The organism is Rhodanobacter thiooxydans (assembly GCF_030291135.1).
Lineage (GTDB): Bacteria > Pseudomonadota > Gammaproteobacteria > Xanthomonadales > Rhodanobacteraceae > Rhodanobacter > Rhodanobacter thiooxydans_A.
Map to the genome: position 1 here is coordinate 114824 of NZ_CP127409.1, position 230686 is coordinate 345509.

Annotated in this window: 183 protein-coding genes, 2 tRNA genes and 2 riboswitches (2 of these 187 cut by a window edge); of the genes, 89 read left to right on the top strand and 96 right to left on the bottom strand. The window is 68.2% G+C overall.

The annotated features are described in order from the left end of the window. Together QQA13_RS00495 and QQA13_RS00500 are read left to right on the top strand one after the other, a co-directional pair. Positions 1-186, top strand: partial view of a TIGR03067 domain-containing protein gene (locus QQA13_RS00495; RefSeq protein ID WP_108472271.1) — the 3' end only. The gene continues 198 nt to the left of window position 1, outside the view; 186 of the gene's 384 nt are visible here — the last part of the coding sequence; the start codon falls outside the window, past its left edge; its stop codon occupies positions 184-186. Between the two features lie 163 nt (positions 187-349). Then, the gene (locus tag QQA13_RS00500; protein ID WP_108472270.1) at positions 350-817 is read left to right on the top strand and encodes a hypothetical protein; all 468 of its coding nucleotides are present in this window, start codon (positions 350-352) and stop codon (positions 815-817) included. Between the two features lie 9 nt (positions 818-826). Here QQA13_RS00500 and QQA13_RS00505 read toward each other — a convergent pair whose 3' ends face one another. From QQA13_RS00505 to QQA13_RS00545, 9 genes are all read right to left on the bottom strand, one after another. Next, the gene (locus QQA13_RS00505; RefSeq protein ID WP_108472216.1) at positions 827-1372 is read right to left on the bottom strand and encodes a DUF488 family protein; all 546 of its coding nucleotides are present in this window, start codon (positions 1370-1372) and stop codon (positions 827-829) included. 1 nt (position 1373) lies between these two features. Further along, positions 1374-1586: a DUF2945 domain-containing protein gene (locus tag QQA13_RS00510; RefSeq protein WP_108472215.1), complete on the bottom strand. Its 213-nt coding sequence runs from the start codon at positions 1584-1586 to the stop codon at positions 1374-1376. A 361-nt stretch (positions 1587-1947) separates the two neighbouring features. Further along, complete coding sequence (locus QQA13_RS00515; RefSeq protein WP_159082202.1) at positions 1948-2895, bottom strand: hypothetical protein; 948 nt, start codon at positions 2893-2895, stop codon at positions 1948-1950. Between the two features lie 381 nt (positions 2896-3276). Beyond that, positions 3277-3981 carry a LytR/AlgR family response regulator transcription factor gene (locus tag QQA13_RS00520; RefSeq protein ID WP_108472213.1) on the bottom strand — a complete coding sequence of 235 codons (705 nt, stop codon included), beginning with the start codon at positions 3979-3981 and terminating at the stop codon, positions 3277-3279. Beyond that, on the bottom strand, positions 3981-5033 hold the full coding sequence (locus QQA13_RS00525; RefSeq protein ID WP_108472212.1) for a sensor histidine kinase: 1053 nt from the start codon (positions 5031-5033) through the stop codon (positions 3981-3983). Before QQA13_RS00525 ends, QQA13_RS00520 begins: the two co-directional genes overlap by 1 nt. Before the next feature lie 29 nt (positions 5034-5062). Continuing rightward, a complete protein-coding gene (locus QQA13_RS00530) occupies positions 5063-5725 on the bottom strand; it encodes an alpha/beta hydrolase (protein ID WP_108472211.1) in 663 nt (220 codons plus the stop codon). Between the two features lie 16 nt (positions 5726-5741). Further along, the gene (locus QQA13_RS00535; protein WP_108472210.1) at positions 5742-6509 is read right to left on the bottom strand and encodes a TonB family protein; all 768 of its coding nucleotides are present in this window, start codon (positions 6507-6509) and stop codon (positions 5742-5744) included. Between the two features lie 84 nt (positions 6510-6593). Further along, on the bottom strand, positions 6594-7394 hold the full coding sequence (locus QQA13_RS00540; RefSeq protein WP_234411356.1) for an energy transducer TonB: 801 nt from the start codon (positions 7392-7394) through the stop codon (positions 6594-6596). A 43-nt stretch (positions 7395-7437) separates the two neighbouring features. Continuing rightward, positions 7438-9600, bottom strand: coding sequence for a prolyl oligopeptidase family serine peptidase (locus tag QQA13_RS00545; RefSeq protein WP_108472208.1), 2163 nt, complete (start codon positions 9598-9600; stop codon positions 7438-7440). 147 nt (positions 9601-9747) lie between these two features. On the opposite strand from QQA13_RS00545, the gene QQA13_RS00550 reads away from it, so the two are divergent. Both QQA13_RS00550 and QQA13_RS00555 read left to right on the top strand, forming a co-directional pair. Then, positions 9748-12189: a S9 family peptidase gene (locus QQA13_RS00550; RefSeq protein ID WP_108472269.1), complete on the top strand. Its 2442-nt coding sequence runs from the start codon at positions 9748-9750 to the stop codon at positions 12187-12189. Positions 12190-12315: 126 nt separating this feature from the next. Next, the gene (locus QQA13_RS00555) at positions 12316-12909 is read left to right on the top strand and encodes an HAD family hydrolase (RefSeq protein WP_108472207.1); all 594 of its coding nucleotides are present in this window, start codon (positions 12316-12318) and stop codon (positions 12907-12909) included. Between the two features lie 66 nt (positions 12910-12975). Here the strand turns inward: QQA13_RS00555 and QQA13_RS00560 are convergent, their stop codons facing one another. Further along, positions 12976-13611, bottom strand: coding sequence for a hypothetical protein (locus QQA13_RS00560; RefSeq protein ID WP_108472268.1), 636 nt, complete (start codon positions 13609-13611; stop codon positions 12976-12978). A gap of 175 nt (positions 13612-13786) precedes the next feature. Between QQA13_RS00560 and folE the strand changes: the two genes are divergently transcribed. Together folE and QQA13_RS00570 are read left to right on the top strand one after the other, a co-directional pair. Then, positions 13787-14410 carry a GTP cyclohydrolase I FolE gene (gene folE, locus QQA13_RS00565; protein WP_108472206.1) on the top strand — a complete coding sequence of 208 codons (624 nt, stop codon included), beginning with the start codon at positions 13787-13789 and terminating at the stop codon, positions 14408-14410. 207 nt (positions 14411-14617) lie between these two features. Beyond that, the gene (locus QQA13_RS00570) at positions 14618-15319 is read left to right on the top strand and encodes an RNA polymerase sigma factor (RefSeq protein WP_108472205.1); all 702 of its coding nucleotides are present in this window, start codon (positions 14618-14620) and stop codon (positions 15317-15319) included. 9 nt (positions 15320-15328) lie between these two features. Here the strand turns inward: QQA13_RS00570 and QQA13_RS00575 are convergent, their stop codons facing one another. The 6 genes from QQA13_RS00575 to zwf all read right to left on the bottom strand — a co-directional run bounded on the left by QQA13_RS00575 (position 15329) and on the right by zwf (position 21897). Next, positions 15329-15961, bottom strand: a complete 633-nt coding sequence (locus tag QQA13_RS00575; protein WP_108472204.1) for a DUF998 domain-containing protein — start codon at positions 15959-15961, stop codon at positions 15329-15331. A 44-nt stretch (positions 15962-16005) separates the two neighbouring features. Further along, complete coding sequence (locus tag QQA13_RS00580; RefSeq protein WP_108472203.1) at positions 16006-16827, bottom strand: TlpA family protein disulfide reductase; 822 nt, start codon at positions 16825-16827, stop codon at positions 16006-16008. Between the two features lie 64 nt (positions 16828-16891). Continuing rightward, positions 16892-17515 carry a bifunctional 4-hydroxy-2-oxoglutarate aldolase/2-dehydro-3-deoxy-phosphogluconate aldolase gene (gene eda / locus QQA13_RS00585; protein ID WP_234411361.1) on the bottom strand — a complete coding sequence of 208 codons (624 nt, stop codon included), beginning with the start codon at positions 17513-17515 and terminating at the stop codon, positions 16892-16894. Positions 17516-17716: 201 nt separating this feature from the next. Next, positions 17717-19537: a phosphogluconate dehydratase gene (gene edd, locus QQA13_RS00590; protein WP_108472201.1), complete on the bottom strand. Its 1821-nt coding sequence runs from the start codon at positions 19535-19537 to the stop codon at positions 17717-17719. A 73-nt stretch (positions 19538-19610) separates the two neighbouring features. Then, the gene (pgl, locus tag QQA13_RS00595; RefSeq protein ID WP_108472200.1) at positions 19611-20324 is read right to left on the bottom strand and encodes a 6-phosphogluconolactonase; all 714 of its coding nucleotides are present in this window, start codon (positions 20322-20324) and stop codon (positions 19611-19613) included. Between the two features lie 109 nt (positions 20325-20433). Next, positions 20434-21897 (bottom strand): glucose-6-phosphate dehydrogenase, encoded by a 1464-nt coding sequence (gene zwf, locus QQA13_RS00600; RefSeq protein ID WP_108472267.1) that lies wholly within the window; start codon positions 21895-21897, stop codon positions 20434-20436. 184 nt (positions 21898-22081) lie between these two features. Here zwf and QQA13_RS00605 point away from each other — a divergent pair, with 184 nt between their 5' ends. The 3 genes from QQA13_RS00605 (at position 22082) to nagA (ending at position 25146) form a co-directional block, all read left to right on the top strand. After that, entirely contained in the window at positions 22082-22834 is a 753-nt protein-coding gene (locus QQA13_RS00605; RefSeq protein ID WP_108472199.1) for a GntR family transcriptional regulator, read from the top strand. Between the two features lie 9 nt (positions 22835-22843). After that, positions 22844-23875, top strand: coding sequence for an SIS domain-containing protein (locus QQA13_RS00610; protein WP_108472198.1), 1032 nt, complete (start codon positions 22844-22846; stop codon positions 23873-23875). Positions 23876-24012: 137 nt separating this feature from the next. Beyond that, on the top strand, positions 24013-25146 hold the full coding sequence (gene nagA, locus QQA13_RS00615) for an N-acetylglucosamine-6-phosphate deacetylase (protein ID WP_108472197.1): 1134 nt from the start codon (positions 24013-24015) through the stop codon (positions 25144-25146). A 90-nt stretch (positions 25147-25236) separates the two neighbouring features. Here the strand turns inward: nagA and QQA13_RS00620 are convergent, their stop codons facing one another. Both QQA13_RS00620 and QQA13_RS00625 read right to left on the bottom strand, forming a co-directional pair. Next, positions 25237-26856, bottom strand: a complete 1620-nt coding sequence (locus tag QQA13_RS00620) for a tetratricopeptide repeat-containing sulfotransferase family protein (protein WP_108472196.1) — start codon at positions 26854-26856, stop codon at positions 25237-25239. Between the two features lie 171 nt (positions 26857-27027). Beyond that, a complete protein-coding gene (locus tag QQA13_RS00625) occupies positions 27028-30099 on the bottom strand; it encodes a TonB-dependent receptor (protein ID WP_108472195.1) in 3072 nt (1023 codons plus the stop codon). Positions 30100-30512: 413 nt separating this feature from the next. Continuing rightward, positions 30513-30743: riboswitch (cobalamin riboswitch) on the top strand. 131 nt (positions 30744-30874) lie between these two features. Here QQA13_RS00625 and btuB point away from each other — a divergent pair. The 3 genes from btuB to QQA13_RS00640 all read left to right on the top strand — a co-directional run bounded on the left by btuB (position 30875) and on the right by QQA13_RS00640 (position 39801). Continuing rightward, positions 30875-32725, top strand: coding sequence for a TonB-dependent vitamin B12 receptor (btuB, locus tag QQA13_RS00630; RefSeq protein ID WP_108472194.1), 1851 nt, complete (start codon positions 30875-30877; stop codon positions 32723-32725). Between the two features lie 173 nt (positions 32726-32898). Next, positions 32899-36075 carry an efflux RND transporter permease subunit gene (locus QQA13_RS00635; RefSeq protein ID WP_108472193.1) on the top strand — a complete coding sequence of 1059 codons (3177 nt, stop codon included), beginning with the start codon at positions 32899-32901 and terminating at the stop codon, positions 36073-36075. Between the two features lie 159 nt (positions 36076-36234). After that, positions 36235-39801, top strand: a complete 3567-nt coding sequence (locus tag QQA13_RS00640; RefSeq protein ID WP_108472192.1) for an efflux RND transporter permease subunit — start codon at positions 36235-36237, stop codon at positions 39799-39801. A gap of 70 nt (positions 39802-39871) precedes the next feature. Here QQA13_RS00640 and QQA13_RS00645 read toward each other — a convergent pair whose 3' ends face one another. Both QQA13_RS00645 and QQA13_RS00650 read right to left on the bottom strand, forming a co-directional pair. Continuing rightward, positions 39872-41191, bottom strand: a complete 1320-nt coding sequence (locus QQA13_RS00645; protein WP_286042340.1) for an MFS transporter — start codon at positions 41189-41191, stop codon at positions 39872-39874. Positions 41192-41248: 57 nt separating this feature from the next. Continuing rightward, positions 41249-42205: a hypothetical protein gene (locus tag QQA13_RS00650; RefSeq protein WP_108472190.1), complete on the bottom strand. Its 957-nt coding sequence runs from the start codon at positions 42203-42205 to the stop codon at positions 41249-41251. Between the two features lie 145 nt (positions 42206-42350). On the opposite strand from QQA13_RS00650, the gene QQA13_RS00655 reads away from it, so the two are divergent. From QQA13_RS00655 to QQA13_RS00665, 3 genes are all read left to right on the top strand, one after another. After that, a complete protein-coding gene (locus QQA13_RS00655) occupies positions 42351-43733 on the top strand; it encodes a M16 family metallopeptidase (RefSeq protein WP_108472189.1) in 1383 nt (460 codons plus the stop codon). 122 nt (positions 43734-43855) lie between these two features. Beyond that, entirely contained in the window at positions 43856-45202 is a 1347-nt protein-coding gene (locus QQA13_RS00660; RefSeq protein WP_234411354.1) for a M16 family metallopeptidase, read from the top strand. A gap of 166 nt (positions 45203-45368) precedes the next feature. After that, positions 45369-45890, top strand: coding sequence for an acyloxyacyl hydrolase (locus tag QQA13_RS00665; protein WP_108472187.1), 522 nt, complete (start codon positions 45369-45371; stop codon positions 45888-45890). Between the two features lie 60 nt (positions 45891-45950). On the opposite strand, the gene QQA13_RS00670 is transcribed toward QQA13_RS00665, so the two are convergent. The 5 genes from QQA13_RS00670 to QQA13_RS00690 all read right to left on the bottom strand — a co-directional run bounded on the left by QQA13_RS00670 (position 45951) and on the right by QQA13_RS00690 (position 51089). Then, the gene (locus tag QQA13_RS00670) at positions 45951-47477 is read right to left on the bottom strand and encodes a DHA2 family efflux MFS transporter permease subunit (protein WP_108472186.1); all 1527 of its coding nucleotides are present in this window, start codon (positions 47475-47477) and stop codon (positions 45951-45953) included. Between the two features lie 140 nt (positions 47478-47617). Next, a complete protein-coding gene (locus QQA13_RS00675; protein ID WP_108472185.1) occupies positions 47618-48817 on the bottom strand; it encodes an HlyD family efflux transporter periplasmic adaptor subunit in 1200 nt (399 codons plus the stop codon). A gap of 9 nt (positions 48818-48826) precedes the next feature. Beyond that, positions 48827-50278 carry an efflux transporter outer membrane subunit gene (locus tag QQA13_RS00680; protein WP_108472184.1) on the bottom strand — a complete coding sequence of 484 codons (1452 nt, stop codon included), beginning with the start codon at positions 50276-50278 and terminating at the stop codon, positions 48827-48829. Between the two features lie 22 nt (positions 50279-50300). Then, the gene (locus tag QQA13_RS00685; RefSeq protein ID WP_108472183.1) at positions 50301-50759 is read right to left on the bottom strand and encodes a MarR family winged helix-turn-helix transcriptional regulator; all 459 of its coding nucleotides are present in this window, start codon (positions 50757-50759) and stop codon (positions 50301-50303) included. Between the two features lie 75 nt (positions 50760-50834). Beyond that, positions 50835-51089 (bottom strand): hypothetical protein, encoded by a 255-nt coding sequence (locus QQA13_RS00690; protein WP_108472182.1) that lies wholly within the window; start codon positions 51087-51089, stop codon positions 50835-50837. Positions 51090-51319: 230 nt separating this feature from the next. Here QQA13_RS00690 and QQA13_RS00695 point away from each other — a divergent pair, with 230 nt between their 5' ends. The 3 genes from QQA13_RS00695 to QQA13_RS00705 all read left to right on the top strand — a co-directional run bounded on the left by QQA13_RS00695 (position 51320) and on the right by QQA13_RS00705 (position 54086). Next, on the top strand, positions 51320-52189 hold the full coding sequence (locus QQA13_RS00695) for a helix-turn-helix transcriptional regulator (RefSeq protein ID WP_234411353.1): 870 nt from the start codon (positions 51320-51322) through the stop codon (positions 52187-52189). Between the two features lie 120 nt (positions 52190-52309). Beyond that, positions 52310-53176, top strand: a complete 867-nt coding sequence (locus tag QQA13_RS00700) for an MBL fold metallo-hydrolase (protein ID WP_108472265.1) — start codon at positions 52310-52312, stop codon at positions 53174-53176. A 52-nt stretch (positions 53177-53228) separates the two neighbouring features. After that, complete coding sequence (locus tag QQA13_RS00705; protein ID WP_108472181.1) at positions 53229-54086, top strand: EamA family transporter; 858 nt, start codon at positions 53229-53231, stop codon at positions 54084-54086. A 46-nt stretch (positions 54087-54132) separates the two neighbouring features. Here the strand turns inward: QQA13_RS00705 and QQA13_RS00710 are convergent, their stop codons facing one another. Continuing rightward, positions 54133-54939, bottom strand: coding sequence for a hypothetical protein (locus QQA13_RS00710; RefSeq protein WP_159082201.1), 807 nt, complete (start codon positions 54937-54939; stop codon positions 54133-54135). Between the two features lie 365 nt (positions 54940-55304). Between QQA13_RS00710 and QQA13_RS00715 the strand changes: the two genes are divergently transcribed. Further along, positions 55305-56906 carry a S10 family peptidase gene (locus QQA13_RS00715; RefSeq protein ID WP_108472180.1) on the top strand — a complete coding sequence of 534 codons (1602 nt, stop codon included), beginning with the start codon at positions 55305-55307 and terminating at the stop codon, positions 56904-56906. Here the strand turns inward: QQA13_RS00715 and QQA13_RS00720 are convergent. Together QQA13_RS00720 and QQA13_RS00725 are read right to left on the bottom strand one after the other, a co-directional pair. Next, the gene (locus QQA13_RS00720; RefSeq protein WP_108472179.1) at positions 56899-57978 is read right to left on the bottom strand and encodes a LacI family DNA-binding transcriptional regulator; all 1080 of its coding nucleotides are present in this window, start codon (positions 57976-57978) and stop codon (positions 56899-56901) included. The two genes, QQA13_RS00715 and QQA13_RS00720, sit on opposite strands and share 8 nt — an antisense overlap. Before the next feature lie 100 nt (positions 57979-58078). After that, complete coding sequence (locus QQA13_RS00725) at positions 58079-59365, bottom strand: sugar MFS transporter (RefSeq protein ID WP_108472178.1); 1287 nt, start codon at positions 59363-59365, stop codon at positions 58079-58081. 426 nt (positions 59366-59791) lie between these two features. On the opposite strand from QQA13_RS00725, the gene glk reads away from it, so the two are divergent. From glk to QQA13_RS00745, 4 genes are all read left to right on the top strand, one after another. Beyond that, the gene (gene glk, locus QQA13_RS00730; protein WP_108472177.1) at positions 59792-60898 is read left to right on the top strand and encodes a glucokinase; all 1107 of its coding nucleotides are present in this window, start codon (positions 59792-59794) and stop codon (positions 60896-60898) included. Between the two features lie 106 nt (positions 60899-61004). Then, positions 61005-63719 carry a TonB-dependent receptor gene (locus QQA13_RS00735; RefSeq protein WP_108472176.1) on the top strand — a complete coding sequence of 905 codons (2715 nt, stop codon included), beginning with the start codon at positions 61005-61007 and terminating at the stop codon, positions 63717-63719. Between the two features lie 121 nt (positions 63720-63840). Continuing rightward, positions 63841-66144, top strand: a complete 2304-nt coding sequence (locus tag QQA13_RS00740; RefSeq protein WP_108472175.1) for a beta-N-acetylhexosaminidase — start codon at positions 63841-63843, stop codon at positions 66142-66144. Beyond that, positions 66141-67211 carry an acyltransferase family protein gene (locus QQA13_RS00745; protein ID WP_108472174.1) on the top strand — a complete coding sequence of 357 codons (1071 nt, stop codon included), beginning with the start codon at positions 66141-66143 and terminating at the stop codon, positions 67209-67211. Before QQA13_RS00740 ends, QQA13_RS00745 begins: the two co-directional genes overlap by 4 nt. Here the strand turns inward: QQA13_RS00745 and QQA13_RS00750 are convergent. Both QQA13_RS00750 and QQA13_RS00755 read right to left on the bottom strand, forming a co-directional pair. Beyond that, entirely contained in the window at positions 67208-67366 is a 159-nt protein-coding gene (locus tag QQA13_RS00750; RefSeq protein ID WP_199909848.1) for a hypothetical protein, read from the bottom strand. The two genes, QQA13_RS00745 and QQA13_RS00750, sit on opposite strands and share 4 nt — an antisense overlap. Further along, the gene (locus QQA13_RS00755) at positions 67366-71916 is read right to left on the bottom strand and encodes a DEAD/DEAH box helicase (RefSeq protein WP_199909847.1); all 4551 of its coding nucleotides are present in this window, start codon (positions 71914-71916) and stop codon (positions 67366-67368) included. The genes QQA13_RS00750 and QQA13_RS00755 overlap by 1 nt, the downstream gene beginning before the upstream one ends. Positions 71917-72059: 143 nt before the next feature. Between QQA13_RS00755 and QQA13_RS00760 the strand changes: the two genes are divergently transcribed. The 8 genes from QQA13_RS00760 (at position 72060) to QQA13_RS00795 (ending at position 86553) form a co-directional block, all read left to right on the top strand. Beyond that, complete coding sequence (locus tag QQA13_RS00760; protein WP_108472172.1) at positions 72060-74291, top strand: beta-glucosidase family protein; 2232 nt, start codon at positions 72060-72062, stop codon at positions 74289-74291. A gap of 112 nt (positions 74292-74403) precedes the next feature. Beyond that, a complete protein-coding gene (locus QQA13_RS00765; protein WP_108472171.1) occupies positions 74404-76650 on the top strand; it encodes a TonB-dependent receptor in 2247 nt (748 codons plus the stop codon). A gap of 195 nt (positions 76651-76845) precedes the next feature. Further along, the gene (locus QQA13_RS00770; RefSeq protein WP_234411352.1) at positions 76846-78831 is read left to right on the top strand and encodes a S1 family peptidase; all 1986 of its coding nucleotides are present in this window, start codon (positions 76846-76848) and stop codon (positions 78829-78831) included. A gap of 62 nt (positions 78832-78893) precedes the next feature. Further along, positions 78894-79772 carry an alpha/beta hydrolase gene (locus QQA13_RS00775; protein ID WP_108472169.1) on the top strand — a complete coding sequence of 293 codons (879 nt, stop codon included), beginning with the start codon at positions 78894-78896 and terminating at the stop codon, positions 79770-79772. Positions 79773-79992: 220 nt separating this feature from the next. Beyond that, entirely contained in the window at positions 79993-81357 is a 1365-nt protein-coding gene (locus QQA13_RS00780; RefSeq protein WP_428992336.1) for a TolC family protein, read from the top strand. Beyond that, positions 81354-82409, top strand: coding sequence for an efflux RND transporter periplasmic adaptor subunit (locus tag QQA13_RS00785; RefSeq protein ID WP_108472167.1), 1056 nt, complete (start codon positions 81354-81356; stop codon positions 82407-82409). The genes QQA13_RS00780 and QQA13_RS00785 overlap by 4 nt, the downstream gene beginning before the upstream one ends. Beyond that, the gene (locus QQA13_RS00790; RefSeq protein ID WP_108472166.1) at positions 82406-85459 is read left to right on the top strand and encodes an efflux RND transporter permease subunit; all 3054 of its coding nucleotides are present in this window, start codon (positions 82406-82408) and stop codon (positions 85457-85459) included. Before QQA13_RS00785 ends, QQA13_RS00790 begins: the two co-directional genes overlap by 4 nt. Before the next feature lie 62 nt (positions 85460-85521). Then, positions 85522-86553 (top strand): YncE family protein, encoded by a 1032-nt coding sequence (locus QQA13_RS00795; RefSeq protein WP_108472165.1) that lies wholly within the window; start codon positions 85522-85524, stop codon positions 86551-86553. 10 nt (positions 86554-86563) lie between these two features. On the opposite strand, the gene QQA13_RS00800 is transcribed toward QQA13_RS00795, so the two are convergent. Together QQA13_RS00800 and QQA13_RS00805 are read right to left on the bottom strand one after the other, a co-directional pair. Next, on the bottom strand, positions 86564-87976 hold the full coding sequence (locus QQA13_RS00800) for a sensor histidine kinase (protein WP_108472164.1): 1413 nt from the start codon (positions 87974-87976) through the stop codon (positions 86564-86566). After that, positions 87973-88638, bottom strand: coding sequence for a response regulator (locus QQA13_RS00805; protein WP_108472163.1), 666 nt, complete (start codon positions 88636-88638; stop codon positions 87973-87975). The genes QQA13_RS00800 and QQA13_RS00805 overlap by 4 nt, the downstream gene beginning before the upstream one ends. A gap of 313 nt (positions 88639-88951) precedes the next feature. On the opposite strand from QQA13_RS00805, the gene QQA13_RS00810 reads away from it, so the two are divergent. The 6 genes from QQA13_RS00810 to mnhG are packed head-to-tail and all read left to right on the top strand — an operon-like array spanning position 88952 to position 94904. Further along, positions 88952-91861, top strand: coding sequence for a monovalent cation/H+ antiporter subunit A (locus QQA13_RS00810; protein WP_108472162.1), 2910 nt, complete (start codon positions 88952-88954; stop codon positions 91859-91861). Continuing rightward, entirely contained in the window at positions 91861-92196 is a 336-nt protein-coding gene (locus QQA13_RS00815) for a Na+/H+ antiporter subunit C (RefSeq protein WP_108472161.1), read from the top strand. The genes QQA13_RS00810 and QQA13_RS00815 overlap by 1 nt, the downstream gene beginning before the upstream one ends. After that, the gene (locus QQA13_RS00820) at positions 92193-93791 is read left to right on the top strand and encodes a monovalent cation/H+ antiporter subunit D (RefSeq protein ID WP_108472160.1); all 1599 of its coding nucleotides are present in this window, start codon (positions 92193-92195) and stop codon (positions 93789-93791) included. The genes QQA13_RS00815 and QQA13_RS00820 overlap by 4 nt, the downstream gene beginning before the upstream one ends. Continuing rightward, entirely contained in the window at positions 93788-94276 is a 489-nt protein-coding gene (locus QQA13_RS00825; protein ID WP_108472159.1) for a Na+/H+ antiporter subunit E, read from the top strand. Before QQA13_RS00820 ends, QQA13_RS00825 begins: the two co-directional genes overlap by 4 nt. After that, a complete protein-coding gene (locus tag QQA13_RS00830) occupies positions 94273-94554 on the top strand; it encodes a K+/H+ antiporter subunit F (RefSeq protein ID WP_108472158.1) in 282 nt (93 codons plus the stop codon). Before QQA13_RS00825 ends, QQA13_RS00830 begins: the two co-directional genes overlap by 4 nt. Further along, positions 94551-94904 (top strand): monovalent cation/H(+) antiporter subunit G, encoded by a 354-nt coding sequence (mnhG, locus tag QQA13_RS00835; RefSeq protein ID WP_108472157.1) that lies wholly within the window; start codon positions 94551-94553, stop codon positions 94902-94904. Before QQA13_RS00830 ends, mnhG begins: the two co-directional genes overlap by 4 nt. Positions 94905-95044: 140 nt before the next feature. Here the strand turns inward: mnhG and QQA13_RS00840 are convergent, their stop codons facing one another. From QQA13_RS00840 to dtd, 5 genes are all read right to left on the bottom strand, one after another. Then, positions 95045-95242, bottom strand: a complete 198-nt coding sequence (locus QQA13_RS00840) for a ribosome modulation factor (RefSeq protein WP_108472156.1) — start codon at positions 95240-95242, stop codon at positions 95045-95047. Positions 95243-95566: 324 nt separating this feature from the next. Further along, positions 95567-95642, bottom strand: a tRNA-Ile gene (locus tag QQA13_RS00845). A gap of 16 nt (positions 95643-95658) precedes the next feature. After that, entirely contained in the window at positions 95659-95853 is a 195-nt protein-coding gene (locus QQA13_RS00850) for a hypothetical protein (RefSeq protein ID WP_159082200.1), read from the bottom strand. 178 nt (positions 95854-96031) lie between these two features. Further along, the gene (rpoD, locus tag QQA13_RS00855) at positions 96032-97906 is read right to left on the bottom strand and encodes an RNA polymerase sigma factor RpoD (protein ID WP_108472154.1); all 1875 of its coding nucleotides are present in this window, start codon (positions 97904-97906) and stop codon (positions 96032-96034) included. A gap of 168 nt (positions 97907-98074) precedes the next feature. After that, a complete protein-coding gene (dtd, locus tag QQA13_RS00860) occupies positions 98075-98515 on the bottom strand; it encodes a D-aminoacyl-tRNA deacylase (protein ID WP_108472153.1) in 441 nt (146 codons plus the stop codon). Between the two features lie 109 nt (positions 98516-98624). On the opposite strand from dtd, the gene QQA13_RS00865 reads away from it, so the two are divergent. Further along, the gene (locus QQA13_RS00865) at positions 98625-99518 is read left to right on the top strand and encodes a lipid A biosynthesis acyltransferase (protein ID WP_108472152.1); all 894 of its coding nucleotides are present in this window, start codon (positions 98625-98627) and stop codon (positions 99516-99518) included. Positions 99519-99530: 12 nt separating this feature from the next. On the opposite strand, the gene QQA13_RS00870 is transcribed toward QQA13_RS00865, so the two are convergent. The 4 genes from QQA13_RS00870 to QQA13_RS00885 all read right to left on the bottom strand — a co-directional run bounded on the left by QQA13_RS00870 (position 99531) and on the right by QQA13_RS00885 (position 103515). After that, positions 99531-99857 (bottom strand): tetratricopeptide repeat protein, encoded by a 327-nt coding sequence (locus tag QQA13_RS00870; RefSeq protein WP_108472151.1) that lies wholly within the window; start codon positions 99855-99857, stop codon positions 99531-99533. Next, positions 99854-101596, bottom strand: a complete 1743-nt coding sequence (locus QQA13_RS00875) for an ArnT family glycosyltransferase (RefSeq protein ID WP_108472150.1) — start codon at positions 101594-101596, stop codon at positions 99854-99856. The genes QQA13_RS00870 and QQA13_RS00875 overlap by 4 nt, the downstream gene beginning before the upstream one ends. 72 nt (positions 101597-101668) lie before the next feature. Then, positions 101669-102700 (bottom strand): CDP-glycerol glycerophosphotransferase family protein, encoded by a 1032-nt coding sequence (locus QQA13_RS00880; RefSeq protein WP_108472149.1) that lies wholly within the window; start codon positions 102698-102700, stop codon positions 101669-101671. Then, positions 102700-103515, bottom strand: a complete 816-nt coding sequence (locus QQA13_RS00885) for a glycosyltransferase family 2 protein (RefSeq protein WP_108472148.1) — start codon at positions 103513-103515, stop codon at positions 102700-102702. The genes QQA13_RS00880 and QQA13_RS00885 overlap by 1 nt, the downstream gene beginning before the upstream one ends. 171 nt (positions 103516-103686) lie before the next feature. On the opposite strand from QQA13_RS00885, the gene QQA13_RS00890 reads away from it, so the two are divergent. Genes QQA13_RS00890 through QQA13_RS00900 form a run of 3 tightly spaced genes read left to right on the top strand, consistent with a single transcriptional unit; the run spans position 103687 to position 106426 of the window. Beyond that, the gene (locus QQA13_RS00890; RefSeq protein ID WP_108472147.1) at positions 103687-104637 is read left to right on the top strand and encodes a UDP-glucuronic acid decarboxylase family protein; all 951 of its coding nucleotides are present in this window, start codon (positions 103687-103689) and stop codon (positions 104635-104637) included. After that, positions 104634-105572, top strand: coding sequence for a glycosyltransferase family 2 protein (locus tag QQA13_RS00895; RefSeq protein ID WP_108472146.1), 939 nt, complete (start codon positions 104634-104636; stop codon positions 105570-105572). The genes QQA13_RS00890 and QQA13_RS00895 overlap by 4 nt, the downstream gene beginning before the upstream one ends. Before the next feature lie 14 nt (positions 105573-105586). Next, positions 105587-106426: a glycosyltransferase family 2 protein gene (locus QQA13_RS00900; RefSeq protein ID WP_108472264.1), complete on the top strand. Its 840-nt coding sequence runs from the start codon at positions 105587-105589 to the stop codon at positions 106424-106426. Here QQA13_RS00900 and QQA13_RS00905 read toward each other — a convergent pair. The 6 genes from QQA13_RS00905 to def all read right to left on the bottom strand — a co-directional run bounded on the left by QQA13_RS00905 (position 106414) and on the right by def (position 113398). Continuing rightward, positions 106414-107415 (bottom strand): glycosyltransferase, encoded by a 1002-nt coding sequence (locus QQA13_RS00905; protein ID WP_108472145.1) that lies wholly within the window; start codon positions 107413-107415, stop codon positions 106414-106416. The two genes, QQA13_RS00900 and QQA13_RS00905, sit on opposite strands and share 13 nt — an antisense overlap. Positions 107416-107427: 12 nt before the next feature. Further along, positions 107428-108684 carry an O-antigen ligase family protein gene (locus QQA13_RS00910; protein ID WP_234411349.1) on the bottom strand — a complete coding sequence of 419 codons (1257 nt, stop codon included), beginning with the start codon at positions 108682-108684 and terminating at the stop codon, positions 107428-107430. Between the two features lie 157 nt (positions 108685-108841). Continuing rightward, positions 108842-110557, bottom strand: coding sequence for an ArnT family glycosyltransferase (locus tag QQA13_RS00915; RefSeq protein ID WP_108472143.1), 1716 nt, complete (start codon positions 110555-110557; stop codon positions 108842-108844). Positions 110558-110625: 68 nt separating this feature from the next. Continuing rightward, positions 110626-111939, bottom strand: a complete 1314-nt coding sequence (gene rsmB, locus QQA13_RS00920; protein ID WP_108472142.1) for a 16S rRNA (cytosine(967)-C(5))-methyltransferase RsmB — start codon at positions 111937-111939, stop codon at positions 110626-110628. Further along, positions 111939-112862 (bottom strand): methionyl-tRNA formyltransferase, encoded by a 924-nt coding sequence (gene fmt / locus QQA13_RS00925; protein ID WP_199909850.1) that lies wholly within the window; start codon positions 112860-112862, stop codon positions 111939-111941. The genes rsmB and fmt overlap by 1 nt, the downstream gene beginning before the upstream one ends. Before the next feature lie 26 nt (positions 112863-112888). Further along, positions 112889-113398: a peptide deformylase gene (gene def, locus QQA13_RS00930; RefSeq protein ID WP_108472141.1), complete on the bottom strand. Its 510-nt coding sequence runs from the start codon at positions 113396-113398 to the stop codon at positions 112889-112891. Positions 113399-113586: 188 nt separating this feature from the next. Here def and QQA13_RS00935 point away from each other — a divergent pair, with 188 nt between their 5' ends. The 5 genes from QQA13_RS00935 to QQA13_RS00955 all read left to right on the top strand — a co-directional run bounded on the left by QQA13_RS00935 (position 113587) and on the right by QQA13_RS00955 (position 120668). After that, on the top strand, positions 113587-114708 hold the full coding sequence (locus QQA13_RS00935; protein ID WP_108472140.1) for a LysM peptidoglycan-binding domain-containing protein: 1122 nt from the start codon (positions 113587-113589) through the stop codon (positions 114706-114708). Positions 114709-114801: 93 nt separating this feature from the next. Further along, entirely contained in the window at positions 114802-115977 is a 1176-nt protein-coding gene (gene dprA / locus QQA13_RS00940; RefSeq protein ID WP_108472139.1) for a DNA-processing protein DprA, read from the top strand. Positions 115978-116098: 121 nt separating this feature from the next. Beyond that, on the top strand, positions 116099-118597 hold the full coding sequence (locus QQA13_RS00945; RefSeq protein ID WP_108472138.1) for a DNA topoisomerase I: 2499 nt from the start codon (positions 116099-116101) through the stop codon (positions 118595-118597). Continuing rightward, entirely contained in the window at positions 118598-119170 is a 573-nt protein-coding gene (locus QQA13_RS00950) for an L-threonylcarbamoyladenylate synthase (RefSeq protein ID WP_108472137.1), read from the top strand. It begins immediately after the preceding gene. Between the two features lie 133 nt (positions 119171-119303). After that, positions 119304-120668, top strand: coding sequence for an AMP-binding protein (locus QQA13_RS00955; RefSeq protein WP_108472136.1), 1365 nt, complete (start codon positions 119304-119306; stop codon positions 120666-120668). Between the two features lie 62 nt (positions 120669-120730). Here QQA13_RS00955 and QQA13_RS00960 read toward each other — a convergent pair whose 3' ends face one another. Continuing rightward, a complete protein-coding gene (locus QQA13_RS00960; RefSeq protein ID WP_108472135.1) occupies positions 120731-122716 on the bottom strand; it encodes a multicopper oxidase domain-containing protein in 1986 nt (661 codons plus the stop codon). A gap of 205 nt (positions 122717-122921) precedes the next feature. On the opposite strand from QQA13_RS00960, the gene purD reads away from it, so the two are divergent. Beyond that, positions 122922-124220 (top strand): phosphoribosylamine--glycine ligase, encoded by a 1299-nt coding sequence (purD, locus tag QQA13_RS00965; protein WP_108472134.1) that lies wholly within the window; start codon positions 122922-122924, stop codon positions 124218-124220. A 172-nt stretch (positions 124221-124392) separates the two neighbouring features. Further along, positions 124393-125274 (top strand): YbaY family lipoprotein, encoded by an 882-nt coding sequence (locus QQA13_RS00970; RefSeq protein WP_108472133.1) that lies wholly within the window; start codon positions 124393-124395, stop codon positions 125272-125274. Between the two features lie 109 nt (positions 125275-125383). Here the strand turns inward: QQA13_RS00970 and QQA13_RS00975 are convergent, their stop codons facing one another. Both QQA13_RS00975 and QQA13_RS00980 read right to left on the bottom strand, forming a co-directional pair. Beyond that, positions 125384-127231, bottom strand: coding sequence for an autotransporter outer membrane beta-barrel domain-containing protein (locus tag QQA13_RS00975; protein WP_108472132.1), 1848 nt, complete (start codon positions 127229-127231; stop codon positions 125384-125386). Between the two features lie 114 nt (positions 127232-127345). Further along, positions 127346-129673 (bottom strand): Tex family protein, encoded by a 2328-nt coding sequence (locus tag QQA13_RS00980; RefSeq protein WP_108472131.1) that lies wholly within the window; start codon positions 129671-129673, stop codon positions 127346-127348. A 354-nt stretch (positions 129674-130027) separates the two neighbouring features. On the opposite strand from QQA13_RS00980, the gene QQA13_RS00985 reads away from it, so the two are divergent. Together QQA13_RS00985 and QQA13_RS00990 are read left to right on the top strand one after the other, a co-directional pair. Then, positions 130028-130537: a hypothetical protein gene (locus tag QQA13_RS00985; protein WP_108472130.1), complete on the top strand. Its 510-nt coding sequence runs from the start codon at positions 130028-130030 to the stop codon at positions 130535-130537. A gap of 157 nt (positions 130538-130694) precedes the next feature. Then, positions 130695-131003, top strand: a complete 309-nt coding sequence (locus QQA13_RS00990) for a hypothetical protein (protein ID WP_108472129.1) — start codon at positions 130695-130697, stop codon at positions 131001-131003. A gap of 219 nt (positions 131004-131222) precedes the next feature. Here the strand turns inward: QQA13_RS00990 and QQA13_RS00995 are convergent, their stop codons facing one another. Beyond that, positions 131223-132176: a winged helix-turn-helix domain-containing protein gene (locus QQA13_RS00995; protein WP_108472128.1), complete on the bottom strand. Its 954-nt coding sequence runs from the start codon at positions 132174-132176 to the stop codon at positions 131223-131225. 177 nt (positions 132177-132353) lie between these two features. Beyond that, positions 132354-133103, bottom strand: a complete 750-nt coding sequence (locus tag QQA13_RS01000; protein WP_108472127.1) for an RDD family protein — start codon at positions 133101-133103, stop codon at positions 132354-132356. A gap of 323 nt (positions 133104-133426) precedes the next feature. Between QQA13_RS01000 and QQA13_RS01005 the strand changes: the two genes are divergently transcribed. Next, complete coding sequence (locus QQA13_RS01005) at positions 133427-133939, top strand: hypothetical protein (protein ID WP_108472126.1); 513 nt, start codon at positions 133427-133429, stop codon at positions 133937-133939. Positions 133940-134143: 204 nt separating this feature from the next. Here the strand turns inward: QQA13_RS01005 and mnmG are convergent, their stop codons facing one another. Next, positions 134144-136018 (bottom strand): tRNA uridine-5-carboxymethylaminomethyl(34) synthesis enzyme MnmG, encoded by a 1875-nt coding sequence (gene mnmG, locus QQA13_RS01010; RefSeq protein ID WP_108472125.1) that lies wholly within the window; start codon positions 136016-136018, stop codon positions 134144-134146. Positions 136019-136616: 598 nt separating this feature from the next. Here mnmG and QQA13_RS01015 point away from each other — a divergent pair. Next, positions 136617-136802, top strand: coding sequence for a hypothetical protein (locus QQA13_RS01015; RefSeq protein ID WP_108472124.1), 186 nt, complete (start codon positions 136617-136619; stop codon positions 136800-136802). A gap of 86 nt (positions 136803-136888) precedes the next feature. On the opposite strand, the gene pepN is transcribed toward QQA13_RS01015, so the two are convergent. Beyond that, positions 136889-139540, bottom strand: a complete 2652-nt coding sequence (gene pepN / locus QQA13_RS01020; RefSeq protein WP_108472123.1) for an aminopeptidase N — start codon at positions 139538-139540, stop codon at positions 136889-136891. 68 nt (positions 139541-139608) lie between these two features. Between pepN and QQA13_RS01025 the strand changes: the two genes are divergently transcribed. Next, on the top strand, positions 139609-140610 hold the full coding sequence (locus tag QQA13_RS01025) for an aldose 1-epimerase (protein WP_108472122.1): 1002 nt from the start codon (positions 139609-139611) through the stop codon (positions 140608-140610). Beyond that, positions 140610-141557: a pyridoxal-phosphate dependent enzyme gene (locus QQA13_RS01030; RefSeq protein ID WP_108472121.1), complete on the top strand. Its 948-nt coding sequence runs from the start codon at positions 140610-140612 to the stop codon at positions 141555-141557. Before QQA13_RS01025 ends, QQA13_RS01030 begins: the two co-directional genes overlap by 1 nt. A 13-nt stretch (positions 141558-141570) precedes the next feature. Here the strand turns inward: QQA13_RS01030 and QQA13_RS01035 are convergent, their stop codons facing one another. Together QQA13_RS01035 and QQA13_RS01040 are read right to left on the bottom strand one after the other, a co-directional pair. Then, positions 141571-142689 carry a sterol desaturase family protein gene (locus QQA13_RS01035; RefSeq protein ID WP_108472120.1) on the bottom strand — a complete coding sequence of 373 codons (1119 nt, stop codon included), beginning with the start codon at positions 142687-142689 and terminating at the stop codon, positions 141571-141573. A gap of 68 nt (positions 142690-142757) precedes the next feature. Then, positions 142758-143639 carry a DMT family transporter gene (locus tag QQA13_RS01040; RefSeq protein WP_108472119.1) on the bottom strand — a complete coding sequence of 294 codons (882 nt, stop codon included), beginning with the start codon at positions 143637-143639 and terminating at the stop codon, positions 142758-142760. A 79-nt stretch (positions 143640-143718) separates the two neighbouring features. Between QQA13_RS01040 and QQA13_RS01045 the strand changes: the two genes are divergently transcribed. From QQA13_RS01045 to QQA13_RS01080, 8 genes are all read left to right on the top strand, one after another. Continuing rightward, a complete protein-coding gene (locus QQA13_RS01045) occupies positions 143719-144300 on the top strand; it encodes a DNA-3-methyladenine glycosylase I (protein WP_108472118.1) in 582 nt (193 codons plus the stop codon). A 307-nt stretch (positions 144301-144607) separates the two neighbouring features. Then, entirely contained in the window at positions 144608-145384 is a 777-nt protein-coding gene (locus QQA13_RS01050) for a hypothetical protein (RefSeq protein ID WP_108472117.1), read from the top strand. A gap of 89 nt (positions 145385-145473) precedes the next feature. Beyond that, a complete protein-coding gene (locus tag QQA13_RS01055; protein WP_108472116.1) occupies positions 145474-146313 on the top strand; it encodes a hypothetical protein in 840 nt (279 codons plus the stop codon). A gap of 264 nt (positions 146314-146577) precedes the next feature. Continuing rightward, entirely contained in the window at positions 146578-147414 is an 837-nt protein-coding gene (rhtA, locus tag QQA13_RS01060; protein WP_234411360.1) for a threonine/homoserine exporter RhtA, read from the top strand. A 111-nt stretch (positions 147415-147525) separates the two neighbouring features. Then, positions 147526-148032 (top strand): nuclear transport factor 2 family protein, encoded by a 507-nt coding sequence (locus QQA13_RS01065; RefSeq protein ID WP_108472115.1) that lies wholly within the window; start codon positions 147526-147528, stop codon positions 148030-148032. A gap of 45 nt (positions 148033-148077) precedes the next feature. Further along, positions 148078-149145, top strand: a complete 1068-nt coding sequence (locus tag QQA13_RS01070; protein WP_199909845.1) for a sensor histidine kinase — start codon at positions 148078-148080, stop codon at positions 149143-149145. Next, a complete protein-coding gene (locus QQA13_RS01075) occupies positions 149142-149885 on the top strand; it encodes a LytR/AlgR family response regulator transcription factor (protein WP_108472114.1) in 744 nt (247 codons plus the stop codon). The genes QQA13_RS01070 and QQA13_RS01075 overlap by 4 nt, the downstream gene beginning before the upstream one ends. Positions 149886-150008: 123 nt before the next feature. Next, positions 150009-151136, top strand: coding sequence for an acyltransferase family protein (locus QQA13_RS01080; RefSeq protein WP_108472113.1), 1128 nt, complete (start codon positions 150009-150011; stop codon positions 151134-151136). A gap of 1 nt (position 151137) precedes the next feature. Here the strand turns inward: QQA13_RS01080 and bioC are convergent, their stop codons facing one another. From bioC to bioB, 5 genes are all read right to left on the bottom strand, one after another. Then, positions 151138-152016, bottom strand: coding sequence for a malonyl-ACP O-methyltransferase BioC (gene bioC / locus QQA13_RS01085; RefSeq protein ID WP_108472112.1), 879 nt, complete (start codon positions 152014-152016; stop codon positions 151138-151140). Continuing rightward, a complete protein-coding gene (gene bioH, locus QQA13_RS01090; protein ID WP_108472111.1) occupies positions 152013-152798 on the bottom strand; it encodes a pimeloyl-ACP methyl ester esterase BioH in 786 nt (261 codons plus the stop codon). The genes bioC and bioH overlap by 4 nt, the downstream gene beginning before the upstream one ends. After that, complete coding sequence (locus QQA13_RS01095; protein ID WP_108472110.1) at positions 152795-153538, bottom strand: sulfurtransferase; 744 nt, start codon at positions 153536-153538, stop codon at positions 152795-152797. The genes bioH and QQA13_RS01095 overlap by 4 nt, the downstream gene beginning before the upstream one ends. A 28-nt stretch (positions 153539-153566) precedes the next feature. After that, positions 153567-154772, bottom strand: a complete 1206-nt coding sequence (gene bioF / locus QQA13_RS01100; RefSeq protein WP_108472109.1) for an 8-amino-7-oxononanoate synthase — start codon at positions 154770-154772, stop codon at positions 153567-153569. A gap of 148 nt (positions 154773-154920) precedes the next feature. Next, positions 154921-155964, bottom strand: coding sequence for a biotin synthase BioB (bioB, locus tag QQA13_RS01105; protein WP_108472108.1), 1044 nt, complete (start codon positions 155962-155964; stop codon positions 154921-154923). A 151-nt stretch (positions 155965-156115) separates the two neighbouring features. Here bioB and QQA13_RS01110 point away from each other — a divergent pair, with 151 nt between their 5' ends. From QQA13_RS01110 to QQA13_RS01130, 5 genes are all read left to right on the top strand, one after another. Next, positions 156116-156322 (top strand): hypothetical protein, encoded by a 207-nt coding sequence (locus QQA13_RS01110; protein WP_108472107.1) that lies wholly within the window; start codon positions 156116-156118, stop codon positions 156320-156322. Between the two features lie 11 nt (positions 156323-156333). Continuing rightward, the gene (locus tag QQA13_RS01115) at positions 156334-157035 is read left to right on the top strand and encodes a ComF family protein (RefSeq protein ID WP_428992334.1); all 702 of its coding nucleotides are present in this window, start codon (positions 156334-156336) and stop codon (positions 157033-157035) included. Positions 157036-157256: 221 nt separating this feature from the next. Continuing rightward, on the top strand, positions 157257-157592 hold the full coding sequence (locus QQA13_RS01120; RefSeq protein WP_108472105.1) for a PadR family transcriptional regulator: 336 nt from the start codon (positions 157257-157259) through the stop codon (positions 157590-157592). Next, on the top strand, positions 157580-158095 hold the full coding sequence (locus QQA13_RS01125; RefSeq protein WP_108472104.1) for a PspC domain-containing protein: 516 nt from the start codon (positions 157580-157582) through the stop codon (positions 158093-158095). Before QQA13_RS01120 ends, QQA13_RS01125 begins: the two co-directional genes overlap by 13 nt. Before the next feature lie 128 nt (positions 158096-158223). Further along, entirely contained in the window at positions 158224-159543 is a 1320-nt protein-coding gene (locus tag QQA13_RS01130) for a hypothetical protein (protein ID WP_234411348.1), read from the top strand. A 25-nt stretch (positions 159544-159568) separates the two neighbouring features. On the opposite strand, the gene ubiA is transcribed toward QQA13_RS01130, so the two are convergent. Continuing rightward, a complete protein-coding gene (gene ubiA / locus QQA13_RS01135; RefSeq protein ID WP_108472103.1) occupies positions 159569-160498 on the bottom strand; it encodes a 4-hydroxybenzoate octaprenyltransferase in 930 nt (309 codons plus the stop codon). Between the two features lie 262 nt (positions 160499-160760). On the opposite strand from ubiA, the gene QQA13_RS01140 reads away from it, so the two are divergent. Further along, positions 160761-161924 (top strand): GGDEF domain-containing protein, encoded by a 1164-nt coding sequence (locus QQA13_RS01140; protein ID WP_108472102.1) that lies wholly within the window; start codon positions 160761-160763, stop codon positions 161922-161924. A 4-nt stretch (positions 161925-161928) separates the two neighbouring features. Here the strand turns inward: QQA13_RS01140 and ilvA are convergent, their stop codons facing one another. The 10 genes from ilvA to QQA13_RS01190 all read right to left on the bottom strand — a co-directional run bounded on the left by ilvA (position 161929) and on the right by QQA13_RS01190 (position 174382). Next, positions 161929-163494 carry a threonine ammonia-lyase, biosynthetic gene (ilvA, locus tag QQA13_RS01145; protein ID WP_108472101.1) on the bottom strand — a complete coding sequence of 522 codons (1566 nt, stop codon included), beginning with the start codon at positions 163492-163494 and terminating at the stop codon, positions 161929-161931. Beyond that, entirely contained in the window at positions 163491-163739 is a 249-nt protein-coding gene (gene ilvN / locus QQA13_RS01150) for an acetolactate synthase small subunit (RefSeq protein ID WP_108472100.1), read from the bottom strand. Before ilvN ends, ilvA begins: the two co-directional genes overlap by 4 nt. Before the next feature lie 124 nt (positions 163740-163863). Further along, complete coding sequence (ilvB, locus tag QQA13_RS01155) at positions 163864-165657, bottom strand: biosynthetic-type acetolactate synthase large subunit (protein ID WP_428992341.1); 1794 nt, start codon at positions 165655-165657, stop codon at positions 163864-163866. Between the two features lie 204 nt (positions 165658-165861). After that, positions 165862-166872, bottom strand: a complete 1011-nt coding sequence (ilvC, locus tag QQA13_RS01160) for a ketol-acid reductoisomerase (RefSeq protein WP_108472098.1) — start codon at positions 166870-166872, stop codon at positions 165862-165864. Then, positions 166869-168575, bottom strand: a complete 1707-nt coding sequence (ilvD, locus tag QQA13_RS01165; RefSeq protein WP_108472097.1) for a dihydroxy-acid dehydratase — start codon at positions 168573-168575, stop codon at positions 166869-166871. The genes ilvC and ilvD overlap by 4 nt, the downstream gene beginning before the upstream one ends. Before the next feature lie 177 nt (positions 168576-168752). After that, positions 168753-169850: a 3-isopropylmalate dehydrogenase gene (gene leuB / locus QQA13_RS01170; protein ID WP_108472096.1), complete on the bottom strand. Its 1098-nt coding sequence runs from the start codon at positions 169848-169850 to the stop codon at positions 168753-168755. After that, positions 169847-170428, bottom strand: a complete 582-nt coding sequence (gene leuD / locus QQA13_RS01175; protein WP_108472095.1) for a 3-isopropylmalate dehydratase small subunit — start codon at positions 170426-170428, stop codon at positions 169847-169849. Before leuD ends, leuB begins: the two co-directional genes overlap by 4 nt. Next, positions 170425-171837 (bottom strand): 3-isopropylmalate dehydratase large subunit, encoded by a 1413-nt coding sequence (gene leuC, locus QQA13_RS01180; protein WP_199909844.1) that lies wholly within the window; start codon positions 171835-171837, stop codon positions 170425-170427. Before leuC ends, leuD begins: the two co-directional genes overlap by 4 nt. Next, entirely contained in the window at positions 171837-172778 is a 942-nt protein-coding gene (locus QQA13_RS01185) for a branched-chain amino acid transaminase (protein ID WP_108472093.1), read from the bottom strand. The genes leuC and QQA13_RS01185 overlap by 1 nt, the downstream gene beginning before the upstream one ends. After that, positions 172775-174382 (bottom strand): 2-isopropylmalate synthase, encoded by a 1608-nt coding sequence (locus QQA13_RS01190; protein WP_108472092.1) that lies wholly within the window; start codon positions 174380-174382, stop codon positions 172775-172777. Before QQA13_RS01190 ends, QQA13_RS01185 begins: the two co-directional genes overlap by 4 nt. 102 nt (positions 174383-174484) lie before the next feature. On the opposite strand from QQA13_RS01190, the gene QQA13_RS01195 reads away from it, so the two are divergent. Then, complete coding sequence (locus QQA13_RS01195) at positions 174485-174700, top strand: hypothetical protein (protein WP_159082199.1); 216 nt, start codon at positions 174485-174487, stop codon at positions 174698-174700. Between the two features lie 121 nt (positions 174701-174821). Here the strand turns inward: QQA13_RS01195 and QQA13_RS01200 are convergent, their stop codons facing one another. The 6 genes from QQA13_RS01200 to QQA13_RS01225 form a co-directional block, all read right to left on the bottom strand. Then, the gene (locus QQA13_RS01200; RefSeq protein ID WP_108472091.1) at positions 174822-175268 is read right to left on the bottom strand and encodes a hypothetical protein; all 447 of its coding nucleotides are present in this window, start codon (positions 175266-175268) and stop codon (positions 174822-174824) included. 190 nt (positions 175269-175458) lie between these two features. Beyond that, positions 175459-175917, bottom strand: coding sequence for a hypothetical protein (locus QQA13_RS01205; protein WP_159082198.1), 459 nt, complete (start codon positions 175915-175917; stop codon positions 175459-175461). Positions 175918-176323: 406 nt separating this feature from the next. Next, positions 176324-176815, bottom strand: a complete 492-nt coding sequence (locus QQA13_RS01210) for a hypothetical protein (protein WP_159082197.1) — start codon at positions 176813-176815, stop codon at positions 176324-176326. Positions 176816-177032: 217 nt separating this feature from the next. After that, on the bottom strand, positions 177033-178373 hold the full coding sequence (gene thrC, locus QQA13_RS01215) for a threonine synthase (RefSeq protein ID WP_108472088.1): 1341 nt from the start codon (positions 178371-178373) through the stop codon (positions 177033-177035). Then, positions 178370-179362: a homoserine kinase gene (locus QQA13_RS01220; RefSeq protein ID WP_108472087.1), complete on the bottom strand. Its 993-nt coding sequence runs from the start codon at positions 179360-179362 to the stop codon at positions 178370-178372. Before QQA13_RS01220 ends, thrC begins: the two co-directional genes overlap by 4 nt. Continuing rightward, positions 179359-180510, bottom strand: a complete 1152-nt coding sequence (locus QQA13_RS01225) for a homoserine dehydrogenase (protein WP_108472086.1) — start codon at positions 180508-180510, stop codon at positions 179359-179361. The genes QQA13_RS01220 and QQA13_RS01225 overlap by 4 nt, the downstream gene beginning before the upstream one ends. 402 nt (positions 180511-180912) lie before the next feature. Between QQA13_RS01225 and QQA13_RS01230 the strand changes: the two genes are divergently transcribed. From QQA13_RS01230 to QQA13_RS01260, 7 genes are all read left to right on the top strand, one after another. After that, the gene (locus tag QQA13_RS01230; RefSeq protein WP_108472085.1) at positions 180913-181668 is read left to right on the top strand and encodes a c-type cytochrome; all 756 of its coding nucleotides are present in this window, start codon (positions 180913-180915) and stop codon (positions 181666-181668) included. Further along, positions 181665-182951 (top strand): cytochrome c, encoded by a 1287-nt coding sequence (locus QQA13_RS01235; protein WP_108472084.1) that lies wholly within the window; start codon positions 181665-181667, stop codon positions 182949-182951. The genes QQA13_RS01230 and QQA13_RS01235 overlap by 4 nt, the downstream gene beginning before the upstream one ends. A gap of 385 nt (positions 182952-183336) precedes the next feature. Beyond that, positions 183337-184578 (top strand): sugar phosphate isomerase/epimerase family protein, encoded by a 1242-nt coding sequence (locus QQA13_RS01240; RefSeq protein WP_108472083.1) that lies wholly within the window; start codon positions 183337-183339, stop codon positions 184576-184578. Next, a complete protein-coding gene (locus tag QQA13_RS01245) occupies positions 184575-185090 on the top strand; it encodes an S-ribosylhomocysteine lyase (protein ID WP_234411347.1) in 516 nt (171 codons plus the stop codon). Before QQA13_RS01240 ends, QQA13_RS01245 begins: the two co-directional genes overlap by 4 nt. After that, a complete protein-coding gene (locus tag QQA13_RS01250; protein ID WP_234411346.1) occupies positions 185072-186238 on the top strand; it encodes a sedoheptulose 7-phosphate cyclase in 1167 nt (388 codons plus the stop codon). The genes QQA13_RS01245 and QQA13_RS01250 overlap by 19 nt, the downstream gene beginning before the upstream one ends. After that, on the top strand, positions 186216-186926 hold the full coding sequence (ubiG, locus tag QQA13_RS01255; protein WP_108472080.1) for a bifunctional 2-polyprenyl-6-hydroxyphenol methylase/3-demethylubiquinol 3-O-methyltransferase UbiG: 711 nt from the start codon (positions 186216-186218) through the stop codon (positions 186924-186926). The genes QQA13_RS01250 and ubiG overlap by 23 nt, the downstream gene beginning before the upstream one ends. 5 nt (positions 186927-186931) lie before the next feature. After that, complete coding sequence (locus QQA13_RS01260) at positions 186932-187825, top strand: UbiA prenyltransferase family protein (RefSeq protein ID WP_108472079.1); 894 nt, start codon at positions 186932-186934, stop codon at positions 187823-187825. A gap of 648 nt (positions 187826-188473) precedes the next feature. On the opposite strand, the gene QQA13_RS01265 is transcribed toward QQA13_RS01260, so the two are convergent. After that, positions 188474-189325 carry a toll/interleukin-1 receptor domain-containing protein gene (locus QQA13_RS01265; protein WP_108472258.1) on the bottom strand — a complete coding sequence of 284 codons (852 nt, stop codon included), beginning with the start codon at positions 189323-189325 and terminating at the stop codon, positions 188474-188476. Between the two features lie 676 nt (positions 189326-190001). Further along, a complete protein-coding gene (locus QQA13_RS01270; protein ID WP_108472078.1) occupies positions 190002-191999 on the bottom strand; it encodes a bifunctional 2',3'-cyclic-nucleotide 2'-phosphodiesterase/3'-nucleotidase in 1998 nt (665 codons plus the stop codon). A 217-nt stretch (positions 192000-192216) separates the two neighbouring features. Here QQA13_RS01270 and QQA13_RS01275 point away from each other — a divergent pair, with 217 nt between their 5' ends. The 5 genes from QQA13_RS01275 (at position 192217) to QQA13_RS01295 (ending at position 198069) form a co-directional block, all read left to right on the top strand. After that, a complete protein-coding gene (locus QQA13_RS01275) occupies positions 192217-193929 on the top strand; it encodes a sulfatase-like hydrolase/transferase (RefSeq protein WP_234411343.1) in 1713 nt (570 codons plus the stop codon). A gap of 102 nt (positions 193930-194031) precedes the next feature. After that, a complete protein-coding gene (locus QQA13_RS01280; protein ID WP_234411342.1) occupies positions 194032-194259 on the top strand; it encodes a hypothetical protein in 228 nt (75 codons plus the stop codon). 106 nt (positions 194260-194365) lie between these two features. Continuing rightward, positions 194366-195103 (top strand): lysoplasmalogenase, encoded by a 738-nt coding sequence (locus QQA13_RS01285; RefSeq protein ID WP_108472076.1) that lies wholly within the window; start codon positions 194366-194368, stop codon positions 195101-195103. Continuing rightward, positions 195103-196389: a sterol desaturase family protein gene (locus tag QQA13_RS01290; protein ID WP_108472075.1), complete on the top strand. Its 1287-nt coding sequence runs from the start codon at positions 195103-195105 to the stop codon at positions 196387-196389. Before QQA13_RS01285 ends, QQA13_RS01290 begins: the two co-directional genes overlap by 1 nt. A gap of 168 nt (positions 196390-196557) precedes the next feature. Next, positions 196558-198069, top strand: a complete 1512-nt coding sequence (locus tag QQA13_RS01295) for an amino acid permease (protein WP_108472074.1) — start codon at positions 196558-196560, stop codon at positions 198067-198069. Between the two features lie 12 nt (positions 198070-198081). Here the strand turns inward: QQA13_RS01295 and QQA13_RS01300 are convergent, their stop codons facing one another. After that, on the bottom strand, positions 198082-199167 hold the full coding sequence (locus QQA13_RS01300) for a GGDEF domain-containing protein (protein WP_108472073.1): 1086 nt from the start codon (positions 199165-199167) through the stop codon (positions 198082-198084). Positions 199168-199453: 286 nt separating this feature from the next. Here QQA13_RS01300 and QQA13_RS01305 point away from each other — a divergent pair, with 286 nt between their 5' ends. The 3 genes from QQA13_RS01305 (at position 199454) to QQA13_RS01315 (ending at position 202731) form a co-directional block, all read left to right on the top strand. Then, entirely contained in the window at positions 199454-201352 is a 1899-nt protein-coding gene (locus tag QQA13_RS01305; RefSeq protein ID WP_108472072.1) for a M61 family metallopeptidase, read from the top strand. A 163-nt stretch (positions 201353-201515) separates the two neighbouring features. Continuing rightward, positions 201516-201592, top strand: a tRNA-Arg gene (locus QQA13_RS01310). 83 nt (positions 201593-201675) lie between these two features. Next, positions 201676-202731, top strand: coding sequence for a glycerophosphodiester phosphodiesterase (locus tag QQA13_RS01315; RefSeq protein WP_234411341.1), 1056 nt, complete (start codon positions 201676-201678; stop codon positions 202729-202731). A 76-nt stretch (positions 202732-202807) separates the two neighbouring features. Here the strand turns inward: QQA13_RS01315 and QQA13_RS01320 are convergent, their stop codons facing one another. The 5 genes from QQA13_RS01320 to QQA13_RS01340 all read right to left on the bottom strand — a co-directional run bounded on the left by QQA13_RS01320 (position 202808) and on the right by QQA13_RS01340 (position 206936). After that, complete coding sequence (locus tag QQA13_RS01320) at positions 202808-203392, bottom strand: hypothetical protein (protein ID WP_108472070.1); 585 nt, start codon at positions 203390-203392, stop codon at positions 202808-202810. Positions 203393-203542: 150 nt separating this feature from the next. Further along, positions 203543-204367: an NADPH-dependent 7-cyano-7-deazaguanine reductase QueF gene (queF, locus tag QQA13_RS01325; RefSeq protein WP_108472069.1), complete on the bottom strand. Its 825-nt coding sequence runs from the start codon at positions 204365-204367 to the stop codon at positions 203543-203545. A gap of 139 nt (positions 204368-204506) precedes the next feature. Further along, complete coding sequence (locus QQA13_RS01330; RefSeq protein WP_108472068.1) at positions 204507-205499, bottom strand: aldo/keto reductase; 993 nt, start codon at positions 205497-205499, stop codon at positions 204507-204509. A gap of 231 nt (positions 205500-205730) precedes the next feature. Then, positions 205731-206483 carry a glutathione S-transferase family protein gene (locus tag QQA13_RS01335; RefSeq protein WP_108472067.1) on the bottom strand — a complete coding sequence of 251 codons (753 nt, stop codon included), beginning with the start codon at positions 206481-206483 and terminating at the stop codon, positions 205731-205733. Positions 206484-206537: 54 nt separating this feature from the next. Next, positions 206538-206936, bottom strand: a complete 399-nt coding sequence (locus QQA13_RS01340; RefSeq protein WP_108472066.1) for an acyl-CoA thioesterase — start codon at positions 206934-206936, stop codon at positions 206538-206540. Positions 206937-207129: 193 nt separating this feature from the next. Here QQA13_RS01340 and QQA13_RS01345 point away from each other — a divergent pair, with 193 nt between their 5' ends. Beyond that, positions 207130-209466 carry a S9 family peptidase gene (locus tag QQA13_RS01345; protein WP_108472065.1) on the top strand — a complete coding sequence of 779 codons (2337 nt, stop codon included), beginning with the start codon at positions 207130-207132 and terminating at the stop codon, positions 209464-209466. Positions 209467-209620: 154 nt separating this feature from the next. Here QQA13_RS01345 and QQA13_RS01350 read toward each other — a convergent pair whose 3' ends face one another. The 6 genes from QQA13_RS01350 to glnK all read right to left on the bottom strand — a co-directional run bounded on the left by QQA13_RS01350 (position 209621) and on the right by glnK (position 219870). Then, positions 209621-211528, bottom strand: coding sequence for a M56 family metallopeptidase (locus QQA13_RS01350; RefSeq protein ID WP_108472064.1), 1908 nt, complete (start codon positions 211526-211528; stop codon positions 209621-209623). A gap of 1 nt (position 211529) precedes the next feature. Continuing rightward, a complete protein-coding gene (locus QQA13_RS01355; protein ID WP_108472063.1) occupies positions 211530-211916 on the bottom strand; it encodes a BlaI/MecI/CopY family transcriptional regulator in 387 nt (128 codons plus the stop codon). Positions 211917-212079: 163 nt separating this feature from the next. After that, the gene (locus tag QQA13_RS01360; RefSeq protein WP_108472062.1) at positions 212080-215325 is read right to left on the bottom strand and encodes a TonB-dependent receptor; all 3246 of its coding nucleotides are present in this window, start codon (positions 215323-215325) and stop codon (positions 212080-212082) included. A gap of 232 nt (positions 215326-215557) precedes the next feature. Next, the gene (locus QQA13_RS01365; RefSeq protein ID WP_108472061.1) at positions 215558-216583 is read right to left on the bottom strand and encodes a ribonucleotide-diphosphate reductase subunit beta; all 1026 of its coding nucleotides are present in this window, start codon (positions 216581-216583) and stop codon (positions 215558-215560) included. Between the two features lie 59 nt (positions 216584-216642). Continuing rightward, a complete protein-coding gene (locus QQA13_RS01370; protein WP_108472060.1) occupies positions 216643-219072 on the bottom strand; it encodes a ribonucleoside-diphosphate reductase subunit alpha in 2430 nt (809 codons plus the stop codon). Positions 219073-219226: 154 nt separating this feature from the next. Continuing rightward, a riboswitch (cobalamin riboswitch) is annotated at positions 219227-219442 on the bottom strand. Between the two features lie 89 nt (positions 219443-219531). Next, complete coding sequence (gene glnK, locus QQA13_RS01375; protein WP_108472059.1) at positions 219532-219870, bottom strand: P-II family nitrogen regulator; 339 nt, start codon at positions 219868-219870, stop codon at positions 219532-219534. Between the two features lie 180 nt (positions 219871-220050). On the opposite strand from glnK, the gene QQA13_RS01380 reads away from it, so the two are divergent. The 3 genes from QQA13_RS01380 to QQA13_RS01390 all read left to right on the top strand — a co-directional run bounded on the left by QQA13_RS01380 (position 220051) and on the right by QQA13_RS01390 (position 223889). Continuing rightward, the gene (locus tag QQA13_RS01380) at positions 220051-220311 is read left to right on the top strand and encodes an accessory factor UbiK family protein (protein WP_056389254.1); all 261 of its coding nucleotides are present in this window, start codon (positions 220051-220053) and stop codon (positions 220309-220311) included. 148 nt (positions 220312-220459) lie between these two features. Continuing rightward, entirely contained in the window at positions 220460-221953 is a 1494-nt protein-coding gene (locus QQA13_RS01385) for a YifB family Mg chelatase-like AAA ATPase (RefSeq protein ID WP_108472058.1), read from the top strand. Between the two features lie 148 nt (positions 221954-222101). Next, on the top strand, positions 222102-223889 hold the full coding sequence (locus QQA13_RS01390) for a cation:proton antiporter (protein ID WP_108472057.1): 1788 nt from the start codon (positions 222102-222104) through the stop codon (positions 223887-223889). A gap of 36 nt (positions 223890-223925) precedes the next feature. Here the strand turns inward: QQA13_RS01390 and aceA are convergent, their stop codons facing one another. Beyond that, positions 223926-225221: an isocitrate lyase gene (aceA, locus tag QQA13_RS01395; RefSeq protein WP_108472056.1), complete on the bottom strand. Its 1296-nt coding sequence runs from the start codon at positions 225219-225221 to the stop codon at positions 223926-223928. Positions 225222-225282: 61 nt separating this feature from the next. Further along, on the bottom strand, positions 225283-226896 hold the full coding sequence (aceB, locus tag QQA13_RS01400; protein ID WP_108472055.1) for a malate synthase A: 1614 nt from the start codon (positions 226894-226896) through the stop codon (positions 225283-225285). Between the two features lie 123 nt (positions 226897-227019). On the opposite strand from aceB, the gene QQA13_RS01405 reads away from it, so the two are divergent. After that, on the top strand, positions 227020-228054 hold the full coding sequence (locus QQA13_RS01405; protein WP_108472054.1) for a LysR family transcriptional regulator: 1035 nt from the start codon (positions 227020-227022) through the stop codon (positions 228052-228054). Between the two features lie 21 nt (positions 228055-228075). Here QQA13_RS01405 and QQA13_RS01410 read toward each other — a convergent pair whose 3' ends face one another. After that, entirely contained in the window at positions 228076-230037 is a 1962-nt protein-coding gene (locus QQA13_RS01410) for an acyltransferase family protein (RefSeq protein WP_108472053.1), read from the bottom strand. A 19-nt stretch (positions 230038-230056) separates the two neighbouring features. Beyond that, on the bottom strand, positions 230057-230686 hold the end of the coding sequence (locus QQA13_RS01415; protein ID WP_108472052.1) for a tetratricopeptide repeat protein. The gene runs 777 nt beyond the window's last position; only the last 630 of its 1407 coding nucleotides appear in the window; the start codon falls outside the window, past its right edge; the stop codon is at positions 230057-230059.

A 230686-nucleotide genomic window follows, 5' to 3' on the forward strand; every position in this document is an offset into this window, starting at 1 on the left:
ACCCGGCCGAAGTCGATCACCTGGATCGATGTCATTGGCGCGGACCAGGGCACGCCCTTGCCCGGCAGCTATACGCTGGATGGCGAGCACTTCGAGTTCATCGCCGGCGATGCGGGCGCCCCGCGCCCCGTGGTGTTTCGCACGATGCCGGGACAGACCATGCGGACCTTCGTCCGTCATCGTTGACGCCATGCCAACCGGGCCGGTCCGGGCCGGTCCGGACGATGTGTGACGCGCGCCGGCAAGGCGTCCGGAAACTCCCTGCTAGACTCGCCCGGCCGATTCGCGGCGCGGCGCCGCGAAGCTGGATCACCCGGGGTTTTCGACGGTCTTGCAGGAGGTGGACACGATGGCCGTGCCATTGTCATGGAAGGTGGGAGGCGTCGTGGCCGGTCTGGTCGCCGTGGCGCTTGCCGGGCATGGACTGTACCTGTACCTGGCCGCGCGTCACGCTGACGAGCTCACCCGCGATCTCGCGCAGCATGCCGAGTTGCAGGCGCAACAGGCCAGGGCCCAGGCCGAGCTGCGCAGCGCCCGCCTGACGGCGACGCTCGAACGCCGGCGCGAGGAGCTGGCCACGACCTATCGGCAGGTCGGCGAGGAAGCCGCGCAGTATCAGGCAGCGCAGGCCAGGCGCGCGGAACGGCAGCGGCAGGAAGCGCTGCGGGTGCAGGCCAGCTACCGCTTGGGCCCCGATCAGCAGTGCGCCGGTGGCCTGGTCATCGACCGCAGCGGTTCGAATTTCAGCCAGGCGCTCGGCAAGAGCGGCCAGCCCATCCATTGCAGCGGCGACACCGCGACCGAGCCGTTGCGCTGATCCGCCTGCCTACAGCAGCGCGTCCTGCGCCGGTGCATAACTCAGGTGCCCATCCACGACGCGCGCCGGGGACGTGTACGGATGCACGGTCGCGTGCGCGGCGTCGATGATGTGGACCACCTCGATCCCGCGCAGCTTCAGCACGTCGGCGATGATCGAGCGGTGGCAACGCCACCACACCGCCTCGGCGCACATCATCGCCGTGCGCTTGTCCGCGGCCAGCTTGAGCAGTTCGGCAAGCCCGTCGGCGAACTCGGCCGTGGCGATGTAATCCGCATAACCCTGGAACGAGGCGTTGCGCCACGCCGTGTTCGGCGAACCCGGCTGCACCTTGCGCCGGCCGCCGAGCCTGGGTATCCACCGGTAGGCGATGCCGCGCGCAGGCAGCGTGGCGGCCAGCGCGTCGCTGGCGAAATACGGGTAGCGGCGCGAACCGGGAAAGCGGCGCACGTCGGCGATCGCCTCGATGCGGTATTCGCCCAGCAGCCCAAGAAATTCCTGCAGCGTGCGGGTGGAGTGGCCGATCGTCCAGATCGTGGCGGGGTCGTCGGGCATCTCAGTCGATCTTGTGCAGCGCCGCGCCCTTGTGCATGGCGACGTGGTCGGTCTTGTCGCTCTGGATCTCGTACTGCGGATCGGCCTCGCTGCAATGGCGCAGGTGGCCCTTGTACTCGGTGTCGCGCGTATGCACCTTGGTGATCCGGCCGGTCACGTAACCCGCTTCCGAATTCCAGCGCACGTGGTCGCCGACTTTGAAGGGGTGGTTCATGGTGGCTCCTCGTTCGTTTCCACCGACCATTGACGCATATGTCGCGTCCACGCCGGGTGCAGGGAAGTTCCGTGCGGCTGCGGAACTTCCGGGCCCGGCTAGCTGGTGCGCACACCCTGTCGAAGATGCCCAGATAGGGGAGCCTGACACCGATCTTTTTGCGGATCGGCCTCGCGGCAGTGGCACGGGTGAGCCTTCGTACTCGATATCACGCTTATGCGCACCAGTGATCTGTCCACTCACGCGCCACACTTCGGAATTCCAGCGTATGCGATCTCTGATCTCGAAAAAAGGACGGAGGTAACCATCCAAAATTAATTACCTCCGTCCCCTTTGATCACCCTTTGATCAGTGCCTTTGATCAGAAGTCTCGTCTCGTGTCGTCCGCGTACAAGATGCTATCAACGCGGAACTTGGCTCTCATATTCTTTAGATCGGTTGCCAGTACCCATTGATGCGAGTCAACAAACTTGTTGTAATCAAATCCAGAGCCGTTCTCTGTATATGTTTCGCCCGGCTTCATTGGCTTGTCAATCGTCCAATTAAGCGCGAATTTTTGTTCGCCAAACAAATCAGTTAAGATAAGAGTGCCCTTTATGGCACGAGTTGGTTTGTCTAAACCTATAGGATCAAACTGGATATTGAACCAGATATAATCCTGATAGTCCTGCGTTGCGAACCTCTTGCTCAAGAGAACTGGCTTGATAATTTCAAATTGAATCTTGTCGTTATCCGATGTTGCTGCTTCCGGATTTGTTGTAGGCGCGGCTTGACCGCTGGCTTCGGCCCGTGCATCGTCACGAGGTGTAACTGTGAGCGGGGCCAAGCCATACTTGGCGATCAGATACTGCTGCCTAAGTAGAGCAAGCGTATTCTGTTCGGTAGCCGTTTCCATTTGTGCCATTGCGCCAATGAGTCCACCACCCGCGCTGTCGGCCTTAACCTGCGCTGCAGCCGCCTTTGTTTCCTGTGCTGCAATCTCGCTTGCAAGTAAGTTGGCGCGTTCAGTATCTGGCTTGCTGGTGTTGACCTTGACGGTCATCGGCGCTCCGGACTCGATGGCCGAAATTCGTTGCTGTAATAGTGCTTTGTTGATTTGAAGTAATTGGACGCGTAGCGTAGTCAAAGCTTTAACCGCGCCACCGCTATATTGTGCATCTGTTGCGACCGCACTTGAGAGTGCAGTATCCGTTTCGCTTAGCTCATGAGTAAGCGATTTTACTTGGGCCTGTTGTTCGGGACTCAGAGACTTCGAACACGAGCCGAGTACAAGTATCAGCGATAGGCCAACCAAACATTTGTAGAACACGATTAATCCCCCTGATAATGAAATACGATCTTGCGGCTCCGGCGCACCTAACGTAGATAAATCAGTGGGTTTCTGCTTGCGCGGCCACTGATTCGCTGGATATGAAGACAGATTGAATAAGTCATAAGCTTCCCCTACAAGCGTTGTGAATTGGCACGCGCTTGCTTGGCCTCGGGGTGGAGCGCATGAACTGGATACTCGGCTTTTGATCGTTAGTCGTCAAGCGGAGTGGGGCTTGTATAAATTCAATCTGCTGCATTGGTGCACGGGGTTGCTTCGCTGCGCGGCGAACTGATCGAGATGTCCGTTCTCGGTACCCATAAGTCGCGGTAATAGAAATTGTCGCTCTGGCTTGCCTGCAGGGTTTGACGATGGCTGCACTCATCCCAGCCGCAGCAACTTCCTTACCGCCGGCAAATTACGCCGGCTGATTTCGGGATTGAGCTCGCTGCCGTCGAGGCGGGCCAGCACGCGGCCGTCGGCGAGGGTTTTCAGGCCGAGCAGGCGCGGTGGGGGGACGAGGCAGTTGCGGTGCAGGCGGACCAGCTGGTCGGGGTAGGTTTCTTCCAGCTGGCGCAACGAATCCTCGATCAGCAGTTCGCCGCGGCGGTGTTGCACCACCACGTATTTCTCGTCGGCGAGCAGGCAGATCACTTCGTCCAGTGCGATACGCACCTGTTCGCCGCGCAGCCGGCCGCTCAGGTACGCGGCCGGTTCGCGCGGGGTGTCGGCGAGACGGCGTTGCGCGCGCTGCAGCGCGTCGCGCAGGCGTTCCAGCCGCACCGGCTTGAGCAGGTAGTCGACCGCGCCCAGCTCGAACGCCTTCAGCGCGTGCGCTTCGTAGGCGGTGCAGAAGATCACCTGCGGCCGAGTGCGGCCGGCCAGGCGCTGCGCCAACGCCACGCCGTCGGTGCCGGGCATGTTGATGTCCAGCAGCAGCGCGTCCGGCTGTAGTTCGTCGAGTGCAGCCAGCGCAGCCTCGCCGTCGCCGACGTTGCCGACGACTTCCATGCCGGCGCATTCGCCCAGCAGCGCGGCCAGGCGAGCGCGCGCCAGCGGTTCGTCGTCGACCACCAGCACGCGCATCAGGCCGACCCTCGCGGCAGTTGCAGCTGCACCACGAAGTGTTCGCCCTGCGCGCCGGCCTGCACTTTCGCCAGCGGCCCGTAGCGGTAGGCGACGCGCCGGCGCACGCTGTCCAGGCCATGGCCGTTGCCGGCGGCAGGTGGGTTGGCCGGCAGCGGGTTGATGATCTCGATGCGCACGCCGTTGCCGTCGCGCCAGCCGCGCAGGCTCATCTCGCCGCCTTCGCGCAGCGGCTGGATGCCGTGGCGCACCGCGTTCTCCACCAGCGGCTGCAGCAGCAGGCGCGGCAGCGGGAAATCCCGCGGCAGCTCGTCCAGTTCGCGACGCACGCGCAGGCGCGCGCCCAGGCGCAGCTGCTCGATCGCCAGGTAGCGTTCGACCAGCGCCAACTCCTCGCCTAGCGTGCCGTCGGCACTGTCGTGCTGGCCCAGCGCGGCGCGGAACAGTTCGGAGAGGTCTTCCACCGTGCGCTCGGCGGCGTCGGGGTCGACCCGGATCAGCGCGGCCACGGTGTTCATGCTGTTGAACAGGAAGTGCGGGCGGATGCGCGCCTGCAGCGCCTCGACCTGGGCGCGGGCGACCGCGGCCAGCCGCGCCTGCCACTGCGCCAGCACGTAGAAGTAACGCAGCATCGCGGCGCCGAGCAGGGCGGCGATCAGCACGTTGTCGCGCGCGAACACGGGCAGGCTGCCGCGCACCAGGTACATCTGCAGTACGCCATCGAACCAGTGTGCCGCGATGCTGCCGGCCAGCACCAGCAGCAGGATCAGCAGCCAGGCGCCGACATACGGCAGGTGCCCGGGCAGGCGCTGCAGCCAGGGGCGCAGTGCGCACAAGGTCACCGCCACCACCATGCCCAGCAGGGTCGTGAACAGCATGCCGACGCTGTAGGCGGACCAGTCACGCGGCTCGTCGTGCGCCAGCCACATCACGGTCACCGTCAGCGCGCCCACCACGAGCAGCGCGAACAGCGCCGGCAGCTGGCAGAAATCCGGTAGTGGGCTTTGCTCGGTACGGCCGCGCAGGCCGCGCTTGGGCGTGGGTTCGCGCATGCGGCAAGTATGCCGCAGCACAGGTGCAGTTACGCCAGGCGCAGGCCCAGCCAGTGACGCAGGTCGTCGATCTCTTCGGCGCAGACGGCGTGGGCCATCGGGTAGGTATGCCATTCCACCGCATGGCCCAGCGCCTGCAGCGTGTCGCGCGAGTCGGTGCCACGCTGCAGCACCACCACCGGATCGGCTGTGCCGTGGCCCCAGAAGATCGGCGTGGCCACGTTCGCCGCGCTGCGCTCGGCAGCGAGCGTGGCCGAGATCGGCAGGTAGGTCGACAGCGCGATGATGCCGGCCAGCTTTTGCGCATGGCGCAGGCCGGCGGCCAGGGCGATCGCACCGCCCTGCGAGAAGCCGGCGAGGATGATCCGCTCGCTCGGCACGCCGCGCTCGTGCTCGCGCGCGATCAGCGTCTCCACCGCGGCGATCGAGGTGCGGATGCCGGCCTCGTCCTGCCGTGCGCGCGCATCGAAGCCGATGATGTCGTACCACGCGCGCATCGACATGCCGTTGTTGATCGTCACCGGCCGCACCGGCGCATGCGGAAACACGAAGCGCAGCGCCGGCCACGCCGGATCGACCAGCTCCGGCACGATCGGCGCGAAGTCGTTGCCGTCCGCACCGAGGCCGTGCAGCCAGAGGATGCTGTGGCGGGGCGAGGAGCCGGTTTCGCGTTCGACGGTGGGCAGGGGCATGCGGTGCTCGGTGGGGTCAGGGGGCGCTGATGATAGTGGCGACGGCATGTGGCTGCAGCGGACTGTCCAGTGCAACCTCCTGCTCCGATGGCAGCGGGATGTCGGGCTGGGCGGTCTTCGCGCCCGCTGTCGCGGCGTCCATGTGCGCGGCTTCGCGCAGGATCCGGATTTGTTGCGCGGTGTACGTCTGGCCATTGATGGTAAAGGTGAACGGCATGCGCAGTCGCGTTGCCACGGGGTGGCCATCGACCTGCTCCGGGATGGCATGCCACTGTTTGGCGGCCGTCAGTACGGCAACCTTGAACGACGGCAGCACAGGCCAGTCCGCAAACTTGTTGCTCACTTTCATGTCGGTCAAATGGCCGTCGGGTTGCACGGTGGCTTCGAGGATGAGGAGCGCCGCCTGACGTCTGCGCAACGCGTCTTCAGGGTATCGCGGCGGTGTCCGGTTGACGATGCGGGGGCCGTTGCCCATGAAGCTGATGCGCAGATCGTATTGGCCGCTCGCGTTTGGCGATGCCTGCAGTTTGGTGTAGACGAAGGTGTGCGCCGGTACCGATCGGCCGCCGAGTGTCGCCGGCACGAACTGCCACTGTTTCACCGCGGAAGACAGCACGGCGGCGATCGATGCAGGCACGTCAGGGGCGACCTGGGTGGCAGTAATGTGCCCAGTTGCATCCACGTCGACGCCAACGGCAAAAATCTGTTCGCGCTCATCGGCAGCGTGCGCCGGCAAGACGCAGACCAGCGCGAGCAAGGCGGCGCTGAGCATGGCAGTTTTCATCGGATCCCCTCCCAAGGCATCGCCAGCGCCCCCGCGCTGCGCGAGCGAACAGCATGCCGCACACGCGGCGCGGGGAACAGGATATCAGGGCGCTCGGATGATCGTGGCCGCGGTGTCCGGTTTCAGCGGACTGTCCAGCGCCAGTGTCTGGTCCGGAGGCAGCGGGATGCCGGGCTGGGCGTCGTCGGTGGTTTCCTGGCGCGCGGCGTTGTTCAGGATGCGGGTCTGCTTTGCGGTGAAGATCGGTTCGCTCAAGGTGAAGGACACCGAAAGATGCATACGGGTTGCCACGGGTTGGCCGTCGACTTGTTCCGGTATCGCGTGCCATTGCCTGGCGGCTGCCAATACAGATTTGATGAATGAGGAGCGCAATGGCCAGTCGTCGAAGCGGCTGTGCGCCGACAAGTCGCCGAGACTGCCATCCGGTCGCACGATGGCATCCAGTACGACAAAGGCGCATTCGCGTGCGTGAACGGCGTCCATGGGGTAGCGCGGCTGGATGTTCTGTTGCAGCATCCTGGGGCCGTTGCCCTCGAAGCTGATGCGCAGGCTGTAGCCGCCGTGGGTATCGGGGATGGCCTTGAGCTTGGTGTAGACGAAGGTATGCGCTGGTACCGGCTGGTCATTGTGCCGGGCCGGCACGAAGTGCCACTGCTTCACTGCGGCCGACAACACGCTCCCGATCGATGCAGGCACGTCTGCATCGAGTTGGGTGGCGGTGATGCGACCGGTGGCGTCCACGTCGGCACCAATCCTGTAGATCTGTTCGCGCGTTTCGGCAGCGTGCGCCGGCAAGACGCAGGCCAGCGCCAGCAGGGCGGCGCTGAGCAGGGCAGTTTTCATCGGATCCTCTCCCCGGTCGTCGCCGGCGCCCCCGCGCCGCACGTGTGGCCAGCATGCTGCACATGCGGCGTGGGGAACAGTGCCGTCACGGCGCCGTGCGCAACCCCAGCTCGTGCGCGAAGAACGTCAGCCCGATCGCGGTATCACCGACGCGCTGGCTGAACGGGGCGCCGATGCCGTGGCCGGCGTTCATGCGGGTCAGCAGTAGGATCGGCTGGGTCGACGAGGTGGCATTCTGCAGCGCAGCGGCGAACTTGCGCGATTGCCACGGCGCCACGCGCGGGTCGTTCTCGCCGGTGGTGAGCAGCACCGCCGGGTAGGCGGTGTTCGCCTGCACGTGCTGCAGCGGCGAGTAGGCCAGGGTGGCCTTGAACTGGGCCGGGTCGGCGATGCTGCCGTATTCGGGGATGTTGTACGGGCCGTTGGCGAAATCGGTCTCGTGCCGCAGCATGTCGTAGATGCCCACGCGCGCCACCACCGCGCGGTAGTCGCCGAGGTGCTGCACGATCTGCGAGCCCATCAGCAGGCCGCCGTTGCTGCCGCCGAGGATGCCGAGGTGGGCGCGGTCGGTCCAGCGCGCGTGGATCAGCGCCAGCGCCGCGGCGTGGAAGTCGTCGAACACATTCTGCTTGTCGAGCTTCTGGCCCTGCGCGTGCCAGGCCTGGCCGTTCTCGTTGCCGCCGCGGATGTTGGCGTAGGCGAGCACGCCGCCGCGTTCCAGCCAGGCCAGGTTCGGACCGATGAAGCCGGGTTTCACCGGCAGGTCAAAACCGCCGTAGCTGTACAGGATGGTGGGCCGCTTGCCGTTCGCCGTGGTGCCGGGCAGCGACAGCACGGTTACCGGGATCCTGGTGCCGTCCTTCGAGCGGCCGTCGATGCGCTGCGCGACCACCTTCGAATAGTCGGCGGCAGGCTTGACCTCGAATACGGTCTTCAGCGTGCCGCTGGTGCCGTCGTATTCGGCCCAGCGCGCGGGCGTGGTCCAGCCGCTGTAGCTGATCAGCGCCTTCGGCTGGCCGGATTCGGAGGCGATGTCACCGATGCCGATGCCGTGTTCCGGCAGCGGCAGGCGGCGCACGAATTTCGCGCCGGCGCCGTACTGCTCGACCCACCAGTCCGGACCCCAGCTGCGCACCACCAGGAAGCCGTCGCCGAGCGGGGCGATCTGCTGGATCGCACCCTCGCGCTCGGCCAGCACCGGCACCGCCTTGTCGTCTTCGCCGATGGCCACGACCTTGCCGCGCGGCGCATCGCGGAACGCGGCGGCGTATAGACGTCCATTCACCCAGGCGGCGGTGCGCACGTTGGCGCCGCGGTCGAGCACGCGAGTGAAGCGATCGCCATGCTGCAGGAACACCTCGGCCGGGCCGCCGTCACCGTCGTAGGCGAGCACCGCAGCCTGTGCCGTGGCCGGCGAGTTCACCAGCACGTATTCGGCGGTTTTCGCGTAGCCCTGGCCGAACACCACGCGATCTACTGCGGCGGCCTCGCCGAGCGCGTGGTGCACCAGCGTGGCGTGGAACTGTTCCACTTCCTGGCCGGCTGCCGGCGGCGCGAAGCGCACGTAGCTGAAGCCACGCTCGTCGGCGTCCCAGGCCAGGCCCTGCGGCGTGGTGCCGCCGCCAGCCCAGGGCAGGGTGTCGGGCAGGGTCTTGCCGCTGGCCACGTCGAGCACGCGGATGGTGGTCAGTTCGCTGCCGCCCTCGGCGGTGCCGTAGGCGAGGTAGCGCCCGTGCGGCGACGGCCAGTAGGCGGTGATCGCGGTGCCGCCGTGGTCGGCGTTCGGGTCCACCAGCACCTTCGCCGCACCATCCGGCCACGCCTGCGCGATCAGCACCGGCTGGGGTTGCGGCGGGGTCTGCTGCAGGTAGAACAGCGTGCCGCCGGCCAGCATCGGGCCGGAGCGTGTGGTCGAGGTGATCGCCAGCTGCTGCACCCGCGCGGTGAGCGCCTTGCCCTGCGGCATCGCGGCCATGGCCGCCTCGGTGTACGCATTCTGCGCGGTTATCCATTGCCGCACCGCCGGGTCGGCGGGGTTCTCCAGCCAGCGGTACGGATCGGCGACGCTGACGCCGTGGAACTCGCTGGACGCGGCCTGCCGCGGCGTGGGCGGGGGCAACGGCTGCGATTCGCCGATCAGCGCCAGCTCGCGCGGCGGCTTCGTCGACGGATTCACGGGCGGCAGCTGGGCTGCGATGGTGGCGCCGGCGGCGAGCAGCAGGGTGGCGGCGAGAGGCGCGAGGCGCATGGCGAAGGTTCCATGGGAGGACGTGGCAGCGAGCAGAGTAGCAACGCGTCGCCGCCGCTGCAGCCGCCGGCCGCTGACTTTCGGCAGGGGTGGCGGCGGATCGCCGGCGCGCTCGGCTATGCTGGCTTTTTTGCCCGGGAAGAATCCATGCGTCGATTGCTGCTGGCTACCCTTGTCGCCTTCACCGCCGCGCCGCTGGCAGCGCTCGCCACGCCGGCATCGACGCCGCTCAACCTGGACACCGTGATGGCCAACCCCGACTGGATCGGCCAGGCGGTGGAGTCGCCGTACTGGAGCGTGGACGGTCGCAGCCTGTACTACTTGCTCAAGCGCGACGGCAGCCCGCTGCGCGACCTGTATCGGGTCGACCCGGCGACGGGGCACGGCACGAAGCTCGACCCGGCCGCGCTGGCGCAGGCCGACGGCCCGGCGGTGTTCGACCGCGCGCACCGGCACGCCGCCTTCATCCTGCACGGCGACGTGTTCGTGATGGATCTGCAAAGCGGCCGGCGCAGCCAGCTCACCCGCACGCCGCAGGACGAATCCGCGCCGCGCTTTTCCGCCGATGGTCGCGCGCTGCAGTTCCGCGACGGCAATGACTGGTACAGCCACGACCTGGCCAGCGGCGTCACCTCGCCCGCGGCGGTGCTGAAATTCACCGACGACCCGCAGGCGAAGCAGCCCGACGCGCTGGGCGAGCGGCAGCTGGCATTGTTCAAGACATTGCGTCAGCTCAAGGCCGACAAGCAGGCGAAGCGCGACGAGGACCAGGCGCTGGCCGCCGCCGACCCGGGCCGCGCGCCGCTGCCGTTCTTTCTCGGCGACAAGATCACCCTGGTCGACAGCGAACTATCGCCGGATGGCCGCTGGCTGCTGCTGGTCACCGCGCCGAAAGGCTACGCCGCCGGCAAGGCGCCGACGCTCGCCCATTACGTCACCGACTCCGGCTACCTCGAACCGCAGGAAGCACGCGTGTACGTGGGTCGCAACGATCCGGCGCCGCAGTCGCTGCTGCTGCTCGACCTGGCCGGCCACCAGTCGTACCCGCTGACCACCGACACGCTGCCCGGGATCAAGGACGATCCGCTGAAGGACCTGCGCGCCCGCGCTGTCGCCGCGCTGCAGAAGGCCGGCAAGGCCGACCAGGCCAAGGCGCTGAAGGCGCCGGAACGGCGCGCCGTGCGCATCATCGGCAGCGCCGAGGACGGCGGTGGCGGCGGCATCGTGTGGAGCGACGACGGTCGCCAGCTCGCCATCCAGCTGCGCGCGATCGACAACAAGGACCGCTGGCTCACCAGCGTGGATTTCACCAAGCACGCGCTGGTGCCGCAGCAGCGGTTGACCGACCCGGCGTGGATCAACTGGAACTTCAACGATTTCGGCTGGCTGAAAGACGGCCGCACGCTGTGGTACCTGAGCGAACAGACCGGCTGGTCGCAGCTCTACGTCAAGCCGCTCGACGGCAAGGCGAAGGCGCTCACCGCGGGCAAGTTCGAGGTGAGCCACCCGCAGCTCAGCGCGGACGGCCAGTGGTTCTACCTGCGCACGAACCAGGTGGCACCGTACAGCTACGACGTCTACCGCCTGCCGGTCACCGGCGGCGAGCTGGCGCGCGTGACGAACTACCAGGGCATGGACGACTTCGCGCTGTCGCCCGACGGCACGCAGCTCGCCGTGCTGCATTCCGCGCCGTACGTATTGTCGCAATTGGCCGTCCAGCCGTCCGCCGGCGGCACGCCGCGCGAATTGACCAGCACGATGAAGCCCGCGTTCACCGCGCACGACTGGATCGCGCCGAAGATCGTCGAGGTGAAGTCCTCGCACGGCGCGGGCAGCATCTACGCGAAGTACTACGGCCCGGCCAGCGAGGATGCATCGCCGAAGCCGGCGGTGATCTTCGTGCATGGTGCCGGCTACCTGCAGAACGTCACGCTGTCGTGGTCGAACTACTTCCGCGAGCAGATGTTCCACAACCTGCTGGTGCAGCAGGGCTACGTGGTGCTGGACATGGACTACCGCGCCTCCGAAGGCTACGGCCGCGCCTGGCGCACCGCGATCTACCGCCAGATGGGCCACCCGGAACTGGAGGACCTGCTCGACGGCAAGGCCTGGCTGGTGCAGAACCACCACGTCGATCCGCGCCGCGTGGGCATCTACGGCGGCAGCTACGGCGGCTTCATGACCGAGATGGCGCTGCTGCGTGCGCCCGGCGAATTCGCCGCCGGCGCCGCACTGCGCCCGGTCAGCGACTGGACGCTGTACAACCACGAATACACCTCGGACATCCTCAACGACCCGCAACTCGATCCGGAAGCGTTCAAGACCAGTTCGCCGATCGAGTACGCCGACAAGCTGCAGGACCCGCTGCTGATCCAGCACGGCCTGATCGACGACAACGTGCTGGCCGAGGATTCGATCCGCCTGTACCAGCGCTTCATCGAACTGCACAAGAAGAACTTCTGGATGTCGCTGTATCCGCTGGAGCGCCACGGCTTCGTGCACGCCGATTCCTGGTACGACGAATACCGGCGCATCGATGAGCTGTTCGAGACGTACGTGAAGCCGGTGAAGGACGAGTCGGCGCACTGATCGGGCGTCATTGCCCGTCGTGCTGATGTCGTGAGGCATGCGGGCCGGTGCACGCGGCCCGCAAAAAAGCGTCATGGCTGGTGTGGGCAGGAAGGAACTACCGATGACGAAAGGACGCATCGACGCATGAATCTTGCGCTGTTCGATTTCGACGGCACCATCACCACCCGCGAGATGTTTGCCGACTTCATGCATTTCGCGGTGACGCCGCGGCGGCTGGCCGCCGGCAAGTGGCTGCTGGCGCCGGTGGTGATCGGCTACAAGCTCGGCCTGGTTTCCAGCAACGCGATTCGCTCGCACGTGGTGCGCTTCGGTTTTCGCGACGAGCCCATGGCGCGACTGGATGACGCGGGGGAGCGGTTTGCGCGCGAGGTGCTGCCCGGCGTGTTGCGCGAACAGGCGATGGAACGCATCGCCTGGCACAAGGCGCAGGGTGACGTGGTGGTAGTCGTCTCCGGCGGGCTTGACGCCTATCTGCAGCACTGGTGCCGCCGGCACGGGCTGGCGCTGATCTGCTCGGAGCTGGAAGTGGTCGATGGCCGCTGCAGCGGTCGCTATCGTGGAAGCCAGTGCGTGGGCGCCGAGAAGCCACGGCGGGTGCTGCAACAGTACGACCCCGGCGACTTCGACTGCGTATACGCCTACGGCGACACCAGCGAGGATCTTGACCTGCTGGACATCGCCGACCGACGGTACTTCAACTGGCAGGAAGTGGCCTGAGCCATCGGGCACCCCGCGTCAGGTACAGCGCAGGGTGCCCGGGACAGTGTTGTCGGACGAACTGGCTCAGTGCAGCGAAGCCAGCTTCACGCCCTTCGCCTTCAGCGCCTGCGCCACGTCGTACATCGCCTGGTTGAGGATCTTGTGGGTGTTTTCGTCGGCGCCATGGCCGAACTTCGCGTCGATGTCCTGCATCACCTGCACGTGGATGCCATGCGACAGGGCCTTGTCGAACAGATAGCCCGACCACCAGGTGCCGTCGGCGGTGGTGCCGGCGGTCACCAGCGTGCTGGCCAGCTTGGCGCCCTTCAGGTCGGCCGGCGCTGCTGGCAGTTTCACGCCCGCTTCGGTGGCGCGCTTCAGGCCGTCATTGACGGCGAAGGTCATGCCGGCGATGAAGTTGTCGGTGGCGGTCTTGCCGTACTGCTTGGTGAGCTTGGCCACTTCGGCGTTGACGGTGTCTTGGCCCAGCATCGAAACCAGCGCCGTGGCGAAGTCGAAGTGGCTGGCGCCACCACCGGCCTCGACCAGGGCGGCGGTGACGTTCAGCGCGGGCGCACCGCTGTAGGTGACGCCGCCGAACCAGTTCATCTGCGAGGCGTACATGCTGTGCGCGGGGGTGGCCGGGGCTTGCTGCGCCTGCACGGCGGTGATGCCGCCGAAGGCGAGCGCAAGGGCGAGGGCGAAGACAGTCTTGTTCATGGTGATCACTCCTTCAGATGGGTAGCGCCAGCGAGCGGATGCGCGTTGTAGACGTACCGGTGCGCATGGGATGCGATCAGCCCGCGAGAGGTTCCGGGTAAATCGGCGGCGCCGGCGGGAACCTCGGACACCGCCAGCTCATCCGATGCTTGACCACCACCAGAGAAGCTCTCCGATGCTCGATCTCGACCAGGCTTTTGCCCAGCCCGCCGTGCTGCCCGCCGCGGCCGAAACCCCGCAGCCGACCCGCGCCGAGGCCGAGGCGGCGGTGCGCACGCTGATCCGCTGGGCCGGCGATGACCCCGCGCGCGAAGGCCTGCTGGCCACCCCGGCGCGCGTGGTGCGTGCGTACGAGGAATGGTTCGCCGGCTACCGGCAGGACCCGGCCAGCCTGCTCAGCCGTACCTTCGGCGAAGTCGGCGGCTACGACGAGCTGGTCATCCTGCGCGACATTCCGCTGCAGTCGACTTGCGAACACCACCTGGCGGCGATCCGCGGCGTGGTGCACATCGCCTACCTGCCGAACCAGCGCGTGGTCGGCATCTCCAAGCTGGCGCGGCTGGTCGAGGCGTTCGGCCGGCGCCTGCAGATCCAGGAGCGGCTCACCGTGGAGATCGCCGACACGCTGGCCAAGGTGCTGCAGCCGCGTGGCGTGGCGGTGATCGTCGAGGCAAGCCACGAGTGCCTGTCCTCGCGCGGCGTGCGCCTGCACGGGGTGTCGATGCAGACCCGGCGCCTGCTCGGCGAATTCGCGCATGAACCGCGGCGGCAGGAGATCCTGGCGACACTAGCCGGCTGAGAGGTTGTGGCCATTCAACCTCTCAGGCCGGCCAGGGATGGCCGGTCGCGGATCGGGCACGCAAGTGCCTGATTCGCGTGAGCGAGTCCGGGCGTGTACCGGACTCGCGATAGAAGAAAACCACAGGAAGTGGTTTTCTTCACGGGCGCTGACCCGGGAACCTCAAGTCGCCCCAATGCATCGGATCAGGTGTAAAAGGAGAAAACCATGTCAGCCCATGCCCATGTTTCACCCGTCGATGTCGCCGCGCTGGACGATCACGCGCTGGTGGCGCTGGTCCGCGACGGTCATCGCGAGGCGTTCCGCCACATCATGCAGCGCTGCAACCAGCGGCTGTTCCGCGTGGCGCGTGCCGTGCTCGGCGAGGATTCGGAAGCGGAAGACGTGCTGCAGGAATCGTATATGCGTGCCTATCACAAGCTGGATTCGTTTCGAGGCGACTCGACCCTGTTGACCTGGCTGACCAGCATCGTGCTGAACGAGGCGCGCGGGCGCCTGCGCAAACGGCACGCCATGGTCGGCCTGGAGCAGGTCGACGCGGCGGTGGACGATAGCCACCAGGTCATCCAGTTCCCCTCGAAGTTCGGCAGCGAGGATCCGGCCGTCGCGGCCGCCCGCAGCCAGATCCGCCACCTGCTCGAACACGCCATCGATGAACTGCCGCCGGCATTCCGCACCGTCTACATGATGCGCGAGGTGGAGGAGTGCTCGGTCGAGGAAACCGCCCACCTGCTGGCGATCAAGCCGGAGACGGTGAAAACGCGCCTGTATCGCGCGCGCCGGTTGTTGCGCACGTCGCTGCACGGCAGCCTGGCCGAAACGATGAGCGGGGCGTTCCCGTTCATGGGCCAGCGTTGCGCCCGCGTCACCGACGCGGTGATGGCGCGGCTGGATGCCGAAACGGTGTAAGGCGTTTTTTCAGGCGGCGCGGTGGCGCCGCAGCCAGTTCGCCGCCAGCAGCAGCCACGCCAGGATCAGCGCGATCACCAGTCGCTGCTCCAGTCCGCGCGGCATGCCGTGCCACAGCGCGTCTGTCCAGATTCCCGCAAAGCCGGCCAGCGCCAGCGCGAACGCCGGCGCGAAGCGCGGACGCCAGTGCGGATCGGTACGCAGCCACCACGACTGCAGCAGCATCGCCACGCTGACGCACAGGAACGCCGTCTGCGCCGCGATGCCGTGCACGAAGCCTTCCAGCGTGGGCGCGTGGCCGGGCAGGTTGCTGTGTGCCAGCGCGGTCACGCACAGGCCGGCACCGGCGCAGACGAACAGCAGCCATGGCGCCGCGCTGCGGTACCCATGCCGCAACGCGACGTAGTAACCCGCGCCCAGCGAGGCCAGTGCGAGCGCCAGCACGACGTATGCCGCCTGCAGCCAGTGGCCGTAGGCGTCCAGCAGGTAGAAGCTGAGCGGCGCGTGCATCCAGTCCAGGTCGTTGCGCAGTACCTGCACGGCCACGGCGACGATGCCGAAGAGCAGCAGGCCGACCAGCGCAAGGTGGCCGAGCGTGCGGCTGGTCGCGGCGTTCGGTCGGGTGGATTCTGGGTTGTGCATGGACCATGTCAGCAGATGGCGGTGGAGTCGCTCGCGGGGTGCGGTCAGCGCGGCGCCGGCGCGGTGGGTGGCTGGATCCGCTGCAGCCGTTCGGCCAGCGTGGCGCGCGACAGCTCGCCGATGTGCATGTCGCGCAGGCGACCGTCGGCATCGAGGAACAAGGTGGTCGGGTAGCCGCGGGCGTTGTAGTGGTTCGACAGCTGCAGGTTGCCGTCGATCAGCACGTGCTGCAGCGCCAGCCGCTGCACCTGCATGAAGTGCTTCACCGCCGCCGCCGATTCGCCCTGGTCGGCGAACACGAAGCGGATCTGCGGCGTCGCTTGCTGCGCCTCGGCCAGCACCGGCATCTCGCGTCGGCACGGCCCGCACCAGGTGGCCCACAGGTTGATCACGGTGGGCTGGCCGCGCAGCGTTTGCAGCGGCACCTCGCGCCCGTCCAGGTCGCTCAGCACGAGGGCCGGCAAGCCGGGATGGGTGGTTGTGGTCAGCTTGTACGCGACCAGTCCCGCGAAGGCCCAGGCCATGACGCCGACCGCCACGCCGGCAGCCAGTGGTCGTCGCAGCGGTGGCCGGCGCCAGCCGATCGCCGCCGCTGCCGCCAGCAGCCCGAGCACGCCGACGATCGGGTCGAAGCCGTGGTCGCGGATGTTCAGGATGCTCAGTGGCTGCTGCATGTACTGCGGCCACCAGCCGGCCACGTAGGCGGCGCGCGCGGCGAGCAGGCCGATGCCGAGTGCCAGGTACAGCGCGTTGCCGGCGTCGGCATGACCGCGCCGATGCAGGAAGCCCGCGCTGGCGAGCGCGGCGATGACGCCGAACAGCAAGGCCAGCAGGCCGGACGAGAGCGCGAGCGGTCCGATGTTCAAGTAGTCAGTCCTGGCCTGGCCCGCCGCGGGATCGGCGGGCATATGCAGCAGGGCACCTTACCCGTTATCGCGCGGGCGGTGGGTTTCCGCGCAAGCCGGCCGCCTCGCGCGCCAGCCGTTCGATGCCAGCCCAGTCGCCGCTGGCGAGCTTGTCGGCGGGCGTGAGCCAGGAGCCGCCCACGCATAGCACATTCGGCAGGGCGAGGAAATCAGGCGCGCTGCTCAGGCTGATGCCGCCGGTGGGGCAGAAGCGGATCTGCGGCAGCGGACTGGCCCAGGCGCCGAGCAGTTTGGTGCCGCCGGCCGGTACCGCCGGGAAGAACTTCAGGTGGCGGTAGCCGCGTTCGAGCAGCGCCATCGCCTCGCTGGCGGTGGCCACGCCCGGCAACAGCGGCAGTGCGCTGTCGTCGGCGGCGTCGAGCAGGCGCGGCGAGGTGCCGGGCGACACGGCAAAGCGCGCACCGGCCTGCTGCGCGGCTTCGAGGTCGCGTGCAGTCAGCGCGGTGCCGCAGCCGACCATCGCGCCTTCCACTTCGGCGGCGATCGCGCGGATCGCGTCCAGCGCTGCCGGCGTGCGCAGGGTGACCTCGATCGTCGGGATGCCGCCGGCGACCAGCGCACGCGCCATCGGCACGGCGTTGCGGGCGTCCTCGATGATCACCACCGGGATCACCGGCGCCAGCCGCATCAGGGTTTCGACTTGCTGCTGCTTTGCTTTGATGGAGGTGGTCACGTAAGACTCCGGTTTTTGGACTCCTCCCCCTGCGTGCAGGGGGAGGTTGGGAGGGGGTTGCTCAGGATGGCGGGGAAGATCAAGAGCGACCCCACCCCGGCCCTCCCCTGCTGCGCCCCAAAGGGACTTCCTTCGGTCGCAGGGGAGGGAGCAAGGCTATGACAGCACGCCGGCGCCGAGGTCGGCGTTGGCGGCGGCCTGGCGGAACAGGCCGAACAGTTCGCGGCCCATGCCGCTGTGCTCGCCGGACAGGTCGGCGACGTGCGGCAGGCGGGCGTCCAGTTCGTGCGCTTCCATCAGGACGTCCAGACGTCCGTTTGCCGCGTCCAGCCGGATGATGTCGCCGTCGCGGATCTTGGCGATGTTGCCGCCGGCCACCGCCTCGGGGGTCACGTGGATCGCCGCCGGTACGCGGCCGGAGGCGCCGGACATGCGCCCGTCGGTGAGCAGGGCGATGCGGTGGCCGCGGTCCTGCAGCAGCGCCAGCGTGGGGGTGAGCTTGTGCAGCTCGGGCATGCCGTTCGCGCGCGGGCCCTGGAAGCGCACCACCGCCACGAAGTCGCGGTTGAGTTCGCCGCGCTTGAACGCGCCGGCCACCTCGTCCTGGTCGTTGAACACGATCGCCGGCGCCTCGACCAGCAGGCGGTCCTCCGGCACCGAGGAGACCTTGATCACCGCGCGGCCGAGGTTGCCGTCGAGCATGCGCAGGCCGCCGTCGGCGCGGAACGGTTCGTCCATGCCGCGCAGCACGCCGCGGTTGCCGCTCTGCTTCGCCACCGGCACCCAGGAAACCGCGCCGGCCTCGTCCAGCTGCGGCACGCGCGTGTAGCCTTCCAGGCCGGTGCCGAAGATGGTCTGCACGTCGCCATGCAGCAGGCCGGCGCCGAGCAGCTGGTCGATCAGGAACGCCATGCCGCCCGCCTCGTGGAACTGGTTCACGTCGGCGTAGCCATTCGGGTACACGCGGGCCAGCAGCGGAATCGCCTTGGACAGCGCATCGAAATCGTCCCAACGCAGCTGGATGCCGGCGGCGTGCGCGATCGCTACCAGGTGCAGCAGGTGGTTGGTGGAGCCGCCCGTGGCGTGCAGGCCGATCACGCCGTTGATGATCGCGCGCTCGTCGATGATGTGGCCGAGCGGCAGGTAATGCTCGCCCAGCGCGCTGAGGTTGGCGACGCGGCGCACCACCTCGGCGGTAAGCGCGTCGCGCAGCGGCGTGTCCGGCGCGGTGAAGCTGGCGCCGGGCAGGTGCAGGCCCATGATCTCCATCAGCATCTGGTTGGAGTTCGCGGTGCCATAGAAGGTACAGGTGCCGGGCGCGTGGTAGGACGCCGCTTCCGCCTCCAGCAGCTCGGCCTTGCTCGCCTTGCCGTCGGCGAAGGCCTGGCGCACCTTCGACTTCTGTTCGTTCGGGATGCCGCTGGGCATCGGCCCCGACGGCACGAACGCGCCGGCTAGGTGGCCGAAGCTGAGCGCTGCGATCAGCAGGCCCGGCACGATCTTGTCGCAGATGCCGAGGTAGAGCGCGCCGTCGAACATGTCGTGCGACAGCGCCACCGCGGTGGCCAGCGCGATCACGTCGCGCGAGAACAGCGACAGCTGCATGCCCGCGCGGCCCTGGGTGATGCCGTCGCACATCGCCGGCACGCCGCCGGCGACCTGCGCTGTGACGCCGGCGTCGCGGGCGATCTGGCGGATCAGCGCGGGATAGCGCTCGTACGGCTGGTGCGCCGAGAGCATGTCGTTGTAGGCGGTGACGATGGCCAGGTTGGCGCGCCGGCCGCTGCGCAGCGCCGCCTTGTCCTCCGTGCCGCAGGCGGCGAAGCCGTGCGCCAGGTTGCCGCAGGACAGGTGCTCGCGCTGCGGCCCGCTGCGGTCGACCGCGTCGATGCGCCTGAGGTAGGCCGCGCGCGTCTCGCGGCTGCGCTCGCGCAGGCGTTCAGTGACTTCGGCGACGACGGGGTGCAGCGTGCTCATGATTTCTTGCCTTGTCTGTAGGAGCGCACTCGGTGCGCAAGGAACTTGCTGCGGTGGTGCGCGATGCCGTGGGTCACGGGCACCAGTACACCGCCACCGGCACGCGTTGCTGGGTCAGTACGGCGCGCACCGGGTAGTGCTGCGCCTCGCCGAGGCCGAGGCGCGCGTCGGCGAGCAGGTCGCGCTTCTTCTCGCCGGCCACCAGCAGGTACAGCGCGCGCGTTTGCAGCAGCGTCGGCAGGCTCAGCGTGATGCGCGGTTCGCCGGCGCCGGGCGCATGCATCGGCAACACGCGCGCCGTGCCGTCCAGGTCCAGTGCCTCGGCCAGGTGATCGCCGCCGGGGAAGAACGAGGCGGTATGGCCGTCGTCGCCCATGCCCAGCACCACCGCGTCGAACGGCAGCGGCAGCGCGTCGATGCGCGCGTTGACAGCAGCCAGCCCGGTTTCGGGGCTGGCGTCGCCGGTGTACAGCGGAATGAACTGCGCGGCAGCGGCGGCGTGCTGCAGCAGCAGCGATTTCACCAGCCGCGCATTCGAACGCTCGTCGGTTTCCGCCACCCAGCGTTCGTCGACCAGGGTCACCTGCACCCCGGCCCAATCGAGTTTCTCCTGCGACAGGCGGGCGAAGAAATCCTTCGGCGTACTGCCGCCGGAGACCGCAAGTAAAGCGTGGCCGCGTTCAGCCAAGCCGCGGCGCAGGCGTTCGGCGACGCGTTCGGCCAGTGCCGTGGCCTGCGCGCGGCAGTCGGTGAAGCTGTGCGTGGTGACGTTCAGATGGTTGGTCATGGCAGGTGGCGCGACGGACACTCAGGCGTGGCCGTGCGCATCGTGGGGAAGGGAGCAGCAGTCTGCCGCACGCAACGACGTGGCCGGGTGAAGCGTCGGTAAACGCGGCCTATTCACTGTCTTCGTTCCAAGTGCGGCCGTCGCGCTCGATCAGCGCCACCGCGGCGCTCGGCCCCCAGCTGCCGGCGGTGTACGGCCGCGGCGGCTCGCCGCTGTCGGCCCAGGCGGCCAGGATCGGGCCGGCCCAATGCCACGCCGCCTCCACTTCGTCGCGGCGCATGAACAGGGTCGGGTTGCCGCGCACCACGTCGAGCAGCAGGCGCTCGTACGCATCGGGTTGCTGCACGCCGAACGCCTCGGCGAAACTCATGTCCAGCGGCACGTGGCGCAGGCGCAGGCCGCCGGGGCCGGGGTGCTTGATGGTCAGCCACAGCTTGACGCCCTCGTCCGGCTGCAGCCGCAGCACCAGCCGGTTCTGCGACAGCGTGCCGGCGTCGGGGTTGAAGATCGAATGCGGCACCGGCTTGAAGGTGACCACGATTTCCGACACCCGGCTCGCCAGCCGCTTGCCGGTGCGCAGGTAGAACGGCACGCCGGCCCAGCGCCAGTTGGCGATCTCCGCCTTCAGGGCGACGAAGGTCTCGGTGTTCGACTTGCTGTTGCCCAGTTCCTCCGGGTAGCCGGGCACGCTGGCGCCTTCGGCCACGCCGGCGCGGTACTGGCCGCGCACGCTGAGCTGGGCGGCGTTGCTGTCGTCGATGGGCTTGAGCGAATGCAGCACCTTCAGCTTCTCGTCGCGCACCGCGTCGGGCGCCAGCGACGAGGGCGGCTCCATCGCCACCATGCACAGCAGCTGCAGCATGTGGTTCTGCACCATGTCGCGCAGCGCGCCGGCGCGGTCGTAGTAGGCGCCGCGATGGCCGACGCCGAGGGTTTCGGCCACGGTGATCTGCACGTGGTCGATGTGCCCGGCGTTCCACAGCGGCTCGAACAGCGCGTTGCCGAAGCGCAGCACCAGCAGGTTCTGCACGGTCTCCTTGCCGAGGTAGTGGTCGATGCGGAAGGTCTGCGATTCGCTGAACACCTTGCCGACCGCGTCGTTGATCTGGTTGGCGCTGGCCAGGTCGCGGCCGATCGGCTTTTCCAGCACCACGCGCGAGGCGCCCTGGTTGAGCTGGTACTGGCCCAGCCGGGTGCAGATGTCGACAAAAAGTTCTGGCGAGGTGGACAGGTAGAACACGCGGATATGGTCGGGCTGCTTGCCGATGAAGGCGGCGAAGTCGTCCCAGCCCTCGTCCTTGCGCGCGTCCAGCGGGCGGTAGAACACCTGCTGCAGGAACACGTCGAGTTGCGCTGCGGCGCATACCCCGACCAGCGCCTCGCGCAGATGCGCGCGGTAGCCGGCATCGTCCAGCGCTTCGCGGGCGATGCCGACGATACGGCTGCTGGCCGGGATCTGGCCGTCGAGGAAGCGGTGGAACAGCGCCGGCAGCAACTTGCGCACGGCGAGGTCGCCGGTGCCGCCGAAGATCACCAGGTCGAACGGTTCGACCGATTGGGAGGAAGCAGTCACGCGGATCACCTCGACTGGATGCCGGATGGCGGGCAGAGGGCCGGATGGCGCGTCTTGCCCGGGTTTTCGTCGATGGTACCAGTGAAATACCAGCTCGACCACGGGTCTGCATACGAATTCATATATGAGGGCGGGCATGACGCAGGCTTGCGGGTATTGGTTCGCTATTGGTATCGTTCCACGCATGGAAGCCGCCCTTGCCCACGAATACCGCCGGATCTGCCACGACCCGGCCACGCACCAGCCGCTGGCCTACCTGCGGCTGCGCCAGGCGATCCGCAACATCATCGGGCACCGTGACATCGAGCCGGGCCAGGCGCTGCCCAGCGAGCGCGACCTGTCGCAGACGCTGAAGCTGTCGCGGGTGACCGTGCGCAAGGCGATCGCCGGCCTGGTCGAGGAAGGCCTGCTGACCCAGCGCCACGGCGCCGGCACCTTCATCGCCGAGCGCATCGTCAAGCCGATGTCGCGGCTGACCAGCTTCACCGAGGACCTGCGCGAGCGCGGGCTGTCGCCGCGCTCGGAATACTTCGAGCGTGGCATTGGCGAGGTGACGCCGGAGGAGTCGATGGCGCTGAACCTGTCGCCCGGCTCGCTGGTGGTGCGCCTGCACCGTGTGCGCTACGGCCAGGACGAACCGCTGGCGATCGAGCGCAGCGTGGTGCCGGCCAGCGTGCTGCCCGACCCGCTGCTGGTGCACGACTCGCTGTACGAGGCGCTGGAAAAACTCAACGCCCGCCCGCGCCGCGCGCTGCAGCGGCTGCGCGCGGTATCGCTGAACGCGCAGCAGGCGCGGCTGCTGCACGTCAGCGTGGGCAGCGCGGGCTTGAACATCGAGCGGCGCAGCTTCCTCGACGACGGTCGCGTGGTCGAGTTCACCAGTTCCTGGTATCGCGGCGACATCTACGACTTCGTCGCCGAACTGCAGACCGACTGAAGGATCGATATGGACCCCCGCGACACCCTGATGTACCAGGAGGCGCACGAGTCGGCCGCGGTGGTCGCGCGCCAGTTCGCCGCGAACGAGGCGGTGGTGGTCGCGCTGGCGCGCGAGCTGCGCGCGCAGCCGCCGCGCTTCATCGTCACCTGCGCGCGCGGCAGCTCCGATCACGCCGCGGCGTACGCGAAGTACGTGTTCGAGACGCAGCTCGGCATCGTCACCGCGTCGGCTTCGCCGTCGGTGACCTCGGTGTACGCGGCCGAGCAGCAGTGGCAGGGCGCGCTGTTCATCGCGATCTCACAGTCGGGCAAGAGCCCCGACCTGCTGCGCAATGCGGAGGCGGCGAAAGTCGCCGGCGCACGCGTGGTGGCGCTGGTGAACGTGGAGGATTCGCCGCTGGCGGCGCTGGCCGACACGGTGATCCCGCTGCACGCCGGGCCGGAGCACAGTGTGGCGGCGACCAAGAGCTATATCGCCGCGCTGGCCGCGGTGCTGCATCTGTGTGCTCGCTGGCGCGGCGATGCCGTCCTCGACACGGCGCTGCAGTCGCTGCCCGACGCGCTGCGCGCCGGCTGGGACGCGGACTGGTCGGCGCTGGTCGATGGACTGGCCGGTGCGCACAACCTGTTCGTGGTCGGTCGCGGCTACGGCCTCGGCATCGCGCTGGAGGCGGCGCTGAAGTTCAAGGAAACCTGCGGCCTGCACGCCGAGGCGTTCAGCGCGGCCGAGGTGAAGCACGGGCCGATGGCGCTGGTCGGCCCCGACTTCCCGGTGCTGTGCTTCGCCCAGGATGACGACACGCTGGACAGCACGCTGGCGGTGGCGCGCGAATTCCGCAGCCGCGGCGCGCAGGTTTTCGTGGCCGCGCCCGGGCTGCAGGGTGCCGGCAGCTTGCCGGTGGCCGGCGGCCTGCCGGCGCTGTGCACGCCGCTGCTGGCCATCCAGAGCTTCTACCGCGCCGCCAGCGCCCTGGCGCTGCGTCGCGGCTTCAACCCCGACGTGCCGCCGCATCTCAACAAGGTCACCGAGACCGTCTGACCCGTTTTTCTCCTCCTCCTGCCTGCAGGGGGAGGTTGGAAGGGGGTGCTTTTGCGGCAAGAGCGACCCCACCCCGGCCCTCCCCTGCAAGCAGGAGAGGGAGCAACCCCGCTCTCCCTGTGCATTCGAGAGGTCACATGACCACCGCCCTCACCCACGCTCGCGTCCTCACCGCCCACGGCTGGCGCGACGATCTCGCCGTGCTGCTGGAGGGCGAGCGTATCGTCGACCTGCTGCCGCCCCCCGATCCGCGCGTGCGCGAGGCGCAGCAGCACGACCTCGGCGGCGCGATGCTCGTGCCCGGCTTCATCGACGTGCAGGTCAACGGCGGTGGCGGGGTGCTGTTCAACGAGGCGCCCACGGTGGAAACGCTGCGCCGGATCGGTGCCGCGCACCGCCGCTTCGGCACCACCGGCTTCCTGCCGACGTTGATCAGCGACCGCGTCGAAGTGATGCGCGCGGCGCTGGCCGCAGTGGAGCAGGCGCTGGCCGAAGGCGTGCCCGGCGTGCTCGGCATCCACCTGGAAGGCCCCTACCTGGCGCCGGCGCGCAAGGGCGTGCACGACGCAAGGTATTTCCACGCACCGGGCCGCGACGAACTGGCGCTGCTGTGCGCGCCGCATCGTGGCGTGCGGCTGGTCACGCTGGCGCCGGACCAGGTGCCGCTGGCCGACATCGGTGCGATGGTCGCCGCGGGATTGGTCGTCTGCGCCGGGCACACCGCGGCCGACTACGCCACCACCCGCGCCGCGCTGGACGCCGGCGTGCGCGGCTTCACCCACCTGTTCAACGCGATGACGCCGTTCGGCAGTCGCGAGCCGGGCGTGGTCGGCGCCGCGCTGGAGGATGCCGGCAGCTGGTGCGGCATCATCGTCGACGGCCACCACGTGCACCCGGCCAGCCTGCGCGTGGCGATCGCCGCCAAGCCGCGCGGCAAGCTGCTGCTGGTCACCGACGCGATGCCGCCGGTGGGCGCGGATGATCCGACCTATGTGCTCAACGGCGAGACCATCACCGCGAAGGACGGCATCTGCCAGACCGCGCAAGGCGTGCTGGCCGGCTCCGCGCTGGACATGGCCGGCGCGGTGCGCAATGCGGTGCAGCTGCTCGGCCTGCCGCTGGACGAAGCGGTGTGCATGGCCAGCACTTGGCCGGCCGAGTTCCTCGGCCTGGGGGAAAGCCATGGCCGCATCGCGCCTGGTTATCGCGCGGATCTGGTGGTGTTGGACGATGAGTACCGCGTGCAGCGAAGCTGGATTGGCGGGCGCTGAGGCGCGTGTGGCGAACCGGGTCCGCGCAAGCGCCGGATCGCCACATCGATAATCCGGCATGTCGGCGGCGGCACGCCGGGTACGGGGCGGTCAGTCCGCGTTGACTGCGGGCGCGCCGATGGCCTGGCGCAGTGGCTCCAGCTGTTTTGCATAGTGGCGCCATTGCTCCAGGCCGCGGGTATGGATGGATTCGCGCACCTGGGCACTGCTCGGGGTGGCCACCGGCGAGGCGTTGCGTTCGGGGTGCAGGCAATTTTCCTGCAGCGAGAGCCCGCAGTATTCGAGTACTCCGCGCATCGTGGACTCCGGGTCGCGCACCAGCGAGGCATAGGAAACGTCGAGCATGGCGCCTGGCAGGTGGTCATGCCAATGCCGGACCAGGCGCGCGTATTGCCCGTAGTAATGAGCCAGCGCCTGCAGGTCGTAGCTGTAGGACGAAACATTGCCGAACATGGCCTTCAAGTTCGAGAAGCAGGTGTCGACCGGATCGCGCACCATGTGCAGGATCGGCGCGTGCGGCAACGCCCGGCGGATGAACGCGACCATCTGGATGTTGGCCGGTAGTTTGTCGATGTAGCAGGCGCGACCCTGTGCGCGCCATTGCGTCTGCCTGAGATAGCGCGCACCCAGTTCGGCATAGTCGATGTCAGCGCTGTGCTGGATGATCTGCAGCAAGCCCTGTGCTCTGGCCGGGGTCACGTCCGCGGCCCAGTGCAGCTGGCGCCAGAAGTCGATGATCTCGCCGGCGGACACAACCTGCGAGTGGCCCGACAGCATGCGGTCGAGCAGGGTGGTGCCGGAGCGCGGCATGCCGACGATGAAAATGGGCACGGGGCCGTCGAACACGGGGCCGGATCCCGCCCGGCCGACCTGGTTGTCTGGCGCCGGCAGGCGCATCAGTGCATCGGTAACGGCGGCTTCGCCAGCCGCGTCGTACGGATTGAGCTCGTGCATGAGGGCATTGCACCGGGCCAGGGCAGGCCAGGCTTCCTCGTGGCGCTTGAGGTCGTCCAGTACCTTGAATTGCGCGTACTCGAACTCCGCGCGCACGAACATGGCGCCCGGATCCTTGCTGTCCCGGGTAAGCTGGCGCAGCTGCTCCTGCACGAAATCCAGCCGGTTGGCTTCCGGTTTTTGCTTGCGCAGGTTGACCAGCACCATCGCCGCATCGCCGAAGTGCGGCCAGCGCTTCAGGCAGTTCTCCAGCACCGTGCAGGCGCGATCGATATCGCCACTGAACTGGAGCAGCATCGCATACAGGTGCTGCTCGCCCGGTGAATCGATGCCGGCGGCCATGGCGCTTTCCATCAGCGCCCTGGCCGAGGCGATCTCGCCGAGCATGAAGCGCAGGTGTGCCTGGCTGACCAGCCATTTCGGCGGGAGCCCGGGCGCCTGGGCGAGCAGGTCCAGGCAGCTGCGTGCGGCGAGGGTCTCACCGACCGCAACGAGGCGTTGCGTCACCTTGATGATGAAATCCGCGTCCCGCGGAAGCCGTTGCGCGACACGAAGCATCCATGCGGTCGACTCGCGAAGCCGGCCCCGCTGGAACAGCACGTCGGCCAGTTCAAGGCGCGCCGTGGCATCGTCCGGCACCTGCACTACAAGCGACTCCAGGGCCGCCTGTGCGGCCTCCCATTGCTGCTTGTCGACGCATTGCCGGGCCTGCTGGCGCAGGCGGTTCTCCGCGGTGGAAAGGTTCGGTGAATTCATCGGGACATAGTAACTTCACGCAAGCCGCGTCGTGAGCCTGCCGATCCCGTGGCGCCGGTGCGCAGTCATGCCGCCATCGCTTGCACAGGCTGACTCCACCGAGGGCATAAAAAAAGCCACCGACCCGAAGGTCGGTGGCCTGGTTTGGCCAGTTTCAGCCGGTATCAGCTATCAGTAGTCGTACTGCACCGACAGGCGAACCGTACGCGGCGGCTGCCAGAAGATGCCGTCGCCGTAGCTGTTGTTGACGAACACGGTATTGACGCCGTCGAAACCGCTTTCGCCAGCCGCGTCGGTCTGCACCGGCCTCTGCTGGTCCAGCGCGTTGATCACATCCAGGTTGAAGCCCAGCTTGTGATCGGCAAACGCCGGTGCGTAGTGCACGCCGAGGTTGACCTGCTCGGTCCACGGGGTGTGGCCAGCCTTGCCCGGCGGGATGCGAACGCCATGGCACCAGTGGTAGTTGCCGCTGCCGCCGCCGTTGTAGCCGGTCGGGTCGCCGGTACCGGTTGGGCCGTAGTAGCCCAGGCACTCCTTGGGCGTGCCGGACTGCGCCAGCAGGGTGCCGGAGACCAGCCATTCCGGCGTGATCTGGTAGGCACCGCGGAAGCGGATCGCGTGCTTGCGGACGTTGGACAGTTCGCCGTCCTGGCCATCCATCAGCTGCCAGCTATCCCAGTCTTCGGTCTTGGACACGTCGCCCTGGCCGAAGTCGGAACGCACCTGGCCCTCGGTGTTGCCGAAGCCGCGGCTCCAGGTGTAATCGAGGCGAGCCATCCACTTGCCGTCGAACGGATGCTCCAGGTACAGGTTCAGCGAACCGATCTTGCGACGGACGCCATTGATGTAGCCCCAGTCCTTCTGGGTCATCGGCACGAGCACGCTGCTGGTGCCGTCATCCGACTTCACCAGCATGGTGTTGGTCTGGCCGGGATTGATCAGGCGGCAGTAGGAGGCGCCGTACAGCGAGTTGCCGTAGAGACCCGGATCCAGCCCCATGCTGGTCATCTTGGTCGCGATCTGGCTCGGCGAGCACTCGTCGTCGATCGCGGTCTTCAGGTCGCGCCACATCGCCTTGGCACCGTAGGTCCACTCGTCATTGAGCTTCTTGTCGAAGCCAACGATGAACTCGTCCACGTACTCCGGCTTCAGGTTGCGCGCGGTGACCTGCTGCGGATCCTTGGGCAGGCCGTATTCGCCGTCGGGCGAGCTGGGCGGGGCAAGCGCCACGGTGCCGGTCGGCACGCCGTTGGCGTCGATGCCGGTATAGGTGAAGTACTGGGTGAGGTAGGTCGAGCGGTTGGCCGCACGCTCGGCCGCGTTGTCCGGCAGCGCGAGGTAGTAGCGGCCCACGTTGCCGTAGACCTTGAACGAGGAGTCGCCGTTCACGTCCCAGCTGGCGCCGATGCGTGGCTCCCACTGGTTCTTCTCGTCGACGAACGCCTTGCCGAGGTCGTTGTAGTTGGTGAAGTGGTCGTTGCGGACGCCGATGTTCAGCAGCACGTTGGAGCTGACCTGCCAGTCGTCCTGCAGGTAGTAGGCCTTCTGGGTCATCGTCATGCTGGTGGCCCAGCCGATGGTGCGCTTCTGCACGCGGCCGTTGGGGTACGCGGGGGAGGCAGCTGCGTAGCGCCAGTAGTAGTTCAGCGCCGGGTTGAACGGATTCTGGTTGTCCGGGCCCTGGTGTTTGGCGCCGTAGCTCATGTTGTCGATACCGACGGCGAGGTCGTGATCGCCCAGCTTGTAGTCGAAGTCGACGCGCAGGCCGTGGGTGCTGTTGCTCGCCTGCGGCGAGGTCCAGGTGGTATTGCCTTGGGCGTTGACGATACCGTTCGGCCCCGTGCCCGGCGGCAGGAAGGCCGGATTCTCGTTGTAGGGGCGCGAGATGAACGGCAGCGGGCTCTGGTTGCCGTAGACGACCGGGTCCTGGAAGTGGGCCTTGCCGTACAGGATGCTCAGGGTGGCCGCATCGGTGATGTAGCTGGTGAAGTGGCCCAGGTAGAACTGGGCGTTGTCCTTGCTGATGTCGTTCTTGTTGAGGTAGGCACCCGACTTCAAGGTGCTGTTGTCGAACATGTAGGTCGAGCCGGCACCGGTGGACTGGTTGTTCTTCAGCGCCGTCAGCTCAAGGATGTTGCTGTCGGTGATGTTCCAGTCCAGCTTGCCGTAGAACTTGGTGTGCTTGTCCCGGTTGTACTGGACTTTCTGGTTGGCGGCGGATTCCACGTTGTTGCTCTGCGTCGTGGCCTTCTCGGCCGCCAGGAACATGAACAGCTTGTCCTGGATCAGCGGGCCGCCGACGTAGGCGGAGTAGACCGTCTCCCACTCCTTGTTGTCATTGCGGTACTGGTTCAGCGTACCCGGCTTGGCTGGATCTTCCAGCTGGTAATGGGTGAGGCCGTCGGGGCTGTTGGGGTTGGCGACGTCTGCCGGGATGGCGGGGTTGCCATAACGGTTGTTGACCGGCGTGCCCTCGAGGAAACGTGGCTGCCAGACCGCCTGCGCACCGAAGTGCCATTCGTTGGTGCCGCGCTTGCCGATCTGGTTGATCACGCCGCCGTCGGAGCGACCGTATTTGGCGCTGTAGCCGCCAGTCAGGGTTTCCTGCTGGTCGATCGCACCATACGGCAGCGCAAAGCCACCCAGGTTCTTGTACGGCTCGCCGGTGTTGTAGCCGTTCACGTAGTAGGCGTTCTCGGACACGCTGGAGCCGCCGAAGGCGACTGCGTTGCCGAAGAAGCTGCTGCCCTTGACCGTGCCCGGAGCGAGCAGGGCGATCGATTCCGCGTTGCGACCGATCGGCAGCTTCTGCAGGTCGGCGGCGGTGATGACCGTGCTCGAGCTGACGCTGGATACGTCGATGGCCGGCAGCGCATTGGCCGAGACGGTTACCGCGCTGAGCGAGGTCGTTTCGGCGCTGAACGTGACGGAAGTGCCGGCGCCGGGCGCCAGTGACACCTTGCGCGTCTCAACGACCGCGCCACTCTTCTTCAGCGACACCGTATAGGTACCGACCGGCACGTTGTTGATCTGGAAACGCCCGGAGCTGTCGACAGTGACCTCGCGGGTCAGGCCAGACGCGTTGGTGGCGGTGACGGTCTCGCCTGCGGCCGCCGGGGCCTGGCCGAAGATGGAGCCCGTGGTGGACTGCGCCATGGCGACGCCGCCCAGGCTCATGCTCAGTGCCACGGCAAGAGCGGTGTGGCGCCACCTCGGATTATGGATTTTGTTGTGACTGCTCATTGGTAATGAATCTCCCCAGAGTGAAAGGCCCGAAGGCCGAGTGACGTAAATCAATTAATTCATGGAACAAAGCAAGCTGGGTGCGTGTCGGCGGCAGCCGCCGATTGTTCCATCAGTCAGGCTACGCAACTCCATGCCGACGCCCGGTATCCATGCCTTCCGGCAACCTGCTCCCGGAACATAAGGCGACATAAATACTGGCGTCAACAAAATATTTATGAGTTATTACCAAACATCAAGAAATTACGATTTACAGCTTTTCAAACAGCAATAACTTGCGATTATTGTTCCCTTAATACCTGCGTGTCAGTGCCAGCCCGCAGGACTCGGTCAGGAGTCGAAACAATCGGGTTGAGGCCTCGGGAACGCGCGTTTAACGCAACGGCCACGATTGCGCGGGTTTCCCGTCGGCATTAGAGTTGCGCGGTTCAGGTGTCCTGACGGCGCGTTGCCGAAGGGATGAAACGGGAAGCCGGTGCGTGGTGTGCAAACACACTGCAAGGCCGGCGCTGCCCCCGCAACGGTAAGCGAGATCACGAGCGGCGAACGCCACTGTGCCTGGCACGGGAAGGCGCCGCTCAAGGCCTGCGGATCACCGCGCGCCACTCGCCAGCCCGGAGACCGGCCCGAACGATTCCTGGTGGCTCGCGGTGGGCGAGGCCGAACCACGTGTCGGTCGTTGCTGCCTGCCCGTCGTTCCGTCTTCCTCCCGTGCCTGTCGCCAGCTCATTGGACACATGAGCCGTGCGCGGGTGCACGGCGTAGAGGAACGGACATGAAGAAGACCCTGCTGGCAGCGGCGCTGCTCAGTTGCACGGTGGCGGCACAGGCTGCCGACCAGAACGAGGCGTCTGCGCTGGCCCCGGTGATCGTCACCGCCACGCGCACCGCGATCACCGCCGACGAGGCGCTGTCGTCGGTGACGGTGATCACCCGCGCCGACATCGAGCGGTTGCAGCCGCTGTCGGTGCCGGACCTGCTGACCGGCCTGCCGGGCGTGAGCTTCGCCAACAGTGGCGGCTACGGCCAGCAAACCTCGCTGTTTCTGCGTGGCACCAACTCCACCCACACCCTGCTGCTGGTCGACGGCGTGCGGGTAGCCTCGGTCAGCGCCGGGCTGGCGGCGTTCGAGCAGATTCCGGTGGAGCAGATCGAGCGCATCGAGATCGTGCGCGGCCCGCGCTCGAGCCTGTACGGCGCCGACGCGATCGGCGGCGTGATCCAGATCTTCACCCGCCGGGGTAGCCGCGACGGCGGCCTGCGGCCCTCGTTCAGCGTGACCACCGGCAGCAACCACCTGCTGCGCGGCCTGGCCGGACTGTCCGGTGGCAGCGAGCACGCCTGGTACAACCTCGGCGTCGGCGCCCAGTACACCCGCGGCATCAATGCCTGCCGCATCGGCGCGGCCGAGGCGTTCGCCGGCTGCTTTGCCGACGAGCCGGACCGCGACGCCTTCCGCAACAAGAACCTCAGCGCCAGCGGAGGCTATCGCTGGGACAGCGGCGCCGAGCTCACCGGCACCTGGCTGCGCAGCCTGGGCGAGATCCATTTCGACGGCAGCTACCAGAACCGCAGCCGCACCCTGCAGCAGGTCGCCGGCAGCAGCTTCAGCTTCAACCCGCTGGAAGCGTGGAAGACCACCCTGAGCGTGGGCCAGAACCTGGACCGCTACGACAACTACGAGAACGATAACTTCGTCGGCTACATCTATTCGCGGCGTAACCAGGCGTCGTGGCAGAACGACCTCAGCGTGGCCAGCAACCAGCTGCTGACCCTGGGCGTCGACTGGCAGGGCGAGCACATCGACAGCGACACCGGCTTCCTCGCCAGCCGCCGCAACAATACCGGCGGCTACGTGCAGTACCAGGGCACATTCGGCCGCAACGAGGTGCAGCTGTCGGCGCGGCGCGACCACAACGGCCAGTTCGGCAACCACAACACGGGCGCCGCGGCGTGGGGCTACCGCTTCGACGGCGGGCTGAAGCTCTCTGCCAGCTACGGCAGCGCGTTCCATGCGCCGACCTTCAACGACCTGTACTACCCGTACGGCAGCGGCAATCCGGACCTGAAGCCGGAGAAATCGCGCAGCGCCGAACTGGGCCTGAGCCAGCAGCAGGATGCGTGGAACTGGGCGTTGAACGCCTACCAGACCCGCATCGACCAGCTGATCGCGCTGGACAGCAACTACTTCCCGTCCAACATCAGCAAGGCGCGCATCCGTGGCGTGGAAGGCCAGCTCGGCGCCAACCTCGCCGGCTGGCAGCTGCAGGGTTACCTGAGCTGGCTGCAGCCGCGCAACGAAGACGGAGGCGCGAACGACGGCAAGGTGCTGCCGCGCCGGCGCGAGCACACCGCGCGGGTGGACCTGGACCGTCGCTTCGGTGCCTTCGGCATCGGCGCCACCGTCTTCGCCGCCGGGCGTGGTTTCGACGATGCGGCCAACCGGCACCGGCTCGGCGGCTACTCCACCACCGACCTGCGCGCCAGCTGGCATTTCGCGTCGGACTGGCAGGTGGAGGCGCGCCTGGCCAACGTGTTCGACCACCACTACGAGACCGTGTGGTACTTCAACCAGCCCGGCCGCAGCGCGTTCCTGACCCTGCGTTACAGCCCGGCCAGGCGCTGATCCCGCTGTCGCGCGTGCAGGAGCCCGGCAGCGGGTTCCTGCATGCGGGTGGACTTCAGGCACATACACAGGGGCCGCGACAACTGGCATAACATCGGCATGCATGGAATGCCCGCAACGTCCCCGGCCGCGCCTCCCGCGCTTCGGTCACGCTTGCGCGCCAGGGAGGCCGCTTGAACGTCTTCGCACCGCTGGTCCGCCGGCCCGTTGGCACCTCACTGCTTGCGCTCGGACTGCTGCTGGGCGGCGTGTGGGCGTACCTGCTGCTTGGCGTGGCGGCATTCCCGTCGATCGAATTTCCCGGCGTGGCGGTGTTCGCGCAGATGCCCGGTGCCAGCGCGCAGACCATGGCCTCGACCGTGGTGGCACCGCTGGAACGCCACCTCGGGCGCATCCCCGGGGTGCGCATGATGGCCTCCAGCGCCAGCGAGGGCGGTGCGCAGATCCAGGTGATCTTCAACATGGACCGCGGCGCCGACAAGGCCGCGCGCGACGTGCAGGCGGCGATCAACGCGGCGGCGCCGGACCTGCCGCCCGGGCTGCCCAGCCCGCCCGGCTACGTCAAGTTCGACACCTCGCAGATCCCGGTGCTGCTGGTCTCGCTGACCTCCTCCAGCCTGCCGCCGGACAAGCTGTACGACCTCACCGACACCTTGCTGAAGCCGGCGGTGGCGCAGATTCCCGGCGTGGCCCAGGTGCAGGTGGGCGGCGGCACGCCGCATGCGGTGCGCATCGTGCTGAACACCAGCGCGCTGGTGGGCATGGGCATCACCGCCAACGACGTGGCCAACGCGCTGCGCGCCGCCAACGTCACCTCGCCGCAGGGCACGCTCAGCAACGGCGTCACGCGCATGACGGTGAGCGCCAACGACGCGCTGCACACCGCGCAGGATTTCGCCGCGCTGGTGGTCGCCAGCCACAACGGCGTGCCGGTGCGGCTGGCCGACGTGGCGACGATCAGCGGCGGCCAGGAAGACAAGTACGCCGCGGCGTGGTTCAACGGCCAGCGCGCGGTGGTGATGCAGGTCAACAAGCGACCGCAGGCCAACGCGGTGGCCACGGTGATGGCGATCCGTGCGCGCCTGCCCGAACTGCGCGGGTTGCTGCCCGCCGACGCCACGATCACGCCGATCTTCGACTTCACCCCGACCACGCTGTCGGCGCTGCACGAGGTGGAGGTGGCGCTGCTGATGGGCATCGTGATGGTGGCGCTGGTGATGCTGGTGTTCCTGCGCCGGCTGCGACCCACCGTGATCGCGATGTTCAGCGTGCCGCTGTCGCTGGCCGGCGCGTTCGTGGCGATGTGGCTGCTCGGCTTCACCCTCAACATCTTCTCGCTGGTGGCGCTGGTGCTGTGCGTGGGTTTCGTGGTGGACGACGCGATCGTGGTGATCGAGAACATCGTGCGCCACATGGAACGCGGCGAGCCGCCGCTGCAGGCCGCGCTCAGCGGCGTGCGCGAGATCGGCTTCACGGTGATCTCGATCACGCTGTCACTGATCGCCGTGTTCGGGCCGATGGTGTTCGGCAACAACATGTTCACCATGCTGATGCGCGAGTTCTCGGTGACCCTGATCGCCACCATCGTGATCTCGGCGCTGGTCTCGCTCACGCTGACCCCGGCGTTGTGCGGCGCCTGGCTGGCACACGAGCCCGCCGGCGCGCGTACGCCGGGGCGGCTGGAGCGGCTGGCCGAACGCTTCGACAGCGGCATGCTGCGCGTCTACGAGCGCGCGCTGGACTGGGCGATGCACCATCGCCGGATCATGCGCTGGCAGCCGCTGATCCTGCTGGCGCTCACCATCGGCCTGGCGGTGGTGGTGGTGATGACCGCCGGCGGCGGCCTGATGCCGAAGGAGGACACCGGCCTGCTGCAGGCGAGCATCAGCGCCGACGCCAACGTCTCGCCGCTGCTGCTGGCGCAGCGCACGCAGGAGGTGGCGGCGAAGGTCAAGGCCGACCCGGCGGTGCGCGACGTCTCCGCCTTCCTCGGCGGCAACAACGGTGGCGGCGCGGTCGGCAACCAGGCCAGCCTGTTCATCGACCTGAAGTCGCCGGGCGACCGGCCGGGCGAACGCCAGGTCAGCTCGCAGGCGGTGGTCGACCGGCTGGACAAGTATTTCAAGAACGTGCCGGACCTGGACGTATCGCTCTCGGTCAACCAGTTCATCGGCGGTGGCGGTGGCGGTGGCGGCGGCCGCGGGCAGTATGCGTTCCAGCTCGACAGCGTGGATGGCGTGCCGCTGCAGCAGCCCACCCTGAAGCTGGCGCGGGTGATGCGCGACATGAAGCAGTTCCGCAACGTCAGCACCAGCTTCGACAGCATCGGCAAGCAGCAGATGCTGCAGGTGGACCGCAACGCCGCCGCGCGGCTGCACGTGAGCCTGGCCCAGGTGGACACCGCGCTGGCCAACGCGTTCGGCCAGACCCCGGTTTCCACCATCTACTCGGACATCAACCAGTACCGCGTGGTGATCACCGCCAGCAGCGCCGAGTCGCTGAGCCCGGCCACCCTGCTCAATACCTATGTGCGCAATGCGCAGGGAAAGATGATTCCGCTGTCCGCGCTGGCGAAGATCCAGCCGCACATCGCGCCGGTCACCATCAGCCATTTCGACCAGCTCGAATCGGCCGCGATCAACTACAACCTGGCCAAGGGCGTCACCCAGGCAGATGGCCTGAAGCTGGTCGAGCAGGCGATGTTCGCCGCGCAGCTGCCGCCGGGCGTGCACAAGAAGTATTCCGGTGACAACAAGAACCTGCTCGACGCGATGAACAACGCGCTGGTCATGCTGCTGGCGGTGATCCTGGTGATGTACGTGGTGCTGGGCATCCTGTACGAGAGCCTGATCCACCCGTTGACCATTCTTTCCACCCTGCCGGCCGCCGGCATGGGCGCGTTCCTGGCGATGCTGGCCACGCATACCCAGCTGACCCTGATGTCGGTGATCGCGATCCTGATGCTGATCGGCATCGTCAAGAAGAACGCGATCCTGATGGTCGACTTCGCCCTGGTCGCCGAGCGCGACCGTGGCATGTCGCCGCCGCAGGCGATCCGCGAGGCGGCGCTGGTGCGCTTCCGCCCGATCACCATGACCACCCTGGTCGCGATGGGTGCGGCGCTGCCGCTGGCGATCGGCTTCGGCTACGGTTCGGAGATGCGCCAGCCGCTGGGCATCGCCATCCTCGGCGGCCTGTTCGTGTCGCAGCTGCTGACCTTGCTGAGCACGCCGGCGATCTACCTGTGGCAGCACGACCACCGCCAGCGCAAGGCGGCGCGGCGCCAGCTGCGGGCCGAGATCAAGCGCCAGCGGATACTGCAGCAGCAGATGCCGGCCCTGCCGAAATAATCGTCGCGATCACCCCTGTCTTCCGGCAGGGTGTGGACTTCAGGCACATACGCCGGGGCGTGCCGAAAGGCATAAAGTGGGCATGAACGGAACTCTTGCCCTATCCTCGCGATCCCTACGCTGGTCCAGTCTGCGTCCGCACCGGCGGACGGAAGCACCATGAACATCTTCGCCCCGCTGATCCGCCGCCCGGTCGGTACCTCGCTGCTCGCGCTCGGCCTGATGCTGGCCGGGTTGTGGGCGTACCTGCTGCTCGGCGTGGCCGCGCTGCCGTCGCTGGATTTCCCGGGTGTGTACGTGGTGGCCAGCCAGCCCGGCGCCAGCGCGCAGACCATGGCCAACACCGTGCTGGCGCCGCTGGAGCGGCACCTGGGGCGCATCCCCGGCGTCGACGAGATGTACGGCAACGCCAACGAGGGCACCGCCTCGGTGATGGTGCGCTTCACCTTCGACCGTACCGCCGACAGCGCCGCCCGCGACGTGCAGGCGGCGATCAACGCGGCCGCGGTCGACCTGCCCAGCGGCATGCCATCGCCGCCGCAGTACTTCAAGTTCGACACCTCGCAGATCCCGATCCTGTTCCTCACCCTGACCTCGACCGGCCTGCCGCAGGACCAGCTGTTCGACCTCGCCGACACCATGCTGAAGCCCGCCGTGGCGCAGATCGACGGCGTGGCGCAGGTGCAGGTGTTCGGCGGCACGCCGCATGCGGTGCGCATCGAGCTGGACAACAACGCGCTGGCGGCGAAGGGCCTCACCACCAACGACGTGGCCAATGCGCTGCGCGCGGCCAACGTCACCTCGCCGCAGGGCACGCTGAGCGACGGCCGCACGCAGATGACGGTCAGCGCCAGCGACGGGCTGCAGACGCCGGCTGAGTTCGCCCGCCTGCTGATCTCGGTGAAGAAGGGCACGCCGGTGCGGCTGTCCGATGTGGCGCGGGTCTACGGCGGCCAGCAGGACGAATACCAGGCAGCCTGGTTCAACGACGCGCGCACGGTCGGCCTGCAGATCAGCAAGCGGCCGGAGGCGAACGCGGTAGCCACGGTGGAGGCGATCCGCGCGCGCCTGCCGCAACTGCGCGCCTCGCTGCCGCAAAACGTGACGATGACGCCGGTGTTCGACCTCACCCAGACCACCAAGTCGGCGCTGCACGAGGTGCAGGTGGCGCTGCTGATCTCGATCGTGATGGTGGTGCTGGTGATGCTGGTGTTCCTGCGCCGGCTGCGGCCGACCCTGATCGCCACGCTGAGCGTACCGCTGTCGCTGGCCGGCGCGTTCGTGGTGATGTGGGCGCTCGGCTACACGCTCAACACCCTGTCGCTGGTGGCGCTGGTGCTGTGCATCGGCTTCGTGGTGGACGACGCCATCGTGGTGATCGAGAACATCGTGCGCCACATGGAGCGCGGCGAGCCGCCGATGCAGGCGGCGCTGACCGGCGTGCGCGAGATCGGCTTCACGGTGATCTCGATCACGTTGTCGCTGGTGGCGGTGTTCGCGCCGCTGCTGTTCGGCAACAACATGCTGGTGATGCTGCTGCGCGAGTTCTCGGTGACGCTGACCGCGGCGGTGGTGATCTCGGCGCTGGTCTCGCTCACGCTCACCCCGGCGCTGTGCGCCTACCTGCTGACCCATGAGCCGGAGCATGCCCAGGCGCCCGGGCGGATCGAGCAGGCGGTGGAGCGCTTCGACCGCAAGCTGTTGCACGTCTACGAGCGCGCGCTGGACTGGGCGATGCGCCATCGCCGGATCATGCGCTGGCAGCCGCTGACCCTGCTGCTGCTCACCTTCGCGCTCGGCTTCGCGGTGTCCAAGACCGCCGGCGGCACCTTCATGCCCGACGAGGACACCGGCCAGCTGCAGGTGGACATCAACGCCGACGCGAACATTTCGCCGGCGCAGATGACCGAGCGCACGCTCGCCGTGGCCAAGATCATGCAGGCCGACCCGGCCGTGCTCGACCAGCTCACCATGCTTGGCCGCGACGGCGGCGGTGGCGGCGCGGTGGGCAACAACGCACAGATGTTCGTCGACCTGAAGCCGCGCGGCAGCGGTCCGGGCCAGCGCAACGAGGGCATCAAGCAGGTGGTCGAGCGGCTGTCCAAATACTACGACAAGCTGCCCGGCGTGAAGGTCTCGGTCAGCGCCGCGCAGTTCCTCGGCGGCGGCGGCAGCGGCGACGGTGGCGGCCAGTACGAATTCCAGCTGGTCAGCACCAATGGCGGCGACCTGCAGCCGTGGGCGCTGAAGATGGTGCGGCAGCTGCGCACGGTCAAGGAATTCCGCGACGTCACCAGCAATTTCGACCAGGTCGGCAAGCAGCAACTGCTGAAGATCGACCGCGAGGCTGCCGGTCGCCTGCACGTCGGCGTCGGCACCATCGACTCCGCGCTGTACAACGCGTTCGGCCAGCGCCAGGTGTCGCAGATCTATTCCGACATCAACCAGTATGCGGTGGTGCTCAGCACCGGCGCGGCACTGAGCGTGAGTCCCGAGTCGCTGCTCAACGTGCACGTGCGCAACGACCAGGGGCGGATGATCCCGCTGTCCGCGCTGGCAACCATCGAGCCGGACATCAGCCCGCTGCGGATACGCCACCACAACCAGCTCGAGGCGGCCACGATCAACTACAACCTGGCCAAGGACGTGCCGCAGGACTTCGGCGTCAAGCTGGTCGAACAGGCCGCTTACGCGGTGGGCCTGCCGGCCGGCATGAAGGTGGATTTCACCGGCGCCAACCAGCGCCTGAAGCAGGCCCAGTCCAACGGCATGGTGCTGCTGCTCGGTTCGATCCTGGCGATGTACATCGTGCTGGGCATTCTCTACGAAAGCCTCGGCCACCCGCTGACCATCCTGTCCACCTTGCCCGCTGCCGGCGCCGGCGCGTTCCTCGCCATGCTGGTGACCCAAACGCAGATCTCGATGATGGCGATCATCGCGATCCTGATGCTGATCGGCATCGTCAAGAAGAACGCGATCCTGATGGTCGACTTCGCCCTCGTCGCCGAACGCGAGCGCGGCTTGTCCGCGCCCGAGGCGATCCGCGAGGCCGCGCTGGTGCGCTTCCGCCCGATCACCATGACCACCCTGGTCGCGATGGGCGCCGCGCTGCCGCTGGCGATCGGCTTCGGCATTGGCTCGGAAATGCGCCAGCCGCTGGGCATCGCCATCGTCGGCGGTTTGCTGGTATCCCAATTGCTGACGCTGCTGAGTACGCCAGCGATCTATTTGTTCAACCATGATCGCCTAGCTCGGCACGCGAGAGGCCTGATGCCGGGGCGCCTACAGTGGCTGGCCATTGGCAGCATCGTGCAGGGCTCCATCCAGTTGTTGGTTGGCGTGTTTGCCCTGTTGATCCCAAGCTTGGCGGCGAAGATGGGCGACAAGGGTTCGATCATCTCGATCGTACTGCTAGTGTTGGGTATGGTATTGCTCACGCTGGGGATTAGGGTGCTACGACACAAACGCCGCGCGCGCTTCGCACTATTCGGGGCGTTTGCCGTGATATTGGGTTTGCCGGTACTGGGGCAACTCATGATGCTGGCGACAGCGCCGCCGGGGGCACCCAGCGGCAACCCACTGGGAATCGTCCTTCCCTTCGTGATTCTGGTCGCCGTGGGCTGGGGCGTGTTTAGCGGACGTACCAAGGCCTATTTCGGCGAGCCGACCGAAGGCTTCTTCGCCCGGCACATGGGACGCCTGAAACTGGCTCGGAGTGGCCGCTGACTTACTCGGCGATTGCCGGCGCGCTGTCCCGAGCGCAAGCCGACTTCGCAGGTTGTCCGTGATATCGCGGTCAGGCCGGCGCGGTCTCCGCTCTTGTCGCGCCGATGCTGCGCAGCGACGAGCTGGTCATGCAACTCAAGGCAATGGCTGTCAGCGTCAGGCCTGCGCCGGTGAACAAGGTCGCCAGCGAGATCACCTTCAGCAGACTGCCGGCGATGGCGGCCGACAGCGGGCCCAGCCCCATGAAGGTGAACATCAGTACGCTCATGGTGCGGCCCATCATCTCCGGCGCCACGCGGCGCTGGATCCAGCTGACGATGGCGATCTGCGCGATGCCGGCGAGCACGCCGACACCGGCCAACAACACGGCGCCGGCCAGGGTCGAGTGCACCAGGGCCATCGTGGCCAGGGCCAGTCCGGCAAGGCTGTCTATGCCCAGCACCATCAGGCCGAGCCGTCCGCGTACCAGCTTCGTCGCGACGCCGGAAAGAAAACTGCCCAGCAGCATGCCGCCACCGTTCGCGGTCATCAGGATGCCCAGCGATGCGGCGCCCAGATCCAGCCGGGTATCGGCCAGCACCGGCAGGCCTACCTGGATCGGGCCGCCGACAAACACGGACACCACGGCGGCGTAGAGGATGAACGCGCGCAGCGGAAGATCGGCCCAGATATTGCGGACACCGCTCGCCACGCTGGCCAACAGGCTGCCGGCCGGTGCCTTCGGATGGTGATCGCTGTGGATGCGGATCAGCATCAGCGAGCCGAGCGAGAACAGGAAGCTCACCGCGTCGATGCCGAAGGCCAGCCCGAGTCCGGCGGAATCGGTCACGCCTTTGCCGTGATCAGCGTGCGCACCGGCACTGATCAGCAGTCCGGCGATCGCCGGGCCGATAATCATGCTCAGCTGGCGCATGCCCATGAACAGAGCGTTGGCCGGTTGCAACTGCTGCGGTTGAATCAGTTGCGGCAGGATGGCCGAACCCGCCGGATAGGCGAACGCGGTAGACAGGCCGATGCCCAGCGCGAGCGCGTAGATCATCCACATCTGGATCGCCCCGGCCACGACCAGCACGGTCAGCAGGCTGACCAGCAAGGCATTGATCCCGCGCGCACCCAGCAGCACTCGCCGCGGCGACATGCGGTCCACTACTGCGCCGCCGATCAGCATGAAGGCGGCACGCGGCAGCGCCATCGCGGCGAGCACCAGGCCGAGTGCCGCCGGATCGCCGGTGAGCTTCAGTACCAGCCACGGCAAGGCGACCAGGGTGAACTGATCGCCGATGGCCGAGATCGTGCTGCCGCCGAAGAGCAAGGTGAAGTTGTGGTTGGCGAACAGCGATGATCGGGTGGCGGCGGACATTGGCATTCTCTGGATGTGTGGCTGGAGCAACGCCCGTGCGGCACTTTGCCGGGCTTGCCGTGTATTTGCGCGTCCGGGACCGTGTCGTCAATCGTGGAAGTGGTGGCGTTGTGCATGCCACCAGCGCCCCCAGACCACGCCGATCAGCATGGAAAGGCCGCCGAACGCGAGCGCCGGTACGCGCGCATCCCCGAGGTCGGTGCGTACGAACGGGTCGATGACCGAGTAGGCCATGCTTGCCGCAAGCAGCACGAAGCCTGCCCTCCAGGCGAACAGCGTCCGGCGATAGATGCCATGGGCGACGAGGAGCATCGCGATGGAAGCAGCCCCGGCGACCATGCGCAGCGTATCGTTTGCATAGTGCGTGATCACGGATCCGCCGGGGCCGCCGCGATAGGTCTGGATGCCGGTGATCGCCGAAACAAGGCCCAGGAACCCGAACAGAACAAACAGCCCGGTCATCGCGTAGATGAAGGTTGGTGTCCCGCCTGCCGCTGCATGGCCGGCAGCCGCCGCGTTCCGGCCTGGCGCGTAGGTATCCGATGGCGCCCGCAGCGCGGTGCATATGACATCAGTGAGCCAGACAGGGTCGTTCCGGGAAAACCACCGGCCCAGCGCCGTCAGCCCGACGCCGAAGCCCATCATGCCGACGGCCGCCAGCGGGAACATGAGGGCCTTCGGCGATGCCGTGGCGGCCACCGAGCCGGCTACCGTGAACAGCGCGAGCATGCCAAACCAGAACGCCATGAATACTTTCACCAACAGCATCATGGTGAAGCGACCGCGGAGCACCACCTTGCCCTGTCGCTGCTCAAACCTGCCGATGAAGAACGGCTTGAACGAATTGCCGACCATCGGAATGACCCGCTGCAACGACACGCGGTTTTCCCTCACCGTGCCGGCAGCGCATTCCTGCGTGGCGAACGGAAACGACCAGTGGCGCGTGGCGGCCCGCAGGCGCTCCACCGATTCGGTCATGCCGAACGCGCTCACGAATTCGACGGGTTCGGAGCCTACCCAGACGTCCTTGATCCAGCGGAACATGCCACCCCCATGACAGGACTCGCGTTTACCGATCATCGCAGATCGTGCGCCATGCCATCCATGCCGGCGGGGCAGGCCGCATGCCACGGGCGCTGCTTGATCCGGCTTGCTATGGTGGCGTCTTTCCGCCGAACGGATGAAACCCATGCGACTGCACCCGGCCGCCTTGCTGACCGCCCTTGCCCTTCTCGCCACCACGCTGCCGGCGCCGCCCGTGGCAGCCGCCGAGCTGGCCATTCCACCGATCCCGTACCACCAGCGCACCCTGCCGAACGGCTTGCAGGTGCTCAGCGTGGAGGACCATGCCAGCCCGAACGTGGCGGTACAGGTGTGGTACCACGTGGGCTCGAAGGATGATCCGCAGGGCCGCTCGGGCTTCGCGCACCTGTTCGAGCACCTGATGTTCAAGAGCACCAAGCACATGCACGCCGAACAGTTCGACCGGCTGACCGAGGACGTGGGCGGCGCCAACAACGCGTCCACCGGCGACGACGTTACCAACTACTTCGAGGTGGTGCCCAGCAACCACCTGCAGACCCTGTTGTGGGCCGAAGCCGAGCGGCTGTCCAACCTCAACGTGGACGAGGCGAACTTCAAGTCCGAGCGCGCGGTGGTGCAGGAGGAATACCGCCAGAGCGTGCTGGCCAACCCGTACGGCAAGCTGTTCAACGCGATCGACCCGCACTCGTACACGGTGCATCCGTACAAGCGCCCGACCATCGGCAGCATCGAGGACCTGGACGCAGCCACGCTGCCGGACGTGATCGCGTTCCATAAAACCTTTTACCGCCCGGACAACGCCACCCTGATCGTCGCCGGTGATTTCGACCCGAAGCAGCTCGATGCGTGGGTCGACCAGTATTTCGGCTGGATCCCGAAGCCGGCCACGCCGATTCCGCAGGTCACTGCGCAGGAACCGGTGCGCAAGAAGAACCTGCGCTACACCGTCACCAGCGAGACCGCGCCGCTGCCGGCGGTGGCGATCACCTGGCTGCTGCCGCCGGCTTCCGACACGGCCGACAGCATCCCGCTCAAGGTCGCCGCCGCGCTGCTGGCGCAGGGCGACTCCTCGCGGCTGTACCAGTCGCTGGTGTACCGCCACCAGGTGGCCCAGCAAGCCGGCGCCGACGCCGACGGTCGGGTCGGCCCGGGCCTGTTCACCGCCTACGCGATCCTCGCCAGCGGCCACTTGCCGGCCGAGGCGGAGAAGCTGCTGCACGAGGAAATCATCTGGCTTGCCACCCAGCCGATTCCCGCCGCCGAGCTGGACAAGGTGAAGACGCAGCTGCTGACCAGCGAGCTGAAGCAGCGACAGACCGCGCAGGGCTTGGCCTTCGCACTGGGCCAGGCGGCGCTGATCGACGGCAGCCCGGAGCACGTCAACACCGACCTGGCCGCGCTGCAGAAAGTCAGCGAACAGGACGTGCACCGCGTGCTGCAGAAATACGTCACCGGCGCGCACAGCGTCACCATCGACTACCTGCCGCAGCCCGCCGGGGCAGCGACGACATCGGGAGCAGCGAAATGAGCCGCCGGATGCATGCCTGCCGTCTGGCCGTCTTTACGGCCATCCTTGTCGCTGCCGGAAGCGCCGCGGCAACCGACTTTCCAGCCACGCCACCCGCACCCGGTCCTGCGCCCAGGCTGAGCGTGCCGACACCGTCGACGCAGACTCTGGCGAACGGACTGCGGGTGGTCAGCGTGCGCCGCGCCGGCCTGCCGCTGGTCACCGCGCAGCTGATCGTGCGCAGCGGCGGCGAGATGGACCCGCCGGCGCTGGCCGGCCTGGCCGACCTCACCGCGAACCTGCTGAGCAAGGGCGCCGCCGGCAAGAGCGCGCCGCAGATCGCCGCCGCCGCCGAGGCACTGGGCGGCTCGCTGGATGCCGCCGCCGGCTGGGACGAAAGCGCGGTCGGCATCACCGTGACCACGCCGAAGCTGGCGCAGGCGCTGGGCTTGCTGGCCGAGGTGGTCAGGCAACCCGATTTCAGCGCGGAGGAGTTGAAGCGGGCACAGGCGCAGGCGCTCGACGACCTGCGCCTGACGCTGAGCCGGCCCACCGCGCTGGCCTCGCTGGCCGCCAGTCGCGGCGTGTTCGGCGATGGCGCGTACGGCCATTCGCGCGGCGGCACGCCGGCCTCGATCGCGCGGATCGGTCGCGCCGATGTGCAGCGGCTGCACGCGGCACTGTACCGGCCGGACAACGCGATCCTGGTGCTGGCCGGCGACATTAGCCCGGCGCAGGCGCAGCAGCTGGCGCAGGCCAGCTTCGGCGACTGGCGCAAGCCGGCCACGCCGCTGCCGGCGCGACCGCCGGGCAAGGCCGCCAGCCAGCTGCCGGCGGTCGTGCTGATCGACCAGCGCGGCGCCGGCCAGGCCGGCGTGGTGGCGGCGCATGCCGCGCCGTCGCGTGGCGATGGCGGCTACTACGTGGGCACGCTCGCCAACGCGGTACTCGGAGGTTCGTACTCGGCGCGGCTGAACGAGGAGATCCGCATCAAGCGCGGCCTGTCCTACGGCGCCGGCAGCAACCTGATGCCACGCCGCGACGCCGGCCTGTGGCTGGCCTCGGCGCAGACCAAGAACCCGTCGGCGGCGCAGGTGGTCGAGCTGATGCTGGGCGAGTTCAGGCGGCTGGGCAGCACGCGGGTTTCGGCCGACGAACTGGCCGCGCGCAAGGCCACCCTGATCGGCAGCTACGGCCGCAGCCTGGAAACCACCGCCGGCCTGGCCGAACAGGTCGGCGAGCTGGCGGTGTACGGCGTGCCGCTGGACGAGATCGGCAAGTACATCGAACAAGTGCAGGCGGTGACACCGAAGCAGGTCCAGAAGTACGCGGACAAGCACCTGGATGCCGGTGCCGGCACGGTGGTGGTGGTCGGCGACGCCGCGCAGTTCGCCGCGGGCATTCGCAAGGCGCATCCGCAGGCCGTGCTGCTGGAAGCGACCGCGCTGGACCTGGACAGCCCGACCTTGCAACCGGCGGGCAGAAAATAACGGCCTTGACCGTGTCGTCACCGAACCCCGGCCATCGTGCCGGGGTTTTTACATCGCGAGGGCAACAATCTGTTGCCGAAATCGCACCAAGAAGGGGCTTCGCCCGGCACCGGCTGTTTTGTAAACTACGCGGTACATAAAAGGATTCCCATCGCGAGGTTGCCCCATGTCCCTTTGTCCCCTCATCCGCAGCGCACTCGTACTGGCCCTGGTCACCGCCGCGCTGCCGGCGGCCGCCACCCGCTTCGAAGTGCAGGCCGGCCGCAGCAACTCCAACGGTTACGGTACCAAGACCGCCTTCGTCGAGGCGGTGTTCGCGCCGCAACCGCTCGGCCAGACCCGCTTCACCTGGTCACCGGATGTCTCGCTCGGCTGGATCGACGGCCGCCGCGTGGCGAGCGACAACAGCCGTTACACCAACCGCGACTCGGTAGCGCTGCTTGCCGCAGGCGCGCGCTTCCATCTGGGCGATACCGGCGACTGGTACCAGCCGCTGTTCTTCAGCGAACAACTCGCCGCCACCAACCACGCCACCCATGCGCTTTCCAGCCACTACCAGTTCGTCAGCACGCTGGGCTGGCAGGCGAAGCATTTCAGCGTGGCGCTCCGGCATGTCTCCAATGGCGGCCTGCATCGCCCGAACACCGGCGAGACGATGGCGCTGGTCGGCGTCGCCTTCGACATCTGACGCCACTCCCACGCGGGGCGGCCCCATGCGGGGGCCGTCCCGTCGATGCATGCCGTGGATTCAGTGGCCGCCGGAAACCGGGCGCGCCTTCGGCGTGAACGGCGGCCTGGCCAGCCAGATCACCAGCACCAGCGCCAGGAAGATCCAGCCCAGCGCGTGGAACACCTCGTTGAACGAGATCTGGTAGGCCTGCTGCGTGATGATGTCGTTGAGCACGCCGGCGGCGGCTTGCTGGTTGCCCTGGCCGACCTGGTGCATCGCGGCCTGCGCCGTCGGGCTGTAGGCGGTGATGTGCTCGGTCAATTGTTCGTGGTGGCTCACCGCGCGGCGCTCCCACAGCAAGGTGGTGAGCGAGGCGGAGAAACTGCCGCCCAGTGTGCGCAGGAAGGTGGCCAGGCCCGAACCGGAGGCGATCTCGTTCTGCTGCAGGTCCGACAGCAGGATGGTCAGCACCGGCATGAAGAACAGCGCCACGCCCAGGCCCTGCCACAGCTGCACCATCGCCACGTGGTAGAAGTCGATGCCGATGAAGAAGTCCGAGCGCATGAAGCAGGTGCCGGCCATCACCACGAATGCGATCGAGGCCAGCATGCGCAGGTCGAAGCGGGTGGCGTACTTGCCCACGAAGAAGGTCAGCAGCACCGGCAGCACGCCGATCGGCGCGGTGGCAAAGCCGGCCCAGGTCGAGGTGTAGCCGAGGTTGCGCTGCAGCCACAGCGGCACCAGCAGGCCGATGGCGAAGAACGCCGCGTAGGCCAGGATCAGCGCGATGGTGCCGGCGGTGAAGTTGCGGTGGCGGAACAGGCGCAGGTCGACGATCGGGTCCTTGTCGGTCAGCTCCCAGATCAGGAACACCGCGATGCCGATCGCCGAGACGATGCTGGTGATGATGATGAAGCTGGAGTTGAACCAGTCCTCGTCGTTGCCCTTGTCCAGCACGATCTGCAGCGCGCCCACGCCGATGATCAGGCTGATCAGGCCGACGTAGTCGACCTTCGGCCGCTCGGTCTTCTCCACTTTCGCGCGCAGCTGGTTGGCCACCACCATGCTGGCGAAGATGCCGATCGGCACGTTGATGAAGAAGATCCACGGCCACGAGTAGTTGTCGGTGATCCAGCCGCCGAGGATCGGCCCGGCGATCGGCGCCACCACCGTCACCATCGCCAGCAGCGCCAGCGCCATGCCACGCTTGGCCGGCGGGTAGATGCCGATCAGCAGGCTCTGCGTGATCGGGTACATCGGCCCGGCCACCGCGCCCTGCAGCGCGCGGAACAGGATCAGCATGCCCATGCTCTGCGACACGCCGCACAGGAACGAGGTCAGCGCGAACAGCAGCGTGCAGGCGGTGAACAGCCGCACCTCGCCGAAGCGGCGGCTGAGGAAGCCGGTCAGCGGCAGCGCGATCGCCATGCTCACCGCGAACGAGGTGATCACCCAGGTGCTCTGGTTGTTGCTGACGCCGAGGTTGCCGGCGATGGTCGGCAGCGACACGTTGGCGATGGTGGTGTCCAGCACCTGCATGAACGTGGCCAGCGACAGGCCGATCGTGCTCAGTGCCAGGTTGGGCGGGCGGAATTCGGTGGTCATCGGGATCGGTCGGGAATGGGAGGCCTTGCTCCTCCCCCTGCGCAGCAGGGGGAGGTTGGGAGGGGGTTGCTCTTGGCACGAAGATCAAGAGCACCCCACCCCAACCCTCCCCTGCGATCCAGGGGAGGGAGCTGCTGGTGTCATTTGCCGCCGGCCATGTTGGCGTGGACGATCTGCCCGATCACCTGGTCGGCCGTGGCCAGTTGCTGCCGATAGACGTCGGTGCTGAAGGCGGGTTTGCTCGGCGATTGCTGCGCCAGCATCGGGCCGCTCTGGTCGTGCAGGCTCACGTCCACGTTCAGCGACATGCCGATGCGCAGCGGATGCTGGCCCAGCTGGGCCGGGTCGTCGAACACGATGCGCACCGGGATGCGCTGCACGATCTTGATCCAGTTGCCGGTGGCGTTCTGCGCCGGCAGCAGCGAGAACGCGCTGCCGGTACCCACGCCCAGGCTCTGCACCTTGCCCTTGTATTCCACCTTGCTGCCATAGACGTCGGACGCGATCGTCACTGGCTGGCCGATGCGCATGTGGGTGAGCTGGGTCTCCTTGAAGTTCGCATCCACCCATACGCCGCGCAGCGGCACCACCGCCATCAGCGCGGCGCCGGGCTGCACGCGCTGGCCGACCTGCACCGAGCGTTTGGCCACATAGCCGTCCACCGGCGCGACCAGGGTGGCGCGCACGTCGTCGAGGAAGGCGGCGCGCAGGCGCGCGGCGGCGGCCTGCACGTCCGGATGCGAGGCGACCACGGTGTCGTCGACCAGCACCTTGCTGGTCTGGTACTGCTGCTGCGCGGTGATCAGCGCGCTTTCCGCGGTGGTCAGCGCGTCGCTGGCGTGCGCCAGTTCCTCGGCCGAGATCGCGCCGGACTTGGCCAGCGCCACGCGCCGGTTGTAGTCGGCGCGGGCCTTGTCCACCGCGGTCTTGCGCGCGGCCACGTCGGCCTGGGCGCCGTTGACGCTGGAATACAGGCCGCGCACCTTGCGCACGGTGTTGGCGAGGTTCGCCTTCGCCTCGGCCAGCGCCACGTCGGCGTCGCTGGGGTCGAGCCGCACCAGCACGTCGCCGGCGTGCACCAGGTCGCCGTCGTCGGCGCCGATGCTGACCACGGTGCCGGGCACCTGCGGGGTGATCTGCACCACGTTGCCGTTGACATAGGCGTCGTCGGTGCCCTCGTACCAGCGGCCGTCGAGGAAATACCACAACGCCCAACCGATCACAGCGAGCAGTACCACGATGCCGAGCAGGCGCAGCAGCGGACCGCGCGGGTTCTTCCTCGGCACGGCCGTGCTCTGGGCCGCGATGCCGCTTGAATCAGGGGTGGACTGGCTGGACATGGGGCTGCCTCAGGAATGCGAAGGGGATGACGACGGGAAGGGAGCTGGCGCCCCGGCTTGCGGCTGGAAGCCGCCACCGAGGGCCTGGATCAATTGCACGGAAAGGTCGACCTGCTGTGCCTGCAGCGCGGCGACGCCGCGGTTGGCGGCGAGCAGTTGCTGGCGCACGACGAGCGCCTCCAGGTAGCTGCCGACGCCGGCCTGGTAGCGCTGCAGCGCCAGTTCCCAGGCCTGCTGCGCGGCGTCCTGCGCACGCTGCTGCGCGGCGAGCTGCTGCTGCACCGACTGCAGCGCGGACAGCTCGTCGGCGACCTGGTTCAGCGCGCCGACCAGGGTCTGGTTGTACTGGGCCACGGCGAGGTCGTACTGCGCATCCTTGCCGGACAGGTTCGCGCGCAATCTGCCGCCGTCGAAGATCGGCAGGCTGAGCGAGGGCCCGACCTGGTAGAACCGACCCGCCAGGCTGAGCGGGTTGCTGCCGCCCATGCTGACCACGCCGGCCATCGCGCCGATGCTGATGTCCGGCAGGAAGGCAGTCTTCGCCACCTTGATGTCCTTGCCGGCGGCTTCGACGCGCCAGCGCGCGGCGACCAGGTCGGCGCGGTGGCCGAGCAGGTCCAGCGGCAGGTTGGGCGGCACCGCCAGCGCGACCGGTGCCAGCAGCCGCGGCCGGGCGATCTGCAGCCCGCGGTCCGGGCCCTTGCCGAGCAGCACCGACAACGACGATCGCGCGGCATCGACCGCGCGTGCCGCCAGCGCCGCGTCCTGCTCGGCGGTGGCTACTTCGGCGTCGCCCTGCTTCAGCGCGATCCGATTGTCGATGCCGGCGGCGACGCGCTGGCGGGTCAGTTCGCGCGACTGCTCCGCGCGTTTCAGCTCGCCGGCGGCCAGATCCTGCTGGGTGAACGCGTAACCGAGCCGGGCGTAGGCGCGGGCGACGTTACCGGACAGCTCGATGCGCGCGGCACGGGCATCGACTTCGGCGGCGCGCGCCTGGCCAACCGCCGCTTCCCACGCGGCGCGCTTGCCGCCCCACAGATCCAGGTCCCACTTGAAGCTGGCGTAGCCGTACTTGGCCAGCGCGAAATGCGCCTTGTCGCCGAGCAGCGCGGCCGGCGGCCGGGCACCGGCGATCGCAGCGCCGCCTGTCACGCCGGGTTCGCGTGCGGCATCGGCGATGCCCGCCTCGGCCTGCGCTGCGCGGGCGCGGGCATCGGCGACGCCGAGCCCCGGGTTGTCGTGCAGCGCCTCGGCGATCAGCGCGTCGAGCTGCGGATCGCCCAGTCCGCTCCACCAGTCCGTTGCCGGCCAGGCGGCGGCCGACAGGTTGGCCAGGCTGCGATCTGCCTTCAATGAGGCAGGGTCGATCGGCGTGCCGTCCGGGTGCAGGCCGCCGCTGCTGGCACAGCCGGCCAGCGCGACGGTCAGGGCGGCGGCAGCCGCAAGTAGATGCAGACGCATGGAAAGATCCAGGGTGAAGGGGTCAGTGCTTGTCGCGAAGCGCGTGCAGCACGCGCTCCAGGTAGTCGTGCAGTTGTACCTGTTCGGCCTCGTCCAGCGAGCGCTGCGCGGCGGTCAGCACGCGGTCGTTGCAGTCGGTCAGCTCCTGCCACAGCGCGTTGCCGGTGTCGGTCAGCTCGATCCGCAGGGTGCGGCGGTCCTGCTCATGCCGGCAGCGGCGCAGGTAGCCCTTGTGCTCGAGGTGGTCGAGCTGGCGGGTCATCGCGCCGCCGTCCAGCTCCACCGAGCGGGCCAGCTCGGTGGCCGACATCGGGCCGAGCCGGGCCAGCCGCTTGAGGATCAGGAACTGGGTGAAACTCAGGTTCAGGCCCTTGGCCGCCAGTTCCGCCTCCATCGCGCGCACGATCTCCGCGCGCACGAGGCCGAGCAGGACGCCCAGGCTTTCCCTGGGGGTGGCGAAGGCGAGCGATTCGGCATTCATGGCCGCGCATTCTATTGCCATGAGTATATTTGTCAAGGCAAATATATGCGTATTCGGTTTTGCTTGGGCAAGCGTTTAGGCAGCGCGGGTGCGGCAGGCCTGCAGTTCGTCATGCACCAGTGCGCGCAGTGCCGGGTCGCGGATCGTGAACAGTTCGAACACGCCCAGTGCCTGCAGGATCGGCAGCAGCGCCAGCAGGCGCGGCTCGGCCTCGCGCCGCGCCGATTCCGGGGTGGCCGGATCCAGCATCAGCTGGGCATGCGCCACGAAATCGGTAAGCGCGTCGGTACGCGACGCATGGACGGGAGTGGGGACGGGGAGTAACGACATGTCGATCTCCTGAGGGGCAGGTACAAGGACGTCGGCGGCTGGCGCGTTGTGACCGGGCGGTGGTGGTGCGGGGTCGGCGGCTGGGGGTGCCGCGGATGCATGGCCGCAGGACCGGCATCGCGCTCACCTGCGGATGCATGACTTGGGGGACAGGCGACGGTAGGTCGCCGCCGCTAGCATGGGAAGGCAGTCCCCACTGCTGGTACTCCCACTACCACCCGGGCATGCCCATGCGCACCTCCATGCAACGCACCGAGCTGAAGGCCTTCCTGCGCGCCCGCCGCGCCGTGCTCACCCCCGAGGCGGCCGGCCTGCCGCGCGGGCCGCGCCGGCTGACCCCGGGCCTGCGTCGCGAGGAAGTGGCGGCGCTGGCCGAGGTCGGCGTCACCTGGTACACGTGGCTGGAGCAGGGCCGCGCGATCAACGTGTCCGCCGCGGCGCTGCAGCGGATCGCGCGTGCGCTGTCGCTGTCGCCGACCGACGAGGCCTACCTGTTCGCGCTGATGGGACTGGCCCGCACCGACGTGCCGGAACACCAGTTCCAGTTGCCGGCGGTGATGCACCAGGTGCTGGACCTGTACCAGGCGCCGGCCTTCGTGCTGGACACGGTGTTCAACGTGCTGGCCTGGAACCGCATGGCCGAATGCCTGTACGGCTTCGGCGATTCCGGCGACTTTGGCGGGCCGTTCGCCGACAACCACCTGTGGAACGCGTTCATGAACCCGGCGCGGCGGCGGCTGTACCCGGATTTCGAGAACGGCGCGCTGAACCTGCTCGGCATGTTCCGCATGAACCAGGCGGCGCATCCGGAAGACCCGCGCTTCCACCAGCTGATCGAGGCGCTGGGCGCGGCCAGCGCCGAGTTCGTCGAACTGTGGCAGCGCTGCCACACGGCGCCGCTGAGCGCGATTACGGTGCCGTTCTTCCATCCCGAATTCGGCGACCTCAGCATCCACTCGATGCGCCTGCCGATCCGCGACGGCGACCACGTCGACCGCGCCACCGCGTTCTTCTTCGCGCCGGCGAACGCCGCCACGGCGGCCAGCTTTGCGCGCGTCGCGCGGCGCCTCGCCGCGGAGCAGGCCGCGCAATCGGCATGATGCGGCGAGCGGTCGCGCAGGGGCGATAATCCCCACGCCCGTATCCGCAGGAAACCAAATCATGGCCCTCATCCCGGCGCCTTGCGCGCCCCGGTCACCACGCAGTGGAAGGAGATGACGATGCATCGTCCCGAGATACATGCATTCTTCGACGAAGCCAGCCATACCTTCAGCTACGTGGCATGGGACCCGGCCACGGGCAAGGCGGCGGTGTTCGACAGCGTGCTGGATTACAACGCCGCGTCCGGGCGTACCGGGCACGCATCGGCCGATGCGCTGATCGCGTTCGTACGGACGCAGGGGCTCGATGTGGACTGGGTGATCGACACCCACGTGCATGCCGACCACCTGTCGGCGGCACCGTACGTGCAGGCGCAGCTGGGCGGCCGGCTCGGCATCGGCGAGCACATCCGCGACGTGCAGGACACGTTCGGCGAGCTGTTTCATGCGGGCCCCGGCTTCAAGCGCGACGGCAGCCAGTTCGACCACCTGTTCAAGGACGGCGAGCGCTACCTGGTCGGCGGCATCGAGGCGGTGGCCATGCACACGCCCGGGCACACACCGGCGTGCATGACCCACCTGCTCGGCGATGCGGCCTTCGTCGGCGACACCTTGTTCATGCCCGACTACGGCACCGCGCGCTGCGATTTCCCCGGCGGCGACGCGCGCACGCTGTACCGCTCGATCCAGCGCATTTTCGCCTTGCCGCAGGAAACCCGGGTGTTCCTCTGCCACGACTACAAGCCTGCCGGCCGCGACGTGTTCGTGCACGAGACCACGGTCGGCGCCGAGCGTCGCGACAACATCCACGTGCACGACGGGATCGGCGAAGATGAATTCGTGCGCATGCGCAGCGCGCGCGACGCCAGCCTGGCGATGCCGGCGCTGATCCTGCCGGCGGTGCAGGTGAACATGCGCGCGGGCCAGCTGCCGCCGGCCGAGGCCAATGGCGTGCGCTACCTGAAGATTCCACTGGATGCGTTTTGAGCGGGCGCCGATGCGGCGGCAGACTGACGGTCTACCGTCATCGGAGTAACGCATGATCTACGTCCTGCTCAGCGTGCTGTGCAGCGTGCTGGTGTCGGTGCTGCTTAAGCTGGCGCGCCGGTTCCAGCTCGACGTGGGTCAGGCGATCGCCTGGAACTACGTGGCCACCGGCGCGCTCACCGCGTGGCTGCTGCAGCCGTCGCTGGTCACGCTGCGTGCACCGGGTGCGCCGTGGCTGGCACTCGCCGCGCTGGGCATCCTGCTGCCGACGATCTTCCTGGCGCTGGCCGCCTCCGTGCGCCATGCCGGCATCGTGCGCAGCGACGCGGCGCAGCGCTTGTCGTTGCTGCTCTCGCTGCTTGCTGCGTTCGCGCTGTTCGGCGAACGGCTCACCGCGTTCAAGGCGTTGGGCATCGTGCTGGGCCTGCTCGCGCTGCTGTGCATGGTCTGGCGCAGCGGGCAGAGCGCGGCGGAACGCGGCACCGCCGGCTGGTTGTATCCGCTTCTGGTGTTCGGCGGTTTCGGTGTGATCGACATCCTGTTCAAGCGCGTGGCGCAGGCCGGCGTGCCATTGGGCGCCTCGCTGCAGGCGATGTTTGCGCTGGCCCTGCTGGTCGCCTTCGCGCTGCAGCTGTGGCGGCGCGCGCGCGGACAGATCCGCTTCACCGCGCGCAACGCACTGGCCGGTCTGCTGCTCGGCCTGGGCAACTTCGGCAACATCCTGTTCTACCTGCGCGGCCACCGGGCGCTGCCGGGGCACCCGGCGCTGGTGTTCGCCAGCATGAACCTCGGCGTGGTCGCGCTGGGCGCGCTGGTCGGCCTGCTGCTGTTCCGCGAACGGCTGAGCCGGCTCAACCTCGCCGGCGTGGCGCTGGCGCTGCTGGCGATCGGGGTGATCGCGCGGGGGTGATTGGTGGCGCCACGGAATGCATGCGGATTTAATTGCCTCGGTCCCTTTAAATCGAAATCTGACAAGTGGCGTTAATTTGGTATTCCTTCAAGTTCGTCACCTGTCCAAGAAGGCTTTGACCGGTTGAATTAAGAAAATCCATATTCAATATAGAGCAGTATACTTTCTTTGCATCACCGCTCAATGGATCACCACCCATCAGATAACGAAGCATACCAAGGGATCTGCGCTTATCAACCGCAGCGTAGGCCAATCCCGCGTTGTAGCGGTAAGATTGTTTGTCAATCAATTTCAATTGATTGCCAACCTCCGCCGCCTCAAACAAATATATCGCGCCAAGTCTGCTTGGGGCTGAAATATATGAAGACTGTATGTTCGTAATGATTTTTCCCAGGCAAACATTCACATCGGGCACAACCCATGCCTTACACCTTGCATTTAGCAGGTTCAGGCCAGCATCTGGAGAATTTAGGTATATCTCAGAAAAGGCCTGAGCTGCTATATATCTATTGCGAAGTGAAGGATCTACATGGGATAAGTCATTAGCTACCACCGACGCATACCATTTCTTATTTATTCGCTTAAAATTATGCATGTATTCCAGCGTGTCATATATTATGTACTGAGTCAAAAGAAAGTTTGATTCATATGCATCCGCGTCAGCCATTCTCTTGGTCCATGTAACAGCCTCGATCTCTTTTCCCGAATTAAAACTCTCTATCGACTTATTTCGCAGCTGGCTGACGGGCGTGCTCTCACGGCCGGCGCATCCAGCAACAAGGAACAATAGAAAAATGGATAAAGCATTTTTGATGTAACTCATCCGTCGAGTACAGAGCAGTTTAGCGCCCATACACCACTCCATTTGTCATCTGCTGAAATAGCAGACTCGTCTGAACGGCCGTTTGATAGTAGCCGGAACAGGGTCAGGTCCACTTATGCAGCGGCCACGACCACGATCAGCCTGATTCCTTGGCTGTGGCCAGCTCCCCCCGGCAACCTCGGCCCCGATTTTCACGTTACATCGCCTCCGTCCCCGACCGCGGCATGCTCGGGTCAGGACATCGCCAAACGCCCCATCGTCGCCCCTTCATCATGCTCCAAGTGCGCCCCGCCGTTTTCGCGCAGTGACTTCTGGGCTATGAAATCGCGCGGCCGTGGTGCCTATGCTGCAACGCTTCGGGGCGATGGCGTCCCAGTCACAGGGGACTCCGGACCATGCGCAAACTTCCTTTCGTCGCGGCGTTGTCCGCGCTGCTGCTGAGCGCGGTCGCGATCGCCGCCCCGGACAAGAAGGACGACAAGGCCAAGCCTGAGAAGCCCGACGCGGCGCTGGTCGAGCCGCAGTCGTCGGCCAGCGAGGGTTCGGTATCGGTCGAGGGGCATCGCATCGACTACAAGGCGGTGGCCGGCACCCTGGTGCTGCATGGCACGGGCGACAAGGAAGACGAGCCGCAGGTCAGCATGTTCTACGTCGCCTATTTCAAGAAAGGCGTGGCGGCGGCGAAGCGGCCAGTCACCTTCATCTACAACGGCGGTCCCGGTTCGGCCACGGTGTGGTTGCACATGGGCGCGTTCGGGCCGAAGCGGGTGGTGACCAGCGACGACAGCCACACGCCGGCGGCGCCGTACGGACTGGTCAACAACGATTACAGCCTGCTCGACGCCTCCGACCTGGTGTTCATCGACGCCCCCGGTGCCGGCTTCAGCCGGCTGATCGCCGCCGACGCGGACAAGTCCAAGCGCGACGAGCAGATGAAGGAGCGCCGGAAGGCGACTTACGGCGTGGATGGCGATGGCCATGCGTTCGCCCAGTTCGTCACCCGCTTCCTGTCGAAATACGACCGCTGGAACTCGCCGAAGTACCTGTTCGGCGAAAGCTACGGCACCACCCGCTCGGCGGTGCTGGCGAACACCCTGGAGAACGAGGACAGCGTCGACTTGAACGGGGTGATCCTGCTCTCGCAGATCCTCAGCTTCGACACCAGCATCGACGGGCCGGAGTTCAACCCGGGCATCGACCTGCCGTACGAACTGGCGCTGCCGACCTTCGCCGCCACCGCGTTCTACCACCACAAGCTGCCGCAGCAGCCGGCCGCGCTGGAGCCGTTCCTGCGCGAGGTGGAGCAGTACGCGCTGGGCGATTACGCGCAGGCGCTGATGGCTGGCTCGCGCCTGGATGACGCGCACAGGCAGGCGGTGGCGCAGAAGCTGCACGAGTACACCGGCCTGCCGGTGGCCTACTTGCTGAAGGCGAACCTGCGCGTGACCGGCGGCATGTTCGAGCACGAGCTGCAGGCCGATGGCGACGTCACCACCGGTCGGCTGGACAGCCGCTTCGCCGGGCCGTCGATCGACCCGCTGAGCAAGGATTCCGAGTACGACCCGCAGTCCTCGGCGATCAGCTCGGCCTACGTGGCCGCGTTCAACGACTACGTGCGGCGCGACCTGAAGTTCGGCCAGGGCCGGCAGTACCGGCTGTTCGCCGACATCGACCACTGGGACTTCTCGCACAAGGCGCCCGGCGTGCACGGCGAGGCGCTGCAGTCCTCGACCAACGTGATGCCGGACCTGGCCATGGCGATGAAGACCAACCCCAACCTCAAGGTCTACCTGCACGGCGGCTACTACGATCTGGCCACGCCGTACTTTGCCGCCGACTACGAGATGCACCACCTGCCGATCCCGGCCGGCCTGGAGCGCAACATCAGCTATGCGTGGTATCCGTCCGGGCACATGGTGTACGCGCACGAGACCTCGCTGAAGCAGCTGCACGACAACGTCGCCCGCTTCATCGGGCAGACCGACAACGTCAAGTAGCCGGCTTGCGTCGGCCGCCGGCGCCGCGCCCGGACGGCGCGGCGTGCCGCGGCGCGGTGGAGCCGCGCACCACCAGTTCCGGGCTGAAGCCTTCGTTGCGGTTGTCGATCGGTTCGCCGTTGGCCGCGCGCTGCAGGTCGCCGATCAGCCGTTGCGCGGCATGCCGCGCGATCTCCTCGGTGGCCTGGCGGGCGGTGGTCAGGGCAGGCCACGACTGCTTGGAGAACGGGCTGTCCTCGAAGCCGGCGATCGACAGTTCGTACGGCACGTTGATGCCGTCGGAGTGCGCCGCGGCCAGCACGCCGGCGGCGATCTCGTCGTTGGAGCCGAAGATCGCACTGGGCCGCTCCTTCAGCGCCAGCAGTTTGCGTGCGCCGCGGAAGCCGTCGTCGAAGGTGTAGTCGCCGGGCACGATCAGCTTGCGGTCGAGTGCGATGCCGTAGTCCTTCAGTGCATCCTCGTAGCCCTGGTAGCGCTCCTGGCTGGAACGGTGTTCACGGCCACCCCACAGGAAACCGATGCGCTGGTGGCCGAGCTGGATCAGGTGCTCGGTGATCGCGTAGGCGGCGTCGCGGTCGTCGACGTAGACGCAGGGCGAGCCATCGGCGGGATCCTTGCGCGCGGAGATGATCCGGATGAACGGCACCTTCGCCGCGTTCAGCGCGCCAATCAATTCCGGCTGCTCGGACATCGGCGGCGCCAGCACCAGCCCGGCCAGGCGCGAGCGATGCACCAGCTCGCGCAGTTCCTCGGCCAGCTTCGGCGAGGACGCGTCGCACGGATGGATCTGCAGGCCGAAGCCGCTCGAACGGCACGCCGCCAGCGCGCCACGCTGCAGGTTGATGATGTAGTGCGCGTTGGGATTGTCGTAGACCAGGCCGATCGCATAGGCACGCGTGCTGCGCAGGCTGCGCGCGGAAGGGTCGGGCTGGTAGCCGAGCGCGTCGATCTCGCGCTGCACCTTCTCGCGCGTGCGCGCATGCACCGAAGGTTCGTTGTTGATCACGCGCGAGACGGTCTTCAGCGAGACGCCGGCCCGTTCTGCGACGTCCTTGATGGTGGCGCTGCGCACCCGCTGAACCTCGTGTATCGAAAGGGTTGGTCGCCGGTCGCGCCAGGGTGCCGGCGGCGCCGCACGCGTCGGTGCGGCGGCGCGAACATCCTAGCTTAGTTCACGTCGCCCGGTGCTGGCCGACGCGGTGGCCGGCCAGCCCGTAGTACAGGATGTACAGGTAGCACGGCACCATCAGCAGCGCGAACGCGAGCTGGAAATCGACGTGCTGCTTCAGGTGCACGAACAGCTGCGGCACCACGGCGCCGCCGGCGATCGCCATGATCAGCAGCGCCGAGCCGCGTTCGGTGAGGCTGCCCAGGCCCTTGATCGCCAGCGGAAAGATCGCCGGCCACATCATCGCGTTGGCGAAGCCGAGCGCGGCGACGAAGCCGACCGAGACGTAGCCGTGGCTGAGGTAGGCGCCGATCGAGAACAGCACGCCGAGCACCGCCGAGATAGCCAGGTAGCGCTGTTGCGACACGAAGCGCGGGATCAGCAGCAGGCCGGCGACGTAGCCGATCAGCATGCCGCTCAGGGTGAACGCAGTGAAGATCTTGGTGCGCTCCAGCGGCAGGTGGAAGCCGGCGCCATAGGTGCCGATCGCATCGCCGGCCATCACCTCCACGCCGACGTAGAGGAACAGGCACAGCACGCCCAGCCACAGGTGCGGGAAGCTGAAGATGCTGCCGTGCTTGTGCCCGATCGCCCGTTCGCTGTTCGCGCCGTCGGGCTGGATCTCCGGCAGCGACGAGCGTGCGATCCAGATCGCCAGCAGCACCAGCAGGCCGGCCATCACCATGTACGGCAGGTGCACCTTGCCGGCGAACGCGTTGAGCAGGGCTTCGCGTGCTTCCGGCGTCGGCGCCGCCTGGACCTGTTCGCCGAAGGTGCCGATGCCGCTGAGTACCAGCGCGCCGAACGCGAACGGTGCGATCACGCCGGCGGCCTTGTTGCAGATGCCCATGAACGCGATGCGCTGCGCCGCGCTGTCGATCGGCCCGAGGATGCTGATGTACGGGTTCGACGCGGTCTGCAGCAGCGACAGCCCGGCGCCGATCACGAACAGCCCGGTCAGCGCGCCGGCGAACTCGCGCCAGCTGACGAACTGGCCGAACAGCACCGCGCCGATCGCCATCACGAACAGGCCCAGCGCCATGCCCTTCTTCATGCCGGTGCGGCGCAGGATCAGCGACGCGGGCAGCGAGAACACCAGGTACGACACGTAGAACGCCGACGGCACCAGGAACGCATAGACATCCTCGACCTGGAACGCCAGCTTGACGAAGGTGATCAGCGGCCCGTTGAGCCAGGTGACGAAACCGAAGATGAAGAACAGCAGGCCGATGATCAGCATCGGGCCGAGGTGGGTGCGATCGGACGGCGCCGCCGCCAGCGTGGTTGCCATGGATGGTTCTCCCCGGAGTCGCCGTGCCGCGCCGGTCGGGTGACCGGGACAGGCAGGAATGTCTCTTTAATTGCCGAAAAGTGCAACGTTGTCAATCCATCGCCCTGCTTGGCCCCGGGCGCATGGTCGTGGCCGCACCGTTTGGACGGCCATCGCGAGCCACCATTGTGGCGATGCAGCAGGTCGCGGCCTTATGACGTAATTGCATGTATATGCGCTTTATAAAGCTATCTATGCGGTCTCATGACGCGCGGCTCAGGAGTGCCATGACAGCTATGTTGCGTCGCCGTATCGAATGTCCGAAAAATTATTGTCTGCCCGGTTGACAACGTTGTCATTTTGACAGCAGACTCCGCTCGAATCAGGCCGTACCCGGCGCGCGTCTGCGCGGCCGGGTCGGGGAGTCACCGGCCACGGGAGAACGTAGTGGGGGAAGTCGCGAACCAGCGTCATGCGGCGGCAGTGTCGGCGACGGCCGTGGCCGGGGCGTCGGCAGCGGACGGAGTCGGCGCGTCAGGGCCGGGTCCGCAGCAGCCGTTCCTGGCCGCCGACGTCGGCGGCACGCATGCGCGCATCGGTCTGGTCGTCGGCAATGCGAACGGCCGTCGCCCGGTCAGCGTGCTGCACTACCACCGCTACGGCTGCGCCGACTGGTCCGGCCTCGCCGCGATGCTGCAGGATTTCGTCGCGCAGCTGGCGCACACGCCGCATGCAGCGCTGCGCGGCGAGTTGCGTCACTGCGCGGTGGCCTGCGCCGGCTACGTGCTGGACGACGCGATCGTCAACGGCAACCTGCCGTGGCCGGTGTCGATCCGCGAAATCCGCGACGGCCTCGGCATCCAGCGGCTGGCGGTGATCAACGATTTCGAGGCGGTCGCCTACGCCACCCAGTTCATCGCGGTCGACGAGACCCGGTCGATCATCGAGACCACGCAACCGGCGGCCAGCGGGCCGGTGTTGGTGATGGGTCCGGGCACCGGGCTGGGTTCGGCGGTGCTGCTGCCGGACCGCCCGCGCGCGCATGTACTGGCCACCGAGGCGGGCCAGGTGTCGCTGGCGCCGGGCAACGAACGCGAGATCGAGATCCTGCGCCTGTTCCGCCGCGAACGCGCGCACGTGTCGTTCGAGGATGCACTGTCCGGCCCGGGCCTGCTGAAACTCTACGGCGCGCTGTGCGAACTGCGCGGCAGCCGTTCGTGCCTGCTGACCCCGGCCGAAGTCACCGCCGCCGCACTGGCCGGCAGCGACGGCGCCGCGGTGGAAGCGCTGGAGGTGTTCTGCGGCCTGCTCGGCAGCTTCGTCGGCGACCTGGTGCTGCTGTACGGCGCCCGCGGCGGGGTCTACCTGGCCGGCGGCATCCTGCCGCAGATCCAGCCGTTCCTGCTGTCCAGCAGCTTCGCCGAACGCTACTTCAACAAGGGCGTGATGCGCGCCTATCTGCAACAGGTTCCGGTACGACTGATCGAGCACGGCCAGCTTGGTGTCATTGGCGCCGCAGGCTGGTTTCTGGATGAGCGTTCATCAGGAGAGTGAGACCAACGCCATCCGGTGACACGGCGCCAAGCCAAACCACTACACAACGTCCGCGACCGTCGTCATGCCGGTCCTGATTCAAGCCAGCCTCTGAGGGGAGGAGATCATGAATTACCGCAAGACATTGCTAGCCGCGAGCATCATCACCAGTCTGTGCGTATCCGGCGCGATCTATGCGCAGGACGCCACGCCGAGCGGCACCACCACCCAGAGCCGCGCCGACAAGGCGAAGGCGAAGGAGCTCGGTACGGTCATCGTCACCGGCATCCGCGACAGCGAGGCCGAATCGCTGGCGCTGAAGAAGGACGCGGCCTCGCACGTCGAGGTCGTCACCGCCGAGGACATCGGCAAGCTGCCGGCCAAGAACGTGGCCGACACGCTGCAGCGCCTGCCCGGCGTCAACATCAGCTCGTCCAGCGCCAGCGAAGGCGGCTTCGACGAGAGCGATCGCGTCAGCCTGCGCGGCACCGCGCCCAGCCTTACCCAGACCCTGGTCAACGGCCACAGCGTGGGCACCGGCGACTGGTTCGTGCTGAGCCAGGTGCAGACGGTGGGGCGCAGCGTGAGCTATACCTTGCTGCCGTCGGAGATCGTCAGCCAGGTGGTGGTGCACAAGACCTCCGAGGCCAGCATCGTCGAAGGCGGCAGCGCCGGCTCGGTCGACATCATCACGCGCAAGCCGCTGGAGTTCGCCAAGCCGGTCACCGCCGAAGCGTCGATCGGCGGCGTGTATTCGGACCTGCCCGGCGACACCAAACCGCAGTTCAGCGGCCTGTTCAACTGGAAGAACGACGCCAACACCGTCGGCGTGATGGTGCAGGGCTTCTACGAGAAGCGCAGCCTGCAGCGCAACGGCCAGGAGGTGGTGGGCGGCTACCTGCCGACCACGGTCGGCGGCAACACCGTGTACTACCCGAACGAAATCGGCGCGGTGCTGTTCACCCAGCAGCGCGAGCGCAAGGGCGGCGTGATCGACTTCGAGATCAAGCCGACCGACAACCTCACGCTCGACCTCAACGGCTTCTACTCCAAGCTCAAGGCCGACAACTACAACCGCAACTACATGATGTGGGCCAGCAGTGCGCTGGCCAATGGCGGGGTGCTCACCGCCAACGCGGTCAACAACAACGTGGTCACCAGCGGTTCGATCGCCGGCGGCACCGGCGCCTATGGCGTGTACGACCAGATCTCGCGCCCCGGTGCGTCGTCCGAGTCGAAGTACCTCACGCTCAGCGCCGACTGGCGCGCCACCGACCACCTCGATATCAAGGGCCAGGTCGGTACCACCCGCGGCACCGGCTCCAGCCCGACCCAGGACGTGATCGAACTGGGCACCGCCAGCGGCGCCGGCGCCAGCTGGGACATGCGCGGCCTCGGCAAGCCGATCAACTGGACGCTGGGCGGCGACAACAGCTCGCCGTCGGGCATCCTGCCGTCGGCCGGCTGGATCTTCGGCGGCCAGGGCATCAAGGTGAAGGACAAGGAGGACTGGGCGCAGTTCGACGGCGAGCTCAGCTTCGACGGCGGCGCGCTCAGCTCGCTGCAGTTCGGCGGACGCTACGCCAAGCACACCCGCGAGAATCCGTTCGAAGTCGCGCAGGGCCCGAACTGGGCCTCCGACTGGCAGAACCCGGCGGCTTATCCGACTGGCACCTACAGCCGCTATCCGGGCGACTTCAACGGCTCGCTCGGCGGCAGCTTCCCCGGCCCGATCTGGTTCTGGACGCCGGCCCAGCTGGCGCAGATTGACGCCAAGTTCGCCAACCGCGACCCGGTCGGGCGCTTCTACTTCAACGACGTCTACAAGGTCGAGGAGAAGGATTCGGCCGCCTACCTGCAGCTGAATTTCGACGCCGGCATCGCCAGCGGCAACGTCGGCGTGCGCTACGTGAAGACCAAGGAGGACATCGGCTACACCAGCACTGCGCCGGATGCGGAAGCGACCACGGTCACCGGCCCGATCACCGGCTCGGCCTTCGGCGACTACTACTGGAACACCTACAAGCACTCCTACGGCAAGTTCCTGCCCAGCGCCAACCTGAAGTTCACCGTCACCGACGACCTGCTGCTGCGCTTCGCCGCGTCGCAGACCATGACCCGCCCGGACTACTCGGCGCTGGCCGGCTACGTGTCGGCCGACGACCTCACCCACACCGGCAGCGGCGGCAACCCGAAGCTCAAGCCTCTGGTGTCGAGCAACTTCGACGCGGCGGTGGAATGGTACTTCGCGCCACGCGGCCTGCTGTCGGCCGGCGTGTATGCGATGAACCTGAAGGACTACGTCAACTTCGGCAACGAGACGCGCAGCTTCAAGGACATGCAGGCTAGCCAGGCGGCCGGCCACGACGTGTTCTCGAACTACCTGATCAGCGTGCCGCGCAACGTCAACGGCCAGGTCCGCGGCGTGGAGCTGAACTATATCCAGCCGATCGGCGACAACTTCGGCGTGCAGGCCAACTACACCTACGCCGACGCCCATGCCACCGGCGACAAGCCGCTGCAGGGCGCCTCGAAGAACACCTACAACGTGTCGGGCTACTTCGAGAACCAGCGCTTCAACGCCCGCGTCAGCTACACCTACCGCTCGCAGTTCTACGCCGGCGTCAGCCGCACCGACACCTACTTCCAGCAGGGCATCGGCAACCTCGCCGCGTCGTTCGGCGTGAACATCACCGACTGGATGTCGCTGTCGCTGGACGCGATGAACCTCAACAAGCCCAAGCTGAAGTACTACACGCAGAACGCGGCCTACGGGAAACAGCCGTATGCGTTCTACGACAACGGTCGGCAGTACTACCTGAGCCTGCGCTTCAAGCTCTGAACCGTTTCACCTGACGCGAGCCATGGACGGCTTCGCACTTCTCCCCAACGCGGGCCCGGGCAAAAGTTGTCGGGCCCGTTTTTTTGCTAGCGTGGTGCACGCACCGCCACGGAGATTGCCGATGACACGCCGCTTGATCCTGCTGGGCTGGGCAGCCATGGCGATGGGACTGGCCGGGCTTGCCCATGCCGACGCACCGATCCCGCTGTTGCCGCTGCCGGCGCAACTGCGCGTCGACGCCGGCCACTTCACGGTCGACGCGCACACGCCGATCGTGCTCGCCGACGACGCGGCCTCGACCCGGCGCACGGGCGCCTGGCTGGCCGACCTGATCGCGCGCACGCGCGGCCTGCACCTGCCGCTGAAACACGGCGCGGCCACGGCGCACGCGATCGTGCTGCAGCTCGACCCGGCGGCGCCGGCGACGAACCGCGAAGGCTACGCACTGGATGTCACGCCCGCAGGCATGCGCATCAGCGCACGCGATGCCGCCGGCCTGTTCTACGGCGCGGTGACCGCATGGCAGTTGCTTACGCCGGATGCGCAGCATGGCGCGGTGCAGGTACCGGCGCTGTCGATCCGCGACCAGCCGCGCTTCGCCTGGCGCGGACTGATGCTGGATTCCGTGCGGCATTTTCAGACGGTCGGCGAGATCGAGCGCCTGCTCGAGCAGATGGCCCAGCACAAGCTCAACACGTTCCACTGGCACCTCACCGACGACCAGGGCTGGCGCATCCAGATCAAGCGCTACCCCGAGCTGACCCGCATCGGCGCGTGGCGCACGCCGCCGGATGCCGGGCACGACGGCAAACCGCCGCGCTACGGCGGCTTCTACACCCAGGACGAGATCCGGCGCATCGTCGCCTACGCCGCCGCGCGCCAGATCACCGTGGTGCCGGAGATCGACATGCCGGGCCACGCGCAGGCGGCCGTTGCCGCGTATCCGCAGCTCGGCGTCACCGGCCAGCGGCCGCCGGTATCGACCGACTGGGGCGTCAACCCGTATCTGTACAACGTCGACGACGCCACCTTCACCTTCATCGACAACGTGCTCGACGAAGTGCTGGCGTTGTTCCCGTCGACGTACATCCACGTCGGCGGCGACGAGGCGATCAAGGACCAGTGGCAAGCCTCGCCGGCGGTGCAGGCGCGGATGCATGCGCTGGGTATCGCCAACGAGAACACGCTGCAGGGCTGGTTCATCGACCGCGTCGGCCAGTACCTCGACAAGCACGGCCGCAAACTGATCGGCTGGGACGAAATCCTCGAAGGCGAGCACCTGCCGGCCGACGCCACCGTGATGTCCTGGCGCGGTACCGACGGCGCGATCAAGGCGGCGCTGCTCGGCCACGACGTGGTGCTGTCGCCCTCACCGGTCCTGTACTTTGACCACGTGCAGGGCGATGCCGCCGACGCGTACGCCGGCCGCCTCGGCGTGGAGTCGCTGCAGAACGTGTACGCCATCCCGACCGTGCCCGCCGTGCTGGACGCGGTGCAGGCGCGGCACGTGCTCGGCGTGCAGGCCAACGTGTGGACCGAACACATGCCGACCATGGCGCACGTGGAGCACGCGGTGTTCCCGCGGCTGGACGCGCTGGCCGAAGTGGCGTGGTCGCCGCCGGCCGCGCTGGTCTGGCCGGGTTTCCTCGCCCGCCTGCCGGCCCAGCTCGCGCGCTACCGCGCGCAGCGCATCGGCTATGCCGACACCGCCTTCGCGGTGGACATCGCGGTGGACCGCAACGTGGCGCTGGCCACCGGCAGGGCCACGGTCACGCTGGCCAACCAGACCGGCATCGGCGCCATCCGTTACACGCTGGGCGGCAGCGCGCCCACGCCGGCCTCGCCGCGTTACGACGCACCGTTCAACGTGACCCTGCCGGCCACCGTGCGCGCCACCAGCTACGCCGCCGACGGCAGCGCACTGGCCACGCCGCGCGAACGCGTGCTGGATCGCGCCTCGCTGCTGAGCCTGCCCGGCACGATGCTGGCGAACTGCCCCGGCAGCGATTTCCGCCTGCTCCTGCAGCCCGCGCCGGACGCCGCCAGCACCCAGCCGGTGTACGCGGTGAACGTGTTCAACACCTGCCAGCTGTTCCCGCCCACGCTGCTGGACGGCATCGGCGCGATCCGCGTCGAGGCAGTGCGACTGCCGCGCAACTTCGTGCTGGCGCACGAGCAAAAGCTGGTGGTGGTACACCCGCATGCCACGCCGTTCGGCGAGCTGGTGGTGCGTGCCGACCACTGCGACGGCGCCGTGCTGGCCACGATGCCGCTGCCCGATCCCGCGCACGGCCCGCGCGAGTTCACGCTTGAGGCGCGGCTGCCCACGCCGGCCGGCGAACATGCGCTGTGCCTGATCTATACCGCGCCGATCGACGGGCCGTTGTATGCGCTGGGCCGGGTGAGCCTGGTGCCTCCGCCATGACGCCGGCGCGGCGTCTTGCCTCGCTCGACGCCCTGCGCGGATGCACCGTGGCGGCGATGCTGCTGGTCAACGATCCGGGCGACTGGGAGCATGTCTACGCACCCTTGGAACACTCGGCGTGGAACGGCTGCACGCCGACCGACCTGGTCTTTCCGTTCTTCCTGTTCGTGGTCGGCGTGTCGGTGGCGCTGGCGATCCTGCCGCGGCTGGAGCAGGGCGCTTCGCCGTCCGCGCTGACCCGCACCGCGATGTGGCGTGCCTTGCGCATCCTCGCGCTGGGCGTGGCGATCAATGTCGTGGCGGCGTGGCTGCTGCCGCAAGCGCACCTGCGTTTCCCCGGCGTGTTGCAACGGATTGCGCTGTGCTTCGCCGGGGTGGCGCTGTTCGCGGTCTACACGAAGCCGCGTACGCAGTGGTGGGCGATCGCGGCGTTGCTGCTCGGCTACTGGGGCTTGCTCCTGCTCGGCGGCTCGCTGGCGCCGTGGGCGAACATCGTCAGCCGTGTCGACAGCGCGCTGTTCGGCCGCTTCGTCTATCTGGTCGATCCGGCGACCGGCCGCGGCCACGATCCGGAAGGCCTGCTCGGCACGTTGCCGTCATTGGCCAGCACCTTGCTGGGCCTGCGCGCCGGTTGCTGGCTGCGCCGCGAAAAATTCCGGACGCTGTTGCTGGCCGGCATCGCATGCCTGCTGCTTGGCGCGCTGTGGTCGCCATGGCTGCCGTTCAACAAGAATCTGTGGACGCCCTCGTTCGTGCTGTGGACCACCGGCTGGGCCACGCTGGCGCTGCTGGCGTTCCACGCACTGATCGACCGGCGTGGCTGGCCAGCACTGGGCCGACGCTTCGGCATCAACGCGATCGCCGCCTACGCCGGCTCCGAACTGATGCAGATCCTGCTGCCCGCGCTGGGCTGGCAGGAGCCGGTCTACCAGCGCCTGTTCGCCGACTGGATGACGCCGCACTTCGGCCCGTACGTGCCGTCGCTGGGGTTCGCGCTGGTGTTCGTGGCGCTGTGGTGGTTGATCGTGTGGGCGATGGATCGGCGGCGCGTCTATCTCAAGCTCTAGCGACGCCCGCGCAGTGCCTTGATGAACAGGGCCATCGACAGCAAACCCAGCAGCAGGCCGATACCGGTACCCCACAAGGCGCCACTGTTGCCGGCAAGCAGATAGCCCACGCCGAAACCCAGCGGGAACAGCAGCAGGATCGGCAGGCAACCCATCAGCGCATCGCCGCCAATGCTTCCGGCGGCGACGGCGGATAACGCAGCAGGGCGTGCTTTGCCAGCTGGCTGTCGGCGGCGGACAGTTCGATCAGCGGCACGACCTTGCCGCCGACCAGCGCGGCGATCGGCATGCCGTCGCGGTACAGCACGCGCGCGCCGGCCAGTGCCGGCACCTTGTCGCCGGCCAGCACGGTGCCGACCAGGTTCAGCGGATCGCAGCCGCTGAGGCAGACCAGCTCGCCGTCGTCAGCGCGTGAGCGCGCCGCACGCAGCGGCGCGATCGCCTCGGGCAGGGCGAACTGCTCGCCGACCAGGCCTTCGACGAAACGGCCGCCGCGGATCTCGCCGCGCGCCTCCAGCCGGTGGTACACGCGCAGCAGTTCGCGCCACGACGGCAGCCACGGCGCCTCGCGTTCCAGCAGCTTCCAGAACACCACGCCGTAGCGGCGCAGCAGGGCGCGGGCGATGTATTCGATCGCGTCGGAGTCAAGAGCTTCACCCCCGCCCGACCTCCCCCTGCGACCGAAGGAAGTCCCTTCGGGACGCGCAAGGGGAGGGGCAATGCTTGCCACGTCGTGCTCCCTCCCCTGCGCAGCAGGGGAGGGTTGGGGTGGGGTGCTCTTCGCCGCGCCCCGCGCCAGCACCCAGCGTCCCGCATCCTCGATCCCGCCAAACGCATGCCGTCGCGTGCGCCGGTGCCGCGCGCCGTCGCGCTTCGCCGCCGGCAGCAGCAAGGCGCGCAGGCCGGCGAAACTGTCGGCGCTGATCCGGCCGGCAGCGACCAGCTCACCCAGGGCATCTTCCAGTTCGGTACGCAGCAGGCGAGTGTCGGCCAGCAATTCGTCGAAGAACAGGGCGCCATGCTCACGCAACGCATCGGCCACGGCCTGGGCGCGCGAGGACAACAGGATTTCCTGCGCATCGTCACTGCTGGCGACGGCCGTCCAGAAGGCCATCTCGCGTCGCGGCAGCAGCACGATCGGCGTGCTGCGCACCGGGCCGCCGCCACCGCCCGTGCCGGTGCGCAGGCGGGTCCAGCCGATGCGACCGGCGCGACACAGCTCGTCCAGCCAGTGGATCGAGTAATCCGCGACGCGCGCCGGCAGGATCTCCGCTTCCCACGCACCGGCCGCGGCCTCGTAGCCTTCCAGCTGCGCCAGCGTGGCGACCAGCGCATCCGGTCCGTTCAGCCGGGTGGTCGCCGACACGTGCTGCCAGTCAAACAGGAAGCGCATCAGCGCGCGCCGGCTGACTGGCTCGATCTCGCGGCGCAGCCGACCGATGGTGTAGCGGTGGATGCGCGCCAGCAGGTGGCGTTCGCACCATTCGGTATCCGCGGCATCGGCAGTGAAACGGCCTTGCATCACGTAGCCTTCGGCTTGCAGACGCAGCAAGGCCTGTTCGACCTCGCCCGTATCGATGGCCAGCGAGGCGGTCAGGGCGGCCGCGGTGACCGGGCCGAGGCCGCCGAGGCGATGGCGCACCAGTTCCAGCACGGCGTCCTCGCGCGACCACGCCTGCGCCGCGTATTCGGTGGGTGCGGCGATCGGCGGTTGCATCGCGGCAGCGGGATGCAACGCCTGCCACAGCGGCAGTTGCTCGGCGGTGGTCCATACTTCGCCGAGCCGGGTCGCGCGCTGCGCCTTCGACAGCGACTGCAGCCGTTCCTGCCAGCCGGAGTTGGCATCGACCTCCGCTGTCGTGACGAAGCCGAGCAAGGTCAACGCCTCATGCATTTCGTCGGCATCGCGCACCTGCGGCCACGCTTCCTCACGTACGGCGGCGATCGCGTTGGGGTCGAGCCGGCCGAGGTCGTCGGCGCTGTCGGCATCGTTCCAGCGGCGGGTCTGCACCGCCTGGGTGCGCCGTTCCTCCAGCGGCGCGTCGTCGAGGAAGGCGTACGGCGCGGCGTTCAGCACTTCGGCGGCGAGCGGGCTGGGCGCGGTTAGGTCGCGCGCGACGATGGCGATCTCGCCGCCTTCGAGCTGGCGCAGGATCGCCAGCAGCCCGTCCACGTCCATCGCCTCGCGCAGGCAGTCGTGCATGGTCTGGTTGACCAGCGGATGATCCGGCACCTCGCGTTCGCCCACGATGTTTTCCAGGCAGGCGACCTGGTCGGGGAACACCGCGGCGAGCAGGTCTTCGCTCTTCATCCGCTGCAGCGGCGGCGGGGTCTTCTTGCCGCCGGTGAAGCGCGGCAGCGCCAGCGCGGTGACGGCGTTCCAGCGCCAGCGCGCGGGGAACAGCGGCGCGTCCAGCAGGGCCTGCACCAGCACGTGCTCGGCGCTGTTCGAGTGCAGGTAGTGCGCCACTTCCTCCAGCGGGAAACTGTGGCTGGTGGAGAGCGACAGCACGATCGCGTCCTCGGTCGCCGCCGCCTGCAGTTCGAAGTTGAACTGGCGGCAGAAGCGCTTGCGCAGCGCCAGCCCCCAGGCGCGGTTGATGCGGCTGCCCCACGGCGTGTGGATCACCAGCTGGGTGCCGCCGGATTCGTCGAAGAAGCGCTCCAGCACCAGCGTGTGCTGGCTGGGCAGCACGCCGAGTGCGGCCCTGGCGCGGGCGAGGTAGTCGGCCAGTTGCTGTGCGGCGGTTTCGTCCAGGCCGAGCTGCTCGTGCAGCCACGCCACGGCGGCCGGTACGCCGCCGGCGTCGAGCTGCGCGGAGATCTCCTCGCGCAGCCGCGACACGCTGAACGACAGTTCGTCGCTGCGCCCCGGTGCCTCGCCCAGCCAGAACGGGATGCTTGGCGGCGCGCCGTGCGCATCTTCCACCCGTAATCGATCGCGCTCGACGCGCTGGATGCGGTAGCTGGCGTTGCCGAGCTGGAAGATGTCACCGGCCATGCTCTCGACTGCGAAATCCTCGTTGACGGTGCCAACGATGATCGCCTGCGGCTCCAGCACCACCTTGTAATCGGCGGTGTCGGGAATGGTGCCGCCGGAGGTCAGCGCGGTGAGCCGCGCGCTGCGCCGCGGGCGCAGCTGCCGGTTCACCGCGTCGCGATGGATGTACGCCGCGCGCGGACCCTGCCGGGTGGTGAAGCCTTCGGCCAGCATGCGCACCACCGCATCGAATTCGCTGCGCGCGAGCTCGCGGTAGGGATGCGCGCGGCGCACCAGCGCGTACAGCGCGTCCTCGTCCCACTCGCTGCAGGCGACCTCGGCGACAATCTGCTGGGCCAGCACATCGAGCGGTTGCGGCGGCATCACCAGTGCGTCCAGCTCGCCGCGGCGTACGCAGTCGAGCAGGGCGGCGCATTCGATCAGGTCGTCGCGGGTGGCCGGGAATAGCCGCGCCTTCGGCGTGCCGTCGATGCTGTGGCCGGAACGGCCGGCGCGCTGCAGAAACGCGGCGATCGAGCGCGGCGAGCCGAGCTGGCAGACCAGGTCGACCTCGCCGATGTCGATGCCCAGCTCCAGCGAGGCGGTCGCCACCAGCACCTTGAGTTCGCCGCGCTTCAGCCGCTGCTCGGCGTCCAGCCGCAGTTCCTTCGCCAGGCTGCCGTGATGCGCCGCCACGTGTTCCTTGCCCAACCGCTCGGACAAATGCCGCGCGGCGCGTTCGGCCATGCGCCGCGTGTTGACGAAGACCAGGGTGGTGCGATGTGCCTGCACCAGCTGGGCGAGGCGGTCGTAGACCAGCTCCCAGCAGTCGTTCGACATCACCGCTTCCAGCGGTACCGGCGGTACTTCGATGGCGAGGTCGCGCGGACGGGTGTGGCCCACGTCGATGATGGTCGCGTAGCTCCCTCCCCTGCTCGCAGGGGAGGGTTGGGGTGGGGTGCTCTTGCTTGTGGGCTCTAGATCAAGAGCCTTACCCCCTCCCGACCTCCTCCTGCTGGCAGGGGGAGGAGTCAGGGTTGCAAGTTCGGGTTTTTCACCTGTGCCAACGAGAAAGCCGGCAACTTTCTCAATCGGCTTCTGCGTCGCCGATAGCCCGATCCGCAGCAAGCGCCGCTGGCACAGCGACTCCAGCCGTTCCAGCGACAGCGCGAGGTGCGAACCGCGCTTGCTGCCGGCGATGGCGTGGATCTCGTCGACGATCACCGTGCGCACGCCCGCCAGCATGGAACGCCCCGAAGCCGAACCGAGCAACACGTACAGTGATTCCGGCGTGGTCACCAGGATGTGCGGCGGCACTTTGCGCAGCAGGTTGCGCTCGACCTGCGGGGTGTCGCCGGTGCGTACGGCGGTGCGGATTGCCACGTCGGGCAGGCCGAGTTTCTCCAGCTCGGCGCGGATGCCTTCCAGCGGCGCTTCCAGGTTGATGTGGATGTCGTTCGACAGCGCCTTCAGCGGCGACACGTAGAGCACCGTGGTGGCATCGGCCAACACGCCGCCGTGGGCGACGCCTTCGCGCACCAGTTCGTCGATGGCGGCGAGGAACGCGGTCAGCGTCTTGCCCGAGCCGGTGGGTGCGGCGACCAGGGTGTGCGCTCCGGCGCGGATCGATGGCCACGCGGCGGCCTGCGCCGCGGTGGGTGCGGCGAACGCGCCGCGGAACCAGGCGGCGACGGCAGGATGGAAATCGGCGAGCGGGGACGACATGGCTTTCCGAAAGATGGGTACCATCGGCGCTGCACGCAAGCGCGAAATGCCGGTTCGTGACGCCAGTGGCTTGCGCTGGAAACGTTACGTTAGCACTCTGCGCGGTGCCGTCAGCCGCCTTCCTTCTTCGCCCGAGGTTGCCCATGTCCCGTCGTCCGCGTCGTCTGTCCGCCTGTGCCTTCGCCCTGGCGGTGGTGGCCACTGCCACGGCAGCCGGCGAGCCACCAGCGCGACCCTGGATGAACGCTTCGCTGTCCCCCGATGCGCGCGCCGCGCTGGTGGTGCAGGCGATGAGCCAGGACGAGAAGTTCCAGCTGATCACCACCGCCTATGGCAGCGCCTCCGATGGCAAGCCGGCGCCGGCCTGCGCGCTGGGCTCGGCGGCTTGCGCGCCGGCGTTCGCGCGGCTGGGCCTGCCGGCACTGCAGGAGACCGACGCCGGGCTGGGCGTGGCGCGTCCGCTCAACGCGCACAGCCGCGACGTCGCCACGGCACTGCCTTCCGGCCTGGCCACCGCGGCCAGCTGGGATCCGGCGGTGGCCGAGGCCGGCGGCGCGATGATCGGCCGCGAGGCGCACCGCAAGGGCTTCAACGTGCTGCTGGCTGGCGGCGTCAACCTGCTGCGCGACCCGCGCAACGGCCGCAACTTCGAGTACGCCGGCGAGGACCCGCTGCTGGCCGGCGTGATGGCCGGCCATGCGGTGCGCGGGATCCAGTCGCAACACGTGGTGTCCACGCTCAAGCACTACGCCATCAACGACCTGGAGACCGGCCGCAACACGATGAACGCGAAGCTCGACCCGGTCGCCGCGCGCGAGTCGGACCTGCGCGCGTTCGAGATCGCGCTGGGCATCGGCGAGCCCGGCTCGGTGATGTGCGCGTACAACCGCGTCAACGGCACCTATGCGTGCGAGAACGCGTGGCTGCTCGACCAGGTGCTCAAGCGCGACTGGGGTTACAAGGGCTTCGTGATGTCCGACTGGGGCGCGGTGCACAGCGCGGCGAAGTCCGCGCTGGCCGGGCTGGACCAGCAATCGGCCGGCGAGACATTCGACCCGCAGGTGTTCTTCGCCGCGCCGCTGCGCGAGGCGATCGCCAGGGGCGAGGTGCCGCAGGCGCGGCTGGACGACATGGTGCAGCGCATCCTGCGCAGCCTGTTCGCGGTCGGCGCGATCGACCACCCCGCCAAGGCAGCGCCGATCGACTACGCCGCCGACGCGAAGGTGGCGCAGCGCGCCGCCGAGGCCGGGGCGGTACTGCTGCGCAATCAGGACAAGCTGCTGCCGCTGGCGCGCGCGCTGAAGTCGGTGGCGGTGATCGGCGCGCACGCGGACAAGGGCGTGCTGGCCGGCGGCGGTTCGTCGGCGGTGACCGCGCCGGGCGGCAATGCGGTGCCGGGGCTGGCGCCGACGGTGTGGCCGGGCCCGGTGATGTACCACCCGTCCGCGCCGCTGGCGGCGATCGCCCGGCGCGTCGGCGGCAAGGCCAGCTACGCCAGCGGCGAGGACATCGCGGCCGCGGCGAAGCTGGCCGCTTCGTCCGAGGTGGCGGTGGTGTTCGTGCAGCAGTGGGCGGCCGAGTCGTTCGACCGTCCGCACATGGCGCTGGATGGCCAGCAGGATGCGCTGGTCGCCGCTGTCGCCAAGGCCAACCCGCGCACGGTGGTGGTGCTGGAGAACAACGGCCCGGTGGCGATGCCGTGGCTGGCGCAGACCGCGGCGGTGCTGGAAGCCTGGTACCCCGGCAACGCCGGCGGCGAGGCGATTGCACGGCTGCTGTTCGGCGAAGTGGATCCGTCCGGCCGGCTGCCGCTCAGCTGGCCGCGCGACGAGTCGCAGCTGCCGCGCCCGACCATCGCCGGCGCCGGCCTGGCCGCGATCGGCCTGCCGCCGCAGGGCCAGCCCGCCGACACGGTCGACTACGACATCGAGGGCGCCGACGTCGGCTACCGCTGGTTCCAGCGCCGCGGCAGCGAGCCGCTGTTCCCGTTCGGCTACGGGCTGGGCTACACCACCTTCGGCTACGGCCCGCTGACCGTTACCACCGATGCGGCCGGCGCAGTGACGGCGTCGTTCGCGGTCACCAACACCGGCAAGCGCGCCGGCGCCGACGTGCCGCAGCTCTACGTGCAGCTGCCCGGCGAGCAGGTGTCGCGGCTGGTCGGCTGGCAGAAGCTGACGCTGCAGCCGGGGCAGACGCAACGGGTCCGGCTGGCGCTGCCGGCGGTGCGCTTCGCGCGCTACGACGACCACGGCCACGGCTGGCGCGTCGCCGCCGGCAGCTACCGGCTGCTGCTCGGCCACTCGTCCGCGCAGATCGAACAGCGTGCGGAATTGCGGCTGCCGGCGGTGTTTCCCGCCGGCGCGCAGCGCTGACCGGCCGGCGCTTCGCTTTCGCCAGCGAGTCCGCTGTATGACAATACGGCGACGATACGCGCCGGCATGGGCCGGCCGCGGCGTCTCCCTTTTCGCCATTTGAGGACCGACCATGCACGTCGCCACTTCGTTGCGCCTCGCCGTACTCGCCGCCAGCATCGCCGCCGCGTTGCCGCTGGGCGCCGCACTGGCGCAGGAAGCCGCGCCGGCCAAGCCGCAGCAGCCGGCCAAGACCACCGAACTGCAGACGGTCAACGTCACCGCCTCGAAGCGGGTGGAGAACATGCAGAAGGTGCCGATGGCGCTGACCGTGCTGACCCCGGACAAGCTGGAGGCGTTCGGCCAGTCCGGCGACACCGTGCTGCAGCTGGCCTCGCGCGCGCCCAGCGTGTATGCCGAGACCTCCTACGGCCGCGAGTTCCCGCGCTTCTATATCCGCGGTCTGGGCAACAGCGATTTTGACCTCAATGCCTCGCAGCCGGTGTCGATGGTGTACGACGACATCGTGCAGGAGAACCCGATCCTGAAAGGCTTCCCGTTGTTCGACCTGGCCCAGGTCGAAGTGCTGCGCGGCCCGCAGGGCACGCTGTTCGGACGCAACTCGCCGGCTGGCGTGATCAAGTTCGAGTCGGTGCGGCCCAGCCAGGAAACCAGCGGCTACGCCCGCGTTTCGTACGGTTCGCTTGGTACCGCGAATGCCGAGGCCGCGCTGGGCGGTGCACTGAGTCCGCACTGGTCCGGCCGTGTCTCCGCGTTGGCGCAGCACCGCGACGGCTGGATCGACAACACCTTCACCGGCCAGAAGGACGTGCTGGGCGGCTACAACGATCGCGCCGTGCGGCTGCAGGCGCTGTACGAGAACGACGGCTTCAGCGCGCTGATCAACGGCCACGCGCGCTGGCTGGACGGCAGCGCGATGGTCAACCGCGCCAACGCGATCGAGCTGGGCGGCCCCAGCTTCGTGCCCGGCTTCGACCGCTACAAGGTGGCGCAGGACGGCCGCAACAAGCAGCACCTGTTCAGCTGGGGCAGCAACCTGCACCTGGCGTGGAACCTGGGCGACCTGACCTTCACCTCGATCACCGGGCTGGAGCGCGCCACCACCTACAGCCTCGGCGACGTCGACGGCGGCTACGGCGCGGTGTTCCATCAGCCGATGGGTCCGGGCTTCATCCCGTTCCCGGTCGAGACCGCCGACGCGCTGCCGCACGACCGCCAGATCACCCAGGAATTCCGCCTCGCCAGCAACGGCCAGGACAAGCTCAACTGGCAGGTCGGCGCGTATTACTTCGACGAAGACATCGCGATCAGCAACTTCGACTACGCCACCTTCAACAACCACGCGCTGGACGGCTACGCCATGCAGACCCAGCGCACCAAGGCGTGGGCGCTGTTCGGCTCGGCCAACTACCAGCTCGCCGACGACTTCGAGCTGCGCGCCGGCGCGCGCTGGTCGCACGACTCGCGCGACTTCAAGGTGGACCGCGTGCTGTCGCCGATCGGTGGTGGCCCGCTGCTGCTGACTGCGCAGCCGCACGACTCGCGCTGGAGCGGTGACCTCACCGGCACCTGGACGCTGAATCCGAACGTCAACGTCTACGCGCGCGTCGCCAACGGCTTCCGCGCGCCCAGCGTGCAGGGCCGCGTGCTGTTCGCCGACTTCATCTCGCAGGCGAAGCCCGAGACGATCACCAGCTACGAGCTGGGCGTGAAGACCACCGGCATGGACAACCACGTGCGCTTCAACGCGGACGTGTACGGCTACAACATGCACAACCAGCAGCTCACCGCGGTGGGCGGCGACATCAACGTCACCCGCCTGATCAACGCGAAGAAGACCGAGGGCTACGGCGCCGAGTTCGACCTGGAGGCCTACCTCACGCCGAACTTCGTGCTCACCGCCGGTGGCAGCTACAACTTCACCCAGCTGAAGGATCCGGGCCTGGCCGTGGCCGTGTGCGGCTCCGGCTGCACCGTGCTCGATCCGCTCAACGGCGCCGGCAACGCGCTGGTTGACGGCAATACCCTGCCGAACGCGCCGAAGTGGATCGGCACACTCACCGCGCGCTACGGCATCCCCTACGGCGAGAGCGGCGAGTTCTTCGTCTACACCGACTGGAACTACCGCAGCGAGGTGAACTTCTTCCTGTACGACTCGGCCGAGTTCAAGGGCAAGCCGCTGCTGGAAGGCGGCGTGCGGCTGGGCTACAACTGGGATTACGGCCGCCGCGAGGTCGCCCTGTACGGCCGCAACATCACCGACAAGCGGGCGATCACCGGCGCGATCGACTTCAACAACCGCACCGCCTTCGTCAACGACCCGCGCATCATCGGCGTCGAGTTCCGCGCCGAGCTGTAAACCGTACCCCGCCGCGCCGGCGCCCGGCGCGGCGGGGCATCGGCATCCTGCCCGCGCAGTGGCCCGCGCATGCCATGCAGGCGGCGCGCGGCCGTGCCAAGATGCGTGCTGGCCGCTGTCCGCGAGGATGCCGAGGGGAGTCCGCGGGTGGCCGCCCCGGTGCAAGGGAAATCTATGCGTACATGGAGTGGGGGAGTGATCCGTCGGTTCGGCATGCTGGTGCTGCTGTCCGGCCTGAGCCTGTTGGGGATGTCGGCGGCACGCGCGGCCAGCCTCGATCCGGCGCTGCTGCCGAAGATCCAGGCGGCCACCTTCGAGGTGGTGCAGGCCAAGCCGGCCGGCGATCCACTGAGCTACGAGCGGCCGCTGCCGCTGGAGCAACTGCCCTACCAGGAGCGTACCGACAAGTACTACTCGATCGGCACCGCGTTCGCGATCGGCCACAACCGCTACGTCACCGCCGGCCACGTGCTGCTGGCCGGCGCGGACAGCCTGTGGGGGCCACCTGAACTGCGCGACGCCGCCGGCCGCGTGTACCCGATCGGCAAGATCGAGAAGTTCTCGCTGGGCAAGGATTTCGTGGTGTTCACGCTGGCGCAGCCGCCGGCGGGCGACGCGGCGCTGGAGGTCGACGCCAGTCCCGCGCTCAACCAGGTGGTCTACGCGGTGGGCAACGCGCTGGGCACCGGCGTGGTGATCCGCGACGGCCTGTACACCTCCGACACGCCGGAGCAGCAGGACGGTGCCTGGAAATGGATGCGCTTCTCCGCCGCCGCCTCGCCCGGCAACAGCGGCGGGCCACTGCTCGGCAAGGATGGCAAGCTGATCGGCGTGGTGCTGATGAAGTCGGCCAACGAGAACCTCAACTACGCGCTGCCGATCCGCGAGGTGCTGGACGCGCCGGCCGGCAAGGGCGTGATGGACACGCGCGTCACCTACCAGCTTGACCTGTTCGATACGATCCAGAACGGCCGGCTCAAGGTGAGCTTCGCGCTGCCGCTCGGCCTGGGCGATTTCTACCGCGAGTACCAGGCGCGCATGGACGCCAACAGCGACGCGCAGCTGAAGGCGCTGCTGGCGAAGGAGTCCGCCAATCTGTTCCCGAACGGCGCCGGCTCGGCGCGCCTGCTGCACCAGCAGACCCAGCTGGACGGCTTCCCCACCCTGATCGTGCGCGCCAGCGACGGCGAATGGCGGCGCGTTGGCGAGCGGTCGCAGTATTTCGCGCTGGACGGCAACGGCTACGTGGCCACCGGCGCGGTCGCGCGCAATGGGCTGATCCGCCTGCGCCGGCCCGACGGGGTGGCCGCGGATAAGTTCTACGGCGACGCGAAGTCGCGCATGGACCTGCTGGCGCGCACCGGCATGTTCCAGCGCGAGGTCGCCGGCGAGAAGGTCAAGATCACCTCGCTGGGCAAGCCCGTGCGCGAATCGACCCGGCTCGACCGCTGGCAGCGGCCGTGGCATGTCGGCGTGTGGACGCTGCCTTACGCCAACGCGCTGGTGGTAGCGTACATGCTGCCGGTGCCGGACGGCAGCGTGATGCTGGTGCGCTTCACGCCGCCCTCCCACGAGCACGACAGCATGCTGGACCTGGACGAGATGAGCAGCTTCGTCCACGTCACCTATCAGGGCACGCTGGCGCAGTGGAAGGACTTCCTCGGCAACCCGGCGCTGCAGCCGGCCACGCTCAGGAACATCCGCATCGGCTTCGACTATGACCATCGTTTCAGCTACGCCTCGCCACGGGTGGCGTTCTCCTATCCGTCCTCGCTGCAGCCGGTCAAGCCGGACAACCTGCTGTGGCTCGGCTTCCGCTTCTTCCTGGACGGCGGCAAGCCGGTATGGGACGTGGGCGACGTGAACGTCTGGAAGGACACCGCCTCCGACGACCACAACAATGTCAACGTGCAGCGCTATGTCGCGCCGCCGGCCGGGCTGGACGACGACCTGAGCAGCCGCTGGCGCAAGCTGTCGGCGCGCGAGTATCCCTACAATGGCGTGGCGCGCTACGAGAACGACCTGATGAAGATCAACACCGTGGTCGCGCCGGCCGCCGCCGACCCGTCGTCCGCGGTGCTGTACACCGCCTTCTACGGCACCGCGGGCACGCAGCCCCAGGCCGACATGAAAGGCAAGCTCGACCTGCTGACGAAGGACATGCGGGTCACGGAACATTGATGCCAGTCCCGGCCCGGCGCATGCGACGGCGCCGGGCCACGAAAACGGACGCGGAACCACCCATGCACGCGGCACTGCAGAACCGTCCTGCGGACGGCATCGAACCCATGGCCTGGCTCGACATGGCCGACGGCCAGCGGTTGTTCCTGCGTGACTGGCCGCTGGCCGGTGCACGCGGCGCGCTGCTGATCGTGCACGGGCTGGGCGAACACAGCGGTCGTTACCGACGCCTGGCGGCGTGGTTCAACCAGCGCGGCTACGCCGTGCGTGGCTATGACCAGCGCGGCCACGGCCGGACCCCGGGCCGCCGCGGCGGCCTGCGCCACGGCGACGACCTGCTGGAAGACCTCGCCACCGTCTACCACGACTACGCCAACGGCCTGCCGCATCCGCCGTTGCTGCTCGGCCACAGCCTGGGCGGCCTGGTCGCCGCGCGCGCGGTACTGGACGGCCGCATCGCGCCGCCGGCGCTGCTGCTCTCGTCGCCGGCGCTGCGCAGCCGCGAGTCGCCGCGGATGATCGCGCTGGCGCGGCTGCTCAGCCGCCTCGCACCGAACCTGCCACTGCGCAATGGACTGGATTTCGACCAGCTCTCGCACGACCGCCAGGTGGTGGCCGACTATCGCAGCGACCCGTTGCGCCACAGCTGGATCACGCCGCGGCTGGCCGACTTCATCTTCCGCGCCGGCGCCGCGTGCATCGCCGACGCGGCCAACTTGGCACTGCCGACCCTGCTGCTGGTGGCCGACAGCGACGGCCTGGTCGATCCCGCCGGCAGCCGCGCGTTTGCGCGCAAGGCCGCATCGAGCGGGCAGCTGACCACGCGCTTCTTCTCGACGCTGTACCACGAGCTGTTCAACGAGGCCGAGCCGGGGCGCGGTCAGGTGCTGATGCAGCTGGGCGACTGGCTGGGCCGGCAGGACGTGTCGACGCCGCGTTGAACGCTGCCTCGCCGCAAGATGCGCGCCCGATCCGCAGCAGCGCGCTCGCCCGCGACGGCGCCTTTGCCACTCTCGCGCCGCGCGTGGTGGGGCCGTCGTCGTGAGGCCGCCGGCCGGTAAGAAAGAACTAAGCGGCAGCTTTCAGAATGGCGGCATGCACCGTGCCGTCCATCCACCATGCATCCCCACGACGAGTTCGTGTCGCGCCTCCGCTTTCCGGATGGCGTGCATGGTCGTGGTCGCGCTGATCGCGTCCGGCTGCGCCAGCTACGCGCCGTTGCCGCTGGGCCGGGGCGAAGGCGCGGCCAGCGTGACGCAACTCACCGCGCCGACGGCCGGGATGCCGTTGCCAGCGTTGGCAACGCATCGCTTCGATCCCGCCGACGGGCTGGACGTGACCGAGACGGCGATGCTGGCGGTGGCGAACAGTCCGGCGCTGAAGCTCAAGCGCGACGAGCTGGGCATCGCCCGCGCGCAGGCCTTTGCGGCCGGCCTGCTGCCCGATCCGCAACTGAGCCTGGGCGCGGATTTCCCGCAGCATTCGGGCAGCGGCCTGACCACCGCGTACAACCTCGGCCTCAGCGAGGACATCAGCGCGCTGCTCACCCGCTCGTCGCGTCGGGCGGCGGCGCGCAGCCAGGCGCAGCAGGTGAACCTCGACCTGTTGTGGGCGGAGTGGCAGACCGTGGCGCAGGCGCGACTGCTGTTCGGCCAGGTGCTGAACCTGCGCGCGCAACAGGCCCGGCTGGCCAGCGAACAGGCGGCGCTGGAACAGGTCACGCCCTACGTGCAGGCGGCGCTGGCCGCCGGCAACCTCACCTACGACAGTGCCAGCGCCGGCCTCAACGCCGCCGCGGACGTACGCAGGCAGCAGGCCGACAACGCAGTCGCGCTGCATCAGGCCGACAGCGACCTGCATGTGCTGCTGGGGCTCGCGCCTGACGCCGCGCTCGACCTGACTGGTGCGCCATATCAAGTCGCGCCGACGCCGGCGCAGCTGCAGCAGGCCCTGGCTGACCTGCCGCGGCGACGGCCCGATCTGCTGGCGCTGCAGGCCGGTTACCAGTCGCAGGAAGAGAAACTTCGCGCGGCCGTGCTGGCCCAGTTTCCCGCGCTGAACATCGGCTTCAACACCGCGCGCGACACCAGCGCCGTCTATACCCACGGTTTCACCGTCGGCATCACGCTGCCGCTGTTCGACCGCAACCGCGGCAACATCGCGATTGAACGGGCGACCCGGCAGCAGCTGAAGGACGACTACGAAGCGCGCGTGCTGACCACGCGCAGCGACATGCAGCGACTGGCCGCCGATCTCGCCACGCTGGATCGGCAACGCCACGCATTGATCGCCCACGCAAGGCAGCTGGCCGATGCCCGCCGTGCCGCGGAGCAGTCGTGGCGGCAGGGCCTGCTGGACTGGCCGACCTGGCTGGCGATCCGCAGCCAGTCGCTGGCTGCCGATCTCGAACTGCTTGCCGTGCAACAGCAGCAGGCCACCCAGTCGATCGCGCTGGAAGCACTGCTCGGCAATACCGAGCTTGGCGATACCGTTCATCCCGTCCCCGCACAGGCGCCCACGCCATGAACCGATCGCTGCTCTTGCCGTTGCTGTGCCTGCTGCTGGCCGCGTGCAGCCACGGCGCCGCCGATGACGAAGGAGAAGCCGCGGCGGTACAGGGCCAGGTGGCGGTGACCACCGCCACGCCGGTGCAGCAGACCTTTCACGACACGGTGGAAGCCTGGGGCGTCGCGGTGGGCGATCCGCAGCATGCGCGCGCGATCAGCCTTGCGCATGGCGGCCAGGTGGTGGCGCTGCAGGTGGCGGCCGGGCAGAGCGTGCGGCACGGGCAGCCGCTGCTGACGATCACGCCCGATCCGGCGGCGCGCAACGCGTACCGGCAGGCGCAGAGTGCGCTGGAGCTGGCCAGCGGCGAACTCAAGCGTACCGAACAGCTGGCGGCGCAACGGCTGGCCACGCAGTCGCAACTGGCGAGCGCGCGCAAGGCGCTGGCCGATGCACAGGCCGCGCTGGAGGCACAGCGCGCGCTCGGCGGCGGCAGCGCGCAGGAAACCGTCAGCGCGCCGGCCGATGGCGTGGTCGGCACGCTCAGCGTGGGTCTGGGCGAGCGCTTCGCGGCGAATGCGCCGCTGCTGGGCTTCACACCGGCGCACGCGCTGGTCGCGCAACTGGGCGTGCAGCCGGAGGATGGCGCCAGGCTGCACATCGGCATGCCGGTGCAGTTGCGCAGCGTGTATGGCAACCAGGCGGCCTTCGTCGGCAGCCTGCGCATGATCGGCCAGTCGGTCGATCCGCAGACCCATCTGCTCGGCGCGCAGGTCGAATTGCCAGCCGAAGCCGGCGCCGCACTGGTCGCCGGCGCGGCGCTGGAGGCGCAGATCCGCACCGCCGATGTCACCGCCTGGGCCGTGCCGCGCGGCGCGGTGCTGCACGATGAACGCGGCGACTACCTGTTCCAGCTCGAACACGGCCATGCCAAGCGTGTCGACGTGACGCTGCGCAGTCCGGCGGGCGATCCCGTCGGCGTGCAGGGCCCGCTCGATGCGCAGGCGAAGGTGATCGTGCTCGGCGTCTATGAACTGGCTGACGGCGATGCGGTGCGGGAGTCCACCCGGTGAACGTCACCGCATGGATGCAACGGCATCGACGTTCGCTGCTGTTCCTGGCCCTGATGCTGGCGCTCGGCGGCCTCGCCAGCGCGCTGCTGATGCCGGTCGCGCTGTTCCCGAACGTGGCTTTCCCGCGTGTGCAGGTGTCGCTGGATGCGGGTGACCGCCCGGCTGACCAGATGGCGATCGAGGTGACCACGCCGGTGGAGGAGGCGATCCGCCGCGTGCGTGGTGTGCGCGACGTGCGCTCCACCACCAGCCGCGGCAGTGCCGAGGTGGCGGTGACGTTCGACTGGGGTGCGGACATGGCCGCGGCGCTGCAGGAAGTGAATGCGGCGGCCGGGCAGATCCTGCCGCAGCTGCCGGCCGGCACCCAGCTCAGCACCCGGCGGATGGACCCCACCACGTTTCCGGTACTGGCCTACAGCCTGCGCTCGCACACGCAGTCGCCGAGCGCGCTGCACGACCTGGCCGAGTACCAGCTGCGTCCGCTGCTGAGCGGGATCAGCGGTGTGGCGCGGGTGGACGTGCAGGGTGGCGAGGTGGCCGAGTTCCACGCCGACGTCGACCCGGGCAAGCTGCGCGCGCAGCAATTGAGCCTTGCCGACGTGGCCACGGCGGTGAGCCACGCGGCGACGATCCAGGCGATGGGCCGCGTCTCCGACCACTACAAGCTGTACCTGCTGCTGGCCGACAACCAGCCGAAGACGCTCGCCGCGCTGAGCGGCATCGTGCTGCGCGCCGGTCCCGGCGGCGTGGTGCGGCTGGGCGACGTGGCTACGGTCAGCCTCGACCACGTGCCGCAGTGGATCCGGGTCAATGCGGATGGCCAGAACGCGGTGCTGCTGCAGGTCTACCAGCAGCCCGACGGCAACAGCGTGCAGATCGCCAGCGAGGTGAGACAGCGCCTGGCCGACTACGCGCCGCAGATGCCGGCCGGCGTGCAGCTCGCCAACTGGTACGACCAGACCCAGCTGGTGACCGGCGCCGCCGCCAGCGTGCGTGACGCGATCCTGATCGGCATCGTGCTGGCCGGGCTGGTGCTGTTCGTGTTCCTGCGCAGTACGCGGGTGATCCTGGTCGCGCTGATCGTGGTGCCCTCGGTGCTGGCGATCACCATGCTGCTGCTGTCCGTGCTCGGCATGAGCTTCAACATGATGACGCTGGGCGGCATGGCCGCGGCGGTGGGGTTGATCATCGACGACGTGATCGTGATGCTCGAACACATCATGCGCCGGCTCAACCAGGGCGAAGGCGAGGTGCACGAACGCATCGCCGGCGCGGCATGGGAGTTCACCCGCCCGCTGACCGGCTCCAGCGCCGCTACCGTGGTGATCTTCCTGCCGCTGGCGTTCCTGACCGGCGTGACCGGTGCGTTCTTCAAGGCGCTGTCGCTGACCATGGCCAGCGCGCTGATCATTTCCTATCTGCTGACCTGGGTCGCGGTGCCGCTGCTGGCCGAACGTTTCCTGGACCGGCGCCACCTGGTCGAGCATCCGCCAGGGCGTTTCACCCGGCGCATGATGCAGGGCTACCAGAACATCCTGCAGCGCTGGCTGCGGCGGCCGTTGCTGGCGCTGCTGCTGATCGTGCCGTTGATCCTGGTCGGCGGGCTTGCGTACACCCGCGTCGGCACCGGCTTCATGCCGCAGATGGACGAGGGCGGTTTCATCCTCGACTACCTGTCGAAACCAGGTACCTCGCTGCAGGAAACCGATCGGCTGCTGCGTCAGGTCGAGGCGATCATCCGCGCGAATCCCTACGTGGATACTTATTCGCGGCGCACCGGCCTGCAGCTCGGCGGCGGCCTCACCGAGGCGAACCAGGGCGACTTCTTCGTGCGCCTGAAAAACGGTTCGCGCCCCTCGACCGAGGCGGTGATGGCGCAGGTACGCGGCGAGGTCGAGCAGCAGGTGCCGGGGCTGGACATCGAGCTGTCTCAGCTGATGGAGGACCTGATCGGCGACCTGGTGGCGGTGCCGCAGCCGATCGAGATCCAGCTGTTCGGCGACGACCCGGCGCAGTTAGCCGCCACCGCCGGCAAGGTGGCCGCGGCGATCGGCCGGATCAGCGGCGTGGACGGCGTGCGCGACGGCATCAACCCGGCCGGCGATGCGCTGACCGTGCAGGTGGATGCGGACCGGGCCGCGCTGGAAGGACTCGACCCGACCAGCGTCACCGACCAGGTGGCGGCGGCGATCGATGGCACCGTGGCGGCGCAGCTGCCGGAGGCAGGCAAGGTGGTGGGCGTGCGCGTGCGGCTGCCGGAGCATGCGCACCAGCAGCTGGAGCAGGTCGCCGCGTTGCCGATCCGCGCCAGCGACGGCCACCTGCTGCCGCTGTCGCGGGTGGCCACGCTGCGCGAGGTGCAGGGCCAGCCGCAGATCACCCGCGACAACCTCAAGCGCATGGTCGCGGTGACCGGCCGCATCAGCGGGCGCAGCCTCGGCGCCACCATCGCCGACGTCAAGGCCGTGCTGGCCAAACCGGGGGTGTTGCCCAAGGGCATGTACTACCAGCTCGGCGGTCTGTACCAGCAGCAGCAACAGGCGTTCCGCGGGCTGACCATCGTGATGCTGGCGGCGATCGCGCTGGTGTTCACCCTGCTGCTGTTCCTGTACGAGAGTTTCCGCGTGGCGCTGGTGATCCTGGCCATGCCGTTGCTGGCGATTCCGGCGGTGTTTGCCGGACTGTGGCTGACCGGCATCGAGCTCAACATCTCGGCGATGATGGGCATGACGATGATCGTCGGCATCGTCACCGAGGTGGCGATCTTCTATTTCTCCGAACTCGAACAGGCCGCCACCGGCATGCCGCTGCACGAGGCGCTGCATGAGGCGGGGCGGCACCGCACGCGGCCGATCCTGATGTCCACGCTGGCCGCGATGCTCACCTTGCTGCCACTGGCGCTGGCCATCGGCCAGGGTTCGCAGATGCAGCAGCCACTGGCGGTGGCGATCATCGCCGGCCTGCTGGTGCAGGTGCCGCTGGTGCTGCTGGTGATGCCGGTGCTGTATGCGCTGCTGCGCCGGCGCGATGTACAAAAAGCGGCCGGCTAAGGCTCGCGTAAGCGATCGCGCACAAGCTGGGCTGCCATCTCCTTCCGTCAAGGGTAACCACCATGACACGACCGATCCGCAAGCTGCTGCCCGCCGCGCTGCTGGCGCTGGCGTTTCTCCCGCCGGCGCTCGCGGCAGCCACGCCACCGGCCCCTCACCTGCTGTCGCGGCTGGCACTGGGCGGCCCGGGCGGCTGGGACTACCTGGCGTTCGATGCGCCCAGCCGCCACCTGTTCGTCAGCCGCGGCGACCGCGTGCTGGTGGTCGACGTGGACAACGGCAAGCAGATCGGCACGATCCCCGACACCGCCGGCGTGCACGGCATTGCCCTTGCCGACGACCTGCAGCGCGGTTTCATCAGCGACGGCAGGAGCGCGTCGGTGACGGTGTTCGACCTGGCCTCGCTGAAGACCGTGGCGACGATCGCCGGCACCGGCCAGAACCCCGATGCGATCCTGTACGACAGCGCCTCGCACCACGTGCTGACCTTCAACGGCCGCAGCGCCAGCGCCAGCGTGATCGACCCGGCGAAGAACGCGGTGGTCGGCAGCATCGCGCTGCCCGGCAAGCCGGAGTTCGCGGTGGCCGACGGCGCCGGCCATGTCTACGTGAACATCGAGGACAAGTCCGAGCTGGTCCAGCTCGATTCGATCCACGACAAGCTGCTGCAGACCTGGCCGCTGGCACCGTGCGAATCGCCGAGCGGACTGGCGCTCGACAACCCGCACCACCGCCTGTTCGCGGTGTGCGACAACCACACGATGACGGTGCTCGATGCGCTCGATGGCCACCACGTGGCCGACGTGCCGATCGGTGATGGTCCGGACGCGGTGGTGTTCGACGCGGCCGAGGCGATGATCTACAGCAGCAACGGCCAGGACGGCACGATCACCGCGGTGCACGAGGACGATCCCGACCACTACCGCGTGACCGCCACCGTTGCCACCCAGGCCAGCGCGCGCACGCTCGCGCTCGATCCGAAGCTGCACCGGCTCTATCTCTCCGCGGCGCGGCTGGGCGCCACCCGGCAGGCCAATGGCCGCCGCACGGTCGAGCCGGACAGCTTCACCGTGCTCACCGTCGGGCGGCCTTAGACTCCGCCGGTCAGGACTGCCGCGGGATCGCCACGCGCACGCGCAGGCCGCTGCCGTACGGCGAGTCGAGCAGTTCGATCGTGGCATCGTGCAATTGCGCCGCGCGCAGCACGATCGACAGGCCCAGCCCGTAGCCGTCGCCGCGGCTGCCGGCTTCGCGATGAAAGCGGGCGAACACGCCGGCGCGGCGTTCGGCCGGAATGCCGGGGCCGTCGTCGATGACGTCGATCAGCGCCACGCGCTCGTCCTGTTCGATCGACAATTGCACCTGGCCGCCGGCCGGTACGTGACGCAGCGCGTTCTCGACCAGGTTGCGCAGCAGCGCCGCGAGCGCGGCCTCGTAACCCTGCACGGACACCTGTGGCGCCAGGCGCGCAAAGCTCAGCTCCACGCCGCTGTCGGCGATCAGCGGCGACAGCTCCTCGATCACGCCCATCGCCACGGCCACCAGGTCGACGCGGCTGCGCTGGCTCGACGCCGCGCCTGCTTCCAGCCGGGCCAGCGCCAGCAGTTGTTCGATCCGGCGGGCCAGCCCGGCGATGCTGTGCTGGGCATTGCCGAGGCCGAGTTTCAGCTCGGCCGGATCGGTGGTGGTCATCGTGCTTTCGAGGTTGATCATGGCGGTGGACAGCGGCGTGCGCAGCTCGTGCGCCACGTCGGCGCTGAAGCGGCGTTCGCGTTCGAGTGCATCCTCCAGTCGCGCCAGCTGGCCGTTCAGCGCGGCCAGCACCGGCTGCAGTTCCAGCGGTGCAGCGGGCAACTGCACCGGTTCATGGCTGCCCGGTTTGCGGGCCGAAAGGGCGCGGGTCAGCGCCTCCAGCGGGCGCAGTCCGCGCCTTACCGCCCAGCCCACCAGCAGCGCCAGCAGGGGCAGGCCGACCAGCAACGGCAGGCTGTGCTCCAGCCACACCGCATGCATGATGTCGTGGCGGCTGTCGTAACGTTCCCCGGTGCGGATCACCACGCCGTCGGCCATGTCGCGCAGGGTGAACACGCGCCAGCGGTAGCGCCCTTGCTGCACGTCGCGAAAATCCGCGTCGCCGGTCGCCGGCGGCGGCAGCGCGGCGAGGTTCGCGGTAGCCAGCCTCGTGCGCCCGGTCCGGTCGAAGACCTGGAAGCCGACTTCGGACTCGTAGGTGTTCCGGTGCCGCTTCGGCGGGCTGCCGCGGGTGGCTTCGATCGGTACCAGCGTGTCCGCGTCGGCGCGTCCCTGCAGCGCCTGCATGTCGGCGTGCTTGATCAGCACCTGCAGCGTCCGTGCCGACTGCGCCAGCCGCCCGTCGGACAGCTCGTCCACCTCGGTGATGGTGCGATGGAAGCTGAGCACGCCCAGCGGCAGCAGCACCGCCAGCAGCACCACGATGATCAGCAGGCGCAAGCGGCCATGCAGGCTGGCCGGCTGCAGCGGGCTCGCCCACCTCATTTCGGCTCCCGCGGAATCATGTAGCCGAAGCCGCGCACGGTCTGGATGGTGTCGAAACTCAGCTTGCGGCGCAGCGTGTGCACCAGCACTTCCAGCGCGCTGGAGCCAACCATGTTGTCGAGGCCGTACAGCGAGTTCTCCAGGTTCTCGCGGCGCACCAGCCGGCCGCCGCGTTCCATCAGGATCTGCAGCAGGGCGAATTCACGCTTGGTCAGCTCGACCCGCTCGCCGCGGAAACTCACCTCGGACGTGCCCAGGTCGAGGCTCAACGCGCCCGCGTCGATGCGGTTGGCGGCCAGGCCCTGTGCGCGCCGGGTCAGCGAGCGGATGCGCGCGGCCAGCTCGTCCAGGTGAAAGGGTTTGACCAGGTAATCATCGGCGCCGGCGTCGAGGCCGCGCACGCGATCGTCCAGTCCGTCGCGCGCGGTCATCACGATCACCGGGGTCGTGACGTGCAGGCGGCGCGCCTCGACCAGCACGTCGAGCCCGTCCTTGCCGGGCAGGCCAAGGTCGAGCAGGACCAGGTCGGCGGTCTGGTCGCGCAGCGCGAGCAGCGCCTCGCGGCCGTCGCGCAGCCAGCTGACGGTGTAGGCAAGGCGTTCCAGCGCACGCTGGATCGCCGCGCCGAGCTGGGGATCGTCCTCGACCAGGATGATGTGCACGGGCAGGCTCCTTCAGCCGCAGGGTCGCACGGTAGCGCGGCTTGCCGGAAGATTATCCGGTGATCCGCTTACGAAGTGCTTAAGCCCGCCGCGTCGTGGCGGTTACCAGTGCATTTGCCGGGTGATCGGAGCGGCCTATAGAATCGGGCAAAGCGAGTGAGGTGGCGGGCTGTCGCAACGGCAGCCCGCAATGCCGCGATACGCAAGTGTTCCATCCGCTGAAGTGCGCGGACGCTCATGAAAAGGCCAGGGTGCCATGCCCCGGTTTTTCTGCCGGAGACACCGACAACCTTTCGACTGAGCGCAGTGACTGATGCCTGACAACGCCCTGCCAAGCGCCATCATCTGCCTTCCGTTCGTGGCCAGCGTCGTGGTGTTCCTGCTGCGTGGTCGCGGCCGCAGCCACAACCTGGCCGCGTGGCTGATGACCGGCACGGCGCTGCTCGGCCTGCTGCTTTCGCTCTGGCTGTATCCGGCGATCGCCGCCGGCAACGTGCTGCGCCAGCTGATCCCGTGGGCGCCGGGGCTGGGGCTGGACCTGGTGCTGCGGGTGGACGGTTTCAGCTGGTTGTTCATGCTGCTGATCTGCGGCATCGGCGCGCTGGTGGGCCTGTACGCCCGCTACTACATGTCGCCGGACGATCCGCTGGCGCGCTTCTTCGCGCTGCTGCTGGCGTTCATGGGCTCGATGCTGGGCATCGTGATGTCGGGCAACGTGATCCAGCTGGTGTTCTTCTGGGAGCTGACCAGCCTGTTCTCGTTCCTGCTGATCGGCTACTGGTACCGCGGACCTTCGGCGCGCGACGGCGCGCGGATGGCGCTGATCGTCACCTCCGGCGGCGGCCTGTGCCTGTTCGCTGGCGTGCTGCTGCTGGGGCATGTCGTGGGCAGCTACGACCTCGACGTGATCCTCGCCGCGGGCGATGCGGTGCGCGCGCATGCGCTGTACACGCCGACGCTGCTGCTGATACTGCTCGGCGCGTTCACCAAGAGCGCGCAGTTCCCGTTCCATTTCTGGCTGCCGCAGGCGATGTCGGCGCCGACGCCGGTGTCGGCCTACCTGCACTCGGCCACCATGGTGAAGGCCGGTGTGTTCCTGCTGGTGCGCTTCTGGCCGGTGCTGGGCGGCACCGATCAATGGTTCTGGATCGTCGGCGGAACGGGCCTGGTCACGCTGATCCTGGGTGCGTATTCGGCGATGTTCGAGCAGGACCTGAAAGGCGTGCTGGCCTATTCGACGATCAGCCACCTCGGCCTGATCACCATGCTGGTTGGCCTGGGCAGCGCGCTCGGCGTGGTCGCCGCGATCTTCCACATCGTCAACCACGCCACCTTCAAGGCCTCGCTGTTCATGGCTGCCGGCGCGGTCGACCACGAGGCCGGCACGCGCGACCTGCGCAAGCTCGGCGGGCTGCGTCGCTTCATGCCGGTCACCGCGACGCTGGCGCTGATCGCCGGTGCGGCGATGGCGGGCGTGCCGCTGCTGAATGGTTTCCTGTCGAAGGAGATGTTCTTCGCCGAGACGCTGGCCGCCCGCCAGGGCCCGTTGCTCGACACGGTTTCGGTGGTGGTCGCGGTGGCCGCCAGCGCGTTCGGCGTGACCTATTCGATCCGCTTCGTGCGCGGCGTGTTCTTCGGCCGCGTGCCCGCCAGCTTGCCGCGGCAACCGCATGAGCCGCCGCTGTGGATGCGTTTCCCGATCGGCTTCCTGGCGCTGGCCTGCCTGCTGGTGGGCGTGCTGCCGGCACGGGTGATCGGCCCGTCGCTGCGCGCGGCGGCGAGCTCGGTGCTGGGCGCCGGCCACCTGCCGGACTACAGCCTGGCGGTATGGCATGGCGTGACCACGCCGTTGCTGATGAGCATCTTCGCGTTCGTGGCGGGCTGCCTGCTGTACGTGCGTCTGCGCGGCTATTTTGCCGGGCGCGAGGTGGCGCCGCTGACCGGGCGGCTCAGCGGCAAGCGCATCTTCGAGCGCGTGCTGGCCGTGCTTGCCGCGGATATCCCGCAATGGATCGAGCGCCGCTACCCGAGCCGCCGGCTGCAGTCGCAGTTGCTGCTGATCGTGCTGCTGGCGCTGCTGGCCGGTGGTCTGGCCGCGACCAGCGCGCCGTTCGGCTTCCGACCGCGCTGGTCCAGCGTCGATCCGGCGTTCGCACTGCTGTGGCTGCTCGGCGCGGCCTGCGCGATTGGCGCGGCGAGCCAGGCCAAGTTCCACCGCCTCGCCGCGCTGGTGCTCACCGGCGGCGCGGGGCTGGTGTCGTGCGTCAGCTTCGTGTGGCTGTCGGCGCCGGACCTGGCGGCGACCCAGTTGCTGGTCGAGGTGGTCACCACGATCCTGATCCTGCTCGGCCTGCGCTGGTTGCCCAAGCGCATCGAGGGCCTGGCGCCGGAGAGCCGCACGCACCGTTTCCGCCGTCGCCGCGACGGACTGATCGCGATCGTGGTCGGCCTCGGCGTGGCCAGCCTAGCCTATGCGGCGATGATGCATCCGGTGGCCGACTCGATCTCGCGCTTCTTCCTCGAGCGCGCGTACACCGAGGGTGGCGGCCGCAACGTGGTCAACGTGATCCTGGTCGACTTCCGCGGCTTCGATACATTGGGCGAGATCAGCGTGCTGGCGATCGTGGCGCTGACCGTGTTCGGCCTGCTGCGCCGCTTCCGCCCGGCCGCCGAGAGCATCAGCGCGCCGCTGCAGCAACGCCGGCAGGTCATGCCGGATGCGGGCGAAGGCGGCGGCGCGGTCGATCATTCGCTGACCGATTACCTGATGATCCCGGGCCTGATCATCCAGCTGATGTTCCCGGTAATCCTGCTGTTCGGGCTGCACCTGTTCCTGCGCGGGCACGACCTGCCGGGCGGCGGCTTCGTCGCCGGCATCACCGTGTCGGTGGCGTTGATCCTGTTGTACATGGCGCGCGGCGCGCGCTGGGTGGAGGCGCACCTGCGCGTGCTGCCGGTACGCTGGATCGGCGCCGGCCTGCTGCTGGCGGTGTCGACGGGAGTGGCTTCGCTGGCGTTTGGCCGTCCATTCATGACCACATACTTCCAGTATCTCGATCTGCCGCTGCTGGGGCGCATACCGCTGGCCACGGCGGTGCTGTTCGACCTTGGCGTGTTCGCCGTGGTGGTCGGCGCCACCACGCTGCTGCTGATCGCGCTGGCGCACCAGTCGTTGCGTCGCCCGCGCCAGGTGCCTGCGACCGGGACGGGAGGGCAGGGCTGATGGAACTGGTCCTTGCCGCCGCGATCGGCGTTCTCGCCGCCTCCGGCGTGTGGCTGCTGCTGCGTCCGCGCACTTTCCAGGTGATCATCGGGCTGACCCTGATCTCCTACGCGGTGAATCTCTTCATCTTCTCGATCGGCGGCCTGCGCACCGGCGCCGATCCGGTGCTGCACGGCGGTGACATCGCGCAGTATGCCGACCCGCTGCCGCAGGCGCTGGTGCTCACCGCGATCGTCATTGGTTTTGCCACCACCGCATTGTTCCTGGTGGTGCTGCTGACCTCGCGCGGCCTCACCGGCAACGACCACGTCGACGGCGAGGACGGCACGCCGTGAGCAATCACCTGATCGTCGCGCCGATCATGCTGCCGCTGCTGGTCGCCGCGCTGCAGTTGCTGGTGGGCGAAAAGCGCCGGCGCACGGTGCTGGCGCTGAGCGTCGCCTCGTGCGCCGTGCTGGTGCTGCTGGCCGCGGCGCTGATGCAGGCGGTGTCCGCCGACGGCGCGCTGACGGCGGTCTACCGCATCGGCGACTGGCCGGCGCGCTTCGGCATCGTGCTGGTGGCCGACCGGCTGTCGGCGCTGATGGTGCTGCTGACCGGGGTGCTGTCGCTGTCGCTGCTGCCGTATGCGCTGGGTCGCTGGCAGCATCGCGGCGGCCACTTCCAGCCGCTGCTGCAGTTCCTGCTGATGGGCCTGAACGGCGCGTTCCTCACCGGCGACCTGTTCAACCTGTTCGTGTTCTTCGAGGTGCTGCTGGCGGCGTCCTACGGCCTTGCGCTGCACGGTTCGGGCGCGCGGCGGGTCAGCGCGGGGCTGCACTACATCGCGGTCAACCTGACCGCCTCGATGCTGTTCCTGCTCGGCGTCAGCCTGATCTTCGGCGTCACCGGCACGCTGAACATGGCGGCGCTGGCCGAGCTGATCCCGCACGTGCCCGAGCGCACCCGCGCGCTGCTGCACGCGGGCGCGGCGATCCTCGGCGTGGCGTTCCTGATCAAGACCGCGATGTGGCCGCTGGGCTTCTGGTTGCCGCGCACGTATGCGGCCGCGTCGCCGGCGGTGGCGGCGATGTTCGCGCTGATGACCAAGGTCGGCATCTATGTATTGCTGCGACTGAGCCTGCTGCTGTTCGGCGACGGCGCTGGCCCGGCGTCCGCCCATTTCGGCAGCGGCTGGATGCTGTGGGGCGGCGTGGCCACCGTGATCGCCGGCACCGTCGGTATGCTGGGCGCGCGCGACCTCGGCAAGCTGGCCGGCTACAACGTGCTGATCTCTTCCGGCACCCTGCTGGGCGCGATCGGCCTGCAGCTGCCGGCGGTCACCGCCGGTGCGCTGGCCTATCTGGTGATCTCTACGCTGTCGATTGCCGCGTTCTTCCTGGTCGTCGGCCTGCTGGCTTCCGACGGCGACGACGACACCGACGACACGCTGAGCCTGGAGCCGTACGAACAGCCGGGCGAGACTGCGGCGAACGAAGGCCTGTACGCGCAGGAGGACGAGAGCCGGGTGGTGATCTCCGCGCCGATCGTGCTGCTGGGCGGCAGCTTCTTCGCCTGCGCGCTGCTGCTGGCGGGGTTGCCGCCGCTGTCCGGTTTCCTGGCCAAGTTCGCCATGCTGGCGCCGATGCTCGAGGCCGGCCCGCGCACGGGCGCGATCGTCTTGTTCACGCTGATCATCGTGGCCGGCTTCTGCACGGTGATCGCGATGTGCCGCGCCGGCATCCAGATCTTCTGGGTCGAGCCGGAGCGGCTGTTTCCGAAGGTGCGCCTCAGCGAGACCGCGTCCATCCTGGCCCTGCTCGGCCTGTGCCTGCTGCTGACCGTGCTGGTCGAGGCGCCGCTGCGCTACCTGCGCGACACCGCGCGGCAGATCCACACGCCGGATGCGTACATCCAGCAGGTGTTGCCGGCCGCGGAGGCGCTGCCATGATCAGGCGCTGGTTGCCATATCCGATCCTGTCCGCGCTGTTGCTGCTGATCTGGCTGCTGCTGAACCAGAGCGTTGCGCCCGGCACGATCCTGCTCGGTGCGCTGCTGGGCATCGCGCTGGCGAAGGTGTTCGGCCTGCTGCACCCGCCGAAGGCGCACCTGCGCAACTACCCGCTGCTCGGTCTGCTGTTCGTGCGGGTGGTGCTCGACATCGTGCGCTCGAACATCGCCGTGGCCCGGATCATCCTGCGCCGCGACAGCCGCATGCGTTCCGGCTTCGTGGCGATCCCGCTGACCCTCACCGACCGTTACGGTCTCGCCGTGCTGGCGTGCATCATCACCTCCACGCCGGGCACGATCTGGGTCAGCTACGACCCCAGCACGAACGTGTTGCTGATCCACGTGCTGGACCTGGTCGACGAGGCGAGCTGGATCGACTCGATCAAGCAGCGCTACGAGCAGCCCCTGCTGGAGATCTTCCAATGAGCCACAGCCTGCTCGCTGCCGCCATCATCCTCGCGCAGATCCTGCTGCTGCTGGCGATGAGCTTCTCGATCATCCGCATGGTGCGCGGACCGCGCGCGCAGGACCGCGTGCTGGCGCTGGACGCGCTGTACGTGAACGCGATGATCCTGCTGCTCACCATTGGCATCCGCAGCGGCAGCCTGCTGTATGTCGAAGCCGGCCTGATCATCGCCCTGCTCGGTTTCGCCGGCACCGTGGCGCTGTCGAAATTCCTGATGCGCGGGCAGGTGATCGAATGAGCCATCTCGATGCCCTGCCACCGTGGGCGGCCATCACCGTCGCCGTGCTCGTGCTGCTCGGCGCGCTGTTTGCCTTCGTCGGCTCGCTCGGCCTGCTGCGGCTGAAGAATTTCTACCAGCGCGTGCATGCGCCCACGCTGGGCACCACGCTGGGCACGCTCTTCATGCTGGCCGGCTCGATCACCTGCTTCTCGGTGCAGCACGGCCGACCGATCTTCTACGAGATCCTGATCGGTGTGTTCCTCACCCTGACCACCCCGATCACCCTGATGCTGCTGGTGCGCGCCGCGCTGTACCGCGACCGCGAGGAAGGCTCGACGGACGTGCCGCAGGCGTCGCCGCACGAATAGCCAGGGTCAGGGCGGATGGCATCCGGCCTGGGCGCCTCCTCCCGTCGAGTCGGCCTGCAGGCAGCAGGAAAACCCGTTTGTCCCGAGCGTAGTGCAGCGAAGTCGATGGACCATGCAGTCGCCGCAGTTTGCGCGCCGACTCAAGAGTCGTCGGCTTCCGCCTCCGGGTCTTTCACGGCATCCAGCTGCTCGCGGTTGCGCCAACCCCTGTGCCAGGCGAGAGCCATCGTGGAGCCGTGTTCGTAAGGGCACTTTTCTTGCGGTTCGCCGCAATCGCGCGCGTAATGGCCTTCGATCCAGGCCTGCAGCGGATACTGCATCCCGCTTTCCTTGACCATGCTGGCGTCCTCGGTGGGCGTCGTGAAAGCTGGGATGAGGTCGGCGGAGCGAAGTTTCAAGCATGGAAAAGCCCGCCAGAGCGGGCTTGGATCCATCTATGCCGGGGGATGGCCTGGGACGGTCGCCTCACGGCGAGAAGTTAGCTATACAGGTGAAACGGCTCACATTTTTTCATTTCACGATCAGGTGAATCGTGATGTTCGTCACACTTCGGGCGGTGCGACAGGCGTGGTCCATGCAGCGGTTGCGGTCCGCCGGCTGCGGCGCGAACGTGCCGCCATCCAGGCCTGCCTTGGGCGCATGGGCTGCGTGCCGCGGATGTCTGGTGGGCCCACCAGGACTCGAACCTGGAACCAAAGGATTATGAGTCCTCTGCTCTGACCATTGAGCTATAGGCCCGCGCAAGAGTGGCAGTTTACCGTAGCGCGGGGGCGTAACGGCTGGTCGAGCCGCGTCGGAACGGGGGCGACGTGAACTGCGTGCCGGCGACCGGCTGGTACGGCAGTGGCCGCGCCTCGACCAGGACGAAGGGCGTGCTCATCTGGTCGACCTCGACTCTGAAGGTCTCGTTGAGGTGGCCCGCGAAGTGGTCCAACCGAAAAAATTGCATGACGTTCCCCTGGCCGTCGAGCATGCCCAGGCCGGGCCGGGCTTTCAACACGTGTCCGGTGCGCGCCGTCGCTGAAGGACGAGCCGCGCCTTCGTGGCGAGCCGGTAGTGCATTTCCGGGGGGCACCAACAAGAAGCCCCGCATCGGCGGGGCTTCTTCGTCATGTCGGCGTCGCGGATTACTCGACGTCGAGGAACGAGCGCAGCTGTTCCGAACGGCTGGGGTGGCGCAGCTTGCGCAGTGCCTTGGCCTCGATCTGGCGGATCCGCTCGCGGGTGACGTCGAACTGCTTGCCGACTTCTTCCAAGGTGTGGTCGGTGTTCATGTCGATGCCGAAGCGCATGCGCAGCACTTTCGCTTCCCGCGGGGTCAGGCCGGCGAGCACGTCGCGCACGGTCTCCATCAGGCCGGTTTCGGTGGCCGAATCGATCGGCGAGCTGGCGTTGCCGTCCTCGATGAAGTCGCCCAGGTGGGAATCCTCGTCGTCGCCGATCGGGGTTTCCATCGAAATGGGCTCTTTGGCGATCTTCAGCACCTTGCGGATCTTGTCCTCGGGCATCTCCATTTCCTTGGCCAGCTCTTCCGGCGTCGCCTCGCGGCCGAACTGCTGCAGCATCTGGCGGGAAATGCGGTTCAACTTGTTGATCGTCTCGATCATGTGCACCGGGATGCGGATGGTGCGCGCCTGGTCGGCGATCGAGCGGGTGATCGCCTGGCGGATCCACCAGGTGGCGTAGGTCGAGAACTTGTAGCCGCGGCGGTATTCGAACTTGTCCACCGCCTTCATCAGGCCGATGTTGCCTTCCTGGATCAGATCGAGGAACTGCAGGCCGCGGTTGGTGTATTTCTTGGCGATCGAGATCACCAGGCGCAGGTTCGCCTCGACCATCTCCTTCTTGGCGCGACGGGCTTTCGCCTCGCCACTGGCCATGGCGCGGTTGATGTCCTTGATGTCGATCAGCGGCAGGAACAGCTTGCGCTCGATCGCGGCCAGCTTTTCCTGCTCGGCGTCGATCGCCTCGCGGTAGGTCTTGATGTTCGGCGACCACTTCTGGCGCTTGCGGCTCAGCTCGGCCACCCACTCGAGGTTGCCCTCGTTGCTGGGGAACGCCTTGATGAATTCGGCCTTGGGCATCTTCACCTGCTTGACGAAGATGTCCATCAGCACGCGCTCGTGGTGGCGGATGTCGTTGACCACCTCGCGCAGCTTGCGCACGAAGCCGTCGATCAGCGCGCTGGGCAGCTTGAGCTTGAGGAACTCCTCGGCCATCTGGTCGCGCAGCTTGACGATCTTCTTGTCGGTGATGCTGGCCGCCTTCGGCGCAGCCTTCTGGAACTTGGCGTAATGGTCGCGCAGCAGTTCCATCCGGCGCTTGACCTCTTCCGGGTCGGGACCGGTCGGGCCGGCTTCTTCCTCGTCCTCGGTGGTGTCGTCGGCGTCCTCGTCGGCGTCGTCGTCACCGGGCTCGGGCTCCGGCGCCAGCAGCGCGGCGGCTTCCTTCTCCTTGCGGGCGAGGTCGGCGGCCTCCTCCAGGTCGAGGAAGCCGGCCAGGATCTCGCTGAGGCGGCGCTTGCCGTCCAGGTGCTGGTCGTATTCCTCCAGCAGCAGCTCGATGGTCAGCGGGAAGCTGGCAAGCGCGGTCTGCACCTGGCCGAGGCCTTCCTCGATGCGCTTGGCGATGGCGATCTCGCCCTCGCGGGTGAGCAGTTCGACCGTGCCCATCTCGCGCATGTACATGCGCACCGGGTCGGTGGTGCGGCCGACCTCGGCGTCCACCGCGGACAGCAGGGCGACGGCTTCCTCGGCGGCGGCCTCGTCGTCGGTGCTGCTGCCGGCCTTGTCGGCCAGCGGGTCGGCGTCCGGCGCGGCGTCGTGCACTTCGATGCCGACGCCCTTGAGCACCGCCATGATGTCTTCGATCTGCTCCGGGTCGACGATGTCGTCGGGCAGGTGGTCGTTGATCTCGGCGTAGGTCAGGTAGCCCTGCTCCAGACCCTTGGAGATGAGCGCCTTGATTTCCGACTGTTGCTCATGGGGAGCTTTGCTATTCATTCACCGACCGCCGCAGGGTTCAAGAACCGGACATTATAGCGATATGCTGCTTTTTTGACCAGTTTTCAAGTGAGAAAAGGTTTCGACCGCATACGCAAAAATCGCGCCAGATCGCGGTGTTGGCGTGCCTTGCTGGCTCCGGCCGTGTCTCGCACGCTGTGTGTTCGTTCAGCCGGTGTCGAGCCAGAAAGTCACCGGGCCGTCGTTCACCAGCTGGATCATCATATGGGCGCCGAAGCGCCCGGTTTCCACCCCCGGGTGTGCGGCGCGGGCCAGCTCCAGCAGCCGCTCGAACCAGCGCCGGCCGTGCTCGGGCGGTGCCGCGCTGGTGAAGCTGGGGCGCATGCCGGAACGGGTGTCGGCGGCCAGGGTGAACTGGCTGACCAGCAGCAGGCCGCCACCGGTGTCGGTGAGCGAGCGGTTCATCCTGCCGTTGGCGTCGGCGAACACGCGGTAGCCGAGCAGGCGTTCCAGCATGCGCTTCGCCTGCGCCTCGCCGTCGTCCGGCTGCACCGCCACCAGCGCCAGCAGGCCGGGGCCGATCGCGCCGACCGTTTCGTCGCCGACACTGACGCTGGCGGACACTACACGCTGGATCAGGGCAATCATGGGCGCACGACGGTGGCGAGGCGCCTAGCTTACGGCGCCATCGCAGCCGGTGAAAGGCGGCTGAGCGCCGACACCGCTGCCACGGGGTCGCCTCCCGTAAACTGCACGGATGCGTATCGACATGTACCTCGTCTACCTCCTGTTGCGCCTGCTGGCGCTGCTGCCGTTGCGTGCGCTGCACGGCATCGGCAGCGGCCTGGGCCGCCTGCTGCTGTGGCGGGGTGGCCGCACGGTGCACAACACCGCGGTGAACCTGCGCATCGTGCGGCCGCAGCTGGATCAGACGGCGCAGGCGGCGCTGCTGCGCGAGGTGATGGTCGAGAGTGGCAAATCGGCCAGCGAGATCGTCAAGGTCTGGGGTGCCGGCGCCGAGCGCGCGCTGGGGCTGGTGCGCGAGGTGCGTGGCGAGGCGCTGCTGGATGCCGCGCTGGCTGCGGGCAAGGGCGTGATCATCGCCGCACCGCACCTGGGGTGCTGGGAGCTGTTGAATTACTGGCTGTGCCGCAAGACGCCGATGGCGATCCTGTACCGGCCGCCGCGGATCGCCGCGATCGAGGGCCTGCTGCGCAAGGTGCGCGGCGCGCTGGCGCCGGAGCAGGTGCGTGCGGACGGCGCCGGCGTACGCACGCTGTACAAGCGGCTCGCCGCGGGCGGCACGGTCGGCATCCTGCCGGACCAGAAGCCGCGTGCGGGCGAAGGCCAGATCGCGCCGTTCTTCGACCGCGAGGCGCTGACCATGGTGCTGCTGCCGCGGCTGGCCGCGCGCACCGGCGCGACCGTGCTGTACGCATTCGCCGAGCGGCTGCCGCAAGGTGCCGGTTATCGCATCCACCTGCTGCCGGCGCCGCAGGGGCTGGCCGATGCCGACCTCGCCGTCGCCTGCGCGGCGCTCAACCGGGGCGTGCAGGATTGCGTGGAACTGGCCTTCGCGCAGTACCAGTGGCAGTACAAGCGCTACTCGGCGGATGGCCTGATCAGCCCGTACGATCGTGAACAGGGCTAAGCCCGCGCGATTCTAGGGCCGGGGGTTTTCCAGCCGGCGCAGGAACACGCCCATTTCCTTTTCGGCCTGTTTGTCGCCGCGCTGCGCGGCAGCGGCGATGCCGTGGCGCCAGGCGTCGGCGGCAGCGGTTTCGTCGCCGCTGGCCAGGCAGGCCTTGCCGAGCAGTTTCCACGCCGCCGAATACGCCGGGTCGAAACCTGCCGCGCGGCGCAGCTCGTCGATCGCCGCGCCGCTGTCGCCGTCGGCCAGCAGCGCGCTGCCCAGCGAGAAGCGCAGCAGCGCACCGTCGCGTGGGCCGCCGCACTGTTGGCGCAGGCTGGCGATCAACTCGGCGCTCATGGCTGGGTGCGGTAGCGCCAGTCGTCGGCCGGATAGATCCGCGTCGGCTGGGCCGGTTCCGGCGGGGTGTGCCCGGCGCGCAGGTCGGCCAGCGAGGTGGCCGGCCAGACCACCAGCCATGACGAGCGGAACGGCTGCACCAGCAGCGCGTAGCGCAGGTCGTTCGCGTCCGTCTGGTCCACGCGCACCACGATCAGGCCATCCGGGTGGGCACGGGCGAAGTCCTGCACGGCCTGGTCCTGCACCACCGGGTTACCCAGCAGCTCCTCGATCGGGCGGGTCAGCCGGCCCTCGAAATGGAACTGGCCCTCGTAGTTGCCGAGGAAGGCGATCGCCCGGTTGGCCTGGTCGGCGGCGCCGAGCAGGTGCGCGGTGGGGCGCAGGTCGTAGCGCGGCCACAGGGTCAGCGTGAACAGGGTATTGAGCGCGAGCACGCCGACCAGCCCGGCCACCGCCAGCCGGCGCAGCTCGCCACGGCCGCGCAGCAGCAGCAGGCTGCCCAGCAGCAGGAACACCACGCTGAAATAGCGGCTGTATGGCGCCGCGGCATCGGCCCATTCGCCATGCAGGTGGTTGCCGGCCACCAGCAACGGCAGCAGGAACAGCGCCACGGCGAACACGATGCCGCCCGCGCCCAGCGGCCAGGTGCCGAGCCAGCCGTTGCCGGCCAGGCTCGGCCGGCGTTCGCGCAGCACGGCGATGGCACCGGCCAGCAGCAGGGTGATGCCGCCGAGTTCCGGCAACGGGTAGTACAGCTGCTTGCCGCTGATCAGCGAAAGCACCACGAAGGTGGGCAGCAGCCAGCACAGCGCGAAGCGCAGGCCCGATTCCAGCGGCCGGCGCAGACTGGCCACGGCCACCCAGACGCGCGGCCAGCCGGCGAACGGGAACAACATCACCGGCAGCCACAGCAGGTAGAACCAGAACGGCGCGGCGTGGTTCTGCAGGTCCTTGCCCTGGGCCAGCTTGTCGACCACGCGGCCGGCGGTCTGGGTGAAGAACAGCCGCTGCCGGTACGCCTCGCCGCCGGAGAATCCGGCCGGCAGCGCCCAGGCCAGCAGCATCGCGCCGCCGAGCAGCAGCGCCAGCACGCCGCGGCCATACCAGCGCGCGCGGTGCTGGCTGGCCCAGTCGTTCCACAGCGGGCCGAGCAGCCACGGGAAGGCCACGTGCAGCAGCATCACCGGGCCCTTGGTCAGCAGCCCGAAGCCCACGCAGAGGCCGAACAGCAGCCAGCGTGGCTCGCTGCGCTGCGGTTTCGGGGTCAGGCATAGCAGGGCGGCCAGCGTCCACACCGCCAGCAGCACGTCGTACATGATCTGCAGGCCAAACAGGAACGCGTAGCCGAATGCCAGCAGCATCCACGGCGCGGCCTTGGCCATCCACGGCCGCTGCGGGAACAGCCGTCGTGCCAGCAGCGAGACCAGCACCAACTGCGTGCCGCCGAACAGCACCTCCAGCACGCGCGGCCAGACGTCGCTGACGCCGAACGCGAACCAGCCGGCCTGGATCAGCCAGAACAGCAGCGGTGCCTTCTCGCTGTACGGCTGGCCGTTGATGTGCGGCACCAGCCAGTGGCCCTGGTGCCACATCTCCCACGCCACCGCCAGGGTACGGGTGGAATACAGCGGCATCGGCCCGTGCGAGAAGATCGCCAGCAGCGCCACGGCAGTCCACAGCGGCAGCCAGGGCCACACGGCGCGCAGGTGTTCGGAACGGCGGTAGGAGCTGGATGGCACGGGCAGACTCGTGGGAGGTCAGGGAGGGATTCTAGCCTGCGCGATGCGCGTGCAAGGCGACCGGCGGCACGCTCAGGCCGGCCCCCAGTAGCCGATGCGCCGGCGGATCTTCAGTTTGCGCCACAGGTTCAGCGGCTTGCGCCGGCGATTCTTCGCGCCGCGGGCGATGAAGGCGTCGATCGCCTCCAGCACACGTTCGCTGGAGCGGCCGTCGCGGTAGGGATGGATCGTGTCGGCGTACGCGCGGATCGCCGTCATCAGTTCCGGCGGGCGACTCAGCGCGCGCTCGATCGCCGGCTCGAAGTCCTTCGCCTCGTCGATGTCGATCAGCTGCGGGCCAGGCCGGCGGTTCTTGAACGTCACCACCGGCTTGCCGGTGAGCAGGAATTCGTTGAGCGCCGAGGAGGTGTCCGAGCACATCAGGTCGACCTGCGGGAACAGCTCCAGGATGTTGTCGTTCTCGGCGAAGCGCAGGTACTCGTTCTGCAGCGCCTTGAACTTCGCGGTGGTGTCCGGGTTCATCTTCGGGTGGAAGGTGACGATCCAGCGCCAGCGGCCGTCGCGCGACAGCCGCTTCACTTCCTCGTACAGCGTCTCGGCCGCGCTCCACGAGGGCGAGAAGGTGGAGTGGTACAGGATCACCGGCGGCGTGCGCACCGGCGGCAGCGGGCCGCTGATCTCCTGCATGAAAGGGTCGAGCTTGGGGAAGCCGGTCTCGGTCACGCTGAAGTGGCCGACCTTGTCGGCGATCGCCTGGAACTGCGCGGTGTCGCGCGGGCCGGTGGTGCAGTACAGGTCGAAGAAGCCACGCACGTAGATGTGCCGCGGCTTGCCGGCGTCGAAGCCGTGGAAGGTCTCCACCTTCACGCCGGGGAAAAAATGCGGCACCGCGTTGGACGAGGTGATCACCGCGATAGGCTGCCACGCGCGCACCTCGGCCACGCTCAGCAGGCGTTCGCCAGCGACCAGGTCCTCCGCGCCGGGGCCGTCGAAGAACCAGGCCGCCTCGTCGCCGCGGGCGCGGATGGCTTCCTGCAGCGGGCGCAGGATGGCCAGCGCGTAGCGCTCGGAGCCATACAGAAGATAGTGTTTCCGGTTGGTCATCAGCGGTCGATTTCGTGTTTGCGGAGCAGGGCCGTTGCACTCGCCACCGACTCCGGATGGTTGACCATCTCGTAGTAACGCATGCGCTTGTACAGCGCGTAGCTGGCCGCGGTCTGCGCGATCAGGAAGCCGCGCCAGCCGTCCAGGCAGGCCAGCCGGAACACATAGTCCTTGAGGAAGGCCAGCGCGTAAACGAACGGGACCTGCCACATCCGCACCGGCTTGCGCTTGTCCAGCCAGTCGCGGCATTTCAGTTCGGCGTAGCGCAACACCTTCAGCTGCTTGTGCGGCAGGGTCGGGTTGTTGGCGTGGTCGAATGGCGCGCGCAGCGTCGGTGCGGCGCCGTCGAAGCGCAGTGACTCGTGCACCCGTGCGTCGCTCCAGCGCGCGCGGCCCCGGTGGTACAGCCGCGCCAGCTTCTCGCCTACCGACGGGCGATACCAGCGCATCGGCCGGCCCATGTAGATCGTGCGGCGGCGCAGGTACGCCGCCGCCGCGGCGCCGGCGATCAGCGCGGGCAGGCGCTGCTGCAGTTCGGTGGCGAGTTCCGGGCTGAGGTATTCGTCGGCGTCCAGCACCAGGATCCAGTCGTGCGCGCACTGCGCGCTGGCGAAGTTGCGCTGCGCGCCGAAGCCGAGCCAGTCCTGGTGGATCACGCGTGCGCCGTGTGCCTGCGCGATCGCCACCGTGTCGTCGTCGCTGCCGGAGTCGACCACCAGTTTCTCGGCCGCGAACGGCACGCTGTCCAGGCAGCGCGCGATGCTCCCGGACTCGTTGTGGGTGATGACGGCGAGGGTCAGCGGGAACGTGGGCATGCGGCGGATTCTAGCCGAAGGCCATGACCAGCCTGCATGCGGGTGCCGTATCCGTTCAGCCGGATGGGTCGCAGCTTTGCCCGGCAATCCATGACAAAATCCCCTCGCGCCGGTTGATCACGGTCAAGCGTACATCGCACATCTCCCTGCAATGGCACCGAACGGCAGCTCATGAAACGAATCCTCGTCACCGGCGGTGCCGGATTCCTCGGCTCGCACCTGTGCGATCGCCTGCTCCACGACGGCCACGACGTGCTGTGCGTGGACAACTTCTTCACCGGCAGCAAGCGCAACGTGGCGCACCTGCTCGCGCACCCGTACTTCGAGCTGATGCGGCACGACGTGACCTTCCCGCTGTACGTGGAGGTGGAGCGCATCTTCAACCTCGCCTGCCCGGCCTCGCCGGTGCACTACCAGCACGACCCGGTGCAGACCACCAAGACCAGCGTGCACGGGGCGATCAACATGCTCGGCCTGGCCAAGCGGGTGAAGGCGCGCATCCTGCAGGCCTCCACCAGCGAGGTGTACGGCGACCCGGAAGTGCACCCGCAGGTCGAGGGCTACTGGGGCAAGGTCAATCCCATCGGCATCCGCAGCTGCTATGACGAAGGCAAGCGCTGCGCCGAGACGCTGTTCTTCGACTACCACCGCCAGCATGCGCTGGACATCAAGGTGGTGCGCATCTTCAACACCTACGGCCCGCGCATGCATCCGAACGACGGCCGCGTGGTGAGCAACTTCATCATGCAGGCGCTGCGCGGCGAGGACATCACCATCTACGGCGACGGCAGCCAGACGCGCAGCTTCTGCTACGTCGACGACCTGGTCGAGGCGATGGTGCGCATGATGGAATCCGGGCACGGGTTCACCGGCCCGGTGAACATCGGCAACCCGGTCGAGCACACCATGCTGGAGCTGGCCGAGAAGGTGCTGGCCCTGGTCGGCGGTCGCTCGAAGCTGGTGTACCGACCGCTGCCGTCGGACGACCCCCGCCAGCGCCAGCCGGACATCGGCGTGGCCCGCGACCGGCTTGGCTGGCAGCCGACGGTGGCGCTGGAGGACGGCCTGAAGGAAACCATCGGCTACTTCCGCCGCCTGCTGCAGGACGGTGCGGCGGCATGACCAGCTTTGCCGTCGTCATCACCAGCTACAACTACCGCGACTTCGTCGGCACGGCGATCGACAGCGCGCTGGCGCAGAGCCGCGCGCCGATGCAGGTCATCGTGGTCGACGACGGCTCCACCGACGGCACGCCGGCGTATCTGCGCGAACGCTACGGCGCCGATTCGCGGGTGACCCTGCTGTGCGGCGAGAACGGCGGCCAGCTGGTCGCGTTCCAGCGCGGCGTGGCGCAGGCGCGCGCCGACGTGGTCTGTTTCCTGGACGCCGACGACCGCTGGGAACCGGATTACCTGGCGCGCCTGGGCGAGCTCTATGACAGCCGCCGCGACGTCGATTTCGTGTTCTCCGACCTGCAACTGTTCGGCGACGAGAACCGCTGGATGGGCTACGCCGCGCAGTCGCGCGACCTGGGCTTCACCGCGATCAGCACCTACGTGCTGATGCACTGGTACGGCGCTCCCACCTCGGCGCTGTCGATGCGTGCGCTGTGGGCGCGCCGCACGCTGGAGCTGCCGGCGGAGCTGGGCCAGACCTGGCGGCTGTCCGCCGACAACTGCCTGGTGTTCGGCGCCAGCGTGCTGGGTGCGCGCAAGTATTACCTGCGCACCGGCGCGGTGCATTACCGCATCCACGGCAACAACGGCTGGTGGGGCAGGCAGACGGCGGCCACGAAGTACCTCAACCGGTTCCGTTCGCGCTGCCTGATCGAGATCTATGCCAGGAACATCGGCCTGGACGAGCGCTGCCTGGAGAGTGTCAAGCACGAGTTCCGCACCAAGCCGGCTCCTTCCTGGCGCGAGGCGCGGCACTACGCGAAGCTGGCGCGCCTGCGCCACGGCTCGTGGCTGCGCAACCAGCAGCGTGCCGCATCGATCCTGTGGTCGGCGATGCGGTCGAGCCGGCGTGCGTCGGAAGCACGGCCGGCGACGGACTGAGCGAGGTCATCGTGATGCGCATCAGCGTCGCCGTGATCACCTACAACTGGCCTGCCGCGCTGGAGCAGGTGTTGCGTGCGCTGGCCGCGCAGAGCGAGCTGCCGCACGAGGTGATCGTCACCGACGACGGCTCGCAGCCGGCCACGCGTGAACTGCTGGAGCGCATGGCCGCGGATTATCCGGTGCGCCTGGTGCACCTGTGGCAGCCCGACGACGGCGCGCGCATGAGCCGTGCGCGCAACCGCGCCATCGCCGCCGCGCAGGGCGACTACGTGATCCTGCTCGACGGTGACATGGTCGCCGAGCGGCACTTCATCGCCGACCATCGGGCGTTCGCTCGCCGTGGCTGCTTCGTGCAGGGTTCGCGCGTGCTGACCGACGCCGCACTGACCCGGCGCCTGCTGGAAGGCGACGTGACCATGCCGGGCTTCTTCAGCCGCGGCATCGAGCGGCGCCGGCACACCTTGCGCCTGCCGCTGCTGGCGCGGTGGTACGCCCGGCCCGGCACCAAGCAACGCGGCATCAAGAGCTGCAACATGGCGTTCTGGCGCGACGACCTGCTGCGCCTGAACGGCTTCAACGAGGCGATGACCGGCTGGGGTCGCGAGGATACCGAGCTGGCCCTGCGCGCCTTCCATGCCGGCCTGCTGCGGCGCGAGCTGCGCTTCAGCGCGCTGGCGACGCACCTCTACCACCCCACCCGCAAGCACGTCGTCGACAATCCGAACGATCGCATCGTGGACGACACGCGCGCGCGCCGGCTGCTGCGTTGCGAGCGCGGCGTCGAGCAGCATCTGGCCGAGTTCGCCGATCCGCCGCCGGACCTGCGCACGCGCGCCGCTCAGCCGAGCTGACGCAGGGCGGCGTCCAGCCGCGCGGCGAAGCTTGCCTCGTTCGACTCGAACCAGGTCCGCGCCTGCTCGCCCAGCGCCGCGCGCTCGTGCGCGGGCATCGCCAGCAGGCGTTCGATGGCGGCTTCCAGCGCCGCCTCGTCGAAGCGGTGCAGGGTGGCCAGGTTGAACGGCCCGGCTTCGCTGGCGCCGACCAGCACGCCACGTGCCGGGGTGACCAGTTCGTTCATCGGCGGCGCATCGCTGGCGATCACCACCGCCGCGCAACTCATCGCCTCGACCAGGTAATGCCCCCAGCCCTCGGTCTCCGACAGGCACAGGTGGAACAGGTGCGCGTTCTGCAGCCGACGGATCTCGCGCACGTCGCCCGGATAGCCGATCCGGTGCTCGATGTTGGCCGGAACCGGCCCGCTCGGCGGAGTGGCAGTGCGCGGCGACTGCAACACCAGCAGCTTCGGCCATTCCGGATGCCGCCGCCACAACGCCAGCAGCCGCTGCGTGCCCTTCATCCGGCTGGCGCCGGCCAGGTGCAGGAAGGTCGGTTGACGCGGGACTTCCGGCTGCAGGCAGTCGGTGCTGCGGAAGCCGATGTGCAGCGCGCGGCAGCCGCGGGCGGTGAACAGTCCGACGGCATGATGGGTCTTGCACAGGATCGCATCGTAGCGGGCCAGGTAGCGCTGGCTGCGCGGCGACAGCCACTCCGGGTTCGGCACCAACAGGTTCCACCGGGCCAGCCCGAACCAGTCCGGGCGCACGTGCTCCAGCGCGATGTTGATGTCGTACGGCGTGGCCCGCCAGTCGGCGTGGCGCAGCCGTTGCCACCACATGCGCAAATAAAGCAGCAACACCTTGCGGCGACCGTCGTGCCGATGCGGGCCGAGCCGGGTCACGTGGACCTGGTGGCCGAGTGCGACCAGCGTCGTGGACAGCAGCCGGATGTCATGGCTGAGGCCGCGCTGGTTGTCCCACGCAAGCAGATTGATACGGGCCATGGCGGGTCGACGTCAGCGGGACGGAGCGTCGCGCAGCCGACGGCCGATGTCGACGGCCAGGCCCAGCACGAGGAACAGGTAGAGCGATTGCGGCATGGCTCGATAAAACACGTTGTCACCAAATGCACATAGACCATACATGCCGATCACCATCACCCCGGCGGCGGCCGCCGCGGCGACCGGCTCCTGTGCGTGGTTGAGGTGGCGGGCGAAAAAGCCCAGCGGCACGGCGAGAAACAGCAGCAGCATCAGCAAGGCAGGCAGGCCGCCAGCGACCATCGATTCGAGGTATTCGCTGTGCGGGTGCACGTACTTGGCGATCAGCGGACTGGCCTGGCCTGCGGCCACCTGCCCGCGGACATAGACGCCGAACTGGTCCAGGCCGATGCCGGCCAGCGGGTGTTCGCGGAAGGCCTGCCACGCCGTGCGCCACATCTCCAGCCGTTCGCCGACGGCCGTGGCGTCGGCGGCGCCGCTGCCGCCGGTGTCGTAGCTGGTGATCTGGGTCGGGACATCGGCCAGCCGCTGGACCATCTCCCGGTGCAGCGTGGCGGTAACCGCCAGCATGCCGATCACGGTCACCGCGAACAACGCGAGCACGCGCCGCCAGTGCCGCGAACGCACGGCGTGCCACAGCATCAGGCCAAGGTAGACCGGGGCGAATGACAGCAGTGGGCCGCGGCTCTGGGTCAGCACCGCGCCGTACAGGCCGATCACCACGGCCGCGACATGCAGCCAGCGATCGCTGCGCCGGATGTCCGGCCGCAACGCCTGCAGCATCGCCAGCAGCACCAGCACCAGCAGGTACATCGCGAACTCGACCGCGGCCCAGTCACCGCCGTTCAGGCCATACGGGCGATCGGTGCCCAGCACGTAGCGCTGGTACAGGCTGGCCGCACCGAGCAGCACGGCAGTCAGGCTGAAGCCGAGCGCGATCACGCGTTGTTTCAGCGGCAGCGTGAACACGGCCGCGATGCCCAGGAACAGCAGCGTCTGCGCCGGCAGGTCGAGGGTGGACCAGTCGAGCCGGTGGCTCCAGAAGTTGCCGATGTCGTACAGCAGGCGCAACAGGCAGGCGGCGATCACCGGCCAGGCCAGTCGCCAGGCATGCCGGCTTTCCGCCCGCGTGGCCAGCAGCACCACGCCGGCCACGAACAGCAGGGTCATCGGCAGGATCTTGAAGCGCCCGGAGAGGGCGAAACACAGCGGCATGACCGCCAGCAGCAGTGAAGCGGTCCAGATCTGCCATGAAGCCGGATGAGCACGCACGTGAGAAGCCTGTCGAACCAACATGTAATCCCTGTCCGGCCATGCTAACGGGCCAGCGGCGTCGACTTGGCATGCGTGCGCCGCATCGTAACGCGAAGGTTCATCTTCCATATGTGCCGTTCCGTGGACGTGTGGTGAATGGGTGCTGCGCTCTTGTTCAGAGCGTGTCGTCGGCCTGCTGGTCCGCACTGGCGCCCGGCACGCAGCCGGGCACCACCGCGTCGGCCCGGAACAGCCACCACTCGCGGCGGTTGGCGTGGCCGACGTAGGTGGCGCGATGGCGGTCCACGCACGTGCCCATCGCCTCGTCGAGGCTGAAGATCCAGCGATGCGCCGGGTCCTGCCGCTGCCAGGCGATCGCCTCGGCATATTGCTGCGACCACGGTTTCAGGAAGCCGAACTCGGCGACCGGCCCCTGGGCCATCAGCAGGTTCTGCTCCTTCCAGGCGAGCAGGCCGATGGTGGCGTCGGGGCCGGCGATGGCGCGCGCCTGCACCATCACGTCGCGCGCCGAGCGGTCGCCGTTGAGCATCGGATAGCCCCACAGCCCATACACGCTCCACAGCACGCCGGCGAACAGCAGCCAGCCCAGCGGCGCGCGGCGCACCCGCGTCAAGGCGACGACGATGAGGCCGACCACGCCGATGGCCAGCAGCATCCACCAGATCCGCGGGTCCAGGCTCTGCTCGATCTTCACCGCCCAGGCCGGGTGGCGATGCAATGCCAGCGCCGCCGCCACGGTCAGCGCGCCGGCCAGCAGCGTGGTCAGCGCACACACCGCGAGGCGCACACCGCGCCGGCGCAGCAGGCCGGGCAGCAGCGGCGCCAGCGCCAGCGCGGTCATCGGCAAGGCCGGCAGGATGTAGACGTCGCGCTTGCCCGGGCTCAGCGAGAAGAACAGCAGGATCAGCACGATCCAGCCCAGCGGCAGCAGGAAGCGCGCGTCGCGCCGCTTCAGCCGCCGCCACCACGCCGGGATGGCCCACGGCAGCAGCAGCGATAGTGGCAGCCAGTCGACCACGATGATGCCGAGGAAATAGAACGGCGAGTGCAGGTGCCCGGTCGGCGTGGCGTAGCGGTGCACGGTCTGCCCGAACAGGATGTTCTGCACGTACTCGGCGTGCTGCGGGTCGCCGTCGGCATGCGCCACCAGCAGCATTGGCAGCAGCCAGCCCAGGATCGGCACGAGGAACAGCGCCAACCCGCCGGCCCAGCGCCAGCCGCCGGTGGGCAGCGCCAGGTGCCGCCAGTGGCCGCGGCGCGCCACCAGGTACGGCACCAGTATCAAGAGCGCCAGCACGCCGACGCCCTTGGTCGCCACGCCCACGCCAGCGAAGAAGCAGCCTGCGGCGAACCAGCGCCACGATGGCCCCAGCAGCAGGTGGCGCAACAGGCCGTAGTTGGCCAGGGTGATCCAGCCCAGCAACAGCGGATCGATCTGCGCGTTGCGCATCTGGTAGGTGAAGTGGATGGTGACCAGCAGCGTGGCGGCGGCCAGCAGCGCGCTGCGATGGTTCCACAGCCGGCGCGCCAGGTCGTAGACCAGCGCCAGCGCAGTCAGCGCCGCCGCCAGCGAGGGCAGCAGGAAGGCGATGCGCCAGTGGCCGGTGAGGTAGTAGCTGAGCGCCTGCAGCCACATGAACACCGGCGGCTTGTCCGGGTACAGCTCGTGGCCGCGATGTGGGAACAGCCACTGGCCGTGCTCGACCATCCATTGCGCCACCAGCGCGAAGCGCGGTTCATCGGACGGCCACGGATCGCGCAGGCCCAGCCCCAGGCCGAGCAGCAGCAGCGCGAACACACCGAACAGCAGCAGTTCCCGGCGAGCGTCGCGCAGCCACAACGGGCGTGCATGGGACAGGGAGGGCTTCACGGGCGGGAGGGTTCCGTCGGCGGCGGTCAGGGGATGCCAAGCATAGCCCGGCAAGGCGTCATGCCAACTCATGCGTTTGCTTGGCGGGACTTCTGCAGCACCGCGTAGTACATGCCGTCGAGGTCGCCGTCGCCGGGCAGGATCTGCCAGCCCACCGCGGCGGCCTGGCCCGCCGGCAGGGTGAACGCCAACGCCAGCGCGTCGGCTTGCGTGGCCAGCAGCTCGCCGACGATCGCCTCGTTCTCCGCGCGCAGCACCGAGCAGGTGATGTAGACCAGCCGGCCGCCCGGCGCCAGCAACGGCCACAGCGCGGACAGGATGCGGCGCTGCTGCGCATGCATCGCGGCGATGTCGCTCTCGCGCCGGTGCAGGCGCACGTCCGGTCGGCGTCGCAGCACGCCGGTGGCCGAGCACGGCGCGTCGATCAGGATGCGGTCGAACGGCCGGCCGTTCCACCAGCCCTTCGGTGCGCCGGCATCGCCGATCGCCACCTTGGCATTCAGGCGCAGCCGCATCAGGTTCTGGCGGATGCGTTCGGCCCGCGCAGCGTCGAACTCCAGCGCGGTCAGGTCGATGTCGGCGCGTTCGAGCAGGTGGCAGGCCTTGCCGCCGGGTGCGGCGCAGGCGTCCAGCACGTGCAGGCCGTCGTGCAGGTCGGCGAGGTCGGCGGCCACCTGCGCGGCGCCGTCCTGCACCGCGAACAAGCCGTCGTCGAAGCCGGGCATGCGGGTGACGTCGGCGCTGTGCGGCAGTACCAGCGCGTCGCTCAGCCAGGGATGCGCCATGGCGGCGTAGCCGGCGACCTGCAGTCGTGCAATCAGTGCCTCGTGCTCGCTGCGCTGGCGGTTGACGCGCAGCATCAGCGGCGGCTCGCCGTTGTCGGCCGCCATCACCGCCTCAGCCTGTTGCGGCCAGTCGCGCTGCAGCGCGTCGGCCAGCCAGGCCGGGTGCGCGTGGCGGGTCTGCGGCCTGGCGTCAAGTTTCGCAAGCAGGCCTGCGCGCTCGCGTTGCCAGCGGCGCAGCACGGCGTTGACCAGGCCGGCCAGCTGCGGCCGCTTCAGCGCGCGCACCGCCTCGACCGTGGCGGCCACCGCGGCGTAGTCCTGCAGTTCGAGGATTTCCAGCTGCACCAGGCCGAGCACCAGCAGCGCATGCACGGCCGGGTCCTTGTGCCGCAGCGATTTTTCCAGCAGGCCGTCGACCGCCGCGTCGAAACGCAGCCACCAGCGCGCGCCTTCGCTGAGCAGAGCCATCAGCAGGGCGCGGTCGCGCGGATCGGCCAGGCGCGGCGCGGCGCGCTCCATCACGTCGCGCAGCGAGGCGCCGCGCAGGGCCACCTCGGCGAGCCCCCGGGCGGCCAGGGCGCGGGTATCGGTTTTCATCAGCTGCGCCGCAATTCAGGGCGGGCGTTGAGGTAGTCGATCGCACCGATGCGCTTGCCGCCCGCGCGCTGCAGCGCGGTGACGCGCAGCGCGCCGGTGCCGCAGGCCAGGTCGATGCCGTCGCGGCCGGCGGCCAGCACGGTGCCCGGCGCGGCATGATGATCGAGTTCGATCGCGCGGGCGGCCCAGATCCGCAACGGCTCGCCGGCGATCTCGCCTTCGGCCACCGGCCACGGATCGAACGCGCGCACCTGGCGTTCCAGCTCGATCGCGGGGCGGCTGAAGTCGAGCTTCGCCTCGGCCTTGTCCAGCTTGTGCGCGTAGGTCACGCCGTCTTCCGGCTGCGGCGAGGCTGCCAGCGCCTCGCCGGCCAGTGTGCGGCGCAGGCCCTCGGCCAGCACTGCCGCGCCGAGGGTGGCGAGACGGTCGTGCAGCGAGCCGCCGGTGTCGTCGCGGCTGATCGACGTGCGTCGTTCGAGCAATACCGGGCCGGTATCCAGGCCCGCTTCCATCTGCATCAGGTCGACTCCGCTTTCACTGTCGCCGGCCAGGATCGCGCGCTGGATCGGCGCGGCGCCGCGCCAGCGCGGCAGCAGGCTGGCGTGCACGTTCCAGCAGCCGAGCCGCGGAATCGCCAGCACCTTGCGCGGCAGGATCAGGCCATAGGCCACCACCACCAGCAGGTCCGGCCGGTACGCAGCGAGAACCTGCTGCACGTCGGCGGACTTCAGCGACTCGGGTTGCTCGACCGCGATGCCGGCGGCCAGCGCGGCCTGCTTGACCGGGCTGGGCGTGAGCTTGCGGCCGCGACCGGCGGGGCGGTCGGGCTGGGTATAGACGGCCACCACCTCGGCGCCGCTGGCGCGACAGGCCGCGAGGCAGGGTAAGGAGAATTCCGGGGTGCCGGCGAAGACCAGCCGCAAGCCGGGGCTACCCAAGCCGGCCTTGCTCAAGCACCGACCGCCTGCTTGCGGTGCTTCTCCAGCCGCTTCAGCAGCAGGTTGCGCTTCAGCGGCGACAGGTAGTCGACGAACACCTTGCCTTCCAGGTGGTCCATCTCGTGCTGGATGCACACCGCCAGCGGGCCTTCGGCCTCGACGATGATCTCCTGGCCAGTCACGTCCTGCGCCTTCACCTTAACCTTCAGCGCGCGGGTGACATCGGCGTACAGGCCGGGGAACGAGAGACAACCCTCCTGGTAGACCTGCGAGCCGTCCTTCTCGAGGATCTGCGCGTTGATCAGCGCCAGCGGCTGGTTGCGCTCGTCGCTCATGTCGGCGACCAGCACGCGCTGGTGCACGTTGACCTGGGTGGCGGCGAGGCCGACGCCGTTGGCGGCGTACATGGTCTCGTACATGTCGGCGACGAACTGCTCCAGCTTCGCGTCGAACACGGTCACCGGCGCGGCGCGGGTGCGCAGCCGGGGGTCGGGGAATTCAAGGATCGAAAGGATGGACATGGCATGACCTCGGCGTCAGAAATGCGGGCGATTTGGTAAAAAGCCACCCGCGGCGCCATCTAGAATGTGTCTTATTGTACGTCGGCAAGCGCCCGAGTACAGACGATTTTTGCCAACTCGCGCCTGTTGCGCGCGTTAATCATTCGGTTACACTCGACCGAGCACCTGGGGAAGGGGGATTCCCGCCAATGATCAAGAAAATTATCGTGTTGCTGGCCGGCATGCTGGTCACCGTGGCCGTCTATGCGGCCGGTGCGCAATTGCGGGCCGATCATCCGGACAGCTACACCGTGCGCCGGGGCGACACCCTCTGGGACATCTCCGCCAAGTTCCTGTCCAAGCCGTGGCTGTGGCCGGAGATCTGGCAGGCCAACCCGCAGGTGCGCAACCCGCACCTGATCTACCCCGGCGACGTGCTCAACCTGTCCTTCATCAACGGGCCGCGCCTGGGCCTGCAACCGGGCGTGCATCGCGAAGGCGAGGCGGTGCCGGCGATCCCGCTGTCCGAGCTGAAGATGTTCCTCAAGGACATGCGGGTGATGGACTCCAACGCGGTCAGCTCCGCGCCGTACGTGGTCGGCCTGGAGGAATCGCGCCTGCGCGGCGCCGTCGGCCAGAACATCTATGTGCGCGGCCTGCAGGGCGAGCCGGGCCAGCGCTGGGCGATCGTGCGGCCGAGCCACGTGTTCCGCGGCTTCGACCAGGGTGATGCGGCCAACGCCGACCTGGTCGCCCACGACCTGGACAGCAACGCGGCGATGGTCAACGCGCCGTGGCGCGAGGATTCCCGCAACGACGGCCACTACGGCAAGGGCGACGATCTCGGCGTCGAGGTCAGCGTGATCGGCACCGCCGAAACGCTGCGCACGGGCGATCCGGCAACCCTGCTGCTGCTCGGCGCCACCAAGGAAATCCGCAGCGGCGATCGCATCATGCCGATCGACGACAAGCCGTACGATGCCAGCTACTACCCGCACGCGCCGAAGTCGGTGCCGGCCAACGCCAAGGTGATCGGCTTCGCCGACGCGATGGACGCGGCCGGCCCGCGCCAGGTGGTGATGCTGTCGATCGGCGCCAAGGACGGCGTCGACAACGGCCAGACCTACACGATGATGCAGCCCGGCGAGACGGTCCACGACGACGTGGCCAGCAACAGCTGGCGGCGCGGGGTAGGCGAGACGGTCAAGTTGCCCGACGAGTACATCGGCCACGTGATGGTGTTCCGCACCTTCGACCGGGTCAGCTACGGCTTGGTGATGGACGGCCTGCGGCCGGTGCACGTCGGCGCCCGCCTGACCATGCCGGAGTAAGCCTCGGCAAGGCGCCATCACGGCATCTGCCTACAGCACGGCGCGGCTCCCACCGCGCCGTTTTCTTTGCGGGTCGCTGCGTAAACTGCCGGCATGGACATGGACGATCCCGATGAACTGCGCGCGTGGCTGATCGCCCTGCGCACCCCTGGCCTCGGCCCGGGCGGCCTGCGCGAACGGCTGGATGCGGCCGGCGGCGACATCCAGGCAGTGCTGGCACAGCTGTGCCGCGACGCGACCCGGCTTGGTGAGCCAGCCCGGGCCTGGCTGGCCCGGCCCGACGCGACCCGGCTGAGCGCCGACCTGGCCTGGCTGGCCGAACCCGGGCATCGGCTGCTGTGCTGTACCGAAGCGGATTTCCCGCCGCAGCTGGAACACATCGCGCAGCCGCCGGCCGTGCTGTTCGTGGTCGGCGACGCCAGCCTGCTGTTGTATCCGCAGGTGGCGATCGTGGGCGCACGCGGCGCCAGTGCGGTGGGCCTGGCGCACGCCCGGGCGTTTGCGCTGGCGCTGGCGGATGCCGGTTTTGCGATCACCAGCGGCCTGGCCGATGGCATCGACGGCGCCGCCCACGTGGCCGCGCTGGATGCCGGCGCGAAGACGCTCGCGGTGGTCGGCACCGGGCTGGACCGGGTGTACCCGCGCAAGCACCATGCGCTGGCCCGGCGACTCGCCGCGCAGGGCGCGCTGGTCAGCGAGTTTCCGCCCGGCACGCCGGCACGCCCGGATCACTTCCCGCGGCGCAACCGGATCATCGCCGGCCTGGCGCTGGGCACGCTGGTGGTCGAGGCGGGGCTGCGTTCCGGCTCGCTGATCACCGCCCGGCTGGCTGCCGAACAGGGCCGCGAGGTGTTCGCGCTGCCCGGCTCCATCCACCACCCACTGGCCCGGGGTTGCCACCGGTTGATCCGCGACGGCGCCCGGCTGATCGAGACCGCGGTGGAGATTGTCGAGACATTGACGCCGGCAGCGCGCATGCTTGGCGGCGAACTGGCTGCGCGGCTCGACACGGCTGGCGGCGAGGCGGACGGGCCGCCACGGATTGCAGACGGCGACGGCGCGGCATGCGGGCCTGCCGGGGCTGGCGACAATTCCGGGTATCGATGGCTTTTGACCGAACTTGGCCATGAACCAGCGACATTGGACGAACTTGTGCAGCGTACCGGGCAGTCCGCCGCTGCACTTTCCTCGATGCTGCTGATGCTGGAGCTGGAGGCCCGGGTGGCGAGCCTGCCGGGCAACCGCTACCAGCAATTGCCCGGCGGCTGAGTTGCCGTCGTGCGCTGTTTGCAGGGGCAGCGGGCTTGACAGTCGCTGGCGCGGCGTGTTTTCAACTATATATATGCCCGGCACGGAAGCGCCGGTGATTCACTTTCGGATATCCAGCTTCATGGCAAAAAACCTGCTCATCGTCGAATCACCGGCCAAGGCCAAGACGATCAACAAATACCTTGGCAAGGACTTCCAGGTCCTCGCCTCCTACGGCCACGTGCGCGACCTGAAGCCGAAGGAGGGCGCGGTCGACACCGAACACGGTTTCACCATGGCCTACGAGGTCATCGAGCGCAACGAGAAGCACGTCGACGCGATCGCCAAGGCGGCCAAGCTGGCCGACGACATCTATCTGGCGACCGACTTGGATCGCGAAGGCGAGGCGATCAGCTGGCACATCAGCGAGATCCTCAACGAGCGCGGCCTGACCAAGGGCAAGCAGCTGCACCGGGTGGTGTTCTCCGAGATCACGCCCAAGGCGATCAAGGCCGCGGTGGCCGCACCGCGCCAGCTCTCGCACGACCTGGTCGACGCCCAGCAGGCGCGTCGCGCGCTGGACTACCTGGTCGGCTTCAACCTGTCGCCGGTGCTGTGGCGCAAGGTGCAGCGCGGCCTGTCCGCCGGTCGCGTGCAGTCGCCGGCGCTGCGCATGATCGTCGAGCGCGAGGACGAGATCGAGGCGTTCAAGGCGCGCGAGTACTGGACCATCGAAGCCCAGCTCAAGCACGCCGAAGGTGACTTCACCGCGCGCCTGTCCAGGCTCAACGGCAAGAAGTTCGAGCAGTTCGATCTCACCAATGAAACCGATGCGCAGTCCGCGCGCGAGGCGCTGAAGCAGGCCGCACGTGGCCGCCTCACCGTCAGCGAGGTCAGCTCGAAGGAACGCAAGCGCCGCCCCGCCGCGCCGTTCACCACCTCCACCCTGCAGCAAGAGGCCGCGCGCAAGCTCGGCTTCACCACCAGTCGCACGATGAAGGTGGCGCAGGGCCTGTACGAGGGCGTGGCGCTGGGTGACGAAGGCAACGTCGGCCTGATCACCTACATGCGTACCGACTCGACCATGCTCGGCGACGACGCCATGGCCGAGCTGCGTCAGTTGATCGCGCGTGACTTCGGCGGCCAGGCACTGCCGGATGCACCGCAGGTGTACAAGACCAAGTCCAAGAATGCGCAGGAAGCGCATGAGGCGATCCGTCCGACGTCGGCGATGCACACGCCGAAATCGGTGGCTGCCTTTCTCAACGACGACCAGCGCAAGCTGTACGAATTGATCTGGAAGCGCACGGTCGCCTGCCAGATGATCCATGCCACGCTGAACACCGTCTCGGTGGAGTTCGCGCTGCCCGACGTCGCCGGTGGCGATGCCTCGTTCCGCGCCAGCGGTACCACCGTGATCGACCCCGGCTTCCTCGCCGTGTACGAGGAAGGCAGCGACCAGAAAAAGGCCGACGACGACGATGAAGGCCGTCGCCTGCCGCGGCTGGAAAAGGGCGAGGCGGTGCCGCTGCACGAGATCGCCGCCGACCAGCATTTCACCGAGCCGCCGCCGCGCTATTCCGAAGCGAGCCTGGTCAAGGCGCTGGAAGAACACGGCATCGGCCGCCCGTCGACCTACGCCAGCATCATCCAGGTGCTGCAGAACCGCGAGTACGTGTTCCTCGACAGCCGCCGCTTCAAGCCCAGCGACGTCGGCCGCGCGGTCAGCAAGTTCCTCACCGCGCATTTCACCCGTTACGTCGATTACGACTTCACCGCCAAGATGGAAGACGAGCTGGACGCGGTCAGCCGCGGCGAAGAGGCGTGGGTGCCGCTGATGGAGCGCTTCTGGCTGCCGTTCAAGCAGCAGGTGGACGAGAAGACCGAGTCGGTCGACCGCAGCGAGGCCACCGGTGCGCGCGAACTGGGCAGTGACCCGAAGACCGGCAAGCCGGTTTCGGTGCGGCTGGGCCGGTTCGGGCCGTATGCGGCGATCGGCACCAAGGATGATGAAGACAAGCCGACCTTTGCCTCGTTGCGCCCCGGCCAGAGCATGCACACGATCACCCTGGCCGAGGCGCTCGAACTGTTCAAGCTGCCGCGCAAGTTGGGTCAGGCCGAGAACGGCGACGAGGTCAGCGTGGCGATCGGCCGCTTCGGTCCGTTCGTGAAGCAGGGCAGTACCTATGCCTCGCTGAAACCGGAGGACGATCCGTACACGATCGAGCTGCCACGTGCACTGCAGATCGTGCAGGAAAAACTCGAGATGCTGGCGAACCGGCTGATCCTCGATTTCGGCAACGGCGTGCAGGTGCTCAACGGTCGCTACGGTGCCTACATCACCGACGGCGAGAAGAACGCGCGCATCCCGAAGGAGCAGGAGCCGAAGGAGCTGACTGAGGCGCAATGCCTGGAACTGCTGGCGGCTGCGCCGGTGCGCAAGGGCCGCTTCGGCAAGAAGGGGGCGGCCAAGAAGGCAGCCGCCAAGAAGGAGGCGCCGGCCAAAAAGACGGCGGTGAAGAAGGCCGCCAGCAAGAAGCCCGCAGCGAAAAAGACCACGGCGAAGAAAACGACGGCCAAGAAGACCGCCACGAAGAAGGCCGCTGCAAAGAAGGCCGCGACGAGCAAGACCGGGGCCTGAGTGCTGGCGCGCTTTACCCTCGCCGAACTCGATGCCGCCGCCGCGCTGCTGCACGGCGGCGGCGTGCTCGCTTATCCCACCGAGGCGGTGTTCGGCCTCGGCTGCGATCCGCACGACCGCGCCGCATTCGAGCGCGTGTTCGCGTTGAAGCAGCGCCCGGCGACCCAGGGCGTGCTGCTGATCGCCGCGGATTTCGCCCAGGTCGAGCGCTACATCGAACTGGCCGCGGTCCCGAACGACATCCTGCAGCAAGTGCGCGCGAGCTGGCCCGGTCCGCACACCTGGATCTTCCCGCGCTCGACCGCGGTACCGGCCTGGGTTGCCGGAGCACATGCCGGAATCGCGTTGCGGGTCACCGCGCACGAGCCCGCCGCCGCGTTGTGTCGCGCGTTCGGCGGCGCGCTGGTGTCGACCAGCGCGAACCCGCACGGCCTACCGCCGGCGCGGGCAGCGCAGACCGTGGCGGACTATTTCGGCGATGCGCTGGATGGCCTGCTGGATGCCCCGCTGGGCGGCCAGGCCAGCCCCACGGTGATCCGTGACGCGCTGTCGGGCGCTATCATCCGCGCCTGAGCGTTTGGGGAGCGTGTCGACCATGCGTCGGCTGAACCGGCGTGGGCCGCCAGCGGCCGCCGTTCATGCCGCCGTTCATCGTGCGGCGCGATGCTGCCGCACGTGACGAATCGAAGATCAGGGAGACCGCAGCTTGGCCATCGTCTACGACACCTACCAGCACGAGGCGCCGCGACGGCTGCCGCTGCTCGTTGCGGATGATCCCGCGCGAGTGGTGGCGTGGCGCCACGGCGCGCCGGTGAGCGCGGCATGCTTCCTGGCGCAGGTGCAGGCAGTGGCGGCGGAACTGCCGGTGGCCACCGCGGCGGTGAACCTGTGCGAGGACCGCTATGCGTTCCTGGTCGCGTTCTGCGCCATCGCGTTGCGCGGCCAGGCCAACCTGCTGCCGTCGTCGCGCGCGCCGCAGGCGGTGGATGAGGTGATGGCGGCGCACCCGGGTTGCTACGCGCTGGGCGAGCAGGCGCTCGATCCCGCGCCGCACGGCTACCGGCAGCTGCCGGCGCTGGATGCCACATCGTCGTTTGAACCCGAAGCGGCGTGGCCGTCGATTCCTGCCGACCAGGTGGTGGCGATCGGCTATACCTCCGGTTCCACCGGCACACCCAGCGCCAACCCGAAGACCTGGGCCAGCTTCCACGCCAGCAACGCCGGCAACCTGGCGATGCTGCGTGCGGTGGTCGGGTCACGCTTCGAGATCGTCGCCACGGTGCCGCCGCAGCATATGTACGGCATGGAGATGTCGGTGCTGCTGCCGCTGCTGGGCGAGGCCGGCGCGCATGCCGGGCGCCCGTTCTTTCCGGCCGACGTGGCGGCCGCGCTGGCCGAGGTGCCGGCGCCGCGGGTGCTGGTGACCACGCCGGTGCATCTGCGCGCGCTGGTCGAGTCGGGCATCGCGCTGGCACCAGTTGCCGCAATGCTGTCGGCCACGGCGCCGCTGCCGGTGGAGCTGGCGCGGGCGGCCGAGCAGCGCTTCGGCGCACCGTTGCTGGAAGTGTTCGGTTCCACCGAGACCTGCGTATTCGCCAGCCGCCGCCCCACCGCGGACGAGGACTGGTCGTTGTACGACGGCAGCAACCTGCACCCGCAGCCGGACGGCACCGCGGTGGAGGCACCGCAACTGGCCGCGCCGGTCACCCTGGCCGATATCGTCAGCCTGTCCCACGGCGGCCGCCGCTTTCGCCTGCGCGGCCGGCATGCCGACATGCTGGAAATTGCCGGCAAGCGCGCCTCGCTGGCCGATCTCACCCGGCGCCTGCTGGCGATTCCAGGCGTGCGCGACGGCGTGGTATTCCAGCTCGACGACGGCGATGCGCTGGGCGTGCACCGCATTGCCGCGCTGGCGGTGGCACCGGGCCTGGAGGCGCATGCGATCCTCGACGCGCTGCGCCGTGCGATCGACCCGCTGTTCCTGCCGCGCCCGCTGAAGCTGGTCGATGTGCTGCCGCGCAACGAAACCGGCAAGCTGCCGCGGGCGGCGCTGCTGGCCTTGCTGGGCTGAGCGGTTGCGAATTTCAAACTCTGCCGGGCGACGCCGCGAGGCAACGCCCGGCAGGACTCACTTCACTTCGCGCTGCCGCGTACCGCCTTCACCTGCTCGGCGGTGACCGGCTTGCCCTGGTTGCCCCATGAGCTGCGCTCGTGGTTGGCGATGTCGGCGATGTCGGCGTCGTTCAGTGCAGCGGCAAACGGCGGCATCGCGGTGGGATAGCTGGTGCCGTTGATCACCTGGCCCTGCAGACCCTTCAGGATCACCTCGATGTGCTTGGTGGGGTCGGCATCCTGCACCACCGGGTTGTCCTTCAGCGGCGGGAATGCACCGGGCAGGCCCAGGCCGGTGGCCTGGTGGCAGGCCGCGCAGTTGGTGGCGTACAGCGAAGCGCCGCGGGCCGGGTCGAACTGGTACGGACCGCTGGCAGCCGGCGGCGGCGCGGCGGGTGCGGCGACGACCGGCGCCTTGCTCACCGGCGGTTTGGCTGCCGTCTCGTTCGGGCCGCCCACCAGCAACACGCCTTGCGCGCCCAGCTGCATGTGCGCCATGGCGTGGTCGACGAACGGGTAGTGGCCGGCCTCGTCCAGCGTCAGGTCGAATACCGCACCCTCGCCGGGACCGACGGAGTAGGTCGAGACGCCGTCGATGGCCTGTGCCGGGTTGCCGCCGGGATACACCTTGTCGAAGATCGCACCGATCACGTGGAATGCGCTCCACAGGCTGGGGCCGGCGTTGACCACGTACAGGCGCACCCGGTCGCCGGGCTTGGCGGTGAGCGGGTGGTCGCGGTACTGGAACGCTGCGCCGTTGAACACCACCTCGTCCGGCTGCATCGCCTGCATCTTCTCGTAGTTGCCGGCCATCAGCTTGCCTGACACCTGCTGGGTGTACCACTCGCCCTGCACCAGCACGTAGCTCTCCTGCGCAGGCGGCAGCGGCGTGGCCGGGTCGACGATGATCGCGCCGTACATGCCGTTGCCGATGTGCAGCAGCACCGGCGGCGTGCCGCAGTGGTAGAGGAACGCGCCGGGCACCCTGGCCACGAACGAGAACGTGATCGACTCGCCCGGCATGATGTCCACGTAGTGCAGGCTGGGCGGAGTGATCGCCGAGTGGAAGTCGATCGAATGCTGCATGGTGCCGCGGTTGGTGAGGGTGAAGTTCACCGTCTGCCCCTGGCGCACATGGATCACCGGGCCGGGCACGGTCTTGCCGAAGGTCCAGGCCTGGTACTGCACGCCGCTGGCGATCTCCACGCTGTCGTTGCTGGAGGTGATGTGCACCTCCACGCTGTCACCCGGCTGCAGCGGCGGCAGGCGAGCGTCGCGGGCTTTCTCGATGGGCTGGCTGGAGGCCAGCGACAGCGGCGTCACCGCGGCGGCGGCGGCCTGCGGGCTGGACGAGCGCACGTTCAACGCGCTGTGCAGGCCGGCCAGCAGCAGCGCCACCAGGATCAGCACGCCGGCCAGCGCCGGTCCCTGCACGCGCCAGGGCAGGCGCGGCACTTCGGCCAGCGGCAGCTTGTCGTTCCAGTCGGCCACGCGGCGCCAGCCGGGCCAGCGGCGCTCGATCAGGTAATCCAGGCTGTACGGGCTGGGGCCGGCGCGCAGGTTGATCACGATCAGCGCCGCGAAGATCAGCACGTAGCTGATCGCCGCGCCGATGTTGTTGGCGCCCACCGAATACGGCCCGCCGAAACCCTCGGCGGTGCTCCAGATCAGCAGGCTGAACAGGATGCCCACGATGTAGGTGAGCTTGCGTGCGAAGCCCAGCAGCAGCGCCAGCGCCAGCAGCGTCTCGGCGATGCGCGTGGCCCACACGAACAGCCCCACGTGCGGCGTGACCAGGGCGATCCACATGTCGAACCACCACGCCGACCATGCCGGCTGCCCGGTGGCGGCGTTGTGCAGGTAGCCCACGTAGTGGCTGGCGAAATCGGCAGTCCAGGTGAGCGCGGCGCTCACCGCCCAGATCATGCCGAAGGCCACGCGCAGCGCGGTGCCGGCGACCGCCGGCCAAGTGGAATGGGCGGGCTTGCCACTGTCAGGTACGGACATGCGTAACCTCCATTGCGAATGATGTTGCCGGGGATGCGGCAGCGATACGCGCATCCGTGCCGCCCGAGTGTACGACGATGGTGCCGTCGCGAGCGCGCATGGCAGCGGGTTCGCCGGCGAAGTTCCCGCCTCGGCCCGGAGTTGCCTCGCGACCCCGCTACAATAGCCGGCCACCCCAACGGCAACTCTCCCCCGGAGCATCGGCATGAAGGTCCTGGTCATCGGCAGCGGCGGGCGCGAACACGCGCTGGCGTGGAAGCTCAGGCAGTCCCCGCAGGTCGACGAGGTGATCGTGGCGCCCGGCAATGCAGGCACCGCGCGCGAGCCGGGCGTGCGCAACGCCGACGTCGCGATGAACGATCTCGATGGCTTGTTGCAGCTGGCGAAGCGCGAAAAAATCGGCTTGACCGTGGTCGGCCCGGAAGTGCCGCTGGTGGCGGGTGTGGTCGACCGCTTCCGCGCCGCCGGCCTGCGCATCTTCGGCCCGCGCGCGATCGCCGCGCAACTGGAAGGCTCCAAGGCATTCGCCAAGGATTTCCTGCAGCGGCACAACATTCCCACCGCGTACTACGCGGTGTTCAGCGAACTGAATCCGGCGCTGGCCTACGTGCGCGAACAGGCCCATCGGAGCGGGGGCGCGCCGATCGTGATCAAGGCCGACGGCCTCGCCGCCGGCAAGGGCGTGGTGGTGGCGCTGACCCTGGCCGATGCGGAGCTGGCGCTGCACGACATGCTCGGTGCGCACAGCTTCGGTGATGCGTCGGCGCGGGTGGTGATCGAGGAATTCCTCGACGGCGAGGAAGCCAGCTACATCGTGATGAGCGACGGCAGCCACGCGCTGCCGATGGCCTCCAGCCAGGACCACAAGCGCCGCGACGAAAACGACCTCGGCCCGAACACCGGCGGCATGGGCGCGTACTCGCCGGCGCCGGTGGTCACGCCGGAGGTCGAGCAGCGCATCCTCAAGGAAGTGATCGAGCCGACCCTGCGCGGCATGGCGGCCGAGGGCGCGCCGTTCATCGGCTTCCTCTACGCCGGCCTGATGATCGACAAGTCGGGCGCGCCGAAGGTGATCGAGTTCAACGTGCGCTTCGGCGATCCGGAAACGCAGCCGATCCTGCTGCGGCTGAAATCGGACCTGGTCGAGCTGATCGATGCGGCGCTGGACGGCCGGCTGGAACATGCCCGGGCGCGCTGGGATGCGCGCCCGGCGATCGGCGTGGTGATGGCGGCCGGCGGTTATCCGGGCCGGGTGCGCCTGGGCGATGCGATCAGCGGCCTCGATGCGCTGCCGGACAGCGACGTGAAGGTCTTCCATGCCGGTACCCGGCTCGACGAACAGGGCCGCGCCGTCACGGCCGGTGGTCGCGTGCTGACCGTGTGCGCGCTGGGCGACGACATCGCCGCGGCGCGCGAAAGCGCCTATGCCGCGCTAAGCCGGATCCATTACGACGGCGCGTTCTGCCGCCGTGACATCGCGCACCGGGCCCTGCGACGCCATTGATGCGGCAACCTGATGCTGGCCGCGTACGCTGGCGCATGGTAGGCCATTGGATGGCTTGACTTTTCGATGCCGCCCCTTTTGGGCTATGCTTGGAACTTCCCCCGCGTAGAGTCGTGGCGCCAAGCGCCTGAACGGCCTCGTGCTTGATTCCACGTTTGATGAGGTTTTCCCCATGCGCAAGACGGTTTTGTCGCTGATGTCGGTTGCGGCACTGGCCCTGGCGGGTTGCAGCAATGCTCCCGATTCGTCTCAGCCGGCGGGTCCCGCTGCGCCCGCTTCCGCGAAAACGGCTGCGGCCACGCCGCAGATTCCGAACCAGGTGAGCGGCACGATCTCGCTGCGCGCCGGCACGCCCGCGCCGTCGGCGAATGCCACCCTGGTGCTGAACCTGGCGGACGTGTCGTCCACCGCCGCGGGTTCCGCCCCGCTGGCCAGCAAGACCGCGCCGGCCGGCACGTTCCCGCAGCCGTTCACGCTGAGCTTCAACCCGGCCGAAGTGAAGCCGAATGATCTGTACGTGATCCAGGCGACCCTGACCGACGGCGACCGCAAGTACACGATGCCGATCCAGGCGCCGGTGCTGGCCAAGGGCAGCAAGAACGACGGCGTGGCGATCGAACTGGTGGCCGAACAGACGCCCAGCGAGAAGATCCTGGCCGAGTTCGCCGAGGCGAAGGCGCAGATCGGCGGCATGAAGATCAGCCACGGCACCAAGCTGGAGGCCAATGATTCGCGCGGCTGGCAGCTGTTCCGCCAGGCCGGCGAAGTGAAGTACATCCGCGAAGAAGTCGATTACGGCGACAAGGGCTACACCAGCACCGACTACGCCTACAAGGGCGACAAGCCGTGGGCGATCGTGCAGGAGACCAAGGCCAGCCGCGATGGCAAGCCGAGCGCGATCGACCGCGCCGGCTGGAGCGACGACGGCACGCTGGTGCTGAAGCAGCACCAGGTCGGCGGCGACGTGCAGCCGCTCGATCCGGCGGTGGCGGCGACGCTGAAGAAGCAGGCCATGGCCATCCTCGGCATCGCGACCGGCGGCAAGAACAAGTAAGCCGCTGCAGGCTCCCGCTTCGACGGGAAGGCCCACAAAAAAGCCGTCCGCAAATGCGGACGGCTTTTTCATGGTGCGACCCGGCGGTCCGGGTCGCGGCCTCGCCGGATCAGAGGCTGATCCGCACGCCCATGTTGACGCTGTTGTACTTCTGGCTGTTGTCGCTGAAACGCCCGCTGTAGCCGATCCAGCTCTGCACGCTCGGGGTGAGCTGGGCGGACAGGCCGAGCGTTGCAGTGCCCCAGCTCTGGTCCGGGCTGAAGCCGGTCAGGGCGAAGCTGCCGTTCATGCTGTTCAGGCCGGCGCTGACCAGGCGCGGGTCGGCCTTGCTGTCGTGGTTCCAGGCCAGTTCGACGTAGGGCGACATCAGCAGGTTGTTGACCTGCCACTGGCCGCGCAGGCGCCAGCCCAGCGTGCCCAGCAGCGAGTCGCGCTGCTGCCGGCCGAACCACATCGCGCTGCTGTCGTTGCCGTTCTCGTTGTAGCCGCTGACCTTCACGGTCTGCCAGTCGATGGTGGCGAATGGCCCGGTCTGCAGCTCGTCGTTGAGGTTGAACCACCAGCCGCCGGTGGCGCCGCCACCCAGGTGCGAGCCGTCGGTCTTGCCGCTTTCGGTACGCTGCATGGTGCCGATGCTCAGGCGGCGCTCGATGTCCTTGAAGTTGGACTGGCCGAAGTTGACGTAGCCGCCCACGTAGCCACCGCCGTTGTGGTAGCCGACATAGCCCAGGCCGCTGACGTCCTGCAGTTTGTAGCCGCCGCCACCGGAAAAATCGGCGTTGTGCTGGCCGATGCCGAGCGCCACGCCGGCGGTGACGTGTTCGCCGGCGAAGAAGTTCGCGCCCAGGGTGAAGTTGAAATTGTCGCTGTTGGTGCGCGGGGAATGGCTGGTGGCGTCGAAGCGCTGCTTCGCGTAATCAATGTTGACGAAGGTGCGCACATCGCCATCCTTGCCGGTGGTCAGCATCTGCTCGCGCATGACGCGGTTCTGCGCGGTACTGGCCGCCAGCGGCGCTTCGCCGAGCAGCGAGATCTGTTCCGGCGCGTGGATCACCGACAGCACGTACTGGCTGAGCATCGCGTGGGCGGCGGTGGTCGGGTGCACGCCGTCAGCAAACAGGTAGGTCTGGTCGGTGCCCGGTGCATACGTGTACGGCAGGCCCGAGCCCTGCGGGCCGCACTGCACCGAACTGGAACCGGCGCCGCAGGCCGGCGTGGTCACGTTGCTGAAGCCGTAGGCGGACGGATTGGCGATCACCTCGTTGAGCAGGGCGAAGGTGTTCACCGGAATGATGTTCAGGCCGTTGCTGCTGAGTTGCCCGAGCCCGCTGTTGAGCACGCCGTTGTAGAGCACGGCAAGCTGGCTGGCGCCGGCCTGCGCGGCGGCGCCGCCGGCCGCGGCCGAGGGCGTCTTGCCGAGGTCGGGCAGGTTGTAGACCACCACGTACCTGGCGCCGGCGGCCTGCAGGCTGCCGAGCATGTGGACCTCGGTCTGCGCCGCGTTGACCGCGCCAGCGGCGATCGCGTTCGGATCGGTCAGCGCGCTGCTCAGGTAGAAGATGTCGTTCGCGCCGCCCCAGACCTGGTACAGGGCGTTGCCGTCGGCATGGCCGCCGGTCGCGCCGAGGTACATCTGCAGCTGCTGCGGAATGGTCGGCACCGGGGCCACGTTGTTGACGAAGCCGGCGCCGCCCCAGGCGAAATCGGTACCGCCGACGGCGGACGGGGCCAGCGTGAAGCCGAGCTTCGCCGCGACATTCTCCGCGGTGGTGGTGCCCGGGTTGGTGGTGAAGCGCAGCGGCGGCTGGATCGCGGGCGCGGTGGCCAGCGAGATGTTGCCGCCGTCGCTGAGGCTGTCGCCGAACACGATGACGTTGCTGAAGTCGGTGGCGGCAGCAGCCGTGCTGAACAGCAGGGCGGTGGCGATGGCACCGGCCAGATGGCGGGAACGAAGCATGTGGATACTCCTGGGCCGGAATGGCCTTGTTAGCTGGACGTTACGTTACGGCATTCCATACGGAACCGCATGCTGCAGCGCATCGCCGCCGCCTGCGGGCCTGGCGCCGGCAATTCAACGCTTGGTGGCACGCGCCAGCGCGTCGGCGAATGCGTTGTTGGCCGGCGCAGGAGTCGGCTTTGCTGCGCCGCTACCCGGGCGCGGGCCGCGGTTGTCGCGCTGGCCGGCACGAGCATCGTTGCCGCCGCCCGGACGGCCACCGCGCGCCTGGCCCGGCTCGTCGTCCAGCCGCATGCTGAGGCCGATGCGCTGGCGCGGCAGGTCCACCTCCATCACCTTGACCTTGACGATGTCGCCGGCCTTCACCGCATCACGCGGATCCTTGACGAAGGTGTGCGACAGCGCCGAGACGTGGACCAGGCCGTCCTGGTGCACGCCGATGTCGACGAAGGCGCCGAACGCGGCCACGTTGGTGACGCGGCCTTCGAGGATCATGCCGGGCTTGAGATCCTTCACGTCCTCGACGCCCTCGGCGAAGCTCGGCGCGACGAACTCCGGGCGCGGGTCGCGGCCGGGCTTCTCCAGTTCCTTCAGGATGTCGCGCACGGTCGGCACGCCGAATTTCTCGTCGGTGAACTGCTCGGGCTTGAGGCCACGCAGGAAGCCGGCGTCGCCGATGATGTTGCGCACCTCACGGCCGCACTGCGCGATGATCCGCTCGACCACCGGGTAGGCTTCCGGATGCACCGCGCTGGCGTCCAGCGGGTTGTCGCCGCTGGACACGCGCAGGAAGCCGGCGCACTGCTCGAACGCCTTGTCGCCCAGCCGCGGCACCTTCAGCAGCGCCTTGCGATTGGCGAACGGGCCGTTGGCGTCGCGGTGCTTGACCACGTTCTCGGCGACCGAGGCAGACAGCCCGGCCACGCGCGCGAGCAGCGCGGCGGAGGCGGTGTTGACGTCCACGCCGACCGCGTTGACGCAGTCCTCCACCTTCGCATCCAGCGCGCGCGCCAGCTTGATCTGGTTCACGTCGTGCTGGTACTGGCCCACGCCGATCGCCTTCGGCTCGATCTTCACCAGCTCGGCCAGCGGGTCCTGCAGGCGGCGCGCGATCGAGACGGCGCCGCGCAGGCTCACGTCGAGCTGGGGGAATTCCTTCGCGGCGAATTCCGAGGCGGAATACACCGAGGCACCGGCCTCGCTCACCACGATCTTCGACAGCTTCGCCTCGGGCAGCTTCCTGATCAGCTCGCCGGCCAGCTTGTCGGTCTCGCGCGAGCCGGTGCCGTTGCCGATCGCGATCAGGTCCACGTTGTGCTGCTTGCACAGCTTTGCCAGCGACACCAGCGATTCGTTCCACTGCCGCCGCGGCTCCAGCGGATAGATGGTGTCGGTGGCCAGCAGCTTGCCGGTGGCGTCGACCACCGCGACCTTGCAGCCGGTGCGGATGCCGGGATCCAGTCCCATCACCGTCTTCGCGCCGGCCGGCGCGGCCAGCATCAGGTCCTTGAGGTTGTCGCCGAACACGCGGATCGCCTCGTCCTCGGCGCCTTCGCGCACGCGGCCGAACAGGTCGAGGGTGAGATGCAGATGCAGCTTCACGCGCCAGGTCAGGCGCACCGTCTCGCGCAGCCACGCATCCGCGGCGCGGCCACGGTTGTGGATGTTCGCGTGCGCCGCGACACGGCCCTCGCCTTCGGCATGGCCCTGCTCGCTGTCGGCGGCGGGCGCGAGCTCGAGTTCGATCACGCCCTCGTTGCGCGCACGCATCAGTGCCAGCAGGCGGTGCGAGGGGATCTTGCCGATCGGTTCGACGTGGTCGAAGTAGTCGCGGAACTTCGCGCCCTCGTTCTCCTTGCCCTCGACCACTTTCGCGCGGATCTGCCCCTGCGCCCACAGCCAGTCGCGCAGTTCGCCGACCAGGTGCGCGTCCTCGGCGATCGACTCCATCAGGATCGCGCGGGCGCCGTCCAGCGCGGCGCGCACGTCGGCGACGCCCTTTTCTGCATCGACGAACGATTCGGCGAACGCTTCCGGGGTCAGTGTGGGGTCTTCGCGCAGGCCGGTCGCCAGCGGTTCCAGCCCGGCCTCGCGGGCGATCTGCGCCTTGGTGCGGCGCTTGGGCTTGAACGGCAGGTACAGATCCTCCAGCCGCGCCTTGGTGTCGGCGGCGAGCAGATCGGCCTTCAACGCATCGCCGAGCTTGCCCTGTTCCTCGACGCTGGCGAGGATCGCCGCACGCCGTTCTTCCAGCTCGCGCAGGTAGCGCAGGCGTTCCTCCAGCAAACGCAGCTGGGTGTCGTCGAGGCCGCCGGTGACCTCCTTGCGGTAGCGTGCGATGAACGGCACGGTGGCACCGCCGTCGAGCAGGTCGACTGCCGCGCGTACCTGTTCGGTCCTGGCGGCGATGTCGTTGGCAATGCGTTGTTCGATGCTGAGCATGAGTTGGCCACGGTTCCCTGGTTGCCGGCGCCAGCCGGGTGGACCGTCGATGATAGCAAGCCGCCCGGATGCCTCGGCCAGACGCGACGAGCTTCGCCATCGGTTCGATGCGCAGCGGGTTCCGGCGAGACCGGATACCGATCCCTGGCAATCTTCGAACCGGCGTGCATCGATCCGCCGGTGCGCGCGCGGATCGACAGCGGTTCCATGGGCCTGCCGACCTTCGCATCTCCCCGGCGGATCCACCGGAAATTATCAGTGGATCCTCGCGAATCCTCCCGTAATCCATCAAGCAGGAGCTGCAGCTGCAGCCCAGAGTGGCCCAACGGACATTGGCGTCCGTCTGGAGGTCTTATGAAACGTCTGATCATTGTCACGAGCATCGCGCTCGGTCTTGCCTGCGTCGCCGGCGCCAGCATCGCCCAGGACCAGTCCCAAACCACCAACCTGCAGAATGTCTCGGTCACCGCCGCACCGGGCCAGTACGAGACCTACGTCGTCGACTTGTCCACGGGCTACGGACTGGCGGCGCTTGTCGGCAACACGCACAGGCAGTACATGCAGGCGCAGCGGGCGGCCGAGAATTCGGAAGTCCTGCGGAAGCAGGGCATGGCCATGCAGTCGTTTGTCTCGGTGGCCATCGACAACTCGTCCGGCCCGGGCATGGCGAGACAGATCCGGCTGATCGATGCCGCCCAGGACACGGTTGCCATCGTGAACGTGTATTGCAAGCAGGCCGCACCGGCGGAAGGCCATCGGTGCCAGCTGGTTCCCCAGTCGGTTGCGACCCACGCGTCTGACCAGCGCCTGGCGTCGAAGCAGGCGGGACGCCCGCAGCTGGCGGAGGTGGAGCAACAGCACTGAGCGGATCGGCGGCCTGGTGCGTCGCCGTGCTTTTCGTCGTGGAACCACCGCGGAATCGACAGGCTTTCCAGACGGTTTCCCGCGGATACCTCATGCCTCAGCGGAGGCACCAAACCATACTCACCTGCACAGACATCGCGTCTGCCGGGAGGAACTCATGAAACGTCTGATCATTGCCACGAGCATCGTGCTCGGTCTTGCCTGCGCCGGCAGCGTCAGTGCCGCCCAGTACGAGACCTATACCACCAACCTGCACTACGGCTACAACCTGATGGTCTTTGTGGGCCACACCCCGGCAGGGTTCATCCAGGCGCAACACGCGGCGAACAGATGGGAAGGCCAGCGTCATCTTGGACTTGGCCCGCAGACCGTTGCCGCGGTGGCCGTCGATAATTCGAGCGGTCTGGTGAAACAGGTCCGCTGGGTCGGTCCGGACAAGGCAGTGGCTGTCATCGACATCCATTGAATCCGGTTGGCCGCGCCCGAATGGCCTGACACGTCTGTCGCAATGGTGACCTGCAGGCGCATCAAGCAGGTGAGTCGCATGGTCGATCCGGAGCCGGGGCGCAGCCTACGCCCATGCGATAACGAAGCAGGAGCTGGTGGCGCCATGCCGCCAGCTCCTTGCGCGTGTTGCCGCCAGACATGACGCGGCGCCCCAGTCACGGAGTTGTCCGTGGCGCGGTCAGGATGTTGGCAGTGGATCGGGCAGCGTCCGTTCGGTGGCAAGCAGTGCGTCAAGTCGCTGCTGCTGCTGGTGGAAGTCCGCATCATCGGCCAGTGGGCGCCAGGCCAGGTCGTGCCGCAAGGCAAGGTCGTCGCGGAAACCTTCGTCGATCGCCTGGCCCAGGACGGCGATGGCTGCTTCCCGCTCGCCTTCCAGCGCGGCCAGTACCGCCCTGTGGTAGACCAGCGACGGTGTCGCCACGCCACTTTCGCCCAGGCGTGCGTATTCCAGGCTCAGGACCGCGAGGATGGCTCGGCGTTGCGTGTCGCCCCATGGCAACAGGGCCGCCCAATTGGCGAGTTGGCCCAGGCATGGCTTCAGGTCGATGAAGTTCAGGAACGGGTCGCCGTCGGCGAAGCGGCGGCGGTAAGGGACTCGCACGGCCTCCGCTTGTCCGTTCGAGGCCTGCGCCTGGGCCGACGGCTGCGGCTGCGGTGCCCTGGCCGGCAAATCGACGGCGCCATCCACCGGAGGGGGCGTGTAATGCACCGTGCCGATGAAGCGGAAGCCCAGGCTGTGCACGGTGGCGATGTAGCGCGGCTCCGCAGACGAATCACCCAGCGTGTGGCGCAGTTGCGAAACCGCCCGGTTGAGTACGCCGGGTGTGACGTGACGATGTCCCCAGACGATATCCAGCAGCGCGTCCTTGCTTACCATCTCGCCGGCATGGCACAGCAGGGTCAGCAGCAGCATGTAGGCCTTGGGTTCCACCGGCAACGGCCGACCGTCGCGCTCCAGTCGGTGCGCGGCTGGCTCGACCAGGATATTGTCGAACCGATAGATTCCGGTGTTTTCAGGCTCGATTCGAGGCATGGCTTCGACCTGGGCCACGAAGTTTTCTGAAGCTACGCCGTCAAAGATTAGATGCGCGTGACGTTGCCGGCCGATGCGAACACCCGATTGCTTGCGCATGAAACACTCGTGGCAGCCACAGCATTTCCACCGACTTGTTCCGCGATTTCCTCATGATCCGCGGCGGTCGCTGGGCATGGGTTCCCTGGCGTCCGGCGTGCCGCGGTTCCACGTGAACCGAGAGGGCTGCGGCGCCGGATGGCGGCAGGTCTTTCGAGGTCACCGCCGCCGGGTGATTCAGGCGCGGAAGGTGTTGCCGTTGCCGGACGCTGCCTGGCTCGGCTTGAACTCGCTGGCGCGGCCGTTCAGTACCAGGGTCTTGGCCAGCAGGTCGTGAAAGCCCTGCTTGCGGGTGGTCCATGCCACCGCCAGATAGCAGACGAGGGGGATCAGGGCGGTCAGGACATTGGTCAGTCGAACCGCGTTGCGGGCCAGGCTGCGCCCGAGGCTGATGCGCCTTCCTTCCAGGTCGGTGACGCGCAGGCCCAGCGCCAGCTTGCCCGGCGTGGCCTGCCAGGCGGAGCATTCGAAGAAGGCGTAGTAGAGATAGCCCACCAGCAGTGCCCACATCGTGGCCGGACGAACGGCCCTGGCGTATTCCTCCATCGCCAGGGTGGGCGTGGCGCCGCCCTGGATTTGTGTCATGAAATGCTCGAATGCGGTGGTGGCGCCCATGGACAGCGCAATCATGAAGACCGGAACCAGCAGGATCAGGTAATCGATCACCCAGGCGGCGAATCGCTTCCAGAAGCCGGCACAATCTTCCAGGGTCGCGGCGTTGGTTGACGGTAATGGCGTCGTGGAAGGAGCGGCCGGCACGCTGCGAGTTTCATCGGGGAACAGCACCGACAACGGCTGCCAGTCGGCGAGGCCTTCGTGCCAGGCCAGGTCGGCCGCGCTCAGCTGGCCGCTGCGCAGCCACGCGCGCACGTCGTCTTCCTTGTACGGGCCATGCCGTTCGCCGTCACGGCCGATCCAGATTTCCATCGAGCCCACTCCTCGCGCTGGTGAATGTACGGATCATGCCATGGTCGCATGGCGGCAGAGGGCCTGGATGCAGCGGGCCGCTCTTCCGGATCGTGGCCCCGCGCACTGGCTCGGGGATAGCGCGCCCGGCTCGTGCCACCCGGCGAACGGGGCAGCTTCAGTACCCCGGATGATTCCCGAGGTTTCGGCCGGTCTGTTTCGCAGGTGGACTCACTACAAACCATCAGTCAATCCACAACCATCCATCGTGAATCCGTGAATCAAGTCCCGCTGCATCGGCCTATGGTTCCGCAACGGACCGGGGGATCCACCTGGAGGCTTATATGAAACACACGATCATTGCTTCAATCGTCGCGCTCGGTCTGGCCTGCGCCAGCGGCGGCAGCATCGCCCAGGACCAGTCGCGAACGGCCAGCTTGCAGAACATCATGGTCACCGCGCCAGCGGGCCAATACGAGACCTACACGGTCGACCTGAACACGGGCTTCGGGTTGAAGGTGCTCGTCGGCAACAGGCATGGGCAGTACATGGAAGCACGGCGTGCGACGGAGAGCCTGGAAGGCCTGCGCAAGCAGGGCATGGCCCAGTCGCCTTTCGTCAATGTGGCCATCGACAACTCACCTGGCGAAAGCCACGCCTGGAAAATTTTGTTGTCCGACCGTGCACGGCGGACGCTGGCCATCGTCGACGTGTATTGCAAGCACTTCGTCAGGAATGATGGCAAACAGTGCCGGCTGGTTCCCCGGCCGGTTTCGGGGAGTTCGGACAACCAGCTGGCGGCATCGACCGAGACAAGGGGCGCATCACTTGCCGAGGTACAGGCAGGTTCTCGCTAAGCCTGATGCATCGTGCTGGCCGGATGCCTGCGCGGCGCGCTGGTGATCGCCTGCCGAGGGCAGGTTTGCTTTTCCGTGCGGTGACGGGACAAGGGCTGGCGCCGCCATGGCGCCTGCCCCTTGCGTCGGGGCGTGCGCGGCAACTCGCAGGGAAGGAAGTGGCCCGGATGTGCGCGGCGGATGAGCGGAAGCAGGAGAGGTCGATCAAGCGACGCGGCGCTTCAGGTGCACCAGCAGCAGCGAGATCGCGGCTGGGGTGACGCCGCTGACGCGCGCGGCCTGGCCGATGGTGGCCGGCAACGAACGCTTCAGCTTCAGCAGCACCTCGGCCGACAACCCGCGCACCTTGTCGTAGTCGAAGCCGGCGGGGATCGCGGTGTGCTCGTGGCGACGCTGGCGCTCGATCTCCTCGCGCTGGCGCTCGAGGTAGCCGGCGTACTTCACCTGAACTTCGACCTGCGCGGCGACGTCGTCGCGCTCCACCGCTGGCCCGAGTTCGGGCACGCCGGCAAGCGTCGCGTAATCGAGTTCGGGCCGGCGCAACAGGTCGATGGCGCTGGTTTCGCGGCTGACCACGATGCCCAGCTGGCGTTCGACCGCGGCACCACGGGTGTTCCCCGGAGTCACCCACAGCGTGCCCAGGCGCTGCAGCTCGCGCTCGACCGCGTCGCGCTTGGCACGCAGCGCGTCGAAGCGCGCCGGCGGCACCACGCCCAGCTCGAAACCCTGTTCGGTGAGGCGCAGGTCGGCGTTGTCCTCGCGCAGGTGCAGCCGGTATTCGGCGCGCGAGGTGAACATGCGGTACGGCTCGATGGTGCCGTTGCTGGTGAGGTCGTCGATCAGCACGCCGAGGTAGGCCTCGTCGCGGCGCGGGTACCACGGCGCCTTGCCCTGCACCGCGAGCGCGGCGTTGAGACCGGCAAGCAGGCCCTGCGCGGCGGCTTCCTCGTAGCCGGTGGTGCCGTTGATCTGGCCGGCGAAATACAGGCCGGGGATCGCCTTCGTCTCCAGCCACGGCTGGAGTCCGCGCGGGTCGAAGTAGTCGTACTCGATCGCGTAGCCGGGGCGGGTGATGTGCGCGTGCTCGAAACCCTTGATCGACTGCACCAGCGCCAGCTGCACGTCGTACGGCAGCGAGGTGGAGATGCCATTCGGGTAGATCTCGAACGTATCCAGCCCTTCCGGCTCGATGAAGATCTGGTGTGAGGACTTCTCCGCGAAGCGCACCACCTTGTCCTCGATCGACGGGCAGTAGCGCGGGCCGACGCCCTCGATCTGGCCGGTGTACAGCGGCGAGCGATCCAGCGCGCCGCGGATGATCTCGTGCGTGCGCTCGGCGGTATGCGTGATCCAGCAGCTGACCTGGCGCGGATGCTCGTCGCGCGAACCGAGATAGGAGAACACCGGCGCCGGCGCGTCACCGGGCTGCTCTTCCAGGCCGCTGAAATCGATGCTGCGTCGGTCGATGCGTGGCGGCGTGCCGGTCTTCAGGCGGTCGGCGGCGACCGGCAGCTCGCGCAGCCTTTGCGCCAGCGTGCTGGCCGGCGGGTCGCCGGCGCGGCCACCGGCGTACTGCGCCTGGCCGATGTGGATCTTGCCGGCGAGGAAGGTGCCGGCGGTGAGCACGACGCTGTGCGCGCCGAAGGTGAGCCCCATCTGGGTGACCACGCCGCAGACGCGGCCGCCCTCGATGAGCAGGTCGTCCACCGCCTGCTGGAACAGTTCCAGGTTCGGCTGCGTCTCCACCATCCGGCGGATCGCCGCCTTGTACAGCGCGCGGTCGGCCTGGCAGCGGGTGGCACGCACGGCTGGGCCCTTCGACGCGTTCAGCGTGCGCCACTGGATGCCGGCGCGGTCAGCCGCGTGCGCCATCGCGCCGCCCAGCGCGTCGATCTCCTTCACCAGGTGGCCCTTGCCGATGCCGCCGATGGCGGGATTGCAGCTCATCTGGCCGATCGTCTCGATGCTGTGGCTGAGCAGCAGGGTGCGTGCACCGGTGCGCGCGGCGGCCAGCGCGGCTTCGGTGCCGGCGTGGCCGCCGCCGATCACGATGACGTCGTAGTGGGTCGGGTGGCGCATCAAACTGACCTGAGCGTGCAAAAAGTGACGAAACGGGGCGCCATGGTAACGCCAGCAACGGCTTGCGAGTCGCCAGGGACGGCTGGCACATTTCCTGCTTACGGAGAACCAGCACTTTCAGGGGCAGACGCTGCGCGACCACGCGCGCCGAGATCGGACGGACAGGGGTTCGATCGCGTACCAGGAAAGGAAGCAAGACGGCACCCCTCGGGGTGCCGTCGTCTTTTGCGCGGCCGAAAAGTCTGTCAGGGCCCACAAAGACAAGGCCCCGCGGCTTGGCGGCCGCGGGGCCTTGTGCTGTTAGATCTGACGCCCGGCGGTCTCAGGAACAGGGGGAATCCAGGATGACCGTATTGCCGGGCGCCAGAAACCGGAAATCTGCTGGCGCGAACCACGGTCGTTGCCGTGGAACGTGGGTCGATATTCGCCGCAAATGCGTGAACAAGGGGTGACTGAAAAGGGATTTTGTGTCCGATCGCGGCAGCAGCTGACGTGCTGCGTCAGTCGTGTGATTACGGGCACGAATCGAGCGTGATCCAGATCACGTGTGGCACGGCGGTTGCTTCTCCCCAAGTCACCAACTACTGAGGGATGCGCCATGGACACGAGCTTCGATTTCCAACCGGTTTATCCGCATCACGACCTGCTGGTCGAACTCGGCCGGGTCGAGATGGCCATCGACGGTTTGAGCGACCGCGAAGACAGCGAGCGCGATGCGCTGCAGCCGAGCCTGGAGTCGCGCATGCAGAGCCTGCTCGATGCGCTCGATCATCTGGCCGTCTGAATGAAGCATCCCGCCCGCGTGCGTGGTGGCACCGCCACGCATGCCAGGGCGACTGCGCGGGCCAGGCTTGCTGCCGCCGCGTTCGATCAGTGATTCAGCACACTGTCGATGATCTCGGCCAGGTTGCGGGAAAGCCCGCGATGACCGGCCAGTTCCACGATCGCCGCATGCGCGGCCTCGCGCCGTAGCGGCTCCAGCCGCTGCCAGCCATTGAATGCCGTGGCCAGCCGCGCTGCAACCTGCGGGTTCAGCCCATCCAGCGCCACCAGCCGTTCGGCCAGCAACCGGTAGCCGGCGCCGTCGGTACGGTGGAAGCCGCTCGGGTTGTTGCGCACGAACGCACCCAGCAGCGACTGCACCCGGTTCGGGTTCTTCAGCGTGAATGCGGCGTCGCGCTCCAGCTCGCGTACGCGAGCCAGTGCCGGTTTGCCCGGCAGCTGCGCCTGCACCGCAAACCACTTGTCCAGCGCCAGCGCATTGCCGGCGTGGCGTTCGCGATAATCGCGCAGTGCCGCGGCAGCCTGCGGGGCGTCGTGGCGCACCAGCACGGACAGCGCGGCGAGGCGGTCGGTCATTCCGGGTGCGTCGCGATACTGCGCGGCCGCCAGTTCGCAGGCGCCATCGTGGTCGAGCAGCGCCAGCAGCTCCAGCACGCGGCGCTTGAGCCGGCGACGCGCCTGGCTGAGTGCGTCGAGTTCGATCGTGGCGTGAGCAACCAGCGCCGCGTAACGCTGGCGCAGGGCGGTGGCGCCGAGCCGTTGCGCCAGCCGCTGCTGCAGGGTCTGGCGCAGGCGGTGGATGCGCTGCGGATCGATCGCGCTTTCGCGCTCGGCCAGTTCGACCTCGCCCGGTGGTGTCAGCAGGTCGGCCAGCAGGGCATCGTCGAGGGCCGCGCTGTCGAACAGTTTGGCCAGCGCATCGCACCAGGCCTGCAGGGCGGTACCGACGGTACCGTCGCGCAGGTCCTCGTAGGCGCGTGCGGCCAGCTGCTGGCCGGCTTCCCAGCGGTTGAAACCATCGGCGTCGTGGCCCAGCAGCAGGGCCAGCTCGTCCGGCGTGTAATCGCATTCCAGGATCACCGGCGCGGAGAACCCGCGCAGCAGCGACGGTACCGGCACTGTGGCGACGTTGGTGAAGACGAAGCTCTGCTCGGCGCGGTCGAGCACCACCACCTGTTCGGTGGCGGGTCTGGACGTCTGGCCGTCCATATGTAGCGGCAGCATGTCGCCGCGCTGGGTGAACAGTGCCAGCTTGACCGGGATCGGCAGCGGCGGCCGGGCCTCGGTCGCGGCGGCGCCGGCCATGTGCTGGGCCAGCGTCAGCGTATAGGTGTGGGCGGCCGCGTCGTAGCGGCCCTGCGCCTTCAGTCGCGGCGTGCCGGCCTGGGCGTACCAGGCGAGATAGGGCGAGAGGTCGGTGTCGTTCGCCTCGCCCAGCGCGGCGAGGAAATCCTCCAGCGTGGCGGCGCGACCGTCGTTGCGTGCGAAGTAGCGGTCCATGCCGCGGCGGAAGCCGTCGCGACCCAGCGCGCCGGCCAGCATGCGCACCAGCTCGGCACCCTTCTCGTACACCGTGGCGGTGTAGAAGTTGTTGATCTCGCTGTACTGCGCCGGGCGCACCGGATGCGCCAGCGGGCCGGCGTCCTCGGGGAACTGGGCGCGACGCAGCAGGGCGACGTCCTCGATGCGCTTCAGCGGTGCCGAGTTCATGTCGGCCGAGAAGCTCTGCTCGCGAAACACGGTCAGCCCTTCCTTCAGCGACAGCTGGAACCAGTCGCGGCAGGTGACGCGGTTGCCGCTCCAGTTGTGGAAGTACTCGTGCGCCACCACCGCCTCGACGTGGCGGTACTCCTCGTCGGTGGTCGAGTCCGGCGCGGCCAGCAGGCACTTCGCGTTGAAGATGTTGAGGCCCTTGTTCTCCATCGCGCCCATGTTGAAGTCATGGGTGGCGACCACGTGGAACACATCCAGGTCGTAGTTGCGGCCGTAGGCCTGCTCGTCCCAGCGCATCGCGCGTTCCAGCGCATCCATCGCGTAGTGGCAGCGGTCGATCGCGTCGGCTTCGGCCCAGATCTTCAGTTGCACGGCGCGGCCGTCGGCGGTGACGTAGTCGCGTTCGATCTTTTCCAGATGGCCGGCGACCAGGGCAAACAGGTAGCTCGGCTTCGGATGTGGGTCGACGAAGCGCGCCCAGTGTCGGCCGCCTTCCAGTTCGCCAGCGCCATCCGGGTCGCCGCCGGCCAGCAGCACCGGGAAGCGCGCGCGGTCGGCGCGCAGGGTAACCGTGTAGCGGGACAGCACGTCGGGCCGGTCGGGGAAGAAAGTGATGTGGCGGAAACCCTCGGCCTCGCACTGGGTCAGCAGGAAGCCGCTCTCGCGCGGGCCGGACAGGTACAGGCCTTCCAGCGCGGTGTTCGCCGCCGGGCGCAGCCGCACGCGGGTCTCCAGCACGCTGCCGTCGTGGGCGCCGTCCACTTCCAGCACGTTGCCGGTGTAGCGATAGGCCGTGGCGGGCAGTTGTTCGCCGTCCAGCTTGATCGACAGCAGCTGCAGGTTCTCGCCGTCCAGCCGCAGCGGCGCGTCCTGCGCGGGGTCGCGCCGCAGCAGCAGGCGCGCGGACAACTCGCTGGCGTCGATGCCGAGGTCGAAATCCAGCTCGACCGTCTCGACCCGCCAGGCGGGCGCACGGTAGTCGCTGAGGCGGATCGACGCTGAAGCTTGTTGCGGAAGTGCGTGCATGGGAGAACGGCAACGGGAATGGGGACTGCTCAGGTTAACATGGGGTGTTTCAACGGCAGGAGAACCCCGTGAATGCGACGCGATATGCCGCCGAGCGCAGCCGTCTCGGCGGTCAGGAAATCGTGGTGCTGGCCGATGCCGGTGGCGGTCGGCGTATCCGCATCGCGCGGCATGGTGCGGCCCTGCTCGGCTTCGAGGTGGTCTTCGCCGGCGCCACGCGCGATCTCGCCGATGGCTACCGCGACGCGGCCGAAGTGCCCGCGCGTCTCGGCTCGCGCTTCGCGATCATGGTGCCGTTCGCCGGGCGGATCGCCGATGCGCGCTACCGCTTCGACGGCCAGCCGCAGGACTTGCAGCCCGGCGTCGTCGGCGCCGCGCGCGCCAGCCGGCACGGTTTCGTGCGCGACGTGGACTTCGACATCGCAGCCTTGAGCGCCGACGACAGCGGCGCGCAAGTCACCCTGACCACTTCCGCGATCCGTCCGCAGCCGGGCTATCCGCATGCGATCGACCTCGCCGTGACGTACACCCTGGACGTCGGCGGCCTCACCCTGGAAGCACGCATGCGCAACGTCGGCGACAGCGCGGCGCCGTGTTTCTTCGGCTGGCATCCGTACTTCCGCGTGACCGATGGCGAGATCGACGACTGGCAGCTGCAGATTCCCGCGCAGACCCTGATCCGCACCGGTGCCGACCTGATCGCGCTGGCCGGCGCGGAAGCCTACGTGACGCTGGACGATGCGCCGGCGCTGGATTTCCGCGAGCCGCGGCGGATCGGCGACAGCATCATCGACCAGGGCTACACCGACCTTGACGCCGACGCCGACGGCCGCATCCGCACCCGCCTGCGCGACCCGGCCAGCGGCTTCGCCATCGCGGTGTGGCAGGAGCACGGCGTGATGCACGCGTTCACCGCCGACACGGTGAGCCGCGATGCGCGCCGCGCGGTGGCGCTGGAGCCGATGGAGTGCATGGCCGACGCGTTCAACCGGCCCGAATGCGCCGCGGCGATCCGGCTCGAACCCGGCGCCGAGCGCCGTTTCCGTTGTGGCGTGGAGATCGAGCCGTGATGGATGCCTTGCCCAGCTTCGATGACATCCGCGACGCCGCCGCGCGCATCGCGCCGTACGCGAACGTCACGCCGGTGCTGCGCAGTGCGGCGCTGGACGCCTTGAGCGGCGCCGAGCTGCACTTCAAGTGCGAGAACCTGCAGCGCGGCGGCGCGTTCAAGTTCCGCGGCGCCTGCAATGCGGTGTGGTCGCTCGGCGACGAACAGGCGGCGCGCGGCGTGGTCACCCATTCTTCCGGCAACCACGGCAACGCGCTGGCGCTGGCCGCCGCCACCCGCGGCATTGCTGCGCACGTGGTGGTGCCGGAAGGCGCGGTACGCGCCAAGCTCGAAGCGATCGAGCGCGCTGGCGCGGTGCTGCATCGCTGCGTGCCGACCCAGGCCGCGCGCGAGGCGATGTGCGCCGAGGTGCAGCACGCCACCGGCGCCGAGCTGGTGCACCCGTATGCGGACACCCGGGTGATGGCCGGCCAGGGCACGCTCGCGCTGGAGCTGCTGCGGCAGGTGCCGGAGCTGGATGCGCTGATCACCCCGGTGGGCGGTGGCGGCCTGGCCAGCGGCGTGGCGATCGCCGCGCACGGCATCGATCCGGCCTTGACCCTGTTCGGCGCCGAGCCGCTCGGTGCCGACGACGCGGCGCGCTCGCTGGCGCACGGCACGCGGATCACCACGGTGGTGCCGGACACGGTTTGCGACGGCCTGCGCGCGCTGGTCGGCGAACGTAACCTCGATGCGCTGCGCATGCATCGCGTCGAAGTGATCACGGTCAGCGACGCGGAGACCATCGCGGCGATGCAGCTGTTGTGGTCGGAGCTGAAGCAGGTGGTGGAAGTGTCCAGCGCCACCGTGCTGGCGGCGATCCTCAAACAGCCTCAGCGCTTCGCCGGCCGGCGCGTCGGCGTGGTGTTGACCGGCGGCAACGTGGATCTGCAGACGTTGCCCTGGTAGGCGCGAGGGCGGATCAACCCGGCACGGATTCCACCGCCGCGCTGCCGCTGGCTGGCGCGTCGTCGTCGGGAGTAACGGCGGGCGCATGGCGCGCGAGGGCGTGCAGGTCCAGCTGTCCGACCGGGATCGGCGTGTAGTCCGCGCCGAAGGCCACTTCGCCCGGCCGCCAGCCGGCAGGCTGGCGCACGGCGACCCAGAAACGTCTCAGCGCGGCCCAATGCAGCCCGACCAGGCCGTAGTTGTTGTCGGCGTCGACAAGCGGGTCGCCCACGCCGGTCGGCCGCGGCGGCTCGCCGTACAGCGCCGTGCCGAATAGCACGTCCCAGAACGAGAGGACCTGGCCGTAGTTGCAGTTGTGCAGCGTCGGCCGCTCGGGATCGACCAGCATGTGGTGCAGGCGATGGAATTTCGGGGCGACGAACACGCGGTCGAACACGCGGCCGAAGCCCAGCCGCACGTTGGTGTGCGAGAAGTTCTGCACCAGTTCGCCGAGCAGCATCAGCCAGGCGAACTCGTCCGGGTCCACGCCGATCACCAGGCCCACCGTGGCCAGGATCATCGACTGGATGAAACCGTCCACCAGGCTGCCGCGGTCGTTGGTCCAGCAGCTCATCTGGCGCGTGCTGTGGTGCATGCTGTGCAGCGCCCACCACCACGGGATCGCGTGCTGGGTGCGGTGCATCCAGTAGTACACGAAGTCGTAGATCACGTAGTAGACGGCAAACAGCACGTAGGGATGCTGGTTGAACCACGGCACCCAGTGGGTCAGCGCCAGCGCCGAGCCGGTGCCCGGATCGACCGCATCACCGCCGCCGCCGAACAGGTGGCTGAAGGGCATCAGCACCAGGTAGGTGAACAGCGGGAAGATGCCCAGCAGCATCAGCAGCGTGTAGTTGCGGTCGACCCGGGTCAGCCGGCGGTCGCTCCAGCGCTCGGCCGGAAACCAGGTCTCCAGCGGGCGGAAGACCAGGCCGATGATGCCCACCTGCAGCGCCGCGATCAGCAGCGCGGCGGCGATGTCGTCGGGGCTGCCGCTCAAGCCGTCCAGGTGCAGCGCATCCAGCAGCGGCACCACGGCATGTGCGCTCAGCCAGCTGACCCAGTGTGCCCACAGTTGGGGTAGATCGAACATCGACGTTTCTTCGGTTTCGGCAGCTGCGCATCATATCGCTGCGCGAAAGCCCGCACGCTGAATGGCGCTCAGCGGCGCCGCCGCGCGCCCACGCCGCTGACCGCGACCAGTCCCAGCAGCACGAACACGATGCCGAGCAGTTCCATCGCCGACGGCTGCTCGTGCAGGATCAGCCAGGCCAGCAGCACGCTGACGATCGGCACGCCCAGGCTGGACACGCTGGCTACCGTGGTCGGTAGCCGCTGCAGCACGATCGACCACAACCACCAGGCCAGGCTGGAGGCCAGCAGCACGCTGTAGGTCAGCCCGCCGATGAAGATCCAGTTCCACTCGATCGTGCGCTCCGGCACCGCCAGCGCGATCACGCCGAGCGCGCTGCCGCCCAGCAGCATCTGCCACGCCGTGAGGCTGAGTACCGACGGCGCGTGCCGCTGGAACAACCGCTTGCTGAGCACCGTGCCGGCGGCCCAGGTGATACCGCCGGCGATCGCCAGCGTGGTGCTGAGCGTGCTGCCCATGTTGCGCCACGGCTCGATGATGCACAGCAATCCGAACGCGGCCAGCGCCAGCCCCAGCCAGTGCCGCGCGGTGGGCCGGTCGCCCAGCAGCAGCCAGGCCAGCAGCACCGCCCAGAACGGCATGGTGTAGGCCAACAGCGCCACGTGGCCGGCGCCGCCATCGAGCAGCGCCCACTGCTCCAGCCCCTGGAACGCGGTGGTCTGGCACAGCCCGATCAACAGCGTGGGCAGCAACGGCGGCGGGCGCAGCGATTGCCGCGACAGCAGCAGCGCGGCGAACAGCACGGCGGCGCCGAGCAGGTAGCGCAGCGCGGCGAAGTGGAACGGCCCGGCGTACGCCAGCACCTGTTTCATCACGACCCAGCTGTAGGCCCAGATCAGGATGGTGACGAGCAACGCGGACAGTGCGCCGCGTGATGGCGAGGGGGGCATGGGAAACCGGTACGGAGTGGGGCGACAAGTCTAGCGGCCTGGGTTACGTTGTGCGCCACCCATCGACCTTCCGTCAGCCATGACTGAGACCCCCGAACTTCAACGCTGCCACTGGGCCGCGGGCAGCGATGCGCTGATGCGCAACTACCACGACACCGAGTGGGGCGTGCCGCTGCATGACGACCGCGCGCTGTTCGAGTTCCTCTGCCTTGAAGGCGCCCAGGCCGGCCTGTCCTGGCGTACCGTGCTGGCCAGGCGCGACAACTACCGCAAGGCCTTCCACGATTTCGAGATCGCCCGCGTCGCCGCGATGACCGACCGCGAACTGGAAGAGCGGTTGCTCGATCCGGGCATCATCCGCAATCGCCTGAAGGTCTGGTCCACCCGCGACAACGCAATCGCCGCAACGAAAGTGATCGTGGAATTCGGCAGTCTGGACGGCTATCTGTGGTCGTTCGTCGACGGCAGGCCGCTGCGCAACCGCTGGCGCAGCCAGGCCGAGGTGCCGGCCAGCACGGCACTGTCCGACCGCATGAGCAAGGCGCTGAAGAAACGCGGTTTCCGCTTCGTCGGCAGCACCATCTGCTACTCGCTGCTGCAGGCCACCGGCATGATTGATGACCATCTGGTCGGCTGTTTCCGGCACAACGGGTCACGTTAGGCCGCGTCGCAAAAAGTTTCGATCGGCGCCCGATGCGGGCAATGTGATGGCAAAAATGCCTAGTCGTTCACATAATCGTGAGGAATGATGACGGCTGTTGTTCAGCGCGTGAAATGCATGCTGAACAAGAGCGCTGTCGCCGCTTGTGCGCCGTGCGCGCATGACGCCAAGATGCATGCAGAGACGTCGGCGGCATGCGAATCGGCCGTGCCATGAGGCGGATTCGGAACAGGGGCCTGCCTGCAGGGAAGCACACCGCGTCGTCTTGTCGGCATTCCGCCATCGTTGCATTCTCTGGAGCCATTCCATGACATTCCGTCCTCTCAAACACACGCTGATCTGTGCTGCGGTGCTTGGTGCGTTGTCCCTCGCACCGGTGATGGCGCAAACCGCCGGCACCACGACGACCACGACCACCACCACGGCCACCCATGAATCGGTGACGTTGAGCAACCAGTTCGACACGTTCGCCGGTTCGACCACCAACGCGCAGGCCCTGGTGCAGGGGTTGCGCGACGGCACCGCGATCACGCTCACCGAGCCGGCGCCCACCACCGGCACCGGTACTACCACGGGCACCACGACCACGGTGTCGACCACCTTCACCCCCGCCACCGGCCCGATGGGCTACGGCAACGTGAAGATCGCGCTGTCGCTGGCTGAAGCCAGCCTGGCCAAGGCCGGCATCACCGATCCGACCGCGGCCGAACTCGAGGCCGCGCTGAACGGTGGCACCCTGGTGCTGGCCGACGGCACCAGCATCGATCTCAACGGCGTGCTGGCCGCGCGCGCTGCCGGCGAAGGCTGGGGCCAGATCGCCAACAGCATGGGCTTCAAGCTGGGTGACGTGATGCGTTCGCCGAAGGCCGCCGGCAGCGCTTCGGCGAGCGCGCATGCGCACGCCGGCGTTTCGGTGACCAAGGTCGAGTTCGGCAAAAGCCACCTGGCTGACCGCCCGAGCGCGACCGACCACGCGGGCAAGCCCGATTTTGCCGGCAAGCCGGACTTCGCGAACAAGCCGACGATCCCGGATCGCCCGCAGATTCCGGACCATCCCACCCATGCAGGTCGCCCGGGCGGCTGATTCCGGGCTTCTCCGGCATGTCGTAATCCATGCAGGCCCGGTGTGATGCCGGGCCTGCTGCCATATCTCTTTCAGCAAGGAAACTCTTCATGCGCAACCCACAACACTGGATGATCGTCGGCGGACTGCTGCTGATCGGTGCGCCAGCGGCCCATGCCGCCACGTCGGGCAGCGACCAGTTCAGCCTTGCCGCAGGCGCCGACTACAGCAGCGGCAAGTACGGCACCGACACCACCACCGACATCTGGTCGGTGCCGGTGACGGCGGCGTACCAGACCGACCGCTGGACCTTCAAGCTCACCGTGCCGTACATCAACATCAGCGGCGCGGGCAACGTGATCCCCGGCGTGGGCAAGGTGAACAACGGCAACCCGCTTGGGCGCGGCCTTGGCCACATCATCGGCGGTACCGGCGGCGGCAACACCACCACCACCTCCAGCGGTTCGGCCTCCGGCCTGGGCGACATCACGGCGTCAGCCGGCTACGAGCTGTTCACCAGCGCCGACCGCACCGCCGGCCTGGATCTCACCGGCAAGGTGAAATTCGGCACTGCCGACGAGAACAAGGGCCTGGGCACCGGCAAGAACGATTACGGCCTCTCGCTGGATACCTACAAGGTTGTCGGCGACTGGACCGCGTTCGGTGGCGTGGGCTGGATGAAATACGGCAGCTCGCAGTACATCAAGCTGAAGAACGGCTTCAACGCGAACATCGGTGCCGATTACAAACTCGGCCCCAGCGACAACATCGGCGCGTACTACTACTACCGCGAGCGGATCGCCGATGGCGGCGCCCCGCAAAGCGAAGTCACCGGCTACTGGAACCACAAGTTCAACGACAGCCTGCGCGTGCAGGCCTACGCGCTTGCCGGCTTCGCCAACGGCAGTCCGGATTACGGCGTGGGCGCGTCGCTGAAGTACAGCTTCTGATCGACCGGGCTTCGTGCGCCTTGCGCACGAAGCCCGCATGCGGGTGTGTTATTTGCGCCGCGATGCGTGCATGGCGGTGAGGGGCCGTGCCGCGGGATACGCGGCACGGCTGGCCGATCGGTGGACCCCCCAGGTGTGCGCAGCCCTGCGGGTGACAGCGGTGGGCTTTGCGCACGGCGACGGGCATCATTGGCCACCCGTTTCCTGCCGGCTTTGTCCGTGTCCCCACGTTCCGATTACGCCCCGGTGCTGTTCGCCGTCGCCATGCTGCTGGTCAGCATGGTGTCGTACCAGTGCGGCGCCGCGCTGGCCAAGCAGCTGTTTCCGCTGATCGGCGCGCAGGGCGCCACGGCGTGCCGGCTGGGGCTGGGTGCGCTGATCCTGCTGCTGGTGCGGCGACCCTGGCGTTCGCCGCGACGCGTGCGCGACGTGCGCGCGCTATGGGGTTACGGCCTGTCGATCGGCGCGATGAACCTGGTGTTCTACATGTCGCTGCGCACGATTCCGCTGGGCATCGCGGTGGCGCTCGAATTCACCGGGCCGCTCGCGCTGGCGTTGTTCGGCTCGCGCCGGTGGCTGGATTTCGCGTGGATCGCGCTGGTGCTGGCGGGGTTGGCCCTGCTGCTGCCGCTGCGCGCCCAGGCACAGGCGCTCGATCCAGTGGGCATGATGTATGCGCTGGCCGCGGGCGTGGGCTGGGCGCTGTACATCGTGCTGGGCCAGAGGGCGGGTGCAGCGCATGGCGCGGACACGGTGACCCTGGGTACCTGCATCGCGGCATTGCTGGCCATTCCGTTCGGGGTCGTGCACGCGGGCAGCGCGCTGTTCGCGCCGGCGCTGCTGCCGCTGGCGCTGGGCGTGGCGGTGCTCAGTTCGGCCTTGCCGTATTCGCTGGAGATGCTGGCGCTGACCCGCCTGCCCACGCGCACGTTCGGCACCTTGCTGAGCCTGGAGCCGGCCATCGCGGCCGTCGCCGGCGTCGGCTTTCTCGGCGAGCAGCTGAGCGCGCTGCAGTGGCTGGCGATCGCGGCGATCATCGTGGCCGCGGCCGGCACGGCACTGAGCGTGCGCCAGCCGGTGGCCGAGCCGCCGCCCAACTGAGCACCCACGTTCGCTTCGTCGACGACCGGGCACGGCCTGGCGCAAGACGCTGGCGACTTCGCCGTGCATGCGACTTCAATGCGGCTCCGACCCCACCTGAGGACAAGGCGCATGAAGAAGATCGTGATGGCTTCCGGTTTGTGGATGGTGCTGGCATGTGCAAGCCTGCCGGGCACGGCACGGGCCGCCGATGACGTCCAGGCAAAGGCGCAGATCGGGCAACTGGTCGAGCGCTTCCAGGCCGCCATCATCGCGCACGACAAGACGGCGCTCGAAGGGATGTTCGTTGCCGACGGCGGTTCCTGGTTCGAGGTGCTGGGCGAGGATGCCTACCGGCAGATCAAGGCGAAGAAGCCGGATCTGTCGCGCGTCCACGCCGACAACTATCGCCACTTCGCCGCCTTCATCGGCGACAGCAAGCAGCGCATCGAGGAGCAGTTCTCCAACGTGCGCATCCAGACCGACGGCGCGGTGGCGTCGGTGTACTTCGACTTCATCTTCCTGGTTGATGGCAGGCGCAACAACGTCGGCAGCGAAACCTGGCAGCTGGTGCACACGGGCGAGGGCTGGAAGATCAGCGCGATGGCCTATTCGAGCTATCCGGATCGCACGCGTTAAAGTGGCGAACAGGGCGTGGGCCGCGCGCCGTTTCAGGGAATCCACATGATGCGTGTCGCCACCGCCCGTGAGGGGGCGGCTTCCATCTGGCTGCCGTGGCTGGCCGGCGCACCGCTGGTGCTGTGCATGACGGTGATGGCCTTGCCGGAGATCGGCCACGGCCATGCGCTGGCGTTTCGCGGCGTGTATGCGCTTGCCTACCTGCTGTGGACGCTGCCGCTGGTCGTCGTGCAGCGTGCGCTGCAGCGTCGCGTGTCGTGGCCGGTGAGCGTGCTCGCGCTGCTGGCGCTGACCTACCTGATGTCGATCGCCAACAACGCGCTGGCCCTGCTGCTGGCGGTGCACTGGAAGGCGGTGCCGGCGTATGACTGGCATCGCCTGTTCGGCGGGCTGGACGGCTGCTGGCTGGCGCTGATCGCGTTCTGCGCGATCCATGCCGTGGTCGATCGCTACCGCGCGCTGGAGGCCGAGCGCGAGCGCGTACGCGAGGCACTGGCGCTGGCCCGTGACGCCGAGTTGCGCGCGTTGCGCTACCAGCTGCATCCGCACTTCCTGTTCAACACGCTCAATGCCGTCTCCACCTTGGTCGCCGAGCAGCGCGGCGCCGATGCCAACCGCATGCTGGCGCGCCTGGCCGACCTGCTGCGCGCCACGCTGGAACGCAGCGAGGTGCACGAGGTGTCGCTGGCCGAGGAACTGGCGCTGACCGGTCACTACCTGGACATCGAGAAGATCCGGCTGGGCGACCGGCTGACCCTGGACCTGCGGGTCGGCGCCGACTTGTTGCACGCCGCGGTGCCCGCGCTGTTGCTGCAGCCGCTGGTGGAGAATGCGATTCGCCACGGCATCGCGTCGCGCGCCGAGGGCGGACGGCTGGCCTTGCACGTCGAACGCGTGGACGGGCGCCTGCATCTGCGCCTGCGCAACAACGGCGTGGCGTCGGTGGCCGGAACCGATGCGGGGTCACGCTCAGCGATCGGCCTGAGCAATGTGCGTGAACGGCTCGCGCATCTCTATGGCGCCGGGCATGACTTCGATTTTTCACTCGCGGCCAATGGCGATTGCACGGTCGAGATCAGCCTGCCGTTCCGCACGCTGGCGGCGGCGGCATGAAGCTGCGCGTGCTCATCGTCGACGACGAACCGCTGGCACGCGGCGGCGTGCGCGCCCGGCTGGCCGACCATGCCGACGTCACCGTGGTCGGCGAATGCAGCGATGGCCCCACGGCGCTCGCCGCGCTGCAGTCGCAATCGCCGGACCTGGTCTTCATCGACGTGGAGATGCCGGGCCTGAGCGGACTGGAGGTGCTGGAAGCCGTGCCATCGCAGCAGCGTCCGCTGGTGGTGCTGCTGACCGCTTACGAGCAATTCGCGCTGCGCGCGTTCGAACTGCGTGCGCTGGATTACCTGCTGAAGCCGATCGACGACGATCGTTTCGCCGATGCGCTGGACCGCGCGCGGCAGGCGCTGGCGCTGCGTCGTGGTGCCGGGGCTGCTGCGCAGGTGCCGCGTTACGCCACGCGTTTCCAGGTGCGGCTCGGCCATCGCGTGCAACTGGTGCATGCGGACGCGATCGACTGGATCGAGGCGCAGGGCGACTACGCCGGCCTGCACGTGGGTGGCCAGCTGCACCTGTTGCGCGAGCCGCTGCAGCGGCTGGGCCACCGGCTCGATCCGGCGCGGTTCGCCCGCATCCACCGTTCGAGCATCGTGCGGCTGGATCGGGTGGCGGAGTTGCAGGCGCTGTCCAACCGCGACCATCTGCTGCGTCTGCGCGACGGCACCGTGCTGCGCGCCAGCCGTACCTACGTCGATGCGTTGCGCGCGGCGCTGCTGGCCGGCGAACCCGCCTAGCGGTGCAAACCAGGCTGTTGTCATGCGATTGCCCGCCGTTTGCCCCGGCCTTGCCCGCATCGACGCGGTTCGTTTTGCCAGACTCCAGGCCTCCCACGCTTCACCACCCCACCAGGAAGCACCATGCAGCGACTCCCCGGACTGGACCTGCTGCGCGCCTGGGCGATCGTGTGGGTGATGCTGTTCCATTCCTACATCGTGGGCGGCGTCGGCGAGCAGGTCGCCTGGCTGGCGAACTACGGCTGGATGGGCGTGGACCTGTTCTTCGTGCTCAGCGGCTATCTGATCGGCTACCAGCTGCTCGCGCCGCTGGGTCGTGGTGAACCGCTGGCGTGGCGGGATTTCTACCGTCGCCGCGGGTTCCGCATCCTGCCGGCGTTTCTTGCGGTGCTGGCGGTGTACGTCGCCTGGCCGGCGGCGCGCGAGGCGCCGGGTCTGCAGCCGGCCTGGCAGTTCCTCAGCTTCACCCTCAACCTGCTGATCGACTACCAGCACAACCAGGCGTTCTCGCATGCGTGGTCGCTGTGCGTGGAGGAACATTTCTACCTGGTGTTCCCGTGGCTGGCCTGGTGGCTGATGCGGCGCCCTTCGCCGCGCCGCGCGCTGGCGGTGGGCCTGGGCGTGGTCGGTTTCGGGATGATCGTGCGCGGCTACGTGTGGCTGCACGACATGGCGCCGGTGCGCGAGATGGCCGGGCCGGCGTTCGGACTGCGCTTCGTCGAAGACATCTATTACCCGACCTGGGCGCGGCTGGACGGTTTGCTCGCAGGCGTGGCGCTGGCGGCGTTGCGGGTCCGTCGACCGCAGGCATGGATGCGCTGGCAGACGCATCGCGGCCGCCTGTTCGTGGCGGCTGCCGGGCTGTTCGCGCTGGCCTTGTGGCTGTTCCGCGATCGCCTGGGGTTCTGGCCGTCGGTGCTCGGTTATCCGCTGCTGTCGCTGGCGCTGGCCCTGGGGGTGATGGCCGCCATCGGCTTGCCCGCGCGCTGGCAGGTGCCGGGTGCGGGCTGGCTGGCGCGGATTTCCTACAGCCTCTACCTCAGCCACAAGCTGGCGCTGCATGCGGTGGCGACCTGGCTTGTGCAGCCCGGGCAGGTGCACGGGCTGGCAGTGTTCGCGCTGTACGCCCTGGGCGTGCTGGCCGTCGGCGCCACGCTGCACTACGTGGTGGAACAGCCGTTCCTGCGCTGGCGCGATCGCATCGATACCCGGCAGCTGGCGCAAGTGGCGCCTGCTGCCGTCGCTTCGTGAATCAACGCCGCCGCGAGCCGCGCAGGCTGTCGATCGAGAAGGTGGCCACCTCGCCGCCGGGCACCCGGCGCGGCTGGCCGACCGGCGGACCCCAGGCGTGCGCGCTGACCACTTCCCAGGTGGCCGGAATGCGCCCGTCCCGGCGCATGCTTTCGTACGCAGCCAGCATGCGCCGGTAGCGCGCCTTGCCGGTGAGGCCGCGGGCACGTGCGCGGTCGGCGTTGGTGGCGCCCAGGCCACGCAGTTCTTCCAGGAGCTTGCGTGGCTCGCTGTAGGTGAGGGTGTAACGGAACACGTCCAGCACCGGGTCGCGCAGGCCGGCGTTGAGCATGGCGTCGCCGACGTCGTGCATGTCGAGGAAGCGGCCCACGTGTGGCTGCTGGTCGGCTTCGGCCCAGGCCGCGCGCAGCTCCATCAGGGTATCCGGGCCGAAGCTGGAGAACGCCATGAAGCCGCCGGGCTTGAGCACGCGCATGCATTCGCCGAACAGCGCCGGCAGGTCGTCGACCCACTGGAAGCACAGGTTGGAATACAGCACGTCCACGCTGTGGTCGGCTAGCGGCAGGTGGGTGGCTTCGGCGCAGACGCGGCGGAACGGTTTCAGCCAGCTGTTGTGCTGCTTCGCCGCGCGCAGCATCGGCAACGCCAGGTCGACTGCGATCACCTCGGCCTTGGGGTATTTCTGCTTCAGCAGCGCGCTGCCGCGGCCGGTGCCGGCGCCGACGTCGACCACGCGCAGCGGCGTTTCCAGGTAGAAACCCAGCCGTTCGAGCAGGGCATCGCCCACTTCGCGCTGCAGCGCATCGTGCTGTTCGTAGCTGCCGGCGGCGTGGCCGAAGTTGCGGCGCACGCGCTGTTGGTCGAGTTGGAAGTCGCTCATCGAACCTGCTCAAGGGAAGAAGGAAACAGCAGCGGCCGCAGCGCCTGCGCCACCGCGTCGGCGTGGCCGAAGAACGGCGCGTGGCCGGCCTGCTGGATTTCGGTGTACTGGCCGCCGCACTGGCTGGCCGACCAGGCCATCGCCTGCGGCGGTACCAGCCGGTCGCGGCGGCCGCTGATCCAGGCGCTGCGCACGGCGAGGTCGGGCAGGGCGGCGCGACGGTCGCTGCTTTCCAGGATGCGGATGCCTTCCTGCAGCACGCGCAAGTCGGGTTCGCCGCGGGCGAACACCAGCTCGCGCAGGTGGCGCAGTTCGCCGCGCGGGTCGGCGCTGCCCATCGCCTCCAGCGCCAGGAAGCGCTCGATGGTGGCGTGGTAGTCGGTTTCCAGGTCGCTGGCCAGCTGGTGCACCAGCTTGTCGTCGCTGCCGTGCGGCCAGCCGGCGTCGCGCACGAATTTCGGCGTGGCGCACAGCATCGCCAGCCCGCGCACCTGCCGCGGCAGCTCCAGCGCGGCGGTCAGCGCGATGGTGCCGCCCAGCGACCAGCCCAGCCAGAACGCCGGCGGGGTGATGGTAGCGATCGCCTCGGCGCAGGCGCGTGGTTCCAGCGGCAACCCGCAGTCACGCGAGCGGCCGTGGCCGGGCAGGTCGACCACGTACATCGTGCATTGGTCTTCCAGCACCTCGACCAGCGGCGCCAGCACGCCGCCGTGCATCGCCCAGCCGTGCAGCAGCACCAGCGGGACGGGGCCGTGGCCGCGCCGGTCGACGTACAGGCTCATGCGTCGGTGCCCGGCGCGGGCAGCAGCCGTTTGTCCACGGCGCCGCGCCCGTCGAACACGAAGCAGTCGCCCTGCCAGTGCGCACCGTCGGTCTGTTCGAGGTATTTCAGGATGCCGCCGTCGAGCTGATAGACGTGCTCCATGCCGATCCCATGCATGTGCAGCGCGGCCTTCTCGCAACGGATGCCGCCGGTGCAGTACGAGACCACCGTCTTGCCTTCGTAGCGTTCGCGGTCGGCGGCGATCGCGGCGGGGAAGCCGGTGAAGCTGGCCAGGCGGTAGTCGATCGCCTGCGCGAACTTGCCGGCATCGGTCTCGAAGTCGTTGCGGGTGTCCAGCAACACCACCTCGCGGCCCTCGTCGTCGTGGCCCTGGTCCAGCCAGCGTTGCAGGGTGGGCGCGTCCACCGCCGGCGCGCGGCCGCCTTCGGGGCGGATCGCGGGCAGGCGCATGGTGATGATCTCGCGCTTGATGCGCACGCGCAGACGTCCGAACGGCACGTCGTCGGATAGCGATTCCTTCGGTACGATGTCGACGAAACGCGGGTCGTCGTGCAAGGTGGCCATGAAGCCGTCGATCTGTGCGCGGCTGCCGGCGAGGAACAGGTTGATGCCTTCCGGCGCCAGCAGGATCGTGCCCTTCAGCGCCAGCGCCTCGCAGCGCGCGAACAGCCGCTCGCGCAGCGCGGGCAGGTCGTCCAGGCTGATGAACTTGTAGGCGGAGATGTTGACGATCGACATGCGGGGGAATCGGCGGAGCAGGCGGCGATTATACGTGGTCGCTGCCGGGCGCCCGGAGCGTGGCCGGCAGATGCAGCGTTTCCAGCGCACCCAGCAGCCGGTCGACGTGGGCCTCCTCGTGCGCGGCGGACAGCGTGATGCGCAGCCGCGCGTGGCCCGCGGGCACGGTCGGTGGGCGGATCGCGGTGACCAGCAGGCCTTGCCGTTCCAGCGCCTGCGCCGCCGCCAGTGCAGTCTCGGCGCCGCCCAGCAGCAGCGGCTGGATCGCGCTGGGCGAGGCCGCCAGCGGCAGGCCAAGTTCGGCCGCGCCGCGGCGGAAACGGGCGATCAGTGTGGCGAGCTTGTCGCGCCGCCATCCCTCGGACTGCGCCAGCTGCACCGCTTCCAGCGCGGCCGCGGCCAGCGCCGGCGGCATCGCGGTGGTGTAGATGTACGGGCGCGCGAATTGCAGCAGGCCCTCGATCAGCGCGGCCGGACCGGCGATGAAGGCCCCGCTGCAGCCAAGTGCCTTGCCCAGCGTGGCCATCAGCAGCGGTACCTCGTGCTGGCCCAGGTTCGCCGCGTCGAGGCTGCCGGCACCGTGAGCGCCGAGCACGCCGAGGCCGTGTGCATCGTCGACCATCAGGGTGGCACGCTCGCGTGCGCACAGCAGCGCCAGCTCGCGCAGCGGCGCGACGTCGCCGTCCATGCTGAACACGCCGTCGGTGGCCAGCAGGGCGGCGGCGTCGGGATTCGCCGCCAGCTGGCGCGCGGCCGCCGCCACGTCGGCGTGCGGATAACGCTTCAGCTCGGCGCCGCTGAGCTTGGCGCCATCGAGCAGACAGGCGTGGTTGAGCTTGTCCTGCACGCAGATATCGCCGCGCGCCAGCAGCGCCTGCAGCACGCCGAGGTTGGCCATGTAGCCGGTGGAGAACAGCAGCGCGCGCTCGCGTCCGGTCCAGGCGGCCAGCGCCTCCTCCAGTTCCGCGTGTTCACGGCGGTGGCCGCAGATCAGGTGCGCCGAGGTGCTGCCGACGCCTTCCTCGCGCGCCGCGCGGGTGAGCGCGGCAACCAATTGCGGGTGCTGCGCCAGGCCGAGGTAGTCGTTGCTGCAGAATGACAGCAGGCGCTGGCTGCCGCTTTCCAGCCATGGACCGTCGGCGTGGTCGATCGTGCGCAGCCGGCGGCGCAGGTTGGCGCGTTCGCGTTCGGCCGTCTGGACGGCCAGTCGTTGCAGGAGGTCGGGGCGGGGCATGGGTCAGTGTTCGGCGCGGGGTGAAGAGCACCCCTTCCCAACCTCCCCCTGCGATGCAGGGGAAGGAGCCAAGCCGGTGTCGCGCGCTCTGCTCCCTCCCCTGCTCACCCCAACGGGGTGAGCAGGGGAGGGGTGGGGTGGGGTGCTCTTACGCCGCGGCACTGCAACCGCAGCCATGGCCGCAACCGGCGGTTTCATTGTTGCCAATGTCCGCATGCACCGTCCCCGCACTCTCGACCACCTCCATCGGATGCAGGTCGAGCCGACGGAACAGCGCGCGATCGGCTGCCACATCCGGGTTGCCGGTGGTCAGCAGCTTTTCGCCGTAGAAGATCGAGCCGGCGCCAGCGAAGATGCACAGCGCCTGCACCGCGTCGTCCATCTGCTGGCGGCCGGCCGAGAGGCGCACGATCGACAGCGGCATCAGGATCCGCGCCACCGCGATCGCGCGCACGAACTCGAAGGGGTCGAGCGGTTCGGTGTCGGCCAGCGGCGTGCCGGGCACCGGCACCAGCTGGTTGATCGGCACCGAATGCGGGTGCTCGGGCAGGTTGGCCAGCGCCTGCAGCAGGCCGGCGCGCTGCTCGCGCGTCTCGCCCATGCCGACGATGCCGCCGCAGCAGGTCTTCAGGCCGGCGTCGCGCACCTGTGCCAGCGTGACCAGTCGGTCCTGGTACTCGCGGGTGTGGATGATCTCGCCGTAGAACTCCGGCGCGGTGTCGATGTTGTGGTTGTAGTAGTCAAGGCCGGCGTCCTTCAGCGCCTGCGCGTGGCCGTTGCCGAGCAGGCCCAGGGTGGCGCAGGTTTCCAGGCCCAGGTCCTTCACCGCGCGCACGATCGCGGCGACCTTCGGAATGTCACGGTCCTTCGGCCCGCGCCAGGCCGCGCCCATGCAGAAGCGGCTGGCGCCGGCGGCCTTGGCCGCGCGGGCGCGTTCCAGCACGTCGTCGGTGTCCATCAGCTTCTGCGCGGCCACGCCGGTGTCGTAGCGCGCCGCCTGCGGGCAGTAGGCGCAGTCCTCGGGGCAGCCGCCGGTCTTGATCGACAGCAGGGTCGACACCTGCACCGCGTTCGGATCGTGGTGTTCGCGATGCACGCTGTGCGCGCGGTGCAGCAGCTCGTTGAACGGCAGCGCGAACAGCGCGGCCACTTCGGCGCGGCCCCAGTCGTGGCGGATGGCAGTGTCGGGCATGCAACGGTACTCCCAGCAGGAAGCGGGAAAGTGTGGAAGTCGCCCGGGAGTGTGTCAACTCGATACCTTGGCGAATAGTTGACGGGACACGGCGCCCGGCTGTCGTTACCATCGCCTGCTCGGGGAAACCACCTGATCGGGGAATGCGGGGATGAGCGAAGGACAAGGCAGTACCGGCAATGTGATCGCGGCGATCTGCAGTTTCTTCATCCCGGGGCTGGGCCAGCTGGTGCAGGGGCGGTTGCTGATCGCGATCGTCATGTTCGTGCTGGCCGCGGTGCTGTGGATCGTGTGGCTGGGCTGGATCGTCCATCTGTGGTCGATCCTCGATGCGGCCCTGTTCAAGCCGCAGCGCTGATGAATGCGTTGATGACGCCCTGGCGGCGGCTGCAGCGCTTCGTGCTGCCGCTGCGCTGCCTGTTGTGCGGTGCGGCCGGCGCCGACGGCATCGACCTGTGCGCCGCCTGCGCCGCGGAGTTGCCACGCAACCGCAGTTGCTGCGCGCGCTGCGCGTTGCCGCTGGCCACGCCGGCCGCATTGTGCGGCGAGTGCCAGCGTCGCCTGCCGCCGTGGGATGCGGCGTGGGCACCATTCCGATACGGCTGGCCGCTGGACCGGCTGGAGTCGCGCTACAAGTTCGGCGCCGACCTCGCTGCCGGCCGCGTGCTGTCGATGCTGTGGCAGCGCGAGCCGTGTCCGATCCGGCTGCCGCAACTGCTGCTGGCCGTGCCGCTGCACCACAGCCGGCTGCGCCGGCGCGGCTACAACCAGGCGCTGGAACTGGCTCGCTCGCTGGCGCGCGCGTCCGGTGTGCCGCAGCACCACGACGCGCTGCTGCGCCGGCGCTCCACCGCGGCGCAGACCGAACTCGACGCGCTCGCCCGCCGCCGCAACGTGCATGGCGCGTTTGCCGTGCGCGAAGGCGTGGCACTGCCCGCGCACGTGGCGATCCTCGACGATGTGATGACCACCGGCGCCACCCTGGCCGAATGTGCCCGCGTGCTGCGTCGCGCCGGCGTGCAGCGGGTGGACGTGTGGGCGCTGGCGCGGGCGCCGTCGCCGCGCAGTTGAAGGCCGTCATCGGGATGTCGCCGTAGCCTGGATCATCCCTGGCCGGAAGCCACCGTCGCATGTTCACGGATCCACATCGTGGTGTAGATGGATCGCGCAGGCCGTGGGATGTCCTGCATCAACCATTGCCGTGACGGAAAGCGGTCCGGTGTCGGCTTCGGCAACCACCTTGACTTCGTGTTTACGCGCAGGTACCTTTTTAAAAAAAGGTAGTATGCGAGATGGATACAGGCAAATCCGGCGCGCTGCGCAAGGGGTTGTTGGAGTTCGTGGTCCTGGCCGTCGTTTCGTCGGGAAGGACCTATGCCGCCGACATCCTGCAGCGCCTGGGCGACACCGAGTTCGCCACGAAGGAGGGCACCCTCTACCCGCTCCTGAGCAGGATGCGGCGCGAGCGGTTGCTTGAGTACGAGTGGCAGGAATCCGAGGCTGGTCCGCCAAGGAAGTATTACCGGCTCACGCCGGACGGCCGCAGGCAACTGGCCGCGTTCCGGGCGTACTGGAAATCTTTGACGCGTCTGATCGACGAGTTGGGTACACCACCATGCAAACCATGATCCATGTCGGCTTGAGCGGCCACGCGACGACGTTCCTGCTGGACGAGGATGGCTACAGGTCCTTGCGTTCCTACTTCGAGCGCGCACGTTCGAGGCTCGGAAACGACCCCGATCGCGAGGAAATACTTCGCGATCTCGAGCAATCGATCGGCGAAAAGTTCGCGGTGTTGTCGCCATCCGACGGGCGGGTCATTGCCGGCAACGAGGTCGACGCGGTGCTGGGGCAAGTCGGCATGGTCAATCCCGGCAGCGGCAATGAGCGGGGCCGCCACGAGCCGTCGATGCGGCCACGGCGCTTTTGCCGCATTGCGCAGGGCAAGTGGATCGGCGGCGTCTGTGCAGGGCTGGCCATCCGTTCGGACATCCGCGTCGACTGGGTACGGACGATCTTCATCCTGGCAGCGGTTTTCACCGGCGGAACCGTGGCTCTGGTCTACCTCGCCCTGCTATTCGCCTTGCCGGTGGTGCAGACGCGCGATGAGTACGAGGAGATGTGCCGTTGACGCCGTAGGCGACGCTGGATCGGGTGGGCCGGATACGGGTGACGCGAGGCGGATCAGATTCGGGACTGGGTTGCGCCCTGCGCTGGCTGAGTGCGGGCCGGGCGATGGAGTGACGGAGGACGTTTGTCATGTCAATCGTAAGGTGGATTCGCCGTTTGCTGTTCGTGACATCGCTGGCTGGTTTCCTGATCGTGCCGGTACTGGCGCTGGCCGCGTCGCCGACGCCGGCTGAGATCGCGCAAGCCAAATCCATCTTTGCGGAGGCGCAAAGCGTCTCGACCAGGCATGCCGGCCGTCTGTGGGGTCTTCCGCTCTACGGCCGGATGCTGCTGGTGATCCCCGCCACGCGGGCCGTTATCGCCAACCAGCCGGATCCCCGGCATCTGCTCCGGTCGGCGGACGGGGTCTATGTCGGCACATTGCCCGAGGACGTGGTCCTTTCCGACGCGCCCACGGAATGGGAGGGCGTGCGCTGGACGCAACTGAGGTTGCCGGCCCTGCCGCAGGACGCCATGACGCGCTCGGTGACCCTGGCGCACGAGATGTTCCACCGCATCCAGCCGGAGCTGCACCTCGCGGCGAATGCCACGGCGAATCCGCAGCTCGACACCGAGCAGGGGCGGCTATGGCTGCGACTGGAATGGCGCGCACTCGCCGCGGCCCTGATCGAATCGGGCGATGCGCAGACCCAGGCCATCCGTGACGCCCTGGCCTTCCGCGACCACCGCCAGGCATTGTTTCCCGGTTCGGCGGCGACGGAAGCCGCCATGGAGATCGTGGAGGGTACCGCCCAGTATACCGGCATCGTGGTTGCGGAACCGGATGTCGCGGCAGCGCGCTGGCATGCGGCGGCCGACTTGATCCATCCCGATGCCGAGATTTCCTTCTCACGCATCTCCGCCTTCATGTCGGGGCCGGCCTATGGCCTGTTGCTGGACGAACGCATGCCCGGATGGCGCAAGACGCTGGACGAACATTCCGATCTCGGCGCGATGCTGGCATCGACGCTGCACGGCGCCGCGAAAGCATCGGCCGAGTCGCGTGCAGCAGCTTACGGCGCAAGCGGGCTGTGCGTGGTGCTGGCGGATCGCGCCGCCCGCGAGAAAGCCATGCAGGCGCAATACCGTGCCGACCTGGTGGATGGGCCGACGCTCTCGCTGACTGCGCTGGGTCGTTTCAATTTCAACCCCAGCACGGCGGTGGCGTTGGGTGCGGACGGCATGGTCTACAGCACCTTCCATGCCATCGCGCGATGGGGCATCCTGGATGTGGGCGCGGGCGCCGTGCTGGTGTCACCGGACTTCAGTCGCGCCACGTTGTCCGCGCCGACGGTGGCTAAGGGGGCGCATCTCGAAGGCAGGGGCTGGACCATCGATCTGGCGCCGGGCTGGTCCATCGCGCCGGCGACGAAGTCCGGAAACTACGTATTGGTGCAGCATCCTCGCTGAGCGCTGACGCCGACCCGACGGCTTCTCAGCGCACCGCCAGCGCCAGCACGATGCCGATCCACAGCGCCAGCCCCAGCCAGTTGTTGTGGCGGAACGCGGCCAGGCAGGCGTCGCGGGCGCGCCCGCGGATCAGCCACAGCTGGTAGCCGAACAGGCCGGCGGCGGCCAGCAGGGCCAGCCAGTACGGCCAGCCGAGTGCCGCGCGCTGGCCGACGAACAGCATCGCCAACAGCAGGGTGCCCATCAGCATGCCGAGGATCGGCAGGTCGGCGTCGCCGAACAGGATCGCGGTGGATTTCGCGCCGGCCTTGAGGTCGTCATCGCGGTCGACCATCGCGTATTCGGTGTCGTAGATCACCGACCACAGGATGTTGCCGAGGAACAGCAACCAGCCGACCGGCGGCACGCTGCCGGAAACCGCGGCGAACGCCATCGGGATCGACCAGCCAAACGCGGCGCCCAGCACCACCTGCGGCAGGTAGGTCCAGCGCTTGGTGAACGGATAGATCGCCGCCAGCGCGGCACCGGCGAACGCCAGCTGGATGGTCAGCCGGTTGGTGAGCAGCACCAGCACGAAGGCGAACGCCAGCAGCGCGGCGAACACCGCCAGCGCCTCGCGCGGCGTCACCCGTCCCGACGCGATCGGCCGCCCGGCGGTGCGTTCCACCTGCGGGTCGAGCTTGCGATCGGCGAAATCGTTGATCGCGCAGCCGGCTGCGCGCATCACGAACACGCCGAGGGTGAAGATGAGCAGCAGCTTCCACGGCGGGAAATCACCAGCCGCCAGCCACAGCGCCCACCAGGTCGGCCACAGCAGCAGCAGCGCGCCGATCGGGCGGTCCATCCGGGTCAGCACCAGGTAGTCGCGGGCTTTCTCGCGCTGGCGCGTCGGCAGTTTTTGCAGCAGCCAGTCCAGCACCCGCGTGGCACGGGTCGAGCTGTCCGCCGGGCGCACCGGCCTGGCAGTGGTTTTCGCCGGGCCGGGCCGTGGCCGGGTGGCAGACGCAGGCGCTGCGCTGCGCTGCGAGTGCTTCTTGCGGGATGGGGGAGCCATGCACGGAAGTCTAGCGCGCCCTGCCGCCTCGAATCGCGCGCTGGATCACCGGCCGGCTAAAGTCCCGCGCCCGGCAGCCGATATGGCCTGTGGGCGATACCGTTCGGGGTGACGCCAAGCATGCGCCGTACGAAGCCCATGGCCGCCGGTGCCTGGAGCATTGATGGCCGGAGATGAAATCACCGAAGAGGACACCGTTCCGTCGCACGCCGCGCCCGCAGCCGACGACGGTGTCGCCGGCAGCTCCATGCCGGTGGCGGCGGAGTCTGCGTTGGCGGACTCGTTCGTGCATTCGCGTCTGCTCGATTCGGTGGCGTCATTCACCCACCACCGCGACGTCGCTGCGCTCGACCACAGTCTGGTGCTTTCGCTGGCCGAACTGACTTCGGCGCACCGGGTGGTGCTGGCCAAGCGGGCGGTCGACGGCGCCTATGTGGAAAATGTTGTGCGCTGCGTGCCGAACGCGCAAGGCGCCTATCAGTTGCAGACGGACGATCCGGACCGGGTCGATCCGGCGTTGAAGCTGCTGCATCGCTGCATGCACCGGCTGGAGGTGCAGACGGAAAGGGTGCAGGACATGCACCGGCTGGTCGTGCCGATCCTGTGCGATGGCCGCGCGATCGGCGCACTGCAGCTGGACAGCGACATGCCGCCGGCAGCCAGTCGGCCGCTCACCGAGGGGTTTGCCCGCATCTATGCCAACTACACCGCCCTGCTCCATGAAAGCGAGCGCGACAAGCTGACCGGCCTGTACAACCGGCGCAGCCTCGAGCGCCAGCTGCAGCGGCTGCTGTACCAGCGCGAACAGGCGCTGCACGAGGCAGCCGCGGCCGCCCCGGAGGCACGCGGGCCGTCCGCCGCGCCTGCCGCGGAGCAGTCGCAGGTATGGCTGGCGATTCTCGACATCGACCACTTCAAGCGCATCAACGACAACTACGGGCATGTCTATGGCGACGAGGTGATCCTGCTGCTGGCCCAGCAGATGCGCGCCTGCTTCCGCCGCAGCGATGTGCTGTTCCGCTTCGGCGGCGAGGAGTTCGTGATCCTGTTCGGCCCGACCGGACAGGCCACCGTGCATGCCGTGCTGGAGCGATTCCGGCGGCGCATCGCCGAGCATGTGTTTCCGCAGGTGGGCAGCGTCACTGTCAGCATCGGCTACGCCGGTGTCGGCCGCCACGATTACCCGGCGAGCGCGCTGGATCGCGCCGACAAGGCGCTCTACTTCGCCAAGCAGCACGGCCGCAACGGCACCTGCGGCTACGAGGACCTGAGTGCGCGCGGCCTGCTGGGGCGCGAGATGGCGGCGGGCAGCATCGATCTGTTCTGAGCCGTCAGCTGCGCAGCAGCAGCCGGTAGGCGGGGTGCGCGCTCTCGTCCACGTGCGGGTAGCCCAGCGTGGCGAGGAAGCGCTGCAGTAGCGGCAGCTCGGCCGCGGGCACCTGGAGGCCGACCAGGATGCGGCCGTGGTCGGCGCCGTGGTTGCGGTAGTGGAACAGGCTGATGTTCCAGTCCGGGTGCAGGTGGCCGAGGAAATCGGTGAGCGCGCCGGGTCGCTCGGGGAACTCGAAGCGGTACAGCCGTTCGTCCTGTGCCAGCGGTGAGCGGCCACCGATCATGTAGCGCAGGTGCAGCTTGGCCAGCTCGTCGTCGGTGAGGTCAAGCACACCGAATTCCTGTTCGCGGAAGGCGGCCGCCAGCGCTTCGCGCTCGTCGCGACTGGCGATGCGCACGCCGACGAAGATGTGCGCGGAACGGGCGTCGCCGATGCGGTAGTTGAACTCGGTGATGTCGTGGCGGCCCAGTGCGGCGCAGAAGCGGCGGAAGCTGCCGCGCTCCTCCGGGATGGTCACCGCGAACACCGCCTCGCGCTGCTCGCCTACTTCGGAGCGCTCGGCGACGAAGCGCAGGCGGTCGAAGTTCATGTTCGCGCCGGAAACGATCGCCACCAGCGTGCCGCCGTCGTCGCCGTGGGTGGCGGCGTACTGCTTCAACCCGGCCAGTGCCAGCGCGCCGGAGGGCTCGGGCACGCTGCGGGTGTCCTGGTAGATGTCGCGGATCGCTGCGCAGATCGCATCGGCGTCCACCCGCAGCATCGCATCGACATATTGACGGCACAGCGCGAAGGTCAGCGCGCCGACCTGCTTCACCGCGGTGCCGTCGGCAAACAGGCCGACTTCATCCAGCGCGACGCGTTCGCCGGTTTCCAGTGAACGTGCCATCGCGTCCGAATCGCTGGCCTGCACGCCGATGACTTTCACTCCGGGCCGCAGCGCCTTGATGCCGGCGGCTACACCGGCGAGCAGGCCGCCGCCACCGACCGGCACGAACACCGCCTGCAGCGGGCGCGGGTGCTGGCGCAGGATCTCCAGGCCGATCGTGCCCTGGCCGGCGATCACCGCCGGGTCGTCGAACGGGTGCACCAACACCGCGCCGCGCTCGGCCTGCAGGCGCGCAGCGGCGGCCTGCGCGTCGCTGTAGGAATCGCCGGCCAGCAGCACTTCGACCATCGTCCCGCCGAAGCGGCGCACCGCGTCCACCTTCACCTGCGGCGCGGTGACCGGCATCACGATGGTGGCGTGGATGCCCAGCTTCGCCGCGGCCAGCGCCACGCCCTGCGCGTGGTTGCCGGCGGAGGCGGCGACCACGCCGCGCGCGCGTTGCGCCGCGTCCAGCTGCACCATGCGGTTGTACGCGCCGCGCAGCTTGAACGAGAACACTGGCTGCTGGTCCTCGCGCTTGAGCAGCACGCGCCGGTCCAGCCGCGCACCGAGCAGCGGCGCCGGCTCCAGCGCCGATTCCTGCGCCACGTCGTAGACACGCGCGGCGCGGATCTGTGCCAGCAGGTCGCCTTCCGCCACCGCATCGTCATCGGTGGTCCGTGGCGCAACGGCATTCATGCAGCGAGGGCCGTCGCCGGGTGCGCCACCTGCAGCACGTCGACCAGCTTGCGCGTCTGCTGCAGGATCTGGCCGAGCGCCGCTTCGTCGCACTGCAGGCTCAGCGTGAGTCGCGAGACGGCGGGGTCGTGCGTGGCCGCCACGGTCAGCGTGTCGATGTTGTAGCCGCGCGCGGCAAACAGTCCGGCCACGCGCACCAGCGCGCCGGCTTCGTTCTGCAACAGGATGGACAGGGTGTGGTTCATGCGATTGGCTCCGTAGTGAGTCCCTGGCCTGCCGGGACATGCCCTTGCTTCTTCATTCCCGCCTTCGCGGGAATGACGACGGTGAAGATTGGTCGCGATCTCGGGCGGGTGGAAAAGTCACGGCTCAGAACATGTTCGAGGTGGCGGGCCCGCGCGCGGCCAGCGTCGCGCGCGAGGCGATGAAATCGCCGGTGATCATCTGCGCATAGCTGGCGCCGGGGCCGACCATCGGGTACACGCCGGCATCCGGGTCGATCATCACTTCCAGGAACGCCGGGCCGGGGTAGGCGAGGAAGTCGGCGATGGTCGCCTCCAGCTCGTCCACGCGTTCCAGCCGCCGCGCCCACTCGAAGCCGTCGGCCTGTGCGGCGCGCACGAAATCCTTCTTGTGCAGGCTCTTGTCGGACGCGGCGAAGCGGCCCTTGAAGTACAGCTTCTGCCACTGCCGCACCATGCCGTCGCCGACGTTGTTCAGCACCACGATCTTCAGCGGCAGGCCATAGGTGGTGGCGGTTTCCAGCTCGCCGATGTTCATGCGGATGCTGGCGTCGCCGTCGATGTCGATGACCAGCTTGTCCGGATGCGCGAACTGCGCACCGATCGCCGCGGGCAGGCCGAAGCCCATCGTGCCCATCGAGCCGGAGGTGAGCCAATGCCGCGGCGCGCGGAAGTCGAAATACTGCGCCGCCCACATCTGGTGCTGGCCGACGCCGGTGCTGACGATGGCGTTGCCCCGCGTGTGGCGGTTGATCGCCTCGATCACCGCGTATGGCTGGATCAGCGTGCTGGCGCGGTCGTAGTTCATCGCGTGCACGCGTTTCAGTTCGGCCACGTGCGCATGCCAGGCGCCCAGCTTCGGCCGCAGGCCATGCGCGCGGCCATACGCGGTGAGCCGTTCCAGCGCGCGCACCATCGGCCCCACGTGTTGCCAGTCGACCGACTTCACCTTGCCGATCTCGGACGGGTCGATGTCGAGCTGGGCGATGAACTTCGCCCGCGGCGCGAACTTGTCCGGCACGCCGGCGACGCGGTCGTCGAAGCGCGCGCCCAGCGCCAGCACGAAGTCGCAATCCTCCACCGCGTAGTTCGCATACGCGGTGCCGTGCATGCCGAGCAGGTGCAGCGCCAGCGGGTCGGTGCTGTCGAAGCCGCCCAGGCCCATCAGCGTGGTGGTGACCGGCAGCCCGAACGCGTCGACGAACGCACGCAACGCGGCCGAGGCCTCCGCCGCGATCACGCCGCCGCCGGCGTAGATCAGCGGGCGCCGCGCCTGCATCAGCGCGGCGAAGAACGCCGAGCAATCGGCATCATTCAGCGCCGACTGCTCGACCGCGCGCAGCCGCGCGCGGTAGCCGGCCAGCAGCAGTTCGCCGCTGCCGTGCCAGGTGAGCGCGGCATTCTGCACGTCCTTGGGCACGTCCACCACCACCGGACCGGGCCGACCGCTGCGCGCCAGGGTGAACGCGGTGCGCATGGTCGCTTCCAGCTGCGTGGCGTCGGTGACCAGGAACACGTGCTTGGCGCAGGCGCCCATGATGTTGCTGACCGGCGCCTCCTGGAACGCATCGCTGCCGATCGCCGCGGTGCCGACCTGGCCGCAGATCACCACCAGCGGGATTGAGTCGGCCATCGAGTCGCGTACCGGCGTGACCATGTTGGTGGCGCCGGGGCCGGAAGTGACGATGGCCACGCCGACCCGGCCCGACGCGCGCGCATAGCCGGCCGCCATGAAGCCGGCGCCTTGCTCGTTGGCGGGCACCACCAGCCGCATCGCCTCGTTGCCGTCAGCGCGCGGATGTTCGGCATTGTGGCGGAACACCGCGTCGTACACCGGCAGGATCGCGCCGCCGGAATAGCCGAACAGCACGCCGACGCCTTCGTCGGCGAGTACCTGCACGATCACTTCGGCGCCGCTCATGCTCTGCCCGGCCAGCGGGTGCCGGTCGGTGGTGGTTTCGGCTTTCAGTGCTGGTGCATTCACGAGAAAATTCCCAAGGATTCGATGCCGTGCCCCTCCCCTGCAAGGCAGGGGAGGGTTGGGGTGGGGTGCTCCTGATCTTCAAGTCAAAAGCGCATCCCCTCCCAACCTTCCCCTGTGAAACAGGGGGAGGAGCAGAAGCGGTCAGCCAGCCTTCTTCAGCGGCGCGACGGCGGCAGGTGCCTGGTTCGGCTGCAGCCACGGCATCCGTGCACGCAGCGCGGCGCCGACCTGCTCGATCGGATGCTCGAGGTCGGCCTGCTTCAGGCGCTTGTAGTTCGGCAGGCCGGCCTGGTACTCGGCGATCCAGTTGCGCGCGAAGGTGCCGTCCTGGATGTCGGTGAGCACTTCCTTCATGCGCGCCTTGGTGCCGGCGTCGACCACCCGCGGGCCGCTGACGTAGTCGCCGTACTGCGCGGTCTCGGAGACGAACTGCAGCATCTTCGCGAGGCCGCCCTCATAGAACAGGTCGACGATCAGCTTCAGCTCGTGCATCACCTCGTAGTAGGCGATCTCCGGCTGGTAGCCGGCCTCGACCAGGGTTTCGAAGCCCTTGATCACCAGCTCGCTGGCGCCGCCGCACAGCACCGCCTGCTCGCCGAACAGGTCGGTCTCGGTCTCTTCCTTGAAGTCGGTCTGGATGATCATCGCGCGGCCGCCGCCGATGCCGTCGGCGTAGCCCTTCGTCTTCGCCTCGGCCTGGCCGCTGACGTCCTGATGCACCGCCCAGATGCACGGCACGCCGCGGCCGCGCTCGTACTCGCTGCGCACCAGCGCACCGGGGCCTTTCGGCGCGACCAGGATCACGTCGATGTCGGCGCGCGGTTCGATCTGCCTGAAGTGCACGTTGAAGCCGTGCGCGAACAGCAGCGCAGCACCGGGCTTGATGTTCGGCTCGATCGCCTCCTTGTACAGCGTGGGCTGCACCATGTCCGGGGCCAGCACGGCGACCAGGTCGGCGCCCTTCACCGCCTCGGCCGGCTCGACGACGTTGAAGCCGTCGGCCCTGGCCTTGTGCCAGGTCGGGCCATTCGGGCGCAGGCCGACCACGACGTCGAGGCCGGAGTCGCGCAGGTTGAGCGCATGCGCGCGGCCCTGGCTGCCGTAGCCGAGTACGGCGATGCGGGATGTGGCGAGGGGGTTGTGGCTGCTCATGCGGTGACTCCCTGGTGGGTTTCGGTGTGGATGGGTTGAGGGGTGGAGACGGTGGAGCCGGGATGCGTGGTGGCGCCGTCGGAGGCGGAGCCGACCAGCAACGCGTACTTGGCCAATGCGCCGCGACTGACCTTCGGTGCCGGTGCCTGCCAGCTGGCACGACGTGCGGCGAGGTCGGCATCGGTGGCGATCTCGCGCGTGTTGGCGTCGATGCGGATGCGATCGCCCTCGTGCAGCAGCGCGATTGGGCCGCCGCGCGCGGCTTCCGGCGCGATGTGGCCGACCATGAAGCCGTGGGTGGCACCGGAGAAACGGCCGTCGGTGATCAGCGCCACGTCGTCGCCGAGGCCGCGGCCGATCAGCGCGGCGGTGACGCCGAGCATCTCGCGCATGCCGGGGCCCCCGGCGGGGCCTTCGTTGCGGATCACGATGACGTCGCCCTTGCCGATGTCGCCGGCCTGTACCGCGGCGAACGCCTGCTCCTCGCTTTCGTAGACGCGGGCGCGACCTTCGAAATGGCTGGCGCCCTTGCCGGCGAGCTTGAGGATGCAGCCTTCCGGTGCGAGGTTGCCGTACAGGATCGAGTAGCCGCCGCGCGGCTTCAGTGGTGCGTCCACCGGATGCACCACGTCCTGCGCTTCGGCGCGCGGTGCGGTGGCGACTTCCTCGAACAGCGTGCGGCCGGTGACGGTGGGCGTGTCCTCCAGCATGCCGGCGGCGATCAGCTCCTGCGCCACCCGCGCGCTGCCGCCGGCACCGAACAGCTCGACCGCGGTGTAGCGGCCGCCGGGCAGCAGGTCGGCGATCACCGGGGTGTGTTCCGAGGCCGGTTGGAAATCCTCCAGCGTCCACTCGACACCGGCTTCGCGCGCGATCGCCAGCAGATGCAGCACCGCATTGGTGGAACCGGCGGTGGCGGCGACCATGCGCGCAGCGTTGCGCATCGAGGTGCGCGTGATCAGCTCGCGCGGCGTGCGCTCCGCGCGCAGGCATTCCATTACCAGCTCGCCGCAGCGGAAGGCGGCGGCGCCCTTGGCCGGATGGGTGGCGGGGATGTCGTTGTAGCCCAGCGGTGACAGGCCCAGCGTGGTCAGCACCATCGCCATCGTGTTCGCGGTGAACTGGCCACCACAGGCGCCGGCACCGGGGCAGGCGTCGCGCTCCACCGCGGTCAGCTCCGCGTCGTCGATCTTGCCGGCGCCGTGCGCGCCGACCGCCTCGAACACCTGCTGGATGGTGATCGGATGATGGTCGTGGGTGCCGTGCGCGATGCTGCCGCCGTACAACGCCACGCCGGGGATATTCAGCCGCGCCAGCGCCATCGCGGCGGCCGGAATAGTCTTGTCGCAGCCGCACAGCACCACCATCGCGTCGAGGCAGTGGCCGTCCACCGCCAGTTCGATCGAGTCGGTGATCACCTCGCGGCTGATCAGCGACGAGCGCATGCCCGGCGTGCCCATCGCGATGCCGTCGGTGACCGCGATGGTGTTGAACTCCACCGGTGTGCCGCCCGCGGCGCGAATGCCGGCCGCCGCCTCGACCGCCAGCTCGCGCAGGTTGAGGTTGCATGGGCTGACGTTCGACCAGGTGTGCACCACGGCGACCAGCGGCCGTGCGATGGCTTCGTCGTCGAGGCCGGTGGCACGCAGCATGGCGCGGGCGGGGGCGCGGTCGGGGCCGCTCTTGATCAGGTCACTGCGCATGGCGATTCCAGGAGTTGCGGAAAGAAAAGCGCCCCCGGCGCGCGAGGGAGGTCGACGGGATGGCCAGGGAGTCGGCGCCATCACGGCGTGCAGGGACCATCCGCGTCGCATGCGCGCAGGGGGCAGCAGAAAATACGGACACGTCCATGTGGCCGCTGGGAAAAGGGTGAGTGCACATCAGCCGCATGCGCGTGCTCCGCAGAAGAACGCGGCGGCGCTGTCGGCGTGGTCCTCGATCGCGGCCAGTACCGCGTCGCGCACCTCGTCGGTGCCGGCGTCGCCGCCGATATCACGGCTGTGCGGGCCATGCCGCAGCACCTGCTCCACCGCCGACTCCACCGCGACCGCCTCGGCCTCCAGGCCCAGCGAGTGGCGCAGCAGCAGCGCGGCAGAGAGGATCGCGCCGACCGGATTGGCCACGCCGGTGCCGGCGATGTCCGGCGCCGAACCGTGGATCGGTTCGTACACGCCGCACCGGCCGTCGCCCAGCGACGCCGACGGCAGCAGGCCGAGCGAACCGGCCAGCGCGGCGGCTTCGTCGGTGAGGATGTCGCCGAACAGGTTCTCGGTGACCACCACGTCGTAGCGGTTGGGCCGGGTCAGCAGCAGCATCGCCATCGAGTCGACCAGTTGGTGCTCGAGCGTCACGTCGGGATACTCGGCGGCGATGCGCTGCACCGTACTGCGCCACAGCCGCGAGGTTTCCAGCACGTTGGCCTTGTCGACCGAGGTGACATGGCGACGGCGGTCGCGCGCCAGCGCGAACGCGCGGCGCACCACGCGCTCGATCTCGGCCACGGTGTATTTGCATTCGTCGGTGGCGGCATCGGCGTTGCGGGTGCGCGCGCCGAAATACATGCCGCCGGTCAGTTCGCGCACGAACAGCACGTCGACGTGCCGGAGCCGGTCGTTCTTCAGCGGCGACAGGTTGGCCAGCGCCGGATGCACTTGCAGCGGGCGCAGGTTGGCGTAGACGCCGAGCGCGGCGCGCAGTGCCAACAGGCCTTGCTCGGGGCGCACCGATGCGTCTGGATCGGACCACTTCGGTCCGCCCACGGCGCCCAGCAGCACCGCGTCGGCGCGGCGGCACGCGGCCAGCGCGGCGGCTGGCAGCGGTTCGCCGCAGGCGTCGATCGCGGCGCCGCCGATCAACTGTTCCTCGAATGCGAACACGTGTTCGTAGCGCGCGGCCACGGCTTTCAGCACGGCCACGGCGGCGGCGGTGACCTCGGGGCCGACGCCATCGCCGGGCAGGGTGACGATATGGGCCTTCATGCCGCTTGCTCCTGTTGTTCGTAATGGGTGATCAACTTCTCGTTTTGCAAGAGGTAGCCGAGCTGGTCGACGCCGTGGAGCAGGCAGTGCCGGGCGAACGGTTCCAGCACGAACGGGATGCGGCCGCCGTCGGGCAGTGCGATGAACTGGCCGCGCACGTCGATCGCCAGCTCGATGCCGGGGTGCCTGAGCAGCCAGCGGTGTTCCAGCTCGTCGAGCTGGATCGCCAGCAGGCCGTTCTTCAGCGCGTTGCCGCGAAAGATGTCCGCAATCTCGCTGCACAGCACCGCCTGGATGCCGTAGTCCAGCAGCGCCCACGGCGCGTGCTCGCGCGAGGAGCCGCAGCCGAAGTTTTTCCCGGCGACCAGGATCGCGCAGCCGTGCGCTTCCGGCCGGTTCAGCGGGAAGGCGGGGTTATCGCTGCCGTCGGCCTGGTAGCGCCAGTCGTGGAAGCACAACTTGCCCAATCCGTCGCGGGTGGTGGTGGTGAGGAAGCGCGCCGGGATGATGCGGTCGGTGTCGATGTTCTCGTCGGCCAGCACGGCGGTGCGCGAGTGGAGATGGGTGACGGGTTTCATGCGGCTTGCTCCTGCGTCATGTACTCGCGCGGATCGGCGATGCGCCCGGCCACCGCGCTCGCCGCGGCGGTGGCCGGGCTGGCCAGCACGGTGCGCGCGCCCTTGCCCTGGCGGCCTTCGAAGTTGCGGTTGGAGGTGGACACGACCAGCTGGCCCGGCTGGGCCAGGTCGCCGTTCATCGCGATGCACATCGAGCAGCCGGGTACGCGCCACTCGGCGCCGGCGGCAAGGAACACCTGGTGCAGGCCTTCGCGCTCGGCGTCGCGGCGCACCGCCTCGGAGCCGGGCACCACCAGCATGCGCACGCCGTCGGCGACGCGTCGACCGTGCAGCACGCGCGCCACTTCGCGCAGGTCGGACAGGCGCGAGTTGGTGCAGCTGCCGATGAACACCACGTCCACCGGCGTGCCCTGCATCGGCTGGCCGGCCTGGCTCTGCATGTAGTCCAGTGCACGGCGCTCCTGCGCATTGGTCGCCGCCGGTACCGGCGCGTCCATCGCGATCGCCATGCCCGGATGCGTGCCGTAGGTGACGGTGGGCTTCACCGCCGCGGCATCGATGCGCACTTCGCGGTCGTAACGCGCGCTGTCGTCGCTCTTCAGCGCACGCCATTGCGTGACGGCTGCCTCCCACGCCGCGCCCTGCGGCACGCGCGGACGACCTTTCAGCCAGGCGAACGTGGTGTCGTCCGGCGCGATCAGCCCGGCACGCGCGCCGGCCTCGATCGACATGTTGCACACGGTCATGCGTTCGTCCATCGACAGCGCCTCGATCGCCGCGCCGCGGTACTCCAGCACGTGGCCGGTGCCACCGTCGACGCCGATGCTGCCGATGATGTGCAGGATCAGGTCCTTCGCGCCCACGCCGGCAGGCAATTGGCCGTCCACATGGATTGCCATGGTCTTCGGCCTGCGCTGCAGCAGGCATTGCGTGGCCATCACGTGGCCGACCTCGGTGGTGCCGATGCCGAATGCCAAGGCTCCAAAGGCACCATGCGTGGAGGTGTGGCTGTCGCCGCAGACGATGGTCATGCCCGGTTGCGTCGCGCCCAGCTCGGGGCCGATCACATGCACGATGCCGCGCTCGGCACTGTCCCAGCCGTGCAGCTCGACGCCGAACTCGCGGCAGTTGCTTTCCAGCTGCGCCACCTGCGCCTGCGCCTCGGCGTTTGCATACGGACGGCTGCCGTCGGCGTTCGCCGGCAGGGTTGGCGTGGAATGGTCCAGCGTGGCCAGCATGCGATCCGGCCGGCGCAGCTTCAGCCCGCGCTCGCGCAGTTCGCTGAAGGCCTGCGGCGAGGTGACCTCGTGCACCAGGTGCAGGTCGACGTAGAGGATCGCCGGCGTGTCGGCGGTCTCGGCGGCGACGACGTGCGCGTCCCAGATTTTTTCAAAGAGGGTCTTGGCCATCACGCTGCCTCCTGCGCCGTGGCTTCGCTGTACACCGGTGTGAGCCAACCCCGGCGATCTTCGGTACGCCCGTCGAACAGGCCGAAGAACGCCTGCCGCAGCTGCTGCGTGACGGGACCCGGCGCACCCTTGCCGATCGCCTTGCGGTCGACCGAGCGCACCGGGGTGATCTCGGCGGCGGTGCCGGTCATGAACACCTCGTCGGCCGAGTACAGCGCCTCGCGCGGCAGCTCGCGTTCTTCCACCGCGATGCCGAGATCGGCGGCCAAGGCGAGCACGCTGTCGCGGGTGATCCCGGCCAGGATGCCGGCGCTGGACGGCGGCGTGAGCAGCTTGTCGTTCTTCACCAGGAACAGGTTTTCGCCGGCGCCTTCGCTGAGCAGGCCGTTCACGCCCAGCGCGATGCCCTCGTCGTAGCCGTTGCGGCGCGCCTCCAACCCGATCAGCTGGCTCGACAGGTAATTGCCGCCGGCCTTGGCCCAACTCGGGATGGTGTTCGGCGCGGGGCGGTGCCACGACGATACGCACACGTCGGCGCCGCGTTCGGCCGCCTCGCCCAGGTACGCGCCCCAGGCCATCGCCATCAGCGCTACCTCGACCGGCGCGCCGTCCTTCGCCAGCACGCCCAGGCCACCGGCGCCGCGGAACACGATCGGCCGCACGTAGGCCGATGGCATCGCGTTGGCGCGGATCAGCTCCAGGCAGGCGGCGTTGATCTCCTCCTCGCTGTAGCCGACCTCGATCTCGTAGACGCGGGCCGACTCGAACAGGCGACGGGTGTGGTCGGCCAGGCGGAAGTAGGCCGGACCGCGTGGCGTGGCGTACACGCGCTCGCCCTCGAACACGGAGGAGCCGTAATGCAGCGCGTGCGTGCTGACGTGGACGTTGGCCTCGGCCCACGGCTTGATGCGACCGTTGTGCCAGACGAATGGCGTGTTCATGCGGTGACTCCCTTGGCGTGCGTGGCGGTGCCGGCGGTGACCGGCGCCTGTCGTTCGATCCGGTTGACGATGACCAGCGCGGCCAACGCGGTGGCCTCGACGATGTCGGTGCTGCTGCCGTGGCCGCGCCAGTCGCGCTCGGCATGGCGGGCGCTCAGTTGCGCGTGGCCCTGGGCGTCGGCGCCTTCGCCGAGCGCGTCAATCTGGAAGCGGGTGAGCGCCAGCGGCGTGCCGGTGGCGCGCTCGATCGCGCGCAGCACCGCGTCCACCGGGCCGTCGCCGATCGCCGCTTCGCCGACCTCGCGGCCGTCGTCGTGGGCCAGCTTCACCGAGGCCGAGGCGCTGCCACCGAAGTGCGAGCTGGCGTGCAGCTGCACCAGATGCCATGGGCCGGCAGCGTGCGGATCGCGGCCCAGTGCCAACGCTTCCAGGTCTTCGTCGTGCAGCTCGCGGCCGTGGTCGGCCAGCGTCTTGAAGCGGCTGAAGATGTCGTCCAGCGCAGCGTCGTCTGGCGTGTGGCCCAGTGCCTGCAGGCGCTGGCGCAGCGCGGCACGGCCGGAGTGCTTGCCCATCACCAGGCGGGTTTCGGCGATGCCGACGTCCTGTGGCCGCATGATCTCGTAGGTGCCGCGGTGCTTGAGCATGCCGTGCTGGTGGATGCCCGACTCGTGCGCAAACGCGTTGGCGCCGACGATCGCCTTGTTGCGCGGCACCGCCTGGCCGGTCAGCTCGGTCAGCAGGCGCGAGGTGGGATACAGCTGGCGCGTGTCGATGCGGGTATCCACGCCGAAGTGCGGCGCGCGCACCTTCAGCGCCATCACCACCTCCTCCAGCGCGGCGTTGCCGGCTCGCTCGCCGATGCCGTTGATGGTGCACTCCACCTGGCGTGCGCCGGCGCTCACCGCGGCGAGGCTGTTCGCCACTGCCATGCCGAGGTCGTCATGGCAGTGGCTGGAGAACACCACCCGCTCCGCGCCCAAGACGTGGCGGCGCAGGTACTCGAACAGTTCGACGATCTCGGTTGGCGTGGTGTAGCCCACCGTGTCCGGCGCGTTGAGCGTGCTGGCGCCGGCGGCGACCGCGGCGCTGAACACCTTGGCGAGAAAGTCGGGTTCGGTGCGCAGCGCGTCCTCGGCGGAAAATTCCACCTCGTGGCACAGCCCGCGGGCGCGCTCGATCGCGCGCACCGCCGTCTCCAGTACCTGCGCCTTGCTCATGCCCAGCTTGTGCTCGCGATGCAGCGGGCTGGTCGACAGGAACAGGTGGATGCGCGAATGGCGGGCCGCCTGCAGCGCACGGGCGGCACTGTCGATGTCGCCGTCCTGGCAGCGTGCCAGCGCGCAGACCGTGGTGGTTTTCAGCGCCCCGGCGATTTGCGCGACCGCAGCAAAATCGTCCGGCGAGGCCTGCGGAAAACCCGCTTCGAGCACGTCCACGCCGAGCGCTTCGAGCTGCTGCGCCATGCGCAGCTTGGCGCGCCGGTCCATCGAGAAACCGGGCGCCTGCTCGCCGTCGCGCAGGGTGGTGTCGAAGATCCGCACGCGTCCGGCGACTACGTCGTTGTCGCTGGCGGGTGCGTTCTGCTGGCCGGGGGTTTTCATCATGGCTCCGCTGTGGGCGGCGCCGAAGGCACAAAAAAACCCCGCATCCGTTACCGGGTGCGGGGTTCTTCGGGTGTTTTCAGGTTTTTCTAGCTACCTGGACACATGCCCTCAGCCCGCACCTCCGTTGGTAATAAGGAGTACGAGTACGAGGGTAATAAGGAGCGTGCCGCGAGCCTGCAGCAGGCCGGCAATCGTCAGGAGACGGTTGTCATTGGCGATGCTGCGGTGGCTGTTGCGCTGCGACATGAGTCGACCGTAAAGCAGTTCATCGACGCCTGTCAACATAATTTTTCAAAAAAATCGAAATTAGCCGTGTGACGGGCGTTTGGACGTCCAGGTGTCCAGATGAGTGGGCTGCCAGGCCTCCTCGCACAGGGGGATTCGACGCCTGGACGGCGAGTTCTTCGTCATCTCTGGCCGGGTCGTCGTGGAGAAGGCCTTAGTGGTGACCAGCTGGCGGCCTGCGCGTCCCCATACGCAGTTTGCCCTGCTCGTAGTCGATGAGTGTCTGGTCGGCCAGCATATAGTCCTTGCTGGCCAGGGCAGACTGGAGCATGGCCGCGACTTCCTGGCTGCTCTTGTCGTCGAGGGAATCGTGATGGATGTTCCCCGCGAGATTGGGCTTGTAGGCGTTCGCCACGACCCGGGCAGCTTGCGGTGACAAGCCAAGGCTTTGCCAGGCCTGCGCGAGACTGTCACGAAGCTTGGTCAGGTCGACCAGGGCATTGACGTAGTTTTGGCGGTAGCGCTGCTGGAAGTCGTCATTTACATTTTGATCGATGCGCATCGTGCTCTGCTGGAGGTCGTAATTCGACTGGGTGTTCTGCGCATGAAGCGAAGCGGATCCCAGCGCGAAAAGCGTGCAGATGATGATGGTTTTCTTCATGTGGCATTCCCTCCTTGGTTGGTGGTTGATTCAAGCGCCAAGCGATATGCGCGGCCTGTTCCGCACGCGCAGTCATGCACGGGATCCGTTTCGGACATTGGCCTGCATGCCAGGTCGCCTGCTCCTGCCCGAACGTAATGCCGGCCAGACTTCGTGCGGAATCCGTGTCCGGATTGCCGTGCCCGGGGCTTCAATGCGGGCTGTCTGGTGAGGTATCCGCTCCCAGTCCCGTCTTGATTTTCTCGTATTCGATGAGCGTCTGGTTGGCCAGCATATAGTCCTTGCTGGCCAGGGCAGACTGAAGCATGGCCGCCACTTCCTGGCTGCTCTTTCCGCGCAGGGAAACATGGCGGACGTTCTGTACGAGGCTTGGTTGATAGGCGTTCGCGACGGCCTGGGCCGCTTGCGGCGACATGCCAAGGGTCTGCCAGGCCTCCGCGAGCTTGGCGCGAAGTTTGGTCAGGTTGGCCAGGGAATTGACATAGGTCTGGCGGTCGTTGTGCTGCAGGGCGTTGGCGGAACTCTGTTGGCTGCGCATCTCGTTCTGTTGCAGGTTGTACGCAGATTGCGACTGCGCCAAGGCATTCCGTGCGTAAACTGCACCGGATGCCAGCATCACAACCATGCAAACGATGATCAGTCTTTTCATGTGACAGCCCCTCCCGATTGACGCGTTGACCAGGTATCGAAGGTACGGAGAGTCGACTTTTGCTGGTTGTCGCTCCCGGCTGCGCTGTTCCGGCATCGGCCCGCGGCCAGGCTCGCTGGCCCCCGTCGGGAACCTAATGCCCGGGAGTTTCAGCTGCAAGTGAGCTGGGCAATGTGGCTGGCAAGCATGCCGGCCCAGCCATCCCGACTTCCGGCCCACTCGGGGAGTCAGCGATGGCTGAGCCCGGAGCGCTGCTTGTCACCGTCAATTCGGCGCCTTGCTGATGGCGTGCTCGATGAAACCCCTGGCTTGCAGGGACTGAGCAGGCAGCAGCAGGCTGTCCGCATCGGTGGATGCGGGCAGCCTGTTTCCGTGCCATCGCGCATCGGTTTTCCGACGCGAGGGATCAATGCATGCCATCGGGCGAGGCGCCCGTCCCGAGCTTCATTCTTTTCGTCTGCAGATCGATGAGCGTCTGGTTGGCCAGGAGGTAGTCCTTTTTGGCCAGCGAGGACTGGATCAGCGCCGCAATTTCCTCATCCGACTTGCCCAGCAGCGAGACGCGTCTGGAATTCAGGGAGAAGTTCGGCTGATAGGCTGCCGCGACTGCCTTGGCCGCCGGCGGCGACAGCCCGAGCGTCTGCCAGGCCTCGGCGAGTTTTTCGCGCAACTTGGTCAGGTTGGCCAGGGAATTGATCGAGGTCTGGCGATCGCCGTGTTGCAGGTCGTTGTACCAGTTTGCCCGCATGCGTAACTCGTTCTGCTGCATGTCGTATGCCGATTGCGAGAGCCTGCCTAAATCACCAGGGTCCTGTGCATGTGACTCTTGTGCGTGGAGCACGGGCATACCCAGCGCGATCAGTGCGGTCAGTGCGAAAGCGATGCTCAACTTGTTCATGTGGTGATCCCTCCATAGAAGCAACGAACAGTGCCGGCAAACCGGCGTGGAACGGGTGTCCCTGCTGACAGCTGGCGGGGGCTCCGACCTGCGGCAAACTGACGGGCCGCTGCCAGAAATTAGACCCGCCGGTACTCAAGTGCAAGTGAGCCGGTGCGACGAAGGCGGATCCATTCACGACATCCCGACGGAAGGACTGGCGGGCAGCTACCGTCGATCAGGAAGGGCTGGTCGGGGGTGCCCCTGCATGTTCCCGCAGCCACTGCTTCAGTGCCGCGTCGCGTGCTGCCATGGCTTCCGCCTGCGCCGGTCGTTCGAGCAAGGCTGCCAGGGTTGGCGGTACCGCCAGCGGATGGCCGAGCAGGGGTTCCAGCACGGTTTCGAACTTGGCCGGATGAGCGGTGGCGACCACTACCTGGGCACGACTTTCACTCGGGTGCTCGCGGTCGAGCAGGGCGAGTGCGGTGGCCGTGTGCGGGCAGACGACCTCACCATGCTCGCGGGCATGCCGGAGCACGGTGGCGCGGATGGTGGCATCGTCCACGCTGTGTGCGTGCAGCAGTTGGCGCAGCCTGGTTTCATCGGGGAAGGTCCAGCGCAGCCGTTCGAAGTTGCTGGGTGCGCCCACGTCCATCGCGTTGGCGAGGGTGGCGACGGCTTCGCGTGGCTGGTAATCGGCGCCGGCGAAATAGTCAGGCAGGGTGGCGTTCGCATTGCAGGCCAGCTGCACTTCGCCGACCGGCAGGCCCAGTTCGCGCACCCACAGGCAGGCCAGCGCGTTGCCCAGGTTGCCGGTGGGCACGATGAAGTTCAGCGGCGTGCCGTGTTCGCGCCACCAGCCCAGCGCGGCGTGCGCGAAATAGCTCATCTGCGGCAGCAGGCGGCCCAGGCTGATGCTGTTGGCCGAAGACAGCGGCACATCCGCCTGCAGCTCCGCGTCGTTGAGCGCGGCCTTGACCATGCGCTGGCAGTCGTCGAAGCGGCCGGCCACGCGCAGCGCGGTCACGTTGTCGCCAAAGCAGCCGAGTTGGTGCGCCTGGCGCGGCGAGACCAGGCCGTCCGGATACAGGATCACCACGCTCACATCTGGCTGGTGATGGAACGCGGCGGCCACCGCGGCGCCGGTGTCGCCCGAGGTGGCGACCAGGATCGTCAGCGGCCGTGCATCGCGGCGCGGCAGCCGGCGCAGGCAGGCGGCGAGGAAGCGCGCGCCGACATCCTTGAAGGCCGAAGTGGGGCCGTGGAACAGCTCCAGCATCATGGCGTGCGGATGTGCCGGCAGGGCGTGCAGCGGCGTGTCGAAGGTGAGCGCCTCGGCGCAGATCGCCGGCAGCTCAGCGGCCAGCGCATCGCCGGCGAAGAACGGCGCCAGCAGGGTGGCGGCGGTGTCGGCCAGCGTGCCGTGCGGATCGAACGCGGCCGGATCGAGTCGCGGCAGGGACTCGGGCACATAAAGGCCGCCGTCCGGCGCCAGCCCGGCGGCGATCGCCTGGCTGACTGGCACGGCCGGGGCGGCGCCGCGGGTGCTGTGATAGCGCAAGGGTTCGGTGGCGCTCATGCGGTGGCCTCGATCGCGTCGATCAAGGCGGCAGCTGGTCCGTTGATCGGCGACACCCAGGCATCGCTGTCCAGACCGGCCTCGGCGAACGCGGCCTGCATCGCCACGCTGGCTGTTTCGGCGTCGGCGCGGTTGTCGTACCAGCCGAACACGCTGGGGCCGGCGCCGGAGATGCTGGCACCGAATGCGTGGTGATCGAGCGCGGCCTGCTTCACCCGTGCGAAGTTCGGGATCAGCGGAGCGCGGCGCGGTTCCACCAGCACGTCCTTGAGGCCTTCGCGCACCAGCGCCGCGTCGCCGCGCCAGCAGCCGGCCAGCACCAGGGCGAGATTCGAACTCTGCGCCACGAACTCGCCCAGCGCGTAGTGCCCGGCCAGCGCCGCGCGCGCCCGGCGCGTCTCCAGCACCACGTGCGGATGCACCAGCGCGCAATGCCACGCGGCCGGCACGTCGATGCGCAGCAGGCGGTCGTGGGTGGCCAGCACCAGGCCGCCGAGCAGCATCGAGCCGAGGTTGTCGCCGTGGCGGCTGCCGCTGGCCACCGCCTCGCCGTCCAGCGCGAACGCGTACAGCGCCTCGCGTGGCAGCGGCTTTTCCAGCAGCGCGTTGGCGGCCACCAGCGCGGCCACGCAGGAGGCGGCGGAGCCGCCCATGCCCGAACCCAGCGCGATGCCCTTGTGCAGGGTCAGCTCGAAACCGTACGGCAGGCCGAGCGCCTCGCGCAGCGAGAGCAGCGCGGTGCCGGCGGTATTCGCGCGTGGGTCGGTGGGCAGTTCGGTGACGCAGCCGCGGATCGCGGCGATGCGCACCAGCGGCTCGTCGATGCGGCGCACCTCGGCGCGGTCGCCGGCGCCGGCCACGCTGTGGCCGAGCAGGTCGAAGCCGACGCCCACGTTGCCGACGCTGGCGGGCGCAAAGGCGCAGGCGACTTGCGGAGGGTTGGCGCGACGCGGTGGGGCCATGGCGGGTTCCAGCAAGAAGGAGTTCATGCGCGCGCCTCCAGTGACTCGGCGATGCGCAGTAAGTCTGTGAACACGCCGGCGGCGGTCACCTCGGGACCGGCGCCGGGGCCTTGCACCGACAGCGGATTATCGCAGTAGCGGCGGGTGCTGAACTGCACGATGTTGTCGGTCAGCCGGGTATGCGCGAATGCGTGCGCGGCCGGCAGCACCTGCAGCCGCACGCTGGCGCGGCCGTGCCGGTCCAGTTGCGCCACGTGGCGCAGCACGCCGCCTTCGGCGCGCGCCGCAGCCAGTTTCGCCGCCATCGGCGCGTCGAGTTCGTCGAGCCGCTGCATGAAGTCGTCGCGCGACAACGCGGCCAGCGCGGGCGGCACCAGACCTTCCAGGTCGACGTCTTCCAGCGACAGCGGCCAGCCCGCCTCGCGCGCGAGGATCACCAGTTTGCGGGCGACGTCCAGCCCGGACAGGTCATCGCGCGGGTCGGGTTCGGTATAGCCCAGCGCATGCGCCTCGCGCACCAGCGCAGAGAACGGCTGGCGGCCGTCGTGGCGGTTGCACAGCCAGGCCAGCGTGCCGGAGAACATGCCGTGCACCGCGAACAGTTCATCGCCGGTGTCGAGCAGGTCGCGCAGCGTCTGCACCACCGGCAGGCCGGCGCACACGGTGGCCTCGTAGCGGAAGCGCGCGCCGCCGGCGCAGGCCGCGCGGATCGCCTGCCAGCGTGGCAGCGGGCCGCTGCCGGCCAGCTTGTTCGGCGTCACCACGTGCAGGCCGGCGGCCAGCCAGCGCGGGTAGTGCGCGGCGACTTCGTCGTTCGCGCTGCAGTCGATCAGCAGCGCATGGCGGCCGTCGTTGCCGCGCACGTGCCCGGCGAACGCGTCCAGGTCGTTCGGCCGCCAGATCTGCGCGCCGCCGTGGCGGGCATTGAGTTCGGCGTCGTCGCAGTCCAGCCACATCCGCTTGCTGGCGACCACGCCGCAGAGTTTCAGCTCCAGCGCGCTGTCGCGGGCCAGCCGCGGCTGGGCAGCGCGCAGCTGTTCCAGCAGCGCGCTGCCGACCCGGCCGGGGCCGATCACGCCCACTGCCAGCACGCGGCGCCGGGCCGTGCCCATGCGGGTCATCGACGGCGGCGGCAACGGGAAATGCTGGACTTGCTCGGGTGCACAGGTGATCACGGTGGCCTCTCCGGTGGAGGCCCGTTCTCGCTAGCGTGTCGGCATGGGCCGGCCCGCCTCTTCGAGGGCGGGCCGTTGCGTGGGAAAACTCAGCTACGCACGACGCTCCGCCCGGGACTCGTGGTACCGGTGGTAATCGTGGTGGTAATGGTGGCGACGATGGCGCCCGTGCGCGCGGGCATGCGGCCGGTGCGAACCGGGGCGAAGTGCATGCGTGCGGGCGTGGGAAGCGGCGACATGGCACCGACCTTAAGCGGATTGTTGCACTGCGGTCAACAGATGCATTTGCAACTTTCGAAGTTGCTGGACATGGCCGGACGGCGTCGCCGCGACCTGCGGCAGGTTGTCGCGACCAGCCGATCCGGTCCCGGCCAGGGCGATGCAGGAGCCTACAATGGCCGGATGAATCGTCTCGTTTTCCTGCGCCGCTGGCTACGCGCGGCCGTCGTGCTGTTCGCGTTCGGCATCGGCAGCGCGGCATCGGCCACCACGCCCCAGGCCAGCGCCGCACCGGTTCCCGACACCATGCAGCAGCGCGTCGCCGCGTGCACCAGCTGCCACGGAGCACATGGCGAAGGCTCGCCGGACAGCGTGGCGATCCCGCGCCTGGCCGGCAAGCCAGCCGGCTACCTGCTGCAGCAGCTGGAATATTTCCAGAGCGGCCAGCGCCGGCACGCGCCGATGGAATACGTGGTGCGCCAGCTGAGCCCGGCCTACCTGCGCGAGATCGCCGGCTACTTCGCGCAGCAGGATGTGCCGTACCGGAAACTGCCGGTGCCGGCGGTGTCGGCGGAGACCCTGCGGCGCGGTGAACAACTGGTGCTGCGCGGCGACTCCACCCGCGGCGTGCCGTCGTGCGTCAGCTGCCACGGCACCAGGCTCACCGGCGTGGAGCCAATGATGCCGGGCCTGATGGGCCTGTCGTACGACTATCTCAACACCCAGCTGGTGTCGTGGCGCACGCGCCAGCGCGCGGCCGAAGGGCCGTACTGCATGGGCGTGGTCGCCAACCGCATGCGCGAATCGGACATCACCGCCGTGTCCGCGTGGCTGGCCAGCCACGAGCCGCCGGCCGACATGCATCCGGCACCGGCCAGTGCGCAGACCGAACCGTTGCCGGGCTGGTGCGTGATGGGCAAGAGCGGAGCAGGTCAATGAAGTGGTGGCGACGTGGATGGTGGGTGCCGGCCTTGCTGGCGGCAGTTGTGCTGGGCTGGCTGTACTTCGGCCGTACCGGCCTGACGGCGGCGTCGCCGGCGCAGCGCGAGGCGGATGCCGCCGCGCTGCGCGATCCGGCGCTGATCGCGCGCGGCGAATACCTGGCCACGGCCGGCGATTGCGCCGCCTGCCACACCGCGCGCGACGGCCAGCGCTACGCCGGCGGCCGCTCGCTGGGCACGCCGTTCGGCGACGTGCCGGCGCCGAACATCACGCCCGATCCGGACACCGGCATCGGCCGCTGGAGCTTCGACGATTTCTGGCGCGCGCTGCACGAAGGCAAGGGCCGCCAGGGCGAGCTGCTGTACCCGGTGTTCTCCTACACCTCATTCACCAAGGTGAGCCGCGACGACGCGCTGGCGATCTTCGCCTACCTCAAGTCGCTGCCGCCGGTGCAGCGACCCGACACGGCACTGGGGCTGGCGTTTCCCTACAACGTGCGCAGCAGCCTGCTCGCGTGGCGCGCGCTGTACTTCAAGCCCGGCGAGTTCAAGTCCGATCCGGCGAAGTCGCCGGAATGGAACCGCGGCGCCTATCTGGTGCAGGGCCTGGGCCACTGCAACGAATGCCACACCACGCGCGATTCGCTCGGCGGCATCGAGCAGGACCGCCACCTCACCGGCGGGCAGATCCCCCAGCTGGACTGGTACGCGCCGGACCTCAGCACGCAACCGGGTGGCGGCCTCGACGGCTGGCGCGCACAGGACATCGTTGACCTGCTGAAGACCGGTCAATCGGCGAAGGGCGCGGCGTTCGGGCCGATGGCCGACGTGGTGCGCAACAGTACCCAGCACCTGAGTGACGCCGACCTGCAGGCGGTGGCCGTCTATCTGCAGTCGCTGCCGCCGCGCGCGCCAGCGGCCGCGGCCCCGTTCGTGCAGGCGGCCAGCCACGCGCAGGGCGGCCAGCTTTACGCGCAGCGCTGCGCCGACTGCCACGGCAAGGATGGCCGCGGCGTGGCCGGCGTCTACCCGCCGCTGGACGGCAACACCTCGGTGACCGAGCCGACCGGCATCAACGCGATCCGCAGCGTGCTGCTCGGTGGCTTCGCCCCGGTCACCGCCGGCAACCCGCAGCCGTACTCGATGCCGCCGTTCGCGCAGCAACTGGGCGACGCCGACGTGGCCGCGGTGGTCGGCTACATCCGTCAGTCGTGGTCGAACAAGGCCGCTGCGGTGCAGCCGGCCGACGTCGGCAAATACCGGAATACGCCGAGCGACTGAGCGGCGGAATTTCGGCATCGTCGGGCGTTGCTCCCTCCCCTGCGAGCAGGGGAGGGCTGGGTGGGGGCCGCTCTTGATCCTGCTCCCATCCCGGCGAGAAACATTGACCCTGCAGTGACCGGATTCCAGCGCGCCGGCGCGCTGCTATTGCCGCGCTATTGCAGCCGGCTGCCGGCGCCCTGCGGCATCCGAGCGCAGGCGCCGGCGGGCGCGATTTGACGTGGGTCATGGCGAGCGTGCCGCGGCGCCCGCACGCTGCGCGGACACCAACTCGACGTCGGCTGGCCCGCGTGGCGCAACCGACGTCGTGCGTGCTGCAGCCGCAGGGTTCGGGCCAGCGGCGCACTCGAGTTCCGCCACCGCTCGCTCATCACGGCTCCCGGGCATGATCCAGCTCAGCTACAGCACCTTCGGCCTCACCAACCTGCCGTTCCTGGAGGCGATCGACGCCGTGGCCCGGGCCGGTTACGCGGGGATCGAGCTGTCCTTCCACCGCGACCAGTTCAACCCCTTCAACCTCACCGAGGCCGACCTCGACGCCGTGCGCGCGCGGCTGGAGGCAACGGGCATCGTGCCGGCCTGCGTGGCCACCGCCTCGCACTTCTTCACCCCGCAACGGCCGCACGAACCGTCCCTGATGACGCTGGACGTGGCCGGGCGCAAGCGCCGCATCGACCTGGTCAAGCGCGGCATCCGCGTGGCGCGCCGGCTGGGCGTCAAGCTGGTCACCTTCGGCAGCGGCTTCCTGCGCGAGGAGCACGTGCGCCAGCCGCAGGTCGATCCCGGCGAGCTGCTGGTCGACAGTATCCGCGAATGCCTGCGCGAGATCCGCGACGACGAGGACATCACGCTGCTGATCGAGCCCGAGCCGGGCATGTACATCGAGACGCTGGCACAGGGGCTGGCACTGATCCGCGCGGTCGGCTCGCCGCGCTTCGCGCTGCACATCGACATCTGCCACGCCTACTGCTCCGAGCCGGACTACATCGGCGCGCTGGCGCAGGCCGCGCCGCACGCGCGCTACCTGCACATCTCCGATGCGCGCCAGGGCCACAACCTCAGGATCGTGCGCAACGATGCCGTGCCGGCACTCGACCTGGAGGATGCCAGCGCACTGGTCTATTTCCCCGACAGTGCGGACTACCTGCTGCTGGATCGCCACCACCCGTTGTACTTCGCCGACCGCGCACCCGACGCGGCGCGGCGATCGCGCATCGACGCGCTGCTGGCGCAGGCCGGCATCACGCAGGCGGCGGCCCTGGTCGACTACGCCAGCCTGTACGCCGGCGCCTCGCCGCAGGACGACGAGATCTTCACCTACCTGATCTCGGTGCCAGGGCTGAGCTTCGACGTGCTCGAACGGGCGTGGCCGATCGTCGCCCACCTGCGCGGCGTGCGCGGTCCGGCGCTGTTCGAACGAATGGTCGCCAACACGCGCACCGGCATCGTGCATTTCCACGAGATTCCCGGCGAAGGCACGCTGGATCTGGCCGCCAGTTTCAAGGCCCTGAACGAGCACGGCTTCGACGGCTTCGGCTCGGTCGAGCTCTACCACCACGTCGAGGGCTGGCAGCAGGCGATCGACCGGAGCTACCGCCACCTGGCCGCCATCGCGCAGCCGGCATGAATGATCGGCCGTTCCAACGGGCAACCACCATGATCGACTTCGAGGCACTGGGCTGGCGCAGCGACACCGTCGGCGAACTGGACCACCGCCTGCTCAAGGCGCCCAGCGTCAAGCTGCGTGGCGCTCATGCGGGAGCGGCGGGCGACATCGTCTACAGCATCGACCTGCGCCTGCGCCGGCCGAACGCCGACGCCTGCCTGTCGAGCACCGAGCTGCATTCGATCGAGCATTTCCTGCTGGAAGGCTACGGCCGCCTGTTGCCGCGGCACTTCATCGGCATCGGCGTGATGGGTTGCCAGACCGGTTTCTACCTCACCCTGCTTGGCGAGGGCCGCCGCGCCGTCATCGAGGACGCGCTCGAGGCCATCCTCGAAGGCGTGCTCGTGGCCGAGGCCGTGCCATATGCGCGTATCGACCAGTGCGGCCACTGGCGTAACCACGACCTCGCGCGCGCACAGGCCGTGGCGCGCGAGGTGCTGGCGCAACGCGCGGCATGGCCAGACATCACATGAGCGCGGCGCAGAGCACGCGCTGGCAGGTCAGCGCCACGCGCCGGATCGAATACGACCTGCTCAACGTGGCCGACGTGTTCGATCCGCACAGCGACGCGCTGCTGTCGATGGGCCGCGTACAGGAAGGGCGCCGCTTCGTGGTGGTCGACGAGTGCGTGCACGCGTACCACGGCGAACGCATCCGCGCCTATTTCGCGCACCATCGGGTCGACGCGCGCATCGTCACCCTGCCGGGCGGCGAGGGCGGCAAGTCGCTGGAAGCCTGGCTTTCGGTGCTGCACGAGCTGGACAGCTTCCCGATCCATCGCCGCGACGAACCCATCATCGCCATCGGCGGTGGCGTGCTGACCGACGTGGTCGGCTACGCGGCGGCCAGCTATCGCCGCGGCGTGCCGCACATCAAGGTGCCGACCACGCTGATGGGCTACGTCGACGCCGCGGTGGGGATCAAGACCGGGATCAACTTCAACGACCACAAGAACCGCCTGGGCAACTTCGAGCCGCCGCGCCGGGTGCTGCTGGACCGCAGCCTGCTGCGCAGCCTGCCGCCGCGCCACCTGCGCAACGGCGTGTGCGAGATCGTCAAGCTGGCGGTGATCCGCGACGCCGCGCTGTTCCGCCTGCTGGAGCAGCACGGCGCGCCTTCGCTGGCGGCGGCGTTCCAGGACGCGCACGGTGGCGAGATCCTCGACCACGCCATCGGCGGCATGCTGGAAGAGCTGGCGCCGAACCTGCACGAGGAGGAGCTGGCGCGCAAGGTCGACTTCGGCCACACCTTCAGCTACGGCCTGGAAACCCGTTACGGCGACGACCTGCTGCACGGCGAGGCGGTGCTGCTGGACATCCTGGTATCGACTGCGATCGCGCGGCGGCGTGGCCTGCTCGATGCAGCCGCGGCCGGGCGCATCTTCGCGCTGGTCGAGCGCCTCGGCCTCGCCCCCGAGCTCGCCCTGCTCGACGCCGAGCTGATGTGGCAGTCGCTGCTCGACCGCGTCGAGCACCGCAACGGCCTGCAGCGCGTGCCGTTGCCCGCGGGGCTGGGCGAGTGCGTGTTCGTCAACGACATCGCGCGCGCGGAAATCGAAGCCTCCATCCACACCCTGACCCAGCGGACCACGAGCAGCCATGACCGAATCGCCGAATGTTGATGCCGCGGAGATCGCCCACTTCAACCGCATCGCCCAGCTGTGGTGGGACCCGCACGGCAAGATGGGCCAGCTGCACGCAATCAACGACCTGCGCCTGCGCTTCATCACCGAGCGCATCGGCGTACCGGCGCCGCGCGTGGTCGACGTGGGCTGCGGCGGCGGCATCCTGGCCGAAGCGCTGGCAAAGACCGGCGCGCGGGTGACCGGCATCGACCTGTCGCGGATGTCGCTGGGCATCGCCCGCCAACATGCCCAGCGTGGCGGGCTGGCCATCGACTACCGCGAGCTCAATGCGGAGACCCTCGCACGCGACGAGCCCGGCAGCTTCGACGCGGTCACCTGCATGGAGATGCTGGAGCATGTGCCGCATCCGGAGCAGGTCATCGCCGCCTGCGCCACCCTGCTCAAGCCGGGCGGCGTGGCGTTCTTCTCCACCATCAACCGCACGCTCAAGGCGTTCGCCTTCGCCATCGTGGCCGGCGAGTACATCCTCGGCCTGCTGCCGCGCGGCACTCACCATTACAGCAAGCTGATCCGGCCGGTGGAGATGCGCGCGTGGGCCGGTGCGGCGGGGCTCGAGTTCAGGGCGGTGGACAGCCTCATGTACAACCCGCTGACGCGCCGCTTCCGGGTCGCGCCGAACCGCGAAGACATCAACTACATGGCCTGCTTCGTCAGGAAAGGCTGAACCCCATGCGGCGTTTCCTTGCCTTGTCGCGTTCCGTCCACGGCGTGCTCGACATCGCCATGCCCGGCTTCGTCGCGCTGCTGTGGCTGGGGCACTTCCCGTCGTGGCGGGTGCTGGCGCTGTCCCTGGCCACCGCGCTGGCCGGCTATACGGCCGTCTATGCACTGAACGACCTGATCGGGGTGAAGGACGACAAGGAAAAGGTCGCCGGCGGGATCACCCCGGGCTACGCGGTGGAGGCATCCGCCATGCGTTACCCGCTGGCGCAGAACCTGATCAGCATGAAGGGTGCGCTGGCGTGGTTCGGCGGCTGGTTCGCGCTGGCCGTGCTCGGCACCTGGCTGCTGAACCCGCGGATCCTCGTCATCGTGTTCGCCGCAGCGGCGCTGGAAGTGGTCTACGTCAAGCTGCTCAAGGTGACCTGGTGGCGCACCGTGGTCAGCGGTCTGGTCAAGTCGGCTGGCCCGATCGCCGCCGTGTTCGCGGTCATTCCCGAACCCTCGTGGCGTGGGCTGCTGGGCACGCTGATCTGGCTGATGCTGTGGGAGATCGGCGGACAGAACATCCCGGCCGACTGGAACGACATCGAGGAGGACCGCCGCATCGGCGCACGCACCATTCCGCTGGTGTTTGGCCTGCGCGCGGCCGGCGTGCTGGTGGTCGCCTGCCTGGTGCTGGCCGTGCTCGCCAGCGCGCTGCTGCCGCGGATGTCGCCGCTCGGTGGCGGCTGGCCGTTCCAGCTCGCCATCCTTGCCGCCGGTGCTGGTCTGCTGTTGCCGCCAGCGTTTCGCCTGGCGCGTACGCTGGATGGCCGCCAGGCGGCGCGCCTGTTCGATCGCGCCAGCCTGTATCCACTGGCGCTGCTGGCGATCGTCACGGTGTTCGTGGTGATCCGCTGAGGCGATCATCGCGCCGTCGCCGCAGGATTTTCGCCCGGTTGCAGCGGTCTCAGGCTTGTTGTCGTTCCCGCGCAAAAGGCCTTCGCCTTCTGCATCTGTAGGAGCCCGCTCGCGGGCGACGCTCTGGCTTGGTGCTGTACGAGAAAGCTTTAGAGCCAAGAGCTTTCGTGCGCCTCCGGCGCCCGAGTTACTTTCTCTTTGCGTGCTCAAAGAGAAAGTAACCAAAGAGAAAGAGCACCCCGCTTCCGCGCTTTCCGGGCATCCTGCCCGGAAAGTTCGCGTGCGGGCTGCGTGGTTTGTCGACAGGGCATCCTGCCCTGACGCCAAACTGGCCGGCATCCCTGCCGGCCACCCTTCGGGCTTTTCCTCCGCCCGCCCGCCGCTGCAGAGGGGACCCGGAAGAGCAGCGCGCATCCTGCGCGCACTCTTCAGAAGAGCCGAATCAAGAGCAAAGCAGCAAAGCGACGTTTTGCTGCTGTGGCTTCTTTCCGCTTCACCACCGAGTGCGGCCACGATGGCCTGCTGCCCTACTCGAGATCCCTTGCGCGAGCGCGGTCGCGAAAACCAGTAAAGCCAAGAACAAGAAAAGCCCGATTGCGAGCGGGGCTTTTCAAGGCCAGAGTGTCTCAGTTCGGCCAGAAGCTGACGTTACCGAGAAGCCAATCCGGTTATCCATGAGCCTGCTGGAAGAGAGATTTCTGGAGCCTTTGGCGACGCATCGGGTACAGGCACCCACTCGTTTTCGCGTTTTTGATGCATCACGCCTATCACGGCAATATCCGTGTCGCCTTTCTTGGTCAGCAATGCACGGAATGGATGGTCGGGGGTCAGGGTGCGGCCCATGGGCCGCATAGAAATTGCATTGAACTTGCGGCCATTCTGATCGCTGACGAAGCCCTGGTTGAAGCCACCCATAAACCCGGAATCGTTCTTCATTTTCCAAGCGATTTCGTCTTCCGGGTTGGGGGTCAAGATCAAGAAGGAGGAGTTTGGTTCCATCAAATGGGACGCTTGGACGACGACTTCAATCGACCCGCCTTCACCTTTGATTGCGGTATAGGTGAGATTCGAAAAGCCCTGATGCTGCGGGGTGAACGAAGCGTAGCCCTGAGTCACGCTCACGATTTGCGAGATGGCGGCATCCAACCCAATCGTGTGCATATCGATGAACAGGGTTTGCCGCAACACTGCCGGCATGTCGCACCCATCGACTCTTACGGGAATGATTCTTGTCTTGCCTTTGGAGGCAGTGTAGAGCGCATTTTGCCACTCCAGTTTGACCATGCCGCTCGCCAAGCTGGTCGCCGACACGAAGAAGAAGACGAACTCAGGAGCTTCAAGCCCCTTGTTCATCTGATCGATGATGCCATCGCCCGGGCGGATGGACCAGGCGTCGTAAAACACTTGGTCGTGGCCGAATATGCCGGCGAGTTTGAGCGCAACTGGCTCAACAAGAGGCTTATCTTTGTAGTTGTGGCTCAGGAAGATTTTATGGGTCACCGCGTATTCCAAGGTTTGCAGAGGTACATTCAACAGGTTGTAGCCGATCAATTGCTGGGCGCGCCATCGCTACGCGCCGTTCCAGGGCCAGCTAAGTCCGATACCAGAACGTCCACCTTGGGTGGCGGATTCAATGCATCGATGCATTGGATCCGCCGTCGAAAGCAGGCCCTGCGGGCCGATCAAGTCAGTACTGTATCGAATCTCCCGCAGGCTGGCCCGAGGCCGACTCAACGGGCGGAGCGCGAGACGTTTTGGGGCGCGTGACGTGGAGGGATGACAACTGCCGGCTACATTAAAGGCGTAGGCGGCGCGGCCTTGGCTCTTATAAAAGGTGGGGGCCAGGATGGCCCGCTGCTCTGCCGGGGTCCCTTGCGCGGCGGTGAGTCGGGGACGATAGGCCGCGCAGCGGGCGTTGCCAGGGATGGCAACGCCTTTTCGCCCGGACAGGAGTCCGGTCGAAAAGCCCGGCCCCGGCTCACGGACTTGCCGCCCATGGATGGGCGGCAAGCGCCAAGCGGGGTGTCGTTTTCTCTTGGGTACTTCTCTTTTGGACAAGCAAAAGAGAAGTACCTCGGCCTCCGCAGGAGGACGAAAGCTCTTGCTCCTGAGGCGTCCCAGGACTCAGCAGAAAGCCGGAGCGGCGGGCAGTGCCCGCCCTACAAAAACGCGTCGTTCAACGCGACAGGTCGATCACATACGTCGCCGTGCCGTCGCCGTGGTCCTTCAGCTGGCGGATGTTGTCGAGGCCGGCCTCGCGCGCCACAGCCTGCTTGCCGCTGGCGCCGGTGAACACCACCGGGCCGCGGGTCTTCAGCGGGGCGAAGGTCCATGAGGTCGGTTCGAGATCCTTCGCACCGACCGTGTGCCGGCGTTCCAACCATTTCGCCAGGATCTCGCGGGTGCCGTCGGGCGCGGTCAGTACGATGTTGCTGCCGTCGAGGCCGGGGAAGTGGCCGCCGCCGCTGGCGCGGTAGTTGTTGGTGACCACGATGAACGGCTGGGTCGGTTCGACCGGCTTGCCCTGGTAGGTCAGCGTGGTGATGCGCTGGCCGGCCGGCTTGGACACGTCGATGACGTAGTGGATACCGCCCTGGAGCTGGTCGAAGTTGTAGCCGGTGAAGCGGCTGTTGATCAGCGGCTGTTCGCTGGCCTTGGCCGGGTCGATCCGGTTGAAGCGTTCGGCGGATTTTTCCAGCCACGCCTTGACACCGGCGCCGTCGATCTTCACCGCGGCCAGCGTGTTCGGATAGAAGTACAGGTCGGCGGCGCTGCGCAGGGTGAGCGGACCGGGGGCGACGTCGGTGTAGTCGTCGGGGCCGCCGAAGCCGGTGCGGAAGGCGGCGGCGGCGCCCAGCACCGGCAGGTTCGCCAGCTCGGGATGCAGGCGCGGCAGCTCGCGGCGCACGTAGTCGATCTGCGCGGCGTTGACCGGCGCCAGCGCGGTCATGTTGCCTTCGTCGGCGAAGTAGCTGCTCAGGCGCAGCGTGCTCTCGCCGATCGGCGTGTTGACGTAGGCGATCGCCGCCTCGTGCGCCTGCTGCACCAGCGGCGCGATCGCCGGATCGGCCGGCACGCAATCGTGCTTCGCCTTGCAGATCGGGCGCACCTCGCTGTGGGTGTTGTCCAGGTCGACCACCCAGCGGCCGCCCTTGCGGTTCAGCACCAGCTGGATCACGCCGAGGTCCTTGCCGAAGAAGCCGCCCATCACCGCGGGCACGTTGCGCACGAAGCCGAGCCGGGCGTCGACGTCCTTCATGCCGGCGTAGCGCGGGCCGGGGAATTCCGTGTGCGAGTGGCCGAGCAGCAGCGCGTCGATGCCGGGCACGCCGGCCAGGTACCAGCCGGCGTTTTCCATGTCCGGGGTGTACGGCGCGGTGTTCAGGCCGCCGTGGAGGATCGCCACCACCAGGTCGGGGTGCTGCGCCTTGAGCTCGGGCAGGTACTTCTTCGCCGCCTCGACCACGCCGCTGACGGTGACCTTGCCGGCCAGTTTCTGCTGGTCCCACTCCAGGATCGGCGGCGGGGTGAAGCCGATGATGCCGACTTTCAGCGGCACTTGGATCTTGCTGCCGTCGGGGGTGTAGGCCGTGATGGTCCTGGTGACGATCGTCCACGGCTTGAAGATCGGCTTGCCGTCGCGCGCGCTGTAGACGTTGGCCAGCACCAGCGGGAAGTTCGGCCCGGCGCAGCGGTCGGTGTGGCCGCCGTCCACGTTCATCGGCGTGCCGGTGACCTGCGACAGGAAGCCCAGGCCGTAGTTGAACTCGTGGTTGCCGGCGGTGCCGCCGTCGTAGCCCATCGCGTCCATCGCCTTGTAGATGGACAGTTCCTGGTCGCAGGCGACCGGTTTCACCAGCGCCTGGTAGTCGGCCAGCACGCTGCCCTGGATGGTGTCGCCGCTGTCGAACAGGAAGCTGTTGGGGAATTCCGCGCGGGCGCGGCGGATCAGCGTGGCGGTGCGCTCGTAGCCGAGCGAATCGTCCGGCTTCAGCTTGTAGTAGTCGTAGCTGAGCACGTTCGCGTGCACGTCGGTGGTTTCCAGGATCGCCACGTTCGCGCGCGCGCCGTCGGGCGTCCTGCCGCCCTGCCAGGGAAGCATGGTGCAGCCGGCGAGCAGGGCGGTGCCGAGGGCGAGCAGCGGGGTGGCGAGCGTGAACGGGCGTGGCGACATGGTGGTTCCGTGGGAATGCGGGGGGACTGATCGCGGAAATTAGCAGATCAGGGTGACCGGGTGCCTGCCCATCCGTCGCCGGGGCAGGCCTGCGCCTCGCCAGCGGCGCCAGGCCCAACGCCAGTGGAACGATGTGCCGGGGGGGCGCTTTGTTGCCGTTGCAAGACCGTAAGATGGCACTTCGGTGATACCCGTCCTGCAGGGGGACTTTCCAGCCATGCGTCGAATGTCGTTGCGTCCCACGCGGGCGGGTGCGGTGGTGCTGTGCGCGCTGGCGTTCTTCGCCGGCTGCATCGCGCTCACCGCCTGGCAGGAGCCGCAGCCGCTGCAGCGCGGCTTCATCATGGGGCTGATGCTGTGCACGTCCGGCGTGCTGCTGTTCGCGTTCGGTCGGCTCGGCACGGCGCTGCTGGTCGGCGGCGGGCTGTTCCTGCTGCTGAAGTCAGTGGCGGTGCTGAAGCTGCGCTACCTCGATTCGCAGCTGATGCCGTCGGACTTCATCTATTACGTGCGCACCAGCCTGCTCGACACGCTGCGCCACTATCCGCACCTGTACACGGTGGGGATCGGCCTGGGCGTGCTGCTGCCACCGCTGCTGTACCTGGTGTGGCGCTGGGACTGGCGCGTGCTGGCGCGGCCGCGGTCGCGGCGCGTCGCCGGCATGCGCCTTGGCGGCGTCGCGTCGTGCGCGCTGGCGCTGTGGCTGTGCATGCTGCCCAGCGGGCCGTTCGCGCGGGTGCACTCGCGCAACGCGTGGCAGAAGATGTCCGACGATGCGCAGCTGACCAACTTCTTCGTCAACCTGCACGACGCCGACGTGGAGCTGCCGGCGATGGCCGACGACGCCGTGGCCGAGCAGGACTGGGGCGCCACCGCGCAGGGCGCCCCCGGCAGCACGCCGCCACCGTATCCGGACATCGTGCAGGTGCTGGAGGAAAGCACCTTCGACCCGTCGATCTACGATGCCTGCAACGTGCCGCCGTGCCGGGTGGCGATGTTCCGCCCCGATGCGCGCACCCGCGCGCACGGCATGCTGCGCGTGCATACCTTCGGTGGCGGCACCTGGGTCAGCGAGTTCGCCGCGCTGACCGGCATGCCGCAGGATATCTTCGGTCCCGGCGGCATGTACGCGCCGTACGTGCTGGCGCCGAACGTGCACGACGCGCTGGCCTTGCAGCTGCGCCGGCTCGGTTACCTCACCATCGGCGTCTACCCGACCAGTGCCGACTTCATCAACGGGCGCAACGCGTACCAGGCCTACGGCTTCGACCACCTGTACGGCGCCGGGGAACTCGGCCTGGAGGAGTGGGAGGAGAGCGACGCACAGATGTTCGCGGCGGCAAAGCGCATCTACGACAAGGTGAAGAAGCCGGGGCAGCCGGTGTTCCTGATGATCCTGACGCTGAACCAGCATGGCCCGCACGACCACGAGCCGATGGCGAAGCTGCCGCGACCCTACCGCGACCTGCTGCGCGGGCTGCCGGCGGACACCGCGCTGAACTTCGACACCTACCTCGCGCGCCTGCACGCTTCGGACCTGGCCATGCGTGCGCTGGAGCACGCCTTCCTTGACCGCGCGCAGCCGACCGTGCTGTTGCACTTCGGCGACCACCAGCCGTCCTTCAACGGCCTGATCCGCGATCTGCCGCGTCGCTTGCCGCCGGCGCTGCGGCCGTACCGCGACTACCTCACCTACTACATGCTGAAGAGCAACGTCGCCGGCCCGCCGTTGCCGCAGTACCCGCTGCTCGACATCGCCTTCCTGCCCAGCATGGTGCTGCAGGCAGCGGGCGTGCCTACCGACGCGTACTTCACCGCGGCGACCGAGTTGCGCGAACGCTGCCACGGCCTGTACGACGACTGCGCCGTACCGGGCCTGCTGGCGTCCTACCACGCCTGGACGATCGGCCGGCTGCACGTGTATCAGTGACCCGCCGCGGCAGTTTCCGTCGCCAGCGGCCATGCCGGCAGGCCGGCGCCAGGCGTCGCTTCTGCGTGGCGCCGGTGCCGGCGCTACTGGCAGGCGTCTTGCTTGCCCCTGGGCATGAACCAGCGCAAGCCGCCACGCCGGGAAAGCTCCGCCGCCAGCCTCGAACGACGGATGGCCGACGGCGGCCTGTCGGACGACGCCCGGCAGTTCCTGCGCGATCTGCACGCCGCCGAGAAGCAGCTCAACGACGCGTTCAGGCGGGCGCATCAGGGTGGTGCGCTGGAGGAGCGGGTGAGCGCGGTGTATCGCCGGATGTACGGCAAGGATTGAGCACGGCCGTGCCGTTGCCACGGCACGGTCGCATGCCCTTGTCATGCTCATCGCCGACGCGATCGCCCGGGCTATGATCGGGCAAGCTTCGTCACCCGGATCGCCCATGTCCATCGCCACCTTCGCCAGCGAGTCCGCGCCACACCCGCGCGGGCTGGCGCTGGCCACGCTGGGCGCCGCGATCGCCGCGATCGCCGGCGCGCTGCTGGCTGCTGCCGATCCTGGCCAGGGCTGGCGCTGGCTGCACTGGTGCGGCAAGCCGCTGGCCACCGTGCTGATCTTCGTGCTGGCGTGGCGCGCGCGTCCGGCGCAGTCGTCGCGCTACCGGCGCTGGATCCTGGCCGGGATCGCCTGCTCGCTGCTCGGCGACGTGTTCCTGATGATGCCGGGCGACCTGTTCGTGCCGGGACTGCTGTCGTTCCTGTGCGGCCACCTGTGCTTCATCGCCGCGTTCCTCGGCGACAGCCGCTTCGCCGCGCGGCCGTGGCTGCTGCTGGTCACGCTCGGCTACGGCGCGGCGAACCTTTATCTACTGTGGGATGCGATCGGCGCGCCGCTGCGCGTGCCGGTGGTCGTGTACGTGCTGGTGCTGGCGAGCATGGGCGGGCAGGCGCTGGTGCGCGCGCGGATGTTTGCCCGGCGCGGCGATGCGCAGGCACCGGCCGCGCGACTGGCCGCGCTCGGTGCGCTCACCTTCATGCTCAGCGACAGCCTGCTGGCCTGGGATCGCTTCCGCGGCCCGCTGCCGCTGGCCAGCCTGTGGGTGCTCTCGGCGTATTATCTGGCGCTGTGGTGGATCGCGCGCTCGGTGCAGCGCGTCGGTACGGCGAACGGGGCAGGGTAGTGAATACACAGGAACTCATCATCACCTGGGCCACCCCGGTGTTCTTTCTGCTGATCGGCATCGAGCTGCTGGTGGCGAAGCGGCGCGGGCGCGACGCCTACGCCAGCAACGACGCGATCAACAGCATCGGGCTGGGCGTGATCTCGCAGCTGGTCGGCGTGTTCGGCAAGCTGCTGACCATCGGTATCTATGCGTGGTGCGTCGAACACCTGGCGCTGTTCGTGCTGCCGGCGGACAACCTGCTGGTGTGGGCCGGCGCGCTGCTGGGCTACGACTTCTGCTACTACTGGCTGCACCGCGCCGGGCACCGGGTGAACATCCTGTGGGCCGCGCACGTGGTGCACCACCAGAGCGAGCGTTACAACCTGTCCACCGCGCTGCGCCAGACCGGCAGCGGCATGCTGCTGGGCTGGCTGTTCTACCTGCCGCTGGCCGTGCTTGGCGTGCCGCTGCAGGTGTTCGTGGTGGTGGCGCTGATCGACCTGCTGTACCAGTTCTGGGTGCACACCGAGCAGATCGGCCGGCTCGGCTGGTTCGACAGGGTGTTCTGCTCGCCGTCCAACCATCGCGCGCACCACGCGGTGAATGACCGCTACCTCGACCGCAACTACGGCGGCATCCTGATTGTGTGGGACCGCCTGTTCGGCACTTTCGTGGAGGAGGACGCCGCCGACCCGCCGGTGTACGGCACCCGTTCGCCGCTGCGCAGCTGGAACCCGCTGTGGGCCAACGCCGAGGTGTACTGGCATAGCGCGGTGGACGCGTGGCACGCGCGGCGCTGGCGCGACAAGCTGCTGGTGTGGCTGAAGCCGCCGGGCTGGCGCCCGGCCGATGTGACGGCACGCTACCCGAAGCCGGATTTCGTGATGCCGAGCGAGCGTTTCGACCCGCCGCTGTCGCGGCCACTGAAGGTCTATGTACTGCTGCAGTTCGCGCTGCTGCTGGGCATGACCACGCAGTTCCTCGGCATGGCCGGCAAGGCCAGTTTGCCGGAATTGCTGCTGTATGCGATCTATCTGGTTGCCGGCCTGTGCGTGCTCGGCGCGCTGATGGAAGGTCGCCGCTGGGCGCCGTGGGCGGAAGGCGTGCGCGTGCTGGCTACCGCCGCGGTACCGCTGCTCAGCGGACGCTGGTTCGGCGTCGGCCATCTGGACGGCCATCTCGCGTTGGCGATCGCGCTGGTGTTCGGACTCAGCGCGCTCGCACTGCCATGGCTGCGCCCGTCGTCGGTCGGCGCGGGCGTGGCCGCTGTTCCCGCTGAATCCGCAGCTGCTTCGCTGCGCTAGGGCGGGCACCGCCCGCCGGCCGTCTGCTCCGGCAAAAGCGGCGGCCGTTGCCCGCCCTGCGGGATTTGCGCGGCACTTCGACGGTCCGGCGGCAACCGTGCTGCACCGCGCTGGGTGCCTGCGTGCGCATTCGCTATGATCGCCGCTTGTTTGACTCAGGGGCAGACGATGGGATTCTTCAGCAAGCTGGTGCGCCACAAGACGGTCGAGCAGCTGCAGGCGGAGGCCGGCACGCGCGGCGATTTCCGCCGCGTGCTGGGCTTGTGGCAGCTCACCGCGATCGGCATCGGCGGCATCATCGGCGTGGGCATCTTCGTGCTGGCCGGCCAGCAGGCGGCGATGAACGCCGGCCCCGCGGTGGCGATCAGTTTCCTCATCGCCGGCGTCGGCAGCGCCTGCGCGGCGCTGTGCTACGCCGAGTTCGCCGGGCTGATCCCGGTTACCGGCAGCGCCTATACCTACGGCTACGCGGTGCTCGGCGAGTTCGCCGCGTGGATCATCGGCTGGGACCTGCTGCTGGAATACGCGCTGGTGGTGGCGGTGGTCGCGATCGGCTGGTCCGGCTACGTGCAGGTGCTGCTGAACTCCGCCGGCGTGCACCTGCCGGAGTGGGCGCAGCAGAGCATGAGCGCGCAGACCATGCAGTACTACCTGCAACAGCTGTTCGGCCTGCACGGTACCAACGCCATCGCCGGGCCGAGCGACGGCCATCGCTTCAACGTGATCGCGGCGGCGGTGTCGCTGGCGGTCGCCGTGCTGCTGACCGTGCGCACCGAGTGGGGCGCGCGCTTCAACACCGCAGTGGTGGCAATCAAGGTGATCGGCGTGCTGTTGGTGGTGCTGGTGGGCGTGTTCTACATCGATACGGCGAACTGGCACCCGTTCGTGCCGCCGCGGGTAGTCGATGCCGTCACCGGCATCGGCCACTTCGGCTGGCAAGGCGTGCTGACCGGCGCCAGCGTGGTGTTCTTCGCGGTGTTCGGCTACGACACGCTGACCACCGCGGCAGAGGAGTCGAAGCACCCGCAGCGTGACCTGCCGCGCGCGGTGCTGCTGTCGCTGGCGATCGCGATGGTGCTGTACCTCGCGGTGTCGCTGGTGCTCACCGGCATCACCCACTACAGCAACCTGGGCGGCGAAGCCTCGGTGTCCGACGCGTTCGAGTCGATCGGCCTGCACTGGCTCAGCGTGACCATCGCGGCGGCGGCGGTGATCGGCGTCACCAGCGTGCTGTTCGCCTTCATGCTGGGCGCGGCGCGGATCTGGTTCGCGCTGGCCCGCGACGGCCTGCTGCCGGCATGGTTCGCCAGGGTCAGCCCGCGCTTCGGCACGCCGGCGCGGCCGACCCTGATCATCGGCGTGTTCACCGCGCTGGTGGCCGGCCTGCTGCCGATCGGCGAGGTGGCCGAGCTGGTCAACATCGGCACGCTCAGCGCCTTCATCATCATCTGCGCCTCGATCATGCTGCTGCGCGTGCGCCGGCCCGACCTGCAGCGCAACTTCCGCACGCCGGCGGTGTGGTTCACCGCGCCCCTGGGCATTCTGTTTTCCGTGGCGCTGATCTATGGCCTGCCGTGGATCACCTACGAGCGCTTCATCCTCTGGATGGCGATCGGCTGCGTGATCTACTTCGCCTACGGTATCCGGCACAGCCGGATGGAACAGGGCGGGCGGACGTAACGCCCGCGACACTCAGCAATCGTCGGGGCTGCACACCACCCGATTGCGCCCGGCGTTCTTGGCCTGGCGCATGGCCTGGTCGGCGCGCGCCAGCAGGGCCTCGATGTCGTCGCAGCAGCGTGGCGAGCATTCGGCGATGCCGATGCTGACGGTGAGCGGGCCGTCCGGGCGCCGGATCTCGTGTATCGACTGACGCAACTGCTCGGCACGCTGGCGCGCCTGCTCCAGGTTGTTGCCGGGCAGCAGCATCGCGAACTCCTCGCCGCCGATGCGGCCGATCAGGTCGTCCTGGCGCATCTGCCGGCGCATCGCCGCGGCCAGCGCGATCAGCGCGGCGTCGCCGGCGGCGTGGCCGTACTGGTCGTTGATCTGCTTGAAGTGGTCGGCATCCAGGAACAGCATGCAGGCCGGCTGCTGCTGGTGGTGCAGCTCGGCCATCGCGGACCGCGCCAGCTCCAGGAAACGGTTGCGCAACAGCAGGCCGGTGAGGCCGTCGGTATTGGCCTGCTCGCGCAGCTGGTGCTCCAGCCGGAACTGTTCGAACAGGGTGCGCGCCATGAACGCGCGCAGCACCGTCGACAGCGCGATCGCGACCGTCATGTAGACCAGGTACTGGAACACCTGCACGCCGTCGAGGCGGCCGAACAACAGCAACGGCAACGGTCCCAGCGCGCACAGCAGCATCGCCGCGACGAAATCCCAGCGCCCCAGCCAGATCACCGACGACGCCACCGGCAACAGCAGCCCGGGCAACACCATGGAATGCCCGCGCATGTCACCGAAGCCGTTGAGGTTGATGCCGATCTCCAGCAGCAGGATGCACAGCAGGGTCAGCGCGCTGAGCAGCCGCGGCTGCCGCACATGCCGGGTCGACGAGGCCACCAGCAGCAGCGGAAGCAGCGGGGCGAGGCGCAGCCACAGCGGCAGCGGCGAGTGGCGCACCAGGGTGCTGGCGACGACCGCCACCAGATAGGCGAGCGCACCCACCAGCGTCAGGGCGTGGATCATCGGTCCCATCCGCAGCGCCAGATAGCGGCTGTACTCGCGGCGCTGCTCCGGGTTGTCGGCGAGCCGGAGGCTTTTGAACAGGGCGTGCATGCGGTTTCCGCGGGTGGAAAGGTGAGGGTGTCAACGCAAGCCGAGCAAGATGGATGCCAGGTCTCCGCGATCGGCCGGACCGGTTCATGTGCGAGCCATCGTCGTGACCTTCGGCAGGGGTGAAGCCCGGCGTTGCCGGTCTAGCATCGACGCCTCGGATTCCTGTCGCGGCAACTTTCCGCGACGCGATTCCCGGAGCCTGCCTGGTCTGTCCGCCTCGCACCGTGGAATGCGGATCGAGCGGCAGCGTCCGCCAGGCTTCCCATTTCCACCCCCGGAGAACACATTGAAAGCCACCCGTCTCGCTTCCGCCCTCGCCGCTACCGCCTTCGGCCTGGCCAGTTTCGCCGCGCTCGCCGATGTCCCGGCACCGCAGGATGTGCCGTACCAGGGCACCTTGAAGGTCACGGTGGACGCCACCGACGTGGTGCATCGGATCTTCCGCGTGCATGAAACGCTGCCGGTCGCTGCCGGTCCGCTGACGCTGCTGTATCCGCAGTGGATCCCCGGCAATCACTCGCCGACGGGACCGATCGACAAGATGGCGGGGCTGGTGGTGAAGGCGAACGGCCAGGTGCTGCCGTGGACGCGCGATCCACTCAACGTGTACGCCTTCCACCTCGACGTGCCGCAGGGCGTGAGCAGCGTGGAGGTGACGTTCCAGTTCCTGTCGCCGCAGGATCGCAACCAGGGTCGCGTGGTGATGACCCCGGAGATGCTCAACCTGCAGTGGAACGCGGTGACGATCTATCCCGCCGGCCATTTCGCGCGCCAGATCAACACCGAGGCCAGCGTGAAACTGCCCGCCGGCTGGCAGGCCGGCACCGCGCTGGAAGTGGCCTCGAAGGATGGCGACACGATCCACTTCAAGCCGATCAACTACAACGACCTGGTCGATTCGCCGATCTACGCCGGCAAGTACTTCAAGCGCATCGATCTCGACCCGGGCGCGAAGGCGCCGGTGCACATGAACATCGTGGCCGACGACGCGAAGTACCTGGAGATCAAGCCGGAACAGATCAAGCCGTTCCGCGAGCTGGTGCAGCAGATGTACAAGATGTACGGCGCGCACCACTACGACCACTACGATTTCCTGGTCTCGCTCAGCGACAAGATGAGCGGCAATGGCCTGGAACATCACCGCTCCAGCGAGGATGGCACCTCGGCCGACTTCTTCACCGAGTGGAAGAAGAACGCACTGGGCCGCGACCTGTTCTCGCACGAGTTCAACCACTCGTGGGACGGCAAGTACCGCCGCGGTGCGGATCTCGCCACGCCGAACTTCAACGAGCCGATGAGCGACACCCTGCTGTGGGTGTACGAGGGCCAGACCCAGTTCTGGGGCCAGGTGATGGCGGCGCGTTCGGGCCTGTGGGACGCCGAGCAGGCGCACGACATGTGGGCTTTCACCGCCGCCACCTACGACAAGGGCCGCCCCGGCCTGGCCAGCTTCCGCAACGTGCAGGACACCACCAACGATCCGGTGATCGCACAGCGCGCGCCCCTGCCGTACCGCAACTACCAGGCCAGCGAGGATTACTACTCGGCCGGCCAGATGATCTGGCTCGACGTCGACGGCAAGCTGCGTGAACTCAGCGGCGGCAAGAAGAGCATTGACGATTTCGGCAAGGCGTTCTTCGGCATGGAGAACGGCAAGTGGGACGTCAACACCTACGTCTTCGAGGACGTGGTCAAGACGCTCAACGACATCGCGCCGTACGACTGGGCGAAGTACCTGCGCACGCGCCTGGACGGCCATGGCCCGCTGACCGGCGGCATCGAGTCGCATGGCTGGAAGCTGGTCTACACCGACAAACCGTCCGAGGCGGTGAAGGCGATCGAGGCGCGCCGGCATTCCGCCGACCTGACCTACTCGCTCGGCCTGTCGATCGGCAAGGCGGGTGCCATCGGCGACGTGCTGTGGGACGGCCCGGCATTCAAGGCCGGCATCTCGCCCGGCATGACGGTGATTGCGGTCAACGGCCACGACTATGACGCCGATGCGCTCAAGGACGCCGTCACCGCCGCCGCGAAGGACAAGAACCAGCCGGTCGAATTGCTGGTGAAGAACTTCAACGAGTACAAGACCGTGCGCATCGACTACCACGACGGCCTGAAGTACCCGCACCTGGTCCGCGACACCAGCAAGCCCGACACCCTGGGCGCGCTGCTCAAGGCCCGCTGAAACCGCGTGCGCCCCTCTCCCGCTGCGGGAGAGGGGCAGGGCAACAGGGCGCGTGCGGGGCAAGGCACCACATCCCGCCGCGCATGCCCCCCGTCGGCAACTCCGCTATACTGCGCTCCCCCGCGGCAGCGGCCTTCGGCCGGCCTGCCGCGGGGCCTTGCATGCGCCCGTAGCTCAGCTGGATAGAGTACTGCCCTCCGAAGGCAGGGGTCGTGGGTTCGAATCCCGCCGGGCGCACCACTTTTCGTGATCCCTGCACGCCCCATGGCGTCATGCGCGCTGGCATCGCTACGCGTCCGCCGCGTTCGTTTATGCTCCATGGCATGTCCGCACCTGCCATCGCCGCCGCCGAAAAGCCGCTTGCCGCCAGGGTGCAGGTGATCGCCCACCGCGGCGCCAGCGCGCATCTGCCGGAGCACACGCTGGCGGCGTATGCGCGGGCGATCGCCGATGGGGCCGACTTCATCGAGCCGGACCTGGTGATGACGCAGGACGGCGTGCTGCTGGCGCGCCACGAGAACGAGATCGGCGGTACCACCGACGTGGGCAGCCACCCCGGGTTCGCCGCGCGCAGGACCCGCAAGATCATCGACGGCGAGCTGGTGACCGGCTGGTTCAGCGAGGACTTCAGCCTGGCCGAGCTGAAGACGCTGCGCGCGCGCGAACGGTTGCCGGAGCTGCGCGGCACGCGGCATGACGGCGAGTTTCCGCTGGCAACGCTGGATGAGGTGATCGACCTCGTCGCGGCCGGGTCGAAGGATCGCGGGCAGGCCATCGGGATCATCCCGGAGATCAAGCACGGCAGCTATTTCCGGGACATCGGCCTGCCGATGGAGGACGCGCTGCTGGCCGCGCTGGCCGCGCACGAGCATACCCGCACGGCGCCGGTGGAGATCCAGTCGTTCGAGGTCGGCAACCTGAGGTATCTGCGCGGCCGGCTCGCCGGTGCGCACGGCAACATCCGCCTGCTGCAACTGCTCGGCGACGCGGGGGAACAGCCGTACGACGTGGTCGCGGCGGGCGGCAGGCTCAGCTACGCGCAGATGATGACGCCGGCCGGGCTGCGCGAGATCGCCACGTATGCGGACGCGATCGGCCCAGACATCCGCGCGATCATCCCGCTGACGGCCAACCGGGTGCTGGGCGTGCCGACGGCGCTGGTGCGCGACGCGCATGCCGCCGGCCTCGAAGTGCACCCGTACACCTTCCGTCCCGAGAACGGTTTCCAGCCGCTCGACCTGTGGCACGGCAGCGACCCGCACGACTTCAATGCGGCCGGTTCCATCGCCGAGATCCGCGCCTACCTCGCCACCGGCATCGATGCGTTCTTCACCGACGATCCGGCGATCGGGTGCAAGGCGCTGAACCGGCAGGCTTGAGTGAAGATGCGTGAGCAACGCGGAATCGCCGGCATGGCGCTCGCACGTTGCTCACTGCTTGCCACTTGTTTCCCGCTCAGCTCTTCCTGATCTGGAAATCCTGCTTCGCCACTGGCTTGCCGTCGAGCGAGATCTCGACCTTGTACTTGCCTTCCGGCCACAGGTCGGGGTTCTGCACCTTGAACGTGGTGATGGCCGGGCCGTCGGTGGCGATCGACTGGCTGATGCTGCTGACCAGCTGGCCCTGGCCTTCCAGGTAGCTCCACTTCGCGTTGAGCGTGGCGCCGCCGGTGCTGCCTTCGGTGGCGACGCTGGCATAGATGGTCTTGTCGTTGGTGGTGAAGCTGTTGCTGGCGCGGGTTACCTGGTGCTCGGCGTTCACCGTGCTGCCCAGGGTCAGCCTGGCCACCGTGAACGGCGCGGCCGGCGGGGCGGCCACCGGGGCGGCGCTGGCCACGCTGGCCGTGCGAGCGGGCGGTGACGCGGCCGTGCTGGCAGTGGCGGGCGGCGGTGTCGGTGTTGGCGTGATGGCCACCGGAGCGGTGCTGGCCGGGGCCGGCGCACTGGCCGGTGTCGATTCGTGCTTGCCGCAGCCGCCGAGCAGCAGCAGGCCGGTCAGGAGGGTGCCGTACAGCGCGATGGGACGCATGGGTCGGGTCATGGGAACTCCGGTGTCGATGACGTGGCGGATGCCGCTGGGTGGCCTGGTGTCAGGGCACCGAGGCTAACGCCGCCGATCTGAAGCGTCGATTACCGGGGGGAATGGCCATGGCTGAACTTTCACGCGGCACTGACGCGCGCGTCGGCGGGCCTACTGCCGAACCGTGCGCGGGTTGGCGGGCGTGGCCGGCGTGCTGCTGCGGAACGGGTTGATGTCCAGTCCGCCGCGGCGGGTGTAGCGCGCGTACACGCTGAGCTGCCGTGGCGCGCAGCACTGCGTCAGGTCGACGAAGATGCGTTCCACGCATTGCTCGTGGAACTCGTTGTGGGTGCGGAACGAGACCAGGTAGCGCAGCAGGCCGGCGTGGTCGATCGGTGCGCCGCGGTAGGCGATCTGCACGCTGCCCCAGTCGGGTTGTCCGGTGACCGGGCAGTTCGAGCGCAGCAAGTGCGAGACCAGGGTTTCCGCCACCGGCGTGGCGGTGGTGTCGGCCTGCAGGAAATCGGCGTTTGGCGGGCCGTAGTGGTCGATGGCGATGTCCTGGTCATCGAGCAGATGGCCGTCCAGATCGATCACGGGAAGCGCAGCGGCGCGTGCGTCGCGCAGTTGCACGTTGACCACCGCACCGGCCGCCGCGGACAGGTCGTGCATCAGGGTGGCGGACAGCGTCGCGGCGTCCGCGATGCGCTCTTGCGCGAAGCCGTTGAGGTACAGCTTGAACGACTTCGACTCGATGATGCTGGGCGAGGCCGCCGGCACGTGGAACTCGGCCAGGGCAACCTGCGGCTTGCCGCGCTGGTCGAGCCACGACAACTCGTAGGCGTTCCAGATGTCCACGCCGTGGAACGGCAGCACCTCGCCCAGGCCGATCTCGGCGCGCTTGTCGGCGCGGGGGATCGGAAACAGCAGGCCGGGATCGTAACGGTCGGCGTAGACCGTGTCCTTGCCGAGCGGGGAGTGTTCGGGGGTGCTCATGCGCGCAGTTTAACTGCTCTGCGGGTGCGGCTTGCCGGGGGAAGATCAAGAGCGGGGCCCATCCCGGCCCTCCCCTGCGTGCAGGGGGGCAGCGGCTGTGCGCCTCCCTTCTGCAGCAAGGGAGGCGCGCAGCAGGGTTTTACACGTTCACCATGTGCATCATCGAGTCGGCGTAGCGGTTGCCGGCGACGGCATCGGGCGGGAATACCGCGTCGATGGCGGCGAGCTCGGCAGGGCTGAGCCGCACGTCGAGCGCAGCCAGGTTTTCGTCCAGCCGTGAGCGCTTGCGCGTGCCGGGAATCGCCAGCACGTCGTCGCCCTGCGCCAGCACCCAGGCCAGCGCCAGCTGCGCGGGCGAGCAGCCCTTGTCGGCGGCCAGTGATTTCACCTGCTCGACCAGCCGCAGGTTGCGGGTGAAGTTGTCGCCCATGAAGCGTGGACTGTTGCGCCGGTAGTCGTCGGCGTCGAAGTCGTCCGGCGAGCGGATCGCGCCGGTGAGGAAGCCGCGACCCAGCGGCGAATAGGCCACCAGGCTGACGCCGAGTTTGCGGCAGGCATCGAGCATGCCGTTGGTTTGCGGGTCGCGCGTCCACAGCGAGAACTCGCTTTGCAGCGCCGCGATCGGATGCACCTTGCACGCGCGCTCCAGCGTGGCGCCGGAGGCCTCGCTCAGGCCGAGATGGCGCACCTTGCCCGCGCTAACCAGCCCGGCCATCGCGCCGACGGTCTCTTCGATCGGCACGGTCGGGTCGACGCGATGCTGGTAGTACAAGTCGATGGTGTCGATGCCCAGCCGCTTGAGGCTGGCGTCGCAGGCGGCGCGCACGTAGTCCGGACGGCCGTTGACGCCGCGTGCGGCCGGGTTGTCCGGGTCGCGCACGATGCCGAACTTGGTGGCGATGAAGGCCTGTTCGCGGCGACCCTTGATCGCCTTGCCCAGCAGTACCTCGTTGGTGTGCGGACCGTACATGTCGGCGGTGTCGAGCAGGTTGAGGCCGCGATCCATCGCGCGGTGGATGGTGGCGATCGACTCGGCGTCGTCGTGGGTGCCGTAGAACGCGCTCATGCCCATGCAGCCGAGGCCGAGGGCGGAGACTTCGGGGCCATTCTTTCCAAGAGTGCGGGTCTGCATGAGGCGGCTCCGGTGGGTGAAGGTTGGCGCATGGTGCGCCGTGAGGGTCGTCGGATACATGCTCAATGATGGCTGTCACCAATCCATGCAAGACAACCATCGCGATGGATCGGTTCGAAGCCATGCGGCTGTAGACGCGGATCGTCGGGCTGGGCAGCCTCACCGCCACGGTGGACCACGCCCGCGTGTGTCGTGATGGCTCCTCCCCCTGCGTTGCAGGGGAGGGTGCAATCACGACGCGCGTGGTGGGCCGGGGCGCGGCGTGCTGGTGCCGAGCGTGTCGCTGGTCAGCGGGGCGCCAGCGGTGATAAGGGCGCCGCGCTGCTCGGCCAGCGGCAGGCGCAGCATGCAGTCCTCGAAGCCGGCCAGTTTCCGGAACACCGGCAGCGCCTGCACCTGCGCCACCAGCGCGGCCATCAGCGGCCAGCGTTCCGCGTCGATCGCGTAGCGCACGAACGAGGCGGTGCGGAAGAAGCTGGCGAGGCTGATATCGGCGATCGACAGTGCACCGAACACGAAGCCGTCGTCCGGCAGCTGCTGCTCCAGGTAGTCGAGTGCGGCAGGGATCGCCTGGTCGCGCGCGTGCTGCACCACCGCCTCGTTGGGCACTTCGCCGAAGATGTGGCGCTTGATCGCGAGTTGATAGAACAGCCGCCAGATCAACCCGTCGGCCAGCCGCGTGTCGGCGTATTCCTCCAGCCAGCGCGCGCGGGCGCGATCGGCGATGTCGCGCGGGTAGAGCGCCGGCGTGGGCTGCCGGTCCTCCAGGTACTGGCAGATCACCGAGGAGTCGTTGAGCACCAGCGCGCCGTCGACCAGCACCGGGATGCGGCGCAGCGGGCTCAGCCGGGAAAACTCGTCGTCGCCCACGAACGGCGCGATCGGGTCGACTTCATATTCCAGCCCCTTCAGCTCCAGGCACACCAGCACCTTGCGCACGTAGGGCGAGAGGTAATTGCCGATGACTCTGAGGCGCTGCGACATGGCGCGGCTCCGGGAACATGGATGGCGCAGCGTGCAACCGCCGGTGCAGGCCCGTCAAGCGGGGTCGATGGTGTCCGGCAGCGCCGGGATCGCCGTGGGCGAGCCGTTGGAATCCAGCGCGATCATCACGAAGCGGCCGGTGGTGCAGATCCGGCGGTCGCCGCTGAGCGGATCCTCGGCGGTCATTTCCACCTCGACGTGCATCGAACTGCGGCCGACCCTGACCACGCTGGCGACCAGTTCGACCAGCTGGCCGGTACGCACCGGCACGCGGAAGTTCACCTCCTCCGAGCGCGCGGTGACCACGGTGCGCCGTGCGTAGCGCGAGGCCACGATGAAGGCGGCCTTGTCCATCCACGCCAGCGCCTGGCCGCCGAACAGGGTGCCGAGGTGATTGGTGTGGTCGGGGAAAACCATTTCCAGCAGGCGGGCTTCGATCGGGGCAGGCGGCATCGGGGGTGGCTTCCATGGAGGACGGGTGCGGGTTGCGTGGCGTCCATGCGGTGGCGCATCTTGCGGCATGAGCGGGGCAATCGGGACCAATGGCAGGGGTGCCATCGGTCATGCCACGTTAGCATCGGGTGTTCGGTGCATCTGGGCCAGGGTCGGCAACCGCAGGAATCCGCTTCCGCAAGGGGAACGCAACATGGGTTTGAAGATCGGCAGTTCACGCGTGCTTGGCGCGCTGGTCATGGGAACATTGTCCGCCGGCGTGGCCGCGCAGGGACGGACGTTGAGCGCGAACGACTACGCGCAGGCGGAACGCTTCATGAGCTACAACACCGCACCGCTGGTCGATCACGCGGTGCAGAAGGTCGACTGGCTGGATGACGGCCACTTCTGGTATGTCGACCACGATGCCGGCGGCGATCACTTCGTGCGGATGGATGCGGCCAGCGGCAAGGCCGCGCCGCTGTTCGATCAGGTGAAGCTGGCCGCGGCGCTGGGCAAGGCCAGCGGCAAGCCGGTCGATGCGGAGAAGTTGCCGGTGACCGGCTACGAGGCGAAGCCGGACGGCCGCATCGACGTCGCCGTGCGCGGCAAGCACTACGTATGCGACCTCGCCGCCGCCGAGGCGAGCTGCGTCGACCGCGCCTCGCTGGTGAAGACCGGCAAGGAGCCGGGCGCGCTGTCGCCGGACAAGCAGAGCGAGGCGTTCATCCGCGACTGGAACCTGTGGCTGCGCGACGTCGCCAGCGGCAAGGAAACCCAGCTCACCACCGACGGCGTCGAGAACTTCGGCTACGCCACCGACAACGCCGGCTGGAAGCACACCGACAACGCGATCGTGGAGTGGTCGCCGGATTCGAAGCGGATCGCCACCTTCCAGCAGGACCAGCGCAAGACTGGCGAGATGTACCTGGTCAGCACCAACGTCGGCCATCCGAAGCTGGAGAAGTGGAAGTACCCGCTGGTCGGCGACAAGGACGTGACGATGATCGAGCGCGTCATCATCGATGTCGCCGCGAAGAAGGTCACGCGCCTGCAGATGCCGCCGGACCAGCACCGCTCCAGCCTGTGCGACGACGTCAGCTGCGGCCCCGATGGCGGCTGGGACGACGTGAAGTGGGCGGCGGACGGCAAGACGCTGGCCTTCGTCTCCACCTCGCGCGATCACAAGCACGAGTGGTTACGCATCGCCGACGCGAACACCGGCAAGGTGCGCACGGTGTTCGAGGAAGTGGTGCCGACGTACTACGAGAGCGGCAATGGTGCGGTGAACTGGCGCTACCTGCCCGAGACGAACGAGGCGATCTGGTTCAGCGAGCGCAACAACTGGGGCAACCTGTACCTGTACGACCTCACCAGCGGCAAGCTCAAGCATGCGATCACCAGGGGCGACGGCAACGTCACCGAGGTGCTGAAGGTCGATCCGAAGACGCGCACCGTGTGGTTCCGCGGCGTCGGCCGCACGGCGGGCGTGAACCCGTACTACCAGCAGTTCTTCAAGGTCAGCCTGGACGGCGGCAAGCCGGTGCTGCTGACGCCGGAAGCGGCCGACCATACGGTGACGCTGTCGCCGGACGGCAAGGCCTTCGTCGATGCGTATTCCACCCCGACCACGCCGCCGGTCACCGTGCTGCGCAGCGCGGTCGACGGCCGTCAGCTGGCCAGCGTGGCCACCGCCGACATCTCGCGCCTGAAGGCCGCCGGCTGGGTACCGCCAATCCCGTTCACCGTGAAGGGCCGCGACGGCAAGACCGACCTGTACGGCATGATGTTCAAGCCGACGAACTTCGATGCGTCGAAGAAGTACCCGATCATCGACTACATCTATCCGGGCCCGCAGACCGGTTCGGTGCGGGGGCGCAGCTTCTCCTCCGCACGCGCCGACCACCAGGCGATGGCGGAACTCGGCTTCATCGTGATCGCGCTCGACGGCATGGGCACGCCGTGGCGCTCCAAGGCGTTCCACGACGCCTACTTCGAGCACGTCGAGGACAACACGCTGCCTGACCAGGTGCTTGGCATCAAGGAACTCGGCAAGAAGTATCCGTGGATCGACCTGGACCGCGTCGGCATCTGGGGCCATTCCGGCGGCGGCAACGCCACCGCCGCGGCGATGTTCCACTACCCCGACTTCTTCAAGGTCGGCTGGGCCGAGAGCGGCAACCACGACAACCGCAACTACGAGGACGACTGGGCCGAGAAGTGGCAGGGCCTGCTGGTGACCGACAAGGACGGCAAGACCAACTACGACGCCCAGGCCAACCAGAGTTTCGCCAAGAACCTCAAGGGTCGCCTGATGCTGGTGCACGGCACCATGGACGACAACGTGCCGCCCTACCAGACCCTGCTGGTGGCCGACGCGCTGATCAAGGCGAACAAGGATTTCGACCTGCTGCTGATCCCGAATGTCCACCACGGCTACGCCGCAGCCACCCCGTACGCCACCCGCCGTCGTTGGGACTACTTCGTGCAGTACCTGGCCGGCAACACGCCGCCGCACGAGTACCAGCTGAAGGCGTGGCCCTGGCGCTGAGCGCTACGTCCGGTTCCTCCCCTTACGCAGCAGGGGGAGGTCAGGAGGGGGTAACGCTCTTGACCTTGACTTGATGAAGAGCGACCCCGCCCCAGCCCTCCCCTGCGAGCAGGGGAGGGCAAAACGATGCGTCGCGGGGCGGCCGTGATTCCGCTCAGCGCAGGGCCGTCGGCTTCGCGACGCCCTTGGCCAGTGCTTCGTCGATCAAGGCACTGATCTGCCGGTTGGCTTCAGCGGTGGCCTGCTCCTGCCGTTTGCCCAGCGCATCCTGCTTTGCGCCGAGCGCATCCTGCTGTTTGGCGAGCGCATCCTGCTGGCGCGCCAGCTCGTCCTGTTGCCGAGCGAGGTCGTTTTCACCGGCCTGCAGATGTGTCTGCGCCGCCTCGACTTCGGCCCGGCGCTTGTCGTTGTGTGGATCCATGTCCAGCGCCGCCTGCGCGCCTGCCAGCTTGGCCTGTTCGGCGGCCAGTTGCCCCTGGCGCATGCCCAGCGAACCCTGTCGTGCGCCAAGCCCGCCTTGCTCGCCGCCTAGGCGTCCCTGCTCGCCACCCAGCTCACCCTGCTGTCTTCCCAGCTCGCTTACCGGTGCATAGATGGCCTTGGCACGCTGGAGGTAGGTGCTGTCGCGAACCACGTAGGACTTGTTGCCGCGACGGAACCACAGGATGGGCTCGTTTCCCTTGCGCAGCCGGTTCACCGCATCGACGTCGGCGTCCGAGCCGTTGACCGTGACCGAATCGCCATCGAGCAAGGCGAAACCGTAGGCAGCATCGGACGAGGTTTCGATACTGACGTGGTGTGCTGAAAAGCTGTGCGTGCGAGACGGTGGGGGCGGCGGAGGCGGAGGCGGCAAGGGCGCGCTTGGCGGCGGAGGGGGCGGGAGCGCTGCAACGGGCGGCGGAGGCGCGGGTAGTGTGTTCATGGGTGGCGCTGGAGGCGCCGGGGGGACGGATCGCATGGCGGCCACCGGTGCCGCCGGCGCAACGGCCGTGGTGCTGGCCACCGGCGACGCGGCATTGTGCTGTTTGCTGTTCGCGGCGGTGACGCGGTAAGGCAGCACGCCGGCCATGGCGACCAGCGCCACCAGCAGCCATCCGCGCAAATGCCGGTGGGAAACGGGGTCAACATGCTGGAGCATGGTCAGTCGCCTCTTCAGGTTCTGGAACGTGGGGGACGCGCCGGCAAGACCGGCGTGGATCGGACGGGATACGCCCAGGCGCAGCAGCAGCTGGGCGTATGCATGGGGTGGCGTGTCGGTCTGCCGCAGCACGTCGGCGTCGCAGGCGGCCTCGCGTTCGAAGGCGTACTCGCGCATCGCCCACCGCACCATGGGATGGAAGAAGAACAGTCGCGAGGCGATGGCCGGCAGCCAGCCCAGCCACAGGTCGCCGCGCCGCAGATGAGCCAGTTCGTGCGCAATGGCCATCGCCGATTCGGCGGGCGTCATCGCATGCACGGCGGGAAACAGCACCACCGGCTGGCGCAGGCCGTTCACCTGGGGTGAATCGATATCGGCGCAGACGTACAGCGGTGGGCAACGCCGCAGGCCGAGCGCGCGTGCACGTTGCGCGCACAGGATCTGCATCGGCACGTCGGCCAATGGTGCGGCCTGCTCCAGCAACTGACGCGAGCGACGCCACTGGCGCGCCAGCAAGGGTAATTGCGCCAGCATGGCCGTCAGCCAGAGCAGGGGCAGCAGCACCCGCCAGGAAAGGGGTGACTCTGTCGCGACGCTGTGTGGTGCTGGCTCGTGTGATGGTGTCGGTGTGGCGCGAAGGGCGATGGACGCTGCCGGTTCGCGTGCCAGCGCGGCCGGGATGGATGGCTCGTTCGCGCTGGTGGTGACCGGTGCCAGCAGCGGCAGCGCCAGTGGCGCGTGCCAGCACAGCCCGAGCAGCAATTGCAGGCTGACCAGCCACCACAGCGAGCAACGCAGCGCGGCCGGCAGTCGTGGCAACAGGCGCACGATCAGCAGCACCACGGCGATCAGTACGCTGGCCTGGATGGACGTCCAGACGAGCCGGGTGAACAACACATCCGCGAGGTGGCCGAGAGTGTTCATCTCATGCTCCCTTGCGTCGCGATTGCAGCTGCGCCACCAGCGCCTCGAGTTCGGCCAGTTCGCTGTCGGAGACTTCGCCGTGTTCCGACATCCACGCCACGAACGGCGAGACCGAACCGCTCAGCGTCTTCTCGACGAAGCTGCCCACCGCGCTGCGCACCGCTTCGCCGGCGCCAGTGGCGGTGCTGTAGCGGAACATGCCGCTCAGTTGCTTGCGCTTGAGATAACCCTTGCCGCGCAGCCGCTCCATCATGGTCAGCACGGTGGAGCGGGCCAGCCCGCGCGGCTCGCCGAAACTTGCCGCCACCTCGCCGACCGAGGCGGCGCCGGAGTCGTCGATGTGCTGCAGCAGCGCCAGTTCCTGGTCGCCGATGGTGGGTTTGCGCATGGCCGGGCCCCGTGTGACTACAGATGTAGTCAACATATGCCTTGACTACATCTGTAGTCAATAGGCCGTCGGTCACGCCGGCGGCGGCACGACCCTGCCGGGGTCCGAAAAAAAGCCGGCGCCATCGAGGCGCCGGCGGTTCGTGCTGCGTGTGGCGGGTCGCTCAGAACGTGTAGCGCAGTGTCAGCATCGCCGACCAGCGCGAGACCACGCGGCTGGGGTCGTAGAAGCCACCGTCGTAGGTCTGCAGTAGCTGCGGCTGGTAGTTGCCGTTCTTGTCTTTCGGCAGCGTATACACGTACTGGCCCTGCGCGTTCACGCCGGCGTAGCTGGCGAGCGTGCGGGTCGGGTAGATGCCGGTATTGCGCTGCTGGCCCCAGTCCTTGTTGAGCAGGTTGAGCATGTTGTAGACGTCCAGACGCAGCTCGCCCTTGTTGCCCTTGAAGATGCCCGGCACTTCCTGCGAGAAGCTCATGTCCAGTTCGTTCACCCAAGCGGTGCGCGTGCCGTTGCGACCGGCGATCTGGCCGCGGTGGTCCTTGAGGTACTTCTCGTTGGCCAGGAATGCCTGGAACTGGTCGATCAGCTGCTGGCTGGTGCCGGGCGCGTACGTCACCTTCGGGTCGTTGGCGGACGGGATGTAGGCCGGGTCCCAGCCGGAGATGCTGTCGCCATTGGCGTCGTTGCTGAACACCCAGGTGTACGGCATGCCGGTGTGGCCGCTATAGAACGCCGACACCTGGGTCTGGTAGTCGCCGAAGAACGCGTGCTGCCAGGTCAGCGAGGCCTTCAGCGCCTTGGCCACGTTGTAATTGGAGGTGGCCTCGACGTTGGAGTTGGGGTTCAGCCGGGCAACGCGCTGGTAGCCGTTGTAGGCGATCGTGTCGGTGCCCGGGTCGACGTCGGTGGCGTGGTTGAAGGTCAGGCTGAGGTTGCCGAACCAGTTTGCCGAGAAGGGCTTGTTCAGCGCCAGGGTGAGGCTGTCCGACTTGCCCTTGTGGGTATTGGTGAGCAGGGTCGACTGCGTGCTGAAGGCACGGTTCTGGTTGGCCAGCGCGTCCTTCGAGACTGGCGCCTCGCCCGGCGTCTTCCAGAACTGCTCGCGGCCGTCCGGCAGCACGCCGGTGGGCGCGCCGAAGTTCAGCGCCTGGTACAGGATGCCGTCGCGTACCTGGATGTGCTGGTACTCGGCCGACGCGGTCAGTCCCCACCACGGCAGCTCGCGGTCCAGCGCCAGGCTGGCCTTCCACACGGTCGGCAGGCGGAAGTCCCTGGCGATGGTATCGATCGAGCCTGCGCCGCCGCCGGCCGGGATGTTCTGGTTGAACGGATCCGGACTGAACGCCGCCTGCGAGGGATCGAACGTGTTGTAGGAGAGCAGGGTGATGCCGTTGTTCTGGTACGGGTTGGTCATCCACACCGTGGGCGGCGAGGTCTGGAACAGGCCGACGCCGCCGCGCAGCTGGGTCTTGTAGCTGCTGTCGAACAGGTAGTTGAACGACAGGCGCGGCTCGACCACGCGGTTGCCCGGACCCACCGTGTAGTTGTTCGGGTAGCCGAAGGCCCGCGCGAACGCGGCGTTGTAGACCGGCGGCGCGCTGGAATGCGGGATGTCCACGCGCACGCCGTATTGCACCGACAACTGCTCGTTGACCTGCCAGGTGTCCTGCAGGAACGGGCTGTACTGGCTGTAGGTCCACTTGCCGGCAATGTCATTGAGCGTGTAGCCGGGCGCCGGGTGGAACAGGATGTACGAGTTGTAGTTGCCGGCGGCGAAGTTGTCGATGCCCCAGAAGTTGTACTGGCCGAATTCGGTCTGCCCGAACAGGTTGTTGATCTTGTTGCTCTGGTAATCGATGCCGCCCTTGATCGCGTGGTCGCCGACGTAATAGGTGCCGGCCAGGAACACGCTGAACTTCTTGGTATCGATGTGGTTGTAGTGGCGGAAGCGCTCCTCGCCCAGGTTCACCGACGGACCCTTGCCGGTCGGCGACAGGTTCACGTTCACCGCCGGCTGCTGGAACGGCGCGGCGGTGTCCTGCACGAACTTCTGGAAGCCGACCTTGGTTTCGGTGGAGAAGCTGTCGCTCCAGTCGTCGAACACATGGGCGACGTAGTTGTTGGTGGTGATCGTCTTGGTATAGGTGTAGCTGGTCAGGCCCACACTGTTCGGGCTGTTGCCGCCTACCGCGGGCAGCAGCTCCTTGGTGCGCTGGAAGGTGAAGCTGGCGCGGTGGTTGTTGGTGATGTTCCAGTCGATCTTGCCGAGGTAGCGCTTGTCGTCGTAGGTCAGCCCGGTCGGGCCGCCGAACGTGCCCGGGGTCAGGCCAAGCTGCTTGGCCGCGTCGATGATCTTCTGCAGGTCGCCCGGCGAGACCTTGTTGCTGGTGGACGGACCGTTGCCCAGCGAGTCGTCCAGGCCGTTGGCCGAATCGGCGCCGATGCCGGTGGTCTTCTCGTGCTCGGCCGAGACGAAGAAGAACAGCTTGTCCTTGATGATCGGGCCGCCGACGTTGAAGCCGTAGGTGGTGTCCTTCTGGTAGCCCTTGTAGTGGTAGCCCGGGTTGTCGCTGGGCAGCCAGCCGGCGTCGCCGACCAGGTGGTTGGCATTGCGGTAGGCGTAGTACAGCGCGCCATGGAACTGGTTGGTGCCGGACTTGGTCACCGCGTTGACGTCGGCGCCGACTGTGTCGGAGGACGTGTCGTAGTTGGCGGTGGAGATGTTGTATTCGGCGATCGTCTCGGGCGAGATCGGCGACTTCTGGTAGGGCAGGCCGTTCGCGTTCAGGCCGAACGGGTCGCCCTGGGTCACGCCGTCGACGGCGATATTGTTGTAGCGGTTGTTCATGCCGGAGGCGGAGATCGCGCCGGTGCCCTGGTCGGTCACCGTGACGCGCGGGTCCAGGCGCACCACGTCGTCGATCGAGCGGTTGCCCTGCGGGGTTGCCTGCAGCTGGCGCTGCGAGATGTTGGTCGACAGCCCCTTGTTGTCCGAGGAGAAAGTCTGCGCCAGGGTCGAGGCGTTTACGGTGACCGCGCCGAGATTGCTTGCCTGCTGCGCACTGGCACCCATGCTCAGGTTGATCGACGATGGCTGGCCCAGCTGCAGGAACACGTTGTCCTGCTCCACGGCGGCCATGCCGGCCTTGGCCGCGGAGATCTCGAACGGACCGCCCACGCGCAACCCCTGCGCCGCGTAGCGGCCATCGGCGTCGGTGGTCACTTCCTTGGTGGTGCCGGTCGGCTGGTGCACGATCGTCACCGTGGCACCCGACACGGGCTGGCCATGGGCGTCCAGCACCCGGCCGCTGACGCCGGACGTGGTGATGTTCTGCGCGGCGACCGGCGCCATGGCCAGCAGTGAGGCGATGGCGAACGGCAGCACTCTGATGCGGATGGGAGTAGTCATCGGTGATCCTTGAGTGTGGGCAGCAGCGGGGGAGATCCGCCGTGCCCGTGCCGCCAGGCAACGGGCCTGGTGGTGTCGGATCGTCGATGGCTTTCCCCGGTTCGGACGAGTGCAGTTGCAGGATTCGCTGCCTGCTTGCCGCGGCTCGGCGAGTCATTCTAATGCCGTTCCGTGACAAGCCTGCATGTCCCAGGTGCCTTATCCGCACCCGCAAGAATTTGCGATAAATGGCTCAGAACGCCATGTCGAATGCCACCTCGCCTTGCACGCCAACCTGGTAGGCCGAGACGCGGCGTTCGAAGAAGTTGGCCAGTTCCTGCACATCCTGCAGGTCCATGAAGTCGAACGGGTTCTTCGCGCCGTATTTCTTCGGCAGGTCGAGCTGGGCCAGGCGCTGGTCGGCGCAGTACTCGAGGTACTGGCGCATGTCCCTCACCGACATGCCGGCGACGCCGCCGGACAGCACGTCTTCGGCGAAGAGCGTCTCGCAGGCGATCGCGTCCTCGATCATTTCCTCGACCTGGGCACGCATGGCGTCGTCGAACAGCTCCGGCTCCTGCGCGCGGACCGTGCGCACCACCTCGAATGCGAACGCCATGTGCCCGCTCTCGTCGCGGAACACCCAGTTGGTGCCGGCGGCCAGCCCGTGCAGCAGCCCGCGCGAGCGCAGGTAGTAGACGTAGGCGAAGGCGGCGTAGAAGAACAGCCCCTCGATGCAGGCGGCGAAGCAAATCAGGTTGAGCAGGAACTGGCGCCGGTGCTCGCGTGTTTCCAGCCGGCGCAGGTCCTGGATCGAGTCGATCCACTTGAAGCAGAACGCGCCTTTCTGCTGGATCGACGGGATCGTCTCGATGGCCGCAAACGCCGCGTTGCGTTCGACCGGGTCCGGAATATAAGTGTCCAGCAGGGTGAGGTAGAACTGCACGTGCAGCGCTTCCTCGTACAACTGGCGCGAGAGGAACATGCGCGCCTCCGGCGCGTTGATGTGCTGGTACAGGTTCAGCACCAGGTTGTTCGACACGATGGTGTCGCCGGTGGCGAAGAACGCCACCAGCCGCCGGATCAGGTGGCGATCGGCGGCGGACATTTTTGTGTCGAGGTCACGCGTGTCCATCGAGAAATCAACTTCCTCGACGGTCCAGGTGTTCTTGATCGCGTTGCGGTACCTTTCATAGAAGCCGGGGTAGCGCATCGGGCGCAGGGTGAGTTCGAAACCCGGATCGAGGATGTGGGCGTTGCGGATGGGTTGGGCGGACATGGCGGTTCCTTCTGAGAAAGGGGCGCCCTTCCCTGCATCGCAGGGGAGGGGCAAGAGCGTTATTGGCAGGCCTCGCAGTACTCCGGGTTCTCCAGCGAGCAAACGACAGCCGCGGTTGCCTGTGCCTGGTCGCTTACCGTGGTCTTGGCAATCTTCGTCGCCGGTCGCGAGCGCAGGTAATACGTGGTCTTGATGCCGGCCTTCCATGCGTACATGTACATGGACGAGAGCTGCCCGATGTTCGGGTTTTCCATGAACAGGTTCAGCGACTGGCTCTGGTCGATCCAGGCGCCGCGCGATGCGGCCAGGTCGATCAGCGATTTCTGCGGCAATTCCCACACGGTGCGGTAGATCTGGCGCAGCCGTTCGGGGATCGCGGCGATGCCCTGGATCGAGCCTTCCGCCAGCTTGATCGCGTCGCGGATTTCGGACGTCCATAGTCCCAGCGTCTTCAGCTCGTCGGCGAGATGGCGGTTCACCTGCAGGAAATCGCCGGACAGGGTTTCGCGCTTGAACAGGTTGCTGACCTGCGGCTCGATGCACTCGTAGCAGCCGGCAATCGAGGCGATGGTGGCGGTGGGCGCGATCGCGATCAGCAGCGAGTTGCGCAGGCCGTGCTGCTTGATGCGCTCGCGCAGGGCATCCCAGCGTGCGAGGTCATGCGGGGCGGCATCCGGCCAATGGTCGAACTGCAGCTCGCCGTTGCTGGCGCGACTCTCGGCGAAGCCGGGGTGCGCGCCGTCGGCCTCGGCCAGTTCGCACGATTGCGAGAGGGCGTGGAAGTAAATTTCCTCGGCGATGCGAGTGGACAGCGCCAGCGCCCCGGCCGAGTCGAACGGCAACCGCAGTTTGAAGAACACGTCTTGCAGACCCATCATGCCGAGCCCGACCGGACGCCACTTCATGTTCGCGTTGCGCGCAGTGTCGATCGGGTAGTAGTTGAGGTCGATCACGCGGTTTAACTGGCGTACCGCGGTGCGCACGGTCGCGGCGAGCTGGTCGAAGTCGAACGCGCCATTGGCGACATGTCGCGCCAGGTTCACCGAGCCGAGGTTGCACACCGCCGTCTCGGTCGCCGAACTGACTTCCAGGATCTCGGTGCACAGGTTGGACAGGTGGATCACGTTCCCGGGCATGGCCGTCTGATTGCTGGTGGCGTTGCAGCGATCCTTGAAGGTCATCCAGCCGTTGCCGGTCTGCGCCAGTGTGCGCATCATGCGGGCGTAGATCTCGCGCGCCTTGACGGTTTTCACCGCGAGACCGTCGGTTTCGGCCTGGGCATAGGCGCGATCGAACGTTTCGCCCCAGCTGTCGACCAGGTGCGGCACGACCTTTGGATCGAACAGCGACCAGTCGCCGTCGTTCTCGACCCGGCGCATGAACTCGTCGGGGATCCAGTTGGCGATGTTGAGATTGTGCGCGCGGCGCGCGTCGTCGCCGGTGTTGTCGCGCAGTTCCAGGAAATCCTCGATGTCGGCGTGCCACGATTCCAGGTAGACGCAGGCGGCGCCCTTGCGCTTGCCGCCCTGGTTCACCGCGGCGACCGAGGCATCCAGCGTCTTCAGCCACGGCAGCAGGCCGTTGGAGTGGCCATTGGTGCCGCGGATCAGCGAGCCGCGCGAGCGCACCCGCGAATAGGCCAGGCCGATGCCGCCGGCGAACTTGGAAAGCTTCGCCACGTCGGCGTACTTGTCGTAGATCGACTCCAGCGAATCGACCGGCGAGTCGAGCAGGTAGCACGAGCTGAGCTGCTCGTGCGCGGTGCCGGCGTTGAACAGGGTGGGCGAGCTGGCGAGGTATTCCAGCGAGGACAGTAGCCGATAGAGTTCCAGCGTCTCGCCGATCTCGTTGCCGCCCAGCGCGCAGGCGATGCGCATGAAGAAATGCTGCGGTGTCTCGATCACCCGCCGCTGTTGCGGGTGGCGCAGCAGGTAGCGGTCGTACACCGTGCGCAGGCCGAAGTATTCGAAGCGGCGGGTGGCCAATACGTCGATCGCGTCATTCAATTTGCGTGCGTTGGCGGCCACGAAGTCGCGCAGGCGCTCGTTGAGGATGCCCAGTTCCGCACCGCGCGCGATCGACTGCGAGAAACTCTGGATTTCCTGGCCGCTGACTTCCTTGTCGATGTACGCGCCGAGCAGCCGCGCGGCGAGCTGGCCGTACTCGGGTTCCTCGGCAGTGAGCGCGGCGGCGGTACGGATCGACAGCTGGTCCAGCTCGGCGGTGGTGGCGCCGTCGTACAGGCCGCCGATGGTCTTCAGCGCCACCCGCAGCGGATCGACCGCGTGCAGGCCTTCGGCGCTGCGCGTCACCGCGCGCACGATCTTGTTGACGTCGACGGCCTCCTGGCTGCCGTTGCGCTTGGTCACGTGCATGGATGCCGCGCTGTGCGGCGGAGTCAGCGCGAAGGCGGCTTCATCGGCGGACGGGATGGGAGATTCGGCGCGCGCGACGGCGCGCTCGCGTTCGGCGGTATCGAGGGCTTGCATGGCAGGTGGCTCCGGCGAAGGACATCAAACACCTGCTCCCGCGCGCAGGGCCTGATAGCGACGATTCCGGAGGCGACGCGCCAGCCGGCCACCCGACGGCGACCGACTCCACGACGCACTTCCCCGCGGAAGCCGTCACTACGCAGCGGGACACGTTCGTCCCGCTGTGCCGGCAGGTCTTCGGACTTGCGGACGAGGATCAGGGCGATCCGCCTACTTGCTCCCGCTTCCCAGCCACGGAGGGCCAGTGCAATGTGGGGGCGTTCGTTTCCGCTTTACCGCTGCGGGGCAGTTCCGGAGTCACACCGGATTCCCTTTTAAGCCCGACCGATGTCGCATCTGGTCGGGCACCGACGCACGCAACATATCGGGTGGTCTGGGCAGGGTCAACCCAACAACTTGTGCATAAGTCGTATTGCAGGCCGGGTGCGGCGGGCGCCGGCACGGGTGGCCGCGGCGTTACAGCGCGTCGTGATCGAGTTCGCCGGTGCGGATGCGGATCACCTGTTCCAGCGTGCTCACGAAGATCTTGCCGTCGCCGATCTTGCCGGTGCGGGCAGAGGCCTGGATCGCTTCGATCACGCGGTCGAGCTGGTCGTCGGCGACCGCCACTTCCAGCTTGATCTTGGGCAGGAAATCGACCACATACTCGGCACCCCGGTACAGTTCGGTGTGGCCTTTCTGGCGGCCGAACCCCTTCACCTCGGTGACCGTGATGCCCTGCACGCCGACTTCGGCCAGCGCCTCGCGCACATCGTCCAGCTTGAACGGCTTGATGATCGCCACGACCAGCTTCATGGGTTTTCCTTGGGAAGGCATCGGCCAGGGCCAAAGTCGCATTTTGCCTGTCCGGCCGGGTGTTGTCGCCTGAGCGAGGCTCGTGTAGGACAATCCTTACAATCTTTGACGGAGCATACCGATGGCGCCCCCGATTTCCGTTCACCTAGTATTTACCTCGACGAGCTCGAGGCGCTATCCATGATGGATAGGCAGGATATCGACAAGATTGCCCTGCGACTTGTGTCGTTGGTACCGCCAGGGGTGGCACAGGCGCATCAGGATTTGCGAACCAACTTCCAGGACGTTCTGGCGCAAGGATTGCGCCGCCTCGACCTGGTCACCCGCGAAGAATTCGAAGTCCAGTCCCAAGTACTGGCGCGCACTCGCGCCAAGGTCGACGAATTGGAGCGACGCGTGGCCGAACTGGAGGCCACGGTGGCTGCCCGCGCGGGTCAGTGACAACCACCTCCCGGGAGCCGCCTCCGATCCGTCACCCTCACCCCGAGAACGATCGGAGGCGGTTATTTATTAGTGCTGCTGGATGGAGTCGCTCGATGTCTGTACCTGTCAGCGACCCATCCCCCCTGCACCGGCGATCAGCGGCCGCATGAGCCTTGCCGTTACCCTCAGTCGTGCCCAGGAAGGGATCGCCGCACCGCAGGTGATGGTCGAGGTACATCTTTCCGGCGGCTTGCCGTGTACCAATATCGTCGGCCTGCCCGAGGCTGCGGTGCGCGAGGCGCGCGATCGCGTGCGCGTGGCAATCCAGAACACCGCCTTCGAATACCCCGGCCGTCGCGTCACCGTGAACCTGGCACCGGCCGAGCTGCCCAAGGACGGTGGCCGTTTCGACCTGCCGATCGCGCTGGGCATCCTCGCCGCCAGCGGCCAGGTGCCGCGCGAGAAACTGGATGACTGCGAGTTCCTCGGCGAGCTGGCGTTGACCGGCTCGCTGCGCAGCGTCTCCGGCGTGCTGCCGGCGCTGCTGCGTGCGCGTGCGCGCGGGCGCCGCGTGGTGGTGCCGCTCGAGAACGCTGCCGAGGCGGCGCTGGTGCCGGACGTGGACGTGCGCGTGGCCAGCACCCTGGCCGAAGTGTGCGGCTGGTTGCGCGGCGCGCACGAGCTGTCGATGCCGGTCGGTATTCCCAGCAACGGTGGCGCCGACGACGGGCCGGACCTGGCCGACGTGCGCGGCCAGTTGCAGGCGCGGCGCGCGCTGGAGATCACCGCCGTCGGCGGCCATCACCTGCTGCTGGTGGGGCCGCCGGGCACCGGCAAGACCATGCTGGCCGAGCGTCTGCCCGGCATCCTGCCGCCGCTGTCGGAGTCGGAGGCGCTGGAAACCTGCGCCGTGCTGTCGGTGGCCGGCCAGGTCACCGATCCGAAGCACTGGCGGCGGCGGCCCTTTCGCGCGCCGCATCACACCGCGTCGGCGGTGGCGCTGGTCGGCGGCGGTTCGTATCCGCGCCCGGGCGAGATCTCGCTGGCGCACAACGGGGTGCTGTTCCTGGACGAGTTGCCCGAGTTCAGCCGGCATGTGCTGGAAGTGCTGCGCGAGCCGATGGAATCGGGCCACATCATGATTTCGCGGGCGGCGCGGCAGTCGATGTTTCCGGCGCAGTTCCAGCTGGTCGCGGCGATGAATCCCTGCCCCTGCGGCTACGCCGGCAATCCCCGCTGCCAGTGCACGCCGGACCAGATCCAGCGCTACCGCGCACGCATCTCCGGACCGCTGCTGGACCGCATCGACCTGTGCGTGGAAGTGCCGCCGGTGCCGCTGGCGGAGCTGGGTACGCCACGCAATGAACGCGACGAGGATTCCGCCACGGTGCGTGCGCGCGTGCTCAAGGCACGGCGGCAATCGCTGATGCGCGCGGGCCGGCCGAACGCCGAGATCAGTACGCGCGAACTGGAGCGCGACTGCGCGCTGGGGCCGGCCGAGCGGCGCTGGTTCGAATCGGCGCTGGAGCGGCTGGGCCTGTCCGCCCGCGCCTATCATCGCGTGCTGCGGGTAGCCCGCACGATCGCTGACCTCGATGGCGGCGCCGCGTTGCTGGAGCGCGAACACCTGGCCGAGGCACTGCAGTACCGCCGGTTTTAGGGCGGGAGTGCGTGCAGGGAAGTGGGCAGCGGGGAAAACACGCATCCGCTCCTGCTCACGCGTCACGCCGCACTCCTCCGCTTTTCAGGCGCTGGACGTGTGCACCGCCGCGTGTTCCGATGGCGGCCCGAGGTGTCCAAGGATTGCGATGACGATCGAGCTGGGCCTGATGCTCGCCGGCATGCTGATGATCGGTTTCCTGGCGCAGTGGCTGGCGTGGCGGGTGAAGTTGCCGGCAATCCTGTTCCTGCTGCTGGCCGGCATCGTGCTGGGACCGGTCGGTGGCGTGCTCGATCCGGACAAGTTGCTGGGCGAGCTGCTGTTCCCCATGGTCTCGCTGGCGGTGGCGCTGATCCTGTTCGAGGGCAGCCTGACCCTGCGTTTCCACGAACTGCCGGGGATCGGCAAGGCGGTGCGTGGATTGGTCAGCTACGGCGCGATCGCTTCACTGCTGATGCTGGCGCTGGCCGCCCATCTCGTCGCCGGGCTGGCCTGGCCGATCGCGTTGCTGTTCGGCGCGCTGGCCTGCGTGACCGGGCCGACGGTGATCGCGCCGATGCTGCGCACGCTGCGCCCGAACGCGCGCATCGCCAACACGCTGCGCTGGGAAGGCATCGTGATCGACCCGCTGGGTGCGCTGTTCGCGGTGCTGATCTACGAGGCGATCGTGTCGCGCCAGGAGGGCCACACCATCGGTGTGTTCATCGCCACGATCGGCTGCGGCGTGGGCATCGGCGCGTTGTCCGCCTGGCTGATGGCGTTCTTCCTGCGCCGGCAGATGATCCCCGAGTACCTGCAGAACTACGCGGTGCTGGCCGCGGTGCTGCTGGCCTTCAGCATCTCCAACACGCTGACCCATGAGTCGGGGCTGCTGGCGGTGACGATCATGGGCATCGCGCTGGGCAACCTGCGCGGCGTGCACATCGACGACATCCTCGATTTCAAGGAAAGCCTCACCACGGTGCTGGTGTCGCTGCTGTTCATCCTGCTGGCGGCGCGGCTGCACTGGCCGCTGCCGGACGGCATGCTGGGCGCGGGCATCGTGTTGTTCCTGATCGCGCAATTCCTGGTGCGCCCGCTGACCGTGGCGCTCTCGAGTTTCGGCAGCGGATTGAACTGGCGCGAGCGCGCGCTGATCGGCTGGGTGGCGCCGCGCGGCATCGTGGCGGCGTCGGTCTCCGCGTTGTTCGCATTGCGCCTGGACCAGCTCGGCGTGGCCGGCGCGGAAGCGCTGGTGCCACTGGTGTTCACCCTGATCATCGGCACGGTGATCCTGCAGAGCGCCACCGCGCGGCCGCTGGCGATCTGGCTGAAGGTGGCGGAGCCGGAGCCGCGCGGCGTGCTGGTCTTCGGCTCGGATCCGGTCGCCCGTGCGATCGGCAAGTCGCTGCACGAGGCCGGTTTCCGCATGGTGCTGGCCGACGACGACTGGGACGGCATTCGACTGGCGCGGATGGAAGGTCTGGCCACGTTCTTCGGCAACCCGGCCTCGCCGCATGCCGAACGGCACCTCGATCTCACCGGCATCCGCCGGTTGCTGGCGGTGTCTACCCATCGCGAGCGCAACTCGCTGGCCTGCGTGCACTACCGGCAGGAATTCGGCCGCGCGAAGGTGTACCGGCTGCGCAACCTCACGCCGCAGGAGAATACCGATCGCGCGGCGCTGGCCGGCAGCCTGCTGGCGCCGCCACTGTTCGACGAGGAAATGACCCACGGCCGCTTCGCCGAGATGATGGAGCAGGGCTGGCGGATCAAATCGACGAAACTGACCGCCACCTTTGACTGGCCGCACTTCATCGAGCAGTACGGCTCAAACAGCGTGCTGATGTTCGGCGTGGAGGAGAAAGGCGCGTTGCGGGTGGCTTCGACCAGGCGTGAGCTGGAGCCGAAGCCGGGCTGGACGGTCATCGCGCTGGTGCCGCCGTCCAGCGTGTAGCAGCGCACCCCGTGCGCTGCTACACCATGGCCGACGTCAGGCCGCCGATGCCTGCTTGAACTGCGCTTCCTCGGTCGAACCTTTCAGCGCCGTGGTCGAGGACTGGCCCTGCTGGATCGCCTGGGTGACGGCATCGAAATAACCCGTGCCGACTTCGCGCTGGTGCTTGACCGCGGTGAAGCCACGCTCGGCGGCGGCGAATTCCTTTTCCTGCAGTTCCACGAACGCGCTCATCTGGCGGCGGGCGTAGTTGTGCGCCAGGTCGAACATGCCGTAGTTGAGGCTGTGGAAGCCGGCCAGGGTGATGAACTGGAACTTGTAGCCCATCGCGCCCAGTTCCTTCTGGAAGTTCGCGATGGTGGCGTCGTCCAGGTTCTTCTTCCAGTTGAAGCTGGGCGAGCAGTTGTAGGCCAGCATCTTGCACGGGAATTTCGCGTGGATCGCTTCGGCGAAGCGGCGCGCGTCATCCAGGTTCGGCTTGCTGGTCTCGCACCAGATCAGGTCGGCGTACGGCGCGTAGGCGAGGCCGCGGCTGATCGCCTGATCCAGGCCGGGACGCACGCGGAAGAAGCCCTCGACGGTGCGCTCGCCGGTGATGAACGGGCGGTCGTTGGCGTCAATGTCGGAGGTCAGCAGGTCGGCGGCGTCGGCGTCGGTGCGCGCCACGATCAGGGTCGGCACGCCGGCGACGTCGGCGGCCAGGCGCGCGGCGTTCAACTTGTCGACTGCCTCGCGGGTCGGCACCAGCACCTTGCCGCCCATGTGGCCGCACTTCTTCACCGAGGCCAGCTGGTCTTCGAAATGCACGCCGGCGGCACCGGCCTCGATCATCGCCTTCATCAGCTCGAATGCGTTGAGCACGCCACCGAAACCGGCTTCGGCGTCGGCCACGATCGGCACCAGCCAGTCGATCTCGTCCTTGCCTTCGGCATGGTGCAACTGGTCGGCGCGCAGCAGCGTGTTGTTGATCCGCTTGACCACCAATGGCACCGAGTTGGCCGGGTACAGCGACTGGTCGGGGTACATCTCGCCGGCCACGTTGGCGTCGGCGGCGACCTGCCAGCCGGAGAGGTAGATCGCCTGCAGGCCGGCCTTGACCTGCTGCATCGCCTGGTTGCCGGTAAGCGCACCCAGCGCATTGACGAAGTCTTCCTTGTGCAGGGATTTCCACAGTCGCTCGGCACCGCGGCGGGCCAGCGAGTGTTCGACCGCGACGGTGCCGCGCAGGCGCGCCACGTCCTCGGCGGAGTAATTGCGCTGGACGCCGGCCCAGCGTGGGTTGTTGTTCCAGTCCAGCGAGATCTGTTCGGCGGTGGGCAGGGCGGTCTTCATGGCGTGGCTCCGGTGATGGCGTTGTTGCAGGGGCGCACGCTGTGCGCTCCCACGAGGTCGATCAGGCGAGTTGTTCGTAAGCGGGCAGGGTGAGAAAGTCGCCGAGCTGGTCGGCATGGGTCATCGCGCTGAGCAGGGCGGCAGCAGCGTCGGCGCGGGCGGCGCCGGGGTGCTGGCTGCCCTGCAGGCGATGGGTGTGGGCGGCCACGGCGTGATCGAACAGGGCGAAGTCGATCGGTGCGTGGTCGGGGAACTCGAGTGCGTCGGTGTTCGAATCGTCGGCGTGATGGAGCCACTGCCACAGCTGCGCGCGGGCAATTTCGGCTGTGGCGGCATCCTCCATCAGGTGGTGGATCGGCACGCAGCCCAGGCCGTCCAGCCAGGCGGCGGTGTAGCGCAGGCAGACCTCGACGTTGTTGTCGAAGCCGGCGCGGGTGATCGTGCCGTTCGGTGCGGCGAGCAGCTGTTCGCGGCTCACCTGCACGTCGGTGCGCAGCACGCCCAACTGGTTCGGCGTCGGCATGTACTCATCGAAAATCTGCTGCGCCACCGGCACCAGCGCCGGGTGCGCCACCCAGGTGCCGTCGTGGCCGGCCTGCACTTCGCGCAGCTTGTCGGCACGCACCTTGGCCAGCGCCGCCTCGTTCGCCGCGTCGTCGCCCTTGATCGGGATCTGCGCGGCCATGCCGCCCATCGCGAACGCGCCGCGGCGGTGGCAGGTCTGGATCAGCAGCTCGGAGTAGGCCTTCAGGAACGGCGCGGTCATCTGCACCTGGCCGCGCTCCGGCAGCAACCGGTCGCGGTGACCTCTCAGTGTTTTCAAGTAGGAAAAGATGTAGTCCCAGCGGCCGCAGTTGAGGCCGACCGCGCGACGGCGCAGCGCGTGCAGGATCTCGTGCATCTGGAACGCCGCCGGCAGCGTCTCGATCAGCACGGTGGCCTTCATCGTGCCGACCGGCAGCTGCAGCTCGTCCTCGGCGGCGGCCATCACCGCATCCCACAGCGCGGCTTCCTCCATCGCCTCGAGCTTGGGCAGGTAGAAGTACGGGCCACGGTCGCGGCGGTGCAGTGCGCGGGCGTTGTGGAACACGAACAGGCCGAAGTCGACCAGCGCGCCGGCCATCGGCTCGCTGTCCACGCTGAAGAACTTGTCGTGCAGGTGCCAGCCGCGCGGGCGCACCACCAGCACGGCCGGGTTGTCGTTGACGCGATAGCTCTTCCCTTCAGGCGAGGTGAACCCGATCGTGCCGTCCACCGCGTCGCGCAGGTTGAGCTGGCCGTCGAGCTGGTTGGCGAAGGTGGGCGCCGAGGAATCCTCGAAGTCGGCCATGAACACCTTCGCGCCGGAGTTCAGCGCGTTGATGATCATCTTGCGCTCGACCGGGCCGGTGATCTCGACGCGGCGGTCCTGCAGCGCGGCCGGGATCGGTGCCACGGCCCAGTCGGACTCGCGGATCGCCAGCGTATCGGCGCGGAAGTCCGGCAGGCCGCCGGCGTCGTAGCCGGCCTGGCGCTCGCGCCGGGCCTGCAGCAACTGCTGCCGGGTGGACTCGAAGCGGCGGTGCAACCGGGCCAGGAAATCCAGCGCCGCGGGGGTGAGGATGCCTGCGTAACTGGCCGGGTCGGCGTGGATCTCGACGCTGCCGAGTTCGAGTCGTTCCTGCGGGACTGCCATGGGTTCGCTCCGGGTCGTGGGTGACTCGAAGCTAGGGCAGTGATCGTGTGTTTGACAAAGTGAATGTTTCAATTACTAATATTGATAAAATCAATCTGTAATGCAATTGACTGAAATCACTCGATGAAAAAGCACACGGGCACGCCGAACAAGTCAAAAAAAATACACCGCAGCGCAGCAAAAAAGCGCGCCGGCGGCGAGCCTGCCGATGTCGGCCGTTTCTATTACAAGGGCAACCGCCACAAGCAGCTGCGCGCCTTCGTCAGCGTGGTGAAGCTGGGTACGCTGACCCGTGCCGCCGAGGCGCTGTTCCTGTCGCAGCCCACGATCAGCCTGCAGTTGCAGGCGCTGGAGCGCGAACTTGGCGTGAGCCTGCTCGAGCGCCGCCGCCGGCGCATCAACCTCACCGACGCGGGCGAGGCGCTGTACGAGCTGGCGCGGCCGCTGGTGGAGGGCTGGGACACGCTGGACCGCGACTTCCAGGCCCGCGTGAAGGGCCTGCAGGCCGGCCGGCTGACCATCGCCGCCGGTACCTCGACCATCCAGTACCTGCTGCCCGAGCTGGTGCGCCGCTACCGCGAGCAGCATCCGGCCGTGCAGCTGCAACTGGCCAACGTCACCGGCAAGGACGGCCTGGCGCTGTTGCGCGCGGACGAGGCCGACTTCGCGGTCGGCTCGATGCTGGACGTGCCCAACGACATCGCCTGGGCGCCGGTACAGCACTACGACCCGATGCTGATCATGCCGCCGGACCATCCACTGGCGGCGAAGGACAAGATCACGCTGGAGGATATTTCGCCGTACGGCCTGATCCTGCCGCCGCAACGGTTGTCCACCTACCGCCTGGTCGACCTGGTGTTCCAGCAGCGCCAGGTGCCATACCACGTGGCGATCGAGGTGGGCGGTTGGGACGTGATCAAGGAATACGTGGCGATGGGCCTGGGAATATCCATCGTCACCGGCATCTGCATCACCGCGGTCGACCACGCGCGCCTGGCCGTGCGCAACATGCAGCAGTTTTTCCCGCAACGCAGCTACGGCGTGGTGATGCGCAAGGGCAAGTTCCTCAGCGCCGAGGCGCGCGCCTTCATCGACCTGATCCGCCCCGGCCTGCTGACCCATCGCGACTACGACGAGCCGGGGCATTCGGGGCGCTGATCCGCGCCCGCGTCAGCCGGGTCAGCGCGCCGCCTTCGCGATCAGTGCGTCCAGGTGCATGCGCCGGGCGAGCAGGAGCGAGCCGTCGTACGACAGGTGGCCGTCGTCGCGGTACAGGAAGGTACCGTCCAGTTCGGTGCGGCACGCCTTGGTGCCGCACAGGAACGCATCGAACGACACCACCTCGACATCGGCCTGTGCGTGGATCCGCTGCAGGAAGGCGAACACCCGGCGCTTGCTGGCACGGTACTGTGCCAGCGGGATGTCGCAGTCGATGAAGCGGCCGAACAGCGTGCGGTTGCGCGCCTTGCGCTCGAGGCAGTGGCTGTAGTCGAAGCCGTCGCCCGGCGGCGGCGCCACGATCACCACGCGGCGGCCCAGCGCACGGACCCGGCCGATGGTGGCGGCCAGTGCCGCCAGCGCGGTGTCTGCATCGGGCGGTTCCACTCGCGCCTGCCCGTCGACCACGTGCAGCATGCGCCGCGCCGGGTCGAAGTACTCGTAGAACGGACTGGACAGCACCACCGTGCGGATCTCCGGATGCGCGGCAAGGTAGGCGATCACCGAGTCGTTGAAACTCAGGCAGCGCTCGGCGAACTCGCGCGTGTACACGCGGTAGATCTGCGCCAGTCCCAGCAGCGGCCCGCAGGCGCTCTTGGTGGCCTGCAGCACCCCGCCGGGCATGGTGGCGGCCAGCCCCGGCACCAGATGCATGGCGAACGAGTCGCCCCAGATCATCGTGGCCGGGTGCGCCGCGTTGCTGCAGCGCATGGTGTATTCCAGGCGCTGGTAGCCGTCACACACCGCGTCGAAGCCGACGTTGTCGCGGCGTAGCCAGGCGTAGTCGATCGCTGGCCCGCGCAGCGCATGGGTGCCGCTGTGCGCGGCGAGGGTGAGCGGCAGCAGCGCCAGGCCCAGCGAAGCGGCCAGTGCGGCCAGCGACCAGCGTCCCGGTGAATGCAGTTCAAGCCGGCGCACCGGCCGCTCGACGCCGCGGTACAGGGCGAAGCCCAGCAGCAGCGCCAGCGCGACTGCGCCCGCCAGGACCGTCGGCGCAGGCGTGCCGAAGGACGGGTCGCCGGCGTAGACATTGTTGAGCAGGGCGAAGACCGGCCAGTGCACCAGGTACAGCGAGTAGGAGGCGTCACCGACCGCGGCCAGTACGTTCGGCAGCGGCCGGTCCTGCAACTCGGGGTGCCGACGCATGATCACGACCAGGGTCGCCACGCAGACGATCGCGATGTTGGCGAAATGAGGTGCGGGCAGCGGCCACACCGGCACCACGAACAGCGCGGCCAGCGCCGGCAGGAACAGGCGCGCCACCCAGGCCTGCCGGCGCGGGCCCGGTGCGCCGGCCAGCGCCGCGAGCGAGCCGATCGCCAGCTCCCAGGCGCGCGTGGGCAACAGGTAGAACGCCACCTCGGGCCGCGAGTAGCTCAGCACCACGCACAGTGCGAAGCTGGCCGCCAGCACCAGCACGCTGCTGGCGAACCACCAGCGCTGCGGTACCAGCAGCAGCGCCGCCGGCAACAGCAGGTAGTACTGCTCCTCCACCGCCAGCGACCACACGTGCAGCAGCGGCTTGAGCGCCGCAGTGCCCGCGAAGTAGCCGGTCTGCTGCAGCAGCACGAAGTTGCCGGTGAAGCTCACCGCACCGGCGAGTTGCCGGGTGAAATCCTGCCATTCGCTGGCATCGAGCAGGAAGAACGCGGCTGCCGCGGTCACCGCAAAGGTGACGTACGCGGCCGGCAGCAGCCGTTTGGCGCGGCGGAAGTAGAACGTGGCGAAGCGGAAGCGGCCCTGACCGATGTCCCTGGCCAGCAGGCCGGTGATCAGGAAACCGGAAATGACGAAGAAGATGTCGACGCCCAGCCAACCCGCGTCGATGAAGCCGGCGCGGGCGTGCTGCAGGATCACCAGCAGCACGGCCAGGCCACGCAGGGCCTGGATATCGCTGCGCAACGGCGGCCTGCCTGCATCCATGCCCGTCCCGCGCAGACCCTCAGAAACGGCGGGTCAGCGTGAGGCCCCAGCTGCGCCCCTCGTATGCGCCGGTGTTGAGCACCCGCTCGCTGTAGCCGGCGTTCACGCTCAGTTGCCACGGCGAGAAAATGCCGACCACCAGCGATGCGCTGATGTCGTTGGCGCGACGCCATGCGGTGAAGGTCTCGTCGCGCTGCCGGCCCAGGCCCGCCTGCACCGACAGGCCGACGTCTTCGCCGAGCCCGACGTAGAGGTTGGCGGTCAGCGCGTAGCGCCGGTAGTTGTCCGGTGCGTAGTAGCCGTGGCCGGGGTTGTGGTCGAACGACAAGTGCTCCGCGTTGGCGCCGAGGTCCAGCATGATGCCGGGCTGGCGCACAACCGCGCGACGCATGGCGGCATTCCAGTCCGTGCTGTTGTTGCTGTCGCTGAAATGGTCGCGACGCAGCCACAGGTCGCCGGTCCAGCGGAAGTCTGGCGTCCACTGCGCGTGACCGGTGACGCTGGTGCGGTCCAGCCCCAGCGAGAGCGAGCGTGGCGAGGCGGCGACGCGATCATGGTCGGCCAGCAGGTCGGCGCGGAAGGTGTCGCTGAAACGCTGGTCCACCCCGAGCCGCCACAGCGTGGTTCCGCCGCCGTCGATCGAGGAACG

Excerpts from the sequence above, each read along its gene's own strand:
- QQA13_RS00500 (WP_108472270.1), top strand. The coding sequence starts at position 350 with ATGGCCGTGCCATTGTCATGGAAGGTGGGAGGCGTCGTGGCCGGTCTG.
- QQA13_RS00505 (WP_108472216.1), bottom strand. The coding sequence starts at position 1,372 with ATGCCCGACGACCCCGCCACGATCTGGACGATCGGCCACTCCACCCGC.
- QQA13_RS00510 (WP_108472215.1), bottom strand. The coding sequence starts at position 1,586 with ATGAACCACCCCTTCAAAGTCGGCGACCACGTGCGCTGGAATTCGGAA.
- QQA13_RS00520 (WP_108472213.1), bottom strand. The coding sequence starts at position 3,981 with ATGCGCGTGCTGGTGGTCGACGACGAACCGCTGGCGCGCGCTCGCCTG.
- QQA13_RS00525 (WP_108472212.1), bottom strand. The coding sequence starts at position 5,033 with ATGCGCGAACCCACGCCCAAGCGCGGCCTGCGCGGCCGTACCGAGCAA.
- QQA13_RS00530 (WP_108472211.1), bottom strand. The coding sequence starts at position 5,725 with ATGCCCCTGCCCACCGTCGAACGCGAAACCGGCTCCTCGCCCCGCCAC.
- QQA13_RS00535 (WP_108472210.1), bottom strand. The coding sequence starts at position 6,509 with ATGAAAACTGCCATGCTCAGCGCCGCCTTGCTCGCGCTGGTCTGCGTC.
- QQA13_RS00545 (WP_108472208.1), bottom strand. The coding sequence starts at position 9,600 with ATGCGCCTCGCGCCTCTCGCCGCCACCCTGCTGCTCGCCGCCGGCGCC.
- QQA13_RS00550 (WP_108472269.1), top strand. The coding sequence starts at position 9,748 with ATGCGTCGATTGCTGCTGGCTACCCTTGTCGCCTTCACCGCCGCGCCG.
- QQA13_RS00555 (WP_108472207.1), top strand. The coding sequence starts at position 12,316 with ATGAATCTTGCGCTGTTCGATTTCGACGGCACCATCACCACCCGCGAG.
- QQA13_RS00560 (WP_108472268.1), bottom strand. The coding sequence starts at position 13,611 with ATGAACAAGACTGTCTTCGCCCTCGCCCTTGCGCTCGCCTTCGGCGGC.
- folE (WP_108472206.1), top strand. The coding sequence starts at position 13,787 with ATGCTCGATCTCGACCAGGCTTTTGCCCAGCCCGCCGTGCTGCCCGCC.
- QQA13_RS00570 (WP_108472205.1), top strand. The coding sequence starts at position 14,618 with ATGTCAGCCCATGCCCATGTTTCACCCGTCGATGTCGCCGCGCTGGAC.
- QQA13_RS00575 (WP_108472204.1), bottom strand. The coding sequence starts at position 15,961 with ATGCACAACCCAGAATCCACCCGACCGAACGCCGCGACCAGCCGCACG.
- eda (WP_234411361.1), bottom strand. The coding sequence starts at position 17,515 with ATGCGGCTGGCGCCGGTGATCCCGGTGGTGATCATCGAGGACGCCCGC.
- edd (WP_108472201.1), bottom strand. The coding sequence starts at position 19,537 with ATGAGCACGCTGCACCCCGTCGTCGCCGAAGTCACTGAACGCCTGCGC.
- pgl (WP_108472200.1), bottom strand. The coding sequence starts at position 20,324 with ATGACCAACCATCTGAACGTCACCACGCACAGCTTCACCGACTGCCGC.
- QQA13_RS00605 (WP_108472199.1), top strand. The coding sequence starts at position 22,082 with ATGGAAGCCGCCCTTGCCCACGAATACCGCCGGATCTGCCACGACCCG.
- QQA13_RS00610 (WP_108472198.1), top strand. The coding sequence starts at position 22,844 with ATGGACCCCCGCGACACCCTGATGTACCAGGAGGCGCACGAGTCGGCC.
- nagA (WP_108472197.1), top strand. The coding sequence starts at position 24,013 with ATGACCACCGCCCTCACCCACGCTCGCGTCCTCACCGCCCACGGCTGG.
- QQA13_RS00620 (WP_108472196.1), bottom strand. The coding sequence starts at position 26,856 with ATGAATTCACCGAACCTTTCCACCGCGGAGAACCGCCTGCGCCAGCAG.
- QQA13_RS00625 (WP_108472195.1), bottom strand. The coding sequence starts at position 30,099 with ATGAGCAGTCACAACAAAATCCATAATCCGAGGTGGCGCCACACCGCT.
- btuB (WP_108472194.1), top strand. The coding sequence starts at position 30,875 with ATGAAGAAGACCCTGCTGGCAGCGGCGCTGCTCAGTTGCACGGTGGCG.
- QQA13_RS00640 (WP_108472192.1), top strand. The coding sequence starts at position 36,235 with ATGAACATCTTCGCCCCGCTGATCCGCCGCCCGGTCGGTACCTCGCTG.
- QQA13_RS00650 (WP_108472190.1), bottom strand. The coding sequence starts at position 42,205 with ATGTTCCGCTGGATCAAGGACGTCTGGGTAGGCTCCGAACCCGTCGAA.
- QQA13_RS00655 (WP_108472189.1), top strand. The coding sequence starts at position 42,351 with ATGCGACTGCACCCGGCCGCCTTGCTGACCGCCCTTGCCCTTCTCGCC.
- QQA13_RS00665 (WP_108472187.1), top strand. The coding sequence starts at position 45,369 with ATGTCCCTTTGTCCCCTCATCCGCAGCGCACTCGTACTGGCCCTGGTC.
- QQA13_RS00670 (WP_108472186.1), bottom strand. The coding sequence starts at position 47,477 with ATGACCACCGAATTCCGCCCGCCCAACCTGGCACTGAGCACGATCGGC.
- QQA13_RS00675 (WP_108472185.1), bottom strand. The coding sequence starts at position 48,817 with ATGTCCAGCCAGTCCACCCCTGATTCAAGCGGCATCGCGGCCCAGAGC.
- QQA13_RS00680 (WP_108472184.1), bottom strand. The coding sequence starts at position 50,278 with ATGCGTCTGCATCTACTTGCGGCTGCCGCCGCCCTGACCGTCGCGCTG.
- QQA13_RS00685 (WP_108472183.1), bottom strand. The coding sequence starts at position 50,759 with ATGAATGCCGAATCGCTCGCCTTCGCCACCCCCAGGGAAAGCCTGGGC.
- QQA13_RS00690 (WP_108472182.1), bottom strand. The coding sequence starts at position 51,089 with ATGTCGTTACTCCCCGTCCCCACTCCCGTCCATGCGTCGCGTACCGAC.
- QQA13_RS00695 (WP_234411353.1), top strand. The coding sequence starts at position 51,320 with ATGCGCACCTCCATGCAACGCACCGAGCTGAAGGCCTTCCTGCGCGCC.
- QQA13_RS00700 (WP_108472265.1), top strand. The coding sequence starts at position 52,310 with ATGCATCGTCCCGAGATACATGCATTCTTCGACGAAGCCAGCCATACC.
- QQA13_RS00705 (WP_108472181.1), top strand. The coding sequence starts at position 53,229 with ATGATCTACGTCCTGCTCAGCGTGCTGTGCAGCGTGCTGGTGTCGGTG.
- QQA13_RS00710 (WP_159082201.1), bottom strand. The coding sequence starts at position 54,939 with ATGGGCGCTAAACTGCTCTGTACTCGACGGATGAGTTACATCAAAAAT.
- QQA13_RS00715 (WP_108472180.1), top strand. The coding sequence starts at position 55,305 with ATGCGCAAACTTCCTTTCGTCGCGGCGTTGTCCGCGCTGCTGCTGAGC.
- QQA13_RS00725 (WP_108472178.1), bottom strand. The coding sequence starts at position 59,365 with ATGGCAACCACGCTGGCGGCGGCGCCGTCCGATCGCACCCACCTCGGC.
- QQA13_RS00735 (WP_108472176.1), top strand. The coding sequence starts at position 61,005 with ATGAATTACCGCAAGACATTGCTAGCCGCGAGCATCATCACCAGTCTG.
- QQA13_RS00740 (WP_108472175.1), top strand. The coding sequence starts at position 63,841 with ATGACACGCCGCTTGATCCTGCTGGGCTGGGCAGCCATGGCGATGGGA.
- QQA13_RS00745 (WP_108472174.1), top strand. The coding sequence starts at position 66,141 with ATGACGCCGGCGCGGCGTCTTGCCTCGCTCGACGCCCTGCGCGGATGC.
- QQA13_RS00750 (WP_199909848.1), bottom strand. The coding sequence starts at position 67,366 with ATGGGTTGCCTGCCGATCCTGCTGCTGTTCCCGCTGGGTTTCGGCGTG.
- QQA13_RS00755 (WP_199909847.1), bottom strand. The coding sequence starts at position 71,916 with ATGTCGTCCCCGCTCGCCGATTTCCATCCTGCCGTCGCCGCCTGGTTC.
- QQA13_RS00760 (WP_108472172.1), top strand. The coding sequence starts at position 72,060 with ATGTCCCGTCGTCCGCGTCGTCTGTCCGCCTGTGCCTTCGCCCTGGCG.
- QQA13_RS00765 (WP_108472171.1), top strand. The coding sequence starts at position 74,404 with ATGCACGTCGCCACTTCGTTGCGCCTCGCCGTACTCGCCGCCAGCATC.
- QQA13_RS00775 (WP_108472169.1), top strand. The coding sequence starts at position 78,894 with ATGCACGCGGCACTGCAGAACCGTCCTGCGGACGGCATCGAACCCATG.
- QQA13_RS00780 (WP_428992336.1), top strand. The coding sequence starts at position 79,993 with ATGGCGTGCATGGTCGTGGTCGCGCTGATCGCGTCCGGCTGCGCCAGC.
- QQA13_RS00785 (WP_108472167.1), top strand. The coding sequence starts at position 81,354 with ATGAACCGATCGCTGCTCTTGCCGTTGCTGTGCCTGCTGCTGGCCGCG.
- QQA13_RS00795 (WP_108472165.1), top strand. The coding sequence starts at position 85,522 with ATGACACGACCGATCCGCAAGCTGCTGCCCGCCGCGCTGCTGGCGCTG.
- QQA13_RS00800 (WP_108472164.1), bottom strand. The coding sequence starts at position 87,976 with ATGAGGTGGGCGAGCCCGCTGCAGCCGGCCAGCCTGCATGGCCGCTTG.
- QQA13_RS00810 (WP_108472162.1), top strand. The coding sequence starts at position 88,952 with ATGCCTGACAACGCCCTGCCAAGCGCCATCATCTGCCTTCCGTTCGTG.
- QQA13_RS00815 (WP_108472161.1), top strand. The coding sequence starts at position 91,861 with ATGGAACTGGTCCTTGCCGCCGCGATCGGCGTTCTCGCCGCCTCCGGC.
- QQA13_RS00825 (WP_108472159.1), top strand. The coding sequence starts at position 93,788 with ATGATCAGGCGCTGGTTGCCATATCCGATCCTGTCCGCGCTGTTGCTG.
- QQA13_RS00830 (WP_108472158.1), top strand. The coding sequence starts at position 94,273 with ATGAGCCACAGCCTGCTCGCTGCCGCCATCATCCTCGCGCAGATCCTG.
- mnhG (WP_108472157.1), top strand. The coding sequence starts at position 94,551 with ATGAGCCATCTCGATGCCCTGCCACCGTGGGCGGCCATCACCGTCGCC.
- QQA13_RS00840 (WP_108472156.1), bottom strand. The coding sequence starts at position 95,242 with ATGGTCAAGGAAAGCGGGATGCAGTATCCGCTGCAGGCCTGGATCGAA.
- QQA13_RS00850 (WP_159082200.1), bottom strand. The coding sequence starts at position 95,853 with ATGCAATTTTTTCGGTTGGACCACTTCGCGGGCCACCTCAACGAGACC.
- rpoD (WP_108472154.1), bottom strand. The coding sequence starts at position 97,906 with ATGAATAGCAAAGCTCCCCATGAGCAACAGTCGGAAATCAAGGCGCTC.
- dtd (WP_108472153.1), bottom strand. The coding sequence starts at position 98,515 with ATGATTGCCCTGATCCAGCGTGTAGTGTCCGCCAGCGTCAGTGTCGGC.
- QQA13_RS00865 (WP_108472152.1), top strand. The coding sequence starts at position 98,625 with ATGCGTATCGACATGTACCTCGTCTACCTCCTGTTGCGCCTGCTGGCG.
- QQA13_RS00870 (WP_108472151.1), bottom strand. The coding sequence starts at position 99,857 with ATGAGCGCCGAGTTGATCGCCAGCCTGCGCCAACAGTGCGGCGGCCCA.
- QQA13_RS00880 (WP_108472149.1), bottom strand. The coding sequence starts at position 102,700 with ATGACCAACCGGAAACACTATCTTCTGTATGGCTCCGAGCGCTACGCG.
- QQA13_RS00885 (WP_108472148.1), bottom strand. The coding sequence starts at position 103,515 with ATGCCCACGTTCCCGCTGACCCTCGCCGTCATCACCCACAACGAGTCC.
- QQA13_RS00890 (WP_108472147.1), top strand. The coding sequence starts at position 103,687 with ATGAAACGAATCCTCGTCACCGGCGGTGCCGGATTCCTCGGCTCGCAC.
- QQA13_RS00895 (WP_108472146.1), top strand. The coding sequence starts at position 104,634 with ATGACCAGCTTTGCCGTCGTCATCACCAGCTACAACTACCGCGACTTC.
- QQA13_RS00900 (WP_108472264.1), top strand. The coding sequence starts at position 105,587 with ATGCGCATCAGCGTCGCCGTGATCACCTACAACTGGCCTGCCGCGCTG.
- QQA13_RS00905 (WP_108472145.1), bottom strand. The coding sequence starts at position 107,415 with ATGGCCCGTATCAATCTGCTTGCGTGGGACAACCAGCGCGGCCTCAGC.
- rsmB (WP_108472142.1), bottom strand. The coding sequence starts at position 111,939 with ATGAAAACCGATACCCGCGCCCTGGCCGCCCGGGGGCTCGCCGAGGTG.
- def (WP_108472141.1), bottom strand. The coding sequence starts at position 113,398 with ATGTCCATCCTTTCGATCCTTGAATTCCCCGACCCCCGGCTGCGCACC.
- QQA13_RS00935 (WP_108472140.1), top strand. The coding sequence starts at position 113,587 with ATGATCAAGAAAATTATCGTGTTGCTGGCCGGCATGCTGGTCACCGTG.
- dprA (WP_108472139.1), top strand. The coding sequence starts at position 114,802 with ATGGACATGGACGATCCCGATGAACTGCGCGCGTGGCTGATCGCCCTG.
- QQA13_RS00945 (WP_108472138.1), top strand. The coding sequence starts at position 116,099 with ATGGCAAAAAACCTGCTCATCGTCGAATCACCGGCCAAGGCCAAGACG.
- QQA13_RS00960 (WP_108472135.1), bottom strand. The coding sequence starts at position 122,716 with ATGTCCGTACCTGACAGTGGCAAGCCCGCCCATTCCACTTGGCCGGCG.
- purD (WP_108472134.1), top strand. The coding sequence starts at position 122,922 with ATGAAGGTCCTGGTCATCGGCAGCGGCGGGCGCGAACACGCGCTGGCG.
- QQA13_RS00970 (WP_108472133.1), top strand. The coding sequence starts at position 124,393 with ATGCGCAAGACGGTTTTGTCGCTGATGTCGGTTGCGGCACTGGCCCTG.
- QQA13_RS00975 (WP_108472132.1), bottom strand. The coding sequence starts at position 127,231 with ATGCTTCGTTCCCGCCATCTGGCCGGTGCCATCGCCACCGCCCTGCTG.
- QQA13_RS00980 (WP_108472131.1), bottom strand. The coding sequence starts at position 129,673 with ATGCTCAGCATCGAACAACGCATTGCCAACGACATCGCCGCCAGGACC.
- QQA13_RS00985 (WP_108472130.1), top strand. The coding sequence starts at position 130,028 with ATGAAACGTCTGATCATTGTCACGAGCATCGCGCTCGGTCTTGCCTGC.
- QQA13_RS00990 (WP_108472129.1), top strand. The coding sequence starts at position 130,695 with ATGAAACGTCTGATCATTGCCACGAGCATCGTGCTCGGTCTTGCCTGC.
- QQA13_RS00995 (WP_108472128.1), bottom strand. The coding sequence starts at position 132,176 with ATGCGCAAGCAATCGGGTGTTCGCATCGGCCGGCAACGTCACGCGCAT.
- QQA13_RS01000 (WP_108472127.1), bottom strand. The coding sequence starts at position 133,103 with ATGGAAATCTGGATCGGCCGTGACGGCGAACGGCATGGCCCGTACAAG.
- QQA13_RS01005 (WP_108472126.1), top strand. The coding sequence starts at position 133,427 with ATGAAACACACGATCATTGCTTCAATCGTCGCGCTCGGTCTGGCCTGC.
- mnmG (WP_108472125.1), bottom strand. The coding sequence starts at position 136,018 with ATGCGCCACCCGACCCACTACGACGTCATCGTGATCGGCGGCGGCCAC.
- QQA13_RS01015 (WP_108472124.1), top strand. The coding sequence starts at position 136,617 with ATGGACACGAGCTTCGATTTCCAACCGGTTTATCCGCATCACGACCTG.
- pepN (WP_108472123.1), bottom strand. The coding sequence starts at position 139,540 with ATGCACGCACTTCCGCAACAAGCTTCAGCGTCGATCCGCCTCAGCGAC.
- QQA13_RS01030 (WP_108472121.1), top strand. The coding sequence starts at position 140,610 with ATGGATGCCTTGCCCAGCTTCGATGACATCCGCGACGCCGCCGCGCGC.
- QQA13_RS01035 (WP_108472120.1), bottom strand. The coding sequence starts at position 142,689 with ATGTTCGATCTACCCCAACTGTGGGCACACTGGGTCAGCTGGCTGAGC.
- QQA13_RS01040 (WP_108472119.1), bottom strand. The coding sequence starts at position 143,639 with ATGCCCCCCTCGCCATCACGCGGCGCACTGTCCGCGTTGCTCGTCACC.
- QQA13_RS01045 (WP_108472118.1), top strand. The coding sequence starts at position 143,719 with ATGACTGAGACCCCCGAACTTCAACGCTGCCACTGGGCCGCGGGCAGC.
- QQA13_RS01050 (WP_108472117.1), top strand. The coding sequence starts at position 144,608 with ATGACATTCCGTCCTCTCAAACACACGCTGATCTGTGCTGCGGTGCTT.
- QQA13_RS01055 (WP_108472116.1), top strand. The coding sequence starts at position 145,474 with ATGCGCAACCCACAACACTGGATGATCGTCGGCGGACTGCTGCTGATC.
- rhtA (WP_234411360.1), top strand. The coding sequence starts at position 146,578 with ATGCTGCTGGTCAGCATGGTGTCGTACCAGTGCGGCGCCGCGCTGGCC.
- QQA13_RS01065 (WP_108472115.1), top strand. The coding sequence starts at position 147,526 with ATGAAGAAGATCGTGATGGCTTCCGGTTTGTGGATGGTGCTGGCATGT.
- QQA13_RS01070 (WP_199909845.1), top strand. The coding sequence starts at position 148,078 with ATGATGCGTGTCGCCACCGCCCGTGAGGGGGCGGCTTCCATCTGGCTG.
- QQA13_RS01075 (WP_108472114.1), top strand. The coding sequence starts at position 149,142 with ATGAAGCTGCGCGTGCTCATCGTCGACGACGAACCGCTGGCACGCGGC.
- QQA13_RS01080 (WP_108472113.1), top strand. The coding sequence starts at position 150,009 with ATGCAGCGACTCCCCGGACTGGACCTGCTGCGCGCCTGGGCGATCGTG.
- bioC (WP_108472112.1), bottom strand. The coding sequence starts at position 152,016 with ATGAGCGACTTCCAACTCGACCAACAGCGCGTGCGCCGCAACTTCGGC.
- bioH (WP_108472111.1), bottom strand. The coding sequence starts at position 152,798 with ATGAGCCTGTACGTCGACCGGCGCGGCCACGGCCCCGTCCCGCTGGTG.
- QQA13_RS01095 (WP_108472110.1), bottom strand. The coding sequence starts at position 153,538 with ATGTCGATCGTCAACATCTCCGCCTACAAGTTCATCAGCCTGGACGAC.
- bioF (WP_108472109.1), bottom strand. The coding sequence starts at position 154,772 with ATGCCCCGCCCCGACCTCCTGCAACGACTGGCCGTCCAGACGGCCGAA.
- bioB (WP_108472108.1), bottom strand. The coding sequence starts at position 155,964 with ATGCCCGACACTGCCATCCGCCACGACTGGGGCCGCGCCGAAGTGGCC.
- QQA13_RS01110 (WP_108472107.1), top strand. The coding sequence starts at position 156,116 with ATGAGCGAAGGACAAGGCAGTACCGGCAATGTGATCGCGGCGATCTGC.
- QQA13_RS01115 (WP_428992334.1), top strand. The coding sequence starts at position 156,334 with ATGACGCCCTGGCGGCGGCTGCAGCGCTTCGTGCTGCCGCTGCGCTGC.
- QQA13_RS01120 (WP_108472105.1), top strand. The coding sequence starts at position 157,257 with ATGGATACAGGCAAATCCGGCGCGCTGCGCAAGGGGTTGTTGGAGTTC.
- QQA13_RS01125 (WP_108472104.1), top strand. The coding sequence starts at position 157,580 with ATGCAAACCATGATCCATGTCGGCTTGAGCGGCCACGCGACGACGTTC.
- QQA13_RS01130 (WP_234411348.1), top strand. The coding sequence starts at position 158,224 with ATGTCAATCGTAAGGTGGATTCGCCGTTTGCTGTTCGTGACATCGCTG.
- QQA13_RS01140 (WP_108472102.1), top strand. The coding sequence starts at position 160,761 with ATGGCCGGAGATGAAATCACCGAAGAGGACACCGTTCCGTCGCACGCC.
- ilvA (WP_108472101.1), bottom strand. The coding sequence starts at position 163,494 with ATGAATGCCGTTGCGCCACGGACCACCGATGACGATGCGGTGGCGGAA.
- ilvN (WP_108472100.1), bottom strand. The coding sequence starts at position 163,739 with ATGAACCACACCCTGTCCATCCTGTTGCAGAACGAAGCCGGCGCGCTG.
- ilvB (WP_428992341.1), bottom strand. The coding sequence starts at position 165,657 with ATGAGCGGCGCCGAAGTGATCGTGCAGGTACTCGCCGACGAAGGCGTC.
- ilvC (WP_108472098.1), bottom strand. The coding sequence starts at position 166,872 with ATGAGCAGCCACAACCCCCTCGCCACATCCCGCATCGCCGTACTCGGC.
- ilvD (WP_108472097.1), bottom strand. The coding sequence starts at position 168,575 with ATGCGCAGTGACCTGATCAAGAGCGGCCCCGACCGCGCCCCCGCCCGC.
- leuB (WP_108472096.1), bottom strand. The coding sequence starts at position 169,850 with ATGAAGGCCCATATCGTCACCCTGCCCGGCGATGGCGTCGGCCCCGAG.
- leuD (WP_108472095.1), bottom strand. The coding sequence starts at position 170,428 with ATGAAACCCGTCACCCATCTCCACTCGCGCACCGCCGTGCTGGCCGAC.
- leuC (WP_199909844.1), bottom strand. The coding sequence starts at position 171,837 with ATGGCCAAGACCCTCTTTGAAAAAATCTGGGACGCGCACGTCGTCGCC.
- QQA13_RS01185 (WP_108472093.1), bottom strand. The coding sequence starts at position 172,778 with ATGAACACGCCATTCGTCTGGCACAACGGTCGCATCAAGCCGTGGGCC.
- QQA13_RS01190 (WP_108472092.1), bottom strand. The coding sequence starts at position 174,382 with ATGATGAAAACCCCCGGCCAGCAGAACGCACCCGCCAGCGACAACGAC.
- QQA13_RS01195 (WP_159082199.1), top strand. The coding sequence starts at position 174,485 with ATGCCCTCAGCCCGCACCTCCGTTGGTAATAAGGAGTACGAGTACGAG.
- QQA13_RS01200 (WP_108472091.1), bottom strand. The coding sequence starts at position 175,268 with ATGAAGAAAACCATCATCATCTGCACGCTTTTCGCGCTGGGATCCGCT.
- QQA13_RS01205 (WP_159082198.1), bottom strand. The coding sequence starts at position 175,917 with ATGAAAAGACTGATCATCGTTTGCATGGTTGTGATGCTGGCATCCGGT.
- QQA13_RS01210 (WP_159082197.1), bottom strand. The coding sequence starts at position 176,815 with ATGAACAAGTTGAGCATCGCTTTCGCACTGACCGCACTGATCGCGCTG.
- thrC (WP_108472088.1), bottom strand. The coding sequence starts at position 178,373 with ATGAGCGCCACCGAACCCTTGCGCTATCACAGCACCCGCGGCGCCGCC.
- QQA13_RS01220 (WP_108472087.1), bottom strand. The coding sequence starts at position 179,362 with ATGAACTCCTTCTTGCTGGAACCCGCCATGGCCCCACCGCGTCGCGCC.
- QQA13_RS01230 (WP_108472085.1), top strand. The coding sequence starts at position 180,913 with ATGAATCGTCTCGTTTTCCTGCGCCGCTGGCTACGCGCGGCCGTCGTG.
- QQA13_RS01235 (WP_108472084.1), top strand. The coding sequence starts at position 181,665 with ATGAAGTGGTGGCGACGTGGATGGTGGGTGCCGGCCTTGCTGGCGGCA.
- QQA13_RS01240 (WP_108472083.1), top strand. The coding sequence starts at position 183,337 with ATGATCCAGCTCAGCTACAGCACCTTCGGCCTCACCAACCTGCCGTTC.
- QQA13_RS01245 (WP_234411347.1), top strand. The coding sequence starts at position 184,575 with ATGAATGATCGGCCGTTCCAACGGGCAACCACCATGATCGACTTCGAG.
- QQA13_RS01250 (WP_234411346.1), top strand. The coding sequence starts at position 185,072 with ATGGCCAGACATCACATGAGCGCGGCGCAGAGCACGCGCTGGCAGGTC.
- ubiG (WP_108472080.1), top strand. The coding sequence starts at position 186,216 with ATGACCGAATCGCCGAATGTTGATGCCGCGGAGATCGCCCACTTCAAC.
- QQA13_RS01260 (WP_108472079.1), top strand. The coding sequence starts at position 186,932 with ATGCGGCGTTTCCTTGCCTTGTCGCGTTCCGTCCACGGCGTGCTCGAC.
- QQA13_RS01270 (WP_108472078.1), bottom strand. The coding sequence starts at position 191,999 with ATGTCGCCACGCCCGTTCACGCTCGCCACCCCGCTGCTCGCCCTCGGC.
- QQA13_RS01275 (WP_234411343.1), top strand. The coding sequence starts at position 192,217 with ATGCGTCGAATGTCGTTGCGTCCCACGCGGGCGGGTGCGGTGGTGCTG.
- QQA13_RS01285 (WP_108472076.1), top strand. The coding sequence starts at position 194,366 with ATGTCCATCGCCACCTTCGCCAGCGAGTCCGCGCCACACCCGCGCGGG.
- QQA13_RS01295 (WP_108472074.1), top strand. The coding sequence starts at position 196,558 with ATGGGATTCTTCAGCAAGCTGGTGCGCCACAAGACGGTCGAGCAGCTG.
- QQA13_RS01300 (WP_108472073.1), bottom strand. The coding sequence starts at position 199,167 with ATGCACGCCCTGTTCAAAAGCCTCCGGCTCGCCGACAACCCGGAGCAG.
- QQA13_RS01315 (WP_234411341.1), top strand. The coding sequence starts at position 201,676 with ATGTCCGCACCTGCCATCGCCGCCGCCGAAAAGCCGCTTGCCGCCAGG.
- QQA13_RS01320 (WP_108472070.1), bottom strand. The coding sequence starts at position 203,392 with ATGACCCGACCCATGCGTCCCATCGCGCTGTACGGCACCCTCCTGACC.
- queF (WP_108472069.1), bottom strand. The coding sequence starts at position 204,367 with ATGAGCACCCCCGAACACTCCCCGCTCGGCAAGGACACGGTCTACGCC.
- QQA13_RS01330 (WP_108472068.1), bottom strand. The coding sequence starts at position 205,499 with ATGCAGACCCGCACTCTTGGAAAGAATGGCCCCGAAGTCTCCGCCCTC.
- QQA13_RS01335 (WP_108472067.1), bottom strand. The coding sequence starts at position 206,483 with ATGTCGCAGCGCCTCAGAGTCATCGGCAATTACCTCTCGCCCTACGTG.
- QQA13_RS01340 (WP_108472066.1), bottom strand. The coding sequence starts at position 206,936 with ATGCCGCCTGCCCCGATCGAAGCCCGCCTGCTGGAAATGGTTTTCCCC.
- QQA13_RS01345 (WP_108472065.1), top strand. The coding sequence starts at position 207,130 with ATGGGTTTGAAGATCGGCAGTTCACGCGTGCTTGGCGCGCTGGTCATG.
- QQA13_RS01350 (WP_108472064.1), bottom strand. The coding sequence starts at position 211,528 with ATGAACACTCTCGGCCACCTCGCGGATGTGTTGTTCACCCGGCTCGTC.
- QQA13_RS01355 (WP_108472063.1), bottom strand. The coding sequence starts at position 211,916 with ATGCGCAAACCCACCATCGGCGACCAGGAACTGGCGCTGCTGCAGCAC.
- QQA13_RS01360 (WP_108472062.1), bottom strand. The coding sequence starts at position 215,325 with ATGACTACTCCCATCCGCATCAGAGTGCTGCCGTTCGCCATCGCCTCA.
- QQA13_RS01365 (WP_108472061.1), bottom strand. The coding sequence starts at position 216,583 with ATGTCCGCCCAACCCATCCGCAACGCCCACATCCTCGATCCGGGTTTC.
- QQA13_RS01370 (WP_108472060.1), bottom strand. The coding sequence starts at position 219,072 with ATGCAAGCCCTCGATACCGCCGAACGCGAGCGCGCCGTCGCGCGCGCC.
- glnK (WP_108472059.1), bottom strand. The coding sequence starts at position 219,870 with ATGAAGCTGGTCGTGGCGATCATCAAGCCGTTCAAGCTGGACGATGTG.
- QQA13_RS01380 (WP_056389254.1), top strand. The coding sequence starts at position 220,051 with ATGATGGATAGGCAGGATATCGACAAGATTGCCCTGCGACTTGTGTCG.
- QQA13_RS01385 (WP_108472058.1), top strand. The coding sequence starts at position 220,460 with ATGAGCCTTGCCGTTACCCTCAGTCGTGCCCAGGAAGGGATCGCCGCA.
- QQA13_RS01390 (WP_108472057.1), top strand. The coding sequence starts at position 222,102 with ATGACGATCGAGCTGGGCCTGATGCTCGCCGGCATGCTGATGATCGGT.
- aceA (WP_108472056.1), bottom strand. The coding sequence starts at position 225,221 with ATGAAGACCGCCCTGCCCACCGCCGAACAGATCTCGCTGGACTGGAAC.
- aceB (WP_108472055.1), bottom strand. The coding sequence starts at position 226,896 with ATGGCAGTCCCGCAGGAACGACTCGAACTCGGCAGCGTCGAGATCCAC.
- QQA13_RS01405 (WP_108472054.1), top strand. The coding sequence starts at position 227,020 with ATGAAAAAGCACACGGGCACGCCGAACAAGTCAAAAAAAATACACCGC.
- QQA13_RS01410 (WP_108472053.1), bottom strand. The coding sequence starts at position 230,037 with ATGGATGCAGGCAGGCCGCCGTTGCGCAGCGATATCCAGGCCCTGCGT.